Here is a 230,686-nt window from a genome sequence, read left to right on the forward strand (position 1 = left end):
CACTGGTTTTTATTTAACCGCAAAGGACGCGGAGTACGCAAAGGTTTATCGCCTCTGTGTTCTTGGTGCCCTCAGTGGTTTTTATTTAACCGCAAAGGGCGCTGAGTACGCAAAGGTTTCGCCTCTGTGCTCTCAGTGGTTTTTATTTAACCGCAAAGGACGCGGAGTACGCAAAGGTTTATCCCCTCTGTGCTCTTGGTGCCCTCAGTGGTTTTTATTTAACCGCAAAGGACGCGGAGTACGCAAAGATTTATCGCCTCTATGCTCTTGGTGCTCTCAGTGGTTTTTATTTAACCGCAAAGGGCGCGGAGTACACACAGGTTTCGCCTCTGTGCTCTTGGTGCCCTCAGTGGTTTAACTTCTGTCTTCAGCCTTTTGTGATTTTTGGTCCTTCGCTCACCGGCGCGCGGATTATGTCTAAAAAAAGATAAAGCCATCTCACTCGAGATGGCTTTATGCTGACTATTCCTAAACCCTTAACCTTTTCTAAAGAAAACTTTACATTAGAATTACATTTCTGCGCTTCTCTTGTTATGACGTAAAGTTGCAGTCGAAGTCACAATCTTTTTTTCTTCCTTTTGTTCCGTTCGCCTCTTTTGTTAATCGACATTACAAAGGTAGGTATATTTTTTTAATTATCATGGTTTTGTTCAATTAAATTTCAAGAAATAGTTTTTGTATAATTTGTTATGCATGCATATCTGTGTCTTATGGAGGGGTGTTTTTGGAATATTATTTGTTATTTTTATTTTTTTATTCAATTTTATTTCTTAAATCCATCAAAAATCTATATTATATATTTTTTTAATAATTCTGGTCGTATTAGCGTGTTTTTTGTAAATTCTTCTAAAAATACAGCTAACGATTGAAATTATTCATGGTTTGTTGCAGCCCCGCAAAGCAAAATGACCGGATTAAATCTCCGGCCCGGTCGAGATGTCCTGGTAGGTCCATCATTTCGTCATTCGAAAATGTCCCCAATACATAATCCACCTGCCTTCCTTTCGGAAAATCGTTGCCGATACCGAAGCGTAGCCTGGCATAATCCGCCCCCCCAAGGCTTTCCTGAAGACTCTTCAATCCGTTGTGGCCGCCGTCCGAGCCCCTCGGCTTAATCCGCAAGGTACCGTAGGGGAGCTGCAGCTCGTCAACCAGCACCAGGAGGTTTTCTTTCGGGATACCGTACGCATTCAGGTAATAGGCAACCGATTTGCCGCTCAGGTTCATGTAAGTGGTGGGCTTAATAATATGCACGGTACGGCCTTTGAATTTCCATTGAGCCGTGTAGGCCAGGCGCTCAAACGTAAACCCGAACCCTTCCTGCGCGGCAAGACGGTCTGCTATCATAAAACCGACGTTGTGACGCGTAAGCGCGTATTCCGGCCCTATATTTCCCAGTCCGGCTATCAGATATTTCATACATTTGTACAGTTAAAACTATTTCTCGGGTTATATTGACGCCGAAATTCCAACTTTTATTTGAATGGCCCAAAAACGTCTGATTCTTGAAAGTCCCTTGCTTGAGATCATGACCAGCAGGTTTTGTCAGCAACTGATAGAGAATCACCAGGATTTTAGCGAATCGGTGATTTTAGGACTGCAGCCGCGGGGAATTCACCTCGCCGAACGAATAGCGAGAGAGCTTTCCGTTATAATCAGCAAGGAAATCCCCATTGGCTATATTGATGCCACTTTTTTCAGGGACGATTTCAGACGCCGCGAATCGCCGCTCGTGCCCAACAAGACACACGTCCCGTTTATCATTGAAAATAAAAAAGTGATTTTGGTAGATGATGTAATGGCAACCGGGAGAATGGTAAGAGCTGCACTGGATGCCATGACCGCTTTTGGCAGGCCCAAGCTGGTTGAGCTGCTCGTGTTGATTAACCGGCAATACAACCGCGATCTCCCGATTGAACCGGATTATGTAGGCATGAGTGTTAATACCGCCGAAGGACAGAAGGTACAGGTTGAATGGAAGGAGCAGGGATTTGACGGCGACAGGATTTGGCTGGTAGGCTAGCGTCTCATAAACAGTCCGCAAAACCAGGCAGGAGTAAGCGATGGACAGTCAGACAGGTAAGATGTTGATTTTCGCAGGCATAGCCATCGCGCTTATTGGGGCGGTGGTTTATTTGGCCGGCGATAAACTGAGCTGGTTCGGGCGGCTCCCCGGCGACCTGCGTATCGAAAAGGGAAATTTCAGGTTTTATTTCCCCGTAACCAGCCTCGTTCTGGTCAGTTTGCTGTTGAATCTGTTGATCTTTTTTGTAAAGAGGTTTTTGAATTAGCCGCAGTATCCGACAGCGGAATGCCCGTTACCGGATCTACCTGGTAGGTGAGCTTGGTGAGGTAGTAGACTTCTTTCTGGCTGTTTGGTGAAGCATTTTCGGGTTTCTGCCGCCCAAAAGCAAGAAAATACTTGTCGTACCACGCCGCCAGTATTGCGCTTTCGTTAAAAAACAGGCTGCGCGCCCGGGGCTGCAGTTCGTGTTTGGTACTTTCAACCACTACCTTTTCTTTTTTGATGACCTCGGTGTGTATGTTGCCTTCTTCAGGGTAAGCCAACACCCAGTATTCCCCGAACCGGCTCAATTGTACCATTTCCTGCAGGTCCTGGCTGACCAGGTTTTTTATTGCAAAACTGTTGTCCCACTTGTAGCGACCATTCTTGTCGAAACCGCAAACGATTGCGTGGGTATAGCGGAAGCCGTCCTGTGCGCGAAAGGAGCTTCCCCTGTAAAACGAATTGATGCCGGTAGAAGGAGGATTGTAGTTGCGGTAATTGGGATAATATACCTCCGCAACCAAAAGAATTTCATCTTCGGTTTCTATCAGGTTGTGCAAGAGAAGCCGGTACCTGAAGCGATTTTCCTTGCCGAGCGATTTGCGCCTTCCAATCCGTTCAATCATCCTGGCCTTTCGCTTCGGGCTCATATAGTTAAAGAAATTCCGGAGTTCGGAAAATTCAATGTACTCCAGGTTTTCCGGCTCGGTATCCCGGATTTGGGAAATGTACAGACCTTGCGAGAAAGGGGTGCAGCCTATCGAGTAATTCCCGATAAGGTAAGAATCACTTTCATTCAGGGGAATGATCTGGCCTGAAATAATGCTGTAGTCCTGGTCGGTTAATGTCGTCGTTTTCATATGCCGGCCTTCGTAGTTGTAGGTCTTGATCTCGAACAGGCACTGACGTTTCCTGAAAGAATAGGTCATAACATTGATCAGGCCGTCTTTTTCATTGAGGTCAATACCGTTCAGCTCCGAATTCTTTTCATACAGATCGGGGAGTACGCGCGTGGTTTTGTCAAAAAAAGAATGAACCATCACTACGGGCCGCCCACGATGGTAGCCGGCCAGGATGGCCTTGCTTTCCATCACCATGAATTGCTGCAGGTCAATGTTGGAAAGCAGTTTTCCCTCATGTACATCCTGGAAACCGGTCTCCAGGTTGACCTGCAGAAATTGGAACCGGTCGGTATCAGGTTCGGCGAAAACCCAGTAAGCATGGGTGTGATTCTGATAGGCCATAACCGGTATGAACCGGAAATTGAGCCGGAACGAATTGTTCCAAACTGGTTTGAGGTCCTCGCTCAATTTGACAAAACGCCACTCTTCCCCGTGTCCCTGGTACATTCCCGACCTGGTCAGCACGAGCGCGCCCTGTTGGCCGAGCGGAAATACTTCAAAGTTTTCATCCAGACTTGAAGATACCGCGAACTCAATGTGTGCGGCTTTTTCCAATTGAGCCGAGACAGGCAGACCGCAGCCCAGAAAAGCAATTAGCGGACTCAGGACGCGAAGGTATTTCACTGTCCGGCAGCAGGCCGAAATCAAGAAAATGATGCGCTGCTTTTTTACTGGTCGTAACTTATGCATGGCCGGCACTTCATTTAATTACAGGGGTACTACGGAAAGTTACAAAAAAATGCAATTGCCCGGGAGAAGTATTCATTTAATTGAAGATACTGCTGTACCGGGTGGGGTGGGCGACTGGTAATTTCTGTTAATTTTGTCGGAATAATAAGTTAAAATCCCTTATGCAATTAGAGCAACTAATCAAAGAAGATGTACAAAAGGCGATTGCTTCGTCTCTCGGAATGCCGGACCAGGAAGTTTCACTGCAGCCGACGCGGAAGGAGTTCGAAGGTCATTTTACGTTTGTAACTTTTCCGCTTTCGAAAGCCCTGAAGAAGTCTCCCGCTGAAATCGCCAACACGATCGGGGCGCATTTGTTGGAGAATAGTGCTCTTATTGCCGGATTTAACGTTGTACAGGGGTTTCTCAATCTCAGTGTGAAAGATAACGCCTGGCTCGAAGTGCTCGGAAATGTGTTCCGGGATGAAAACTTCGGCAACAGGCCGGCTACGGGGAACAAGGTACTGATCGAGTTTTCTTCCCCCAACACCAACAAACCGCTCCATCTCGGGCATTTGAGGAATAACTTTCTGGGTGATTCCGTTTCCCGGATTCTGACTGCGAACGGTGACGAAGTGGTGAAGGTTTGCCTGGTAAATGACCGTGGCATCCATATTTGCAAGTCGATGCTGGCGTACCGTGAGCTCGGAAATGGTGAAACACCGGCATCTTCCGGTTTGAAAGGAGATCACTTTGCCGGCAAGTACTACGTGGAATTTGACAAAGCCTATAAGCAGCAGATTGCTGAGCTGACGGCACAGGGACAGCCGGCCGACGAAGCTGCGAAGAACGCGCCCTGGATGGTCGAAGCACAGAAAATGCTGGTAGATTGGGAGAATGGCGACCCCGGAACGGTGGCGCTATGGAAACAGATGAACGCCTGGGTTTACCAGGGTTTCGATGAAACTTACGGCAAAATCGGCATTTCCTTCGACAAGACTTATTATGAGTCCGATACCTACCTGTTAGGCAAAGATATAGTTGAGGAGGGGCTTTCAAAGGGCGTTTTTTATAGAAAGGAAGACGGTGCCGTATGGATTGACCTGACCGAAGAAGGTTTGGATCAGAAGCTGGTACTGCGGGGTAACGGTACCTCTGTTTATATCACGCAGGACCTGGGTACTACTGAGCTGAAATACCGTGAGTATGACGCTTCCCGGATGGTTTGGGTAGTGGGTAATGAACAGGATTACCATTTCGAAGTACTGTTCGCCATCCTGAAGAAACTCGGCCGCTCTTATGCGGAAGGCTGCTATCACCTCAGCTATGGCATGGTGGATTTGCCGACCGGGAAAATGAAATCCCGTGAAGGTACGGTGGTGGATGCTGATGAACTCGTAGCGGAAATGGAGGAAACCGCGGAAAACCGCACGCGCGACCTGGGCAAGGTAGAAGGTTTTGGAGAGGATGAGCTGAAAAAGTTGTTCAACGTACTCGCACTTGGCGCGCTCAAGTATTTCCTGCTCAAGGTCGACCCCAAAAAGCGAATGCTCTTTAATCCGGCTGAATCGATTGATTTTCAAGGAAATACCGGTCCGTTTGTTCAGTATACGCATGCGAGGATCCGTTCGGTAATTCGTAAAGCCGCCGAAAACGGTATCTCCGGTACGCTACCCGGAGCCGGATATGAGCTGAAACCCGCTGAGCGCGATGTCATCCACCTGCTGAGCCAGTACCCCGACAAGGTGGCGGATGCGGCCAGAGGTTTATCGCCTTCTCTGATTACGATATATGCCTACGACCTGGCCAAGACGTATAACCAATTCTATGCGGAGCATTCCATTTTCTCGGACCCCGATCCGGATGCCGTAGCTTTGCGTGTTGCGCTGTCTGCCAGTGTTTCCAGAACCATTGCCCATGCTTTTGCGTTGTTGGGAATAGAAGTCCCGGAAAGAATGTAACAATAGGTCGTTTTCACTCAAACCAACCTTTAAAATGGACTACATTAAAACAGTTTTTATTATGCTCGGTAGCCTGCTCAGCGGCCTGTTTGCTGACAAAAGTGAGATAAATGCCATCACCAGCCATGATGTGGCGAAGGGTTCGCTGTATGAGTTTAAAATGACGCCCCTGGACGGTGGAAAGCCTATCGATTTGTCAGTTTATAAAGGAAAGAAAGTCGTCATTCTGAACACCGCCTCCAAATGCGGTTTTACAAAACAGTATGCGGATTGGGAGGCATTCTATGAAAAACACGGCGATAAAGTGGTAGTGCTCGGGTTCCCGGCCAACAATTTCGGTGGACAGGAGCCTGGTTCCAACCAGGAAATTGCCGAATTCTGCCAGAAAAACTTCGGTGTATCTTTTCCGATGTTCGAAAAAATCGATGTAGTAGGAGAGAACCAGCATCCCTTGTATAAATGGCTGTCGACCAAGTCGCTGAACGGGTTTAACGATAAGGAGCCGACCTGGAATTTCTGCAAGTATGTCGTTGATGAAAAAGGAAACCTCACTCACTTTTTCGCCTCCAAAATAAAACCCGATGACAAGGAGTTTCTTAAAGCGGTAGGTTTGTAGTGTAGCCTTGAGGTGTGAGGCGTGAGTTGCTAGCTGTAAGCTGATTTCCAATTTCACCCCTCACTCCCAGCTCACCCCTCACGGCTCACACCTCATACCTTTTTTACACATGAACCATTGGATTGCAGCGGCTAGGCCGAGAACTCTCCCGCTGGCGTTGGCCAGCATTATTATGGGCGGCTTTTTGGCGGCCGCAAATCATAAATTCAGTTGGCCGGTCGGTATACTGAGTGTGGTTACGACGATTTTGCTCCAGGTACTTTCCAATTTTGCCAACGACTACGGCGATACGGTAAATGGAAAAGATACTGACATCCGGCAGGGCCCGTCGCGTGCGGTGCAGCGGGGCGATATTACCCCGGCCAGGATGAAGTCGGCCATTGTGCTGTTTTCTGCCTTGTCGTTAATTGCCGGTCTTTCCCTGCTTTTTGTAGCGTTGCGCGACGCGCCCATTCAGACTTTCTGGGGATTTCTCGGTCTTGGCGTGCTTTGCATCGTCGCAGCGATAACGTATACCGCAGGGAAAAAGCCGTATGGTTATGCCGGCCTGGGGGATCTTTCCGTATTTATTTTTTTTGGTTGGGTCGGCGTGCTGGGAAGCAGCTACCTGCATACGCTGGAGTGGAACTGGGCCAACCTGCTGCCGGCCACAACCTGCGGGTTGTTTTCCGTGGCGGTCCTGAATATCAATAATATCAGGGATATAGAGTCAGACAGGGCAACGGGAAAGAATTCAATCCCCGTTAGGATCGGCCGGGAAAAGGCGGTTGTTTACCATTGGTTGATCCTCGGAACCGGCATGCTCCTCGTGCTCGCTTACGGGCTTTGGTTCCGGGACGGTTCTAACTGGAAATTCCTCTTTCTCCTGAGTTTTCCTTTTGTTGTAAAGAACGGTCTGGCCGTCAGTCGGGTGCATTCGCCCAAAGAGCTTGACCCGTACCTGAAGCAAATGGCTTTGTCAACCCTCCTGTTTGTATTGTTATTCGGAGCCGGTTTTCTGATCTGATCCGCAAACTTATCGTTGTATTTCCTTTATTACCCATGTTTCCGCAATCTGCCTACGCCGCCGCTCCATCTCCCTGTTTTGTATTGGAAGAGCCTCTGCTCCGGGAAAACCTGGCCCTGATAGATTCTGTTCAGAAGGCTGCCGGCGCGCAGATTATTCTGGCATTGAAGGGCTTTTCGATGTTCAGCGCATTTCCTGTCGTGAAAGAATACCTTTCCGGGGCAACCGCCAGCTCGCTCAATGAAATCCGGTTGATCAACGATTTTCTCGGCTACAAGGCGCATACCTATATCCCGGCTTACCTGCCTCATGAGTTTCAGGAGGTGATGGAAAGAAGCAGCCATATTACTTTCAACTCGCTGGGACAATGGGAGCAATTCCGGGAAAAAGTATTTGCTTATAACGAGGCTCACCCGGAGGCGCGTATTTCCTGCGGGATAAGGGTTAACCCCCAATATTCAGAGGTGGAAACGGATATGTACAATCCCTGTGTACCCGGGTCAAGGCTGGGGGTTACGCGGGATAAGCTGGGTAATAGCCTGCCGGAAGGAATTGAAGGTATCCATTTTCATACGCTTTGCGAAAATGATTCCCATACGCTCGGGAGAACCCTGAACGCACTCGAGGAGCGATTCGGGGATTTGCTTCACCGGGCAAAATGGCTCAATATGGGGGGCGGACACCTGATGACCCGCGAAGGGTACGACATCCCGTTCCTGATCGAATTGATTACCACCATCCGGGAGAAATACGGCGTTCATGTTATCCTGGAGCCCGGGTCGGCCGTTGCGTGGAGAACCGGCGTGCTGGTGTCGACCGTTCTCGATGTTCTTGACAGCCAGGGTATTCAGGTTGCAATTCTCGATACCTCTTTCGCGGCGCACATGCCCGATACGCTCGAAATGCCTTATAAACCTGTCATCCGGGGCGCTCATCAGCAACCGGTGGCGGGCCTGCCTACTTACAGGCTGGGTGGTATGACGTGCCTGGCGGGTGATTTTATGGGTGATTATTCATTTGATCAACCTCTGAAACCCGGAGACAGGGTTATTTTTGAGGATATGATCCACTATACGATGGTCAAAACGACCACTTTCAACGGCGTTAACCTGCCGTCGATTGGTATCCTGAACCAGGAAGGCACTTTCCGCCTCGTGAAGTCGTTCGGGTACGAGAGTTTTAAAGACCGGCTCTCTTAAGACCGGAAACCTTTGATCATTTCGTCAGAAGTGACGGTATATTGACCGAACATTTCGAGCTGAAGAATCGCGCCATTGGTCTGAGCCAGTGTGGCCTGGCTTTCCGATGACTCCATTCCGGTAGTACAATCCCGGACGAGAAGAACCTGGTAGCCGCGTTTGCCCATTTCGATAGTGGCATAATCCCGGCTCAGAATGCAGGCATTGGTGTTGAACCCGGCGAAAAAGAGGAACAGGATTCCTTTTTGCCTGCAGTATTGATGCAGCTCGTCGCCGGTAGCGATTACAATTTCATCGCCTTGCGGCTCTGCTTTCGGGTGAATACGTAATGCCGGCAGGCGCTGACGTTCAGCTTCACGGGGTTCAGTCGGGCGCCTGTATTGACTGTACGACCCGGAAAGACGGCGGAAATCTTTCGGTGGCCATTCTCCCGCCTGATCGTGGACTTTCGCGGTTTCAGGCAGGTTGATCCACCGCGGGTGGACGCGCGCTGCCTCCGGAGCAGGCGCGTGTATAATTTCAAGCCCGTTCGCGCGGCAGGCGGTCATAAGGGGAAGGAGATGGTCATCAATAATTTTTTCCGCGCGCTCCTCCGGTTCTTTGATATAATGACGCTGCCACACATCGACCAGCACAAGTGCTGTTTGGGAAACCGGGATTTCCCAGTCGAGCCGGGCATGACCGGTGTTGGCTTCCGTCCACGCTTCGCCCTCGTCTACATGCCAGCGGTAATAACGCGGTTTGACATGTAATTTTCCCTTCTCCATTTCACTGCCAGGACTTTCTGTTGTCACCAGATCACCTGCCAACAGCAGGCCGCCCAGGGTGTTGGTTTTTATAAAGTGTCTTCGGTTCATTGGGGGTAGGGGTGAGGTATGAGCGGTGAGGTGTGAGGGATGAGGTTTGGGGGAGATTGGAAATCGGAAATTGGAAATTGGAAATCGGAAATCAGAAATCAGAATTGGAAATTAGAAATTAGCAATCTGCTTACGGCCTACAGCTCATGACTCACGCCTCACAGCTCACACCTCACAGCTCACCCCTCATCCCTCACCGCTTTTCCCAACTAAACGCTGCCGGGATTTCGAACGTATCGCCGGGGCCGACATTCGATAGCCAGAGCACATCGCCTTTGTGCACGGCTGATGAAGGCGGCTGATCGGTGCTGACCTTGCCATCGGCAATTTTCGCTACCCGGGCAATGGGCTGGTAGGCAGGATCAAGCAAATATACACCGTTGTAATGCTTTTGGAAAGTCAGGCTGGTTTGAGTCCGGAGATTTTCCTTGTCTGCTTCGTCCAGGCGTAATTTGCCTATAAGCAGGTCATCTACTGTCGTGATGATGAGCTTCCGGTTTTTTAAAACAGCTGATTTTACCGGATGGGCGGTCCGTTTACCCGCATTGGCAAAAAAAGCGATTTCATTGGCGAGGTCGTTCGGCCGAATGCTGTTTTTGGATGTTATCTGTACAACAAGCTCGCTTTTTTGTGCGTCAATTTTCTCCACTTTACCCTTTATTGAGGAGGCTTGGAAGCGCTTGCCATAGGCCTTGAGGTAGGTGCCGCCTGCGAAAAAAGCCCGGGTTAATTCCCCGTTTTTGTTGGTAGTTATTACTGCCGTGACTGCATCTGTTTCAATGGGATAGGTTCCGAGTCTTTTTACAGAAGCAGTAGTGTCATGCAGTACAATATCGGTTGCTTCCGGCCTCTCAACCACTACGTAATGGCCGTTTCCGGAAGAAGGGGTTAGCAGATTGGCCTGGTTGATCAGGAAGTGCTCGCCCTGATAGGGTTCCATTACGCTTACGAATGTAGATTTTAGCGGGGAAGCCGTCGCGGATTTTCTCCTGGCAACCAGGTATTTGAGCACATAGGCTTTGGCACGCGGCCGGTCATAGGCGTCAGCCATGAAGAGGCCGTCGAGGTCAGGCGTAAGCGTGTGCAGGCGCAGCCGGGCAGAAGGATCATTCTGGTGCCGGTATTCAATTTTCCCGGTGCCGGATTGCTTTTGCCGGACATTAAAAAGGTGCTGAAAGCCGGATCCGCCATAGGTGCCGTAGCCGACCTGGCTGCCGCTGGTTTTGAGCTTTTCGTCATCGTAAATTTCTTCAAGCGCTACATCCGTTCCGGCAAAAGTTCCCTTTGCCGGTGGCGTCCATTCGTTTTCTGACGCGATTACGGCTCCAGGAGGGCCGTGGAGTGCATAGTCGTGCTGGTTGCCGCCCGCCACATGAAAAAAGTCAACTACATAGCTCTGGTTTGGGTCGGTGTCTACCATCACCAGGTTTCTACGGTAACGCGTGACCGCCTTATAAGCAGGAGAGGCGCCGTCGATTACCCGGGCAAATTTGCCGTCGTTGAACAAATGCAGCTGTCCCGGCAGGTTCAGATTCTGTTTCTTTTCGTCTACGACAGTCGTATTATGAGAAATCGTATTGCTTGACCAGGTATAGACGGGCGCTACGTAAGCATTCATGGCGTCGGGATAGCCAAGATCGGGCATCATTTTTTGGCCGTTGGCGAAGAGCTCTATGTTCAGAAAATCCCAATGGTAGTGCGAGTAGTGCATGCCGTAGGTAAATGCGAGCGCAGTTTTGTCGGCCTTGTTGTTCAGAACGCCCAGGCCGTAACCCGCGAATAAGCGGGAGGGCTGAACCGGTACAGCCCTGCCTTCGGGAAGCCTTGCGAATTCCGGCAGTGCTTCCATAAAAAGTGAGCCGAAGGAGGTAAAGCTGCTGTCACCCGATTTATCGATCCAGTACAGGTAACGCGGATCGCGGTATTGGCCGTAACCGACGTGGTAAGTTTCTGGGTACCTTGCCGAAAGCTTGCCGACTGCGTTTCCGCTGTCGCCCCAATCTGGTGTAAATTTGCCGGTTACGGCCAGCTCAAGAGGGGCGTCCAGGAGTTTTCTCATCCTGTTCATTTCGAAAAGATTCCGCCCGCCTTTTTTGACTACGTCAGCGATATTTACGAGATCCTTGAGCCAGTGGGAATTATAATCCGGCGATTCCAACGGCATTCCATCCCTGAATACCTGGTTATAAAGGGCGTATTCCAACCCGTTATTAGCCATTGTTTTGGCTGGGGTAGCGATCAGTTTTTCAATGGCTGCGTCTTTCCCGGCATTCTGCCTGACGAGGTGCAGGTAGAGCATCGCGTTTTGATGCATCCCGAAATTGCCGGAAATTTTCCCGCTTTCAATGGCGTCAAGCCCGTCTTCCAGAACGTTGGCTTCGATAAAGGCCCGTATTTCCTGTCCGCTCTTCCCGGCATATTGCTGGAGGGAACGGTTTTTATCGATATAGTTCCAGACGTGGTCGTACGATTCGGCTACATTCCTGATCAATTGTGTCTCCCATATCCGGTTCAGAATCTTCCCGGAATAACGGACTCCTTTCATTTTCTGCATCAGGCCGTAGCGGGACTGGTTTTCATGGTCCATTGACGGGTATACTTCCGCCAGTCGGTACAGCATGAAAGTCGCTCTTTCCGCATATCGCTCATCTTCTGTGAGCAGGTAGGCGCGTGACAGGGCCAGTATGCCGGGGATTACATGGTTGCACCACAGCCATTGATTGGCATAGGCAACAAACCAGTAACGATCGCCCTGGGGAGAGACCCAGCCGTAGCCGTCGTCCTCGTACTGACCGCTGAACTTCCGTTCGGGCAAGCCCGCTTCGTAGTGACCCGAAAAGTCATTATGCGGGTAGGTTTCGCCGCCAATCGGACATTTTACCTTAAACGGCTTTTTGGGATCAATAATCCAGGGATAAAAACCGCCGACCTTAAAAACCGAATCTCCGTGGACCGGGCATCCCTTAGCGCATAGGTCGAAACCTCGGGGAACACGGGCATCGGGCATTACCCGCAGTATTTCCGCGTTGGAAAGCCCGAGCCAGTAGTCGGCGTCCTTCAAAATCCCGTTCTGGATTTCCGCGGCCGACGCGTATTTTTTAATATTCGATCGGGCCGTGAGCACTTCTTTCTCCTGGTACAGGCTTCTTTCCGTTTTCAAGGGAAAAGCCGGTTGTCGCACCGGAACAGGCTGGAACGGAGGGATAATCAGGCCGTCGGTGGCCTGTTGCCCGTGTGCCGGCGATAGGAACACAGTGAATCCGATCAGGAAGACGGGGATAAGACGACGGTGCAAAATGGAGTGCAGGTTAATAGTCGGGAATGCTTAAATGATTTTGGGGGTATCTTCTCCGTAGAGGTTGTCGAAGGCTCGGGTTTTTTCCTCTCCGCGAACGGCTCCAGCCGGCGTGTCGTGATAGACAAACCAGTTTTGATAGACTTCGCAGGTTTCTACAGGCTCGCCCCGGATCACCACTGCGCGTTGTTGGGGCACATAGAAGGTATTGCCATACACCCGGATATTTTTCCCGGCAATATTGGTGCCGTCTTTCCGGTCACGCCCGCCGTGCATGTCAAAACAGTGGCTGGATGCAGTGCCCGACTCCACGTTATAGCGCGCTGTATAGGAACTTTCCGCGGCGCCGGTCCCGGCAATCGAGTGCCGGTTGGCATCGAAAAGATTGAATTCAATAATCGATTCTGACTTGTTGTGCGACACGCCGTAACCCAGTCCGTGGTACTGGCAGTGGTGAATGTAATTGTGGTGGAGGTGATGGCCTACGCCGGATTTGAGGTAGATGCCGGAATGGGCAAACGCCGTAATTTCGCAGTTGTCTACGGTAAGGCGATCCGTGTCGCAGACAATCCCGTTGGAGGTCGGAAATTTATAATAGTAGGAGCTGCCCCGCTTTTCTTCACCGAAAGCGCGGGTATGGTGCCGCATGTACCGCTTGGGGTTGGGACCTTTCAGCCTTATCCCGGTAATTCTTACGCCCGGCCCCAACGGCTTTATCATCTGTGTAGTTTTCAGCGCGTCGCTGGTGATGATAGCCCCGGCTGAGCCGTTGTGCCCGCGGTTTCCGGCCAGCGTGACACCTGCGGGAATTTCGAGGAAAAAATCGTCGATGTATACGTCGGCGGTAAGGTCTATTTCGGCCTCGCCTTTGATCAATACCGTTTGCCCGGGCCCGGCCTTTTTCAAAGCGTTTACAAGGCCGTCAAAATCGTCTACTTCGAAATCTCCTTTTGTTACTATATCCAGGTAGCCGGGTCCACCGCCGACGGGGCCTTTATTATCGGGCTTGGCGCCATATACTTTACCGCTACGTTCTATCCAGGAAGGTTTTTCAAATAAGCTGACGGCCTGGGATGCGGTTGTTTCGACCGACAAGCCGGTGGCTCCCAGTGCCAGTACGGAGTTTTTCAGGAAGGATCTTCTGTCACAATGTTGGGTCATCGGATAAGCGTTAGGAGTTTATCTTTTATATCAGATTTTCCTGAAATTATACTAGGGATGGAACGGTCAAAAAAAATCCCGGGCTGGAATAAGCCCGGGAATATGCTACATTTTACGCGCTTTTCAGCTATCAGTATTCAGGGTTTTGCGCAAAAGGTGCATCGATGTTAAGGTCAATCTGCGCCTGCGGAATAGGCCACAACACGTTATGAGGCTTCATGTTGGCGCCTTTACATAATGGATTGTCATTATACTTGAGCGTTCTTTCCAGCAGTTTGCCGGTCCGGCGAAGGGTAACCAGTCTCCATTCCTCACCATACAGCTCGCGGACGCGTTCGTCGAGCAGATAGTCGATGTCAATCTGCGCCAGTGTAGCAGGTTTTGCTTTGGAACGGCTTCTTACACGGTTGATGTCGGCAAGGGCCGATGCTTTATCGCCGGCGGCAAGGTGGGCTTCGGCGCGCAGCAACAGCGTTTCCGCGAAACGAAGCGCATACCAGTCCTTGTGCGTGATACCACCGCCGGAGCGGTTCGGCTGCAGGAAGTAATTCTCCGGATCGAGAAATTTGGTGTGAACCGGGAACCAGTTTTTGGTGGTATCGAGCATCGGATTGGGCCTTGCCGGCTTGTACAGACTGAAATCTACTTTCTTACCGTGGTAGGCAGATTTGGGGTTGTCATAGTAGAAGTCGCGGACAATATTGTGCTTGGCATTCCGCTGGTCTTCGTTCCAGTTGTCTTTCCAGATGTTGTAGTAAACCAGGTTGGTACCTCTTACGTTGGCAGTTCCGCGGCTGAATATGTCGGAGTAGCCTGTGTGCGCACCATTAAAGGTTGCTCCCAGGAAAGCCTGGAAGCCGTCCGGTGTAAGACCGATGTCGAAATAACGTGGCCCGAAAATGTAAGCGGTTGCAATTTGCGCGCCTCCCTGGGGCATATTGGGTTCGGTTTGAATCACCCACATCGCCTCCTTGTTTTCCGGAAGATTTTGGTTGCGGTAGCCGAACAGGTCATAATAAGCGTCACCGGAACCGAAGATATCTCTTGCCAGGCGGGTACCGAAACGCTGTGTCATCAGGTCGTATCCCTGGTTGTTGATCACTTCATTAAGCGTAGTGATGGCAAGATCCGGTTTTTTCTGTTCGAGATAGACTTCGGCCAGGTAGTGCAGGGCCGGGCCTTTCGTGATCCGTCCGGGAGCAGCTTCGCGTCCGTGGGCCGGAAGGTGTTCTGCGGCAAACTTGAAATCAGCCACCATCTGCTCATGAACGGCAGCAACCGGGTCACGGGTGAAGTCTGCTTTGGCGGAAGTTACCGGTGTGGTAATGATTGGTATGTCACCATAGGTAGACACGAGATAGCGGTAAACAAAAGCCCTGAAAAAACGTGCCTCTGCGAGATAGACGTCCTTGCCTGCCTGCCCGTCTTTGAATTTCGATGCCTCTACTTTTTCTACCTTGTCGACCACCAGGGTAGCCCATTGAATGATTTTGAAGCCCATGGTCCACGTATCTACCACATACCGCGCCACCGGTGTAATGTCGAGATAGCTATTGAGGTACAGGAGCGAGCGGTCGGGAGTTTCTCCCAGGTAGGCTACATCCGAACCGTGCGATTGCCAGTTCATCGTGCCGAATTCGCCAAACGTGTAAAATGCGGCGCGAACGCGGTCATGCAAAGCGGTTACCCCCTGTAAAGCGCCTTGTTCTGTAGAATAGGCATTGTCCGGAGAAAGAAAATCCTTTGGGGTTTCCTCCAGGGAGTCGTTGCAAGCGGCGAGCGACAGGAGCGAACAGAATGCTGCTCCGGATGCCAGCCTGAAAACGATTTTTTTTATGTTTTTCATTTCTAAATGAATGGTTATATCATCTTTTGATCTTGAGACGGTTCAGCCGTTCTGCCTTTTTACGAGCTGCTGCCAGTCATGTGTTAGAAGCTGAACCTGAGACCGGCCACAAAGCTCCGCATAAGAGGTTTGTCGGTGAGGTCTGTATTTACAAGTTTTACATCGGTATCTCTGTAACCGAATACTTCAGGATCCCATCCCTGCCATTTGGTCCAGACATAAGGATTTTTTGCTGACAGGTACACTGTGCAGTTGGCGAGCTTAAGTGTTTGCAAAACTGCGGGACTCAGCGTGTAGGAAACCGATACGTCCTGCAACCTTACGAAGCTCCGGCTTTGGTAAATACCACTCTGACGGATCGGGTTGTTGTAGATACCGGTGGTATTGGTAGTAGGGGCATCGGGTCTCCAATAGGCGTTGATTGCCGAGTTGTTCATCCGTTGCGACATGTAGTAGCGTGGGCTGATATTTTCAGCATTGTCACCGAGGAAGAACCCGTTTCCGCCCTGGATAGAATTGAGCATAAAGCTCAGTGCGAAACCTTTATAAGAGAAGTTGTTACTGATGCTGAAACGGTAGTTCGGCGCCTTGCTGCCAATTACCTTCCGGTCTTTGTCAGGCGTGATCTGGTTGTCACCGTTGAGGTCTTCGTAACGGAACTGCCCCGGATACCAGCCAGCATACGGAATTTGCTTATTGAACAACTCTTCTTCGGTCCATACGCCACCACTCATTTTGTAGTCATAGATCGCCGTAATAGGCTCTCCTACGAACCATTGGTTACCAGGGTCGGCATCGTTGCCATTGCCGTAAAGTCTGGTGATTTTGCTACGGTTAAGCGAGAAGACGAAACCGGTTTCCCATTTCAGCTCTCCAGTAAGGTTTTTGGAGTTGAGCATAATGTCAATTCCTTTGTTCCGAATACCGCCAAGGTTCGCCCATACATTCGGATAGCCGGCTGTGGGAGGTAATTGACGTTTAACGAGCACATCATTAGTGTTGGATCGGTACATATCCACTGAACCGGTAATCCGGTTATTCAGAAAACCAAAGTCCCAGCCGAGGTTGAGGGATTTGGTTGTTTCCCAAATGATTGAATTATTACCTAGCTGAGAAGGGTAGAGGCCCACATACGGCGCCTCGCCATACACATAATATGTGGATGCAACTCGTGACAAGCTTGAATAGCGACCAATTCCCTGGTTTCCATTTACACCGTACGAAAGACGAAGTTTCCCATAATAGTTGCCATTGCCTTTGGCAAAATCCTCATCCGAAAATACCCAGGCAAACGACAGCGAAGGAAAGTTTGCTTTCTTGGAAGTCATTCCTCCGAATCCTGTAAATCCGTCTCTTCTGAACGTACCGGTAAAAATGTATCGTGAGTTAAAACTGTAGTTCAAACGGGCCATATAGCCAATGCTCATTTCATCCCAGGCTGTACTGCTTACTTTGGGTAAAGTACCCAAGCCCATATTGTTATATCCGAGCACTTCGTTGTCAAATCCTTCCGCGGTCAGTGTAGAGCTGCTTCCTGTGCGTACTTCTTTTGTGTAAAGAAGTGTTAAGTTGACGTTGTGCTTGCCGAAGCTACGCTGATAATTGACAATATTGTTCAAAATCCAGTCTCTGGTCTGCTCCGGTAGCTTAATGGCTTTCCCCTTATTGTTAACTCCTTCCGGAGTGTTATAGTTGTGATAAGTATTGTTGTCTTCGAAAGACAGGCGGTTCGAGTAATTTAAGTCATACGTAAGCCCTTTTACCCAGGGCACCTCGATTTTCGCACGCCCCGTCAATTGAAGCTGGTTGGTCTTGTGCGAATTGTTAATGTAGGTATTTACCAACGGGTATGGCTGGAACAGCTCACCGCTCAGGAAAATGTCATAGTCAGGTTGGCCGATATGGTTATTGGCAAGCGGGCTTGCTACCCGTGCGCTGGTGAGCGAAGCGGGGATTCCGGACTCATCAGTGTGTGAATACGCCGTATTCATTGACATCTTCAGCCAGCTGTTGACATTAGTTTCCAGGTTGCTTCTCAGCGTCAATCGTTTGAACTGGTCGTTGATCTGGATACCGTCGACATCCGTATAACCGCCCGAAACGAAGTATTTCAATTTATCCCCGTTTTTGCCGGAAATGTTCAGGTTATAGTTCTTCATGGATCCTTTACGAAGTACGGCGTCCACCCAATCAATCGAACGACCTGCCAGGTAATTGTCGCGCTCTTCCTGGGTAAGCAGGTTGCCGGCTACCACTTCGCGGTTGGAAGCGTCGGGGCGTACGGGCCTGTTCTCAGCGCTGGTCGGATTGGTAGCGTACCATTTGTAGAGGTTGCTCTGGTAGTTCCAGTCGAGGAGGCGTTCTGCAAATTCGTCGCCGTTCATGACCCGCATGGGGTTGTTGGTCATCGTCTGGAAACCATGGTAAGTATCAAAGGAAATCACCGGCTTGTCGGATTTTCCGCTTTTCGTGGTGATGATGATCACACCGTTTGCAGAGCGTGAACCGTAGACAGATACCGCGCTGGCATCTTTGAGAACGTCGATGGTTTCTACGTCGTTTACGTTGATGTCATTGATGGAGCCGTTGTAAATGATATCGTCAATAACGATAAGCGGGCTGGAACTGGCCGAAAGCGAATTCTGGCCACGGATTGAAAACGAAGGTTCTGCATTGGCGCCGCCGCGGGCTTCGATGTTGATACCCGGAGCTGCACCCGACAGGGCCTGAAGCAGGTTGACGTTAGGCTGGTTTTGCTTTTCTGCCAGGTTCAACCTGACTACCGAGCCGGTAAGATCGCTTTTCTTCATGGTACCGTAACCTACTACCACGAGCTCGTCCAGTGCTTTGGTGTCGGACTCAAGCTTTACATTGAGCTCCGATTGGTTGGCAATGGCGATTTCCTGGCTGACATACCCCACGAACGAAAAAACCAAAACGGGATTTTGTTGCGTAAGGTTGATCGAGAATTTCCCGTCAATGTCGGTGGTGGTTCCGGTCTGTGTTCCTTTTACGAGAATGCTTACTCCCGGAAGAGGCTCGTTCTTCTCGTCAGATACAGAGCCGCTTAACGTTCGGTTTTGGGAGAAGGCTGTCCCCGAAAAGATCATGAGCATGATCATCAAAACCCCCATTGCCCAGGTACCCCTGGGACGCGCGGGCTTTGGATTTTTCGAATGCAACGCATAGGTTTTAAACATAGTACTCGCTTTGATTAAAAATGGGTTTTGTTGGTTAAAATGTCAATGGCCTTTACCATTGGGTTACCCATCTATAATTGCCGGAAGGAATAGCGGATACTCAGTTTTGAAGAAGGAGTTAAGCCTATTTTAAGAAGAGGTTAAGATAAAGCGCGGGCGATGCAGCACCGGAATATTTTTTGAATGCTACAGCTCAGCGAACGCAGGGGCAGGGAGTAGACGGTTACAAAAGGGGCGGCGCCCGGACCATGGTCCGGGCGCCGCCCCTTTTGTTTATTCTAATCAGACCGGTCTTAGTAGCCGTCGTTCTGTTTGATTACTCCCTGGTTGGATTGGTCGATCTCGTTTTGGGGAATGGGGAAATAACGGAGAAATGGCTTTGGAGTCAACGTGACCTGGTGAGCAGTTTGTGTCACAGGGTTATAGCCCCATTCCTGCTGAGCCAACTCCTTTTCGAAGCGACCGGTGCGTACGAGGTCAAACCAACGCTGGTTCTCGAGGGCAAATTCAAGTTCGCGTTCGAGAAGAAGTACATCCAGGAACTTTTCGGGATCAGCAATATCCGCAGCCACATAATTCTTACTTATACCTTTGAAAGCTCTTGACCGTACTTTGTTCAGTTCTGTGAGCGCCTCTTCTTTCCGGTCAAGGCGATAAAGCGCTTCCGAACGAAGCAATATTACTTCTGCATACCGGATAACCGGGATGTCAAGTCCGGAAGCACTGGCGGTTTGCGCCATAAACTTACTAACAAATGGCTTCCATTCGGGCGCATTATTCGTGCCCGGCGAGCGCCAGTATTCTGTAATGGTTGCAGCCTTACGACTGTCTTCTTTGGCGAATTTTTTATGAAGACTCCAGGCTACAAGTGCAACTTCTCCACCAGTAGAGTTGGATACTCCCTCTACGCCGAAGTAGGGCAGGAAATCAAGGCTGAGGCGCTGTCCGTTTGAGCCTGAAATGTACTTCATGGCAAAGACGGTCTCTTTGTTGTCTTCGTTGGATTCCTTCCACAGATCTGCATACTCCGGCAACAGATCATAGCCCATACCGGTAATCTGATCGAGCGTAGTCAGGGCGTTCTGCCAGTCTTTCTGATAAACATACACTTTTCCGAGCAGCGCCAGGGCAGCACCTTTGCTTGCGCGCCCGTAGGCAATCTTGTTTTGCAAAGGGAGAATTTCAACCGCCCTTTTCAGGTCTGCGACAATCAGGTCATAAATTTCCTTTTCGGAAGCTCTGGGCACCGCTTTTGACTGGTCTACTGAGAGCGGCCCCTCTACTTTGGGGACGCCACCAAATGAGCGGACCAGGTCGAAGTAGAACAGCGCCCGCATGAACCGTGCTTCCCCTTCAAACTGCTCTTTTTTACCTGTAGTATAGTCAGTGGGGACATCTAGTTTATTCAGCACCATATTCGCCCGGAATACACCGTTGTAGGTGACCTGCCAGAACGAGCTGAACATATCGTTCTGGGCCTGGAAGTCAAGGTTTTTTACCGCTTCAAGTCCTCCGATAAAGCGGTAAGCCGACATGTATAACTGGTCGGTAGGCATGTCGAACAGGGACCAGTCGCGCGGCAGCCGTTGTTGATACCGGTTGTAAACTCCCAGTACGGCGCGGTCCATATCATCGGCTGTTTTGTAGAAGTTGGATTCCGTGAGTGAAGAAATCGGATCCAGGTTTACGACGTCGCAGGAGGCGATCCAAAGGGACGAGCAAAGGAGCGAAAGTCTTAAAAAGCGTTTCATCTATGTCGTTCGTTTTAATACTAAAAGTTAAGATTCAGACCCAGTGCAAAGACCCGGTTGATCGGTTCGGAGCCGTCATTGTGTCCCGGTTGGCTGTTGATGCCGTTGAGACCCGCTGAAGTATATCCTTCCGGGTTATATCCCTTGAAATCCTTGCTTGTGAATATCCATGGGTTGCTTACAGAGAAATAAAGTCGCAGGTTATCAATCTTGGCTCTCTGGGTGAGGTTGCTCGGGAAGGTATATCCGAGGTTGATATTGCGAACCGCTACGAAGGAAGCGTTTTCGAGATAGTAATCACTATTACTGACAAACTCAAGCGATGCAAGAGAAGTCGCGGGGTGCTTGCCGTCGCCAGGTTCCTCCTCCGACCACCACTGTCCGTCAATTGCCGGTTTGTAAAAAGCGGAAACAGTGGGTCCTTGATAGTAAAGGTTTTCAAGGTTCCACATCTTGGCCCCGAGGGAAGATTGCATGGCAATTGTGAGATCAAAATTGCGGTATGCAAAGTCGTTCACCATACCCATAATGATTTTTGGCATGAAACTACCGAGGATTACACGGTCATCTGCGGTGATTTTTCCATCATTATTGGTGTCTTGGTAGCGCACTGTTCCGATCCGCTGGTTAGTCATGAGTGGATAGTCAACCATATCCTGCTTGGTCTGTAATACCCCAGCTTGCTTGTAGGCGTAATACGAGAACATCGGTACACCTTCCTTCAGGATCCAGCTCATACCCCTAGAGTGAGAATTGATGACCTGTTTAGCGCCGCCGCCCAGATTCTTCACTGCATTCTTGTTCCAGGTGAAGTTGAAAGACGTCTGCCATTTAAAATCGTTAATAAAGTTGCGCGTATTCAATTCCAGTTCGATCCCTTTGTTAACGATGTCGCCTACGTTGACAATGGTGTTGGTAAAACCGGAAATAGCCGGGATGCTGACATTGTACAACAGGTTGTTAGTGGTTTTGTTGTAGTAGTCAAGAACAAGATTAACACGGTTATCCAAGAATCCTACTTCTACACCGAAGTCGTAACTGGCAGTTTTCTCCCATTGCAGTTTGGAATTTCCGAAAGAAGAAGGAGCCTTTCCTTGAATTAGTTGACCGCCCGGTGCATAAACCGCATCTCCGATAGTTCCGAGATACGCGAAATCTCCGATGTTGAAGTTCCCTACAACGCCGTAACTGGCACGTAATTTGAGCTCATCTATTCCGCGTATGGATTTAAAGAACGGTTCTTGGGAAACACGCCATGCCACGGATCCGGAGGGGAAATAGCCCCAGCGGGCATCCGGTCCGAAGCGGGAGCTTCCGTCGCTTCTGAGAGAGGCCGAGAGTAGATACTTTTCATCAAAGTTGTAGTTTACACGGCCAAAATAAGAGGCGAGCCCCCATTGAGATTTAGAGGTGTAACTACCCGTTGGAGAGATGATTGCGTTGTTGAGGGTCCAGATAGTGGGATTTGCAAAAGATCCTGCCTGGATAGCAAGCGCTGAAATTCTTGAAAGATTGTATTGATACGATGCTCCAACCAAGGCGTTCAGATAGTGTTTGCCAAATTGTTTGTTATAGTTCAACACGTTTTCGTTAATCCAGTTAAAAGTGCGATCGTCTCTGGCGCCTCCGCTTGCAAGGTTAGCAGGACCTGTCATTGGTTCGGAGTAATTGTCGGTCGTGCGATAGTCAATGTTAAAGCCGAATGAGGTCTTGAAATCGAGGCCGTCTACCAAGGTGAATTTTGTGTAAACTTCGCCAACATTGTTAAATGAATGCACAAAATTGTGGGTCCCAAGCATGGTCGCCAGTGGGTTTACGCCACCGGAAACAGTCATACCCCAATAGTCGCGAGGAGTCAGGTACTTGCCGTTTTCCTGCTTATCCGGAGAAAGAAAGGGTGGCATTTTGATCAGGTTTTGGAGTGATCCGCCGTAAGAACGCTGGACGGAATAGTTCGGACTGATCATCAATCCCGCCTTGATACGTGGTGAGATGTCAAGCCCGATGTTCGCCCGCATGGAATATTGCTTGAACCGACTTGTAATCATTGTACCCTTTTCGTCCTTGATATTAGCAGAAATGTAGTAGCTCGCATCGTTTTTCTTCCCTGAGACAGAAAGGCTATAGTTCTGAATCGCCGCAGGTTTGATCAGAATTTCTTCCCAATTATGATTTCCCTGTTTGATAACCGGATTAACGCGGTAAGCTGCCGGCCTTCTTTCGTCATCCCAGAGCGGCAGAGTTGGGTCCCCTCCTGACCAGTAAAAGTCGCGGTTGATATAGCGGGCCGTATAGTCATAAAACTCCTGACCTCCGGGAATCCATTTGTCCCGACCGTGCAACATCGGTTGGGAGATGCCGACATAGGTATTGACATTTAGTTTTGGTTTGCCCTGGCTTCCACTCTTGGTAGTAATGATGATTACCCCACCCGATCCCCGAGAGCCATAGATAGCGGCCGAAGAAGCGTCTTTCAGAACTTCGATAGATTCTACATCATTCATATTGATATTGTTGAAGCTACCGCCGGGAAAGCCGTCAATTACGATGAGAGGCTCATTGCTGGCAGAGATTGAACCCGGACCGCGAACGGTGATTTTAGGCGCACTTCCAGGGGTACTACGGGTCTGCGAAATATTGACACCAGCCATACGGCCTACCAATGCTGCTTCCGGGCGCCCAGCTGGCATCTGGTCGAGCTTTTTGTTCTCAACCTTTGAAATGGCTGCGGTAACCGAAGTCTTTTTCTGCGTACCGTACCCCACCACTACGAGTTCCTCAAGGGTTTTCTGATCAGTCTGAAGGGTGATGTCGATTGAGGAACGATTCCCGACTGTTGTCTCTTGTGTGAGAAAGCCCACAAATGAGAAGGTCAAAATCGAGTTTTCGGAAGGGACGACCAGTTCGAAAGCGCCGTTAATATCCGTAGATACTCCTTTTTGAGTTCCTTTGATGATGACGCTTACGCCCGGTAGCGGCTCACCATTTTCATCCTTTACTTTCCCGACAATACGGTTTTCGGCAGCCTGTACAGCAGCAGCATCCGGGACAGCAAGTGACGCGTCCGGCGAATCGGAAAACGACCGGCCCCGTTTCAGCAGGATCTGGTTTTCATAGGCTTCAAAAGCGATATTCAAAGGGTCCAGCAACTGATGCAGTACCTGGTTAAGGCTTTGGCCCTGAGCAGAGATCGACACATGGCGATCGGATTGTATGAGCTCCGGACTATACATAAAGCTGGCGCCTGAAAGCCGGCCTAATGTTTTCAACACCTGCCCGATTTTTTTGTTTTCCAGGTGTACCGTTATCTTTTGGTTCAGCATCTCCTGGCTGAAACCCGGATTGGCGAAGGCTACCGTGGCCAGCCATGCAGTCAGGAGCATTTGTATGGCCGTTGCCTTCATGGCGAGTTTGAATAGTTTAGTTCCGTTTAGGCACGAATACATAACTTGAAAGGTTTATTGGAATTATTGGAACAATACAAAGTTGGTCTGACGATTCTCCTGTCGGCATGACTACAGGTGAGGTATACCGTCGGGGCGAACCGCGGGGGCGTTTTGTCGGTTTAGGGGTTTTCTGGCATAGGCATGTTTTTGTTTGGTTGGCAAGGTTTGCCTGAGATTGAAATCTTGTTGTCGTGGATATGGTAGTCCGCTTCCAGTATGGAACAGATCCATTTTATTTTTTTCGAGAGCGGTTCGTCTCCCAGCTGGGCAGTGAGGCTGCAGTCGGACATTTCGTTTCGGTTGTAGGAGATGCTAACGCCGTAAGCGGATTCCAGTTCCGCGAATACCTCGTTTAGCGGTGTGTTCTCGTACTGAAAGCTGATGTTTTCGATGGAAAGCCTGATCGGGATATCCACAGTTTCAGCTTGCTTGCGAAGCTCATCACCCGATAGCTTGAACAAAGCCTTTTCATTTTGGCGAATCAGGGTAACCCTGGATGACGAATAGTTATCAAGGTTATCGCCGGCGTTGATTTTTTTATTGAACACCGCAACAGTGCCCGACTTTACGTTAAGCTCGAGGAAGGGCTGGTCCGGTTTGGCTTTGATCCTGAAACTGGTGCCCACTACACGCGCTACCATTTGGTTGGCTATGACATAAAACGGCACTTTTTTGTTCTTGACGACTTCAAAAAAGGCCTCTCCATAGAGCCTGACTTCACGTTTGTCTGAAGCAAAACCGGCGCGATACCGTATCTCGCTTCCCGGTTGAAGCACAACGGAGCTGCCATCGGATAACTGGATATGCCGGGGGGAAGTTCCGGAATTGACGATACGTTGCAATTCGTTATCGTGACCGGCCGTTTGCGATATTTTTACCGTTTCGGACTCGCTTATTTGCGGGCGGCTATAAAAGTAGGCGGTGATGCCTATTCCCGATGCCAGCAAAATCATTGCGGCTGACTTTAATAAAGTAAACGACCATCGCCTGGCAGGTTTTTCGTCATATTCGGAGGAGAAATCATGCTCGCGCCAGCTGGCGGCCGAGATGGCCCGGGCTACCTTTTCCTGGATATAAGCCTCAGAAAATGCTTGTGTCGAATTGCTGTGGAAATACTCCGACCATTCCCTGGCCAGGTCAAGTATCTGTTTCCGGGCCGGATCGCCCGCCGACCATTCTTCCCAATAGGTTTCAAGATCCGGGGCATTCCCTGCGGCCCACGCTCCGAACCGGGGGTGAGAAAGGATTTCTTCTAAAAGTGCGAGCTGTTCCTGTGTCATTGTTGCCGGTTGATAAAGGACCGTTAATATTCCCTTTACACACCAGGCCTAATGGCTATACTCAGTTGAAGATTTTTTTAATCGGGCCAATTGAAAGAAAGGACCCAAAGGACGGCTGTAATCCCTATGTCCAGCAACAGTGTGGTTGCCTTTGTACGGAGTTTGGTGAATGCGCGCTGTATGATGTTGCTTACCGACTGTGCATTGATGTCCAGCAGCACCGCTATTTCCGGGGTCGAGAGGTTTTGATAGAAACGCAGGTACAGAATTTCCTGTTGCCGGGGAGTAAGGTGCTGCATCAGGTTGGCTACCTTCTGACGGAGCAACAGGTCAGATTCATTTTGTATCAGGAAGTCTTCGGCTGAAACCTGGTCCATGAGATTGTCCATCTCGTCGGTTTTTTCACAGAAGATTTTGGTTTGTCTGAGGCGTCTGAAAAGAAGATGCCGGAATGACTTCAGCAGGTAGTATTTAACGGACTCAGTCGGGTTGACCACACTTCTTTTTGACCAAAGCCTGATCATTAGTTCCTGCACCACGTCTTCAGCCAGCTGCTGGTCGGCGGTGAACTTCATACCATAGTGTGCCAGCATGCCGTAGTAGCGCTGGAACAGTTCGGCAAAAGCATTTTCATCGCTTTCCCGGTACAGTGCCCAGAGCGCTTCATCAGCAGTATGTTTATATGGCGCACGCAAATTAAGTACAGTGGGATTAGAGGCTTCCGGATTGGTAATCTGCACAGGTATTTCACACAGTGGACCTTACTAATTAGCCATTTCGAATCCGGTTATACTCAGTTTCCGTAAAACGTGCACGAGAATTTTACTGCGTTTCTAACGGATCATACCATACCTGGCCCTGGCCTGGGCTTTGGACATGCTGTCAAAATGCCACCATTCGGTTGTATTTACAATGAATCCGGCTTTTTTCATGGCAGACCTGAGGATTTCGCGGTTGTCTACCTGCTTTTGGGTGAGTTTTCCTTTTTTCAGCATTTCCTGCTCGGCGCGCGGATAAGCCAGCGGACCGAAGAAGTCGAAAGGGGTTCCCATATCCAGTGGTTTTCCGTGGTCGTCGACAACGGTCAGATCCACTGCACAACCAAAATTATGATTGGAGCCTATTTTGGGGTCGGCAACATATTTTGTCTTGTCTTCTTTCGCGATTCCCATTTCGTCCAGCCGGTTCCAGAGATGGTATTGAACCGAATTCGGCCGGGCCGCATCATAGATTAAAAAGCGGTACCCAGGGTGTTTTTCTTTCAAGAATTGATGGGCGGCTACCAGTTTTTGTACGGTTTCCTTTTGTAAATAGGCGCGTTGCAATTCCTGGTAGACCTTTTTCTTCATGAAATTGTCGTCAGTAGCATATTTGAGCTCCACGCGTATGGTCGGATCGGCTTTCTGAACGTCTGTCAGACCTTTGGCAATCATATCCTTTTCAACTTCCGGAAGGTTCCGGACGGATTGGGCATACCCCAAAAACGGGGCCAGGAGAATAAACAAAAACCGGTACGTCTTCAATGGTTGTGATGATTTCTTTTTCTTCAAGATCGCGTATTCCAAAGATATAAACGATGAGTTTTTTTTGCAAACGCTTATCGGGCTCGGAGAAAGCCTGCCGGACGGTCACTCCGAGAAAGAAGTTTTTTGTGAAAACACCTTGTAGCGGAGATGACAAATAGGTGTTGTCAATGGAAGCGCATCTGCCGGATGGTCATCCTGAATGGAACGCAGTGGAACTGAAGGATCTCCTGTTGCAAGAAAAAAGTCCTCTAAAAGGGATTGGGTGGAGGGAGCGGGAGATCCCTCCACTGCGGTCGGGATGACCCTCCGGTTGGAGCGGCACCAAACTTGTTGTTGTCAATGGTAGCGCAACGCAGAGAAGTCGAAGGATCTCCTATTGTTAGAAAAATTCTATTTAAAGGATAGGGTGGGGGGATGGGGAGATTCCTCGGCTCCGCTCGGAATGACCGTCCGGACGGCGCCTACCGGATGGTCATCCTGAATGGAACGCAGTGGAACTGAAGGATCTCCTGTTGCTATAAAAAGTCCTCTGAAAGGGATTGGGTACTGTGAGCGGGAGATCCCTCCACTGCGGTCGGGATGACCCTCCGGTTGGAGCGGCACCAAACTTGTTGTTGTCAATGGTAGCGCATCTGCCGGATGGTCATCCTGAATGGAACGCAGTGGAACTGAAGGATCTCCTGTTGCTATAAAAAAAAGTCCTCTAAAAGGGATTGGGTACTGGGAGCGGGAGATCCCTCCACTGCGCTCGGAATGACCGTCCGGTGGGAGCGGCGCCAAACCTGTTATCAAGGGTAGCGGCCCAAATCTGCGATAGCGCTGACGACCTCATACCACACCCCTTAGACCTCATACCTCACACCTCACCCCTCCCCCCAAAAAAAAGCCCCGGCAAATTCATGCCGGAGCTTCGTTCACAGTTAAGAGAGGGTAAATAAAAAGTTGTAATGCTATTGGTTACTTTTCCGGTGCAGAGATCACGCCGAGGTAGCGTCCCAGCCAGTAGGGAAGCAGCCATATATCGCCGGCGCTCAGCTCGCTATCGCCATTGCCGTGGGTCATGTCCGCTGTGAACATATTGCCGTTGTGCCGTTGCGCCCGTCGTTCGTCGGGCGGCAGCACTTCTTTCGTGGACTGATTCCTGAAGTTCGGCGCAATCAGGTCGATGTCTTTCCGGTGGCTGTTCTGAATGGACCAGTTGATCAGGTCCGTCGGATGTTCCTGGAGGTACCATATGGCCTCTTTGAGGTCGAAATCCCGAACGCCGGTAATCGCGGTAAAAATGTTCCAAAGCCCTTCCTTTTCCGGTCGTTCTGCCTGCCAGTGGTCTACGATAGCGTCTTTGAAATGAGTTTTCAGTGTATCGTTGAAAGCGTAGCGGTACAAACCCCAGTAACCGAGGAAATACATTTCGTCGTCTGAGTGGTTCCACCGGTCGGAGAGCAGGCTGCTCAGATCGCCGGCGCCGTCTGTTTTCCCGATGTTTTCGATAGGGCGCATCAGGTTCTCGAAATACCCGTGCTTGTCCATAAGCTCGAAAGCTTTCGCTTTGTACTTTTCTTTTTTGGTGAAATGATAAGCCGTCTGAAGCATAGCCACGATATTGGAAGAGTTCAGCTTCCTGTCGCCGACCGATACCGGAAAGCTGTTCACATATTCCGGGTGCCATCTTCCCCATTGAGTAGGCTTACCGTCATAATCTATCAGGTACATATTGTTGCGGAGGATATGGCTCATGAGCGTGTCGATCAGCGTAATGGATCGGCTGCGGATGTCCTCGTCGTCTATCAATTCAGCCATCACGCCGAACACAAATATGTGCCCGATGACTTCGTCACTGCTGGTGGTGGATTTCCAGTCCCAGTCAGGATGTGCGCTGTGCTGCCACCTTTCAGGGTCGGCAAGCTCCTTGGTATGACCGGCACGCTCATAGGACCGTGCCGGAAAGCCGGGAACAGGCGTGATCGCGTAGAGGCGCTCCATGGCGTCTAGTGATTCACGACAGTTCTTCAACGCTTCCGCGTCTTGTGTAACTACGAAACGGAAGGCTTCCCCGCCCAGGTACATGGAAGTCCAAAGACCGTCGTTATCGGAATCTGCCAGGAACCCCGTGTTGACATTGCCGTTCTGTAGCCCGTCTAGCGTCGAGTTGAAACCGTTCCGGATATGGCGTGACCGTACCTGCTTGTCAAAGAACGCCGCTTTATCCCGGAGGGTCCAGTCCTGGAAAACCAGTTCTGTCAGGCCTTTTTGTGTCAGGAGCAGGACATTTTTGCCGGGCCCCGGGAATACCCCGCTTATTTGGTTGTCAAGTACCCAGCGTTCTCCCTGGTAGTAGTCGAATTTGCCGTCCGGCCTCAAAGCAAATGCACCGTTGCTGCTTCCAAACCAGGTTTTTTCGCCGATCTGGCAGACACTGGTGATGTCGTTCACCGGGAGCCTTTTGTTAATGGCGCCTTCCTGCTCGCCTGTACTGATGTTAAAGGTAATACAACCGTCTTTGGTCCCTATCAGGACATGATTTTTGTGACTGTTAATATCAAATGCGGTAAAGCCATTTCCCTTGAACACCTGGTTCAGGTTTTGCGTGGCTGGTGAGAATACACTCAGGCTGCTTTTTCCCAGGATCCAGAAGGCATTGGCGTTTTTCTGGTAACGAACATCCACCACCTCGTCGGCTTTGAGCGCTCCCTTCCAGGTAATTTTGCCGTCTTTCACCAGGTGCAGCGACTTGCTGTCGGCAACCAGGAATTGAAAATCCTTTCCGCCTGCGAAGACAGATGCATTTTTCAGGCCGTGTTCCAGGTATACCTCACCCGCCCAGGCATTGCTGAAAACAAGCTTGTCGGTCAGGTAAACCAGCTGATCTTCGTACCGGGCGATACTGCGGATCGTTTTGTCTTTCATAAACCGGTACACGTTGTCGCGTACCAGGTCGCCGGGAAAGAGAAATTGGCCGTTGTTCGGCTGGAGCAGGCCCGAAGCTCCCACGAGCTGGATTTTCCCGTTGCGGTCAGCGGCGGCAGCTATAAGCTTCTTGTCGGCCTGACCTACCCGGTACTTGACCGCATGTTCCTGCTCAAACGGTCGGTCGACGTGAACCGGCTGCTGTGCAGCGGCAGTTTTGAAGAAGCACGCAATTACAAGCGCACAAAAAGAGAAACGTCTCATTTAAAATAGAATGGTTATTGGCCTTTGGAGATCGGAAGTCGGGATCGGAAGTCGGAAGTCGGAGATCGGAAATCGGAAGTCGGAGATCGGAAATCAGAAGTCGGAAATCGGAGATCGGTTGACGACGGGTCAGCGGATACGGGGAATTGGCCCGGGCTGATTGTCGATTTCGGAAGGCGCTTTCATGAACTTAATATAATAAGGATAGAATATGGTTACTGTTCAATGCCGGTCAGCGGGCTTTGGTGATTGCTTCGGGGTTGACCACTACATATTTGATGGACTTGGTTTGGTTGGTGGGGTGCGAAGAATAGGTGATGCGCACCGTGCCGTCTGCCGCCAGAATCATGGCAGGGTAGGAGTAACCACCCTCATTTTTCTGTTTGTCTTCCAGCCTTACTTTCCATTTCCAGGTGGCTCCTTCGTCATCCGAGATATACAAACTGAGTTTATACCGGCCGTCTTCGATATCATTGCCGAGGAACGCCCACTTCCCGTCTTTCAGTTGGAGCATTTCTACGCTGGCGGTGTTGGGTATATCGGTTTTGACAGAAGGCGTCCACGATTTTCCCAGGTCTTTTGACTCGCTCTTGTGAACCCTCACCGGAGCGTCGCCGCTGTCACGCATATAGGCCACCAGCGTGCCGTCTTTTTTCCTGATCAAAGCGGGCTGAATGGGGCCGCGGCCGACAAGCGGCAAACCAGGAGTCCAGGTGTCACCGAAGTCGTCCGATAGCGCCATAAGGCAGAAGTTGTAGCCGTCCGAATAAAGCGGAAGAATGATGCGTCCGTCGTTCAGGAGAAAAGGTTTGATGCGGGTCATCCATCCGGTTGTCCTTTTCTTGCGGTCTTTGGAAGCTTCCACAATCATTTTGTCATATTCCGGAGCGTAGGTAGACCAGCCCCGGTGGAGGTCGGGCATTTCTTTGAATTGTTTCTCTACTTCTTCCTGGAACTCTTTGCCGGGATTAAGAAGAATATTGTCCTGCCAGCTCCATTTAGGGGCGCCGGCGGAAAGAAAGTCGGTAGAAGTGCGGTAGCGGAGAATGGAGGTTTCCCATTCATTGGCCTGTACTGCTATCCAGACCAGGAACAGTTTTCCTTTTTGGTTCAGGAACAATACCGGATTGCAGTCGGGGAGATTGGGAGTGTCGGCCATCAGGAACGGCTTGCTCCAGCCGGATGCGCCCTTTACAAGCCGGGCGCCCATAATCCGTACGTCGTCGGCGCTTCTTTCGCCACTACCTTGAAACCATGCTGCCAGTACGTCTCCGTTGGGGAGTTCAACAATACTGCTTCCGTGGACATGCTGGGGTTGTTCAGGAAAAATCAGGTTTTCCCGGATGATAAAACTCTGTTTTTGTGCACTGGTTATTAAAGGGGCGATACCCAAGCTGATGATGAAGAGTAAGGCGCGTGTTTTTTGCATGAAAAGAAAATTTAAAACATTAAAAATTAAAGTTGGGGAAGTGACAATTGCCCCAATAATGAAATCCGGCGCCGGTTTGCGTTTCTATAGCCATTGCCGGGAAGATCGGGGAGCGAAGCAGGCATGGCCGACCAGCCGCACCCGGATGTTCCCTAGCATTACGTCTTAAACCTGCGTCCGGGCTATTCCAGGCCGAAGAAAATCCGGCCGAAGATTGCGGAGATGTTAAATATCAACTGTTTGCGCAAAAGGAGGTTTTATTTACGCAAAAAGCGAAAGGAATCCTGAAGATGGCTAGTAAATTTATATCCGAAATACAAATCGTACAATATTGATTTTGGCTTTGAGCGTACCGATAAGACAGATGGGGTAGTGAACGAATGAAGTCCGCGCTCCCTGTTTAGCGGGAGTTTCGGGTGAGAAAGCGGTGTCGGTGCAGGTACAAACTGGTTAGTTCCAACTCCTTAATAAAATATATATGAACGAAGTAATTCTACAACAGGTAATTAAAGGTGATCGGGCGGCCTTCTCAGTTTTGTTCGACCATTACAAGGGGCCTGCTATGCGGTTTTGCCATACGATCGTAAAAGACGAAGCGGAAGCTGAAAATATGCTCCAGGATGTCTTTATTAAGATTTGGGAACGAAGACATCAGATTAAGCCTGAGCTTAATTTCAACTCCTACCTCTACACCTGTTTGAGAAATGTTTCATTCGATTTCCTGAAAAAAATGGAAAAAGAACAAGTGCTCAAGCAACGCTATTTTGAGCGCATGGGGGAACAGGAGCAGGACGAAAGCTACGAATATGAAATCCGCATGTCGCATCTTGACTCGGCCGTAGAAAGCTTGTCTACGAAGCGGAAGCAGATACTGAAAATGAGCCTGGAGGAAAATAAATCATACCAGGAAATCGCATCTTCCCTTAAAATTTCTAAAAATACCGTCAAAAACCAACTGGTGAAGGCCAGGCAGTTTTTAAAAGTCCAGATGGAGGCAAAGTACTCTGTGGGGTGAAGCGGGAGCTGGAAATCGAAGATCAGAAATCGGAAATCAGAAATCGGACTCTTAAGCTAACGCCCGATTCCCGATTTCCCATTTCCGATTTCACTTATTTTTTTATTTCGCTTTTGCCAGCACATCGGCCAGTTTTACGGCTTTCCCGCCCTGGCGCTTGCTCTCGTCGGCGGCTTCCATGAAGGCGAAAATCTCAATGGTTTCTTCAGGCGTAACGGGCACGGAGCCGTCTTCGAAATACTTGATGATATCATCCAGAAGTGGTTCGTAGCCGCCGTAGGGACCGAGCGTACGGTTTCCTTCCGTGGTGTAAACGGTACCGCCATAATTATGTTTCCCGGTACGGGTTCCTCTGAAAGTTCCTACGCGGCCGTCCTCCCATACACCTACTACGATGTCGGTACCGGGGGTATGCACCCGCGTCACCTCTTTGCAGCCTTTGCCCATTACGGTGTACAGTGTTTCCACACCATGCACTCCGTACCAGAACAAATCCGGGTGAGTTTTCTCAAGCGATGCAGGGCTATAGGCGTCGGCACCCACTACCTTGCTCCTGTCAAGCCCGTCGAGACCTTTAATATAACGGAGCGATGACGCGGAGAAAATGGGTACTTTGTATTTTTTTGAAGCTTCAAAGATAGCCAGCGCATCTTTCAGCGAAGCAGCGATGGGCTTATCTATGAAGACGCGCTTACCGGCCTTAAGAACGGGCAGCACCTGCTCCAGGTGAAGACGTCCGTCGTTGGTTTCCAGCAGAACCACATCTACCTGTTTGAGCAGATCGGGAATTGAGTCGGCAATTTTGACATTCATTTTCTTCACCTGCTCAATGTAATCCGGGATCCGGCTGACGCTCGTCTGGATGTCCTTGCTGCCGTAAGGGTAGGCCGCAACTACTTTGTAACCTTTATATTGGGGAGCAGGGTTTTCCGCGTTCAGTAATTTGGTGAAAGCAATACTATGCGAGGTATCGAGCCCTATGATACCCACTCTTTTTTTATTGTTGTCAGCAAAAGAAAAGGCTTCGGCCTGGTTCATGAGGCCGAGGCCCACTGTGCCCGCAACAGCACCTGATAGAAATTTGCGGCGATTTAGGTAAAAATCCATGTTTACGATAGTTTTTTTTAATATCTGCTTTCGGTCAATTACTTAAGTATATCACGTTAGGCAGGACCGGATACTAGTTCCGGTAATATTCGTGATTCTCTTTTGTGATAATGTCGATGGGCATGAAGTATTCTTTCGGCACCCGTTGCCCCAGCACCAGGTATTGATAGAGCGACATAGCTGCCCGGTAGCCCTGGTCTTCCGCCTGGTGGCAAATCAGGAAGTCGATGGTTCCGTTCCGCAGGTAACGGATGTTTTCGGGCGTGTAGTCATAGCCGATGACCGCAACATGCGATCTCTTGCTGTTGTAAAGGAAAGACGCCACGGTCGAAACCTGTGAGTTGGTAACGAAAACCGCTTCAATCTCGGCGTGGAACATGAAAACATATGTCAGGTACCTGGCCACCGACTCGTACTCCGTTTCCCGGATGTCAATCCTGGTAATCTCGCAGCCCAGTTCAAACTCCTTGAAATATTTCCTGAAACCATTTTCAATCTGCAGGTAATTGAAACTGTCGGATTCGGTTGCGATATTGACTACCAGTAATTTGCTGGTGGGCTGAAGCCTCCTGGAGAGCAGGTTAGCCGCAACATAGCCGCTCTGGAAGTAAGGCGGACCGATATAGGTAAGGTTGCTTTGATCCGGGATGTTGGAGTCAAGAAAAACGAACGGGATGTTTTTCCGGGTGCATTCGTCCAACAGCTTTTTACTTTCTTCAATAAAAGACGGCGCCAGGATAATCCCGTCGTACTCCGATTCCATGATATTCTTGGCGATGGCTTTGAAGCTTTCCCGGTCACTCGGGTTGAATAGAAAAGGGTCAACTTCAATGCCGAACTGCCTGATTTCCTTGTCAGCCCGTTTCAGCCCGTTCAGGGGAGCGAGCCAGAATTCAGATTCTTCGGTTACCTCCGGGATAATGGCGGCGAGCCTGGTGGTTTTCCCCAGCGCCAGCCTGCTGGCCATTAAATTGGGGAGGTAATTCAGCTCCTCAATAATCTGGTTGATTTTTGCTTTAGTTTTCGCTGAAACCCCCGACCTGTTGTGTATGACCCGGTCAACCGTTGCAATAGAAACATTCGCCCTCTTGGCGATTTCTTTCACGCCGGAAAGGTTTTTTTGCTGATTGTCCGGTTTGGGAACTTCTTTCACAAGAGCGGGTTTGCAAAGTGGTTCAGACTGAAACTGTTTGGGAAGTGCGCGGGAATTCCCGGCAATTCTACGCTAAAATCGGCAAAAACGACTGGATACAAGTTATGTTCAAGGTTTTCTATAGCTAACATTCATCCCAACTTATTGAACTACTCACCATTTGTCAATTGTTTCCGGGGTTCGGGCCACACTTTTTCAATCACCGCCGCGAACAGGATCACCAGCACGCAGCCGATCAGGTTGAGCCAGAGGAAGGCCGTAAGGTCGGCAATGTGGCTGACGACCACAAAGAGCTCGCCGATAATCGCGCCCAGGAACACGGCTCTTCCGCCTATCTTCCTGAAATAAAAAGCAGTAAGAAAAATGCCCAGGGTTACTCCGTAAAACAGTGACCCCAACACGTTGACCGCTTCGATCATGCTGCCGAACCGCGAAGCGTATTGCGCCACCACCATACAGAAAATGCCCCAGAAAGCGGTAGCCAACCGGCTTGCAGTCACATAGTGTGCTTCCGACTTGTTTTTCGCAATGCTGCGCCGGTAGAAATCAACCACGGTCGTGGATGCCAGCGACTGATAGGCCGAGGCGACAGAGCCCATACAGGCCAGGAGGATAACGGCAATGAGCAGTCCGACCAGGCCCGCAGGCAGGTAGTCGGTGATAAACCGCAAAAAAATGTAGTTCACGTCATTTACCACAGTGCCGGTGGCTTCGGAGAGCAGGCCGGCCGATTCTTTGCGAAGGCTTTGAACCTCTTTTTCTGCCTCGGAAAGTATTTTCCGGGAGGCGGCTATTTCTGTTGCGTCCCCGTTTTCCAGTCTTTCATGAAGTTTGATGACTTCCGCTCTTTTGGCAAGCTGCAGTGCTTCATGCTTGCTTTCAAGCTCCCTGTATTGCCCGGCGAACGGTGTTTGGAGGGTCTTGTTGACCGGAATTGCGTCAAAATGAAGCGGTGGCGTGGTGAACTGGTAAAATGCAAATACGAGAACGCCTACGAGCAGAATCAGAAATTGCATAGGGATTTTAAGCAGCCCGTTCATTGCGAGCCCGAGGCGGCTTTGGCCAACCGAACTCCCGGTCAGGTACCGCCCCACCTGGGATTGGTCTGTCCCGAAATAAGACAATTGCAGGAAAAACCCTCCAATGAGCCCCGACCAGACATTGTACCGGCTATTGAGGTCAAAGGTAAAATCGATGGCGTTGGTTTTGCCCATTTTCCCGGCCACGTTCAGCGCATCCGTAAAAGAAACCTGGGGCGGAAGGAGGTGTACGACCATCACTCCGGCCGCTATCATACCCAATGTGACAATGCCCATCTGCAGCAAATGGGTGTAGGACAAAGCGCGGGCGCCGCCCACAACGGTATAAAGCAGAACGGCAGCACCGGACAGAATATTGGTATAAAGGATGTCCCAGCCGAGAATGGAGGAAAGAATAAGCGCCGGCGCATAAATGGACAGGCCCGTTGAGAGTGCTCTTTGCAGGAGGAAAAGAAAGGAAGTGAGTCCTCTTGTCCGGAGGTCAAACCTTTTTTCAAGGAATTCGTAAGCGGTGACCGACCTGAACGTGTGAAACTTCGGGACAAAAGTGATGCACAGCACCACCATAGCCAGGGGCAGGCCGAAATAGAACTGTACAAACCGCATGCCATCGGTATAAGCCTGGCCCGGGGCCGACAGGAAGGTAACCGCACTGGCCTGGGTAGCCATGACGGAGAGCGTGATATGGTACCAGGGAAGTGATCGGTCAGCCAGCAGGTACGATGAAATCGTCCTGTCTTTTTTGCTTTGATAGATCCCGTAGCCTACAATGATTACCAGCGTGAGAAGCAGTACAATCCAGTCGATCCAGTTCATTCAAAACTAACGGTAAACCAGTAAAACAAAGCGATCAGGAGAATCAGCACGGCGATGATCAGGTAGTACAGCTGTGTCCAGCTTTTTACAAATGGCGGCAAGCCGTCTTCGGATTTTGTCATGCGTTGATATTTTGGATACTACTGACTTAATGACTTTGGATACTATTTGCCGGCGTTAATCGGGGGCGTGGCCTTACAAAGAAAAGGGATTTCTTAAAAAAAGCTACAGTAATGTGCCGGGTTTCCTGTCGTTAACGCCTTGATTTCCTACTTTTGTATCTTAATTGTTCGGTAAAGCGTAAAACTAAGACATGATTGTAGTAACAGGCGCCGCTGGGTTTATCGGGAGTTGTCTCATCAAGCGACTAAATGAAGACGGCTACCGGCACGTGGTAGCGGTGGATGATTTCTCTAAGCGGGAAAAGCTGATTAACCTGGAAGGTAAGACGATCAGGGAGAAAGTAGACCGGCGGGATTTTTTTGACTGGCTTGACCGGAATAGCCGGGAAGTTGAATTTATTTTCCATATCGGCGCCCGTACGGATACGACCGAATTCGACCGGGCAATTTTTGACGAACTCAATGTCAATTATTCAAAAGAGGTTTGGAAGCGCTGTATAGCCGGGCAAATTCCCCTGGTGTACGCCTCTTCGGCGGCTACCTATGGTTTGGGAGAGCTGGGCTACCGGGATGATGAGACATTAATCCCGCAGCTGCATCCCCTGAACCCTTACGGTGATTCGAAGAACGAATTCGATATCTGGGCATTGGAGCAGGAGGAAAAGCCTTTTTTCTGGGCCGGACTGAAATTTTTCAACGTATACGGACCCAATGAATACCATAAGGGGCGTATGGCTTCCGTTATTTTCCACGCTTTTAACCAGATCCGGGCATCCGGCCGTATGAAGCTGTTCCGTTCGCACCGCCCCGACTTCAGGGACGGCGAACAGATGCGCGATTTTATTTATGTCAAAGACCTGGTGGACGTGTGCATGTATCTGATGCATGAGCGCAAACACTCCGGCATCTACAACCTGGGAAGCGGTACGGCCAGGACTTTCCTGGACCTGGTAAAAGCCACTTTTGCCGCGTTGGAAAAAGAGCCTTTGATCGATTTTATTGATACTCCCGCCGACATACGGGACAAGTACCAGTATTATACGGAGGCTGATATGAGCAAGCTGAGAAGTATTGGGTACGACAAACCGTTTACGACACTGGAAGCGGGGGTGAACGACTATGTGCGGAACTATTTGAACAGCGGAAAAACGTGGTAAATGCCGCGTAATTGCGGTTTTTGAATTTATTTCTTATTTTTGGTGTAAATCAAACTCAAACGACCGGGCTTTTGTTGTAACGTCAAGGGATCAGGTGTTTTAACAACCTTGATACGTTTCTGATAACCGATTGATGATATTATGGGAAAGGAAGTAGAATTGCTGGAAGAAATTACCAGTTCGGAATATAAATATGGTTTTGTTACGGACATCGAAGTGGATGAGGCGCCTCCGGGTCTGAGCGAAGATATAGTACGTTTTATTTCCGCCAGGAAAAACGAGCCGGAATGGATGCTGGAATGGCGCCTGAAAGCTTTCAGAAACTGGCAGAACATGACCGAGCCTACCTGGGCCAATGTGGCGTATCCGCCGATTGATTTCCAGGCGATCAAATATTATTCCGCGCCGAAAAAGAAAAAAACCGTAAAAAGCCTCGATGACATAGACCCCGAACTGCGGCGTACATTTGAGCGTCTCGGGATTTCGCTCAGTGAGCAGAAGCGGATCGCCGGTGTGGAGGAAAGCGGGGAGGAAGGTGAGACGCCGGCAGAAGCGCCGCGTGTGGCCGTGGATGCCGTGATGGACTCCGAATCGGTTATTACCACCTTTAAAAAGGAGCTTCAGGAAAAGGGCATTATTTTCTGCTCGATCACCGAAGCCATTAAGGAACATCCGGACCTGGTGAAAAAGTATCTGGGTTCCGTGGTGCCGCCCAAGGATAATTTCTATGCGGCGCTCAATTCCGCCGTGTTCTCCGACGGGTCATTCGTGTATATACCGCAAGGGGTAAGATGCCCCATGGAACTCTCGACTTACTTCCGGATAAATGCAGCCGGAACCGGTCAGTTTGAACGTACACTGATCGTAGCCGATGCCGGGAGCTATGTGAGCTACCTGGAGGGTTGTACCGCCCCCATGCGCGACGAAAACCAGCTTCACGCTGCGGTGGTAGAAATATTTGCGCACGAACGCGCTGAGGTAAAATATTCGACGGTCCAGAACTGGTATCCCGGAGATAAGGACGGAAAAGGAGGGATCTATAACTTCGTGACGAAACGCGGTATTTGCGACGGTGATTCTTCAAAGATTTCCTGGACCCAGGTGGAAACCGGTTCTTCGATCACCTGGAAATACCCTTCTGTAATTTTGAAGGGCGACAATTCCATCGGAGAGTTTTATTCGGTTGCCGTCACCAACAACATGCAGCAGGCCGACACGGGAACCAAAATGACGCACGTCGGTAAAAATACCCGCAGCCGGATTGTTTCGAAAGGGATTTCGGCCGGGAAGAGCCAAAATTCCTACCGGGGCCTGGTCGACATATTACGGCGCGCCGAAAATGCCAGGAATTTTTCTCAATGTGATTCACTCTTGCTTGGCGATAAATGCGGGGCGCACACCTTCCCGTATCTGGAAGTAGCCAACACTTCGGCAACGGTCGAACATGAGGCCACTACCTCTAAAATTGGGGAGGATATCCTTTTTTACTGTAACCAGCGGGGGATTCCTACAGAGCAGGCAGTGGCGCTCATTATCAATGGCTATGCCAAAGAAGTATTGAATCAACTGCCCATGGAATTTGCTGTAGAAGCACAAAAGTTGTTGGAAATCAGTCTCGAAGGAAGCGTAGGCTGATCGTTCTTACAGGTAACGAAGTGCCAGCCGGTCCGGCGCCTTACTACAGGGCTCCGGAAATAATCAGTTCGATATAAATAAAATAAGAACCATCGGCGCAATAAACTTTTAGATTTACGGGTTGTCTTAGCATAGATTTCGGGTTTGAAATCCGTGCTGAGACTTTTACCACAAACTAAAGAAAAACACGATGAGAGCAATTGCAATAGTCCTTCTGATAACAGTAAGTGCATTTCAGGCACCAGGACAGGCGATAACCGCGGATTCTATCTTTACTAAATTCTACGAAGTCACTGGCGGGAAAGCCAAGTGGGACAGCATTACGACTTACAACTTGAAACGTAAATATGTTTCAACCAATGTTGCAAGCTATGATGCTGAAATTAGCGGTTCCCTTGCAGAGAAAGCCCTTTACAAAAATGAAATTATCAAAGGAAGAGGGTTTATCTACGGGATTAAAGGAACGGATGCATGGCGAAAAGTACCGCTGGGCAGCGCTGATAAAGTAACCAAATACCAGGTCAGCAACCTGAGCGCCGACAAGCAGGGAAGTATGAGACTTGAATTGTACGATTTCCTGATCCCGTTCCTGGATCATGAAAAAAGAGGTTTTATCGCTTCTCTGGTCGGGCCCGATCAATACAATGGCAAGCCGGTCCAAAAGGTAGAATTGCACAACAAAGAAGGGCGCTACACACTGTTGTTTGACAACGCCACAGGTTATCTCGTTCAATCAAGGTTGCTTGCAGGGGGAGAGGAAATTATCTCGGACTTTTCCCAGTATGTTAAATCCACTTACGGTATTCTTTACCCGTCCAAAATTGAGCAGAAGGAGATCAAGCGAAAAGCTTCCTATGTAATAACCTCTCAATTGGCCGTCAATGAGCCGATTGAGCCGGCTAAGTTTAAAAGATAGGATTCAGTATAGATTCCAGGGGGCGATTTCGCCCCTTTTTTACACCCACTGAAAAGGGACTTCAACTAAGCGCATTTTTTGAAAAGAGTAGTTTCCATACTTCTTATCCTGCTGCTTGCCATTTTTTTATTGGTTGGGGTAGCGCTGTTCGTTCTGCTGACCCCTACCGGCCAGGAGTTCCTGACCGCGCAGGTAAACCGTTACCTGGCAAACAAGCTCAATACCCGGGTAGAGATAGGGCAGGTCAGGTTGCAATGGCCGACGCAAGCCGGCATTGACCATATTTATATCGAAGACCTTAAAGGGGATACGCTGGTAGCCGCGATGAAATTGCAGGCCGGGATTGATATGTGGGGACTGCTGAGAGGAAAGATTGCACTTGATGAAGTTGTGCTTGAAAATGCGCGTGTAAAAGTATACAGGCGTGCACCGCAACAAGACTTTAATTATCAGTTTATTGTGAACGCCTTCGCCTCCCAGGACACGGTGCCGGACTCCGCGGCATCTCCGCTTGACATGAGTTGGGACAAAGCCACGCTGAAAGCCGTTCATCTTAGCTATTATGATGATGCCGCAGGCATTGATACTGATCTGAATATCCAGGATGCCGGCGTAGGGTTCAGCGCGTTTAATCCTTCCTTTTCCCGGTACCACCCGACCGACATCCGGTTGGAGCGGGCGGCCTTGAAAGTAAATCTCTTTACGGGAACAGACCCGGTTTCGCCGGCCGAAACACCTTCAGCCTCATCGTCTGATACACTCGACCTGAAATTTGGAAAGATCGATTTCCGTGATATTACCGTGACTTACGACGATGCGGCCGGCGGAATGAAAGGCGCCTTTTCTTTTCCGAAGCTCCTTGCTTCGGTTGATCATGTTTACCTTGACGGGCAGCGGGTGGCGGTGAAAGAATTGACGTTGGAAGGGTCGAAGAATGTGGTTGCTTTTGAGAAAACGGAGCAACCCAAGATGGCAGCCGGGCAGGAGCCATCGGAGCCGGACAAAGGCTGGACGGTGACCCTGGGCAGGCTGAACCTGGACCGGAATGATGTTCAGTTTGATGACGCGAATTCGGTCCCGCAAAAAACGGGTGTGGACTTTTCGCACCTTCAGCTGACCGACCTGGGCGGCCGGCTCACTGGTTTTGTCTACTCGCAGGACAGTACGGCCGGTAAACTGGAAAGCTTGGTATTTGCCGATAAAAGCGGTTTCCAGGTGAATAAAGCAGCTGCCGAGTTTGCCTACACAAGCAGGCAGGCTTATTTAAAGGAGCTTTTGTTTGAAACGCCGAATAGTACAATTGGTGATCACGTGCAGCTGGATTACGCCAGCCTGTCGGAGCTTACCGGTAATCCCGCGAATGTGCGCATCGATATGAACCTGGTCAATTCACGACTGGGATTTAAAGACCTGTTGCTGCTCGCGCCGGATCTCGCCAAAACACAGCCTTTTGATACCCGGCCGACCGGCTTCGTCCAGGGGAGCGCAAAACTGTCCGGGAAAATCGGGGATTTGCAAATCCGTGACGCGCTCTTTACGATGCCGGAAGCAACGCGGATGCGCATTTCAGGAGGAATTACCGGCTTGCCTGATACAGGGAAGCTGGGGTTGAACCTGACGGTCGACGAAATTACCACCCGTCAACAAGATCTTCTTACCCTTATTCCGAAAGGAACTCTCCCTGATTCGATCAGCCTGCCGGAGACCATGACCTTAAAAGGGAAAGTAGAAGGAAGTCTCCAAGCCCTAAAGGTGGATGCCCATCTCGAGACTGATAGGGGAAATATACAGTTGGCCGGAGATTTTCTTAATATCACAGACTCCCTCAAGGCCACTTACAACGGTACGCTTTCAATGGAGAGTGTGGACGTTGGTAAGATCCTGATGAAACCTGCGGCTCAGCTTGGGAAGGTTTCCCTGACAGCCGACTTTTCCGGAACCGGCCTCACCGCTACGCAATCGGACGCCAGGCTCCAGGGGGTAGTGGCGCAGGCGGAAGTAATGGGTTACAATTATACCAATTTGAAGCTTGAGGGTAATGTCAAGGACGGACTGGCCGGCTTTAAGGCTGCAATGGACGACCCTAACGCAGCAGTGACGTTGAACGGAACCTCCGACCTGAACCTTGATTTTCCTTCGGTGAACCTGGAAGCAGGCGTGAAAAACCTTGACCTGTTCCAGCTCAAGCTGTATTCCGACAGCGTCTCGGTTGCCGGGAATTTCAAAATAGACCTTGCTTCAACCAACCCCGACAATCCGCTGGGAACCATCGTGGGCAGTAATGTGGCATTAAAGAAAAATTCTCAACAAACCCCTGTTGGAGATCTCCGGTTGCAGCTTCAAAGTGAAGGTGCGCAGAAATCGTTGAAGCTTGAGAGCGCCTTTGCCGATGCAACGCTGCAGGGTGTTTTCGATTACACAGCTCTGGGTGACATTATTGCCGGCGAAATAGATCGCTATTTCCAGGTCACCGATACCCTGGTGCCGGTCAGCAGCCGCCCTTACAACCTTGACCTGAAGGCATCGGTGAACATGCACGATGCGCTCCGTGTTTTCGCACCGGCATTGACCAAAATGGAGAGGGTGGATTTCACTGCGCGATTGACGAACACCGTCGACACTACCCTGCGATTGGAAGCCGCCGCCCCGCTGATCACTTATGATTCGACCAACGTCGAAGGGCTGGTGTTAAAAGCCTACGGAGATGGTCAGAAACTTGTTTATAATGGAAATATCAACGAAGTCCTTTCAGGTAGTTTCCGGGTCAGAAATTTCAATCTGAACGGAAATGTAGCCGATAATGTGGCTGTTTCGAAATTGACGGTCAAGGATTCGCTCGGAAAGGATCAGCATACCCTGGGCGCGAAAATCCGCAAAGAGGGTGAGAATATGGTGATCGGTTTACAAAACCGGGTTCTCTTTAATTACAGACCCTGGCGGACTGATACCTCGGGCTACGTTAGCTATGGAAAAGACGGTGTGCTGGTTAAGAATTTTACCCTGTTCAGAAACCGTTCCAGGGAACGGCTGGTGATTAATTCGGTGGGGGATAATGGAAGCGGCGCGCCCTACCCGAATGGTCCTATCCGCATTACGGCCGATAGCGTGGCCATTGGCCCGCTTGTAGAGCTGTTTACCCGCGACGCAAAGTTGGCTAGCGGTCGTCTCGACGGTGATATCAACGTCCGCGATTACATGGGCGAAGCCCCGGTGTTCAAGGGCGACGTATCAGTAGAAGAGCTCAGGTTGATGGAAGTGGCGATGGGTGACTTTAACCTGAGCGCAAAGAGTGACCGATCCGACCGGATTGACCTGCTCATGACCCTCAGGGGAGAAAATAATGACCTGAGCCTGTCCGGGATTTATGCTTCGGGGGCCAGGAACCCGTTTGACCTCACCTTTGATATGAAGCGATTGGATGCGAAGCTTATCGAAGCTTTTTCAGGGGGGGAGCTGAGGAACGGAGGCGGTAACCTGGCAGGGAGCCTTACCATCAAGGGAAATACGGAGAACCCCGCGCTGAACGGGCAGGTAGCGCTGAACGAACTTGCATTTCATGTGAAGCAGATGGGAGCGAGGTATACCTTCGAAAATGGGGAAATCAAGTTTGATGCACCATTGATGAAGCTTTCGAACCTGACCATATTGGACAGCCTTGGCCAGAAGCTGGTGGTAAATGGAAATGTTTCGCTTGACCGGATTCCGGATGTGGGGTACAACCTGACGGTTTCGTCGGATCGCTTTATGCTGCTCAATGCCAGCAGAAAAGACAATGAACTGGTATATGGGAAGGTTTTTGCCGGTACGCGGTTGTCTGTTAAAGGTAGAGGATCGGAAAGTATTGTCGATGGGTCGGTAAAGATCCAGGATGGCAGCAATGCAACCCTTATCCTGCCGGATGAGGATGCAGGATTAGACCGGGGGGATGGCGTCGTGGAATTTGTGAAGCGCAAGGAAGAGGAAACCGCGGAGGAGGCAGGCAAAGAAACCGGTGTGGTGGTGGATTTTGCATCTGAGCTCTCGCTTAATATTGAAACTGACCCGACTGCGGAGTTTACCATCGTGCTCGACGAAATGAACGGCGACCATTTGAAGGTACGCGGGAACGCCCGGTTGAATACGGGGCTGGCGCCCAATGGCCAGCTTTACCTGTTGGGCTCGTACGAGGTAGAAGAGGGGGCTTACGAACTCACCCTGGAAATCCTGAAAAAGCAATTCGACATACGGAAGGGAAGCCAGTTGATCTGGTCGGGTGACCCCATGCAGGCCGAGTTGGATATCACCGCGGTTTACGGGGTTTTAGCCGACCCGTCGGCTTTCAGCCCGACCAATTATGCGTACGGGAAAATTCCTTTCAACGTGCTGCTCCGGATCTCGGGTAACCTGAGCAATCCGCGGATTGCCTTTGACCTGGAAGTAGACGCGAAGGCAGGCAGCGCCATTAAAAATAAGATAGATGATGAGCAAATCCTGACCGCATTCCGGAACGATGCTTCCGAAATGAACAAACAGGTTTTTGGATTGCTGCTTCTTAACAAGTTCATGGCAGAGACGTCGAACGTTTCGTTCGGAGGGTTTAGCGCGGAGGCAATCGCGAGGCAAAGCGTGAGTAAAATGTTAAGTGATCAGCTTAATAACCTGGCTGCTGATTTGATCAAAGGGGTACAGCTTGATTTCAACCTGAATTCTACTACCGGTACGGCCGGTGCACGGACCGACCTCAACGTAGGCCTTACCAAAGGTTTTTTGAATGACCGGATAACCGTCTCGGTAGGCCGGAATTTTGAATTGGAGAACAGCGGGCAGTCTGCCCAGTCCTCGGAGATTTTTGACAATATTGCGGTAAACTACCGCGTTACCCGGGACGGCAGATACGTAGTAAGGGCCTACCGGAAGAACCAGTTCCAGACTGTTCTGGAAGGTTTTATTGTTGAAACCGGGGTCAGTTTTATTGTCACGCTGGACTATGACAAAGTGAAAGAGTTTTTCAGATAAGCAGCACAACAGCAGTTCGGAAAGTGAATTTTTTTAAACGATACGGGATATTGATCTGGTGCCTTGCAGGGCTTATGACCGGCTGCAATATATCGCGTCATATTCCGGAAGGGGAGGTAATGCTCGTCGGGAATACGCTCAGGGTAAAGACCGATACCGCTGTCCGCGTAAACCCTCACAGCGGTCTGGAGACCGAGCTGGAAGGACTGCTACGGCCTGTAGCCAATCGTACGCTATTTAAATTTCCGTATCGCGTATGGTTGTATTACCTGATGGGGGAACCCAAAAAAGAGCGTGGTTTCCGGCAGTGGTTTAGGAGTAAACTGGGCGAGCCGCCGGTGCTAATGACAGCCCGCGCACTGGAATTGAACAAGCAGGCTTTAGAGGGGTACCTGCATAACGAAGGTTACTTCAGGTCCGAGGCTTCCGGCGAAATCGTGGCGGTAAAAGAACGTTGGGTAAAGGGAAATTACCAGGCTTATGTTCGTCCGAGGTATACAATCGACTCGATGAATTTCAGGCCTACAGGCGTTGCCGAATTCGATTCCGCTTTTCTGGAGTCGGCAAAGGCATCCTACCTTCAGCCGGGCCTTCCGTACCGCCTGTCGGTGATCGAATCCGAACGCCTGCGCATCGACCAGTATCTGAAAACAAAGGGGTTCTATTTTTTTAGCCCGGAGCACCTGATTATTAAAGTGGATTCTGCCCTGGGCGCCCACCAGGTAGCGATGTCGGTAGAGTTGAAGCCGGATGTGGCGCAGACTGCGCTCAAGACCTACTATGTGGCCAGTGTAAAAGTGTTCACTGATTATCAGGGCGCGAGTTCTGATTCTTTGGAGAATTTCCATAGAATGAAGAATGGAAACCTCTTGTACGACCCGCACCGTTTGTTCAGGCCGCGCGTGTTTGAAGAAACGATCGGCTTCCGGCCCGGCAGCAGGTACAACAGCGAAATACAGAATATTACCCTTTCCCGGATTGTCAACCTGAAGAACTTTAAATTTGTCAGGAATAAATTTGAGCTGGTTCCGCGCTCTGATTCGGCTATGCTTGATGTGGTGTACCAGCTAAGCCCGCTGAAAAGAAAATCAATGCGGGGCGAATTCAGCGGCCTGACCAAATCGAATAACCTTGGCGGTATACAGGGAAATGTGTCGTGGAATCACCGTAATATTTTCCGGGGAGCAGAGCAGCTGCGTATCAGCGCCGATGCCGGGCTCGACTGGCAGCTGGGAGGTGGGAAAGCAGTGGCCGGCTCGAATTTTTTCAGATATAAATTTGAAACCGAGTTGTCTTTTCCGCGTTTCATTGTGCCTTTCTGGCATCATAACCCGGAGATAGACCAGACACTGCCGCGCACCTCGCTTTTGCTTAGTTATGAAAACCTGGTACAAGCCGGCTTGTATACGCTTAATTCTATAAGAGGGCAGTGGGGCTACACCTGGCAGCTTCACAGAACTACGCACTCACTTTCTCCGTTTGGGGTCAACGTGGTTCGGCCACGAAATATCAGCGAGGCTTTCACCGAGCTTATCTTCGATAGCCCCAATGAATTTGATATCGACCGGTACATGCGTATCCTTGAAAACCGGTTGTTGCTTGAATCGTCCTATTCTATCAGCTATAATCCTGTGCAGAATCCCTACAGCAGGCACCAGATGATGCTGAGCGGGGGGCTGAACCTGGTGGGGAACCTTGCCGGTCTATTGGTGAAAAGTAAATCGGAGGGTGGGAAACAGCTGTTCGACATACCTTTTGAGCAGTTTACGCGGGTAGATGCGGAAGCTAAACACTATTATACCATTACACCTAACATCAAATGGGCCAATCGATTTGTGGCCGGGGTTGGGATACCGTACGGCAACTCGCGCGCACTGCCGCAATTCAAACAGTACTTTGTGGGCGGAAGCACCGGGATCAGGGCTTTCCAGGCGCGAACCATAGGCCCCGGAGCTTACTATGCCGATTCAGTAACCCGCGCAATTTTCCGTAACACGCAATTTGGAGATATAAAACTCGAATTCAACACAGAGCTCCGGATGAAGATGACTTCGCTTTTCCACGGCGCTGTTTTTGTCGATGCCGGAAACGTATGGAATTACCGTGAATTGGCTGAATATGGCAAAAACTCGGTATTCAGAAAAGATTTTTACAAGCAGCTGGCCATTGGCGGCGGGGTAGGCTTGCGTCTTGATTTCACCTACCTGGTCCTGCGCCTTGACCTCGCTACCCCTTTCCGAAAGCCTTGGTACAAATACGAGGATGAGCCGCGAAACCCCTGGGTATTCAAAGAAATTGATTTCGGAAGCAAATCCTGGCGCAAGGAAAACCTGGTACTCAACATTGCCGTGGCTTATCCTTTCTAACTTTAACCGCAGAGAACGCGAAGTTCACAGAGCTTTTTTTAATTGTCTCCGTGCTCATTGTGCACATTGTGGTTTTATTAACCGCGGAGAACGCGAAGTGCACAGAGCTTTTTTTAATTGTCTCCGTGCTCATTGTGCACATTGTGGTTTTATTAACCGCAGAGAACGCGAAGTTCACAGAGCTTTTTTTAATTGTCTCCGTGCTCATTGTGCACTTTGTGGTTTTATTAACCGCAGAGAACGCGAAGTTCACAGAGCTTTTTTTAATTGTCTCCGTGCTCGTTGTGCACTTTGTGATTTTATTAACCACAGAGTGCGCAATGAACACAAAGTTTTTCGTGTACTTCGTGGCTTTCCAGAAAATTGCCTATGCATTTTCTTTCGTATTCTGACGCCTGCGCTTTAATTTGGTTTGCTCTACCGGGTGATACAAGAGGGGTACTTCTTCAACTGAAACGCTGGTTTTATCAAGGCCGAATGCATTCTCGTCGCTCTGGGCCCATCGCTTGAAAAAGAAATAAGAATTCAGGATAAACCCCTCACGGAAAGAAAATTCATTTTCGATCGACAAATATTTTTCTATCACTACAAAGCGATAATCCAGGCCCGGGTTGTATTTGGTAGAGCCATTGTGCTTCAAATGCAGGTTCAACTCTTTTTTGCTGATCAAATCGTCAATGATGTGCCTGAAATAGACCTCTGTCCGCGGCTGAATCCTAAATCCGATATTGACGACTATTTTGATAATCTTATCGTCGACCAATTCTGAAACCTCATAATCAAGTGTATACGGATGGTTGGTCCGGTTGATGTGGAAAAACCAGTATACATCTGCCCGTTTAGGTTTTTTTGCGAAAATGGAATCGATGGTAATTTCTTCGATCTGATCCCTGCGGTCGGCCTTGGTCAGGTAAATAAGGTGGGTTGTAAATTTAGGGATGCTGGTGTCTTCGCTCAGTTCGACAATCTTTCCGGAATACTTTCCCAAATGTGCAAATTTGGTATACCGGTTATTGATTTTCCTGCCGAAATAGGACGCATACATGACAATGAAAAACAGGATTCCTACCAGCACGGTGATATAGCCGCCCTCCTGGAATTTGATCACGTTGGCTACGAAAAAAGAGAGTTCAATCGTGAGAAAAACGACCAGGGCTGTGGCAACCCAGGCTTTATGCCAGCGCAGTTTGTATCGCAGAAAATACGCCAGCAGGAAGGTGGTCATCAGCATGGCTACGGTTATGGCCAGACCATATGCAGCTTCCATTCTGGCTGAATCGCGGAAGTGAAGGATGACCAGGAGACACCCGGCCCATAGAATGACGTTTACACTGGGAATATAGATCTGACCTTTTTCGTCGGTAGGCTGTTTGACGGCAACACGCTGCCAGAAGTTGAGGTTGATAGCCTCGTTTACCAAAGTAAATGATCCGCTGATCAGGGCCTGCGAAGCAATGATAGCCGCAAAAGTAGCGATTACGATTCCCGGCAAAAGAAACCACTCGGGCATCATTTCGAAAAAGGGGTTTCTTCCTTCCAGGAAGCGGCTGTCCTGGTGCAGCAACCAGGCCGCCTGCCCCAGGTAGTTGACGACGAGGCAGATTTTTACATAAATCCAGGTGATGCGGATGTTTTTCCGGCCGCAGTGCCCAAGGTCTGAGTAGAGGGCCTCGGCTCCCGTAGTACACAGGAACACGGCTCCCAGTATCCAGAAACCTTGCGGGTACTGGGTAAGCAGCCGGTAGGCATAAAGAGGATTGAGGGCTTCTATGACACCGGGAAAACGGGAGATCTGGCTTAATCCGCTCACCAGCAGTACAAAAAACCAGACCGCCATTACCGGGCCGAAGGTTTTGCCTACCTTTTGCGATCCGAACCTCTGGAAGAAGAAAATGCCGGAAACGATCAGGATGACAATCGGAATATGGGAAATATGCCCCAGGCCGTCTATCATCGCCAGGCCCTCTATGGCAGAGGTTACCGTGACTGCCGGGGTAATGATGCCGTCGGCCATCAGCGCAGCTGCGCCGACCATGGTGGGCATGATCAGTTTGGGACCGTGTTTTCTGACCAGTGAATAAAGCGAGAAGATTCCCCCTTCTCCTTCGTTGTCCGCCTTGAGTGTTATCCAGACATATTTGATGGTCGTTTGCAGCACCAGGGTCCAGAAAACGCAGGAGACGCCGCCTAGTACGAGGTGGTCCGTTATTTCACGGGGACCTATAATCGCTTTAAATGTGTAGAGCGGACTCGTTCCGATGTCTCCGTAGATAATACCCAGCGCGATCAGTAAGCTGGAAATAGTGATTTTGCTGTCCGACAGTTTCTGATACTCCATTGCGAGAGATTAACTTGAACGGCAAAATTGTGGAAGAAACCGTAAGGGTGTTGTAAATAAGAAATCGGGAAGTATAAAGTTTTTATAAAAAAGTGGGGCCGGCCCACGGTCGTTTTTACAGGTGCTATGCTACTGAAAACGGTACCCGACACCACTTTCGGTCACGATGTGCCTGGGATGATTGGGGTCGGGTTCGATTTTTTTGCGTAGCTGTGCCACAAAAACACGTAGATACTGGGTTTCCGTCTGGTAGGCTACTCCCCAGATTTCTTTCAACAGGAAGTGGTGGGTGAGCACACGGCCTTCATTTTTTGCCAGCAGGGCGAGAAGGCTGTATTCGGTTGAAGTAAGCTTGATAATCTGTCCGCCCACTTTGACAGTGCGGGCGGCGAGGTCAATTTCCATATCGCCGGTTTCCACCACCATTACGGGGTCGGCCGTAGCTGAAAACCTGGTCGCAGAGCGTAGGCGCGCCATCAGTTCTCCTACCCGGAAAGGTTTTGTCAGGTAATCATTGGCGCCGTTGTCGAGTGCGGTAATAATGTCATCCTCGCTGTTTTGGACGGATAGTACAACAATCACCTTTCCGTACCATTCGCGGAGTTGCTTGAGAATCTCTTGCCCGTCGATGTCAGGTAGCCCCAGGTCAAGCAGGATAAAATCCGGCTGGTAGCTGGCCGCGAGCATAAGGCCCTCTTTACCGGTCGCGGCCATCCGTACGCAATATCCGGCGTTGGAGAGATTAATTTCCAGCAACTTGCGGATGGGGGGCTCGTCATCAACTATCAGGACGGAGGGTTTACTCATTTTTCAGACTGTTTAGATAAGACACATCGGCCGGTAGGGTAATTTCAAACTGAGCGCCCCCGGCCTTCAGGTTCCTGACACTTATTTTTCCTTCATGCGCCTCCACAAATCCTTTGGCGATGGACAAACCCAGCCCTGTGCCGCCAGTGCCGGAATGCGGCAAGCGGTAAAATTTCTCGAAAATATGGTGAAGATGCTGTTCCGGTATCCCGGTCCCGTTGTCACTGATGGTAATGGCGAGAAACCCGTCTTCATAACGGGCGTCGATCATTACGGTTGCCTGCTCCGGCGTATACCGCGCGGCGTTGTGTAAAATACTGTAGAGCGCCGTTTCGATCAGTCCTTCGTCAAGTTTGAGGAGCGGCAGTTTATCGTCCGGTTTAAAAATAAAGCGCTTGAGATGTTGAGCCGGAATCTTTCGGATGCAGCTGAAAATCATTTCGTTAACGTCAATCCAGTCGGTTTTTAGCCGAAAGTTGCCGGATTCGACCCGGCTCATATTGAGCAGGTTTTCCACCTGGTAGCTGAGCCTGTTTGCTGCCGTTTCCATTTCATTCAGCAACTCATTTTGCTGAGGTGCCGGAATCGGTATACCGGCATCTTTCAAGGTGTCGATAGCGCCGATGATGGTGGCAATAGGGGTTTTCAATTCGTGCGAGAGCGAATTCAGCAAGGTATTGTACAACCGGATGGTCTTTTCTTTTTCCTCCCGGTCCCGCGACTTTTTTGCCTGTTTTCTGACTCTGTTGGTAAGTACGGCGTGCACCACCGCTATGGAGATGTAGATAGAAAAAAGCAGCGCGCTTTCCGTGTCGTGTATTTTGTAGGTAAAGAGCGGCTCTACAAAAAAGAAATTCAGAATGAGCGCGCTCAGGAAGGCGGCTACCAGCACCGGAAAGATATCAAATACAACAGCAAGTGTGGATACAACGAGCATCAGCAGCAGGCCGACCGCCATGTTGTCAAGGTGCGCCTTGCTTAGCCAGGCCAGTACTGAAGAGATGATGACTGCCAGTACACTGATACCGAGTTGCCGGATCGTTTGCTGATGCTGAAACACAACTATTACCCTTTGGTTTTTTACAAAGGTAAGTAGTGTGCGGCACATCCTGTGTGACACATCAGCGCTTAATTAACCCGGAGAAGCGACTCGCTCCTCCGGGGACGCGCGATTGACCTACAGAGGAGGACACTAGTCAGGGTGGCAAATTACTAGTTGAATTAAGATCATTAAACGGGTCACGACCATATGGATAAACAGATGAACACTATCGCGAAAAAGGCGGAACCTTACTGAAAAAATGGCAAGCTGAAGTACAGTACTCGTATTGAAATCGTATAGCTATAGATATTGTGTATCACCTTTTCGGAAAATACTTATACAAATATAAGGATGAGAAAATGAATTTTATATTATTTTTTAAAGATTTTTTGGAATAAGCAGGCGATGTAACCTGCTGACCGGTCGACACCCCTTCAAAATTTCTTTCTCAAAAAAAGAGTATAGGCGTTCCGCATGCTCATCTTTAAGCACGAGCATGTACCGATAGCCATCCGACTATGTCTGCATTTCGTCGTTTTTCACCGGAGGAACTCGCCGCGATCCCATCTTTTCGTGGGTGGATCCTGTTTGATGACCCCGTCGATGGCGCCTTCTGGAAAGATTGGCTCGGGGAAAACCCCGATAAAAAGGAACTGGTTGATCAATCCATACAGCTTTTAAAAACCAGCGAATCCTTTTTTAACAATATTACAGAAGCGGAAGTAAGCCAAGAACTGGACCGCCTTTGCGCGGCAATCGGCGAGGAGTCACCGGCTTCGTTTTCCGGTAAGCCATTCAGGTGGTATTGGGCGGCCGCTGTTCTGCTGATTGGTGGTATGGTGGGTCTTTTCTGGCTTACTTATCCCCGGCTGCAAAGCAGCCCCGGTCGTATTGCCGGTGTTCATGCGGCCTCGGATTCATTTTTGATAGAAAGCAACAAGGGGTCGGCTCCTAAACTGCTGACGCTTGAAGATGGCAGTACGGTTCTTCTCCAGCCGGGCGGAACACTGCGTTACCCGGTACATTTCAGCCCGACAAAACGCGAGGTTTTCCTGCAAGGCGAAGCCTTTTTCAAGGTAACAAAAGATCCGGGCAAGCCTTTTTTTGCATATGCCGGCGACCTGGCCACGAAAGTGCTGGGTACGAGTTTCAATATTACAACTTCGGATAACGAAAAGAATGTAACTGTAGTGGTTAAAACCGGCAAGGTATCGGTCTTCCCGATCCTGACCGACGAACATTCCCGAAGCGAGAGGCAGCACCATCCGAAGGAAGGAATGGTGCTGACACCCAACCAGCAGATCGTTTACGAAGGCAACGAAGCCAAGCTGACACGCAGCCTGGTCGACCATCCGGAAATGCTGAGAAGTGAACCGGTGCTGCCGTCGCTCGCCTTCAAAAATGCCGGCGCGCCCGAGGTTTTCGAAGCGCTGGCACGCGCATACGGTGTTAATATTGTTTTCGACCGGGAAACGATGAAAAGCTGCCGGCTCACGGCAAAGTTTGACGACGAGCCGCTTTTTGAAAAAATGAACCTGATTTGCATGACACTCGGCGCCGACTTCGAACAGATGGACGGCACGATCATCGTCAGCAGCCAGGGATGCAACTGACATGCAACTAACACATTGCCTATGACGAAATAAGCCTGAACCTTTAACCAACTGAGCCCGGTACTGACCGGCACACCCTTTTCAATTTTCAGGATTTTTCGAACAGCCCTCCTGAAGGCTGACTGGAATTGTCATACCCGCTTTTAATCTTTTTTTTCCGAATAACCTTAACTACCTAAAGCTATGTCAAAAGAAAAACAGTACGGTCCTGAGATAGCGCGGATAATGCGATTGGTCTTGTACCAGGTCGTGTTGTGGACGGCTTTCGCCCCTGCCATACAGGCCGAACGCCTTCACGCGCAGCGGATCCTGGAGCAAAAAGTAACCTTGAACCTCTCTAACGTGGAAGTAGAAAAAGTGTTGGACAAGATCGAGGCGCAAACCCGCGTTAAATTTATGTACAACCCGCAGATCTTTTCGTCCCAGAAGCAAACGTTCCGGTTTCAGGACGAGGCTTTGTCTGAAGTGCTGCAGCGGGTGCTCGCGCCGCACAAAGTGGTGTATGAAGTGGTGAACGCGCGCATTATTCTCAGAAAGGACACGCCCGCCGCGCCGGCTGTTTCAACCGATGGCGCCCAATCGGCCAACCTCGAGAACCTGACCGGCAAGGTCACCGACGAAAGCGGTTCCGGCCTGCCGGGGGTAAGCGTGTTGCTCAAAGGCACACAAAAAGGAACAATCACCGATACCGAGGGGCGCTTTACGCTGGACATCACGGCGGCACAAAGAGCCGGCGGCATCCTGGTTTTTAGTTTCGTAGGCTTTACTTCGAAGGAAGTACCTGTCGGGAACGAGACCAGTTTTTCTATTCAGCTTACTCCGGAGTCCAAAGCGCTGAACGAAGTAGTCGTAACCGCTTTTGGTATGGAAAAGAAGCGGGAATCTCTTGTCTATTCAGTAACGGAGGTGAAAGGTGAAGAGTTTACACAGGCCAGGGAGGTAAATATTGCCAATGCGCTAACCGGGAAAATAGCCGGTGTGAATGCCACAAGTATGGCCAGCGGGCCGGGAAGCTCGAGCCGCGTGGTGATCAGGGGAAATGGCTCCCTGTCCGGTAACAACCAGCCGCTTTATGTCGTCAATGGTATGCCGATCAACAACCGTCCTACTACGGTTTTGGACCAGGCCCAGGGCGCTACCACCGACCTGGGGGACGGTATCTCGAGTATTAACCCCGACGATATAGAATCTATCAGCGTATTGAAAGGTGGCGCGGCCGCCGCCCTTTACGGAAGCCAGGCGGCCAACGGTGTAATCCTTATTACCACTAAGAAAGGAGCTAAAATTACCAAAGGTATCGGCATTGAGTTCAACTCGAATTTCACCGTCGGCACGATCAATATCTTCCCGGATTACCAGTATGAATTCGGCCAGGGAAGTCTGGGGGTACCGCCCAAAAACCAGGGTGAGGCCATCAGTACCGGCCGGCTTTCGTTTGGCAAGAGAATGAATCCCGACACGCTGGTCACGCAATTTGACGGCGTGGCGAGGCCCTATGCGCCGGTTCATGTGAAAGACAATATTCTCAATTTTTATCGTCCCAGCACCAACCTGGTCAATACCCTGTCTTTTGCCGGCGGCGGCGACCGGGTTACTTACCGGATGTCGTTGTCGGACCTGAACTCCAATTCAATCGTAAAAGGTTCGGGTTATAAAAGACAAACTGCTAACGTGGCTTTAAAGGCGCTCCTGAGCGAGAAACTGAGCTTCGATACCCAGATCCAGTACAACTACGAAGAGGGAACGAACCGTCCGGGAGTAGGGTACGTCGGAACCAACTCGGCCTGGGGCGTCTACCTGCTCGCCAATACGGTTGATATCCGGAGCCTTGCACCGGGTTACAACCCGGAAACAGGTCGAGAGGTTGAATGGCAGCACGTGAACCAGGCTACCAACCCGTATTTTGCAAGGGACCGGATGAAAAACAAGGACAACACCAACCGGGTGATTGCCCAGGGAAGCCTTACGTATAACATTACGCCGGACTTCTTTGTAAAAGGTGATTTCATGCGCGATTTCAGGAATTGGACAGAAGAAGACTCCTACCCGATCGGGACGGCCTTCCGGCCGCTGGGAACCTATCGCTCGCTCGATCAGGTGGCTACACGTTCCAATGCGCGTATTATTGCCAACTATAGCAAAACGTTTGCGGAAAGAATAGGTTTTACGGCCATGGCCGGTGGCAACTGGGAACGCGACATTATCAGGAGCAACTCCATTACCGGCGCGGAATTCATTATCCCGAACTGGATCAGTGCGGCCAACCTGAAAGTATCGGTGCCGGGGAAAGGATACAGTTCGCTTGGAACGAATTCTGTTTTTGCTTCGGCTGATCTTAACCTGGATGAAACCTATTTCCTGAGCCTGACGGGCCGCCAGGATAAATTCTCTACGCTTAATCCGGGGAACAACAAGATTTTTTACCCGTCGGTAGGGGGTAGTATTATCCTTTCCAAAGCCTTGAATTTGCCGCAGGCGATCAACTTTGCAAAGCTTCGGGGCTCATGGGCACAGGTGGGAAGCGCTACGGTAGCCGCTTACGCTATCAACCAGCTTTATGGGTTCAGAACGGGGGGGCACATGGGTACGCCTGTGCAAACGTCGTCGAGCGCGCTTTCCAACCCAAACCTGCGCCCGCTTACATCCACAACTTCCGAAATCGGGCTTGATGCGCAATTTTTTAACAACCGCATGGGGATCGACCTGACCTTTTACCAGAAAATCAATACCGACGACATCGTTTCCACCGGTATTGCACCATCGTCGGGGGCTACGTCCACACTGTTGAATGTGGGTAAGATCCGCAACCGGGGTATTGAATTGTTGCTGACTTTCAATCCGGTCAGGACCAACGATTTCTCCTGGAATGTGAGCTATAACATGGCCATTAACCAGAACCGGGTGATTACACTTGCCCCGGGCCAGGCCACGGGTTCTGCCAGTCTCCTTGGAAAAGACGCCAGCACGCGTTTCGGGCGTAGCTATATGTATGCGGAGGACGGGAGGCGGGTGTATAACAGCCTCAGCAGGTATGCCCAGCTCGGTCCGACCATCCCGCTTGGAATTGGCGTCCCGCCCTATACCATGGGCTTTGAAAACTCTTTCACCTGGAAAGGGTTCAACCTCAGCGCTTTGATCGACGGTAAGTTCGGTAATAAGTTCTTTTCACAAGCCAAGCAGTACATGTGGCGTTTCGGGTTGCTTAAAGAAACCCTGCCCGGACGCGACAATGGCCTTACTGTGACCGGAGTCGACGAAAAAGGAGCGGAGTTTTCGCAAACCTGGCCGGCAAGATTTATGTCAACTTATTACAACAACGACGGTGGGTATTCAACCAATTTCATGATAGACGGGAGCTTTGTCAAGCTTCGCAGCCTTGTTTTGGGTTACACCATTCCGGCGGTTCGCCTGCAGAACGTGAAGCTGACCGGTTTACAAATTTCGGTGGTAGCGCGGAACCTGGCGATCCTATACCGCAATTCCGATCATTTTGACCCGGAACAAGGTATTGACGCCAACGACAATACCCAGAATTTTGCGGGCGTGATGCTTCCCAAAACACGGGAAGTAGGGCTTAATCTCAGGCTGAGCTTTTAGAAACAGCATCTAACCATTCTATCAAATTGCAAACTTTGTTTCGATAAGCCGTATGGAAAAGAAACTATTCAAATATACAGGCGCCGCTCTGGTATCGGCGGTAATGCTTTCAGGCTGTAGCGACTTCAGCAAAAGCCTGACCGAACTCAATAAAAACCCGAACGCCTACGAGCAGGTGGTACCGGGCTATTTGTTTGCCAATTCGCAGCTGGTGGGTGTCGCTTATAATTTTACGGATGGAGCAGACGGTCAGCATTTTATACTTGCGCAGGCCATGCAACAGTTCGCGACACACAGTGAAGTGCGCGGTACCGGCGACAAATACTTTAACGAAAGTATGGCCCGCAGCCACTGGGCAATTTACAACGAGGCGTTGTTCGATAACGAGCGTGTAATCCGGGCGGTCCGGGATGATCCCCAGCAAGTGAACCTGCTGGCGGCGGCGAGGATCTGGAAGGTATACATGTTTCATATTGTAACCGACATTCACGGGGATGTGCCGTATACCGAAGCGTTAAAAAGTCTTGACGGCAATCTGAAGCCCAAATACGACCGGCAGGAGGATATTTATATTGACATGTTCAAGGAGCTGGAGGGGGCAATCGGCTCTTTTAACCCTTCTCTGCCTACCTACGGCCCCTCCGACCTGTTTTATGGCGGCGACATAAACAAATGGAAGAAATTCGGCTATTCGCTTATGCTGCGCCTGGGAATGAGACTGACGGAAGTACGACCTGACCTCGCCGAAACCTGGGTGAAAAAGGCGATCGACGGCGGACCGATTCTGAACGATGACGAAATTGCCCGTGTGCTCTACCAGGACGGACAGGTGCTGCATAGCAGGAATCCCAAGGCTACCGATCTGCTGATCCAGGATTACCAGAATCCTCAGAATGGCGTCAGCAATACACAAGGCGGTAAATATGCCAAGACCTTTATCGATCATCTGAAAGCAACAGGCGACCCAAGGCTGAATGTGATTTCAGTCGTTTGGGTGAAAGATCCGAAAGGGACCGGTTTTGTATACGATACCTCCACGGTTATTCAAAAAGGGATGCCCAACGGCGTGCTGTTCGGTGAACCCAGCGATTTTGGTACCTATTCAGAACCGCATCCGAATACCATTCTCAGTTATGCAAGTCCGGTGCTGACTTTCACCAATGCCGAAACTTACCTGCTGTTGGCTGAGGCCGCAATCAGGGGCTGGAATGCAAAGGGCGACGCCAAAACTTCCTATGAGAATGCAGTGCGGGCGGCTATGCGCCAGTGGGCATTGTTCGGGCCGGATGGCGTGATTTCATCTGCAAAAATTGAGGCTTATCTCAAGCGGAACCCATTCAGGGAGGCCGGTACTTTCCAGGAAAAACTGGAGCAGATCGGTACGCAGAAATGGGTCTCCCTTCTCCTGGATAATTATGAAATTTTCGCCAACTGGCGCCGGACGGATTATCCCAAACTGAAGCCTACCAACTATCCCGGCAACATTACGGGCGGCACCATTCCCCGTCGTATGATTATCCCGGATAGTGAGCTGATGCTGAACGAAGATAATTTTACCGAAGCGCTCAACCGCCAGAATGTGGGTAACCTCATGACCAGCACGGTATGGTGGGACCCCAAGTTTCCAAAGAAATAGTGACACCACGCGTCATTCCTCTCAAAAGCGTACCGCTCAACCCTTAAAAACATGAATGTAAAGTATCTCAAAGAACGCGCGCGAAAGCGCTTATCCGTCTTGTTTTTGGCCTTATTGATGCCGTGGTGTGTTGGCGCCGATTTAAACGCACAGCGGGTATCCAATGAAATCCGGATCGAGCGCCATAAACCGGTGCCCATGCGGGATGGTACTATTCTGTATGCCGACGTATACATGCCGGCAAAACCGGGGAAATATCCTACCATTATCTCCCGCACTCCCTACGGCCAGCAACGCGACGGCTCCCATGAGATTATGACCAAGTTTGCCCGCGCCGGGTACGCGGTTGTTTTCCAGGATGTGCGCGGACGCTATGAGAGTGACGGCAAATGGGAGCCGTTCCGGGACGAGGCCAAAGATGGTTTCGATACCATTGAATGGGCTGCGAAACAACCTTTCTCCAATGGCAAAGTGGCTACCCAGGGCGGCAGCTACCTGGGCCACAACCAGTGGCAGGCGGCCTCGCAGGCGCCACCGCACCTGGTAGCAGCATTTCCGTCGCTGGCCTCTACCAATATTTATGCCAATTGGCTGACGATGGGCGGGGCATTCAGGCTTAGTTTTAACTATGGCTGGGGCGTGGTCAGGATGCCTAACCGGATCATGTTGCCGCAGTACTGGCATACCGCTGATTTTACACCGGAGGAATTGAAGTACGAAAACATCCTCATGCACCTGCCTTTGAAAGACGGCGATCTGAAAAGCGCAAATTCGCCGGTACAGCACTACCGCGACTGGATCCGGCATGAGAGCTACGACGAATACTGGAAGGCCATCAGCGACGAAGAAAGATTTGACAAGGTCAAGGTACCTACCTATTCTTCGGGAGGATGGTTTGATATTTTCGTTATGGGAACCATCAATGGGTACGTCGGGATGCGCAACAAAGGCGGAACCCCCGAGTCGAGGAAGGAAGCCCGGCTGATAATCGGCCCCTGGGGGCACGGGCCAAGCAAATCTTTCGGTGGTGTAGATTTTACCGACGCCGCTTATATCAGCCAGACCGATATGGAGCTTCGCTTTTTTGATTACCACCTGAAAGGGATCAAAAACGGGCTGGAAAAAGAGAAACCCGTAAAGCTGTTTTACATGGGCGCAAACCAATGGCGTGAAGAGGATGACTGGCCGATCCCCGGAACAAAATTTACGCCCTATTATCTGAGTGCTGACGGACCGGCTAATTCTGTCCGGGGCGCCGGAGTACTCTCCCAGCTGAAACCGGCGGGCGCGGGTACTGACACATACAGGTATGATCCGCAAAGCCCGGTACCGACTACCGGCGGGAACAACTGCTGCGGTACGCCCACCTCGTCCGGACCGCGTGACCAGCGGCCACTGGAGCAGCGCGAGGACGTGCTTGTGTATACCAGCGATTTCCTGGAAAAGCCCATTGCGATAGCAGGTCCGGTTAAAATGAAGCTTCATGCCGCTACGGACGGACCGGATACCGACTGGATGATCAAGCTGGTGGATGTGCATCCGAACGGGTTTGCGATGCCAATCTCGGAAGGGATTTTGCGCGCGAAGTTCCGTGAAGGGCTGGACAAGATGAAGCTGCTCACGCCCGACCAGGTGTATGAATATGAAATAGAACTGACCGGGACGGCCAATGTATTTAAGCCGGGACACCGGATCAGGGTCGATATCACGTCAAGCAACTTTCCTCAATTTGATCGCAATCCGAATACAGGGGAGCCGCTGGGGAGCAGTACGAAAACCAGGGTCGCCAGGCAGACCATCCACCATGGCGGCCCCCGTGCCAGCCAAATTATCCTTCCTGTTGTGAGAGATCTCAACGATTGACCACGGGAGAGCCTGAAAAGAACCGGCAATTGAGGAACGCCTTCCGGCATCTCAATTGTCGGTTTTTTTATATCTGAATGGTGGTCCGCCATCTGAAATACCGCAGATAACCGGACGGGGCGCAGGATTTTACTGACGAAAAACTGAGAAGATTTTCCTACTTTTTTGACAAAAAAAAGCCTGGAAATAGAATAATTCCTTTCTTAATTTAGTGCCTGAATAACGAAGTCCGCCGATCTGGCAGTTGCGACAGGAGAGGGGGAGGCAGATTCAGGTTTTTATACAGAATGAAGCGATGTCAGAAGCGGCAGAAACACACTACGGTGAGCGAAAAGATGAAATTACGGATCGCTATTTTGAGCTGATCCACTCGCACCTGGAAGATTTATTGTCGGGCTCTGCAGACCTGATGTTTGAGTTGCGGGAGATAGCCGACCGGCTGTCGGTTTCCCAGAAGCACCTCATCCGTGTGGTGAATGAAACAAGGGGGAATCACCCCTGCCATTTTTACGTGCAGGCAATTCTCGAGAAATCGAAACACCTGATGGCGACCACTCAGATCCCGATCAGTGAAATTGCACGGCGACTAACTTATGACCCGTCCAATTTTACGAAGTTCTTCAAAAAATACGAGGGGGTAACTCCTTTGCAATACAGGAATAGTGTAGCCGCTCCTTAGTACTTGACGGTAGATTAATTGCCGGCAGTTTCAGCCCACCTGCCGGCAATCTACCGGTACTTTCTTCCCTTCCCCCGGTGGAAGAAAATGCGAAAAGCTCACCATTTCAATACGGGGCAAATTATCTAGTTTTACACACATATTTCTGTTTAACCTATCACTTCTTCCAGACAAATGATACTAAAAGCCTTCAATGCTGTCCTTATTCTGGGCGCGGTTTTTATGGGGTTGAAACAAGGGTACGCCATGTTCTCCGGGAAACCCGAAATGATGGAGATGTTCGGTAAATGGGGCTTCGACCGTACCGGTCTGGCCATCAATGGCGCTGTGACGATGATTGCAGCTGTATTGATCCTGTTTCCACGTACCTTCGTATGGGGCAACTTTCTTATGGCAGCGGGCATCCTGCTGATCATCTGCTTTCATATCCAGGACAAAGATTGGAAAGGTGCAGGGATTGAATTGCCATTCCTGCTCCTTAACCTGGTGATCATTTATCTGCAGCATCCGCTGAGGCAGTGACTCCGGTATCCAGACAGGGGCCTCCCACCCGGGCAGACTCCGCTCTTCATTAACCCGATTCAAATTGATATGAAGCTGCCTCTCCTTATTTCGGTATTATTTTTATTTTCATCCGCTGCCGGCGCTCAAAGCAGGCCAGCCAGGAGCAGTACCTTGTCATCCAATCAAAAAACAGACAAAATGGACCTGTCAAAATTAACGAATAAAGAGGTAAGGCTGGCCATAGAAGCTTTACAGAACAATGACCTGAAAGCATGGTACGGTTTCTTTACCGACAAAGCTATATTTACCGATGACGGCCGCACACTCGATTTCAAATCCTTTTTCGACAATGCCTTCAGTAAAAAAGAGCGATTTCTTACCATAAACCGGGTAGAAAATGATGGCAAGGATATTTATGGGCACTTTCACGCCGGTCAATGGGGGAATTTCGACGTGTTTTTCAAGTTTCACCAGGCGGCCGGCGGGAAGTTCGACAGGCTCGATATAGGGCAGGGTAAATAAAGCGGCTCAAAACTACTGCCTGTTAGAATGCACCACGCTTTACTCCTCGTACTGGGTTTATTGTTTGCCGTAATGCTCCTGGTATTACTGGCCCGGAGAATGAAGGTGGCTTACCCGGTTTTCCTGGTAATCGCCGGTCTGGCCATCGGGTTTATCCCCGGGATGCCTCTGCTTCATCTCGACCCGGAATTGATTTTCCTGATTTTTCTGCCGCCCTTGCTGTACGAGGCTGCCTGGTATACGTCGTGGAATGACTTCTGGAAGTGGAAACGGCCGATCGTACTTTTGGCTTTCGGATTGGTATTTTTTACGTCGACCATTATCGCCTGGTCTACGTCGATGATGATTCCCGGCTTCACATTGGCGTTGGGGTTTCTGCTGGGCGGAATCGTCTCGCCGCCCGATGCGGTGGCTGCCGCGACGGTGCTAAAGGGAATGAAGGTCCCCAAACGTTTGCTTACCATACTCGAAGGAGAAAGCCTCGTTAACGATGCTTCGTCGCTGATCGTCTTTAAGTTTGCCCTGGCAGCGGTCCTCACCGGCTCTTTTTCCATGCAGGAAGCGACCGGGCAGTTCTTCCTGGTTGCCGGGATGGGTATCGTCGTGGGGCTTGCGGGGGCGCATGTCATGTACGTGGTTCACCGTTTTTTACCCACAACACCGGCGATCGACGCCGCCCTGACGGTGATGACGCCTTATATATTGTTTCTCGCAGCAGAACAATTTCATTTTTCAGGTGTAATGGCAGTAGTGAGCGGCGGCCTTTTTATGTCATACCGTTCCCACGAAGTCTTTCAAACCGGCAGTACGAGGCTGAATATGCTTGGCGTGTGGACGACGATGATTTTTGTGATGAATGCGCTCGTGTTTATATTGATAGGCCTCGCGCTTCCGGAGATTGTAGCGGGGCTCGGAGCGTACTCGATCGCCGACGGACTCAGGTATGGATTAATCGTAAGCCTGATTACGATTGCCTTGCGATTCCTTTGGGTTTACCCGGCGGCGCATATTCCGAGGTGGCTGAGCGTCAAAGCGAGGCGGGATCCGTCACCCGGTTGGAAAGGTCCCCTGGTGATCAGCTGGGCCGGCATGCGGGGCGTGGTTTCACTGGCTACCGCGTTGTCAATACCGATGATGATGAGTGACGGAACTGCTTTTCCGCAGCGCAATCTCATCCTGTTTGTCACTTTTGTCGTCATTTTCGTTACATTGGTATTCCAGGGGCTGACCTTGCCGTTCATCATCAGGCTTATAGGATTAGAAGAAATTGACGATATAGTTCCGGCCTACCAGCAACAGGCGGGCATTCAGCTCAGGCTCGACCTTGCCGCCCGGAAGCTCATCCGCGAAAAATACGAGGGGAGTGAAGAAAACGAGCTGATTGAGCACTATAGACTCAGCCTCGAAAAAGAAATCGGTAGTACGGAGCGGCAATTGGAAACGCTGGAGTTTCATCACCAAAAAGAAGAAATCGCATTCCTCAATAAAATGCTGCTTGAAATCTATGGCCTTCAGCGAAAAGAACTTTTTAAGCTGAGAAAAGAAAAGTATTTCAGCGACGAAGAAATCAGGAAGGCCGAGCTGCAATTGGACCTGAATGAATTGAAACTTACCGGGGCGGGACACTAAACACTAACAGGAATGAACCTATCAAGTCACTACAAGCTGCTGCATTTCATTCCCTGGACGCGGGCCAAAATTTACAAAATGCTTTTATTGAGCGTAGTGCCTACGGCTTTGTACTATTTAGCAGGCTGGACGTGGCTCTTCGTTCCGTGGGTTCCGGTTGCACTCATCGGAACGGCAACGGCTTTCATATCCGGTTTTAAAAATACGCAGACCTACAACCGTACCTGGGAAGCCAGGCAGGTATACGGGTCGATCATCAACAGCAGCCGAAGCTTTGGTATAATGGTCAGAGACTTTGTAAGGGCAGAGAACAAAGAAACGGAAGCCGGCTTACACCAGGAAATGGTATACCGTCATTTTGCATGGCTGACGGCGCTCCGTTTTCAACTGCGCGAGTCAAAAAGTTGGGAGAATGTAAAGAGTAAAAGCTATAACCGCGAGTATCTTCAATATTATAAAGTGCCCGAATGGGAAAGCACACTGGGGGAGGAGCTGAAGCCGTTTCTTTCCGCAGAGGAATTGAACGGTATTCTTTCTGTCCAAAACAAGGCGACACAAATTGTTTCCAACCAGTCACTTCAACTAAAAGAGCTTAATAAAAACGGTTTCATCAGAGATTACGATTATGTAACCCTGGAAGGTCAGCTAAAGGATTTATACGATCAGCAGGGCAAATGCGAACGTATTAAGAATTTTCCCTACCCGCGGCAATTCGCCAGCATCAATCTCTATTTTACCAATATTCTTTGCTTTTTATTGCCGCTCGGCTTTCTGGGAGAGTTGTCCAAACACGTTTCAGCTTACGGAAACTGGTTTGTGCTGCTTACGATACCGCTGAGTGTGTTGGTCGGCTGGATTTTCCTGGTACTCGAGCAAATTGGAGAGAGTACTGAAAATCCTTTCGAAGGGAGCGCCAATGATATTCCGGTCACGCAAATCAGCCGGAACATTGAAATCGATTTAAGACAAATGCTGGGGCAGAAAGAAATTCCACCGGCGATCACCCCAGTCAACAACATTTTAATGTAATAAAACCTATGAACAACGCCCACCTGGCAGCAGTAAGAAAATGGTACCCGGAAGCACTGACGTCGATCGATACGGTAGATCGTCTTCTGGATACGATTGAAGAACACCTGGACCTGAAACCTCACCAACTGATGCACGCCGACAGCATGTGCTGTGACGACGTAAATGCCATTCAATATCCGCCGCGTGCGCTCGAAATGCTCGGGCCTTTCCATATGGGCGGGTTGGACGGTTACCCTTTTGCGGGTATAACCGGCATGAATGCATTTGCTCATCACGTGCCGGAAAATGGGGCGGTCATTATTTTCTATGCGCCGCATATCGGGATTACGAAAGAAGGGACGATAGGAGAAGTGGGGCGCATCGGGCAAAGCGCTAATTCGGCTTGTTGCGGTGCGGCAAAAGGTGCATTGGGCAAATTGTCTGCAGGCCAGATCATTGCGGGAAATGTAACTTCGCTCGATTTCCAGATGAATACCATCGAGCAAATCTTTTTAAATCAGAAAGACCGGATCCTGAATGCCGGAAACCAGATTTTTGAGGCAACGGAAGTAATGTATGAAGCGATTGACGAGCGCATAGAGGTACTCGTAAAGCATACCGCTTATCCTTGCCGGTACGTTATCCTGGCGGGTGGGATTTTTATCAATGGCGACCGGGATATGGGTTCGTTCTGTCAATACAAAAAGTTTGAAGCTATCGAAGTCGCGTCCGGAAAAAGGCACTCCCTGATGGAAAAGTATTACCGGTGATTTGTGTTCAAAAGCCGGTTTTATTTCTTTTTTGCCTTTTTTTCGGGCGGAACTTTCAGGCCTTTCTCCCTGGCTTCCGAGATAGCAATAGCTACAGCCTGCTTATTGTCTGTAACTTTTTCTCCACTGCCGGAATAGAGCTTCCCGGACTTTTTCCTGCGCATGATACGGCGTATCAGCTCCTGCGCTTTTTTTGAATATTTTGCCATGTCGTTAAGGCTTTTCAAGTACGTTGCACCAGTAGCAGATCAATAACCGTGCTTCCCCGGCAGGAGTTGCTTCTCCGGCGATGCAGTGTGACGCAGCCGTTCCGGCGGCAACATTTTGGGAAAGGAATTCCTGAAACATCACCATATTTGAACCCTGAACTATCCCAAAAAGGTTGAAATGAAAAGTGAGGTCTCCATATTCTGGTTCCGGAGGGATTTGAGAATACAGGACAACCGCGGGCTGCATGCCGCCCTTGCTTCAGGGTACCCGGTCCTGCCTGTTTTTGTGTTCGACCGGGAATTGACCCGCGGGACAGACGGCCCCTTTGACCGGCGTGTCGATTATGTGCACCAGGTCATAAAATGCCTGGACGCCCGTTTGCGAGAGCACGGAAGCGGCATATTTGCAGAGCCGGGCACGCCTGTGGCGGTGTTTCAGAAGCTTTGTGAAAAGTATGACATCAAAGCCGTTTTTTGCAACCGGGAGTATGAGCCGACGGCCATTGCACGCGATGAAATGGTAAGAAAATGGGCCGTGGAGAAGGGAATTGCCTTTCACGATGAGAAAGACCACGTGATATTTGAGCGGGACGAGGTGATGAGCCAGGGAAATACACCCTATTCCGTGTTTTCAGCATACGCGAGAACCTGGAAATCGAGGCTTTCACAGGCTGACTACCAGGAGCTGCGCAGTCCAGTGGACCGGTTTTTCGGCTTCGTGCCGCCTCCGGTCCCTTCCCTCAGGGACATCGGGTTTGAAAAAACCGGTATTTCTTTGCAACCACTGGAACCTGAGCCCGGCCGCATCGCAAACTATGCGCAGTGCCGCGATTATCCCGCAGTAGACGGTACCAGCCGACTAAGTGTTGCACTGCGCTTCGGCACCGTTTCTGTCAGGAGATGCGTAGCCGTTGCGATCCGCTATAGTGAGACCTGGTTGAACGAGCTGATCTGGAGGGAGTTCTTTATGCAGGTTTTGTACCATTTCCCGAGGGTAGAACGGGAGTGCTTCAAGCCCGCATATGAGTCAATCCGCTGGCGAAACAACGAAGCCGAGTTTGAGCAATGGTGTGAAGGGCGGACAGGCTACGCGTTGGTAGACGCCGGTATGGCTGAATTAAATGAAACCGGCTATATGCACAACCGTGTCCGGATGGTGACGGCCAGTTTCCTGACCAAACACCTTTTGATAGACTGGCGCTGGGGGGAAGCCTATTTCGCGCAGAAGCTTACGGATTACGAGCGTTCATCCAACGTGGGCAACTGGCAGTGGGTGGCCGGTTGCGGTTGCGATGCCGCTCCTTATTTCCGGGTTTTTAACCCGGCCGAACAAATGAAAAAATTTGACCGTGAGCTGATGTATGTGCGTCGGTGGAACCCTGGTTTCGAAATCAAAAAGCCGATGGTCGACCACGAATTTGCCCGGAAAAGAGCTTTGGAGGTCTATCGGGCCGGTGTACAATGGTATAAAAGCCCGGTTTAAAGACCCGGTTTCCCGGTTATTGCCCGCATCTCCTTCAGCAGGATCCGGAAGAGTTCTCCCGGATCGGGATTCCCGGCAGGGAACGATGTGGTTGCGAAACTGTGAAATTTCCAGATCTCCAACACTTCTTCAAGCCCCACCTCGTAGGGTTCGAAAGCCGGGTTTAGTGATTCCAGCAATACGGTCTCCTTCCGTATGGTTACCATTTTAAAAACGAGTTCCTGCTCGTTTTTCAGGATTACGATACAGGGCGTTCCCGGGCGAAGCCCAAGCCAATCGGCAACATATTTACCGGTAATGTCGCTATTTCCCGGAATCGGCAGCATCGAATCGCCGGTAATGGGAAACACCCTGAAAGTCCCGGGGGGAAGATTAGGTAAGGTGAGTTTGGGGAGCGCGGCAATGAACTCGGGATCTTTATACCCCGCCTGGTAACCGGCCTGTGCTTTAACGGGGACGTACTCCACGTTTTCATTCTGGTTTTGATCCGTCGTAAGCGCGAGGATGCGGAGGTTGTCACCCCGCAGCACAGCTTCGCGACCGGCTTCAAGCTGACGTAGCGCCAGCTCACCCGCCTTCGCCAGGTTGACCCGGATAATGACGTCGATGCTTACCCTGAAGAAATCCGAAATTTCGATATAGTCGGTAGGGTGGGGCGTTTTGGTATGCCCGTTTTCAAGGGAGTTCAAACGGACCCGGGTGATCCCCAGTTTTTCGGAAAGTTCCTGTTGCGTCATCTTTCTGCGCTCCCGGAGAAATTTCAGGTTTTCTGCAAAAAAAACACTTGACGGTTTCATAACTATTTGATATAATTACTATCAGATGTTTGGTATGAATTGTATCAAAATTAGTAAATAAAAATGGAACGTCAGATAGTGCACTGTGATTTGGATACATTTTTTGTATCGGTAGAACGCTTGCTGAATGATGATCTCGTAGGGAAACCGGTATTAATCGGCGGAAGCTCTGATCGTGGCGTTGTGGCGTCGTGTTCTTACGAAGCGCGAAAATTCGGCATTCACAGTGCCATGCCGATGAAACTCGCCCGGCAGCTTTGTCCCGAAGCCGTTTTGGTAAGAGGAGATCATGACCGGTACTCGAAATACTCGAATATGGTAACCGAAATCATCGAAGGCAGTGTGCCGCTGGTAGAAAAGGCGAGTATTGACGAGCACTATTTCGACCTGACCGGTATGGACCGCTTCTTTGGGAGCTGGAAATGGGCGCAGGAGCTTCGCCGTCGGATTATCAGGGAAACGGGGCTGCCGATTTCGTTCGGGCTGTCGACGAATAAAACGGTTTCAAAAATAGCAACCGGGGAAGCCAAGCCCTGCGGTGAGCGACAGGTAGCCGACGGAACTGAAAAGCCCTTCCTGGCCCCGCTTTCGATCCGGAAGATTCCCGGGATAGGGGAGAAAACCTATCCTATGCTACGGAATATGGGCATTTCAAAAATAGGGACCTTACAGCAAATGGACGTTTTTACGCTGCAGCGGGTGATGGGGGATAATGGCGTTGCCATTTGGCGAAAGGCCAACGGGGTGGATGACAGTCCTGTGGTGCCGTTTCACCAGCAGAAAAGCATGAGCAAAGAGACCACCTACCACGTCGATACCATTGATATGGTGCTTCTCAGAAGCACCATGCTGTCGATGGTCGATGCGCTATGCTTCGACCTGCGTAGCGAAGGAAAGCTGACTGGCTGCATTACGCTGAAAATCAGGTATTCAAATTTTGATACCCATATCAGGCAGATACGTATTCCGTACACCAATTCAGAAAGAGCCATTGTCCCGCAGGTGCTGTCACTCTTCGAAAAGCTTTACAGCAGGCGGATGCTGATCCGTTTGATAGGGGTAAAGTTCGGGACGCTTATCCGGGGGAATTACCAGGTTGATCTTTTTGACGATAAGTTTGAGGATTTGCAGCTGTCCCAGGCGCTTGACCGCATCCGCAGTCGTTTCGGCTTCAGTGCCATTGGCCGCGGTATTACAATGAACGACCGGCCGGATTCAAAAGGAAATCTCCATGCTGCTCAACCTACATAGTTATTACAGTTTGCGGTATGGTACCCTGAGCATTGAAAAACTGGTTCAGGGGATGCTCGAGAACGGGTATGACACGGCCGTATTAACTGACATCAACAACAGTTCCGGCGTTCTCGATTTTGTCCGAGCGACCGGTAAAGCCGGTTTGAACGGTCTTGCAGGTTTTGAATTCCGGAATGGCGATAACCTGATGTACCTCGGTATCGCCCGGAACGAAGCGGGCTTTCGAGAGCTCAATGAGCTGGCGACACGGAGTAACCGGGCCGGCGGAAGCTTCCCGGAGACGCCGCCCGGTTTTGAAAATGTGTGGGTAATTTACCCTTTCGGCAGTAAAGCGGTCGGGCAGCTCCGGGAACATGAATGGATCGGCATCACACCGGCACAGGTCGGCCGGGTGGTGATGGCCGCACCGTCGGAATTGCAGCGGTATGTAATGCTGGCGACGGTCTCATTCGGGCGCGAAGATGTCCTGCTGCATTCGCAATTGAGAGCCATTGATCAAAATTTGCTCATTTCACAGTTGAAAAGAGAACATGTTGCGAATGCCGATGAGTTTTTTGTTCCGCGACAGCAATTGCTCGCGCGCTATCAGCAGGTACCCCAGGTAATACGCAACACCGAGCGGCTCCTGGAAGATTGCTCGTTCCGGTTCGATTTCCGGGCAATAAAAAACAAGGCCGCTTTTACTTCCGGTCGTTATGAAGACCGCGAGCTGTTGCGACGTTTGACGGAAGAGCGATTCCTGAATCGCTACAGCGCCGACAACGTACATGCCGTGCAGCGGGTGAAAGACGAATTGGAGACCATTGATGCGCTCGGATTCTCTTCGTACTTCCTGATGACCGACGATATTTGTCGATTCGCCAGGAGCCGGGGGTACTACTACGTAGGCCGCGGGAGCGGCGCCAACAGTATCATTGCCTATTGCCTCGGGATCACCAATGTATGCCCGATTGAGTTGGGCCTATATTTCGAACGTTTTTTGAATCCGAAGCGACAGTCTCCGCCTGATTTTGATATCGATTTTAGCTGGCGCGACCGCGACGAAGTGTATCACTACCTATTCAACCGCTATGCTCCCGGGCATGTCGGGTTGATGGGGGCGATGAGCACTTTCCGGTCACGGTCCGTAATACGCGAGCTTGGGAAAATTTACGGCTTGCCCAAGCGCGAAATCGACCGGTTGATCCACGAGCCGGAACACATGCTCAATAAAAACGAAGTGACCGGCCTTATTCTGAATGTATACAACCGCATGGCCGATTTTCCCAATCAAAGGACCATCCATGCTTCGGGGGTACTGATTTCGGAAGAACCGCTGACCAGTTATGCCGCGCTGGACTATCCGCCTAAGGGGCTGCCAACAGTTCAGTTCGACATGTACGTGGCCGAAGAAATCGGCTTTGAAAAATTTGACATCCTTTCACAGCGCGGGATAGGACATATCCGGGATTGCCGGGAACTGGTGCTCCGGAATCGCGGCGAGGAGGTCAATATTGACCAGCCTCAGCGTTTTTTTTCCGACGAAAAGGTGGCTGCCAGGCTGAAAGAGGCCGATACCATCGGCTGTTTTTATATAGAATCGCCGGGGATGCGGCAGCTTCTGATTAAGCTCCGCTGCGACAAGTACCTGACGTTGGTGGCGGCATCTTCCATTATCCGGCCGGGGGTGGCGAGCAGCGGTATGATGCGCGCCTATATCGAACGCCACCTTGATCCCGGTAAGACCAACTACCCGCACCCGGTTTTTGAAGCCCATTTAAAGGAGACCTATGGCGTAATGGTTTACCAGGAAGACGTCATGAAAATAGGACATTTCTATGGCGGCCTGGATATGGCGGAAGCCGATGTGCTCCGCCGGATGATGAGCGGGAAGAGCCGGGACTGGAAATCGCTTAGGGAGATAGAGAAAAAGTTTTTTACCAATTGCCGGGACAAAGGCTACGACGAACAGGTTTCGCAGGAGATATGGCGGCAAATGGAGTCTTTTGCCGGCTATAGTTTCAACAAGGCGCATAGTGCGAGCTATGCCGTTGAAAGCTACCAGAGCCTGTATCTCAAAACCTACTATCCGCTTGAGTTTATGGTGGCGGTTTTGAATAACTACGGTGGATTTTATAACCGGAAGGTCTATATCAATGAGGCCCGGAAGGCGGGCGGGCAGATATGCCTGCCCTGTGTAAACACGAGCGGGCACAACACGACCATAGCGGGAGATCAGATTTATCTCGGTTTGGATTGCCTGCTGCATTTTGAGAGCCGGCTGGCGGAGCTGGTACCTGAAGAGCGGCGGCAAAATGGAAATTATCTCAGCCTGGAGAATTTTGTGCTGCGCACAGGTGCAACATTGGACCAGGTACTTGTGCTGATCAGGTGCGGTGCTTTTCGCTTTTCGGGTGTGGGGAAAAGAGAGCTCCTTTGGGAGGCCCATTTGTTGTTTTCCGGGCAACGGAAAAGAAATGTGTCGGCTTCTCTTTTTGAAAATATGTCGGTCAAACCCGTTCTGCCCCAGTTGGAAGCAGACGAGCTTGAAGATCTGTACGATGAAATCGAAATCATCGGTTTCCCGGTGACGGTAAGTATGTTCTCACTGGCAAAAAGCGCCTATCGGGGGGAGGTATCTGCCAGAGAGCTGGCGGAGTATGAAGGTAAAACGCTGAGGATGGTTGGGGATTTCGTAATTGACAAACAGGTACAGACAAGGCGGAACCAGCTGCAGAAGTACGGGACTTTTCTCGACGCAAACGGCGACTTCTTTGATACGGTGCATTATCCTGCCTCACTGGCCGGGTACCCGCTTCGCGGGAACGGGCTGTATCTCCTGGAAGGGCGAGTGGTCATGGATTTCGGGCAACCGGTTCTTGACGTGATCCGCTGTGCCAAAATGCCGCTGAAACCCGACCCGAGAAGCGTTTAATTTGACAAACAGCTTTCAGAAATAGTGTTTTTTTTGCATTTTGTACCAGAAAATGATCCGATCTTGTGGGGGCAAAAATGGTTTATCAATGAACAAACACGAGCGTTGGAAGGAAGAGTTGAACCTTCTCAGGAGCATTCTCGAAAAAACCGGTTTGCCGGTAGAGATCAAATGGGGCGCCGAAGTATTTACCCATCAGGGAGCAAATGTCGTGGCCTATGGCGGCTTTAACGATTTTTTTGCGCTCTGGTTTTACCAGGGGGTGTATCTGAAAGACCCGCTCGGCGTACTCATCAACGCGCAGGAAGGAAAAACAAAAGCCCTGAGGCAGTGGCGCTTCCGGTCGATCAGGGAGGTCAACGAGAAACAGATTCTTGCCTACGTGGCGGAAGCCGTTGAAAATACCGAAAAAGGACTGGTCTGGAAGCCGGAAAAGGCCGATACTTTGTCATTGCCGGTCGAGCTGGAAGCGCGTCTGAATCAAGATCAGGGCCTTTCGGCGGCTTTTGACCGGTTAACACCTTATAAGCAGCGGGAATACGTGGAATTTATCCTGGAAGCCAAACGGGATGCGACGCGCGTAGCAAGGCTGGAGAAAATTACACCTTTGATTCTTGCGGGAACAGGGCTCCATGACCAGTACAAAAAGGGTAGGAGCAACAATTGATCCACAGCAATATACGGCAGAGCTATGGCAAAAAACAAGACAGAAGAAACCGAAAGGAGCGTTGAAGACTTTATACTGGCAGTTGAAGACGAACGGCAACGTGATGACAGTTTTGCGCTGGCCCGATTGATGGAAGAAGTATCAGGCCATCCGCCCAGGATGTGGGGACCGACTATTATTGGTTTCGGGCGTTATCACTACCGTTATGCGAGCGGTCATGAGGGAGATGCCCCGTTATTGGGATTTTCGCCGCGAAAGGCGGCTATTTCGGTGTACGCCTTTACCGGTCTGCCCGAACATGAGCACCTGCTTGAAGGGCTTGGACGCTTTAAAATGGGTAAAGCCTGCATCTATGTCAAAAAGATGAGCGACATAGATGCAGGCCGGCTGACCAGGCTATGCCGGCAAACCATTGCTTTCCTGCAAGAAACTTATGGCGACCGGCAGAAGGAATAACGCTCAGAGGTTTTGCTCCGCCTGTTGTTGCTTTTCCCGTAGTTTGATCACCTGCGCAAGCGTGCCCAGGATGGTCTCGTGTTTTTTTACAAAGGGGTTGGTTTCATCCCATACATATCCGGCCAGGACCGAGCAGATCTGCTTTTTGATTAACGGATCGACGCGGTCTGCAAATATGATGGTCTGGAAGTCGCCATTGTACCAGCCTGTAACATAGCTGCGGAACACATCAATACCTTTCTGAACCACATCTTCGTACTCCGTTTTCCAGTCGACCTGTTGACCGGATAAATGTTTGTGGACCATCCTTGCGGAAAGCAGGCCGGAAGCGGTAGCAAACGTTACACCCGAAGAAAAGATCGGGTCTAGGAATTCGGTGCTGTTGCCTGCGAGCACGAAACCGGGTCCGAACATTTGCTTTACGCCCACGGAGTAGCCCAGGATTGCACGAGGCTCGAACCTGAAATGTGAAGTGTCGAAGCGTCCTTGCAGATCGGGGAATGACTGGATAAAAGCCTTGTATTTTGCGCCGCCGTTTTCAGCGAGGTCGCTTATGTAATCCCGGTCGCCTACGATACCGACGGAAGTTGTATGGTCGGAAAACGGAATGGCCCAGATCCAGGAGCGGTTGTTGTCGAACGAATGTACAAATATATTACGGCTTGCCTTGTCGGTTCTTTTGCTGTCATCCAGGTGGGAGAATACAGCGCCACGTGCCGTGAACCTGGAGGGGCGGCTCAAGTCAAACAGACGTGGCAGGACGCGTCCGTACCCGCTGGCATCGATGATAAACCTGGCGCGTACCGTGTGAAGGCCGCCGTGCTCGTCGGTGTAGTCAACCTCCTGCAGGTCGGTGCTGTTCCTGACTGCGGTGACTTCGCAGCGGAAGCGGACTGGAACGCCTTTTCGCTCGGTTTCCGTGATGAGCGCCAGGTCGAAGTCTGCCCGCTTGACCTGCCAGGTCCAGGTCCAGGCGTTTTCGGTGTATTGGTCGTCGAAGTAGAATTCGAACTGCTGGCTTTCACGCAGGAAGCCGGCCCCGGACTTGACCTGGAAGTTCCGGGCCTTGACCGCATCCAGAAGCCCGGCCGCTTCAAGGTGGGACATACAGCATGGCAACAGGCTTTCCCCGATCTGAAACCTTGGAAAGGTCTCTTTTTCCAAAACTAATACCTGGTACCCGTTCAATTTAAGCCAGGACGCCGCGACCGCTCCAGACGGTCCCGCGCCAATGACAACGACGTCGAAATTCTCCATTTTATAGGTTTAATTGTTATGTGGGGAAGTCGGAAATCGGAAATCGGAACCCGGCCCTGTTCATAGTGACCTCGGATCTCCGATTTCTGATCTCTGATCTCCGATCTCCGACCTCCGACCTCCGATTTCCGATTTCCGACCTCCGATTTCCCTCCCTCCCAAATCTAATCATTAATCCCATTCACGCATCTGCGATTTTACGGATAAGCGTTTCCTTTTCGAGAAACATTGAGCAAGTGGCAACAGCGCCGAGCGCAACGCCCAGAATTCCGTGCATAAAAATATTCTGCCCGGTCAGGTAGAGGTTAGGAACGTGCGTTTTGGTGCTGATCACCGTGCTCAGCGGGTTTTCCGTTGTTTTCGATATTCCGTACATAGAACCGTCGGGGCTATTCGTATAGTCTCTGAAGGTGAGCGGAGTGGAACTGTGAATGGACTTGATTTGCCGGCGTATCCCCGGGAAAACGTGCTCCAGTCGCACCAGAATCTGTTCCTCCTTTTGTTTTTTGAAGCGTTCGTAATCTGTTCCCCTTGCGCCGGGTTCTGCAACCGTGTTGAAGGAGTCTGCCCATTCCGCTACTTCTTCAAACCGCATAAAGGCCATTACGGACATCGATTCGGCATATTCGGGAGATTTTGAATGGGCCGGCGTACTGATGAAATATTGCTCGGGCCAGGTGTCGGGGGTGTAGTCAGGACCGCCCCACACGTCGTCCCGGTGGTATTGATAAATGTTATAATTCAAATAGGGGAAAGCACCCGGCTTAAAGATCAGGTGTGCCGTGAATGAAGAAATGCTATTGGTCAGCCCCGTTATACGCCGGTTATATACTTTCAGGAAATGTTGTTCGCCAAAAAGCCGGACAGTCGATGCGGGATGCAGATTTGAAATAAAGTTTTTCCCATAAAAAATGCTGCCGTCTTCGGTAGTTACCGCAATCATTTTTTTGTCGTCATACCTGGCGCCGGTGACTTTTTTCCGCCGGAAAATCTGCCCGCCTGAATTCCTGATGCGGCGGCTGAGCAAAATGGCCAGCTGAGAACCGCCGTCAATCAACCTGAAAGCGCCGCTAAGGTAGCTGTTGACAATCAGTGCATGCACGTAAAACGGCGTGGAAGAACGGTTTCCGGCGTAAAGAAATGAGTTGGTGCCGGCCAGAACGTTTTGTAACCTTTTATTTTGGGTAATGCTGCCGATGTATTCAAAGGCATTAAGGGTCATAATTTCAGGGTGCTCCAGGTACCGTGGCGCCGACGCGTCGAGGCGGTACAGCGGGAAACAGGAGCATACTTCCCGTATTTTTTCGCAATAGGCATAAATCGCCTCCGATTCTTCCGGGAATTCTTTGGTCAGGTACTGCGTGAAGCGGTCATAACCTTCAGGAATTGCATACTCCTGACCGTCTTCGAACCTGATCACATCGACCTTTTCAGGACCCAGCCGCTTCAGTTTGAGTTCGTCCAGGATTCCCAGGTATTTAAACAATTGGTAAAGATTTTCCCCCGGATTCAGGCTGCCGAGGTAATGCACACCGGTGTCCAGGATCGTTTTTTCACGACTAAAAACCTGCAGCATGCCGCCGATCTGGTGGTTTTTTTCAAGAATGGCAACGCTATATCCTTCCGAAGCCAGGATACACCCGCATACCAACCCGCCCAGCCCGCTTCCCACGATCACGAAGTCATAGTTTGCTTCTTGTTTTTCCATGTCAAAAATCACTGTGGCAGAATGGCCTGATTTCCGGGTTTTGTGAGAATAAAGAGTTTATTGGAGGTTTTTCGGGAATGCACTTCTTCCTCAGATTCGAGGTGATGCGACTCGGCGAATAACCTGATATCCTGTCGTGAGAAGAAATGAAGCCGGCCATCGGTTTTATTAAACGAAAAGAGCCGGGTAGAAAGCCACTCGGTCAGCCTGGTTTTTTGGTGCCTGTCGGTTTCGTCCGTAATTCCGTCCCGGATAAACAGTATCCCCCCTGGTGAAAGGTTTTCTATACATTTATCTAAAAGCGCGCGCTGGTCTTCTCCGGACAGGTAGTGGAGCACATCGTTCAGGAAAATCACATCCTGCGGACCGATTTCAAAGTTTCTGACGTCCGCCCGGACAAACGACAACCGCGGGGTTTTGTCATAGGCATTGGCGGCAATTTCAATCTTATCTGCGTCATAGTCAACACCGGTTATCTGCCGACCCGGGTTGCGGAAATGGAGGTAGAAACTGAGGAATCCGTACCCGCACCCGAGGTCGAGGATCCTTTGTCTGGTCCCTATTTTCAGATCATAACGTTCATAGTTCTTTTTCTCAAGCTCCCATTTTACCTTGAAATACCACTCCAGTACCGGTCCTTTGAAAATGTAATTATTGAAAACCCGTTGTTTCAGGAACCAGGTATCGTCCATCTGGTGCTGAAAGTGCTCGAATTCGGTTTTGAAATAACGTGAGATACTTTTGGTACGTTGTTGAAAATTTTCGCCCCAGCTTTCGTCATCGGGCGATATGGCCGGGAGTATTTTGACATTTACCGGTCCTTTTTTTATTACCAGCTCGTTTTTGGGTGATACATACCCGGCTCCGTGAATGAGAAACGGCTGTATGGGCAAATGAAGCTGCTCGGCAAGAAAAAAGGCTCCCTTGTGAAATCTTTTGAGCTTCCCGTCTTCCGACCGGGTGCCTTCGGGAAAGATAATGATCGAATACCCTTCGTCGGTCAGGCGGCGTGCCTGGTCTGCGTTTGCTTCCGGTCCTTCCTCCATAAAAATGTAGTTGGCGTAGCGGATCACCCAACCATAAAGTGGTGACTTGTAAACCCATTCCTTAACCATGATCACCGCTTTGGGGTGATGCATAAGCACAATCATGGTGTCGAGAAAAGAGGAATGGTTGGCGATCAGTATAACCGGCCGCCTCGGATCAAGATGTTCGCGGCCGAATGTTTTTTTCCTGATCTGCGTGCCGGAATACATCACTGCGCCGGAGAGTTTGTGCATGACCCAGGCCAGCCATACCTGCTTCCGTTTTTTGGAAAAGGGCAGGATCATCAGGACCAGCATAACCAGGAACGCCAGGTAACACATGCAGACAAAAAAAAGAAAGCACGCCCAGGTTTTGACAAAGGTGGCCAGGCCAATTGGCGTTCTCCCTTTGTCAACACGGTTTTGTACAAAAAGACCGAATACGACAGGCTGAAAAACCAATGAAATGAACACGATGCAGAGAATCCCCGGGACGCTCACCACCGCTATGGACCGGAGTGCGGGGTGGGAGGCAAAAAACAGGGCGCCCGTCCCGATCAGGACGGTAAGCCCGGACAGTGAAATGGCCGATGTATAGGAGGATAATTTACTCCGCCCCTGCCGGTAGCGCTGTAAAAGGCCGTCGGTCATGAAGATGCTGAAGTCATCACCCAAACCAAAAATGAAGGTGGCAAAGACTACATTGACAAAATTGAACTTTATGTCGAAGAGCACGGTGATACCCAGGATCCAGATCCAGCTGATACACATGGGCAGGAAGGATAGCAGTACCAATTCAAGTCGCCCATACAAGAGAAACAGGGCAATAAAGACAATGGCTGCGGAGACAAACAGGATGTAATTGAAGTCTTCCCTGACAACCCCGAGCAATGACTCCGCCATTTCCGACCTGTAAAATACTTCCGCACCTTCAATATTGCCGATTGCCGCTTTTACCTCATTTAACCGTTTTTTGTCGACTACTACCGTCGTGATGTAGGTAGACTCGTTGTTGCGGCGGGCCACCAACCGGTCCAGCCCCATCTGCTGCATGATTTCGGCGGCGGCCGCTCGTCCGTTCCGGGGCCCGGGTTGTCCGGAAATAAGTGCTTCAAAACCTGAAAAAGCCCCGGGGGAAAAGCCGGCGTCGTCACCGGCCTTTCGGATCTCAGCAATAACGGGGGCGCTTTTTTCGGTCCAATACTGCGTCCAGGCGCGTTGCCTCGCGTTTCTTGTGTTGTCGGAGGTAGAAAATGCGGCAGCAGAGACAAAGCTCTTAACCAGGTGGTTTGATTTTAAACCCAGGAGACTTTGATAAACCCGGGTATTGGCATCGGCCGCCCTATCGTCGTCGCGATCCGATGTGAAGACATAAAGCTGTACATCGTGGGCGGGGTCGATAGGGGTCATTAGCCGTTCAGCCTCCTGTAATGCTTTTGATTGCGTGCTGATGTTGCGCGGGTCGCCGTCAAACCGCACGTCGTCTGCCCGGCTATAAAAGAAGATGGAAAGAACGCCCAGGAAGACCAAAACCGGCAATCCGTAGCGTTTCGGGATTTCCGGCACTACAAATAGCGGCTTTCTTTCGGCAGCGCTCCCGCCTGCGGCACCGGTAAGCTTTAGGATTACGGGTAATGCGGTTAGTGTAAAAATCAAAGCGCTGGAAAGCGCGAGCCCGGCGAAAATCCCAAAGTCCCGGAGCAACTTGGAATTGGCAAAAATCAATGCGGAATAGGCCAGGATCGTCGTCAGGCTCCCGGTAATGAGCGGCGTGGAAATTTCGGTGACCGTACGTGATGCGGAGCCGGTATGCTTAAAATGACTGACAAAATGTATGGAATAGTCCAGGGCTATGCCCAGCAGCACCGCGCCGGTTGCAAGCGAGATCCCTGAAACGTCCGGGTTCAGGTAGCCCAGTACGCCGAGGGCAAACAGCCCGCCAAAGGCAGCCGGTGTGAGAATGACGAAGGAAGTTTTCAGGCTCCTGTAATATAACCAAAGCAAACTCATGATCAGTACAAGCGCAACGGCCAGTGTTTTTATCGAGTCTTCTTTTATTTGAATGGCGTTTTGGGCCGCAATGGCAAAGGCGCCGAAATAGTGCAGCTTTTGTTCCGGATGCTGTAAGTTCCAATCCGTTTTAAGGGCTTCCAGGCGCTTGAAAAGTGCAGTAGCGTTTTGGGAGTCACCGGTTGGGAAGGCCGTTTGCGCGGTAACCAGGACCTGCTTCCCGTCGTTGATCAATACCATTCCGTTTTCAAAACCGGAATCTCCGGCGCTTTCCCGAAGCGACTGGAAAAAGGGGAACGAAAGTCCCAGCGGGTCGTTGACCAGTACTTCTTTCGTCCAGGCGCCCTCAGGCGTAGCCAATTGGCCGCGGGCCCTCCGGATCGACGCCCGGATCGCCTCCGGTGTAATCGCCTGGTCGATATTTTTGTACGCCGAGGTATCAATGATTTCGGGGAGGTGATCGAGGGCATAGGCCATTACCCCGGCGTCGGCGTTTTCGCGGAATTCCGTGATGTTTGTGAGCAAGCCTGCCGATTGCTGTTCCAGCCGGGCAGCAAAAGCAGCTACCGTATCGAGGGCGGCGTCAGTATCTGTGTGATCGGGGAGGTCAAGGGCAAACAGTACCTGGTTGTCTAGCCGGGCCTCTGAAATCAGCTTCTGAAAGGTAGAAAACCTGCTTCCTTTCGGGAGTGTGTCAAAAATTCTTTCCGAAATCCTGAGCCTTGAAATGCCATAGGCCAGCATCAACCCGATCGACACTAATAAAAAAAAGAAGACCCCCCTTTTTTCGGTTAGAAAGCGAGAGATTCGGATAAGCGGTTCGGAAATCATCAATTAATCGCAGGTACTATCCGTCAAAATTAGGAACATGCAACAAGTTTGACAATATCGGCCCGATAAACATCGGTTGTGCTTCAGCAATTTTATTATTTTTGGGGCCGAAAGTTTGTGCGTCGGTCGTGCCCGGCGGCGTTTGTCCCTACCGTTCGTGGGGTTCGCTGCAGGAAGCCGGGTCGGCAGGAAAGCCGGAAGCGGGCACAGGCGAGATGTTAAATTTATTACATAAAACATTCTAATGAACCATATCTCCCTTAGCGGGATTGAAAGTTACGCGCTCGACGGAAAGATTCTTGTACTTGAAGAAGACGTACTGAAACGTGTCCGCAGATCTTTCGAATTTCTGGAGTCGTTTTCCGAGAATACCATTATATATGGAATCAATACCGGTTTTGGCCCGATGGCCCAGTACCGGATTGAAGCCGAGGATTTAAAATACCTCCAATATAACCTGATCCGCAGCCACTCCTCCGGGATTGGCAAGACGCTTGACGAAACCTATGCGCGCGGCGTAGTGCTGGCCCGGCTGGCTTCTCTGTCGCAGGGCAATTCGGGAATAAGCGAAGCTGTTCTGCAGAAATTGCAGGAATTTCTGAACTATCGCATTGTGCCTGAGGTATTTGAGCATGGTGGCGTAGGTGCAAGCGGCGACCTGGTGCAGCTTTCGCACCTGGCCCTGAACCTGATCGGGGAGGGGTTCGTTTACGACAACGGCAACCGGGTTCCGGCCGCGGAAGCACTGCAGAAACATGGCCTTGGCCCGCTGCAGCTTAGCCTTCGTGACGGGCTCGGCCTGATCAACGGTACCTCCTGCATGACCGGAATTGCCGCGGTTAACCTGATTTACGCGAAACGTTTGCTTGACTGGGGGATTGCGGCCTCTTCCATCCTTAACGAGATAGTGTGTTCTTTCGACGACTCCTTTTCGGAGGAGCTTAATGCTGTCAAGAAACATGCCGGGCAACAAAAGGTGGCGGCCGCCATGCGTAGCTTCTTATCAGGAAGCGATTTGCTCCGGAAAAGAGACGACCTCTACCGCGACGCCAACGAACTGAAAAGAAAGGAATTTAAGAAGAAGATACAGGAATACTACTCGGTGCGTTGCGTCCCGCAGATATTGGGGCCTGTATTTGATACCATCCAGGCAGCGATCCAGGTAGTGGAGAATGAATTCAATTCTACCAACGATAACCCGATTGTGGACATGGAAAGCGGCAATGTTTTTCATGGCGGAAACTTCCACGGGGACTATATCTCGCTGGAAATGGACAAGCTGAAACTGGTGCTCACCAAGCTTACAATGCTTATGGAACGCCAGCTCAATTTCCTTCTGAACAACAAGCTGAACGGTAAATTTCCGCCTTTCCTGAATGCAGGAACGCTGGGACTGAATTTTGGTTTCCAGGGAATGCAATTTACCGCCACTTCCACGACTGCTGAAAACCAGACCCTCAGCAATTCCATGTATGTGCACAGTATTCCCAATAACAACGACAACCAGGATATTGTGAGCATGGGTACCAACAGTGCGCTGATCGCCAGGACGGTTCTTGAAAACGGGTTCCAGGTGATGGCCATTCATTTAATGGCAGTGTGCCAGGCGATTGACCTGCTGGACGGGGAGGAGCGCGAGGTGCTCTCTCCCAACACCGTAAGGATCTACAACAGCATAAGAGAAAGGGCACCGTTCGTAAAAGACGACGTGGTCCCTTTCCCGATTATCCGCGAAGTATACGAGCTGATTCGTGCCGGGAAACCCGGCGCCATTTAGCGGACAAGGCCCCGGGAAGGCGGTGCAGGTTAAACCTGTACCGCCTTTCTTATTTCCGGAGCAACCTTAGTGCCAAAGAGTTCAATTGATTTCATGATATCGCTGTGCGCGGGGCCGCCTATGTCCATATGCGCTACGTAGCGGGTCAGCCCGAACATCTCCTGCACCTGCAATACCTTGTCAACGATCTCCTGCGGATCGCCTACAAACAGCGCGCCGTAACGGCTTCTGCTTCCTTCGAACTGCTCACGACTGAGCGGAGGCCAGCCGCGTTCGCGTCCGAGACGGTTCATCTGCGCCGCATAATAGGGGTAGAACCGATTGGCAACGTCGTCGGAGTTTTCACCCACGAGCGCATGGGAATGAATTCCCAGCCGCATTTTTGCCGGGTCGTGCCCTGCTTTGCGGTATTCGTCTTTGTACAGGTCAAACCGTGAGCGGAATTGTGCCGGGCTGCCGCCGATGATGGCTACCATCAGGGGTAGCCCCAGTCTTGCGGCGCGGATGATGGACTCCGGTGTGCCGCCGACGGCGATCCAGATATCCAGGTTTTGGTCCGCCGACCGCGGGTAAACTTTCTGTTTTTTTAACGGCGGGCGAACCGTGCCCGACCAGGTTATTTCTTCATTGCCATTGATTTTCAGCAGCAGGTCCAGCTTTTCTTCGAAGAGCTTGTCGTAGTCCTGGAGGTTATAGCCGAACAACGGGAAAGATTCAATAAAGCTGCCTCTCCCTACCATAAGCTCAGCCCGTCCGCCGGAAAGCAGGTCTACGGTTGAGAAATTCTGGAAAATACGCACCGGGTCGGCAGAGCTCAGTACCGTGACCGCGCTTCCGAGCTTAATGTTTTTTGTAACGGTAGCTGCCGCCGCCAATATGATTTCGGGGTTTGAAACCGCGTAGTCTTCGCGGTGGTGCTCCCCTATACCGAAAATGTCAAGGCCGACTTCGTCCGCCAGCCTGATCTCCTCGATCAGCTCTTGGAGCCTTTGTTCCGGTTTTTTTAGGTTTTCTGTGGCCTGATCTTTGGAAAGATCTCCGAACATGCTGATTCCCAGTTCCATATTTATTACGATGAGATTGATTTAACGAGTTGATTCCTGATGAACCCGGTACAAAAATAGCGAATCCGGGAGCGAACGGTCATTGATCTAGGTTAAGTAGTGAAAACAGTGGAAAACGGGGAACCGCCGGCTCGCTGGACGGGCCGGCAAGGTCAACCGCATTGAACAGGGGGGCAATTCCCCCGCCGGGCTAAATAGAAATAGTATAAACTCAAATTATGCCGGGCATCATAACGAGTTTTTTTGTTAATTAGTCACGGTTTTAGTACCCCGCAATTTCAATAGAAACAGAACATTGTCGATGACAGCATCAATAGAGGAGATCAAGCAACAGGTAGCGCGCTACGGATATGTAAATGAAGCGGTAGCCGGTACGGTTGATTTGGTCGCGGAGATTACCCGGTTAAAAAAAGAAAAAAATGCAGTTCTCCTGGCTCACTATTATGTAGATGGTGCGATCCAGGACCTGGCTGATTTTATAGGGGACAGCCTGGGTTTGTCGCAGCAGGCGGCCTCTACGGACGCTGACCTGATCCTGTTTTGCGGCGTTCATTTTATGGGAGAAACCGCAAAAATCCTGAGCCCGCAGAAGAAGGTTGTCATTCCTGACCTTAACGCGGGGTGCTCCTTGGCGGATTCAGCCCCGGCCGATAGGTTTGCGGCATTCAAGGCACAATACCCTGATCATATCGTGATCAGTTATATCAACTGTTCTGCCGAGATCAAGGCTTTGACCGACATTGTCTGCACGTCGTCCAATGCACTCCATATTGTCAACAGCCTCCCGCCTGATCAGAAGATTATTTTTGCCCCCGACGCTAACCTGGGGCGGTACGTTGCCAAGAAGACCGGCCGCGATATGGTTCTTTGGGACGGCGCCTGTATTGTGCACATCGATATTTCGCGCGAGAAGCTTGAAAAGTTGATGCGGGAGAACCCGGATGCTTTGCTGATCGCCCACCCTGAGTGCAAGGAAGACATCCTGATGAAAGCCGATTTCGTGAGTTCGACGACCGGTTTGCTGCGTTTTGTTAAGGAGTCGCCGCGCCAGAAATTCATTGTAGCTACCGAAGCCGGCATCCTGCATAAAATGAAGGAGTCGGTACCGGAGAAAAAACTGATACCTGCTCCGGGCAACGACAACAATACCTGTGCCTGCTCGGAGTGCCCATATATGAAAATGAATACGCTCGAAAAGGTGTACAACGCCCTGCTTTACGAGCAACCTGAAATTGTCGTACCCGAAGCAACCAGAATAAAAGCCTACGCATCAGTTGCCCGGATGCTGGAACTGAGTAAAGAAATCAAATGATGATTTCCTGGCCTGACCTGAATAAGCGATCACCCGACAAGGTGGTCGTTTTTTTTGGAGGGAAGAATGCGGGAAACTATCACGGCTACTGCGTCCCTTTGGCAAAAAATCAGTCTTTGTTCGTCGCCTCGCTGTACCGTTGCAAAACACTTTCGATCCATTTGGTCAGCTCCCGGGCATCGGAGTCGGTGTTGTAAAACGCAATATCACCTCTCCGGCTGAGCAGGACGCGTGTATACGTCTTTTCCCGGGGATCGTACCGGTAGGCATAGAAGGACGTGACTCCCTGATCGGCCCCGATCTGTACGGTCTTCGAAAATTTGTTTCCGGTTATTTTGTAGATCTGCGCTGCTTTTTCGGATAGTTCCCTGGCCGGCAGGGCAAAAGCGGAGACCGTGCTGTTCGAAAGTTTCTCCTCAATCCGGGCCTTTGTAAAGGTGTCCGTCTCGCGAATATCGGTGGCCGGTTTTTCCTCTACTTTATAAGTAAGTACCCTGCCCAAACTGTCTATCAAATAGCCGCCGTGGTTATAGCCCCAGGCAAAATTGATATGATTGACCTCGAAGTAAAGTGCCTGCTGCTTCACGATATCCCCGATCTTCTCGTCGTCGCAGGAAGCGATCACCACTGTCGGCAGTAGCAGGAGCATCCGAAAAAAGTGACTTCTTTTCATATTGATTTAGGGTTTACCCGGACCGGTTTAAAGGTAGTAAAAATTGCGGAGGGATCATCATTTGTGATGTGGTCGGGAGATAAAAAAACACAGCGGGGAAGTTTCTTTTTCCACGCGGTGCATTGCCGGCTTTGGGTGGGTCAGAGCGGTTTCCTAGGTCTGACTTACTTCTTTCCAGCTTACTTCATGGGCCAGGCGATTGGTCAGCGAGGCTTTTGCCGCCACTTTCCCGGCGGCCTCGCCCATTGCAACCGCATTACCGGTCACGCGGTAGCTGGCGTGTGCAAAGAAATCGCCGCTAATGCAGCGCCCGGCCATCATCAGACCGCCGACCTCACTGGAAATCAGGGAGCGGAGCGGAATGTCATAGGGTTTCACACGCACTCCGTCGTTGCTATATCCTTTGTCTCCTTTCCCGTCCAGTGAGTGGATGTCCACGGCAAATTTTACCCGGCATACCGCGTCGTCGAAGCGGGAGCCTTTGATCAGGTCTTCCCTGGATACCGTATACAGCCCCTTTACCCGTCGTCCTTCCCGCATCCCGATCTGTTCAGAGGTTGCGACAATGCGTGCATCCTTCCATATCCCGCCTTTTTTCCTGAGTTTGTCTACCATGTCATTTACCTCCTTTCTCGATTCAATGGTCGCATCGGATATATGTTGCGCGTTTAAAGAATCTGCATGATACTGGTGATTGGCCATCAGGGCAAAAAGGTCATCTCGGATCAGGAACAGCGTAGGCATACCGTAAGAGGGGTCCATACCGATACTGTTGATCTCTTCCCGGAGGTTGATTTTGTGCTGCGAGTGCGTTATCCCCTCATGTTTGATCAGGTTGCTGCGAATCATGTCATAACGGGTAATTCCGCTGATGATCGCCATCATCGAAAACGGCTGGATCAGGCCGGTGCGGGGATGTCCCTTGTCAAAACTACATCCCGCGTAAGCAGCCAGGTCGCCGTTACCGGTTGTATCGATAAAAGTTTTGGCCCGCCAGGCTTCCCTTCCGGACTGGCTTTCCGTGACAATCGTCTCCAGGCGCTTTTTGCTGTCGGTATAAGCAGCGACAACACGCGTATGCAGCCTTACGTCGACGCCGGCGCTTTTACACAGCTGGTCGAGAATCACCTTCATGACTTCGGCGTCGTAGTTGGTGGCCGATACCTGCGCACCGGTGCGATTGAGTGCGTCAAGAATTTCCTGCATAATACCACCCTTGTTTTCGTGTTCGATCAGGTTGCAGAGCAGCCCGGCAGTCCAGATTCCGCCGAGGCATCCGTGAAATTCGATCAGCCTGGTTTTGGCGCCGCTTCTGGCTGCTGCAATGGCGGCTGCAATGCCGGCCGGGCCGCCTCCGCAAACCATTACATCCACCTCTTCGATCACGGTTATCTGCCTGGCAGGCTCGTGGAAAACCGATGCTTTCCGGCCTTCTTTTAATTCGCCGCCCCGGACCAATGATGTTGGCAGGAATGCCCCTGCCAGGCCCAGTTGTAATAAGTCTCTCCTTTTCATATCAAGTCGATTTAATGTCTAAAAAGTTGCAAAAAAATGACCGGGAGCCGTTTGTTGCAGACTGTCTAATTCTCCTTCCATATTATTTTCCCGCCTTTTGAAATCGCCTCATTGGCGAGGCAAACGGTCACTGCCGAAGTGTATGCCGTGTGAATATTGGAGACCGGCATCCGCCTTTCCGAAATACATTGTGCAAAATGCCTGAGCGCACCTTCAGTAGGCAAAACGTCGTCTCTGGCGGGATTTTTGACGCGCACCCGAATCCCTTCCCCGTTTTCCCAGGAGAGTTTTGTGGCGGCGGTTACGCCGTCTGCCTGGGTTTCGGTGTTTTCGGCATATATCCTCGCCGTGTGACCGTCTTCTCCAGTGATCACTATCGAGCCTTTGTCGCCCTGTATTTTGATGGAGTACCCCTGGAGCGCATTGCTCGTAAGCGAGGTAAAAGAAGCCTTTAAACCCTTTTTGTATTGCACCAGCAGGTGTACATTATCATAGGTATCCCGTCCATCCTTCCAATAGTCGATTCCACCGGTTCCCATGATCCATTCCGGCCGGTCGCCGGTCAGCCAGTGCAGGAGGTCCATCTGGTGTGAGCACAGCTCGGCGACCAGGCCGCCGGAGTACCGGTCATACATCCGCCAATTGACCAGGTGTTCCAGGTCCGGGTAGTCCTTGCTTGCCGTAAAATGAACATTATCAGGAAGCGTGCGCCGCCAGTTGCCGTTTCGGTTCCAGGTACAGTCGACCTTGGCCAATTTTCCGCAGTAGCCCTGGTCGAGCAGAAATTTTACTTCCTGGTAGACCGGGTTGAAGCGGTGCTGATAGCCCACCTGGAATACCTGCCCGGGCAGGTTTGCGGTCAGTTTTTTTAACGCCGCAGCCTGTTGCCGGGTGTGGGTCATGGTTTTTTCGCAATAGACGTGCTTGCCCGCTTTAAGCGCTTCCTCAGCCATTTCAAAATGTAAAAAGAGTGGCGTAGCAATGATAACAGCGCTTATCGCTTTCGATTCAAGCAGTTTCCGGTAGTCAGTATAGAATGCAAGGGGGGGGCCGACTTCCTTATGGCAGGCTTGGTGGTTGGCGCTTAAAAGGTCACAGCATGCAGCAACCCGGAGCCCGGGAATAGCGGCGGCAATTTTGGCCAGCCATTTTCCGCGTGCGCCCGCACCGATCAGGCCTATCGAAAGCGGCTCCGCCGGTGCGGGCGGCAGCCCCCGGGAAAGGACCGCAATACCAGCGCCCATTTTTCCCAAAAACTCTCTTCGTTTGAGTATGGTCATCTCCGTCTCTGTCTATCTGGCCCAGAACAACTTGGTCGAAGGGTCAAAAAGCGTGGTCAGTGTTACGTTTGCCGGGACTTTCGGGTTTCTGCTGATTTCGGAATCCGGGTAGGGGACACGGTTGGCCAAACCGGCCGGATCGGTGATATCAATAAACAGTTCGCGCCGGATGTCATTATAGGCCTCAAGCGGCTGGTCATAAAACAGGTAAATATATTTCTGAAGCAGAATGGTGCGGGTGTTCAGACCGGCAGCTCCGGGAGAGACTTTTTTCATCGCCAGGTAAGCATTTATCCTGTCAGCGTCGAGCGCACGTGCAGAGTTGAAAATAGCGGATTGTTTCAGGGCCAGTTGTACGGCCTCCTGGTAGGCCTGGTAAGCAGCCTCCCGCTCTCCGAGGCGTAACCTGGCCTCGGCTTCAATAAATTTCAATTCGGTGTAAGTAGCCAGGGGCTGCGGTGCGTTTAAAGGTTTCAAAACCGCCGGTTTTGAAAAGAAGCGGCCATCGAGCCTGGGTTCGCCAAAATCGCCGCCCGCCAGGCCATTGGGCGCCGGTTTTATTTTGCCGTCAATCCTTGAAAACCAAATCTGTGTCCGCGGGTCGTCCTCTACGTCCGCCACCGGGCTGAACCAGCTCAATGCGCTGTAAATCCCGTTGCCCATGGCAAATTCAGGTTGCGAGTTTTGGGCGCCGGAGTAGGGGTTTTCGTAATTTTTGTTTTCAGCGTACCGCTTGAAGGTAAAGTCATCGGCTTCAGTCGAAAACGCTTTGTCCAGGTCGGACAAAACCGAATTTGCGGAACCGGCGGGATCAAGGTTACTCATCCTGTTGTAAAGCCTGATTTTGAGCGCATAGGCGGTTTTTTTCCAGAGCGCCATCTTCCCTGCAAAAACCAGGTCGTCTGCCGCCGGCCTTACAAGTGCGGTTTCACCCTTATCCAGGTTGACAACAGCGTTGTTGAGCATTTCCTGGATCGCGGGATATACCTCTTCCGCTTTGTCAAAGGCAGGTTGCCTGATCACCCCGGCCTGCAGCGCTTCGCTCATGGGAATGTCCCCGTAAAGGTCTACGAGATTGGCATAAGTGTAAGCCATCAACACTTCGGCAATGCCGGCATAGCCGAAAGCGCCTTCGCCGGCTGCCTTTTCTTTCAGGAGCTTCATGTCATTCAGAGCGGCATAAGCGCCTGACCACCCGCCTGTATTGTAGCTCGACATCGTGTTGTAAATGCCACCCATTCCCAGCACGTTGGTATGGTGCTCGGCGTAATACGAAGTCAGCCGGTTGGAGGAACTCCCGGCTACGGCCTTGATAAAGCCCATAGTGGCCTGTGGCAGCCGGGTATTAAGTGGTGCGTCGTTAACCTGGTTGGGATTCCGGTCGATTTTGTCCATGACGTTGTCCGAGCAGGAGACCAGCACGGCAGCCGGGAGAATGGTGAATGCCGCTATCAGATATATCTTCATGATTCTTGCGTTTTGTATTTTAGAGTGCTATTCTGATTCCTCCGCCGATGCTCCTGGTTTGCGGGGTAATCCCGCTTCTCCCGTTCCCGGTAACGTTCTGCCCGCCTTCGCTGTAGTTTACCTCCGGGTCCGAGAATGCGTCTGAAATAAGGAAGACATTTCGCGCCGACAGGTAGACGGAAGCCGACTTCAGCCATTTTTTCCTGGTCGCGGCTACGGGTATGGCGTAGTTGAGAGTCAGCTCACGCAACCTGACAAACGAGGCATCCGATAGCTGGGATTCGTAATTGGTCCATAGCTGGCTGTAATAGGGGTATTCCTTTTTTACGGCAATGTTGTTGGCGCCCTCAACGATTAATTCCGTGCCTTTCCAATGTCCCTGCACCCCGTCCAGGACCACTTCTTTTTCCCGGTCGAGGGTGTTGGCAGAAAGTCCTCTCCAGTTGGCTTCCGCCATGCCATGGTTCCAGAATACGCCCCCCTTTCTCCAGTCGAGCTGGGCAGTCAGCGAAAACCGGCGATACTGGAACCCGTTGATGACATTCAGCTCGAAGTCCGGAACGGTTGTGCCGATTACTTTCAGGGTGTTGTCGGTCAGCGGAAACCCGTAAGTGGCCGATTTCGGATCGTTGTTAATAACCGGTTTTCCGCTGATGGGGTCTCGCAGGTAGGACCGGCCGTAGATCGACGGGTAGTCATATCCGGCTTCTGCCACAATAGGGTCGGACAATACGATCCGGTTCACCCCCTCAGCCAGGTTTTTTACGCGGTTGTCAAAAGAGGTAAAGTTGACGCCCACGTCCCAGGTAAACCGGTTGGTCATTACAGGTCTCAGGCCGAGTACTACTTCGTGACCTTTTGACAACATAGATCCCGCATTTCTGATTTCGGACGACGCGCCGGTTGAAAGCGGTACCGGCACACTGTAGATTTGCCCGTCGGACTTTGAGTCGAAGTAGGTATACTCGAGTGAGATCCTGTCGTTGAAAAGCTTGATATCGGCCCCCAGCTCAACCGTTTTGGTGTTTTCGGGGCGAAGGTCCGGGTCAATCCGTACCGGGCTCTGGGTCAGTCCCGTCAGTCCGTCAAACGGGAATATGAACCCGCCCGGGCTCCCTTTAATGAACCCCGCATTGTTGACATAAACCGGTCCGACCTGCCCGACTTCGGCATAGGAGACGCGTAGTTTGATAAGCGAAATAGCCTTTTTCTGAAGCTGAAGCATTTCCGACAGGATGAAGCTCCCCCCTAGGGACGGGTAAAAGAACGACCGGTTCCCGGAAGGCATGTTCGAAGCGATGTCGTTGCGGCCGGAGGCGTTCAGAAAGAGGAGGCGGTTCCAGCTCAGGTTAATATTTGCGTAAAAACCGACTACCCGCTGCCTTGAAATGGAGTTGCTGCCGGTCAGGTTGGTCGCATTGTTCAGGTTGGCCCACCCGCCGGTCACAAAGTCGGATCCTACGGTTCTTTCATTGGTGCCGCGGATGTCATAGATTTCATTTCCGGCAATTGCATTCAGGTTCAGGCTTTTTCCAAGATCCTGGTCGAATGTCAGGAAGAAATTGGAATTGAGTTGATTTTGCCTACTGTCGCCCAGGCTGAGGCTTCCGCCGCTGGGGGGAATCGTCCGTCCTCTTGTAGCGGTTCCCAGTTCCTGGAAGTCGGTTTCTTTGCTGCTGAAGTGATCCAGCCCTGCACGGTAGGTGAGCGAGACCGACTTACTCAGTTCGTAACGCAGCAGCAGGTTGCCGAAGGTCCGGTTGGTTTGGTTCTGACGGTAATTGTGGTGAATTACCCAATAGGGGTTGTTTTGTCCGCCGCGGTAGTAAACCTGCTGATAGGGATTGGCCGGGTTGGCATAGCGCTTTCCCTTAAGGTTATACGAGGGCGGCGCGTCGGTCAGTCCGCGGAAGTAGTTGTCGTTTCCACCCAGTTCGGGGTAGTCGTCGACCGAGAGGTCGGAATAGTTGAGGGATAACCCGACGGTAAGGTCCCTGATTTTAGTGAGCTCACCGTTAAATTTTACATTGTAGCGTTTCAATCCCGATCCGGCGACGATCCCGGTCTGGCTGGTTTGCCCGACGCCGATCATGTAAGTGCCGTATTCTCCGCCGTCGGACAGGGAAAGGTTGTTGGAAAAGGTGTAGCCGTTCTGGTAAAATGCCTTGTCGTTATCGTAGGCGCGGGCAACTTCCGACTCACCAAATTCGTTCGTGTAAGTGCCTATTTCGCTGATTTTGGATCCCCAGGTCCAGATTTGGTTCAGGTCAAATTTCCCGTTTAACCCCTGCGCGTATACGTCCTGCATCTTCGGTAAACGCGCTACCTGGTCGACGTTGAAATGGCTGTCAAAGCTCACGGTAGGTTTCCCTGAACGCCCACCGCTTTTGGTTTTGATGACAATTACGCCATTGGAAGCTCTCAGCCCGTAAAGCGCGGAGGCAGCCGGTCCTTTCAAGACGTTCATTGATTCAATGTCATTCGGGTTCAGGTCGTTTACACGGGTACCTCCGGCTACAGGCAGCCCGTCTATCACATAAAGCGGCTGGTTGTTGCCTGTTATGGACCGGTTTCCCCGGATGGTGATCTGGGGCGCCTTGCCGGGCATACCGCTGTTTAGCCTTACCGAAACCCCCGCGACTTTCCCCTGAAGACTGTTGAGCAGGTTGGGATTGCCCACGGCTGTTAACTGCGCGCCCTTTACTTCCTGCGTAGCATAGAAAAGCGCTTTCTTTTCGCGCTCAATCCCGAATGAAGTGACAACCACTTCGTCGAGGGCCTTGGCGTCCGTTTGCATTTGAACATTGATAACGGACCGGTTTTCGACCATTTCTTCATGGGTAGCATACCCGACGAAAGAGAAGATTAATACCCCGTTGCCCTCCGGAACCGGGATTTTGTAGTCGCCGTTAATCTGGGTGGAGGTGCCGACGGATAATCCTTTTACCATGATGCTTACCCCCGGCAAACCTTCACCGTTTTCATCGGTTACCCGTCCGGATACCGTCCGGTCCTGGCGGGTTGGAGGCGGCAGATTTTCGCCTGTCAGTGTGGGATCGGCTTCCTGGAAAAGGCCGCTTTTATCCTGCCGGACCTGGCTGGCGGCCTGGTTTTCGTTCCTGGGTAAAATCACGAAGGACTTTTTCCCGATTCTCTTGAATTTCAGACCGTGGGGTTTCAAAAGCTCCTCCAGTTGTGTTTCCAGCTTGCCGGCACTGCTGCTCCGATCGGTCTGTACCACCAGGTTCCTGATTGTGGTTTCGTCGAACAATATGCTGATGCCGTGCAACTTGCCGAGGTCTACCAACGCTTCCCGAAGTTTCTGAGGTGCTTCTTGCCGGTGTTTCGATGCGGGGGCCGACTGCATGACGAGGTTGGAAGCCAGTTGCTGCGTGGCGCCGGTGAGGGGAATGGCGGTTACCCAAAAGCCGGCGAGGGCTAACCATAGATATTTTGTCATGGATGTAACGAGTTAAAGGTTGGATCCGGAACGTAGTTCGATCCGTTGGTTGTTTTGAGAAATGTCAAGGTTGTACAGCTCATTCAGAATCTGGAGAAGGTCATCCGGGCTTTGAGCTTCGTAAATTCCGCCAAGCTTTTTTTCTTTGAGGGTGCTGTCTGCGATTTCAATGACCACCCCGAACCTTTCTTCCATTTGCCGTGCAACTTCTGATAAAGGGGTATTGTCAAAGTAAAACTGGTGGGTTTTCCAGGCGAGGTATTGTTGCGGTTTTTCAGGTGTGGTTAAGGCGAGCGGCTTCCGGTCACTGACCTCAAAGAGATTTCCGGGCTTCATATAGATCTGGCGTCCTTCCGGCAGTTTCATTTTTACCTTTCCTTCGGCGAGGAAAACCCTTTTTGTCCGGTTTCTCGCAAAGGCCACGAACCTGGTTCCCAAAACCTCTACCGCATAGCCGTCGCGCATTTCCACTATAAACCTGGAAGAGTTGGGCGTATGGGTTACGTGGAATTCTGCTTCTCCTTCAAGTATCACCCGCCGGGCGTCTTCACTGAAGCCAAACCGGGGAACGCAAAGCCGGGAGTCGGCATTCAGAACCACCTGTGTGCCGTCTGAAAGCCGGAACGGTTTTGTTTTGCCGAACGGATTTTGATATTCGTAGTAGAGAATTTGATCGCGCCAACCGAACAAGGCAATGGCGAGTAAGAGGGCCGCGGCCATGGGAATGCGGAACCGCCTCGCGCCTGTCCAATTTTTCCGGCGCCGGATTACTTCGCTATCGGGCGTTGCAGGCATATTTCCCTTCAGTACAGAGCGGTATTTTTCGAAGGCGCTGGTTTCGTCGGGAAGGAACTGGATGTGCCGGCTTTCCCATTCGTCCAGGTACTGATAATAGCGATCATTGTTACCGGGTTCCAGCAACCATTCCTCAATCATTTTCAGTTGAATGGAAGAGGTCTTCCCTTCAAAAAAATCAAACAGTGTTTCTTTATCGACTGATCTTTTCATCTCGTTCTATTTTTACAGATAAAATAGCTGCTTCACATCGCTGCTTTTCTGAACCTGGCTGAGTATGCCGATGAGGGCAAAAAATAGCCATTCGTCCCGGAGCCCCTGCCGGAGCCGCGCCAATGCACGGCTTACCAGGGCTTCAACTGCTTTGTTGCTCACCTTCATCTCCCGGGCTATTTCGTCGTATTTTTTTCCTTCCACTCGTTTGAGGAGATAGGCGCGCCTGGTTTGAGGCGGAAGCTGCTGGATAATGCGTTCTATTTTCTGGTGAAGCTCTGTATAGTGGAGTATTTCATCGGGTAGCTGATCGTCTGAAGACGCGTGGTACACCTGTTCCAATGGATCATTTTTCTCACTCAGCATTTTCAGGTGATTGTAGGAGCGGTGGCGTACTGCCTTGTACAGGTACGAGCGATAGGAAACGCTGATTTGCTCGTAGATTTTTTTTTGCCAGAAAATGGCAAATGTTTCACCGACAATGTCCTCGGCCACCGCCTTTGAGTGGACAAAGCGAACGGAATGGTTGCATAAGTTCGTATAATAGCGGCGGAATAACAGCTCGCAGCCTTTTTCCGGGTCACGCTCAAAAACCTTCCGGATAAACAATTCGTTGTCTACCTCTTTGGCATCCTGGGAAGGTTCCATTCCGGCGGCGGCTTCGGGTTCAGCTCTTTTGTACATTGCCATACTTATCGGTATTGGTGCTGGAAGTTCTTGCACCTAAGACAGACAATTTTGTACTTTTATTCCCTATGTCAGGTGATAAATTTTTTTGAAATTCTTATGTTTTGCAGGAGTATAGGATTTTGCGGCATAAGTTTTTTATTTTTACAAGGCGCGTTTGTCAGGGAGGGAAGTATCAGTAGATGATGGTTGATTTCATAAATGAAAAGAATTCTGATCAATAGTGTTTTGGCGGGGTTGGGTCTCATTGGGGTCTTTTATTGGATAGGCACTGAGACATCCGGGAGCGTCGATTATAATGCCGATGTAAAGCCCATCCTTAACAAACACTGCATCGGCTGCCATGGCGGTGTGAAGAAGGCGGGGAATATCAGCTTCCTGTTTGAGGAAGAGATGTACCGGCCGGGTAAATCGGGTAAACGGGCGGTGATAAAGGGCGACGCGGAACATAGTGAGATGATGCGCCGCATTTTGTCCGACGACCCGGATGAGCGCATGCCCAAGGATGGGCCAGCTCTCGCCGGGGCGGACATAGCGACACTAAAAAAGTGGATCGACGAAGGCGCCAACTGGGGGCTTCACTGGGCATACAAGAAAATTGAGGAGCCGGAAGTACCTCCGATCAGGCGATGGAATAATCTTTTCGGCTTGCTGGGGGATGAAGACGAGTGGGCCAGGAATGAAATCGATCACTTTGTGATTGATAAGCTCAAAGGGAAAGGGCTTGCCCATAGCCCCGAAGCCGATCCAAGAACGCTGATCCGCCGGTTATCGCTGGATCTCACAGGCCTGCCGCCAACGCCGGAGCAGGTTCAGGCATTTGTAAACGACCCATCTCCTGAAGCCTATGAAAAGGCGGTGGACAGGCTTCTGGCCGACCCCGGCTATGGCGAGCGGTGGGCCGCCATGTGGATGGACCTCGCCCGCTATGCCGACACAAAAGGGTATGAGCGGGATCCGGCCAGAACCATCTGGAAATACCGCGATTATGTGATATCTTCCTTTAATCACGACAAGCCCTTTAACCGGTTCACAGTGGAGCAGCTCGCCGGCGACCTGCTGAAGGGGCCCGGCGGTTTCCCGACCAACGAGCAGCTTGTTGCGACCGCCTTTCACCGCAATACGATGAACAATGACGAAGGGGGAACGGAAGACGAAGAATTCAGGGTTGCGGCCATTATTGACCGCGTAAATGCCACCTGGGAAGTCTGGCAGGGTACCACCTTCGGCTGCGTGCAGTGCCACAGCCATACCTATGACCCCATACGGCACGACGAGTATTACCGGTACATGGCTTTTTTCAACAATACGCGCGACGAGGACGTCACGACCGAAACGCCGACCCTGCGGCACTACGAGACGGGAGACTCGCTGGCGGTAGAGTCACTCAGGAGCTGGCTAAGCCGCTACGACCCGGTTAAAGCTGAAAGCGTTTATCGTTTCCTGAAGGTAACGGAACCCAAAATTAATTCCCATGATTTCAGGATAGGCGCTCGTTCGGCGCTCCTCGACTCGAAATACATGGGCGTGCAGGACAAGGGAACGGCTTTCGGGCCCGACATGGATTTTACCGGTAAGACCCGGATGCTGCTCGCGATCGGTACTGCGAAAAAAGGTGCGCAGATGGCGTTTTATACCGACAGCACGCGTGCCCGAAAAGTGGCAGAAATCGCAGTTCCGGAAAGGGGAAGCCCCTGGCGAGACTCCATCCTGGTGATTAATCTGCCTCGCCTGTCAGGCAAACATTCGTTGTTTATGACCGTGAGGCACCCTACTGCCCCGGACGATTGGGTGGTAATCAAATGGGTTGCTCTGCAGGACGATTTCCCGGGTGGAGACGAAGGTCTTGAAAAAGAAAAAACCTATGTGCAGCTTCTCTCCAGGAAAGTACTGAATACGCCCGTTTTCTGGGAAGGAGAGGGGGAGACCTTCCGGAAAACCCATATTTTTGAAAGGGGAAACTGGTTGGTGAAAGGACAGGAAGTCACACCGGCGATACCGGGGCTTTTCGGAAAGCTTCCCAAAGGTTTGCCGGCTAACCGGCTGGGGCTGGCCGAATGGATGGTAGCGCGTGACAATCCCCTTACTGCAAGAGTAGCGGTCAACCGGTTTTGGGAGCAATTGTTCGGCCTGGGAATCGTGGAAACGCTGGAGGATTTTGGTTCGCAGGGAGCTCCGCCGTCGCATCCGGAATTACTCGACTGGCTTGCCGTAAAATTCATGGATGAGGGTTGGAGCACAAAAAAGCTGTTGAAAACAATCGTTATGTCGGCTACGTACCGGCAATCGTCGGCCACTACCCCGGAAAAAACCGCCGGAGACCCGGAAAACCGGTGGCTTGCCCGCGGACCGCGTGTGCGGCTGGGGGCCGAACAGGTAAGAGACCAGGCGCTCGCCGCAAGCGGACTGCTCTCAAAAAAGATGTTCGGACCCAGCGTGATGCCACCCCAGCCCGAAGGCATCTGGCTGTCGCCTTACAACGGCGATAAATGGGTGGTAAGCCAGGGCGAAGACCGGTACCGGCGTGCGCTTTACACCTATTGGAAGCGGACCTCGCCGTATCCCTCCATGACCACTTTCGATGCACCCAGCCGCGAATTCTGCCAGTCCCGGCGCATCAGGACTAATACCCCTTTGCAGGCGCTGGTGACCCTGAATGACCCGGTGTACCTTGAGGCCGCCGAAAAAATGGCTGACCGGATGTCGGAGAAGGGGAAATCAATTGAAGAACAGCTGGCCTGGGGGTATTACCTGCTTACCTACCGGGAAATCTCTCCCCGGAAACTGGCCGTCCTGAGCAAGGTATACCAGGATGCTTTTACCGAATTCAAGTCAGATACAACGCAATTGAAGGAATTTCTCGTAAACAGTCAGAAGAAAATACCGGCACAAGCGGCAATGACGCTCACTGCAAATGTTTTGCTTAACCTGGATGAAGTAATTACCAAGGAGTAATTCGTCCGTTGATTTTTGCCCATGGAAAAACTGATCAAAGAGCTGGAGTACCGACAGACCGAGCATGTTACCCGGCGTAATTTTTTGCAATGGGCAGGGGCTACGAGCCTGGGTGCAATTGGACTGGGACACCTGCTGGGCGGATGCGGGAGGCCGCAGGCAGCGGATGCAGCCGGGGTGGCCGGCAACATACCCCAGTTTACACCCCGGGCCAAACGCGTTATTTACATTCACATGGCCGGAGCTCCTTCCCAGTTGGAGCTCTTCGACTTTAAACCGGAATTGGCAAAATACCACGGGGCCGATTGCCCGGCTGAATTGCTTGAGGGGAAAAAATTCGCCTTCATACAGGGCGTGCCCAAGATGCTCGGCCCGCAGGGGCAGTTCAGGCAGTACGGGCAGTCGGGGGCGTGGGTGTCGGACTATGTGCCGCATATCAGCACCCTGGTCGATGAGCTGACTTTTGTGAAGTCGATGCATACCGATCAGTTCAACCATGCTCCGGCCCAGTTGCTGATGCATACGGGCAGTGCCCGGCTGGGGCGCCCGAGTCTTGGTTCATGGGCGGTGTACGGGTTGGGGTCAGAAAATCAGAACCTTCCCGGCTTCATCGTGCTGACCTCGGGTGGAAAGCAGCCGGATGCGGGGAAAAGCATATGGGGAAGTGGTTTTCTGCCTACTGTTTACCAGGGGGTACAGTGCCGTACCGGCGGCGATCCGGTACTTTATGTCTCGGACCCTTCCGGCATGAAACGTTCGATGCGTCAGAAGACCATCGAGGCGATCAACGAGATTAACCGGAAGACCTACGAAGAAGTTGGGGATCCGGAAATCCTGACACGGATCAGTCAGTATGAGATGGCTTTCCGTATGCAGATGTCCGTTCCGGAAGTAATGGATGTCTCCAAAGAACCGCAGTATATCCTGGACATGTATGGTGTGAAGCCGGGCGAAGGGAGCTTTGCGATGAATTGCCTGCTGGCGCGCAAACTGATAGAAAACGACGTACGTTTTGTCCAGCTGTTCGACTGGGGTTGGGACTCACACGGCACTTCGCCGGACGGCGCCATAGAAATCGGGCTCAGGAAAAAATGCCGGGAGTCGGACCAGGCTACGGCCGCATTGCTCAAGGATTTGAAAATGCGCGGGCTGCTGGAGGATACCCTCGTCATTTGGGCCGGGGAGTTCGGCCGGACCCCTATGCAGGAAAACAGGAACGGGATTGTTTTGCCGTTTATGGGGCGCGACCATCACCTGGATGCTTTTACGATCTGGATGGCGGGCGGCGGTTTAAAAAAGGGCCTTAGCTATGGCGAAACCGATGACATTGGCTATTATGCGGTGAAGGACAAGGTACATGTTCACGACCTTCAAGCAACGATTTTGCATTTGCTCGGTTTTGACCATGAGAAGTTTACCTATCCTTTCCAGGGAAGAAACTTCAGACTGACCGATACCGAAGGCCACGTAGTGAAGGGTATTCTGGCATGAGCGCGTGAAAGATTTGATTACCATTGAGACCGTTGAGGCTTCCGAATTTCCGCAGCAATTGAACAGCCCGCTTTATTCGATCCTTCTTTTTGAAGGAGAAACCTCGCTTTCCGTTGATTTAAACGAATATTCATGCCAGGGGAAGAACCTGTTGTTCACTTCTCCTTACCAGCTGCTGAGCTGGCATAGAACCACTGCGAAAAAGGTGAGCCTGCTGCGGTTTCACGGGGACTTTTATTGCATTGAGTACCACAAAAAGGAAGTTGCCTGCAACGGCGTTTTGTTTAACAACATCTACCAGCAGCCATTTGTGAAAGTTCCGGGTCCTGTTTTCGAGGAGGTTAGCAATATCATTCTTAAAATGAAGGTGTTGGCAGCAGGCGTCTCGCGATACGACGGCCAGGTGCTCAGATCGTATCTTCAGCTTATCCTGGCACTTGGCAGCAAAGAGAAATTGCTTCAGAACGGAGAGCCGCGGCCTGGAGAGATCGCCGGGTTTCAGGAAGTACTTGAAAAGCAATTCCGGGCGGCGAAAGACGTGGCGTTCTATTCCGGTTCCTTTGGTTTGTCGGTGGGCGCTTTCAGCAAAAAAGTAAAAAGGCAATATGGCAAAAGCCCTTCCAAACTCATACAGGAACGAATCGTCCTGGAGGCCAAAAAACTTCTGCACCTTACTTATAAGCCCGTTAAAGAGATAGCTGCCGAGCTTGGGTTCGAGGACGAGTTTTATTTCAGCCGGTACTTTAAAAAGGAGGTCGGTGTTTCACCCAGGAAGTACCGGGAAGACGTCGGTATCTCCATTGTGGCGAAATTGTCTAGGTAAGGGCGGTATTCGTCCATTCACGCCAACGTTTATTCACTTCATTTTTGTAGTTGAATAACTTGAAGCAAATAGGATGAATCTTTTAAAATTAATTGCTGGCGGGCAGGTGCTTTTTACCAACTTCCTGCGGGTTTCCATTTTCGTGGTAATGGCCTGGATCGGCGGTCTGAAAGTGTTCCAGTATGAAGCTGACGGGATCGTGCCTTTTGTAACCAACAGCCCTTTCATGAGCTTCTTTTACACAAACAGCGGGAAAATGGCTGTGAATGAAAAAGGGGAAATCGTGCCGGAGTACACGCTTTACAAAAATCCGGAGGGAAAAGTGGTTGCCAAAAATATTGCGTGGCATGAGCACAACGGCACCTACCGCTTTTCTTACGGCCTGGGCCTGGTCATCGTTATAATCGGTGTCCTGGTCCTGCTGGGTATCTGGTTACCCCGTGCCGGCTTTGCAGGAGGTGTGCTTACTTTTTTGATGGCTGTGGTTACACTATCTTTCCTGGTCACTACACCGGAAGTGTACGTACCGGATTTGGGTGGCGATTTCCCGACACCGCAATTCGGCTTCCCTTACCTCTCAGGGGCCGGAAGACTGGTGATCAAGGACATTATCATGATGGCCGGAGGTTTACTGGTTGCCTCCGATAGCGCACGCCGGCTTATTGCCTCAAAAAGCCGGTAGTGCATGCTTCCGGATTGAAAAGTGTCCGCTTAAAATGTTCGGTTTTAAGATAGCTGTCCGCTAGCGGACAGGCTATTGTTGGTTTGAGAGAGAATTGTTGGTTTTTTAAGTTGTTTGTAGTCAGTTTGTTATATCGAATTTGCGAGTCGAATCCGGAGGTGTTTAATCTTTGGCACAGGCCTTTTTGTTTGAATGGCATCTGTATGGTTTTACAGAAGCAACTTTTAAACAAAACAAGCCATGAAAATCTCAATCATCTCCCATTTTGTTTGCGTTTTCGCACTTTTCGCCAGCCTCAATGCCTTTGCCGGCAATGGACCGGAAGATAAGAAGAAAACGGAAGACGTTACGGCCGCAAAAGTGGATGCCTCCATTTACCAGCTAAAGGACACCAATAAAATCAGGCTGCTTGTCGAGAACTCTTCGCCGGAACCTTTCCGCCTGGTCCTGAAAGATAGTATGGGAACCGTTTACTATTCACAGCAGCTACGGAAACCCACGACGGAGCCGAAGCATGTCTTCAGCTTTGTTTTCAACCTGGATGAAATGGCTGACGGCGTCTATTATTTCGAGGTATACCAGAACCAGAACAAGCTGGTAAGGCCGATAACAATTGAGAGCAAAAATCTGAAAAAAATTACGTTCTGAAAGAGAAGGTTGTTCAGGTGCGCCCGGTTCGGCAACAGTTTGCCGGCGGGCGCTTTTTTATTATTCCTGAACTTTAGCGTAGCTGACCGCCGCATTTCCGGGGTCGACCGGCGATTCACCCAGCGGTTTGCGGGTGATGAACAGGAGCGTTTTCAAAAAGCCGTTCGAAGCGTACACCAATCCTGCCAGGCTAAGCACATTGAGGCTCTGGTTGTAATAGAAATCGGAAAACGCGACGATGAGGATCAGCAGCAGGTACTGGAAATTCTGAATAACCACCAGCAAAATAATGAAGGGAATGTTCAGACAGTAGGCCAGTACCTGGTTCCTGGGCCTAGCCGTTTCCTCGCGGGCAGTCTCTACTATTTTTTGCAGGCGGCGCAGCAGGATACCGTAGAGCAGCGTCGACCGCGCAGCCTTGCCCGGAATATCGACCGAGTGTCCCAGCAACGTATTGATCAGCCCGGAATAGAATACGATGAAGAAGCCGGCTAATACAAAAAACAGGTATTTGACGGACAGGTAGTTGTAGTGTTTATGCAGGTTGTAGAAAATATTCAGCAGAACAAACCCGCCGTGGAGGTCGCCGTAGGTGGTGCGATGCAGGTCGAAGGCGCCCCGGAAGGTACCGACGACGATAATGGGCTTTTTATCCCGGTTTTTAAAGCGCTGTAGCTGCTCCTTCAATAAGCCTTCGTCATTTGCTATATCCTTCAGGAAGACAATCATCAGTTTTTCGGGATTCAGATCGGCGGGTTCTATGAAGAAAAACTGGGGGGTAAAAACTTTCTTCAGGATCGAGAGCTTCCAGGGGCGGGTGTAATGGACAGACAGTTGTTCGCCGTCGATAAGCTGAACAGGGGCAGGTAATGCTGGGACGACGCCGGGTTCAGGAGGAGGAAGCCCGTCCTGGTCAGTCGAGCCGGCATTTTCCGTTCGCAAAAGCATTTCATACGGTAGGTATTTTACCCGCTCGTCTATTCTCAGGTCTGCCCGGTGCAGAAAGCCGCCCCCCATATCGGAGTCGACCATACCTACGGGTATTCCCCGGTCCCGCAGGTGCGTATAGGAGTCATCGGAAACGTCGGTAACTGCCTGGATAATCTTTTTCGCGTTGCCCAGCCGGTCTATGGTGTCGATCAGCAGAGAATCGGTGTGATTTTCGGGTTTGTCCAGGTCCTGCACGTATATATCAGAAACCACGAAGGAAAACTCATCCCGGTTTTTGTACAGCATCTGGTAGAGCTGGTTGAGCTCTCCGCGATCGACCTGGACATTCCGTTCCGAGTTGTGAGGGGTCAGCACCATGTCGTATGAAACGTCTACCAGGATGAAATTATCCCTGATAAAATCAGATTCGAGCGCTTGGGACATGAGGCCGCGTTTAGCAAAGAAACGTTTGAGTGGCGCTGTGCCGTTCCTGATGATCTCACTGGTAGGGACCACAAACGAAGCTGACCGGGTGGAGATGAAGAACTGGGCGGCAAGGAGTAGGAGGGCACTGGCGAGGCAGAAAAGGAATTGCCTGACCGGGTTGAAAAAACTTTCCCCGCCGGGGTAGAACAAAATAAAAATGATGGCGGCTTCGAGACCGATTGCGATCAGTATTTCAATTGGAAATGACATGTCCTGCAGGGTTTAACGATGGGGAAGGAGATGAGAAGCCACGCTGGTAATTTGGATAGAAGAGAGATGTGTGGTAAGCTGGTTGGCCGGTGGTATAAAAGGAACGGGGATGACGTTGGTGGTATCTGCGGGGCAACAACATCGCAGCCGGCCGTCCGGTATTGGGTTTCCGGGAACGTTACCGGAAATGGTCGGAACTTTTCTGTCCCAGGGTTTGGACTCTCCGCCGTCCCGGGGCATTTCCGAAATTGCCTGACCGGAACTGGTGGTGATCTGGTACAGGATCATGCGGCTTTCTCCATTGCTGAATCTGCACGAAAGGCGGAGAATGCCTTTTCGCGGCTGACGTGGCGGGATGACGGAATTGAGTATCGGAAGTACGTCATCCAACGATTCCGCTGTAACCAGGGCTGAATTGATAGCATGAATGATGCCCCGATCAAGCCGGGTATTGGTGACACCGGCGAAACGAAAGGTGCACGTTTTTTCGCGTTGTCCTTCGGATGCCTCGGCGGGCGCAGGAATCAGTAAACTGAAAAGTATAAGGACCGCTGCCTGGGCAGCGCTGAGGAAGAAATCCCGGGCGTGATTTTCCATGGTGCTTATCAGTTAAAATGGTTTAATAAAGATAGGTGGTATTTATCAAAATTCCGTATGTTTTATTTTATATTTTTTAAAAATTAAAACTATTATTTTGTAAAATGATATTTATGCAAAATATTTAATTGCTAGTGTTTTGATATTTAAATGTGTGATCTTTGGTTTTGCCGGATATTTAAATACGTACCTTACCCCGTATACGCATATTTAGTTATGACCGAATGTGAATATACGCACATCCGGGTGCCCGGTGTATCTAGGGGAAGATCTACTTCAGCGTTTTTTGCCCGTTTACCGAAATTATTACGGGCTGTGGAAATTACTTTTACTTGTCGCGCGATTTAATTCCCTTTTTTTTTTCTAAAAAGTCATAAATTTTTTTTGATGAGAACCTTTTTTTCGTTGACTTTCAGTCTGCAGAGAAGATATCCGGCCACAAATCGCTTGCGAACTTTCTGAGTTCCTCATCGTGCAGCGGTCCGCCCGACTCAAATGCTTTTTTTAGCAGGGCCTGCTCCCCGGTTATTTCTCCGATTCGCTGCAAGGATATTTCTGTATGCTGGTCTTTCAATATCCCGGCTTTTTCCTCGTAGCTCACACCGGGAAAGAACTTTCGGAGGTAGGCGTCGGCGATCTCCGCCGGGTTGCCGAGGGCAGTCCGGTAATCGATTTCCAGCCCGCCGAAGTTTACGGCAAACCCGTGTACAAAGGCGGCGTGCAGATGTGTCCGGGCTGACGTGCGCCAATCCTCCGTTTTGTCTTTCAGAAGCCTGACGACAGGGGGATCTTTCTCATCCGCTACAGGTTTTTTTTCGGGGTGCTTTGTATCTTTTTCTTCATACTTCCAAAACTCCCGCGACAGAAAGCCGAAACCGCATGCAGCCCAAAAGTGAATTTCTCTTGAAGATTTGTCCCTCGGGCGGAACCGGCCGGGCGAAGACGAAGTGGTGCCGTGCAGGTACCGGTTGGTTTCGCCTCGCAGGTAGGAAATTACACCACCCCCCAGGTCGTCCTCGCGCTGCAACTGGCCACGTCCTTCGCTGTCGTTGAAGTTCATCATTTTTACTCCCTTTTCGGTGGGATGCCCGGCATAGCGCGACAAAACCACCGCTTTTGCCTGGATCCTCTTGCTGGAGTGCCAGAGGGAAGCGCCGTACAAAATCCGGATCGCCGGCAGGTTCGTGTGGTTCCGGTCAAGTTCGAAAAACATTTCCAGGAGGCCTTCCTCGGGATGCTTAAGCGACAAATGCAGTGTATTTGTCCAATGGTATGCATTTCCGACGTAGTTTTTAGAGTCGGCATACATCGTAACTGTGCCGTTCCGGTTAAAGACCAGCAGGCTTCTTTCAATCAGGAAGTCGGTCTCTGTAGGGCTGCCTTTTTTGAAAGTGTAATAATAGAAATGGTTTTCCGAGAATGCATGCTGACCGCCCGGTTTGGTGCACAAACTCCGGATGGTTTTATAGGCAGAGTCCTTGCTGATTCTTTCTGATATTTCGGCCCAGGCGGGGCCGTCGGTTAGCGAGAGACCGGCTCCCGCCTCGCCAAGAAAAAAAGCAAAGTCCTCGTCATCACAGAAATCGGCCGCGGTCACCTCGCTGCAAGCCCTGGATAGTGTTTTTTTGCTGTTTCCGGTCACCGGGGAGGGAATAAGCTCGCTATCCGGCTGCCTGGTCAGGGAAACCAAACCCGAGACCGGTTGTCCTTCACTGGTTTCACTTTGATAGGTGCCCAGAAGCTTGAATTGATCCGCCTGTTTTGGTTCTTTGTACAGTATGAATTGAATTGGCGTGGTGTCCGGCTGGTGGCCCTGCCCGAAATGCACCCGGATCCTGCCCGCTTCAACCTGGTAATATCCCGGTCTGCCGACCGGGTTTTTTCCGTATTGTTCAAGCAGGGCGGAGCCATCGCTTCTGAGGGTGATAAAGTTCAGCTCAAAATTGGCCCGTTGAAACGTCAGCCTGATATAATAGCAGGAATAACAGCCGACATAAGGGGTCAGCGGTGATGGGTTAGCAGGATCGGGCTGTGGCAACGCAGTGACTTTTTCCCGGAGCATATGCCTGGCCTGAATTCCCTTTGAGAATTTCTCGTCTTCAGGCTGATGCCCGGGAACCGGTTTATCCGCCAGACGCTCTAAGTGGTCCACTATGTTGTCAAGATCCTGGGGACCGTCCACTTCATGCATCAACACATTTCCGCAAACCGATTTTTGGACCCTTAGCCGTCGTATGTACACAATTGCTGAATACGCGCCGACCAGCCAGTCTTTTTTTTCGGGATTTTCAATGGTCAGATGCTGGTAAACCGTCCGGAGCCGTTGGGTAGGTACGGTTGCCTCCAGCGATATGAAAATTGGTCCGGAAGGGCCTGTGTTGACAATGCCGTCTTTTATGCTGGTGAACGTGAGTCCCCGGTTCCCGGCCAGATCCCGGTGTTGCACCACGCGGGCGGAGAGTAGTGCTGTTTGGTTCCAGTCAAATTCTACGTAAGCAAGCTGAGGGGCGCTTTCAAGGTTCAGGTAGTGCGCAAGATACCAGGTGGTATGGGTCTTTTCAAGTTCTTTTTCTATCTTCCTGGGCGTGAATACGGGCGGTTTATCAAATTCAACGGAAATATCGTTCAGCTCTGACCCGAGTTCGGCGAATCCGGTTAAGGAGTTGAATTTTTTCTCTTCCGCGCTGTGAAACGTAAGCGTGAAGCCCTGGATAACAGGAAATTTAAAATCAATCCAGGTTTCAAAGTAATCTGCTCTTTCAATTATTTTTTTTGCTTCGTCTACCTGTTTCTCAACTGACGAATCCGCATGGCCCCAGGTAGTTAGGCAGGCCGCAATTTCAGGCAGCATCGTTTCAATTTCCGCGGACGCAATGAGCTTGTTGGACAGTTCGAGCAGCCGGTTTATATTTTTCTTCCACAAAGGAAAGTGCCGAAGGTAATTGGCCCCGCCGGTTTTTTTATCCGTTTGTGTCTTGTTGTACTCATTGATGGGTGCAACCAGGAGAGATTTGTGCGTGTAAGTTTCTTCAAATTTTTCAATATAGCGCACCACTGATATTACGGAAAGGATGCGGATTCTGAGCTGATGTGCTGAAATAGTCGGACCGACAGGCTGCTTTTTGCGTGCTGGCATGGAGGAGAGAAGGTTGGTAGGGGCGTTCAGAAAGGGTTTGCATAATCCGCAAAAAAGACGTGAAATTGGATAATCTACTTCCTGCGTACGGCGTCTGTCACGGATCCCTTCTGCTATAATAAATGCCTGTGATGCGGACCGTGGCAACGACCAAAAACCAACGGGGGTGTTTTCCCGGCTTTAAGAAGTTGGCCGACCGGCTGAAATTCCATATTTTGCACTGAAAGTTGATTCAATGGCAGGCGAAGCTTACAAGGCAATCGTGGTCGGGTCAGGGCCGAATGGCCTGGCTGCAGCGATTACGCTGCAGCGTGCCGGGCATTCCGTATTGGTTCTGGAAGGTATGGACACCATTGGCGGTGGTACCAGGACCCAGGCGCTTACCCTGCCGGGCTTTCATCACGACGTATGTTCGGCGGTGCATCCGATGGGCGCGATTTCGCCCTTTTTCAATACACTTCCCCTGGATAGGCACGGGCTTGAGTGGCTCTATCCGGAAGTCTCCGCAGCCCATCCGTTTGATGACGGCACAGCGGCTGCTTTGTACCCTTCCCTGGCTCAAACGGCCCGGGGGCTGGGGGTAGATGAAAAGGCGTACCACCGCTTTATGGAACCTGTCATAAAAGCATTGCCACAATTGCTTCCGGGATTGCTGAGTGCTTTTCCGGGATTTTCGCACCCGTTTCTTTTGGCCGATTTCGCACGGAGGGCGCTGCCGCCGGCGCTGCGTACCGCACGTCGTTTTGCAACTGAACCTACCAGGGGATTATGGGCGGGCATGGCCGCACATGCCATGTTGCCGCTGGAGAAATCAATGACATCCGCTATCGGGATGATGCTTATGGCGGCTTCCCACCTCGGTGGATGGCCGGTCGCAAGGGGAGGTTCAATCAGCATCGGCAACGCCCTGGCCGCTTACTTTTTGTCCATCGGCGGAACGATACAAACCGGTTTTTTTGTGAAGTCCTTAGCTGATTTGCCGCCGGCAAAGGCCATTCTGTTTGACGTGACGCCCCGGCAATTGCTGGAGATCGCCGGAGCGTCGCTTCCTGCGGGATACCGGAAACGGTTGGCGGCCTACCGTTATGGCATGGGTGTTTTCAAAATTGACTGGGCAGTAGAAGGACCTGTACCTTTCCGCGCCCCGGTTTGCCGAAAGGCCGTAACAGTGCATCTGGGGGGCGGGATACGTGAAATTGCCCGCTCGGAATCGGCGGCGTGGAGCGGACAAGTACCGGAGAGCCCTTTTGTCTTACTGACGCAGCCGGGTGTCGTTGACAGCTCGCGGGCGCCCGCCGGAAAGCAGGTGGTTTGGGGGTATTGCCATGTTCCGCATTCTTCCGGTCACGATATGACCGAAGCGATCGAGCGCCAGGTCGAGCGATTTGCCCCCGGCTTCCGGGATAGTATCCTGGCAAAGTCTGTGATGTCTGCCGTAGATATGCAGGCGTATAACCCCAACTACGTCGGTGGTGACATCAATGGCGGCGTACAGGATATTTTCCAGCATTTCGCCCGGCCGGTACTAAGCTTTTCTCCCTACCGGACGCCGGCAAAGGGCATCTATTTCTGCTCGTCTTCGACGCCTCCCGGTGGCGGTGTGCACGGTATGTGTGGTTTTCATGCTGCCGAAAGGGTTTTGAAAGACGGCATACTTGACCGCGTGTAGCGCCAATAAAATAGCCTTTGTGACGTTAAATCAATAGTGTCGAAGGCAGTCATTACCGCCTTTTCGTAGTCAAACCGGGCATTTCAACTAACCGCTTATGAGATTTTTAATTGTATCGGCAGGATTGACTGTTTCATTACTGGCTTTTTCCTGCCAGGGAAAAAAAGGTACCGATGCCACCGGTTCCGCGGATTCAGCCACTCAAAAAACGGAAGCTCCGATAACAAACGAAACAGAACCTGCTCCGGGTCAGAATATCATTACACTGAATGTGGGGGCATACCCGCGTGAATTAAGTGTTTTCGATGACAGCCGGTTTTCAGCTCGTTTTAAAAGGCTTGCCGGCGAGGAGTACGACGCGATGCTGGAGAATTTCAATGTAGAAACTCCGATCGTCTCCGAAGGGACAGTGTTTAAATTCACCGGCTGCAGGCAGCATAATTGTCCGGGTTACCATACTACTGTTCTTTACGACGCTGCCAACGACAATTTGAACCTGCTCATCGAAAAGGATGGCAAAGCGAGGACATTTGCCGAGAAGAATCCGATTGTCTATAGTGAGACATTGAAATTGAAGTAGGAGAGTGGGACGGGTACTACTAACTGGAGAGGCATCCTCTCCATTCCGCTGCGGTGATGACGCCCCGGTCGGAACGCCTATCCACATTGTTGTCAATGGTAACGGAACGCAATGTAAACAACCGATTGCACTGCGTTCCGTTCAAGAAGGTACCTTCTAAGCAACAGGCGCGGTTTGCTTGCTTTCCAGATAGCTTTCCTCCAGCCGTTGCGCGAGCTGGCTGACGGTTCCCCATTTTTGAACCAGCAGACCAAGACGTTCTTTTGCTTTTGCTGCGCTGGTTCCCTGGATACCGAACTTGACGTAGTTCAGCTCGTCAATGTCCCTTGAAACGTCGCTCCTGATCTGGCCGATCTGGTTGACAGCAATCTGGCTGTTCCTGGAAATTGTTTTTACGTCGTTTACCAACACCTTCAGAACAGACAGATCCGATTTGGTGAGACAGAGCTTTCTCAAATTTTCATTCCTGGCTTCTATATATTCACCGACATCATTTCCACGGCTTTCGATTTTGGAAATCTTGTCTTTTACGGCAGAGCCGGCCGCTTCGCTCCCTTTTTTCAAAACGATATTGGTGCCTTTTTTGATGAGGTACATGACAGTGGGTCCTTCCACGGCGACCAGTTCAATCTGGCCGACCGCAATGGTTATTCCCAGCACGATCCCCAGGACCAGGTGCTCTCCGATCACGCGCGTCGAATTGTACACGAGTTCCTCCAGGGCTGCGCTGACCGCTTCGGCATATATTTTTTCGGCCGCCTCCAGTTCCGCGAGAACGCCTTTGTCGCCTTCAAACTGGTTATGGATTATTTCTTCTACGATTCCGAAAATAATCTGGTCGTTTTTAATGTTCTCCAAGAAGATGGTCAGTGCCACCGTATCCGGATGAAGCGATCCTCCCCCGGTCCTGGTATTGCCAAACGTGCCGAGGGATTCAACCATGGCCTCGAGCCCGCTAACTGCCTCGTCCATTTCCCGGTTGTCTATTTTCCGGACGACCTCAGCGCCGAGGGCGGAGAAATCGCGCCCTATCGCCTTCAGACTGGAGAACTGGCCGAGCACTTTGTGATAGGAGTTGGTGACCCATTCCAGGCTGTGGCCGGCAAGCTGGGCCTGGTTTTCCCTCAGTAAGTTCTCTACATGCACCAGTTTGGGTTGTTTCGAGATAATTCCCGCAGAGGAATGGATCAGCAGGGAAGATGCAAAAAGTGTCTGAAGATGGTCTTCCAATGCGTCCGCCGGCTCGTCTTTGCCGACTGTTTTGGCAAACAGCATATTCCCTGATTTCATCATCTTTACATTGGCAACACCCCGCAATTGCTCAGCCAGCGCCTGGAGCCGGGCACGGAGAATAAACGGCGTATGACTGGCCTCTGTCCGGATACTTTCAATGGTATTCCGGATAACCGTGATCGCTTTCAGGCCCCCGTCGATACTCTTTCCGAGCGCAGCCGCGTTGAGGGTTAGCGCGGTGGTCGTATTGGTGGTTTGCAGCAGCGTTGAAAGTGACTTGTCAAGGTCCTGAATGGTTTGGTTGTAACCGTTGATTTCAGATTGCGCATTCCGGATACGGACCGCTACCTCTATCGCGATGGCCGCGCAAACGAGTGGTCCGACCAAACATGCCCAGAAGTCTTTTTTGATGCTGCTTTTCCTTGATTCTGCGTCCTTTTTGAGCCTTACCGCATCCGCCAGCTTGGATTCATCGTAGCGTTTTTCGGCACGCATCCTATCGAGCCAGCCCTGAAGGGCCCCATCCAGGCGGTCTATCTCGTTATCGAGCGCAAGGGTACGTTCAAAGGCTTCTTTTCCTACCTCGGAAGCTTTGTTTGTTAACAATTCTATTTTCTGGAGCAATGCGGGAGCCGCATGCATGAGGTCGGCGTCGGAGAGCGCTGCGGTTTCTTTCAGCACAGGCGATTGCCCGGAGAGTGCTTCATTCACGTCCAGGAATGCATTGGCAGATCGGAGCGCGGGTTCGGAGAGGTGGCCCAGGCTTTGCTGGCTTCTCGAAACGTCATCCGGTATCTCGGTTCGCTGCCTGAGCGCGTTGATCTCCTGCTGCAATCCAAGGAGCGATTGTGCAGTACTCTCAATCCAGGGCCGGTAGGCAGACTCGGAAATAGCGGAAATACCTGCAAGCGATAGTTCAGCGGCCGCCGGGGCAACTGCCATTCTTGCGCTGGCGTGCAGGCGGGGCGCCTCCGTCGGGACGTCCGGGAATTTAGGGGTTTTACCGTCGCTGGTGTCAAGCGCTTTGGTATCTACCTTTATCGGGGCAAGCAGGTTCTGCTTGATCGTTTTGGCGTCGGAAAGCAGTTCATCCCAGTGCTTCTTCGAGGCCTCCAGGTTCGCCTTTACAATAAACGCCAAAGGCTTGGTTTTGTCGACGCTGCCCTGGGTTTTGCGCAGCGCATCGATCAGGTTGTTGTAATCCCGTTCGAGCACTCCCCAGGCATCATTGAGTTTGCTGAGTGCGGCGTCGGCATTCTGCAAATGCGTGAGCAGGCCGGTAACAGAGCCTTTTAAGGAAGTGGCTACCGCAATTTGCGCGTCAAGTACGGCAACTTCCCGGAGCGCGTCGGCTTTCTGGGATGAGGACTTGTTATAGTCGTAGATCCCATACCCGGCTGCACCTGCTCCTGCACCGATCATGGCCAGACCGATTACGATAACGGGCGTGCTGCCACCGGCAGACTCTACCCAGAGAAAAACACCGACCGCGAGTACAAGCCCGCCGACAACGGCTCCTGTGGCGCCGGCGCCGATGATGGCCAGGTCCCGGTTCATGGCTTTCTCGCAGCTTTCGATCAGCCGTTTTTTGTCGGCCAATATTCCTTTGTCCCCCTGGTAAGACGACTCAATCAAAGTCAGGTCCCCATTAATATCGGCCTGGTTTTTGAGGATTGCAGTTGAGAGCGCAGCGATTTTATTTTTTGCTTCGCTGACATCCTTCTGCTGAAGTTTTATGAGGTCAAGCAACTCGATCAACCCTTCTATGAGTTCGGCCTGGGCATCCTTTGCCTTTTCGGGATTGTTAAGCAGCTCCGCTCGCTCCAAAAGGGGTTGGTACAGGGCGCCGAATTCCGTACCGAAATTAATAATGGTGTCGTTGACCTTAAACAATTTGGGCCTTACTTCAGAGCGCCAGCTTTCTGCGAGCGTTTTGCTGGTTTGCTGGTGCGCCTGCAGATTGGGCACGGCTTTCAGTTTGTCGAAGATGGGCTGCGCCAGGATTGCACCGCAGGAGACGTCGAGAATGGCCACTGCACTGAGCGCGTCCTTTTGGTCCTGCCTGAAACTTTCTTTGGGAGCAAGACTCAGTGATGAGTCTTCCCGATCTGAGAGCAGACGGGCAAAACGCGCCGAAAGCGGCCCTCTTTCCAGCAGGGCTTCGGCGGAATCGTACGTTTTCATAAGTTGAGTAATTGAGATTTGGTAAAACAATAAACGGTTAATCATGTGCGTACAGGCACGTGCTTCATCCCGAACACTGTTGTGTTCAGCAGGTTACTTAAGCAGGTGATGCAGTGTTACCAGGTAATTCCGGGTAAAACGGAAGCGATTAAAAAAATCATAAGCACGGACAGGTCGGGTTCAATTTTCTATAACGTTGACGTTTCGCAGGCAATTACAAAGAGAATATGGCGGCGAACTCTTGCGAATATTGGAAGATATGGCGGTAAAACCAAGGGGAATTATTATCCGGTCGCTTTGGAGGTAGGGGGTATGTAAGCTGAAAACTGAAAAATGGATGGGGAGTTGCGGTAAATATAGATCTGGGTATTTGATTATTTGACACTTTACTTGTATATTTCAAATAAAAAAAGCCTTAATGTCATGAACGTTTTTCAGAGACTCGAGTATTGGGGCGATAGGCACCATCCGGCATGGCTTGATGTCGTCCGTATAGGATTAGGCGTATTCCTTTTTGCAAAAGGGATCGGCTTTATTTCAGATACTACGCGGCTCACCGAGCTGGTAAGCGGTTTAAGGATTGATTTCTGGCCTGTGGTTGCGGTTCACTATGTGGCGTTTGCCCATATTTTCGGTGGTTTTTTGATCGCATTCGGGCTGTTGACCCGTTTTGCCTGCCTGGTACAGATCCCAATCCTGGTGGTTGCGGTTTTTTTCGTAAACATTCGACAGGGGTTTTCTTATCTCAATTCAGAGCTTTGGATTTCACTTTTATGCCTGTTTCTCACCTTACTTTTTTACATTGTAGGATCCGGGCGCATGTCAATGGACGACTGGATGCGGAGGCACCCGTCGTGATTCGCCCTGCGGCTTTTTCCGGGCAGGGCGGCAGCGATTTAAGGTGCCGGAAACTATATCAGGACTTAACGGGTTTAGACTATAAATCGAGGTTCTGATAAAGGTTTTCCATGGGCAAAACGACTTTGATATTCAAAACCCGCATTGTGGTGATCGGCGCGGGACAAGCCGGGCTATCGGCTGCTTATTACCTGCGCCAGAAGGGGTTGGTACCCGGAAAGGATTTCGTAATCCTGGACCAGTCGCCGCAGCCCGGCGGCGCCTGGCAGTACCGGTGGCCGTCGCTTACGCTCAGCACGGTGAACCGGGTGCATGACTTGCCGGGACTGCCATTTGGCGATACGCTGGAGAACGACCATACGAATGTGAGAGCGAGCGTAGCCGTGCCGCATTATTTTGATGTTTATGAAAACACATTTGGTATTTCTGTTTTCCGGCCGGTAAAAGTGTCAGTGGTTTGCCGGAGAGACGGAAGGTTCAGGGTGGAGACCGATCGTGGAATGTACTCGGCAGAGGGACTGATCAATGCCACAGGTACCTGGGAAACTCCCTATATTCCGGAATACCCCGGCGCGGCGCTCTTCGAGGGCATACAGCTGCATACGAAGGACTACCGGACGGCCGATGTTTTTGCCGGAAAACAGGTAGTGATTGTTGGAGCAGGTATTTCCGCCATACAGCTGCTTGATGAGGTCTCGCGTGTTGCAGGCACCACGTGGGTGTCGCGGAAGCCGCCTTTGTTCCGGGAGGGGCCATTTGATGAATCAGCTGGCCGGGACGCAGTAGCGATTGTGGAAGACCGGGTCCGGCGCGGCCTGCCCCCCGGTTCGGTTGTGTCGGTGACTGGTTTGCCGGTTACCCCGGCAATTAACGCAATGCGGGCCCGCGGTGTACTGAACCGTCTTCCTATGTTCAGTGAAATTACCAAAACCGGAGTCAGGTGGGCGGATGGCCGTGAAATTGACGCTGATGTGATACTCTGGTGCACAGGGTTCAGGAGTTCGCTTGACCACCTGACGCCATTGATGCTTCGTGAAGAAGGCGGGGGAATTATCATGACCGGCAGGCTTGCCACCCAGGTGGCGAAGGATCCGCACATTCATATGATTGGTTACGGGCCCTCAGCGTCGACCATCGGTGCGAACCGCGCAGGCAGGGCTGCTGTAGCGGAATTGATGGCAACATTGGGGATGTCTTAAGCGGGATCGCGATATTTTCCGCAAAATACTTGTGTAAAGTCGGGCTATATTTTCAACTTTTGTTATTTTTGCCGACCCGATTCCGAAACGGGATGTAGCGCAGCCCGGTAGCGCGCGTCGTTCGGGACGACGAGGTCGCAGGTTCGAATCCTGTCATCCCGACTTGAGAGGACAAAACGGATTTTTTTTCGTTTTGTCCTTTTTTATTTACTTGCAAGTTGTTGTCTATCAGATAGATAGCATTGACTACTTCGTTGACTTTAAAAGTTCGAACTGTCTCATTTTCAAAATGCAATTTTTCGGGAAATATCGAACTTATTATCTCCTGCTTCCTCGGCATATCGGCTTTTTGATAGACATAATCGAGCTTTAGCAGGTTATTCAACCCCGCATTCAATAGTTGTTCGAAGTTTGTCTCGTTGTTGTTGGCCGCTCCTTTAAGCCGGGCTTCAAGCCTATCCAGCTTATCTGCATATTCGGATTTCATTTCCCTGTAGTCCTCCGGCTCGATTTGCCGGGAGGAAAGCAGCTCCCGGATGTAGGAAATTTTCGCTTTTAGTTCTTCAATCTGTTTTTCTATTTGCTTTTTGTCATTGGATAAGTGGGTTGTCTGGCCTTTCCATGTCTGCTGTAGGACCACCTTATAAAGTTCAATCATCTCCTGACGAGGGACATACTTTTTGAGGATGGAACAGAACTGGGAATTGGCGTTGTCGGCCCTGAACCTGAAATTACATCCCAGGTAGCAATGATAATACGCATAGTGCTTTGTATTACCTTTGGAGGCACTGCCAGTCAGTACGCGCCCGCATTTGGGACAGACCAGGAAACCTCTCAATGGAAGATTTTCGTTAGCCACCACCTTTAGCTGAAATTGCCTTTTCTTTCTGCCATCCAGGACGTCTTGGACCCTGTAGAAGAGATCTTCGCTAATTAACGGATCATGCAGGCCCTTGACAAACCTGCTTTCTTCTTCTTTATATTTTGGGATGAATATCTTCCCACAGTAAACGGGGTTGCGGACCGCAAACCAGAACAGGCTTTTGACACCGGTGAACCCTTTTCTTTTAGCCATTTTATAAACCTGTTCCGTATTATAGACCCCTCGGGCAATTTCGCTGAATGACCATTGAATTATTGTGGCCAAGGGTTCATCGGGGGCAATGTATTTTCTTCCGGTTTCATCGGTCTTGTTGATATATCCTATCGGGGCCAGCCCCATATAACGCCCTTCTTTCCGGGCCCTGCGCATTCCGTGGATAACGTTCAGCGCTCTCCTATCGTTTTCGACCTCCGGAGCAGCAAGGTAGAAGGCCAGCATCATTTTATTCTCCGGTACGGAAAGATCCAGGGGTTGATCAATCGCCTGTGGCTCTACACCCAGTTTTCGCAATGTACTGATCATCTGATAGGCATCGCCCGCATTCCGACTGAAGCGGTCCCATTTGAGGAAGAGGACCAGGTCACTTTTGCCCTTATTTTTCCGGAGGTCCGACAGGTAGGCTTTCCATTTGGGGCGATGGAATGTTTTAGCCGAATGATCTTCGAAGATGACTTGACGAATGGAAATCCGGTTAACATCACAGTATTTCCTGAGCATTTCCTCCTGATAACGCCGGGAATACCCTTTGTCGGCTTGCTCGTCAGTGCTTACCCTAATATATAAATCAGCTTTTTTCATGGAATGGTTCGTTTGTAAGTATAGAAGTATAAAAACCGCCGGTTGGGCGGGAGGGATAGCGGTTAAACCACATCCGCAGTTTTTTTCACTACGATGTTAGCGATCTTTTTCATGAATTTCAAGATCAGAGAAAATTATCTTGTTTATTAACAGGTAGTTACAGTTTGATGTGCTCTTTGTTTCTTTAGACAAAAGGCTTTTTCTTTTGTCTAAAGAAACACGTGTTTTTAATATTTGGCCATCAGGTTATAGATAAGAAAACTAACGCCGGGGACCTAACCTGGTTAATTCATATGTTGCTTGAATCCCGATGGTACATCCAGGATTCTCTTTGAGAGAGGGTTTTTCAATTAAGGCCTTTGATAAGAAGCCTCGTCGTTGGCTAGTTTGGAGGATAGTTGGTTAAGCACGGTACTTGCGGACCATACTTTAGCCTGTTTACTTTAACAGCGGCTCAGTGCCTAATTTTTTCACCCTGATAAGGCTCTGGTTTAGCTGTTCAATACCAACCTCTCGTCTGTTCCTTCCATAGATAAACTCAAGGCAAAGATAACCGAGCTTATCGGGCTTTACTATACAGGATTAAAATTCGGACAAGTAATGCTTGATATATTTCTCTGTAATATTGTCCAATACTATTCTTTCGCCACCTTCAACACCCTTTTGTTGGGAGCCACGGTGAAGGTCGCAATTACTATCTACTATGGATTTTGGACGTTTATGCACGCAAATATCGGATGGACTTCTAAAGTGAGCATTCGGCAGTCGGATCAGTTCGCCTGATTTCGGGAGAGTTCTGACAATCGGATCTGAAGAACAACCCTGAATTTTTCAGATTCATCCTGAATGGTCAGCTGGTGATCCGGATAAAGAGACAAAAGCCTCCTGCGGGTATTGGCCAGCCCTAAGCCGCCTGCAGGACGACTTCCGGATTGCAGGTTTGCAGTTTGCTACGCACATATGAAGGAAATTTTCTTCTGTCGAAATGTCGAGGTTGACCCAAAACCCTTTTGCTGACTCTGAACTCCGTGTTTGAAAGTACTTTCTACAAAATCGATCAACTACGTATAAGGTATAGCTATATTTTAGAAGAAAACTCACTCCTGTCCAAAACGTTTTTAACAAATCTAAAAAAAGAAGATTTGAGTCTACCAATGCTCTTTTTAGTCGACTTTCCAAATCCCCCCCTGTTTATCCGTATTGTATACGCAGTTGCCGCCTTTCGGCGTGCCTGGCAAGCCTGTAAAACGGATTGTTGAGCCATTTCATCAATTCGATCTTCACGAATAAGTTCAATCGGACAAAGGTTACTAAGTTAGAAAGGTGCCATTCGTATTGTGCCTTCTCTTTGGGGTATTTAAGCAGGAGCATCGCTATCATAGCAGTCCAGATTTGGATCAATACTGCATTCTCCGAGGCGCCCACGAAGGATTTGATCTTCATGTTGTATGTACCCCGTTTTTCAGACAGTCATCTCTTGTTGAATTTTTCTTTTCATCAGCAAGCCCTTCCATTCAGATGGCGTGAAATTTCCAAGTCCTTCGTGTGGTCGCCGCTGGTTGTACTCTTCGATCCATTCATCGGTTAAATGCCTAACCTGATCCAGGTCGAAAAATAGATATGCGTCTAATACTGCTTCACGGTACAGTCTATTGAACCTTTCTATGTAGCCATTCTGAGTTGGTTTTCCCGGCTGTATATACTTGGTTTGGATTCCATTATCCTCACACCAAATCGTGAATTCCTTAGATGTGAACTCTGGCCCATTATCTGATCGGATTGCTTTGGGAAATCCTATGTTTTCACCAACCCGGTTCAAAGTTCTGATAATTCGCTTCGAAGAAAGTGAAGTATCCACTTCTATAGCCAAGACCTCACGAGAGCAGTCATCGATCACGTTGAACGTCCTGAATTTGCGATTGCCAATCATAGAATCACTCATAAAGTCCAAGCCGCTACGGCGGACCGTTCCAGGTATCATTCACCTGCGTAGGCTGAACCAGCGGTTGTTTTACCCGTGATGGCAATCTACGCTTCCCTTTTTGGCTTCGATAGCACGCCCAGTCGCGGACGGCCAGTCGAAAACCTTCAGGCATAGGGGGATAACACTTGCATCGGCTAAAAAAACCTTCCTTTTTAGTCTTGTTAAGCCGGATCTGGAAAATTTATGAGTACCACTTAAATACTCCAAGAGCATAAAATAGACGGCTTTGAATAATTCCGGTGTTCGATTTTTATTGATGTAGGACAAGCTCGACTTACTGGGAACTCGGCCTATTCCCATATGAGATAAATTACCTGTCGTACTGGTAAGTCCGTTACTGATGTCACGCACCGAAGCCGCACCGCCAATGTGACAGAATAACATGGCCACCAGATGCGTCCAAGAGGTAATCCCCTTCTGATGCTTGTCAGAAGCATGCTTGGAGACCAGGCGGTCGAACTTATCTCGGGGAATCAAGCTTAGCATTTGACTGAAAAGTGATATTTTTCTCATTCGGAGACTCTTTGGTTATGTTTTGCAACTACAACCTAACACTTTAGGGTGAGAGTCTCCCTTTTCTATGCTTCCTCAGAATTTATTTTGGACAGATGTGAGTGTGCCTTGCAGCGGTGCGAATCGCGGGCTGTTAGAATGATGGTGGTGGGCCCACCGAAAGAGTTGACAGGCAGATCTTTCAAACCACTTTATGGTGCTTTTCTTGAAAAAGATGGGTACTCAAGCGATAAAGAAAAGGCAGGTTGGCCTGTCAGGTGTGATACAGTGAGCTGAACGAAAGTAAACTATCATGATAAAACATCGATATGTCCCAAGACCCTGTCAAAACCGGGTGGATTCATTCGCAGCCGGGAGCAAGGTTTAGCAGCAGTAACCTGACGCGGGCTAAACGGCAGGCGGTGTAAAGATAGCAGGACGCCGTTTCAGGCATTCTAACGGAACAAGGGAACTCATGCAGGTAGGAGAAGAGAAAGCGCAAGCGGCGATCCCGTGAGGCGAATATCGATGACCTGTATGGGGGCGGATCTGATCGTAGTAGCGATGAACTTGCTGTAATGGCAAAGGGAGCGAAGGGTCAGACCGGATCAGTATTAAATTAACCGACAACCTTAACCGGGATGATTGATTATTTTAAGACAAAGCAATATCCTGTCACCATGGAAATGGGTGTTAGAGGCGTTTAAAGCAGTCAAAGCGAACAATGGAGCAGCGGGAATCGACGGTGTGAGCATTGCTGACTATGAAGAAAAACTAACGGGAAATGCCTACAAGCTATGGAACCGAATGACTTCGGGATCTTACTGTCCAAAACCGGTAAGGGAGGTAGCGATACCTAAAAAGTCAGGGGGACAGCGCGTACCAGGCATTCCGACGTTAGAAGATCGGGTAGCCCAGCAGGTGGTGAGGAATTACCTGGAACCGAAAGTGGATCCGTCATTCCACCGGGACAGCTACGGGTACCGTCCGGGCAAGAACGCCCATCAAGCCGTAACCCAATCCCTTAAAAGGAGCGCGTTCATCGGTTGGGTGATCGATCTGGACATTAAAGGGCTCTTCGACAACCTGGATCATGAGCTGATGATGAAAGGGCTAAAGCGTTACACGACTGAAAAGTGGGTACTGATGTATGTTGAAAAGATGGCTGAAAGCGGGCATGCAAAAGCAGGACGGCCAAATTATAAGCCGTACCTCGGGTACGCCTCAGGGAGGTGTGGTCAGCGCCCTGCTGGCCAACATCTGCCTTCACTTCGCGTTCGATAAATGGATGGAAATACACTCTCTCCTAAAGTTCGCTTCGAGCGCTATTGTGACGACATTGTGATTCACTGCAGAAGTCAAAAGCAAGCTCTTTACCTCAAAAGCAAAGTAATTGGCCGCATGGCGGAGTGTAAACTGGAAATCAACGAAGGCAAGACCCACGTCGTGTACTGCAAGAACGAACAAAACGCCGAGCGAGCGCATCAAAAGGTGAGCTACAATTTTCTAGGGTATACGCTCAGGCCGAAACTAAGTCTAACCAAGCATGGACTCAAGTTACTAACTGCCGCGTGTATGAGTCATTCGTCCAAACTGGATGTGAGAGGGAAAATCCGCAAAATGCCCATCCGGAAATTCCAGGGTAATATCCAACAACTGGCCGAGAAAATAAACGTACCGGTCAGAGGTTGGATCAATTACTATTGCAAGTTCAACAAATGGACTACAGTCGGAATCTGGTGGTACCTTCAGCGGAAAGTGATAGAATGGGTGGTGAAAATCAAGAAAATCGGTAAGTACAAGGCCATCGACTGGCTTATTACGGTCTATCAAAACAGGCCGAACCTGATGTCCCACTGGCATTTGACACCACCAACGTTGGTGGGTAGGAGGTAGCTGATCCGGAAGCGCCGTATGATGCGAGAGTATCACGACTAGGCGTCCCCGTACGGTGCTGTGAGAGGTTTGGCGTGAAATTCCCCTTACCTACTCGACAGAAAACTCGAAAGTCGCCCATAAAGGTTGGATACCCCATTTTTTTACACTAAAAAAGCGTTTTAGACTGTTGTGTTGCATTATACTATATTGCGACCGGAATCGTGTTTCTTTTTGCCAACCACCTCGGGGTGAACACCTGCGATTTATGTAAATATTACCGACTTCTATGTAATGATTTTCGCCCTGTATGACTCGACCTTTGCAAGGTAATAGTAAATAAATATTTTGTTATTTATGTATATTAATAAAGATATTCAATAGGAAGTATTATTTGAATACATTTATGACATATATATGTTGTATTTGGCGAAATGTTAAGATAAATTTATAAATTATTGTGCTATGAATATTGGAAATATGATTACTGAAATAATAGCTATCGATAGCATTATTAATAGAGCACGAATAAGGATAACAAATAAACTAAAAATGTTCACAAAAAGAGCTAAAATAACTTTTAGTATGTTTTCTGGACGTATGAATCAAAAGGTAGATAAATTTTGGAATGATCGATTAAGTTAATTTTATAAACAAATATAAGTGACTATTCCGGCGACAATATAAATTCAAATGCTCAGTCCAATATCATATTCTCGATTTGCAGAAATTTGATTCTGGCAATACCTTATTCGTAAAACATTTGTTCCTTTTATATCCAAACAGTAAAAATTAATAATTGAGTAAAAAAATATATTTCAAAAAAATATATTTAAATGTATCGATGATACTAAAGCAAAATTTAATAACTGATTTATATAGAAATTGGACCACCTACCAGTTTCAAGATGTCTGAAAACATATTCGACGATACAATTAATAAAATAGCAAAATGGCTGCATTTGCTCTTTGTAACGAGTTTGATAATTCAATACAATATGAGGCTTATGGTGAGACTTCATTAAATGACTTTGTAATAAAAAATTGAGGATTTATTCTCGTAAAAAAAGTCGAATTTTAAGAATATCATTGTCCAGGTAAGTGTATTCTGGGTAATACCCACTATCGGAATATTTGGTATCATTAGTAAAAAAATATCTCATTTTTATTATTTACTAAATAGATCAAAGCTATGAAAAATTCAATTTTAAATATTTTTGCATTTGTTATGATAGCGAATGTAATTTCTACTGGGTGCAAAACTTCTGAAAACAAGTTAAGGAAATCTGAGAGAAACTTAATATCAGCAAACAAGGATCTTGAAATTGCGAATAAAGAGTACCTGACAGATCTGGAAAGTTATCGGAAGGAGGTAATAGAAGATATTGCAATCAATGATCGGAGTATTTTTGATCTAAAAAAAGTTATTAATGAACAAAGTGCTGATGTTAGGTCGGCCTATAAAAAAAATATAGATGAGCTTGAGCGGAAAAACCTTGAAATGAAAAATGTGATAAATGAATATCAAGCTGAAGGAGAAGAGAAATGGAAAGTGTTCAAAGCGAAATTTAGTCATGACATGGATAAAATTGGTGAGGCACTTAAGAACATTGAAGCTAAAAATATCAAATAAAAGTGTCAATCATAAAGAATATGATTTATTGGATAAAATGTAGATATTCTATACCGCCGTTAAACACTCTACACCACTATCAGCAATATACATAGCTGTTAACATTTAATAATCAGAAGAGCAGGAACCTAACCTGCCTCTTCTTTCCTTATTTAAATTTCTGTCCAATGGAAAATTCCGAACTAGAGAAATCAAAGACTTTCATCATTGTGGAAATCCTGGAATACATACCTAATTCAGTGGTAATCAAAACTATCCTTAGAAAAACGACAGGTAATGTCAACGTAGTGTCATTTGACTCCGGCGAAGCGATGACTGAGAAAACTTCCCCCTTTGATACCTTTATCCAGGTTATAGAAGGAAAAGCGGAAGTTATAATCGAGGATAAAGCCAATATATTGGATACGGGTCAGTCTATCATCATTCCGGCCCATTCACGCAACACGATTAAAGCCAATGTCAGATTCAAGATGATATCGACCGTTATTAAAAGCGGCTACGAAGACCTGGTCTGATGAGAAATGGGCATTGTACTGACAGTAGCTGACAGACGGAATACTTGCGAATGAAAAATTCAAATATTTTCAAGATTGTCCTTGCGTTTCTGTTTTAGCTTTTTGTAGAAGGCAGGCGAGAGGCCGGTGACTTTCTTAAACTGGTTAGACAAATGTGCTACACTGCTGTAATTGAGCTTATAGGAAATCTCGGTTATGTTGAGTTCGTCATATAGAAGAAGCTCTTTCACCCTTTCTATTTTATGGATAATGATAAACTGCTGTATCGTAATCCCTTTAACTTCCGAAAAGACATTGGAAAGGTAGGTATAGTCGTAATTCAGTTTTTCGCTGAGATACTCCGAATAGTTAGTTTTAGGTAATTCGTCAGCGTAGTGGATCATCTCCACAATCGCATTTTTTATTCTTTCTATCAGGATGCTCTTTTTGTCGTCCAGTAGCTCCAGTCCCGACCTGTGCAGATTTTCTTTCAGGCGCTCTCGTTGCTCCGGCGTGATATCTTCCTGCGTTTCAACCATTCCGAGTTCTAGGGCGGCATGCTTGATTCCCAGCTTTTTAAGCTCTTCCTTCACCATCAGTTTGCAGCGCAGGCTAACCATGTATTTGATATATAGTTTCATCTGTGCGTTATATTGGGTGAGTATCAGTTTTCTTCGATGAAATCGGGCGTGGGAAACTGAGCGAAAATTAAAAAACGTTATTCTCTCCGGTCTTTGTATATTCTTTTTCTCCTTTCCACCCGTCGTGCGACAATAGCCAGCAGACAGGAGAATGACGGAGTGTTTTCTCAAGCCAGTGAAAACAGTATTTCGCGACGGCGAGGGGTGTGCTCTTATAGGCACCGTTTTCCCCCGACGAAATGTATATCCTACTTCCAGGTCCTGGCCTCTGATTGGCTATTACCACGGCCATATGCGGTTTGTCAACTTACTTCAGGAAATTAATTGCCTGCTTAAAAAACGACTTTTAGGATTAATATTATCCAAAACCGCGGATAAAGCTGCAATAAAAAGCGTTCTATCATCCGGCTTTTTACCGGTGAGTATGCCGAAAAAAATAAAAACCGGGTAACGGTAGGGAGATTTATACGGTATTCCCGGTTTCCATAGCGGGAGGCTATCATCATGATATTCTTTTTGTGACATTATAAAGATTATCCGGGATTGAAAGACAAATATACGTTGCCTACCGTTTTCTTAGTGAGCCCGGCGCGATGTAGAATAAAGCCGGCTCAATGCACAAATCGCTTAGGCGGCCGTAACAGGCATTGGTCAGCCGCTGCAATTCAACTTCTGGTGTTGCTGGTAATGCTTTCAACAGGTTGGTTTGTATCATGGCATACCGGCATCGGAACACATACCTCAACAGTATAAATACGATTTCCGCCACGCATTTGGCAAGATGCAGTATAATCTCTCCCAATAGCAAATAAACCTGGGTGTAAAACCCAGAAGCGTCTATGATTTTTCATACCTATATATGTTAAGATGCGTTCTCCTAATTAAAGAATAAAGAGCCGGAAAATCCCGACGTTCAAAACGCCGATTTCCTGCCTCGTAAGGTATTCAGCCATTAGCGCAAGCTCCTGATTAGTTGTTTGGCAGGGCAATAGTTTACTTCACTAGGGCTCTTTTTCCTTTTCATGAGCTTTGGTAAGTTAATGCGAAACTGGTCAAATTTCATTCCTACGATTGTAATTCCTGCTTTGATTTCTTAAATATATCAAACTTTTCCGGCGAAGCGGACATGTACGTTATGGTACAAGCGGTTTGCCGGACCTGGTATGGCCTGCATTAAAGTTACCTTTGGCATTATTTCTTCAAAAGTGCCGACTTTTTAAACGTTATTTGTTTTCGTTGTGTCTTTCCCTCCTTCCTCCTTTAGTGAAGAAAACTCAGTTCCCAGATTCGGTTGCCGATTGGAAACCGAGTTCAGCGCATGTTTCAGGTCTGTTAAAGAATGCCAATAAGCATCTGTCACCCCTTTAAGATAATCTTCCCCTTTATCCAGCAATCTTCTCCTTGTTCTGGTGGCCCTGGCTGGCGCTAACAGGAACCCTATTCCTATTCCTGAAGCAACCGCCATGAATAATTTAAAAAAAATATTTCCTGCTCTCATCGCTAATATGTGTTTAGACTTTATTGATCCGGTTTCCAGAAAAGGCAATGCCTGACTAATGCAGCTTGCACTTAGCTAGTGTGTCGGAGATGCAAAGGTCAAACATAGTTGCTCCTGGGGTATTACATATTGCTGTATATATATTGCAGATATCCCATGTATCAATCTGTCAATACGCGGCAATCGGATCTACTCTTCATTAGGCTGTGATGATTATACTTACCGGTACTATCGGTATCTGCATTGTAGTGGGGGTAGTGAATTATAAGGAACAGGCATTTTGTCTTCAGGGAGTCAGTGCAGCATTGGTTACACTGACCTCCATACTTGTGTTGTCTTATTCTCCCTAACTATACCACCAGCATGGAAGGGCCGGAACCGATGTTTCTATCGGTAGTTTGCCTGATCCTGTACATAACCTTTACGATGGTTCAGACAGTGAGACATAGATCTTACTTTTTACTTCCTGATTATTTACGGACGAGGGGCATATTCCCTTAGCCAGCGTCCCGCGGTCTGCTTATAGGGCCCCGGTTACAGGCACCACAGATATTTGCCGGGCATCTATAACCTATGAGAATACCTTTGTCCGGATTTAGCTCAGTCTATAAAGGAAGGGACGGTCCGGCGTAAAGAACCAGACGCACTGTTTTGCTTTATTGGGAACAGTTAGGAAAGATTGGCTCTCCCGCGTCATGAAAAAGACGGAGGAGGACAGGTTGTCTACATTATAAAATAATCGTTTAAAGTCTGTCCGGATGGTATTATCTCTTCTCCGAGCAACTGCCTTGTGTTTAATTCTAATGTTTTTGCTATTTCCGTAACAGGAATGTCACTTTGATGGTTTTTAAATGGATCCTGTAACTGATATGCGATTTTTTCTATGCTGAAGAACCCGACGGAAATCAATAGCAAGAGGGGAATTGCCAATACATTATTGATCGCTTTTAACGAAATGGCCAGCGTTACGACGAAGAGGTAAATCATCAGATGCAATACCAGTCGGTAGCTAGACGGAAAAACTGTTCGGCTGATCCGCTCTGTACCGCCCATCGAATCAGTAAGCCGAATAATCGTTTCCTGCAAATGAATATGGGCGTGCACATCTATCGCATTGTCCAGCCGCAACAGTTGTATGTCTTTTGAGGTCAGCTGCAACAATGCAAGAGGACCGTTGCTATGCTTTAAAATCTCCACTTGATCATCTTCACTCAGTAAATGTTGCAATCCTTCGGCAGAACTACTGCCCCGGAGAGATTTTCCTAATAAATAGCACCACGCATTTTGCCGATAGGAAATTTTTTGGATCATATGAAAATGATCACGACCCGCAAACGATTGCAATTGGATAACTAGGCTTCTTGAATCATTTGTAATTGCCCCCCATAGCTTCCTTGCTTCCCACCATCTGTCATAGGACTGGTTCATTTTAAAAGACAGGAGTACTGATATGGACGTGCCCAGGAAGGCTGGGATGGTCAGAGGCATTGGTGGAAGAAATTCATCGAACTTCGATGCACCAACGTGAGTTATTATTCCTAATGACAAAACCAGTATCAGCTCATATTTGACGATGCTGATCAGGTATTTAAACGGTATGTGGGATTCAAGTATCACAATTTCTATGAGTTTAAGATGATTGCCGGCTGAGCACCTGATCATAAACATCCAGATAGCTGTTGACCATTTTCTCTTTGGAAAACATGGCTTGAGCCCATTGCCTGCATTCCTGCCGCTGGATCTGCCCGATCTTGGTGACGGCCTGTACAGCTTCGTGAACAGTATACACCAGAAACCCGGTTTTCCCGTCCTGAATAAGTTCGCTCATGGATCCTCTATTAAAGGCAATTACCGGCGTGCCGCAAAACATTGACTCCGCCACGCTCAATCCGAAGGGTTCCTCAAACCTGATCGGATGCAGCAAAGCCAACGCTTTTCCCAGCAGCGTTTTCCGCTGGTCAGGCCCTACATTGCCCATGTAAAATACCGATCTGTCGTCGATGAATGGCTTTACTTCCTGATCAAAATAGACTTCATCCTGTATGAGACCAGCTAATATTAAAGTTTTTCCAGCCTGACGAGCAATCTGGATGGCCTCATAAGTACCTTTATCGGGATGGATCCGGCCCCAAAAAAGCAGGTAGTCAGATACCTTGGATTCAAACGGGAAATCCGCGCTTTCAATCCCGTTGTAAACCGTGGCTATATAATCCAGGCTTTCATGACGGTCTGCATTACTTATGGAAACATAAGAGTTTCCGGCATTGTACTTTTGGTATACAGCAAGGATTTTAGGCGAGGAAAAGCCATGGATAGTGGTTACTATCGGAGTCTTGACAAGCCTTGAATACGTCAGGGGCAGAAAGTCAAAATGATTGTGTATCAGATCAAACTGTCCGGCTTTTTCCATCAGGTGACTGATGTGCAGGCACTCGGCCACTTTCGGGTCCGTATACCTGTCTTCGGCATAGGGCGAATCGCTTGTTCCATCCAATCTGGCTTTGGTGATAGAATCCTTCGTCGCAAAAAGCGTGACATCAACTCCTTTTTCGTGAAGACCTTCGGTGAGATAAGAAGCGACCTGCTCCCATGGGCCGTATTGCCGGGGCGGCGTTCGCCAGGCGATCGATGATAAAATGGCGACTTTCATAAAAGCTCAGTCTGCATTTTCGTTACTTCTTCGAATGCTTACAATACGGTAAAATGGGGGATAGGTAGGCCGGCGTACTCTCAGCTACCTGGTTCCGGTTGACCATCAGCAATGTTCCGGCATTATCGTCCAGGTAATGTACTTCTTTCAGGTTGGATATACCGTATTTGGTATGCCGGATAATACAGGTATCGTCAGTCAGCCTTAGTACATGAACCAGTCGGGTTTAAAAGCTGCCCTTTCCGTTCCTTAGGGTTGGGTTGAATTGCTACTATTTCCGGGGTGATGCAGAAATCGGCGGCAGAGCGATACTTGAGTATCGTCCGACTCCTCGAGCATCATTTTTTTGGGAAGCGGATCTACAAATGATATTTTCTGTACTTATAATTCGGTTAGAAATTGTCTCAAAACATATTGAAGAATGCCGCCGTTTCGGTAATACTCAATCTCTATCTTAGAATCCAGCCTTGCAATCGCTTTGAAGCTATTGCTCCGGTTGCTATTACGTGACACAGTTACATCTACCTCGTGTAGTGGTTCAATACCCTTCGTTATCCCGGTTATTGTAAATTGCTCTTCTCCGGTAAGTCCCAGGCTTTCTGCATTTTCTCCGGGTTTATATTGAAGCGGCAAAATCCCCATGCCGACCAAATTGCTCCTGTGAATACGCTCGTAACTTTCAGCAATTATCGCTTTTATGCCCAGAAGGGAAGTGCCCTTCGCTGCCCAGTCCCTAGAAGACCCGCTTCCGTATTCCTTTCCTGCCAGAACAATCAATGGGGTTTCCAACCGCTGGTACTCGATAGAGGCTTCATAAATCGTCATTTCGATCCGTGTAGGCAGATGGGTTGTGTAGCCTCCCTCTCTGGTTGCCAGTTTATTCCGGAGACGTACATTAGCAAATGTGCCTCTTTTCATTACCTCGTCGTGACCTCGACGCGACCCGTAAGAGTTGAAATCAGCTTTTGCAACACCTCTCTCCAGCAAGTATTTGCCAGCGGGAGAGAATTCATTATAGGACCCGGCGGGGGAAATATGATCTGTCGTTATGCTGTCGCCCAAAACCAGCAATACCCTTGCGTTTTGAATGCCTTGCAAGGGGTGTGGAAGGTCAGGGAGATCCTTAAAAAAAGGAGATTCTTTCAGGTATGTTGACTGAGGAACCCAGTCGTATAATTTAGCATTCGGCACTTCCAGCTCCTGCCATTCTTTGCTTCCTTCAAATATAGTGCGATAACTATCGGCAAAATTGTTAGTCGACAACACATTCCGCATAACTTCGTGAATCTGGTCATCAGTCGGGCATATGTCCTTCAAATAAACAGGCTGATGGTTAGGGTCATAGCTGATGGGGTCTTCGAGCAAGTCTATGTCTATCCTCCCAGCGATAGCATAGGCGACCACCAGCATCGGCGACATCAGAAAATTCATTTTTACCTGCGGATGGATCCTGGCTTCGAAGTTACGGTTACCCGATAAGACTGCAGCCACCACTAATTCGTATTCCTCGACAACTTTACTCACGTAAGAAGGAAGCGGTCCAGAATTTCCGATGCAGGAAGTGCATCCGTAGCCGACAATATGGAATTTCAGTGCTTCCAGGTCAGCCAGCAGACCCGCTTTGCTCAGATATTGTGTCACTACCCTGGATCCTGGAGCCATGGATGTTTTTACCCAGGGCTTGACGTCCAGTCCGTACTCTCTGGCTTTTCGAGCGAGTAACCCCGCACCGATCATTGCATAAGGGTTGGAAGTATTGGTACAAGATGTAATCGCAGCAAGTACGACGGCTCCATCAGAGAGAGTGAATTTTTCTTGCCCGGTGGTAAGAGAAACGTTTTTCGTCTCACGCCGTCCGTTTTCTTCGACCGGCGTTTCCACTGGTGAAGTTTGTATTGGATCATCGATTCTCCATGAATTCCCTCCTTCAGTAAACCATTGGGTAAGCTGTTGGGGCTTGACGTATTTACGTCCGAAAGATTGATGTAGCGAATCAGAAAATGCTGCAGGGAGATCCTTAAGTGATATTTTGTCCTGCGGCCTTTTGGGGCCTGCCACACAGGGAAGAACGCTTGATAATTCGATCCTAATAACGTCGCTGTAGACAATCTTCTCGCTTCCTGTACGCCACATTAAGTTAGCTTTGCAATAATCTTCCACTAGTTGGATCTGATCTTCCGACCTGTTGCTCAAGCGCATGTATTCGAGGGTTTTATCATCCACCGGGAAGTAAGTAATAGTGCAGCCGAATTCGGGCGACATATTGCTAATCGTGGCTCTGTCAGGTACACTCAGATAGTCAAGTCCATCTCCAAAGACCTCTATAAATGCGCCGGTCACTCCGTATTTTCTCAGCAACTCGGCGATAGTCAGAACCAGGTCTGTGGCCGTTGATCCGACCGGTAGTCTGCCAGTCAACCGAAGACCAAAAACTTTTGGTGTAGTAAAATAAACGGGTTGACCCAAAATTGCTGCTTCAGCTTCTATTCCGCCGACACCCCACCCCACAATACCTATCCCATTTACCATCGGGGTATGGCTGTCGGTACCAACAAGCGTATCGGGAAACACCTCGCCGTTACGTTCAATAACCACCATTGAAAGATATTCGAGATTTACCTGATGGCAAATACCCATTCCGGGTGGAACAACCCTGAAATTGCTGAAAGAACGTTGGGCCCATTTCAAAAACTGGTACCGTTCTTGGTTCCGGTTATATTCTTCCTCAATGTTTCGTTTATAGGAGTACCCGGTCCCGAAATAATCCACCTGAACGGAATGGTCGACGACCAGATCGACGGGTATGACAGGATTGATCTGGTCGGGATTCTTTCCCCTTCGGGCTATTTCTGCACGCAATGACGCCAGATCTACAACAGATGGTACTCCGGTAAAATCCTGCATCAACACACGAGCGGGTTTGAATGGTGTGTCATCTGCTGAGGTTTCGGGATGCCAGCGGAGCAGCGTTTCAATATTTTGAAGCGTAATGGCAAACCCATCGAAATTCCTTAACACATTCTCCAACAGTATGCGGATACAAAAAGGTAGCTTCTCAGGATCATAACCCAGCTGCTCTAAATTCGGTAGACTATGATAGATATAAGTTCCTTTTCGGGTGTTGAGATTTTTTTTTATACCAAGGATAATGTCTGATTTAAGCATATCGGTATGGGTATATCATCCGGAATTGATAACTCCGGAGCGTGTTGCTAATGTGGAAAATAATTCATATTGCATGTCTGAGATTGATGCTGTCTCTATGGTCTATTTACGTGTGCTCTACCTTTCTCTCCTTCTTTTTCGGGCAGCCGTGTGATGGGGGCTGAGTGCTTATCAAAAAGAGGGGTTAATACGTATTTCAGCCTCTTTAAGGAACGCATGCAAGCATAGGTACCCCCTTTAAGATAGCTCTGTCCTTTCTCTCGCAATCCTTTTCTCACTCTGGCAGATCTGCCTGGTGCCAACAGAAAGCCTAAACCCACACCGGTAACGGCGGCCAGGAGCAATTTAAAAACACTTGCAGTTTTCATCTTTGATACATGTTTAGACTTTGCCAAGCTCATAATGCGGCGAAGACGAAAACTCCCCGTTTACTTCTCCCCTTGCCGTGTAAATTCAAAGTTCGGGATCTCCCTATCAAAAAGTCTTACATATTCCTTCTCACATATTGCAGATATCGCACATTTCGGGGTTTCCTATATTTACTCTTCAGAAGTTCAATTCACTTGCTCTATGCAAGTTCAGGAGAATTTCTTAAGAATACGTTCATAAACGTCAAGGTAACCATTGACCATCTTTTCAATAGAGAACATCGCCTGGGCCCACTGTCGGCATTCCTGCCGGCTGAGATGCCCGATCTTCCCGACCGCCTGAACGGTTTCCTCTACAGTATTGACCAGGAACCCGATTTTCCCGCCAACAATAAGCTCCTGCATAGCCCCCCTGTTGAAGGCGATTACCGGCGTTCTGCAAAACATTGCTTCTGCAACGCTCAATCCGAAGGGTTCCTCAAACCGGGTCGGATGCAGCAAGGCCAGTGCTTTTCCAAGCAGCGTCTTGCGCTGGCCAGGCCTAACGTTGCCCATGTAAAAGACCGATCTGTCGCCGATGAGTGGCTTTACCTTTTGGTTGAAGTAAGCGTCGTTCCGAATGAGACCGGCCAGTATCAGCGTCTTTCCGGCCTGACGGGCGTCTGAATCGCCTCGTAGGTGCCTTTATCGGGATGGATCCGGCCCAAAAAGCAGGTAGTCTGATACATTCGATTCAAACGGAAAATCCGCGCTTTCAATCCCGTTGTAGACCGTGGCTATATAATTCAGACTTTCATGGCGGTCCGCATTACTTATGGAAACATAAGAGTTTCCGGCATTGTACTTTTGGTATACAGCAAGGATTTTAGGCGAGGAAAAGCCATGGATAGTGGTTACTATCGGAGTCTTGATAAGCCTTGAATACGTCAGGAGCAGAAAGTCAAAAGGATTGTGGATCAGATCAAACTCTCCGACTTTTTCCATCAGGTGACTGATGTGTAGGCACTCGGCCGCTTTCGGATCCTATCTGTCTTCGGCATAGGGCGAGTCGCTTGTTCCATCCAGCCTGGCTTTGGTGACAGAATCCCTCGTCGCAAAAAGCGTGACATCAACTCCTTTTTCGTGAAGACCTTCGGTCTGATAAGAAGCTATCTGCTCCCGTGGGCCGTATTGTAGGGGCGGTGTTCGCCAGGCGATAGATGATAAAATGGCAACTTTCATAAAACCTCAGCCTGCATTTTCGTCACTTCTTCGAATGCTTCCAACACGGTAAGATAAGAGATCAGGTAGGCCAGCGTGCTTTCGGCCCCCTGGTTCCGGTTGACGCCATAACTTTCGAGTCCGTCGCAGCAACCCTTCGTTTCAAAATCATAAAGGCTGATTCTCAGGTCATTTTCACCCAGGAACCACATAAAACAGGTGTACAGCTTGGAAACATATGCCTGATCCCTGGTGAGCCGGAAGGCCTGGTGATACATGAGTACCATAGCAAGCGCATCCAGCGGCTGCTGAGCGAATCCGGACGCCACGCCGTTCCGCTTGTACCACTCTTCATTGCCTACTATGGACAAATATCCATTCTGGAGGGTAATCCCTGCCAAAAATTCCATGCTTTCAAAGCCTGTCCTTGCCACCTGCCCGTCCTTGATAAACTCGGCGGCATGCAAAAGCGAGAGTGGAAGCAGTCCGTTGTCATATGCCAGAATCGGTTCAAACCATGCCCAGTCTGGTCCCTTATGCTGTTCAAATTCCGCTACGAGCTTATCCGACAAATCGCGCAATGCCCGGATCATTTCTTCGTCCATCGGGTTGCTTTTCAGATAATAGCAGATCCCGATGACCGTGTTGGCGATCCCTCTCATCGATCTCAGCAGGTGAAAGTTCGGTACCGCATCAAAGAAAATTTCCCGGCCTGTCTGGTAGTAAGCGTCGTTGGGAGCATTCCCCAACAGGTATCCCAGCGACCAGATTGCACGTCCGAAAGCATCTTCCGAACCGACTTCATCCAGGAAGCTTCGGTTAAAACTCAGGAAATTCCTGAACGCCCCGTCTTCCCTTTGCATGTAGTTGATGTAGCTCAGATAGGTGGGGGACAGCTGGAGGGCAAGCGGGTGTTTGTTTCTTTTATAAGCCATCAGGACCATAAGCAATGCTCTCGCATTGTCGTCCAGGCAATACCCTTCTTTCAGATTGGGTATGCCGTATTTGGCGTGCTGAATGATGCCGGTGTCGTCGGTCAGCCTCAATACGTGATCCAGCTGGAAGGGCGGGAGGATAAGCGGATTGAGAACCTGTTCCTTCCGTTCTTTCAAATCAGGTTGATCGGCGACTATACCTGCTGAAAGCGCTGCATACTTTTCACCTGTTTTGGCCCAGGTGATTCCCCGCCCGTAGGCAAAAGCGTTATGTCTGAGCTTCTCCATTTCTTCCGGATTATCAAGCAAATCCAATAAAATATCACGCAGGGCGGATACATCCTGGAATGGGAAGAGCCGCCCCCGGTCATTTGCCAGCAGCTCCTTGGCGTGCCAGTAGGGCGTGGAAATCACAGCTGTTCCTGCGCCGATGGCATAGGATAACGTTCCGCTCGAGATCTGTGCCTCGCCGGTGTAGGGCGTGAGGTAGATATCCGCGGCGGACAGGTACTTAAAAAGCTCCGACTCGCTTATGAATTCATTCAGGAATATGACATACTTTTCAATTTTGAGCTTCTGCACCAGGCTGGCAAGGTAAACCCGGTATTCTTCACCCGAATGCCTGATCACGTTGGGGTGTGTTTTTCCGAGTACAATGTACACCAGCTCAGGGTATCTTTTCGTCACTTCGGGAAGCGCCATCAAAACGGTTTCGATGCCTTTGTTTCTTCCAATAAAGCCGAAGGTCAGCAACACCTTTTTAGACGACAGGCGAAACTCCTTTTTCGAGGATTTTTGATCAAAGTGTATGTCCGGAACACCATGTTCGATGATGACAATTCTGGAGGCTGGTATTTCATATTCTTCCACCAGCATCTCCACCGCGGTCTTGTTCATGACGACAATGGTATGCGCAAGTTTGCAGATCTCTTTCAACACTGCCCTTTCATTGTAAGACGGGTTCTTCAAAACCGTATGAAGGGTTACCAGGAAGGGAATTTCCAGACGATACAGAAAAGGCAGAATATAGATGCCGTTCTGCCCGCCGAAAATCCCGAATTCATGTTCCAATATGCAGATATCAACGCCACTGATATTAATCAAATCGGCAGCCTTCAGATAGTCAGCCTGTTCCTCCTGCCTGATAGACATCACGACTTCTTTCGGATAATCGTAGTGCTGCATGTTTTCGTCAACCGCAATGACAATGCCCTGGCTTTTATTGTTGCCCTGCGATCCCGTTACCGCATCAAACAGATTCTTTGTAAATGTCCCTATTCCACACTGTCGTGGCGGATAGGTGGCAATAAATGAAATTTTCATACCCGATCTCCATTATATATTTCTCACAAGTTAGTTTAAATTATCCGCATTTAATGGTAACTGAATTACCTCCATAAGCTAACACTAAATAATACGATCTTATGCTTTTATATCAGTAATATGTTTAACTTTATAAAATACATACTACTATCATGTCAAAGGAAAAAATAAAAAAAAAGGAAGACAAAAAGAAGTCCCAGAAAAACCTAAAGGAAAAACGGGCTGAGAAAAAAGAAAAACGGAAGGATAAATGGAAAAAAGAATAATTTTCTTTTTTGTTCAACCATAACAAGATAAAATACGGCCGTATAAGTCTGCATTTTATCGTCATTTTGTATACATTTAAAATGCATAGGATAAGTAGAATTATCGTATCATTTCTAATATAGTAAATCTTTCTGTCGGACTCATCCGCTGATTAAATCCTATCTGAAACAAGCAAAATTTTCAGTTTGTTTCAGGAGTTCAAGGTTCATTTCAGGAACCCACCGGTTTGTTTCAGGAGTTTCTATTTTCTATAACACCGGAGTATAGCTGAAGCAGCGAGGGAATCCACCCGGTTTAAAAAAACAACAATCAGGTTTGTTAAGAGACGGATCTTTTGGAAAAACGCAGATCCTCGCGTCAAAATACAGCTGCTCACGGAACTTTATAAACCAGCGCATTCATATTGACCCCCGCCCCCATTGCGGCAAAAAGGATATGCGTGCCGCGAGTGATTTCATGACCTTCAATATTTCCTTTCGCGACCAAATCAAACAGGGTCGGCAAGGTAGCCACAGAACTGTTGCCCAGCCAGGAGATCGTCATGGGCACAAGTTGCTTCGGCGGCCCCTGAATCCCCTATGCGTTGAAAACCTGCTTTAGAATTGCCTCGTCCATCTTTTCATTTGCCTGGTGGATCAGTATCTTGTCGAGGTCAGCCACTCCGATCCCCGCCGTATTGAGCACTTCTTCTATCAATGACGGCATTTTTTTTAGCATGTTTTCGTATAGCTTACGGCCGTTCATTTTCAGAAACAGCCCGTCGTCCGCAAAATCAGGATTGGACGATTTATCCATTTTCAAAACATACGTGAGGTCTTCATTGTAAGACCTGGCGATACTGGCCAGTATCCCTGCACGCTTCTCGCTTTCTGCCGCCTCAAGTATCATGGCCCCGCCGCCATCCGCATAAATCATGCTATCTCTGTCGTGGGGGGCGCACACCCTGGACAAGGTCTCCGCACCGATTACCATTATCTTATTAGCTTTCCCGAGCTGTATCAACTGATCGGCAAAAATGACACCCTGCAACCATCCTGCACAGCCAAAAGGGAGGTCCAGGGCTACTGAGGAAACATTTCTGATATTCAGGCTTTGCTTGACCCGGGAAGACAACGCGGGAATAAATTCGCCCTTCCGGTTTGGGGCCTGTACGTCCCCAAAATTATGCGCAAATATGATGTAATCAAGGCTTTCCGGCTCGGTCATGGACGAAATCAACGCCTCATTCGCCGCAAAAAATCCCATATCCGAAGCCGTAAGTCCTTCTGCTGCATACCTGCGCTCTCTGATACCGGTAATTTTCTCAAACTTCTCTATTGTCTCGGCAGCAGGCCTGGCCAGCCTCGTCCCATTCTGCTCATAGAAAACATGATGAATAAAGTCCTCATTCAATATTCTCCGGGTGGGAATGTAGCTGCCGCTACCGGTAATGATTGTATTACGCTGCCTTTCCATAGTGCCGCCGGCCTTCTTTACACTGTATTTTACGTTAAACCAAATGGGCTGCTGCCCGATTCTCAGAAGTCTGTTCAGCGCACATAACATGCCTTTATTTCGCAGCCGTTTCCCGGCGAACCGGTCACTTCAAAATCGTGGCTCTTCAACAAAACAAGCGCTACCCCGAACAGAGTAGTCACATTGGGTACAGTCTCCCCCTGCCTGAAAAGCACGTCGGAACTGGTAACCTCAACTTTGGCTACCAGTTGGTTATCAAGCAGCGTGAACAAATCATCAAAATGCACCTTCATGGTATTTTTGTCATTTTAAACAGATGAATAATCAATCCACAGGCGCTGTTGGCAATCAGAAAAAAACTGAATCGACAGCACATGTTATACCTTTGCTATATCAGGATTATCCGGAACCAGGTTGTGCTTTGGATAATCCTTTATTCAGAATTTCAAGTGTGAATATCTGTTCAGGAGATTCTTACATTTATGGCATTAAAGCCCTTTTTTCCGTCAACCAGTTCGTAAACTACTTTGTCGTTTTCCCGTATCTCATCCAAAAGACCCGAAGAATGAACAAAAATATCCTCTCCACCTTGTGTCGGTTTTATGAACCCAAACCCTTTAAGGGTATTGAAAAACTTTACAATTCCTTCTTTCATTGTTTTACTTGTTTTAAATTGAATTATTTAGTTTGTTTTTTCTTTCTAGCTTCAACTCATGAAATTTCCTTTGATAAGGATGCTTAAATACGGTAATAAAGATTAGAGGTAACTGAAACTTCCGGCTTGAGCAGACCTATGAAAGAAAGTAGGATTGATACTTGCGGAAGATATCGGTTCACTCTGTTGCCTCCGGGGAGGGGCGTATTGTTTTAAATAGATTCGGCCTTTCATAAATTTACAACGGCAAATAAATTAAGAATCCGGCGGTGCTGCCCTATTGATTCATAAATGTGGCGAGTTTCTGCTTGCAAAGAAAAATCCCACCGCTACGCTTCGGCCAATCAAAAGACCGGTAGGCTCTTTTATTTATGGATTATTATGAAAGGGCGGCTAGAATGGCGAAAGCTGAGAAAGAAGAAAACCTCAGACGATATTAAAAGCAGCGAAGGCAGAAGCCAGATTTTATTTAATCAAAGGTAGTCAATACTATTGACGTTTCCTAGTTTCTTTTCGCGATTCAGTACACGAACATCCAATACCGTCCTATGAACACTGGCACGCTATCAGCCATTATAAATAGATCTTTAACGATTCGCTATCCTGGAGCAATCTTAATCTTCTTATCGCTTTCTCCTTAATCTGCCGTACACGCTCCTGGGTTATACTGAGACGTTCAGAGAGAGCTTCTAATGTGAGTGGCTCTTGTCCGTCCAGTCCAAAAAAGTAAACAACTACATCCTTTTCTCTAAAGTTGAGCTTTGAAAGCATTCGCAAAAGTTCTGTTGCCAATGATTGCTGCAGCATCGAAAAATCGGGGGTTTCGCCGCCAGGATCTGGCAATACATCGAGCAGAGTGGTTCCCAAGTCATCCGTGGAGGGGGTGTCCAATGACCTGTGCCACGCGACATACCTTTGGTTCTGCGAAACCATTGCAGATGTAATCCCCGTTATACCTGCCAGTTCCTCGTCGGTAGGATCACACTCGAACTGCTGCTCTAGTACAGATATTGCTTTTTGGATCTTGTTGAGTTCATTCACTTTATTAATAGGCAGTCTCACCATCCGCGAATGGTCGGTGAGGCTTTGAATGATAGACTGCCGGATCCACCAGACGGCGCAGGAAATAAACTTAAACCCCCGCATCTGATCAAATTTTTTCGCCGCCTTTATCAATCCAAGGTTTCCCTCGTTGATAAGATCACCCAACGTCATCCCGCAATTCTGATACTTTTTTGCTACCGGAACAACAAATCTCAGATTGGCCTTAGTCAGCTTCTTAGGCGCAATCTGGTCTCGCTGATGTATGCGCCGGGCGAGACCAGCTTCCCGGTCGGGTGTAACCATTTCCATTTTACCAATTTCCTGCAAGTACTTACCCAGACTCTCGCGGTTGGTGATCTGTTTTGATATTTTGAACTATTTTATTCTCATAGTTTTCCTTAATTACCGTGCCTTAACAATTACACGCGCGGTCAGTAGCTTTGTGCGCTGCATAGATACTCTAAATTAAACCGTATTGTAATTGCGGAGCTATCCCTTGTAAGAGTAAACAGGGGCTGCCGACAGGGTTATATTATCACGGGGGGATGGGTAACCAATGGGTTTTCTGGAGGCTCTTACTTCTCCTTTTCCACCTGTCGTGCGACCAAAGCCAATCTATTGGTAAGTTCCGGATAGCGCGTTCAAGCCTGGCAAAATAACCGCCGGTAATAGCGAGCGGCGGGCTATCGGCAGCATTTTCCGTGATCAGATCGAATTGATACTTATATTTAAAACGTCCTGTCTTGACTGACTCGATTGAAACGACGGCTGCACCAGACTTGACAGCCAGCCGCTCAGCCCCAAGCTGGACATCTGTATCCATGCCGAAAAAAGGGACATGATACTTTCTGCTGTTGGCCGCCGGTCGCTGATCTGCAATAACTACTACCATCGTCGGCGCGTCTTTCTTTCTTAATAATTCAAGCGAGCGGCGGTAAAAAAGGTGCTTGGGGATCAGATTCACTCCGGAACGGGACCTAAGGCGATGCAAAAACTCATCCAGTGATTTGTGTTTTACCGGAGAGTAGCCAGTGGAAACATCATAATTTGTATAGACAGGCAAGTCAATCAGGTATTCCCAGTTTCCGTAGTGGGAAGCAAGCAACACTATATTCTTTCCTTCTGAATGGAGCTGGCGTAACAGACCCATCCCTTCGAAATCCATAAGATTTTTTCTTATGGAGGATGGTGCTATATAAAATAAAAGCGGCTCGATGCATAAATCGCCCACATGGCGGTAATAACCGGCCACCAGTCTGTTTATTTCGCTATCATCCTTTTCAGGAAACGCTTTTTCCATATTGCGCGTAATGATGTTGATGCGGTACCGTATCACATACCTCAGAAGGAAGCAGATCATATTTGAGAAGCTCCCTGCCAAAAAAACCAGGAGCTTTTCCAGCAGGAAGAGGCCTTTAGTCGAGATCAAAAAAGAAGAATTTATTTAGATTTGATTGAGCTGACCGGATTATCCAATCGCTTCATTGAGGGAAGGAAGACCGAATGCTTTCAAGCTTCTAATATGAGATATAAATGCTCTCTTGAAAGATTTGTTTTCCAGGTATTTTAAACCAAAATCTTCCGCAGTCTGTCTCACAATGGCTGAAATCTGCGGGTAGTGGACATGACATACCTTAGGAAAGAGATGATGCTCGATCTGGAAATTAAGCCCGCCCACGCACCAGGTAAGGATTTTGTTCCTGGGTGAGAAATTTACCGTCGTCTCCAGTTGGTGGACAGCCCAGTCATTTTTGAGCTGACCCGTCGAATCGGGCAGCGGATAGGCGGTCCCTTCCACCGAATGCGCCAGTTGAAAGACAACTGTCAAAATAAGCCCAGACGTAAAATGCATGACCAGGAAACCCAATAGAATCTCCCAAAATGGCATATTGAATACCAGAACTGGTAACCCAAAAAATATCCCGAGGTAGAGTAGCTTCACCAGAAGCAGACCTGCCAGCATTTTTCTGTTCTCAGCCGGGCTTTGGCGATTAACACCTGTCTTTATAAATCCGCGGTACTGGAAAAAGTCCTTTAACGTCACCCAGTAAAGAGTGAGTATACTGTAAAAAAAGAAAGCATACAACCATTGCCAGCGATGGAGATGTCCCGGAGTTAAATGAGGCGATAGCTTCACTACACCTCTGTCCCTGATATCTTCATCCAGCCCTGTGATATTGGTATAGGTATGATGGAGCACGTTGTGCTGAAATTTCCAGTTCTTCACACCTGCCCCTGCCAGATAGAGCGTGCAGCCCAGCCATTGGTTAACGCTTGCATTCCGTGCATAGGCGCCATGATTAGCGTCATGCATAATATTCATCCCAATCCCCGACACTGCAAATCCCATGATCAGCCATAGCGGAAATGCAATAGCCAAAGAAGGTTTATAAACCAGGAGAGAAACAAATGGAAAAAAATACGCGGAAAGGAAAACGACTGTTTTCAAGACCATTCTCCGATCACCATGCCGGGAAATCCCGTTCTTCCTAAAATAGGTGTCGACGCGTTTTTTTAACGTCGGATAGAAATGACTTTTTGTTTCCGGGCAGAACCGAACTTTTTCTTGCTGGCACATTTATTTTTGATTTAGATGAATCGAAAAATGAGAGACCAAACAAAAACAAATTAATAGATCGCGGCGTTAAGCATTCTTCAAAAGTAAAACGTAGGGGTGCGGATTTTATTTCAATTATGAAAAAGGATTTAGGAAAACAGGAACGAACTGGAAGTAAAAGACAAAGTACACTTGAAACTGAGGACAACTATTGACGGGCTGCTACCGCAGGTATCGTCCGCCCCTGAACTGAAGGAAAAATTAGCCGCGGCAATCGGATGCTACAGTGATGAAAAACGGGCGTGTCAATCTAAGTATGGACAAACACTATCGCCGGGCGTCCCCGTACAGGGTCCCCTACCGGTTCATCGGCAAGAAAGTCAAATTACTATTCTCCGGTGCCTTGGTCGAGATTTACTACCGCTATGAGCACATAGCCCTTCATAAGCGTGTCAAAAGTCCTTACAATTATCCTACCGATAAGGAGTACCTTGCCAGTACACACCGCTTTTTGACGGAATGGACCCCGGACAAGTTTATCGAATGGGCGTCCTCAATCCACAATGACGTTAGGCTCTATATCCTTAAAATACTGGACCGTAATCAACATCCAGAGCAAGCCTACCACTTCTGCATCGGCATTCTGTCCTTTGCAAAGAAGGCTGGAGAGCAACGACTGATCTGCGCCTGCCACCGTGCTTTAAGTTATGGCATATACAGCTACAAAATCATTCACCGGGCGGCCGAGCGGATGATCCTGGGAAAGAACATGGACCAGTATGAAGACAGCCTGTTTGCCGACGAGCTGCCCATGCCCAGCCACGATAACATTAGGGGAGAAGAATACTATCAGTAACCACTTAAATAATTAACGCAATGAATAATGATACATTGGAAAAGCTGTGCAAGCTTAATCGCTCCGGCGACCCGGTTTTATGGGATGTTCCATGCCTTTAAAACCAACCTGAAAAGCGGCAAAATCGAAGATTATACAGCTGATGAGCTGCTTGGCCATCTGGTAGATGCAGAACGGTCCGCCGCGCGGTGGGATGACCGCAATAACCGCCGTGTAGAGCGGCAAACCTATCAAGCCCGCTTCCGTTATAAAGCTGTTGTTGAAAACATCCATTACCATGCCGATCGCAGCATTGACCGTAACCAGATCATGCGCCTGTCGGACCGCCGATGCGGCTGATTGCTCTTTTATAACCCGCAACGAGAACCTGTTGATTATCGGCAGCACCGGAATCGGCAAAAGCTATGTGGCAATGGCCATCAGGCTTGTATCCAGGGTTACCGTGTACTTTACGCGAGTACTCCCAAACTGTTCGCCCGCTTGAAAATGGCCAAGTCCGACCGCTCTTATATCAAGGAAATTACTAAGATCGAGCGGCAGCACCTATTGGTGCTTGATGACTTCGGTATCCAACGCTTCGACGCTCAAAGCAGGGCCACCCTGATGGAGATCATCGAAGATCGTCACGGAAAAGTATCGCTAATTATTACATCTCAGCTACCCATCAGCAAGTGGCACGAAGTGATCGGCGAAAAAACCATTGCAGATGCCATCCTGGATCGTATTGTCCACGACGCACATCGGATCGAGCTGAAGGGCCGCCGCCGCGCGGGGAATCGATGAGAAGAAAGCGAAAGGTGGAGCCCGAAAATAGTTACCAATAATACGGCCTTTATTAACTAAAAATAGGCTGGACAGCCTTAAATCTTCGATTTTTTAGATTGTTAAAAACGTTTTGGACGGCAGTGGGCGTTGACGGCTGCCACCAGGTCATTGATAGCCAGATTAGTGGTTTTCTGTTCCTGCGTGAATTCTTCCAGTACCAATCCCAGTGTTTCTATTTCTATCTGTTCGTTTTTTTCTGTCGCGCTCATAACAATGGGTCTTTATCTGCTTATTTGTTTATACCTTCTTTTACGCTTTTTCTTAGCCTCCCGAATAAGTTCAGGAGGGATATAGGCCGCCTCGTATTCCGGTTTTAACAAATCGTATAATATACCGGAAAGGGGCTTTTCGGTCATTTCGGGCGATTCCTGAGCAACCTTTTTATAGTCGCGCAGCCTCCTTTCAGTATAGAAGGCGGATGAATTGCTATTATCTCTCTGTCCTTGCTGCCTGGCTTTGTTTATTTCCAGTTGCTGGTTAATGCTTATGATCCTGTTGATCTTCGCCAGCGAAAAACCGACTTCACTGCCCTTGATCTTCACTTTCTTATCGTCAATGAAGGAAATCCCCCTGCCTTTGATTACCTTATAGCCCAATGTCTGCATCTGCTTTTCAAAGGTGGAATAATGGCGTGCTTTCTCTAATGTTTGGCGGATATCTTCCCTTAACTTCTCCTTGCGCCGGTCGTGACGTGGTAATAACCTATCCTTCGGTGACAGGAAAGCACGGGGGCTTAATACTTCTTGCAGGTTATATTGTTTCTCCAAACTCCGGCAGAGGCTGGCCATGCGTTTATAACTGTTGCTATCGCTGGCAACCTTGCCGTTAAATCCTACACGGTTGGCAGCAATATGGATATGCTGCTCTTTGGTGTCCTTATGCAATACGCAGATGTACTGGTGATCTGCCACGCCAAATTCCTTGGCGCAGGCCCTGCCCATTTCGATGAGCTGCTCTTTGGTCAGCATTTCGCCCGGAGCCAGCCGCAGGGATAAGTGCAGTACCGGCTTTTCAACCCTCCTGCTTAGTTTCTGAACGTCCTTAACTGCCGGGTCTACTCATGCTTGTTACCAAAGCACTTATTGTATTCCAGGACCTCGTCGCGTTCTCTGTGCTGCAAGCGGTCCTGCATTGAAAGCTCCTGTTTCTGCTGCTCGGACAGTTCCTTTTTATCTTCCAGGCAGTAGCTGATACAGTGATAAAAGAAGCGCCGATTGATACATGGCCTATCATTGTAAATAGCTTTTAATCTCTACTGCGATCTCTTTCAACCGTCCTGATTGTACCTTAAGTTCTGCGCGCTCCGACGGGCTTAGCTCATCTGTTCCATTCCGCTTTTTAGCGATCTGGTTGAGGTTGGCGCCCATGTGGTTGAGTCTAGCGGTAAAGTTTAGTACCTCTTTTGGTAACGCCTTATTCCGGCTGTCGATTTTCCCGGTCAGTCCGGTCTCCCGTAGGTATTCCGAAATGGAAAGGTTAACGCTTTTGGCTCTGGCCTCAATTATTTTGCGCTCATAGAGCGTACATTTAACTGCCATAAGTTGATCTCTTTTGATGGCTTTCTTAGGTCTGCCACCTTTGTTTTTTGTCATTACATTCTGCTCCTCTATCATTTTTCTCCTCTTTATTTTTTGAATGCGATAGCATGAAAAAAATCCCCACTGAATGCGCTAGCATGAGGTGGGCCGGCGTTTTGGTTTTACCAAAACATAGCTGGCTACCCCGAAGACATTAAAAAGCCCTCCTGATCCTTAGACCTTGTTTTTTGTCGGGCAGCTTGCTTACAAGCCAGTCGTTTAAGTCTTTATGATTTCCATACAGGAGGCTCTGATCTTTGTACAGATCCGGGTTCCATTGTAAGGCTTCCTGAATGTGGTTCATGCCTGCCTTGTCCCTGTCCAGATACAGGTTTACCTCCTGGTACCTTTCCATCAGGCTTCGGGACTTTACAAAGAAGGACAGGGAGTTGAGCACCAGAAAATTTGTACGAAGTTCTCCGACTTTATGGTTCATGGTCAGCCAAGACAAGAAGTTGAAAAAGCCCTCAAAGACCGTTAACGACTTGGCACCGTTATCTATATAAGTGATGCTCTTGGGTGAACTGCTGCCTTTGAAATTCTGACTTCTTAGCTCGTATCCTCCGGCATTGTTCAGAAAGCCGATAACCGTTTGCTTGTTACCATACAAAAGAAAGTCAACCTCCCGGCAGAAGTGGGTGGCGATGTGTGTGGGGATGCTCCGTCTGTTCAGATAATCCAGTAGTGATTTATCTGCCAGCACCCGGCTGTCCACAATGACAATTTTGTTCCCAGGATTTTCTTTCTTTTCACCAGCATCTGAAAGGAGAGCGGCGGTATGCAAACGGCCTGCCGGAGAAGGTTGCGGGTGAAAAGAAAAAGATGGGATATCCGCGCCGGACAAACTTTGCAACAATTCGGCCACCGTACATTTAAAATACCGTATACCGAAATCGACCAGGTTGCCGCCCTCGCCTGTTGCATGGTCAAACCATACGTTCAATTTGCGGTTGACCTTAAAGGATGGCGTCTTTTCCGTCCTCAATGGCGACAGGTACCAATGGTCCGGATTTTTTACTTTTCGGGGCTGATGCCCCAACGAAGCAAGAAAATCGACCAGATCAATTTGCTTTGCCCTTTCGCATGTTAACTTTTCCATATCCTTATTTCATGATGGTTAGGCAATAGAAAAGCGGATGCAAGCGCGAGGTTATTAAACCGCCAGGCTCGCGAGCCGCTTTAAATCCATTAAGAATAAGTTCGAAATTTGTACAGGCAGGGCGACTTGAGAGGACAAAACGGAATTATTTCTGGTTTGTCCTTTTTTATTTTGGTGTAAGTTACTGTCTATCATGTAGATATGTTGAACAGCTTCGTTTGCCCTGCCAGTTCGAAGTGTACTATCAGGAAAAAGGAAAACCTAAGCAGATACTCCGCAAGGGAGATGCGGTAAAATGCCCACCTGATGTTCCTCATTGGCATGGAGCCAGTGCCGATACTGCCTTTGTCCAGGTAGCTGTCACAGGCAGAGAAAAAGGTCCTACTGTCTGGTTGGATGAAGTGACCGATGAGGAATATTCTAATTAAAGTTGGGCATGCCTTTCGGATGAATAGGGGAGGGTTTAAAATAAAATGTGTCAGGTTGCTGTTTTTTGCGCCTATCAAAGAGCAAAAGGGCATAATGGCGTGGTTATTACAGATGTTTTTCAAAGAATGCTTCCAGCCGGTCAAAAGGAATCACATCCACTTTGTCGTATAAATCCACATGTACTGCGGCCGGGATGATCACCAGTTCCTTCGGCTCGGATGCGGCATTGTAGGCGTCCTCACTGAAATAACGCGAATGTGCTTTCTCTCCAGCGACGAGCAGAAGTGGCCTGGGAGAAATCTCTTTGATGTACGTCAGGATCGGCATGTTCATAAATGATAAGGGATTGGTTACCGTCCACGAACCGTTTGAGTTTATGGAACGCGGATGAAATCCCCGTTTGGTTTTATAGTAGTCGAAGTAATCCTTTACAAATTGCGGCTCATTGCCTTCTATCTGATCCGGTAACCCTTTGGGAGCCAAAGCGGGTACTCCGTTTGCAGCGTCTTCCCAGCGTTGCCTGCCCAATTGTTCCAATTGCGCGGTACGTTGCCCGGGAGTGGTGGCATCGAAATAACCTTTTGACATCACCCGGGTCATATCATACATACTGGTGGTTGCTACGGCTTTCACCCGTTTGTCTATTGCGGCCGCGTTGAGCGCAAAACCCGCCCAGCCGCAAATCCCGATGATACCGATTTTATCCCGGTCAATGTTTTTCTGTAGACCGAGAAAATCTACTGCGGCACTGAAGTCTTCGGTATTCACATCGGGAGAGGCCACTTGCCGTGGTTCACCGCCACTTTCTCCTGTATACGAGGGGTCAAAAGCCAATGCTGCAAATCCACGTGCTGCCATCTGGTTGGCATACAGTCCGGAAGATTGCTCTTTTACTGCTCCGAATGGCCCGCTGACGGCAATCGCAGCCAGGGGCTGATTGCCCTGGCTTTTGGGAAGATACAAGTCTCCTTTAAGCGTAATGCCATAACGGTTTTTAAAAGTTACTTTTTGACGGATAACGTTATCGTTCAATTGAAACGTATAGCGTTCTGCCTGCTCTGTGTTGTTCATGTCTATTGCTTTTTTAGCCAGGAGTTTCGTTTGTGAGTAAGCCTGCAAGGCCAGCATAAGGGAAAAAACGGTCAGAATTGATATTGTTTTCATTTGCTTTGAGGTTAATTAGTAGTGTTATTTGCTTTCGTGTATGCCGTCTCCGTTACCGGCGGCAGCAAGGTTACCTGTAGGTCTCCTTTAAAGCTGGTGATAGCAATATGGACCATTTTGCCGGATGCGGTCGCACCGTGCCAGTTTTCCAGGTTTTCGCGAATGTGATCGTCATTAGGCCGGTAATAACGGCTGTCGATGCCGGTTTCAAAAAGGTACGCATTATGAATATGACGTTACGGTTCCAATTCCATCTTTACAGTGACCGCTCCTTTTACGGCGAAAGCCTCAATACCGCTTGTAATCCTTCCCAGGGAAATCAAACCGGCGGAGTAGCCAAAATCCTTGTAAAACAGAGCGATATTTCCCCAGGGAGCATATAGTGTAAGGTCACCCGCCGAGGGATTAAAGCCTGCCGGTGCGCCTTGCGAGGAGAGCTTACGTGCCGGGTAAAATATTTTTTCTGTACCTGCATAATCGTCCATTTTCACAGTAAGCGGGAGCAGCGTTACAAAATCCCGGCTGGTCGGGTTATCGTATAAGATGGCAGTAGCAGTCTTTCCGCCAACGGATATTTTTAGTTTCATGTTCGCTTTTTGGGGATGGTTATCTTCCTCCTGCGGATCGGGCAGGTCTTTATTCATACTGCAGCCATAGACCGGTGCGAAACCGAGCGCTATAACGAGCACATATAGGAGCTGTCTCATATTACCTGATGGTTTTAATAATTTTTGCCGGAATGCCTCCTACGATCACGTTATCGGGAACGTCCTTTGAAACGATCGCCCCTGCCGCTACAATGGCATTCCGGCCTACCGTGACCCCGGGAAGTATAGTAGCGCCGGCGCCGATCCAGGCATTGCTTTTGATATGTATGGACCTGGGCACCAGCGAGTGTCTTTCTTCGGGCGAAATCGGGTGGCCTTCCGATAGGAGGCTGACATTGGGGGCTATCAACACATTATCTTCTATGGTGATACCGCCCAAATCAAGGAACGTACAGCCGAAATTGATAAATACATTTTTCCCGATCCGGGTGTGTTTGCCGTAGTTGATGTATAAGGGTGTAAAGACAGCCACACTTTCGTCGATTTCAGCGCCGGTGATTTGGCTGAGCAAATCCCTGATCGCTTCCGGGTCGGAGGCATTGTTCATCGCTACAAGCAGCTTCCTGGTTTCATCGGAAGCGGCTCTCATTTTGTAGGCTTCAGGATCGCCTGCCTGGATGGTTTCGCCGTTTCGCAGGCGTTCGAATAGGTTTGGGGAGCTTGTCATGGGTGTCTGTTTTAATTCTGATCCGGAAGCAAATGCAAATTTCGGGCGTATGGTCTTGAGGCGGTTTATACAGGACACAGTTCTTTTTACCACTTTTACGGATTGGGGATCCGACCTGTCGCTTGCACGGCCCGGACTGCTACCTTTGTAAGGTGAAATCACCGGCTTATGGAACAGTTTGATAGAATAGATACCGTTAGACAGTATAACGATTATGCCGGGGTCGATACGCTGCACCCCCTCGTAAGCGTGGTCAGGTTCAGCGAGTTGCCACTGGTTCGGAATTTTAGGCGGTATATGGGGATTTATGCCGTTTTCCTGAAAGACAACAAGTGCGGAGACATCCTATACGGCGGACAATCCTACGATTACGAAGACGGGACGCTTGTTTTCGTATCTCCCGGGCAAGTGTACGGCATCGACAACCATAGCGTGAGCACCAGCCCTTCGGGTTACGGCCTGCTCTTTCACCCGGATTTGATCCATGGTACGCACCTGGGCCGGACAATTAAGGATTATTCGTTTTTTTCCTATGAGGTGAACGAAGCATTACATCTGTCTAAAAAAGAGCGTAAGACGATTGTGGATTGCCTTGAGAAAATAGCCTCGGAAATTGAGCAGAATATCGACCAGCACAGCAAGACACTGATTGTTTCCAATGTAGAATTGCTGCTGAACTACTGCACCCGGTTTTACGACCGGCAGTTTTTTACCCGGAGCCATGCCAACAAGGATCTGTTGGTACGGTTCGAGAACCTGCTGGCCGATTATTTCAGAACGGACAAGGCTGTCAGGTTAGGCCTGCCGACGGTCGCCTGGTGCGCTGAGGAGCTCAATCTTTCCCCTAACTATTTCGGTGACCTCATCAAAAAAGAAACGGGCAGCACGGCGCTGGACCATATACAATCCCGGCTGATCGACGAAGCTAAAACTAAAATGTTCGATACTTCCAAGACGATCAATGATGTGGCGACGGAGCTGGGCTTTAAATACCAGCAGCATTTCACCCGGTTGTTTAAACAAAAAACGGGTGTAACGCCTAATGAATACAGAAACCTAAACTGAAGGGAAGAAGGAACGGGTATCAGCAGATTTGTTTTCGGGACATGCAAAAGGTGCCTTTTTTGCTCTCCGGAGAGGGTTATTCAGCATGCATCGCCGGTGCTATACTGATAATGGACTTATCATAGCAATGGTGTCGTCTCTGTTTTTCAGGCAATATGTATTCAGTAGTTGTTCGAAGTTTGTCTCGTTGTTGTTGGCCGCTCCTTTGAGCCGGACTTCAAGCCTATCCAGCTTATCTGCATATTCGGATTTCATTTCCCTGTAGTCCTCCGGCTAGATTTGCCGGGAGGAAAGCAGCTCCCGGATGTAGGGAATTTTCGCTTTTAGGAGCCGTTGTTTCATTCGCTGAAAACCCAGGAAAACCCGATCCAACAATTTTTGGGTGTATTGGGAGGGGCATCCAAGTAAAGGTTAAATGGCAGATCTAAATTGATGCCAAAAACTTTATCACTTTTAATCTTTAATCACTATGAAACGTAAATTAGGCCTGCTCCCCGCAGTGGGAATCATTTTCGCCCTGTCACTTAGTGCCTTTACCAGCGGCGCCTTCCAATCAGAAGACCCCGCGTTGGCTACATATACCTGGGTCAGGTTATCTGACAACATGACCACTACAGGTACACAGAGTAGCGCTCAAACGACGCTTGGCTGTCCGAAACTCACAGGAACTCCGTGCGCAGAAGCTTACGAGGAAGGGCATCCAAATGAAGAAAATCACAGAGTTCCTACTCAGGATATTTTCAAAGACTAGTTAGTATTCACTATCTGGAAGGGAGCCACCTAAAAGGCTCCCTTCGTAAAACGTTATTTGTTCCTGATTACGGGCATATTGCCCAGCCACTGCTGCAAGGATATTTTAAGGCCTAACCTTTTTGGCTAAGCCGACGGTTGTTCTGTATCAATATTACTCTGGTCGTTTTCCGTGGTAAAATTATTTGATAGATCGAGGAAATACTTTGTCAGTAGGTAGTAATTATCCCTCGGTAGTATATTTTACAAATGGCGCTCCTCGCGATGGTATTGAAACTAATATTAATAAAATTATCTAGACATTAGAACCTTAGCAATGGGAATGTTCATTATTCAGGTTGCGCTTAAAAAGTAAGAAAAATATAATTCGGAAAAACGCGACTCTTTTTTGAATGTTTTTAGATGAATTTTTTATTACCGTACCGGTTAATAAAAAATGTTATTACATAATTTCATATAATATTAATTTTGTTTACTATTACTTCTGAGTTTAAAAAAAAAGTTTCACACATTAAACCTATTTTTTATGAAAACTCGCTATCTGATTTATTTCGCCATGGCATTATTTGTGACCTCCTGCAAGGAGAGCCAAACGCCCGATTTAGTTCATGAAACATCCGGTTCTACCAACCAATCAAAAGAGAAAGTGCCACCGGGTGCGATGTCACAACAAGAGTATGAAAAAATGATTGCAAAGAAACTGAAGGGCGCAAGGACGGCGGCCTACACTGAGCACGGACCATTTACTACACCAACTACTACCGAAACTGAAATACCGGGACCAGATGGTCGTTGGAATGTTTGGAAAGAAGTATTTCTCGGTATGCCCGGTTGGGCTGACGGCATCTACTTTTGTCGTTACTACGAACATGCTGTAATGATCACACTACCTCCGGGAGCGTCTATACTTCCGTCCTCAATTACAGCGGCTAATTACGGTTACGTTGGCTCTGCGCCGCCAAATCCCTTAACGCCCAGCGCAACCTCCCTTTACAGCTACACTTATTATCCTGCAACCAATCAGTACAAACTCGTAGTTCATACATTGTTGGCAAAATGGAATACGTTGGGACAAGATATTAATCCAGGTAATTGGAGACACCCAGCTATGTTTACCAATACAACATTTACTTATAAATACTTCACACTGTAGTGTTCCGTTGATACTTAGATAAAGAAAAGGGGAGCAGATTTTGCTCCCCTTTTCTTTATCTAAGTTTATACCCTACTGATAGCGAGATCCCTAGGTTGTTATTGGTTAATTTTAACCCCTCGCTCTTAGCGGCATCAGATAGACTCATCAGATAAAAACCAATGATGCCAATCTTTATCTGATTAAAATCATAAGAAATTCCCAGCTCTCCCTTCCCCCCGATATAGGACTTAAATTCGTAGAAGCTTTTGTATATTCGATGTTCGAATGCACCGTTTCCCGTAAGTATATTCAGATAGGGACCAACGCCTATAAAAGCCGTCAAGCCGTCGAAATTTTTATACCCCCTAACCGTGGTGTTTAGATGCACATACCCCCGTGAATCTTTGATATGTGTCGTGTCTCCTCCAAAATTTGAATTGTTTTCTTGACCTCCGACCCTCATATACCCGGCTTGAGATGATAAATAAAACCACTTCCTCTCTAGGTAGTCGACACCAGCCGTAAATGAATACGAATTAATCTTGTCATATAGTATTGGTAGATTCTTTTTATTGTCAAAGGAACTCGACAAAAGACCGGCGTCAATTTTGATGGTTTGAGCAAAGGACGCGTTTTGCACAAAAAAAAGAACAACTGAAAAATAGATGAATTTAAGCATAGGAGAATTTTGTAGTTGGTGACCTTTGGATAACGAATGGACAACGGCAATATTATGTGAGTTTATCGAAGGAGCTTTGTCTGTTTAACTGCTCTCTTTACTTAACTTCTCCCACGCTGCACAATCCTCTCCGTCAAGAAGCTCCCAGGCGAAATTAAACATCCCAATATCTCCTCGTTCTAAACCAGGTAGTTTAAAAGGGAGCATACCTTTAACCTCATCACAGCCTATTCGGAATACGCTCCGAAGGGCTATGAATTCAGTGTAGTCGACTACCTGCTGAAACCCATACACTTCGAGAGATTTTTAAGCGCCTTGCAAAAAGCGATGGGCCGGCTAAGTACCGCCACCGTACCCATCCCGGTTGCAGGGCTCGACAGGCGCCTCCCAACAATGATTTCCTGATTGTCAAAACGGAAACCCGGGTAAGATCGTTTGCATTTCCCTGCCGGAGATTGACTATGTCGTGGGCTGGTTGTGCGGCCATACTCGCTTTTGATCTTTTCATATTCCGTTTGTGTGAGCCGTAAGTATAGCCACCGTTGACGCTTGTCTGTCTCTTTCATACCACTTCCTTTGCTTGGGACTAACAGCTTATTCCAGACCACTCCATCGCCTGGGCAACGCATCTAAAATAGACGGCTGATTATTTTTAAACAATACATGGTCGAATTCCTAACAGGTAAGCTCATAGCAGATCGTTATTGAAATGCGGTTCTATTTATTATCTTTAATGTCAATTTTATTAGACAAAATAATTGGCATTTTTGTGTGATGTATAAAGACCGCTTGTTTGAGCTGATCAGAAAGGGGGAAGTGGCTCTGTGGGTTGGAGCGGGTTTTTCTCTCTATGCAGGGTATCCGTCTGGGAAACAGTTAGCGAAGCTTCTATACGATGATTTGACCATTTCAGAAAGGGAGGATGTGAATATCGCGCTACCGTTACCCGGCTTGGCTGAAGAGTACCGACGGATAAGGGGTGGTAAGAACAATGCCTTGATAGCTTTGTTAAACAAGCATTTTTCGAAGGCTCCGTTATCTACCGAATATCATACCAAACTTTCGCAGATCCCACATATTAAGAGTATTATCACAACCAATTACGATACCCTGTTTGAAAAGGCATACGGAGAAAATGGCCAGGTACTATATGCCTCTAATCAAATTCCTTATATAGATTCAGGAAAAGCACAAATATTCAAGGTGCATGGTACGTTGTCTCATCCGGAGAGTATTATTATTTCCACGAGCGACTATAATCGGTTCTTTAGGGTAGATTCCGAGCGAAGCGTGTATTGGACCGTCATCAAAGAGAGGCTGGCAACAAAAAGCATCCTCTTTTTGGGGTATGGACTAGAAGATCCTAACATAGATATTATCTTAGGAAAAATGGAGGATGAACTTGGCCCAAACCGAAAGGAGTCTTTTCTTTTATCGCCCGATCTACCCGCACCTAAAATTAACGAATTGGCCCGAAGAGGAATCAGCTATATAAATTTAAAGGGTGAAGCGTTTGTGGATGAGTTGTTTAGTAATATAAAAGATAATATCTATTCAGATTTTGATACTGGAAAAATAGACGCATCGACACATAGTAAGTTTGTTGCAAATTTTGGACATCTACCCAACTATGCTGTAAAAAATGAAAAGTTAAAAATTACCAGTATAGGACATAAAAACACTTCTTACGAAGCCAAATTAAAATTCTCATTTTTACAAGATGACGCCCTCAACGGGTCGCTGCCGGATCTTTTGGCCGGGAAAATGTTTGAACTGGAGATTCCGGAGGGAAGGATGCAAGCTCCGATATTAGAGATGGACGGCATCACTATAAGTCGCTCTATGACTTCTCTTACACTTCAGCTCGCTCCAGTAATCTCTACAACAATTGATATAAGATTCGATGATGGGTTTGAATATTTTGGCATCCCTTTTAAGGCGTATAAAATGGATGATGCCGCAGAGTTGAGATTATATCCGATCGGTGCGACAATTCAAATAAAATTACCTTTTAAGAGCAAAAGTGATGAGGGGATTAATTTTTCACTCTCTTACACGCACGACCAATCTGTCAAAAGAATCAAAGATGAAATTGAATTATTTGAACTATTAGATCGTCTCACCAAAGGGAATAGGTTCTACGCATTTGAAAAAGGTAAACAAGTTTATTCGGCCAGCTTAGATGCTATTTTAGAAAAACAATCTCCTTTTGAGTGGTATCTGGAATATTTTAAACTTCTTAGGAAAATTGAGATTTGCTATAAATTAACGTTCCAAGGTGTATCGATAGAAGAAGTTACTGAGCAAACTATGCAGATAGCTAGAAGAGCGGTTGCATCTCATGAAGGTGTCGAAATGGAGTTTGATATCCCGGGTGCGTATTGGCGGCTTCCATATGAACTTCGGTCCGAAGAAGATAAAGTTGAGCTTCAGAGTTTTCTTGGTAACATATCCAATATAGTTATGGGTAGTAAAGAATATATTTCCGTAGATTTGCATGGTCACACGCTAAGTATAGGCTTTGAAATACAGCGCTTAATGAATCCTATAATTGTTAGTGAAGTAAATTTTGACATACCTGTTATGTCCGAGATAGTAGTAAAAAGTGCAAATGAAAAATTACTAATCCGATATAGTAAAGAACATTTATTTGGAAATACCGAAACGTAATTGGCAGGCATTGATACAAATAGGAAATCTTGTTTCTATTGAGAGCACTAATCTTCAATATTGTCGGCAATAATGGCACTTGCCCAATGGCTTTTATAAAACTCAAATAACCATATTGAATCAGCACTTTCTTCTACTTTCAAAACACCGTATTTGAACTCGCCATTTGCAATTGAAAATATTTGTATCTCCTCATGTATTTCCCAATCGGGTTCCTTGTTGAACCATTGTGCCTTCACTCTATAGCTGTCAGGAACTCTCGCAGAATAGTGATAGTAGAATAAGCCTCTCGCAATGCGTTCTATTACTCTGTCGTGTAAATCGGAATCCCATTTTATTTTCAAGAATTCACGAGAATTCAGCACAACCCTCTCTGCTTTGCTAACAATTTCGTTTGTGTACCTTCTTTTTCGTCTTAGCGTAGAAGCGGCTGCGTTTTTAAAGAATGCTTCCGCAATGCCTCCAAATCTCGCAACATGCATTCCCAAGTATCCTTTAAATAGCTCATCATCCTCCGAAAAACTGTTGTTGCATAGTCTACATGCGGGTACGGTTATAAGATCATTAGCCCTTGGTTTGTTGAAGAAACATTTTGGGGGTATGTGATCTCTGGTTTCAGATGGTCGAATGCCGCAATAGCAGCAATCGGTAATCTGATTTTGTTTATCATAGCTCATAGTTACCTTAGCTCTTATTTGGGCTGAAAGTTAGCGTTTTTTCAACTCTTTCCCGCTGCACGAGTTTCGAGTGCGTACCGGCGGGAGGGCTCCGCAGGACAAGATTGCTGTTGTATCACAGGCGGAGCGTGATACAACAGTACATCTTGCCAAACACGGCCGGGGCCGGTGTTTGCCGATTTCCATTAAGCCGGTCTCCCAAGACTCTATCAAGACTTTTGCCTGAAGTATTCCCGAAAAGTACCGTTATGACGTGCGGTTCAAATCTTTTGTTGGAGGAGATTGCCAGTGGTTTTAATAGCTAGCGATCCGTTGTGACCCGAGTTCCCTGTCGAAAACCCAAATGATACCGTTTGCAATACGCCGCTCCGGTTTGTCTGGTTCAATCAATGTCCTTTTCACGTTAAACTGAATCTATTCTTTCACGTGTCGCTTGATCCGCAGCTACGGGTAGCTTGGCGCCCAGATCATCTTGGTTTGGTCATCATTATTTCATAGCCACAGCGAAATTTTTCCGTCTCCTTAAATTTTGTTTCTTTTGCAAGAAAAAATTGACTAATTATTATTGCGTAATTCCGACGCATGAAGGACTCAACATGGCAACAGGTACAGGCTGGTGATAACGAAGCATTTCAACGCCTACACAACGAGCATGTCCGGCATCTTCTCAACTATGGTCTGAGACTTTGTGGCTCAATATCGACTGTAGAAGACTGTGTCCAGGATGTTTTTACTGAGCTTTGGATATACCGGAGTAGTATTACCCAGCCGACTTCGATGCGGTTTTACTTGTTGAAGGCAGTAAGAAATAAGCTGAAAGCCCAATATCGGCGTGAACAGCTGTTTGTCTCCGGATGGGATGATAACAGTGATACACTTGTTCAACCTGATTTCAACGTTGAATCATCCTCAGAGCAAAAATTGATTCAACTTGAAATTGATTTGCAGCGCAGGGACCAGATTAAGGCAGCGATGAACTTACTATCGCCGCGGCAGCGCGAAATTATCTACCTACGCTATTTCAATGAGTTGACCTATGACCAAATTTGTGCGCTAATGGGCATTACCTATCAAACCGCTCGTTCGCAAGTATATAGTGGCTTAAAAATACTGCGTAGTGAACTAAAAGACAGCCCGTTGCTCATGCTTCTGTCCTTTTTGTTCTTTTTTTAAGTTTTTTTTTAAAATTCATACTACAAAATTGACTTCCGGCTTCACTGTATAGTTGAGACCCAGATGGTATGAAACCGTACAGCGACTACATCTCCTACGACGCAGAGGCTTTTCTTGCAGATCCGTCATTTCGTGCCTGGATAGCCGGTCCGACACCTGAAATGAAAGCATATTGGCAGGGTTTGTTGAAATGCTATCCGCATTTGCGTCATCCTTTCGGTCAAGCCCAATTGCTTGCACAAGGGATGGAATCCACCTGGATCTCGTTTTCACAAACGTATGTAGACGAGCTATTTCGGAAAACGCTGACCACCTTGCCGGCTGAGCAGGCCGATTCTCCCGTTGCCGGCCGATCGACGAGGTTGCGGTTTAGGTGGGCATATGCTGCTGCTGTGTTATTTCCTCTCGTGAGTGGCTTGCTGGTATACGACTATTTTTTCCGGGAGAAGTTGATTCAAACCGGCAATGCAGAGGTCAGGACGCTGACGCTTTATGACGGGTCGGAAATTAAGCTCAATGCAAATAGCCAATTGCGGTTGCCATCCCGGTTTAAATGGCGATCAACCCGGGAGGTTTGGTTTACTGGTGAAGGTTCTTTTTTCGTTCAAAAGCAACTTGAAGACGATACCGGCAAAAAACGGAAGTTTACGGTTCATACCGAACGCGCCGAAGTGGCTGTACTCGGAACCCGTTTCACGGTTTACAACCGATCGCAACGGACCCGTATACTTCTCGAAGAAGGACGGATCGCCTTGACCGATCCTGTAGCCGGGAAGATGTTTTTGATGAAGCCGGGCCAGGTCGCTTCTTATAAGAAAGGAGATGGGACTTATCGGATGGAGAAAGCCGACGCAGAGCAACAGCGCCCTTTGACGGCCTGGCGTTCTCACCTTCTTGTGTTCGAAAATGCCCCGATGACTGAACTAAAGCAGCGGTTTCAGGAGGTTTACGGCATAGAACTGGTAATGGAAGGGGAGGAATTCAAAGAACAGTACTTTACAGGCGAATTGCCCCTCAATGATACGCAGAAAGCACTGATCATCCTTTCTGAAGCCTTTGGCCTCGAAGCAGTTCCTTATCAAGATCGAATCTACTTCCTGTCGAACCCGTAGTACGAGCAGAGTCAACACCGTTTTTCTGTGAATTAATCCCGAAGCTTAGGCTTTGCTGAGAACATGCGTGTCAATTTTTTGGAAACCCAATCAAAAAAATCAAAATGTCTAGACATCTTTACTCATTGTGCCTATATCTGATGTTGCTGGCTGTCACAGTGATTCCGGCTTCGGCTCAGGCGTTTGCGTCAGTGCAGCTGCAATCCAAGCCTTCAGAGTCAGTTGCCGACCCCAATCAAGTGAGCCTGAAGGTATTGCTTGACGAGCTGGAATCAAATTTTGCCGTCCGGTTCAACTACCGGGCCGCCGTGGTTCGGTCGGCCAGGGTTTCCGCACGCCCACTGGCATACTTTAATGGGGGAATGATAGATCAGCTAAATCGACTGCTGTCGCCTTTGGGATTACTTTGTGTGGAAATCGACGCCCGGACATTTGTAATCCGGGAAAAGCGCTCCCAGCGAAGGCAGCCATCCGCCGTGGAGGGTGCCACCCGGGTAGACAGTGCCGGTGTTGAGCGATTGGTCGTCCCTCCGGCTGCAGAGTTGAAAATTCCTCATTTGGGGCCTGTGCCGGACAGATTCGTTACCGGGAGGGTGACCGATGCGGTATCTGGGGAGGGTTTGCCCGGCGTGAGCATTCGACTCAAGGGAACGCAAAGAGGAATGAATACAGATGCAGAGGGGAAATTTTCGATCAATGTCCCGGATGAGCATGCGGTATTGTCGTTTTCATTTGTAGGCTATGTGTCGCAGGAAATAGTGGTTGGAGAGGGATCTGTATTGAAAATCTTATTGGAAGTAGATCAGAAATCACTGGAGGAAGTGGTGGTCGTGGGTTACGGTACGCAGCGAAAAGCCAATCTGACGGGAGCTGTTTCCAGTGTGGACTTTGAAAATGAAGCGCTGTCTTCACGTGCTGTTACAAATGTCTCGACCATGTTGGCGGGTATGTCTTCCGGTATACGAGTACAGCAGCAGAACGGACTTCCCGGCGACAACAACAACTCATCCCTCAACGTACGGGGAGTCGGCTCCCTTAACAGTAGTTCGGCTCCCCTGGTCGTAATTGACGGGCAGGTTGCTGATATCAACTCGGTAAGTCCGAATGACGTGGCTTCCGTGACAATTCTAAAAGATGCCGCTTCAGCAGCCATTTATGGTTCGAGGGCTTCCAATGGCGTGATACTGATAACAACCAAAGCCGGAAAAGATACACAGGGAAAGGTTACGTTTAACTACAATAATTTTATCGGATGGAAGACTCCGGCACAGGTTGCGAACTTGGTGCACAGTTCGCCTGATTATATGGAGCTCGTCAATATGATGATGCGAAATTCGGGAATGGCGGACCGGTACTCGCAGGAGTACATCGAGGAATGGCGTGAAGGATCCAGGACCGATCCGATCTATTACCCCAATACGAACTGGCTTACTGCGATGATCAAAAGAAATAAGGTGACTAACCATAATTTTTCGGCCCGTGGAGGAAATGAAAGAATCGGTTTTTACACTTCTGTAGACTATTTCAAGGATGATGGGCTGGTTCCAAACACCGGTTTCCGCCGTGTTAATTTCAGGAATAACCTTACCTATAACGTAAACAAATGGCTTAAATTCGGTAACAATCTTACATTGATATCGACCAAGGCTGATCCAGGTAGCGTAAGCGACGGATTTCAGTGGATGAGGGCCACTACACCTGCTGTAGTGCCGAAGCATCCCGACGGCCGGTATGGCTCAGGGCAGCTCTCTGACGGGGAGGGCGGAGCTAACAACACGCTGATGAACCTGGAAGTACAACGGGGTGAAAACAAAGGAACTCAGCTTCAAGGAAAGGTCTTTGCCGTGATTACACCGCTTGAAGGCCTGTCAGTTACCGGAAGCTATTTCTCTGATTTTAAGCTCACAGACATCTGGGAAGGTCAGATTTATGCAGACCAGTGGAACTTCCAAACCAACAAGATCGGGATTAATCGCACAAACGGCTCTCGTTTCCAACTCACTAACCGGTTACCTAGAAACCACAGGCAGATCTACGATTTATATGCCGACTACACTAAAGCGTTGGGAGACCATTCTATACAAGCCCTGGTAGGATTTAACCAGGAATACTACCTGACAAAAGGGCTCGTGGCATCTCGGAATGATCTGCTTAGTTATGATACCCCCGTACTAGATGCCGCCGCCGCCGATCCGCAGGCTACCGGTGGCGCCAATGATTTTAGTCTGCGCTCTTTTTTCGGACGGCTCGCCTACCAATATAAAGGAAAGTACCTGCTGGAAACCAACATGCGCTACGATGGATCTTCGCGCTTCGCTCCTGACAAGCGCTGGGGGCTGTTCCCTTCATTTTCGGCGGGGTGGGTAGTTTCGGCGGAAGATTTCTGGGAGCCGCTCAGTGGAACGGTCAATGACTTGAAATTGCGTGTATCCTGGGGGAAATTAGGGAACAATGGGATTGGTAATTACGAATGGCAGGAGTTTTATCAGGCGAATAACTATAATTTTGGTGGCAACGTTGTTCAGGGATTGTCCTATAACGTATTCGGCAATTCGGCCATTACCTGGGAGTCGACAAACGTCCTCAATATCGGTGCAGATATTCGCCTCTTCAATACGCTAAACCTGGATCTGAACTACTATGATAAATTCACGAATAATATCCTGGCTAACCTTCCCATACCACTTGTCAACGGAGGAATAGGGGCACCGCGGGTAAACGCCGCAGAAGTTCGAAACAGGGGCTTGGAAGCAGAGCTAAAATACCTCGTAAACGTAGGCAAAGTGGCGCTGAGCTTTGCGGCGAATATCGGTTATAATAAAAACAGAATCGTCAAATACAAAGGGGGGGTGATCGAAGCCCGCGGGACCAGCCAGGCTTGGGCAGAGGGGCAGCCTATCGGGGTTTACTGGCTCAGAGAAGTAGATCAGATTATTCAGGATAAGTCAGTAGTAGAGGCGCTCGTCAGTCAGGGCGTGACTTTCAACCCTTCGGTACCTGGAGTAGGTGATTTCCTCTACAAAAATACCAACGGCGATAATGCCATCAACGACAACGATCGTGTGCTAAAAGGAAACCCGATTCCGCTATACACTTACGGTGGTAAGGCTGGCGCTGCTTTTGCCGGATTTGATTTCAATATTTTCTTCGACGGGGTGGGTAAATGGGATCGTTACCTCCAGGGATCACTTTATTCGCTCAACCATCAGGTAGGATATCAATGGCCCCAGGAGTATTTGAATGCGTGGACAGAAAGCAGTCCAAGTACCACTATCCCCAAAATCTATTTCAGTAATCCCAAAAATGACCAGGTTTCAGATTATTTTTTGCGAAGTGCGGCTTATCTGAAAATACGCTCCATTCAGTTAGGATATGAATTGCCGTCGAACCTGACCAGGCTTGCTCGCATCGGTAAGCTCCGTGTATTTACCAATATGGAGAACTATTTCACTTTTACGGGCTGGCCAACCATGGACCCGGAAGTGACCACCGAGGATGGGAGCGATCAGACTTATCCGTTAAGCAAAACTTTCTCAGTGGGGGTTAGTCTCAGTTTTTAAACTTAATACCCGGACTCAAAATGAAAAAGAAAATATATCTATTTGTGCTCTTCATCCTGGCATTGAATACTAGCTGCGATGACGGCTTTTTGGACAGGGTTCCTTACGACGGCCTTTCGTCTTCTCTTATCTTTAACTCGGACGCGAGCGCCCTGATGGCCATGAACGGGGCATACAGTACACTTGCTAATCTGACTTTTGAAGCAGAATTCTACAATTACGTCACTAATTTAGGGCCGGACGGATTTGACTACAGTCGCCCGGTCTGGGGAATGAGTCACTCTCAAAGCCTGGCCACTGCCCGCGACGCACAGATTGTCGCTAATTACAGGCGATTTTATAGACCGATTATCTATGCAAACGATATTATTGCCGGAATGCAAGACAACGGGAAGGTTTCCGAAGCGTTGCGTGAGCGCATGACAGGTGAAGCTAAGTTTATCCGGGCCATTTGTTACTTCTATTTGAAAAATATGTTTGGTAAACTGGTATTACTGGACAAACCCACCCCGGTAACCGAAACTTATTTACCTCGGAGCACCGAAAATGAAATAACCGACCTTATTGTCAAAGATCTTCGTGATGCCGCTGAACGCCTGCCTGTAGCCTACTCATCTGCTTCAGATATCGGGCGGGTAACCAAGGGTGCTGCGATTGCGATGTTAGGGAAGGTTTTTCTTTTTGAGAAAAAATGGCAGGAGGCCGCGGCCGAATTTGGTAAGCTATTGCAAGCACCTTTCAGCTACCAGCTAGTAACCGATTATGGCGACAATTTTAAGACTACAACGAAGAATAATGTGGAGTCTGTTTTCGAGTTGCAGTATGTGCAGCAGGATGGCATGGGTAGCTCTTTTGACCGTTGGTATGGAAACCGGTCGGTGCAGGTTACGGGCGGAGACCGTGCCAGTATGCCTGCCCATTTACTTCATGTCTTCACAAAAAAGGACGGAAGCTCAGTAGATTTTTCTACTATGCCTGTGAGGTCGGCCTTCCCCAGCGAGGTGGCGCACGGTGCCGCTGTGACCACCTGGTATGAAAAAAGCTATGCCGATGTGGACTTGCGTTTACATAAGAGCGTTATCATGCCGGGTGCTACTTTTATAGGGGCTGGAAATATTACTTATAAGCTCTACTTCCCTTATGCGCCCTATGCGAGTGCGGTGCCTCCCGCCATAAACAGTACCAACAATTCTGACGCGAAGGTGCTCATACGAAAGTTTCTGACAATCGGCGACGAGCATACGCTTTTTCGCGAGGACTCGCAGATGAATTATCCCTTGATCCGGTTTGCCGACGTATTGTTGATGTATGCGGAGGCCTCGAATGAGGCCGAAGGTCCCGGGACGAGTGTTTACAGCGCCGTTGACCAGGTGCGGGCAAGGGCGGGGGTGGTTGGCTTGCCAGCCGGCTTGTCGAAGGAGGAGATGCGAACGGCCATCTGGCTTGAGCGTTATAAAGAGCTGCTTTTCGAAGGACACCTGTATTTTGACGTAAAGCGCTGGCGGACCGCCCATACCAATGATCCGGTTTTCGGGCTGAATCACGACGTAATGGACTACCGGTTCGTGAAGGTATTTTATAAAAAGAAATTCGCCGAAAGGGATTACCTTTGGCCGGTTCCCCAGGCCGAGATAGATCTTAACCCGCAGATTGAGCAAAATCCGGGATGGCAGTAAAATTAAGCAGATCCGGAGCCAGCTCTGAAGCAAAGCGAATACAATGAAGCGGATAGCATGCCTGATCCTGCTGGCCGCGAATGGTTTTGCCGGCCGGCCTTATGCCCAAAGTCATTCGCGGCCTAATATCATCCTGATCGTAGCCGACGACCTCGGGTACGGAGACCCCGGCTGCTATGGTGGCCGGCTGGCTCCAACTCCGCATATAGACCGGCTAGCGGCTGAGGGAATGCGGTTTACGGATGGATACGCATCGGCTGCCACCTGTGCGCCAAGCCGCCTGGGGCTCATGTCGGGAAGGTATCAGCAACGGATGGGGGCGTACAGTAATTCTACCAGCCCCCGGGCGCGTATCCCCGAAAACCATCTGCTGATGCCGCAAATGCTGCGGTCTTGCGGGTACCATACGGCACATATCGGCAAATGGCATATTAACCGCCCGACCGATAATGCATTCGATGAAGTATTCAACGAAATAAACGGGGCCGCAGATTATTTCCCAGGACCGGAGGGAAAGCTTACCGGGAAGCTGTATCAGCCGATGCAGCACGGATGGAGCCGGGAAAACGGCGTTCCCTATATGACCGATGCGCACGGAGATTCGGCCGTCCGCTTTATAAAGACCAGGGCAGGGAAAAAGGATCCTTTCTTTCTCTACCTGGCCTTCAATGCGCCCCATTCTCCCTGGCAGGCGCCGCTTGAACTGAAGAAGCGGTTCGGCGATGTCGTCCCGGAAGTGATCGGGCTTTACGCAGCCATGATTTATTCGATGGACCAGAATATCGGGAAAGTACTCAGGCAGCTTGATGAATCGGGAATGACCGAAAACACGCTGGTGTTGTTTATAAGTGATAACGGCCCGGAATGGGGGAGGAATTATCCGGCATTCAATTGGCCGGCTGACTGGGACAGCACGATTGTAGGCTCCGCTGCGCCGTTCTCCGGCAGGAAAGCGCAATTCCTGGAAGGCGGCATCAGGATTCCTTTCATCATGCGCTGGCCGGCCGTAATCAAACCGGGCCAAACCTACAAAAAGCCGGTAAGCACGCTGGATCTCTACGAAACCTTCCGGGTACAGGCAAAGGGCCGCGTTACACAAACAGATGGTGTAAACCTGCTGCCCTTCCTTACCGGGGAAATAAAAGGAGACCCGCACCCAATCCTTTTTTGGCAAGGGGGAAAAAATGCGCCGGTATACGCCCGCATGGGCGACTGGAAAATAAGGATCCCGTCAGACGAAGGTGACATACAGCTGTTTAACCTGGCCCGGGATACGGAAGAAAATCAGGATGTGGCTGATAAACATCCAGAAAAAGTAAAGGAAATGCTAACGCTTATTGATCAATGGCTGCGCGAGATAAGAAGCGCGGAATAGGGGTTGCGGATACCGGATCCCCGCAGCTGGCCTTGTCAAATCACTTCATTTTTTAACGGATAATGTTATGAAAAACCCGATGCTTTCCATTTTTGTAGCAATCATGTTTCCCATAGCCGGTTGGTGCCAGACCTTTACACCGACGCCTGAAATAGTAAACCTAGCGCTCGGCGCCAGCTTGGCCCGCTGGAAGGCCGATCCTGCCACCAACCAGGAATACCTTAGCTACGGGGCGCTCGAAAGTGCCAAAATCATGAACTACCTGGCTTTGGTGGCTTATCACGATCCCTCCAACACAACTGTAATCAACCGGCTGCTGGACCAGATCCGGAATGTCATTGCCGGCGGCAACGAGCCGACGTGCAGAGGCACGATATTGGGCTGGGCAGACAATGGCCTGGCCCAGAGCCTGGTGCTGGCCAAGCGTACGCCTACGGTCTGGAGCCAGCTCACCGAGGCCGAGGTCAATAAATGCGACTGGCTCATGCGGGCCCTAACCGTAGCCGGGAACTATATGCAAAATTATCACAACGACCCCGAGCGTTGTCTGCTGGGCGTTTTTGAAGGGAGGAAGACCCGCGCGCCCAATATCCAGGAGGGGTATGTGGGCGTTATGATCGCGGCCCATCACTATTTTGGCGGAGCTTCGGCGGTCAATTCGATGCTTGCAGACTTTGATTATGACAACTGGCTTTCTACGTTTGCGGATCTCGGCTTTACCAATATTATTTACGGATGGACCTACGCCCACGGCAATACGGCGGAAGGACGTGCCACCATGAAGCAGCTTATGGAAAACGGGGGTGTTGCTAAGCTCGGCGGCAACATCGTGGAGCCGGACGGGGTTCGCCATCCGTTTACCTTCGCCGGCTATTACGGCAGCACGCCGAGGCCTGAAATAGCATATGAGCCTTTCGGGATCTACGAGGCGCTGGCCGAGCGTATGTACCGCGGCGCGGTGCACAACAAATCAACCAGCGGGGAGGTGCACATCCTGAACAACCGGGTTTCTCCTATGACCGGGCTCATCGGTATGTGCAACGAGCTCCAGGGCAGCGACGGCTCGGGAGAACGTAGCTCGGTCCGCTACGCTTACGACGGCTGGAACAACAACATCCTGACCTACGCGACGCTGCGTGCGCTGAACCTTTGGGGCGATTCTCCCGTCCACCAGGAAATAGACCGGCGGATTAAAACCGGATCCATCGACATCCTCTATAAATACAAGGCGGGCTACCGCGGACGCTCAAACGGTGAGATCAAGGTGCATAACGAGCCTACAGGAATTACTTTAGGGTACAATTTCGTAAAGGATATCTGGATCAATTACCTGTGGGACAGGAAAGACCTGAACTTGCTGGAACTGATGTCTCCCACGCTCAGCGAGTCGTTTGACAAGCTTTCCTCCCTGACCGGTGCGTTCGGCGACGGCGGATTTACAGGCGAGCAGGATGTTGCCTGGACCTACACACAGGCCCGCAGGGACGGCTCCGCGGGCGTCAAACCCGGCGATGTCGCGTTTATAGCGCTGGCCCCCGGCAGTGCAGGATCGCTATCGACGACCCTGGCCAGGCCTGTTACCATGCTCCGCTTTAAAACGCGCAACCTGTCAGGTTCCGGCTCTCCTTCCCTGACCATCAAGCTGAACGATGATATTTTACGTACTTATGACAATTTTGGGGCAGACGAAACGGAGGTTGTAGCCATACCGGGGCTGGAGGCCGTTGTCGGTGCCCGGATCGTGATCACCAATACAGGCACGGCCGAGCTGCTGATCGATGACCTGGAGCTGGAGGAAGTTTCCGGCCTGAACGGCCCCGAAAACCTGACCGGATCATTGATCCATATGACCGACCTCACCCTTACCTGGACCGACAATGCCACCAATGAGACGGGCTTTCAATTGGAAAGGCGCAAGGTCCCCGGAGGAGCTTTCCAGGTAGTTGAAGATAACCTTCCTGCCAACACGACCAGCTACACCGACCGCGGCTTAGAGCCCGAAACGACTTATGAATACAGACTGGTGGCTTTTAATCTGGCTGGTTTATCGACGGAAGCGGTGACTACTGTCGAAACGCTTCCGTTGGTAGCGATGAAAGAGACAATACTCGACGCTGTGGCGGATGCCGACGTGCGGGCCGGGACCAGCTATATGGTCACAAATTATGGGTCAAAAAACTTTATGAATGTCCAGTGGGCCGGGGCAACCAATGCTGCTACCCGTGAGGCATTTCTGAAATTTGACCTTACCAGTATTACGACGCCGATACGGCGCGCCTCCCTGTTCCTGAATACGACAACGACCAGTTTCGGTACGACTAATCCCCTTACGGCAGTAGTGGATTTGATGCAAGACAATACCTGGCAGGAAAACACCATCACCTGGAATAACAGGCCGACTACCTCCGTGGGAACGTTGCATACCTGGGATCCGGTGGCAGGCAATAATACGGTCGATCTGTCGACGGATTTACTGGCAGGTAAAGAGGGTTTACCCCTTTCGTTGAGGATCAGCGTATTGGAGACCATCCTGTTTACCGTACTGAGCAGGGAATCCACGAATCCGGCTGTACGTCCTGCGCTGACCATCTATACCGATCGCATCCTCGCCCCTGCCAATCTTGTTGTTTCCGGCAGCGGCAGGCCGGTCCTCACCTGGACCGACAACTCTGACAACGAGACGAATTTCAGGATCCAGAGGAAAATAGTATCGGGAGGTGAGGACGCAAGAATTGCAGCGGGAGAAGTATTCGAAGAGCTGGCAACGGTGGATGCGAACAGTACCTCCTATACCGATATGACAGCGGATGAGGGGATTACCTACGCTTACCGGGTGTATGCCTTAGACGAAAGCGGCAAATCCGGTTATTCAAATATAGCCGAAGTAACGACCGTGCTCCCGGTATCTCTTGTAACTTTTAAAGCACAGAAGGGTGAAGGCAATGTCGTTCAGCTTGCCTGGACAACCAGCTCGGAACTGAACAGCAGCTATTTCGCGGTAGAGAGGAGCGCCGACGGGAAGCGATTTACGGAGATCGGGAGAGTAATGGCCGGCAAGGTATCCGAAAAGCTGAAAAATTATAAATTTGAAGACCATTCAAAGGGTTTATCCGGCGTATGCTTCTACCGCCTCCGGATGGTGGACCTGGACGGTTCTTTTGCCTACAGCCGGTTGGTGAGCGTTGGCTTTGACGCTGTGAGAGATATTCTACTGTATCCTAATCCCTCCTCCGAACTACTTTTTATTCAAATGGATGGACCCGTCGAGCAGGTTGTCTTCTATGATATCAATGGTCGTATCAGAAAGGAAGCCGGCTCCGAAACCCGCCTGGATGTTTCAGGATTACCGACGGGGATTTACAACGTCGTCATTACCCGGAACGGGAAGAGGCATAGTCTGAGGTTTTTAAAAGAATGAAACAGTAGCTATGTAGGCGACAATGCACTTTTTTTAATCCGGTGTAAGTAGTTCTGCCCTCATGACTTGTCTGGAATATCCGATGTATTTTCAAATCATGCGCATAATATCAAAAAGAAGCTTTTGCCCGACAATGAGATATTGCTTCGTCCTTCTGTGGTGGATAGGGGCGCATACAGCGACTTCCCAAAGCCTGGATACGCTGCAATTGGCAAAGCGTGTTCTCCCCGGTGCCCAGGTAGAGATCTATAAAAGTGTAGGTCCTACCGATCTGCGTGCCAGCATGGTCTTCCCGTCCGGCTATCGGCAGGGAAATGCTTACCCGGCTATGGTTTTCTTTTTCGGAGGTGGCTGGATAAGGGGGAGCGTCAATCAATTCGCGGAAGCCTGCCGCTACTTCGCCGACCGGGGAATGGTGACGATTGCGTTCGATTACAGGATCGAAGGGAGGCAGCATACCACACCGGTAGAAGCCGTGCAGGATGCCAGGTCAGCTATGCGATGGGTACGCGTAAATGCGTCGCGGCTGGGGATCCGGCCCGACAGGATCGTAGCCGCGGGCGGGTCGGCAGGCGGGCACCTTGCTTTGGCGGCAGCATTGCTGGACCAGGTCAATGAAGCCGGGGAAGACACGACGGTGAGCACGGTACCGGCCGCGCTGGTGTTATTTAACCCTGTGACCAAAACTACAGCCGGAGGCTACGGGCATGAGCGACTTGGCGATAAGGCAGAAGCACTGTCGCCCGTAGCGCATGTACGTCCCGGCGCCCCGCCTGCCATTTTGTTTCACGGTGAAGACGATACGACGGTGCCGATCGATAATGCGGAAGAATTCTGCGAGCGAATGCTGGCCGCCGGCAATAGTTGTGAATTACACCGGTTTCCCGGACAAAAACACGGTTTTTTTAATTCGAATGAAGAGGTCAGGAGACAGATTTTTAAAATGTCCGATCAGTTTCTGACCCGTCTGGGGTATTTGCAACCTCAATAACCGTCGCAATTTCTATATGAAAATACGGATCCTGCTGATCAGCTGCGTAGCCGTAGTAGGCATATTGGCTGCCATACAAACAATGCGTTTCGACGCCGACTGGCCCGAGTATTACGGCGATGGTGCCCGGAGCCATTATGCTTCGCTCGATCAAATCAACGGGGACAATGTCAGCCGGCTGAAAATTGCGTGGATTTACGAATCCGGGGGAAGCGATACAGTCCGAAACCGTACCCAGATACAATGTAACCCTATTATAATAGACGGTATCCTGTACGGCGTTTCGGCCGACATACAAGCGTTTGCTATCGAAGCGGCAACAGGCAAACCTATCTGGAAGACCAGGCTGGATGATAATAAAGGCACGACCAGCCGCGGCGTTACTTATTGGGCAGAAGGGGATGACAAGCGGATTTTTTTCGGCGCCGGACCCTGGCTGCACGCGCTTGATGCCAAAACCGGAAAACCGGTCGAAAGCTTTGGTCACGAAGGACGTATTAATCTCAAAACCGGTATCGGGCGACCGGGCGCCGATAACTATGTGACCTCGAACACTCCCAACACCATTTATAAAAACCTGATCATCGTCGGGGTTCGCGTATCGGAGAGCGAAACGGCATTGCTCGGCGATATTCGCGCCTTTGACGTACGTACCGGCGAACTCGCCTGGACTTTTCATACCATCCCTGCAAAAGGTGAGCCCGGTTACGAAACCTGGCTTCCGGAAAACCCCAGGGAAAGGATCGGCGCGGCCAATCCGTGGATGGGCATGGCGATCGATCGTCAAAGAGGGATCCTGTATGCACCAACCGGCTCGGCTGCTCCGGATTTTTACGGAGGAGACCGCAAAGGGGATAACCTGTACGCTAACTGCCTGCTGGCCCTGGATGCCGCTACAGGTAAAAAATTGTGGCATTATCAGCTCGTACGCCACGATATCTGGGATCGTGATCCGCCCGCTCCCCCAAACCTGTTGACGATCACCCGGAAAACATCCGATGGCAAGAACGAAAAAATTGATGTAGTGGCTGTGGTGACCAAGCAGGGCTTCACCTTTGTTTTTGACCGGGTAACCGGGCTTCCCGTCTTCCCGATAGAGGAAAAGCCGTTCCCGCAAACGGCAGTAGACGGCGAAGAAGCCAGCCCCGCACAACCCGTACCCCGATTGCCGGAGCCGTTTACACGACAGTCGTTTACGCCGAAAGATGTGAATGCTTTCGCCGCAGGCCGGGATTCGTTAGTGCACATAGTACAAAACACCAATACGGGCCAGCCTTACACGCCTCTCACGGATCGGGTTACCATTCTTTACCCGGGTTCTGACGGCGGCGCGCAATGGGGAGGCGCCGCCACCGATCCGGAGGGCGTCCTATACGTGCCGGCGAAAGAAATCCCTGTTTATATGTCCCTTGTACGGCGGCAGTTGTCCGCCTCCGGAAGCGCCTCTGCCGGTAAGAGTCAATACGAGTTTTATTGCGCGGCCTGTCACGGTGCCGACCTGAAGGGCAACCATGACGGATCTTATCCGTCATTATCGGAAATCCATAACCGGCTCACCCGCGACCAGGTCATACAGGTATTGCAGACGGGCAGGGGCATGATGCCTTCGTTCTCTCATATTTCAAGAGCCGAGCGCGATGCCATTGTCGGTTTCCTGTTTAATAACACGGTAGAAGAACCGGTTGAAATTTCACAAACGGTCAGGACTCCTTACCGGCATACCGGTTACAACCGGTGGTATGACCGGAATGGGTATCCGGTAAGCAGTCCTCCGTGGGGTACGCTGACCGCGATCGATCTGAATACGGGTGAGCATCGGTGGCAGATCCCGTTGGGAGAATATAGGGAGCTTACGGAAAGAGGTATTCCCCGGACAGGAACCGACAATTACGGCGGGCCAATAGTGACGGCCGGAGGTCTGGTCTTTATTGCGGCTACCCGGGATGAAAAAATCCGGGCGTTTGACCGTAAAACAGGAAGAATGCTTTGGGAGCATGCGCTGCCGGCGGCGGGTTACGCAACACCGAGTACTTATCAGGTCAATGGCAGGCAGTACATCGTGATCGCCTGCGGAGGAGGAAAGCTCAACACTAAATCGGGCGATCAATACGTGGCATTTTGCCTGGATAGCGACTAAAACAACCTAAAAGAGCAGTTGATAATTCAGATGGTTCGTCTTTTAATACTACTTATCATTGTCGCATTTTCGGCATCATTCTTCTCGGTATCCCGGGAACGCGGCGATACCGAATGGCCCGAATACCTGGGAGGCCCCGATCGCAATCACTATTCTCCCCTTACCCAAATTGATACCGGCAACGTACAGCAGCTCCGGGTTGCGTGGACATACGCCGCGCCCGATTCAGGGCAAATGCAAATGAATCCCATCACGGTGAAAGGGGTATTGTATGGCGTATCGTCGGCGCTGCAGGTATTTGCCCTGGATGCCGCTACCGGCAGGGAGCTCTGGCGGTTCGGCGATAAGATCAGATCAGGCACAAGTACCAGCCGCGGTGTGGCATACTGGACAAATGGGAGGGGTGATTCCCGTATCCTTTTTACCAGCAGGTCGTGGCTTTATGCACTGGATGCCGGAACAGGAAAGCCTGTTGCCGGTTTCGGCGATGGGGGCCGGGTTAGCCTTCGCGCCGGCCTGGGTGAGCAGGCCAGAGACAAGTTTGTTATTTCCAATACCCCCGGAACAGTCTTCGAAAACCTGATCGTGATGCCTATGCGGTTGTCGGAAGGGGCTGACGCAGCCCCCGGTTACGTGCAGGCATTCGACGTACGAACGGGCGAACTGGCCTGGGTATTCCACACCATTCCTCATCCGGGCGAATACGGCTATAAAACCTGGCCGAAGGATGCCTGGAAGAATACAGACGTCGGCGGTGCAAACAATTGGGCGGGTATGGCAATCGACCGGCGCCGGGGCATTCTTTATGTTCCTACAGGCTCGGCGGCCTATGATTTTTACGGAGGCAACCGCAAAGGCCGGAACCTTTTTGCCAATTGCCTGCTTGCGCTGGACGCACGAACAGGCAAACGGATCTGGCATTACCAGTTGGTACATCACGATATATGGGACCGGGATCTGCCGTCGCCGCCTAACCTGGTAACGGTTCGCCAAAAAGGAACCGACGGCAGACCCGTAAAAATTGACGCCGTAGCATTGACAACCAAGTCGGGGCACATCTATGTGTTTAATCGCATTACCGGCAAATCATTGTACCCGATAGAGGAAGTGCGGGTGGAAAAAAGCAGCCTGCCGGGCGAAGCGAGCTGGCCGACCCAGCCGCGGCCGCGGTTCCCGGCGCCTTTTGCCAGGCAATCGCTTACCGAAGACGACCTGAATCCGTATAGTCCTGATCTCGACTCGTTAAAAACATTGCTGAAAAGTATAAAAAAAGGGTACTACGCTCCTCCTGACAAGCAGGGGACGCTTATTTTTCCCGGCTTCGACGGAGGTGCCGAGTGGGGAGGATCGGCGGTCGATCCTGACGGGATACTGTATGTGAATGCGAACGAAATGGCCTGGATCCTGACCATGACCGATGCGCCGAAACAAAGCGAGCTGGCTCATCTCAGCACCGGAGAGCAGGTTTATGCTTTGAATTGTGCTGCGTGTCACGGCTCCGACCGGAAAGGCAATGCCCTAAGCGGCTACCCTTCACTGGCCGATATTGGTCAACGCCATGACCGGGAGTATGTCAGGCAGGTTATTAATAACGGGAAAGGTATGATGCCCGGCTTCCCGGCCTTGAAGCCTGGAGAAAAACAGGCGTTGATCTCATTTTTGTTTGGTGAAGAAAAACAGGAAGTAACAGGGAGCCCCGGGAGTGGATCATCCCGGAAACCCCAGCTCCCTTATAAAACAACGGGATATAATAAGTTCCTGGACAGCAAGGGCTACCCGGCCATTGCCCCTCCCTGGGGCACACTGGCAGCCGTTGACCTGAACTCCGGTAAGCAGCTGTGGCAGCATCCGCTCGGGGAATTTCCCGAACTGAAAGCCGCGGGCATTCCGCCTACCGGTACTGAAAACTACGGAGGACCGGTGACAACTGCTGGAGGGGTGCTGTTTATCGCTGCCACGCGCGACGGTATGTTCCGGGCTTACAACAAGCGAAACGGACAGTTACTCTGGGAAACGCAGCTACCGGCAGCCGGGTTCGCCACGCCGGGCACGTATGAAGTCAATGGAAAGCAATACGTGGTCATCGCTTGCGGCGGCACAAAACTTGGAACAAAAAAAGGCAATAAGGTAGTAGCTTTCAGTCTTCCATAATTAATAGAAAGTATTTTCTTAAAAAGCTAAATCCCCGGACTTATGAAAAATAGACTTTTAGCCATTGGCCTCCTTCTTTTTGCAGTTACTGCCCACGGGCAGCAAAACGAACGGCCCAACATCGTTTTCATCCTGGCCGACGACCTGGGCTGGATGGATCTGGGGTGTTACGGAAACCCTTTTAACGAGACGCCTAACCTGGACAAACTGGCGCAAAACGGTGTGCGCTTTACCCAGGCTTATTCGGCCTGCCCGGTTTGCTCGCCCACCAGGGCTTCGATCATGACGGGAAAATACCCGGCGCGCTTGCAATTGACCAATTATATTGCGGGTAACAGGGTAGATAAATCCTCGCCGGTGATACCCCCGAAATGGCGGGCAGAGCTTGATCCTGCAGAGGTGACCCTGGCCGAGCTGCTTAAAAGTAAGGGTTACACTACGGGAATGGTCGGTAAATGGCACCTGCATTCGAAAGAAGCAGGAAAACTTGAAATCCAGGGACCATGGGCGCAAGGCTTCGATTATAGTCGCATGATAAATAAAAACGGCCTTGACTATTACAACTACTCGATCCTGAAAGACTCGCCTCAGCAAACGGACTACGAAGATGATGGCTCCGTCTACCTGACTGACAAGCTGTCCGATTACGGCGTGGAATTTATCAGGCAAAATGCCGGTAAGCCGTTCTTTTTATACCTTGCCTATTCCGCTCCTCATGTTATGCTGGTCCCCCGTGCAGACAAATTAGCAAAGTACATGAGGAAATTCGAGCAGTTCAAAGGCATCTATAATCCTAACTACGGAGCGATGCTGGAGAGCCTGGACGACGGTGTCGGACGTATTATGCAGGCGCTCGGAGACCAGGGCCTCCTGGAAAACACCCTGGTGATCTTTACTTCCGATAACGGCGGGTTGGGTATGGTCGAGCTGGGGCCTGCTCCCACTATCAATGAACCGCTGAGGAAATGGAAAGGCCATGTTTATGAAGGCGGGATACGAGTACCAGCCTTCGTAAGCTGGGAGGGAAAATTACCAAAAGGAGTCGTATCGGATGCCTTTTACAGCAGTATAGACTACCTGCCTACCCTGTGTGAGTTGACAGGCATTACCTCATTGCCTGCAGGTGTCGACGGTAAAAGCCAGTGGTCCTTATTCCAGCAGAGGGACAAAGCCGGTGACCCGCAACGGCCGCTATTCTGGCATTATCCGCATTTTTCCAACCAGATGGGGCGTCCGGCGGGGGCAGTCCGGGTCGGCGATTTTAAGCTGGTGGAGTCGTATGAAAGCGGTAGGCTGGAGCTCTATAACCTGGCCGACGATTTGTCTGAAAAGCATGATTTGTCGGCCAGGTTTCCCGACAAAACCGGGGAGCTGCACAAACTTCTCTCCGACTGGCGCAAGGATCTGAATGCGCAGATGCCGGTACCCAATCCGGATTTCAACCGGTAAAATCCGGCATCGCAAAAATAACCGTACAAACGGATAGCAATAAAGACTCTTTAAGCGAACACAATAGTTATGAATAGCTTTTTGAAGCGCAGTTTAATGATTGGACGGGTCGGCGCCGTCGTTTTCCTGCTGACTGCGCCCGGTCAGATAACATCGGCTTACACTCAATCCGAAATGTCACCGCTCACCACTCAATATTCCAGGGAGTTTATCAGCAAAGCCATAAAATGGGACAATAGCTGGATTCAGTATCCTGCCTATCGCGACCGGTCTGCCTGGAATAAGATCCCGGAAGCAACGAAAGAAAGCCTGATACATCAAGGGGAGCAGTACCTGGATTTCGAATGGCCTCACATTAAAGCGACTGACTATCTCTTGTTTACCAGGACAGGCGACAGAGCAAAAGTAGATGATCTGAACCGGCGGCGTGACGGCGCATTGAATGCACTGATGATGGCCGAGCTGACGGAAGGAAAAGGACGCTTCCTGGATGATCTCATCAACGGCGTCTTCTCTACCTGTCAGACAACCTACTGGGGATCTTCCGCGCATTTCTACCTTTATGGGTACGAGGGGGGGCTCGATAATCCCACTACCATTCTGCCCGATATTGAAAACCCGGTTATCGATATCTTTGGTAGTAATACTGCTGCTACACTGGCCTGGATATACCACTTTTTGCACGATGAGTTCGATAAAATAAGCCCGGTTATCTCGCAAAGGATCAGGTATGAGATCAACTCCAAAATATTACAGCCCTATTACCAGAGAGACGATTTCTGGTGGCTGTTCGGGCGGAACGGAGACGGCAGGGTCAACAACTGGAATCTCTGGTGCAACCTCAACCTGCTGAATGTGATCATGCTCATGGAAGACGACCCGTCCCGAAAGCTCGAAGCCGTTTATAAGAATCTTTCTTCTGTAGATGTTTTCATCAATAATTACCCCCCTGACGGCTCCTGTAGCGAAGGACCCAGCTATTGGGGAGCGGCCGTAGGTAGACTTTTCACCTATCTTGATCTGCTTCATCGTATGTCTGACGGCAGGATCGATATCTTCAAAAACGAGAAAATCAGGGATATGGGAAGATATATTTACCGTGTTTATATCAGCAACGGAACGTACTACACCAATTATGCTGACGCACCAGCCCGGATCAGCCAGGGCCCGGAACGGATTTTCAGAATAGGGCAGCTCATTGAAGATCAGGTTATGCAGTCTTTCGGAGTCTTCCTCAAAAGCAGAAGCGGCGTGGACAGAAGGGGAGGAGCGTCTCTTGAAGATCTTTTCAGACCGGTAGACTGGGGAACGGTAAAACTGGCTGAACCGCTTATTGCCGACTATTTCTTTCCCGACTGGGACATGGCTCTTGCGAGAGACAGGCAGGGTACAAATCACGGATTTTACTTTTCTGCTAAAGGGGGTAACAATGCCGAGCAGCACAACCACAACGATGTAGGTTCGTTTATGCTCTACTACAATGGACAACCAGTGTTCTTGGATGTCGGCGTGGGAAATTATACGAAAGAGACTTTCGGAAAAGGACGATACAATATCTGGACCATGCAATCCAATTATCATAATCTTCCGGTGATAAACGGAGTCGGGCAAAAAAATGGCGGCAATTTCAAAGCCACTGATTCAAAATACACCGCTTCTTCAGCTAAAGTCTCTTTCTCTACTGATATCTCAAAGGCGTACCCGACAGAAGCAAAGGTAACTTCCTGGATCAGAAGCTATACCCTTGAACGAGGCAAAAGGTTTGTGATCAACGATCACTACCGGCTTACCGAAAATAAGGGTGGAAATACCGTCAATTTTATGACAAACCTTCTCTGCAGTCTTCACGGACCAGGCGTTGTAAAGTTGGAAGGTAAAGATTTCTTGCTGCATATGAAATATGATGCCGCTTTGCTGAAAGCCACGATCGAAGACTTTGACATTACAGATTCAAAACTCCGGGCCGGCGTTGGCGAAAAAGTCTCCCGGCTAGTTTTTGAGTTACAGGGTGATCAATTAGATGGTAATACCGAATTTGAAGTTGTTGCAAGCAAATGAAATACTTTTTTTCTCCCCCTTTTTGCTTGCTCCCGACGTTAACATGCCGGCTTCTACCGGAGATACCTTCGACCGGCGGGTAAGCAGTGTGCTTTCTCGTATTCGTCCGCCACAGTTCCTTGATTACACTGAGGAGGGAACTTTTCGTCCGCTTTTGACGGGATTACTTACGGCTGGTGGCTGTCCGCGTTACTCCCAAAGCCGATGGGCCAGGTGGTGGCGAATCGTGTTCTTGTTGGACAAAGCGACAAAGAGAACGAAGCCGAGTTGCCGGGCTATTAATAAAGAATAAGATCATTTAAATAACTTATAAAAATGCAAAGAAGAAATTTCATATCTGCAGCGCTAGCCGGTATGACCGGCTTGCCCCTGGTTTCGGGCGCTGTCATCGGCCAGACAACTTATCAGGGTACAGACAGCCTGAACGAACCGGCACGGGATATTCCTGTTGCCGGGGATTTCGATGTGGTTGTCTGCGGCGCCGGGCCTGCCGGTGTTGCCGCCGCAATAGAAGCGGGAAGAACCGGAGCCAAAACATTGCTACTGGAAGTACACGGCTGCCTGGGCGGCGTCTGGACTTCCGGAAACCTGACATGGATCCTGGACAACAAAAACAAGTCCGGTATAGTGGAAGAGATCAAAAATGAATTACGACAACGGGGTGGGAGCGCTACCGTACCTACCGGTAACTCGTTTTCGTTTGATGCGGAGCACATGAAATTACTTTTGGAGGAAATGTGCCTTAAAGCAGGAGTCACGATCAGATTGTTTACGCGGCTGGTCTCTACTGCTGGTAAAGACGGAAGGCTTACGCACGTGGTCACAGAATCGAAATCTGGAAGAGAGGCGTGGGCAGGAAAAATTTTTATCGACTGTAGTGGCGACGGAGACCTGGCGGCGCGCGCAGGATGCGGTTTTGATTACGGTGACAGCGCCGGACAGGGACAACCCATGAGCATGCTCTGTCTGATAACCGGAGTGCATTACCAGGAAATAAAGGAATTTATCCGGGACGAAGCAGATAGCAAGTCCGGGTCACAGTCCAAGAAACGACTGGAAAAGGCCATCATACAAGGCGGGCATACACCTTCTTATGCCAGGCCGAGTATCCACCCGATATTTGACGACCTCCATATGCTGATGGCCAATCATGAATATGGTTTCAAGGGAACGGATGCCTTCCAGGTTACAGAGGCTACACTTAGGGGAAGGGCAGAAGTCCATAAAATTATTAATAGTCTCAGATCGCTGGGAGGGAGCTGGAAAAACCTGCGACTTGTTTCCACCGCCGAGCAGATAGGCGTACGGGAAAGCAGGAGGATTCATGGTTTGCATACCGTTTCCCGGGAAGATCTGATCAAGGGAGCCCGCTATCACGACGCAGTATGCAGGGTGACTTTCGGAGTAGATGTACATTCGGTCGAGAGGTCTCACGAAAATACAACCAACTATAACAGAGGTATTCCCAGTAAGCCGTACGATATACCCCTGAGGGCGTTGATTGCAAAAGACGTCAAAGGGCTCATGATGGCCGGAAGATGTATCAGCGGAGATTTCGTGGCGCATTCCAGCTACCGTGTTACGGGGAATGCGGCAATTATGGGGCAGGCTGCCGGCAGGGTAGCAGCGATTGCGGCACAAAGGAGTCTTCTCCCGCAGGAGGTGAGGTGGACGGACGTCAACTGGTCAGTCAACTAACGGATTTGTCACTCAGCAAGGGATCAGTTGGGCTTTCCTGCAGCTGTTTCAGCCGGACAGCGGGTTGCAGTGGCGCCCGGCCCCGGGTGCCACTGCCGTACGTTTTGGATCAGCCGGTATTCGTTATTATAGTGGGCACCGTGGGTAAGCCAGGCCCCTGTACCGCCCGCTCCGGGTAGAAGCCGGGTACGGCCACCCAGGGAACTGGCCGCTTTTACTTGCGTTGATTGAGAATCCGGGACTCTATTGCCTTCAGAAAGGCTTTGCGGTAAGCTTCTCCGATGGGTAACCGGTGAGCGCCCACCTGAATTTCGTTGCCCTCCACCATCGTAATTTTGTGGATTGGCACCAGATACGAATGATGCGTTCGAATGAAATGAGAGCTCGGTAATTTCTCCTCTAGGTCCTTTAACGTCGAGAGCGTGATGATACGGCCGGTCGGCAGGCAAAAGGAAACATAATTACCCAAGCCCTCGATGTAGTCAATCTCCGGCAGGGAAATGCGAACGATCTTACCCCGTGTCTCCGTTTTGACAAACAGGAAATCATTGTCGGGAGGCGGCCTGTCGAGCCCCGCAACCGGCATGGGTACGGTGGCTGTACTTTGCCGGTCCATCGCTTTCTGCACGGCGCTTAAAAATCTCTCGAAGCGAACAGGTTTCAGCAGGTAGTCGACTACACTGAATTCATAACCCTCCAGAGCGTATTCCGAATAGGCTGTGGTAAGGATAACGGGTACCTTGCCGCCCAACAGTTTTAGAAACTGCATGCCGTCCAATTCCGGCATGTGAATGTCCAGAAACAACAGGTCAATGCGGTGCTTTTGGACATACTGAAAGGCTTCGAGAGGACTCGTCGTAGACCACTTCACATGCAGCAGGGGTATTTTATCAATGTGCAATTTCAACAAATCGATCGCATGCTGCTCATCATCCACTATTAAACAGTTTATCATCAGTTAAGAGTTAAGTGAAGGGATACCCGGTAATCGTCCCGTCCGTTTTCGATGACTAAAGTGTGGGCCTTTGGATAAGCCAGCTCCAGCCGGTTGCGGACATTTGGTAGTCCAATCCCACTGGATCGTTCCTTGCGGCCGCTGCTCTTCCGGTTGCTCACCGAAAAAAAGAGCTCTGTGGCATTTACCTGCAGTTGGATGCAAAGCGGGTGATCGGGATCATCGAGCCGGCCGTGCTTAAAGGCGTTTTCTACAAAGGTAATCAGCAGTAACGGCATAATCGAATAGCCATTCAGACTACCACCCACCTCGAATTTGATGTGCAGACGGTGCTCAAAACGAAACTGGTGAATCTGGATGAAGTTCCGCAGGTGAGCCACTTCCCTGGACAAATCCACCTGTCCGTTCTCGCCGGCTTCCTCCAGCGAATAGCGCATCATATCGGAAAGATCGGCGATAGCCTCCGACAATTCCCGGGACAGGGGCAAGGCTTTAGTATAGAGAAAGCTCAGGGTATTGTAGAGAAAATGGGGGTTGATCTGATTTTTGAGTGAGGCCAGCCGGGCATTAAGCACCGCTTTTTCTAGCAACTGCTGGTTTTGTTCGATCTCATGGTTGCGGCGGGCATACCAGTAGGCAAAGCTGATCCCAATAAACATCAGGTTGAGCCGGAACTGGTTCCAGAACGTAATGCTCGAAAAGGAATCATCGAGCAGATGCTGACCGCTCATGTGGTTGGCCAGCTGGGCCAGCCAAAATCGTAACCCCACGGCCATAAGACTGACCAAGCTCAACCCGATAATGAGCGCGCCATAGCGTTTTTGGGGCAAATAAAACGGAAATAACCAACCGATTGCGGCATAAAAAATGGCGATTACCGGCAAAAAGCTCGCTCCACTTTTCGCCAGAAAATCCGCATCCAGCTCATCTGCCCCGAAGGCGATGACCAGCACGTAAGCCAGCCATCCGAGTACGTGGGTAAGGATTCTGTTTTTATACTTTGTCATACCGGCACAAAGATAGCCATGGGCCAACGAACCTGCTTCTGATCAGCTGCTTATTACACCATCGGACTACCTGGCAGGATAGACGCCAGCCTAACATGGATAGTTCCGTTTATCCCGTCAAATACGGGACTTGTCCGTATAGCTCAGGCATCGGTCAAATAAGTTTGCATGGCTGAAACCGGTGGCCCATATTTGGTTCTTCTTAACATCAAGGATCAAACCACCTGTTAATAATGAATCACAGAAACGTCTTCCGAATGCTTTTGTTTCTGGCCTTGGTTCCCCTGGCCGGCTACAAGACTATTGACGGTACTAATCAGGCATTGACCGGCCCTGTCACGGCTAATGTCCGCCAATGGGAACAGTTGCTCCAGGAGGCGACTCAGGTCATCCCGGCCGGTTCGTCGGTAGCAGGCGTGTTTGGGGCAACCAGCCCGTGCGGGGCAGCAGTCCGACCTTTGCACGGCGTTGCGGCAGCAGGCCCCTGTGACCTGCTCAACTGGCGACTGACACTTTACGAAGATACTCAGACTCACTTGCCGACGGTCTTCACTTTAGCCAGCGAGTCCATGTATTTTGTCGATAACCGCACCATCCGAACGACGGGTAAACGTTTGGTTACGGGTAGGTGGAGTCGTAACCAGGAGCGAACGTCAACCCGCGTTTCCACCGTCTACCACCTTCAGGGGACTCAGCAGGGTGCGTTCTTGGCATTGAGGCTGATTCATCCGGCGCTGCTGCATCCAACGGGACCAGACGGCACGCTGCTGGTTGGAACGGCCGGCGCGAGCTATACCCTCAGTAAATTAAAAGAACTATGAAAGCCATCCTGTTGCTGATTGCACTGTCTTATTGCTGCTTTTCATCGACTCAGTCCGTCGATCCGCCTTTCCGTCCGGCCACTACCGCATTACCGCTTTCCGTAGCGGACATACCCACCGGGCCAACGGTAGCGGGCGTCTTCGATGGGCGAACGCCCTGCCAAGAGATCGCCCAGGCCCTGAATCGGCCTGTGAGCTCGGATTGCTTTAAATTGAAATGGCGATTGGTGCTTTATCAACATCCACAAACCAGAACTCACACTACCTACCGGCTGGAAGGGACGCTGTATCGGCAGCGGGTCCGGGAAGGTAGCTGGACCCAGAAAACCGGAACAAAAACTGACTCGACGGCAACTGTATATCAGCTGGACCTCAATGACCCGAACCAATCCGTATACCTGATGAAAGGCGACGAAAATGTTCTTTTTTTTCTGGGGAAAGACCGTGATTTGCTTATCGGCAACGCGGACTTTGGCTATACGCTCAACAGGATCAGCCCAAAGAAGTAGTTAGTGGCATCAGTCTAAAAGAATGTGTCATGAAAATGGAGGATGAGTTGTGTAACTTATGCAGCCATAGCAGGGTACCGCCGCGCCGTTGTTTCCTTTTTTTTCCTGCGGCATGACACTCTCGCCAGCTACGCTGTGAAGTATGCCCTATTTTTAATATTTTAAGCTCCTTATTCATTCTGAGAACTCGGATTTATGCCTAAATTAGATTCACAGACATGGCATATGCCAGGAGCCCGGCCGTGTTTAGGCTATTGGTCCTTCGCATCATATTTTTTCGGTGGGTATTAATCGTATGCAGACTAAGGTTCAGTTTACCCGCGATTTGTTTGCTGCCATATCCCTCGGCAATAAAACGAAGGATCTGAATTTCCCGTTTGCTTAGCAGCTTGTCTTCATCGATGTCCGGATGGAATTCTTTGTAACTCACAGTTTTCCAGTCGTGCAGTTCCTGGTCGTAGACATCAATCTGCTGGAAGATTTTGGCTTTTGAAACTCCCTCCACCCAGTTAACGACACCATAATACCCAAGTGGCAATCCTGCGGAGTCTTTGTGCGTGATGCCATGCTGCTGGGAGAGATAACGAAGCTTTCCGTTGGCGTCGACCAAGGGGAGCCCCATACGGAATCTGACCGAACCTTCCTCAAGCTCCCGGTTTTCCTTCAGAAATTGAAATTGATCAGCCATCACTACACGGCATATCTCGTTGGGGACTTTCAAACGTGTCGCAATAAACTCTGCTCCGCCCTCTTTAAGTGCTTCCACGGCATGTCCTAAAGTACGGGATGTTCCCCTGCTCAGGAAAGGATATTCGGCGGAGGGAGCGTCGATGACAAAAGTCATATGTCCCCATCGGTCGATAAAGTCAGAATACCGGTGCAGGTTTTCAATGAAAAGCCCATAGTCTTTTGAAGGTTGCATGCTCACCGAAGTCGACTTCAGGTACTCGAGGAAAGTAGGGGTTTGCATACCAATGTTATTAAGAGGTGAGTTAAATAGAATGGTTCAAGAACGGGACTGGTCAGGATTCGTATACGTCTACTGTAAATATACCTAGAAATGAGTATTGACGATGAGCCTGACGGTGTTTTTCTTTGTGAAAGAATTGTAGCCCAGTAGTAATCGGGTTATAGAAGGAAAATCCGGACCGATTAATACTATACGCAACTCTCGTATATAGATAGCGACCACCTCTTTACCCGCGGAATTACCATGAAAGCGAATGTTATTGTCGCTGCAGGAATTTTTTTGTTCAGTCTCTGGGCTATTCGTTCACCGGCGCAGGTTATATCGCTGTCCCAGATTAAAAGCGCCGACGGTCCGAATTGCTTCATCAGCCCGGAAGCAATTACCCGGAAGAATAGTAAAACCTCCCGACTGCTCGCGGAAAGCCCGGTCGTCAGAGCAGCTTACATCATTCCGGCCAATCGTACGGCCCAACCCCACGCGCCGGAAAAAATCCAGGCGCTCCTTAACCAGGCCCAGGCGTACTACAGGGAACAAATGGAAATGAATGGTTTCGGGGATAAAACGTTCCGTTATGAAAAAGACCCTGGCACGGGAAAACCCGTTGTTCACCTGATCAACAGCCGCCGTGACGATGCTTATTTCAGGGGTGATGCCGGAAGCGGCAATAACTATAATGTCTACGCCCGGAATATCGAAGCTGCTCAGGAAGCCGGATTCAGCATTTTTGCTGCCAACGAAGTCTGGTTGTTGATTTCGGAGTCCCATCTGATGAATCCTGATGGCACCTACATCGGGGACGTGGGCCTTGGAGCTTCTTTCGGCTCTGCAAATGATGGCGGAGTTGCCGTGCTCGGCAGCAATTATCTGCCCTTCCTTGACAAACTGACCGATGCTGGGCCTTACGACGGCCAGGTCGTACCGGAATTCGGCCCGTATCCAATCAAAAAAAACGTCACCTTCGGGTCGTCGATCGGGACCACGTTCAGCAATCTCGCCTCCAACTACGTGGGCGCGGCTATCCACGAGCTCGGACACGCCTTTGGCTTGCCGCACGACACCCGCAATCATGCGTTCGGGCAGGGAAATCTGATGGGGGCCGGTTATGTCTACGCAAGAGGGGCCTTGTTTCCTTCTGTTTTTACATCAGAATACATGCGGCTGGAATACGCGGCAGCCCTTTACCTCAATACCAGCCACTACTTCAATCCAAATAAAATAAGGAATCAGGCGCCTTCCCTATCCGTCCGTTCCGACGGCGCCATTTCCAACGGCCTGCTCAACATTTCATTCGATGCGACAGATGCGGACGGTCTGGCTTCCGCGTTTCTGCTGTTCAATGGCGAACGTGTCGGCGAGTTACCGTTAGACGGAACCAGCGTTTCAACCCGGTTTGCAACTCCTTTCGTTGCTTCAGGTACGAAAGAATACACTGTTTCCGTTCTTGACAATCAAGGAAACAGAACCGACGCCACGTTATCTGTTACAGCCCTCCGGTCCGGGAATAACGAGGCCCCCAAACCCAAAATAGGCGTTTTTAAACCGGTTTCACTCGCAGATGCACAGGTTCTGTTAAAATCGGCTGCTGCTTCAGACGGCAACGATGCGATTACCGCGCTGCAGGTCCGGTGGGATTTAAACAACGACAGCACTTTTGATACAGAATGGATACGTGCCGACCGGGATTACGTCACCACTTTTCCTAAGACGGGGAACTATCGGGTGCGCGCTCAATTCAAAGATCCGGATCAGGCTGTGGTTACCTCAGCTCCTTTAGCGGTAAATATAAGAGAGCACTATACGGACGATTTTCCATGTACGGGAGCTATTTCGTACAGCAAAGGGTGTTCCGGTTTCAGCATAGGGCTTAATGGCGTCACTGTCGGCGAAACAATTTTAAGCGCCTCTTCCGGTTGCAGCGCCAACGGGTATCAATTGTTTAATGCATCGGTAAAAAATCTTGTCCCTGGCAATAATTACCCATTTTCACTTTCGCTCCTTTCCGGAACCAATCCGGTTCAGGCTGCAATATGGATCGATTTTGATGGTAACGGAAGCTTCAGCTCGTCCGAAAAGGTTTTTTATACGATTCAAGGATCTACCGGGCCAATTACCGGCTCCTTTTCAATACCTGCCGATGCCGTGCATCGTTCCAATGCCAGGATGCGTGTCGTAACCAATTATGGTTCGCCTCCTGATCTTCCCTGCGGGTCTTATGAATATGGCGAAACGGAGGATTACGCGATAACGATTACAAATTGTGATCCGAACCTTTCCGTTGGCGACATTACGTCATTTCCGCCGACTTCCTGCCTGGCATCCGATGGTAAAATCCGTATCAACGTTCCGTTTACGGATGGTACGCCGTTAACGCTTTATTTTGAACAGGAGGGCGTGGAACAAACCAAAGTGCTAACTGTAACGGACGGCCATCTTGAGATGACCGGACTGACGGCGGGGAGTTACCCATTGGTAGGGCTGGCCTATAAAAGCTGCCCGTTATTCATTAATAAGACTGTATCGCTGACGGCGCCGGTACCGGACATCGGAATCGTTGTTTCCGGTGCCACTTCTTTTTGTCCCGGCGATGGAGTTACTATTTCCGTAAACACCTCTGAAGGCTCCTTCCAGAGTTTTCAATGGAAAAAGGACGGCGCCCCGGTCCCCGGCGCTACGGGACGGGAATACCGGGCCACCGAACCCGGAGCGTACACGCTTGCCGCCCGGACCGGGACTTGTACTGCGTCTTCGCCGGAAGTAACGCTCATTTACAAAAAGACCAAACCTGAAATTCACATTGTCGATGGAAATACGCTCTCCAGCTCCGAAAGCAGCGCCGGGTACCAGTGGTATATAAACGGCATCTTAATTCAAGGTGCAACCAGTAGGAGTTACCAGCCTTCCAAGCCAGGGCAATATCACGTGAAAGGTAGCCCGGAAGGATGCGTTTCCGAGATGTCTAACGAGTTCGAGTGGATTATCCTTTCGACAGAACCGTCTTCTCTGCTCAACGGTTATGAGCTGACCGTTTTCCCTAACCCCGCGAAAACCGAATTTTTTATTGAGTTGAAGGTCGATAAGGCATCTGAAGCTATATTTCAGCTTATAGACTTAAACGGCAGAAAAGTATTACCCGAAGCGAGATTAAATGCTGCAGTCGATCATCGGATATTTTTTGATACATCGCCCCTAAATCCGGGAATTTATTTGATAGAGATCCGGTTTGATAAGCATCATATTTTTAAAAAAATCACGCTAATGTAACCAGTTGTATTTAGAATTTTTAAAAGAAAATAGCGTCTATGATTTTCTAATTAACAGGCAGTAATAGAGGGGGAAAATCAGATAGTGACTTTAATTTACTACGTTGTTTTTTTTTGCGAATTTGTTGCAGATGATTAATAAAACTTCGTAATTAATAAACAGATAAAATGATGAAAAAGCTCTTATACGTACTTCAGATTGCTATTCTTGCGAGCTTCGAAGCTAATGTACTGGCGCAAACGCCGTCTGTTACAATGACAAATAATATAGCCTTCTATAACGGAACGACAAGCACTTATAGCTGCGAAATAGATCCCAGCCAAGTTTATTGGATTAATGGAACTTATACGCCGGGAAAGCTTTGGGCAGGCGACGGCGGAGTATTATCCAACGATTTGTATTTGATAAACGGCCGGCCCGCCTATAAGATGAGGAATGCGCTAGGCGGAGAAGGATATAAAGTTTTTAACGGGAATTGCCTCTACGGTGGTGGCGACCTGATGTTATGGTGGAACGGCTATCGATGGGTACTCGGCTATCGCGGACAGACAGGGCCGAATACGTTCGATTTTAACATAGCACTTTATAACGGTGTCAACACCGTTGCTCCCCCCTGCGAAGGCTGGGCGGGAGGCGGGCGTCTTACAGGCAATTGCCAACCTTATACCATACAGCTTACCGGTCCACAGGGAGGGCCGGCGGTTGACACCAGGAAAACCAGGAGCGGAGGCGTAGTAAATGATAAAAACGCATACGAAATTCCTCTGTATAACAACACCGGTTATGTTTACATCTATTGGGATGGGTTAAAATGGATCATGAAGACCATTTTAACCCCTGGCTCAAACGGCCGCATCGCTGACGAGGAGCTATCGGTCAATACTGGGGATAACGGGGCGAATCCGCCGTGCACCGGGTGGTCTAATGGTTATGAGTTGGGTGGTGGCATTTGCGAAGGCGGGGAAGCGGGGATACAATTACCGGTCAATCTTATTTCATTTGAGGCAAACGCCGGATCTGGTAACGTTGTCAGGCTAAACTGGTCAACTGCGGGGGAGCATAATTTTGAGTATTTTAGTGTGGAGCGAAGCCACGACGTCAAAAAGTTTGAAGAACTTGCGCGAATAATTGCAAAAGGAGATTCGTACGAAATCAAATCGTATATTCACACTGACGAAACACCTCTCCGGGGCCGGAGTTTTTACCGGCTTCGCCAGGTGGATCTGGATGGTAGCCATACCTATTCTCCTATAGTAAGCGTGCGTACCTCAAGTACAGACGTACCTTATCCCAATCCAACATCGGATGGAGTAATTTATATGGAAGTGGAAGAAAATGCCATATTGAATCTCACAGATATGGACGGTAGGGATATTCCTTTCACAAAGCGGTCTTTAAACGGAAAGATCGCCGAAATACGCCCAATCAGAAGTTTGATTCCGGGAATATATATAATATCACATAACGGAATAGGTAGCAGAATAGTTGTAGAATGAGGGGGCTTAAAAAAACACGGTATTGCCTCGGAATTTGGATGGTATAGATCATGTAAGTATCTGAAATAAAATGCAGTAATCACTTCGCTACTCTTATCAAAATTGAATGTATTAGTGAAGATCAGGTTAATGAAGTGGCCCGACAATTTTACGGCATGTCCATTCAGGTACTCGAAAACCGACGATTGCTCATAGGCCTGGATGAATATTGACGACTAGTTAATTATCAAATTGAGGGCGAACCCTGAACGAGCCTTTGATGGGCTGATTTCTCACAGTGTATAGTCCTTTTATGTATTCGTCTCCTACAAATTCGAAAGTTCCCTCAATTATACTCCCTTTTTCGTATTTTGTGATTTTTACGTTGCCTCCAGATTTACCTAAAAAACTGGAGCCTGAGGTTGAAGTGATATACGCATTCAATACGGGTCCTTTTGACGGCAAAGATGCATAAAATTCCGTGCGGCTTGCGTAGGGAGATAGCATGATGTCTTCATTCAATGGCGCAGCTATAGTATAATCTCCAACTCCCTTGAATGCATTGTTGTAGAAGTCAATAGATAGAAATGCCGAATACGATTGACTTCCCTTCCTGTCGTCATAGATTGCAAGCAGACTTGGCCAGGACTCACGCCTAATTCCATATGTGTGGTTACTAAAGCTGATCGCGTCACCTGTGTATTTTGGTACTAAATATTCATTTGACCCAACGGTAAATCTTACAAAGTACTGAGGAAGTATCCTGATTTTTAGTTCCTTCGCAATATAGTCTGATGCACCGGGCGGCAATGCGCGTAATCGGATTGTAAAATCGCCGACCTTCGAAAATTTATGTTTAGCCGTCTGTTTGTCAACTGCTTCGTCTGTATTTCCATCGCCGAAGTCCCAAAAGAATACAGTTTTTGGTGGGAATGAACAGGTCGCTCCCAGAGAAAAAGCGTATTCTTTGTCGGTTTCGCCGGCTTTTTCAATAGAAATCCCTTCCCCGGTCGTGATCTGGCAATTTTTGAAATCCTGTTCTTCACTAATGACCTCGATATCAAACCAACGAAAGTCTGCCCAAGTATCTTCGTAGACCTTATTCTCATAAGTTACGTCCTGTGAAACCAGAATGCCAATTTTTTGCCGCCCGCCAGGCAAATTGTAAAGCGAATTTCCGGAGATCTCAATCACTTTTCCTTTGTCATTGATCAATTTGGCTTTGGTGCGTGGCTGGCTCGCAATACTGCTTATTCCAATTTGGAAAGGACATACTATCTTGTTTACAGCAGCCTGATTAAGTGTTGTTTTTGTGACCTCTTTACCGATTGTCTTAATAGTGTACATGAAATCTGGAAATTTATCGTGGCCGATATTCCCGTTTTCAAGCTCTTGCCATTTGCTGCTAAGAATGTTCCTATAGCTGAACGATGAATAGGAAAGTGGCATAAACCCCGAATATGAAGAGGCAACGTCAGCTTTTGAACCGGAGTTATATGGCAAGAGATTTCTTTTTATGGGGTCGTATACTACTTTTCTCTTTTCTTTCGGAAAATTGGGATCTGCAATTTCCAATTCATTATTGATTTTGCCAACTATTAAGACAAAGTGGCTTAAATTGTTACGATCTATAAGTGTTAGATAAAGCGGTTTACCGGTTATTTTAAGGCAAAAGGCTGCATATATATAGGCAATTTTATTTTTATGGCTTTCTATGGGGTTCATGTAATTTATCGTCTGATAAAAAGCTGCAATAAAATTCATGTCATGCGCATTTCCTTGCATAAGAGAAACATACTTAATTCCCGAAGCGTTTAGTTGCTCCGCATCTTCCGGCCTTAAGGTAGCCGGAGGGTTGGATGCAGCGCCATAAGTAGACAGGGTTCTGCCGGTAGACTCTTTTTTGGAGTTGAAGTACCAGAGAGAGGAGAAGGATGCGCCGTTACAATATCCTTTCGGGGCAACTATACTACCAAAATTGGTAAAGCTCCAGTTATCTTTACCGACCTCGAATGCGGTTGAGTAGTTGTCCGATAACAGCGTGATATCGAGAATTCCTACTATAAGGAATTCCAATTTGATGAGTGATGAGGTCCGGGCCTCCTTAAAAAAAGCATTATCTTTAAAAGAGTTGACAGCCAAAACAATGTTTTTCTCCGAAAGCGAAACCATTGGCAAAAGGTCTGGTTTTCCCTCTTCATTAATAAAAACCGCTGCGGCGAAATGATCGTTGGGTAAATTAATCGGCACTTCAATTGTGATCAGGTCGTCACTGTTCCCTGAAGGAGCAGCAATGGAAATCAACGGACTTAATACTTTATACTCATCTCCGAAATTCTGTCTTACCACTTTAGCTGTAGAAACCGAAAATTCCGCCCCGCCTGTATAAGCGCCATCGGGAACAGTAATCTTAAAACCGTTCAAGGAAGATTCGGCATCCTGAATTCCCACTTCTCCTCCTCGGGCACTTAGCGTTTTGGAGACCACTTGCTTCATTTCCGAGATCACAACCTTACCAACCTCCGTTGTGTTCTCTTCGGGTGGTACCTGCCCATCTTTATGCTTGCACCCATGAAGGACAGCCAGCACTAAAATACTTACAACAAGGCGAAAGCAGTTTCTTAGGTACATTGAACCGTGCTCAATACGTTTTATTAAACTTTTTATTCAACCTGAGACTTTTATCCTGGCGCTCTCAATTCTCGGCAGGCGGGAACAAAGGCCGGTTATCCCAGCCAACAGCAGCCTGGCACGTCTGTAACGGGCAATGAAAGATTCGTGTACTGGCGTTAAAAGAGGGAGCCGGTAGTCTTTCAAGCACAAAGGTCACTATACGTCCGGGCTATAGCAATACCTATTTTTAAGTATTTTTTACGTATTGAAGCAGACGCCAGGAGACTACCTGAATTTTGTTCACAACCCTTCAGGTGAGGACTGACAAAAAACTATGGATAATCACGTCTGTTGATGCAGATTTCAAAATGGTCTTTTCCTCATTTTCAGTATATTGGAACCAGTTTGAAATCTAAAACACTATCACCATGCATCGCAGGAGTTTTATCCGATCTTCACTGGCCGTTACTGCGGCAACGTTCGATCACACAGTTGCTGGCGCCAAAGACCCGGTGCAAAAAGAAATTTATGAATGGCGTGAATATGAAACGCGGTTCGGTGGCGACCAGAAGCAGCTTGAAAACTATTTGAAAACTGCATTGATTCCTGCTCTGAATAAGTACGGCGTTAAACCGGTAGGGGTGTTCAAGGAATGGCGCCCGTCGGACCCGGCCAGAATTTATGTATTGACGCCCTATGCATCTATCGAAAATTACCTTTCTGTAAATGCAAAAGTAAAGGCCGATGCTGCCTATCTCGAAAATAGCGCGGCGTATCGCAACATTCCGGTCGAGAAAGCGGCTTATAGCCGTTTCACATCTACGCTTTTGGCAGCGTTTGACGGTTTCCCCAAACTGGTGTCGCCGGCAGGCGAGGCGCGGATGTTTGAATTAAGGACTTATGAGGGGTATAGCGAAGACGCGGTAAGAAGAAAAATCAAGATGTTCCATGACGGCGAATTCCCGATATTTGAACGGGCAAAACTGAATCCCGTATTTTGCGGGGAGGTAATTGCAGGGGACCGGATGCCCCGCCTTACTTATATGATCACCTGCAGCAGTATGGAAGAACGCGACAAAGGATGGACGGCTTTCCTGGCGGATCCTGAATGGAAAAAACTGGTGTCCGATCCGCAGTATGCCAACACGATTTCCAAAATCAGCAACGTGTTTCTGGTACCGGTATCGTTTTCGCAGGTATAAAAATTTCGCACCGGGAAATTTCAGCAGCGGGTTATGCTGACAGGATCCATCCGCTAACCTACCGGGAAGTGGCAGTGGGTAGTGCAGGTCCACCCAAGAACCCGCTGCTGAAAAGAAGTATGGGACGGTCAATTAACCACCATTTTCCTGACGACATCCTGTCCGGAATCTACATTTCTCAACTTCAGCAAATAAATTCCGGATGGCAGGTCGCGGGTTTCCAATAAAATCCTGTGATGTCCTTCGCCAAGTTTCAGGGGTTTCGACCTCAGCAATGTCCCTGTAACGCCCAGGATGTCCGATTGCCAGTTGCCGGCGGTTTCCAGCTTGATGTCGATAAAGCAGTCGCGCCCGCTGACAGGGTTGGGATAAACACGGCCGATGACCGCACTCCCCATCCCATGGTCTATTGCAATCACTTTTGACATTGCGTAGCTGCCGTCACGATCGATCATTTTCAAGCGGTAGTAATACATGGATCCGGAATTTATGCCGGACATATTGTCCTGGTAGTGATACCTCGTGACTGCGGTTAAGCCATTGGAGACGGCATCTAACCAGGCTATTTTTTCAAACGTCCGGGCGTCGAAGCTGCGCTGCACTTCGTAGCCTTCAAATTCCTGCTCATTGGTCACAGTCCACTTGAGCACGCTGGCATTTTCAGTCTTTGTGCCCGTAAAGGAGACCAGGTGCACGGGCAGCGGGTTGAAGCTGACAGTAGTAATGTTAGAGCTTCCGCCCTGTCCTTCCAGCCCGGTTTTCTCGGCCCGGACACGATAATAATAATATTGGCCGGCCGCCGAAGCCCGCCCGGAACGGGCCGACGGTACCGTTACAATTTGTGAAGTGCCGGTTACCGGTAATGCGTGATACCCTTCAAGAAACGAATCAAACTGCTCGTTTGCCGATACGTCCAGCAAATAACGGTCGGCCGAGCCCACCACGGGTTCTGCCCACCGGGCCGTAAAACCTGTTGCAGTGAAATCCGACGCATCGCGGGCGACAGGGAGTACCATTGAATAGCTTTCGGTCAGACTACTCCCGCCTTCGAAGTTCCGCAGGGTTCCGGAAGTGCTGGCAGCGGCGATGTCGGAGAGGCGTCCATTGTTGTCCGTTACGTCGAAATTATAGTAAACCAGCAGGTTCTCGGCCTTGGGGTCGACAACATTGAAACGCGCTGCCTGCAATTCTGCCGGCGTCCTGGCATAATTCCAGATCCTGAGTTCATCCAGACTTCCCGAATACCGGTTATTGCAGACATTATTACCCATTTTCATCGCGGTGTTATTCTGAATATCGGCAATGCCGCGGGTGGTGAATGCAATGTCCAGGTGGTCGTCTACATACAGTGAAATCACATTTCCCGCCCTGGTAACAGCGATATGGTGCCATTTTCCGTCGGTTACGCGTGTCGTGCCGGAAATGCTGTTGTAATTCAGGCCGGACCCATTTTCGCACGATACAAACTTGATTTTCCCGTCGGTAATGATAAAATCGAAGTAGCTGGTTAATCCGCAGACGTCCCGCTTGTTGAGTACCGATCCCGCGCCGGTGTTCTGGGTCGTACGTGCGTACATTTCGATCGTAAAGTCGCCTGTTCCAAAGCTACCGGGGGAGTCGTTGTCAATGGTCACATAATCGTCGCCGCCATCGAAGGAAAGGGTTTTACCTGGGGGCGTTCCGTAATAGAAACCGCCTTTGCTTCCCGTGCCCAGCGGTGTGGTAACCGATACCTCGCCGCTGCTCCCGTCGTTGATCGTGGCTTTAATCTGACCGGCTGTCACCGAGGAGATGGTGGCCGGGGAATTCCCGACCGACACCGTGGTGGCGCCGGTAAAATTTTCGCCCGTAATGGTGATCTCCGCATTGCCCTGGGCCATCACCGGGGTGAACGAGTGAATGAAAGGTTTCAGATAGGTCTGCTTCTGGTTATTGACAAGCGGGACAAGGTTGGAATAAACACCGCCTCCCTGGTAGATTACCTCGCTGATCCAGCCAGCCAGACGTGTTGCTCCGTCCTGCCTCGATCCGATCGTGAGCGGGCTACCGGGATCGGTAAGGTTGGCGGCCATTGCAGTGGCGGTGGTATTGACGGAACCATTCAGATAGGCCTGCACAGCGGAAAACCGCCGGCCTACAAACGTTCTCACTGCAAATGGAGTTGCGGATGTAAACGGTACCGTGGTGGTAGCTGCGTCAAATCCACCGGCTCCGTTACCCACGTCGTAATGACTGCCATAAATATCCCAGGGCGCGGGCTGATTACCCAGCGTTTTGCTTACAAGCGCATTATCATTATTGGTGAAGTCGGATTTCACCCCCGCCACCGCAAACAGGCCGAATCCGTTGGCCCGCCCGACAAACGAATTCGTGCTTAAAAACACATTATTGCCTGTCGAGCCATAGAAATACAGGGTTGGAAGGCTGCCCTTACGCTCGACTCTACCTGCGTGCACGATGCGGGGTTGGCTGCCGGGGGTGTTCTGAACGGCGTCATGGTCGTTTCCGCCCTGGTCGTACCATATGTTAACAAAGGCGTCGGACGTACCTGCAAAACGTTTCAGTGCGAGTGTATCCAGCACGCCGTCAGCGGTAAATCCGATATCGAGCAATGCATTGTCGGTTGCGCGCCGCACGCGTATGAGTGGCTGGGCAGCGTGGGTATAGCCGGGGACGGGCGGAGGGGGCGTGATGGTCCCATGCTGAAAGAGGACCCCGAGTTTGCGCAATGAATAGGCTCCGTAGGCGTCACCGTCGTACCCCCCGATTGTAAGGGGGTATCGCTGCGTAACGTAAATCGTGTAAGTAGTGTAAGAACCGTCCTGTGCAGTCACTCTGAGCGATATATGATTCTGTCCGGGGAATGCGAAGTTGTGTTGAAACGGCACACCGCTCGCAATCACCGTCGAACCATTGGTAATCACCGAGGTAGGGTTGGCTACGGTTGCAGTAACGGAAATGGCGGTGGTGCTAAGCGGCACATCCGGCGCGGTATATTCAAACACGCCCGGGGCAAATGCCGGAGATAACGGCCCATTGCTTACCGAGAACCCCGACAAACGGGAGTCGTTATCGGCGACTTCCAGCGTAATGGGGTAAACCGACGGGCAACCCGCGTCCGAATTGACGACGCTGAATTCGAAATTATAGGTACCAGCCGCGCTGGCGGGAATTTTTACCGGCACCAGGTAATTGCCCCAATTGAAAAATTCATTTTCAACAGCAACAAAGCCGGGCATAGCATTCGGCCCGGTCGCTTTGACCGAATACTTGTTGGGATTGCCTATACCCTCTGACCAGTAATTGATCGGGAATTCAGTAGCGGCAGGTGGTATTGTCGGTGGTTGACTTACGTTAACAACGGGTTTTTCCCCCACCGCGATGCGGGCGACAGGCGCATTCCCGTTGACCTCATAGCTTGTTTCGCACCCGTTGCCGTCCCGAACACCATACAGGATATATTCCGCGATGCCGGCCTCCGCCGTGGAAACCTGCAGGGACAGTTCCGCAGCGGCGCTGGTGATGAAACCGGCTGGATTTTCGGGGTATTGATATGAGTAGGTGAAAGGGCTTCTGCCACCGGTCGCTTTGAAGGTAATATACGCAGGTTCGTTCTGGCACACCGACTGAGAACCCGTAAGCGTTGCAGCAGGTTTTGCAGCCACCATAATGCTTATAACTTCCGAAACCTCCCGTGAACAGGCATTCGGGCCGGAGACCCGCAGCAGGTTATATGCAAACGTGCCCGCATTACCGGTAGGCGCTGTCAGCTCGACGGAGTTGCCCGAGGTGGTCGTAATCGTCTGCACAGGACCTTCATTGACTTTATACGCAAATGTAAACGGGGCTTGTGCACCGGAGCCGGTAAAAACTATTTTGACCACATCATTGGCGCAAACGTCTTTTGACGTAACCGGATGGTCCTTGATACTGATCTGCGCATTTGCGACTGGGTTGGTATTGACGATGATTGTCGCCGGATCGGACATGCATCCCGTATTGGCCCTCACGGTGTAGGCAGTGGGACCTTTGTGCACCACATCTACCGGGTTTTGTACGTTGGCGTTAAAATAATTGGGGCTGGATGTCCAGATAAACTCCGCTTTTCCCAATCCGGTATAGATATCCAGGTTATCTATATACCATCCTGAGCCCCAGCCTTCACAATACTCTTCGTTGTAGAGGAACCTGATATAGACCACGTCCTTGTTTTCAAAAGCGGCGGGCAGTGACCAGATCTCCCGCGCAAAGCTGAAAGGGAGTCCCCGTGTTCCCGTATACTCCGCCAGGGTCGTCCAGTTAGTCTTGTCGGTAGATAGTTGAACTTTTGCCGATTGGGAGAGGGTTGAAGGAGCATTGTAATGACTCAGGCGTATTTTGTCATCGGTAAGCTGTTTCGTGCTGAATGCCGGCGAAATCATCTGGGCATCCGTAATTTTTTTGCCAAAAGCGGATGCCAGGTAGGCCTTGCTGCCGTCGGGTGTCGTGTAAAATGTATTTGACGGTTCCAGTGCAAAGCCGGATACGGTCCAGCCGGCGCCCAGGTTGTCGTTAAAGTCTGAACTCAGTGCTATGCCTCCGCCGGATGCGAACAAATTGATCTTATCGTTCACACAGGCAGCTGCCACCGAGGCCGATGCCGTTACGGGGGGCTTGTAATTGTTGGCATTCAGAATCTTGACCGAGTCGCTTTTACAACCTACCAGGTCCGTCACGGTGAACGTCACTGATTTGTCTCCCGCCGTTGCAAAAATCTGGTCCGGGGGGTAGGGGGTGCCCTCTGTCTTTGTACCTGCAAAGTTCCATTCGTACCCGGAAGAAAAAGCACGCGCGAGGTTATCGGAAAGCGTCAGGTGATAGCCGTTGCCGCTGACATCGGGTACATGCTGGCCGGTTTCCGCGTCAAACCGCCAGTATCCGGCGAGGCCGTTCTGAGGTACCGGCATCACGTCCATCCGTGAGGTGGCGATCCCATAGATATCCCTGGCGACGAACCACATCTTCACCTCGTCGATTTTTCCGTTAAAGCTTTCGAGACCCGTGCTGCTGCGCCCGACGGAAAACCCGGCCAGCGATGGTTGTATGGGTTTCGTGGTGTTATTGGTTACATCGTACGGTACGCCATCGAGGTAGAGCTTCCATGTGCCCGGTTTGTTTTTGGCGTCGGCTGTCCGGGTCGCGGCTACGTGGTGCCATTTCCCGTTGGTGACCGATACCGTACTACTCAAACTAACCCCACCGGCCACTACCGATAGCTGGCCGCCGGCACTGACAAACAATCCGTATCCGTTGACTCCCGTACTGCCATTGTAGAGAATGCATTGTCTGGCGCTTCCGCCGCGCCAGAATACAGAAGCCTCCATGGTGAGGCTGGTATCTGAACGAGTCGGGTACTCTCCCTGCACTTCCGCGCCTGCATTCATGCCGTTCCCGTTGAATGCAAACTTGAAACGGTCCGGTTTGGCCTCGAAATGCATGGGCGTATTCAGGCATATGGCAAAATTCGAGTTAAAAACCGAATCGGGTTTCGCGGTGACGTACACCTCCACCTTTCTGTAAAATTCTTCGGAATCGGCGTAGTAGTAAGTACCTGGAAACGGCGGGACAAAAGTACGACTGGTACTTAAAACGGTGCTGCCCGGCGTATTCCTGTACCATCTGAAAGGCGGCGAGCCCACGGCGGTGAGCGTCACATTCCCGTTGCCGCACGAAATGGCGGTGAATTCCGTCGGGACCTGGGCCAGCGCCCCGAACGTACAACTGCACAAAAGCGCGACGTACAGGTATAGCAGGAGTGTAGAGGTTTTTTGCATAAAAGAGGCGGGTTTACTTTCGACGTTTCAAAAGAAGCCACACCCGGGCCCAAAACCTAAAAAGGGGTATAGACAAAATATGGACAAGTCCGGTACCGGTTAAAGTCGTGCCTGTAAATCTGCCGTTTACAAGGTTTCCTGCTGCTTGTCGCTGCGTTCGGTAAGGGTCATTTTTTTGAGTAATCTCGTCTTGGCCCGATGAACGCTCGCAGGATCGATATTCAATAAAGCGGCGATTTCCTTGGCAGAGAGCTGCATATGGAGGTAGGCGTACAGCCTGGTTTCATTTCGCGTAAGCGACGGGTATTTGATTTTGAGGTCTTCAAAGAAATGCGGGTGTACCTGCTCGAAATGCAGTTTGAATTTCCCCCAGTTCTCGTCGAGGTAAAGGCTGCTCTGCAAAATCGAATGAATACTTTGCAGTCCTTCCCGGTCGAGGTGAGCGCCTGCGGTATTCAGCTCCCGGATCTGGGATTTCAACGTCGCAAGCATTTCGTTTTTCTGCGCGATATACAGTGAAGACGAGGCCAGCTCGCGTTGATTTGCTTCCAGTTTTTGCTGCAGCGCGTCGTTCCTGCGCTTCTCTTCTTCAATATCCTGCCCTTTACGCCGGCTCTCTGCTTCCATCGATTTCTGTCGTTCGGCCAACGCATGCAGGTCGGTTAATATCTGCTCATTTTCGAGCTCGATCAGCTGGCGTTCCAGCGAAATTTCCTGGATCTCAAGCGCCAGCCGACCTGTTTCCGTTTCCCTGATTTTTAATTCATGCTCTATCACCCTGACCCGTTCGGCGATCGCCAGCGAAAAGCCGACCGCATGGCAAATTACTGCCAGCTCGGGCAACCAGAACAGCTGATTGCCAAAATGGCTCGCAAATATGTTTTTGATGGCAACAAACATAATGATCAGCACCGGGAGTATATGGGCAAGTAAAAAACTTCCCGACGCCGGCAGGCGCCGGATGTACCCCACCGCACCCGTCACCATCACAGCCGCGACAAGCATCGCAATCAGCGCATTCTCATACGGCAATGAATAAATGTTCAGGCAAAACACGAAACAATTGATCAGCGCCACGACCACCGTAAACGTCATATAGAAATACAATCCGTAACGCAGAATCTTGTCAAGTCCGGGCATTGTTTTTCCCGTCGCCAGGTAGGTTCTGGTCAGCTGCACGATGCCGTAGATAATCGCCACCACGCTGAGATGCATCAACAGACTGTTAAGTGTATACGCGTGACTGTTTTGGTCAGGAAGGAAGCCTACCGTAAATGGCGGACAGAAAATGAGCGTTGTCAGGAAATTTTTGGAAACCATCATATACACAATGGCGCCCAGCTGGCTTGTCACAAAGTACAACGAGATTTTGTCCCTCGATCTGAAATAGCTGTACAAGTGAACGCCGATAAACAGGGAAAGGATTGCAGACGAAGCAATCCACATCATGAACAGCGTCATTTCCCGGCTTGCAGTGGTAATTTCCCGCTCAAACCGGATCAGCGGTTTGATCACCTGCCGTCCGAACGCGCCTACGTTCATTTTTACCCGGATCGTTGTGGTGCTTTGTCCGCGCAGCACGACCCGTACTACCCCTTTCAGCCTGCTTTTGTCACTTTCAACCGCTGCTCCTACCCGGGTTGCGAGCCATTTGCCAGCGTCGATATTCCAGTAGTAGACGGTATTATCGATATGGGGAGATATCCTTATGTTGTACGTGCCATCATACTTGCTTTTGTTGGTGACCCATATTTTGAGCCAGTACTGATCGGGCGACTGTGCGGAGTCACGCAAAACGGTATAGCGCATCGCGATATTATCGTCATGCTCGTCCTCCATCGTCTGCGCATTGGCCACAAGACTGACGGCTAAAAGGAGCAGGATCCGTAAAGCGTTGCGCACCGGGAAGTGATTTAGTTCAGTGCAAAAGTAAATATTTCTCCTGCCAGTCACCTAAATCTTCGTGCGCAATTGCAAAAATAACCCTGTCCGTTTAATTTAGAAATCAAAATCAAAGATGGACGGCCGGGGTTGTGAACACTTAAACTGCCATTAAATGGTAAGATTTAGCAAGCATGAAACTTAGATTTTGCCTCCTCTTACTATTTTCAGTCTTAAGCAAATACGGTTTGAGCCAGGCCGTATCTTCCTATTATTTCCGTCATTACAAGGACAGCGACTTTCTTGCAGACAATTGGGTTATGAGCATTGCCCAGGACAGTTACGGCTTCATCTGGTTCGGGACCCACGGCGGTCTCAGCCGGTTCGACGGGTATCAGTTCAGGACATTCCGATATGGCGAAAACAATCCGAATGGCCTTGGCAACAACCATATAGAGTCGCTTTTCTTAAGCAAGCGCAATGACCTATACGTCGGCACGTTTTCCGGCATGTATGTCTACAGTCCCTCAACCGAAACGTTTGGTCTGATTAAGGGGACAAACGCCATGCTTATCAGTGAAATACTGGAATCGCAATCGGGAACACTTTATTTGCTAGCGGCCGGGAAAATATATAGTTACGACACGCAAACCAACCTTACAAAGTTAATTGTCGGGCCGGAAAGGGGGTATTGTGTAAGCCTGGCAATAAGTGAAAAAGAAATCCTGTGGGTGGGTACGAGGGAGCGCGGACTTATATCCGTGGATCTTTCCACCGGCAAAATCACGGAACACGATCAACTGTCAGAAGACAAAAGTGGGCGTTCCGTTGTACCCACGGCAATAAAGGAAATCAAGGACGGGAGACTGCTAATAGGCACGCTTCACCACGGATTGCAGCTATACAATCCCGAAAAAAAAGCTTTGAAAACTCTCCAGTCCTCCCGTTGGCAAATACCGAGGCGCTATATTTTCGCGAGATCCTAGAAATTTCTCCTAACACCTACTGGATAGGTGTTGAAACGGGGATTGTCGAGTATAACCCTGAAAAAGGGGCTGCAGGTTTGATAAAGAAAGATTTGCAACGAGCTTCGTCACTGTCAGACGATACCATCTGGTCCCTGTTTAAAGACAGAGAAGGAGGCCTATGGGTAGGAACCTATAGCGGGGGGGTGAATTATTACCCGAAGAACGAGCTTTCCTTCCGGGTATACATTCCGGGACCTGCTTCTCATTCATTAAGCGGAAGTATTGTCAAGGGAATTGCGGAAGATTCGGCGGGTAACATCTGGATAGGTACAGAAGACAACGGGCTGAACCGCCTGGATCCCGTTACAGGTCATATTACACAGTTTAGTCCTGATGAAAAAGGAGCAATTATATCATATAGGAATTTACATGGAATTGTCGCCGCTGGTACGCAAATACTGGCCGGTACTTTCCATCATGGTCTTGATGTGATCAATCTGCCGGATTTAAAAAAGAGAAATTACAGAAAGGGCGAGCAAACGTTTTCCAGTGATTTTCTGGCTTCTCTTTTCAGGTCAAAAACAGGCAAAATACTAATCGGAACAGAGGTGGATCTTGTTGAATTCGATCCGGAGTCCGCCAGTTTCGAGACCGTTCTGACAGACAAGCGAAACCGCCCGTTTTATTACTGTATACAGGAAGATAATGCAGGAAAAATATGGATAGGAACCAGAGGTGATGGGGTTTATTGCCTGGACAGGGGCCGGGCGATAAAAAAAGAATACCGGCTTGACAAAGCAAGCCGGCAAAGCATCCCCAATAATGAAATTAACGATATTTTCAAGGACTCGAAGGGGAATGTCTGGGTAGGTACGGAAGCAGGGCTATGTCGCTACCAAATAAAGGGCGATAATTTTAAAAGATACGTGCTTTACAATGGCCTGAACAGGGAGCGTGTTTTCAAGATACTTGAGGACGACGCCGGAACACTATGGGTGTCTACCTCCCAGGGGTTGTTCTCCTTTGACCCCGCAACCGGTATCAGGAGAAATTATACCACCGAAGACGGCCTTCCCACCAATCGGTTCAATTATAATTCCGGTTTCAAGGCAAAAGACGGTACACTTTATTTTGGCAGCATAAAAGGACTGGTTAGCTTCAGGCCGGACCCGCAAAAAAAGTTTCAGGGACTTATCGGCAAACCTGTTATTACCGGGTTCCAATTCAATGAGCAGGAAGCTTTGATTGGAGAGGGCGATTCACGCCTTAAATTATCACCATTAGTTTCGGAAAAGATAGACCTACCCTATAATAAGTCGACCTTTAGTCTGAACTTTTCCACTTTAAACCCCCGGCCTGTCGAAAAAGATTGTTTATGCCTATCGGATGAGCGGCCTGCAGGAGGACTGGACCGTACTTCCTATTAACAGGAGGGTTTATTTTACTGGACTGCCGCCCGGGAGTTATACTTTTTCTGTAAAAGCAGGGTTCCCCGACGGGGAATGGGGTAAAGAAATCCGTTCCCTTGCAATACAGGTATACCCCCCTGCCTGGAAATCGTGGTGGGCAAAGCTGGTCTACGCCCTGGTTGCAGCGCTGCTGCTCATCCGGATGGTTTATCGCTACCGGCGCTCCCAGGAATTTAAACTGGCCAAAAAGCAGGAAGAACTCGAAAATATTAAGAAAAAAGAGCTTTATGATGCCAAAGTGGATTTTCTCGGCCACATTGCACACGAACTGAATATTCCGTTGACCGTGATGAAAGGCTCTCTGGATGAAGTGACGTTGAATTCAACTGATTCGGAGTTGGTGCAGAAGTATACAAGCATGGCCTCACGCAATACAGACCGGCTCATCGGGTTGTGCCAAAAACTCCTTGACTTCAGAAAATCCTATACCGAGGGTCTTCCTACGGATCAAACCGTTGTTAATTTATCCCATCTTTTTAGAGAACGTACCGCCGTATTTTCCGATGAGATTAAAAAACGGAATTTTAGCTATTCCCTTGAAATGGATGAAGAACCGCTCTATGTAATGGGCGACGAAGAGGCGTTGGTGAAAATAATTGACAACTTGCTCTCCAATGCGACAAAATATGGGAAAAACTATATTTCCGCTTCGCTTGGCTTCTCGCCGTCCGGTCGCGAAATCATTTGGGTAAAAGTAGCAAACGACGGCAACCTGATCCCGGAAGGCATGAGAGAGCAGATATTTGAACCTTTTATCAGGCTAAAGAATAGTTCAAGTGCAAAAGGAACCGGCATCGGCCTTTCCATAAGCCGTTCTCTCGCAGGATCAATCGGTGCTACACTGTACGCTACTGAGGAGAGAGGCCTGAACGTGTTTATACTCGCCATTCCGGTTGCTAAACCAGCATAATACCCTTCAAAATGCTCACTTCAAAAATATCACCATGGAACAGCGTATTTTGCTGGTAGACGATGACCAGGAGTTGATCGACTTTCTCAAACTGCTCCTGATGAGGCAATATCATATCATGGAGGCGAGCAACGCTACCGAAGCAATGGAGATCTTGTTGCAGTACCCGGTCGATTTGATTGTAAGCGACGTCGTTATGCCCGGGATAAACGGGTTTGAATTTTGCGTCATGGTAAAAAGGAATGTACAGCTATGCAATATCCCGGTTATTCTTCTCACTTCGAAAAATACAGTTCAATCAAAAATTGAAGGACTGGAATTCGGTGCAGACGCCTATATTGAAAAGCCTTTTGACACCACGGCGCTTAAAGCCCAAATAATTAATCTGTTAGATAACCGGGAGCGGCTGAAAGCTTTTTTTGTTAACCAACAGACCAACCAGGCCCGGTCTTCCGGCCGCATGAGTGCCGATGCCGCTTGGGTGGAGAGAGTTTCGGAGCTTATAATTAAACGTGTAGACAAGCAGGAGTTAAAACTCGAATACCTGGCGGAGGCCATGAATATGTCCTCAATGACCTTTCGCAGGCGCCTGAAAAAATTTGCCGGCACAACCCCCCAGGAATTCATCAAGCGGATCCGGTTGAAACATGCCGCAGAGCTTTTATCAAGCGGCAGGTACAAAGTATACGAAGTAGCCATGCGGGTCGGCTATAAATCTCAAAGTCATTTCGGCAAACATTTTTACCATGAATTCGGCGTGAAGCCTGGCCGGTTCGCTGCTTCTGACAGGTCCTCTCAACCATAGGCAGACAAGTATCGGGAAGCCGTTCTGGTCTGGAGCCGGGTGGTGAGGATTTGCCGTGCCTTCACGACGTGAGATGGCAAAACGTTTTTTTTTCTAATTGGCGTTATCTGCTTTGAACCTGGAATTACATCTCCAGGTAGCAATGTTAATACGCGTGTAACGTCCCTCTTTCCGGGTCCTGCGCATTCCACGGATAACGTTCAGCGCTCTCCTGTCGTTTTTAAAAATCCGGTTCCTGCGGCGGAAACAACATGATGGTGCGGGATTGTGCAGATCCCGCACCATACCGGCCTATCTTTCGATGACGATTTTTTGCGTATACCGCCGGCCGCTGGTGGTTTCTGTTTCCAGGATATAGAAGCCGGCCGAAAGGTGGTTTGTCCGGATCCCCTTTGCTGCCAGGCTACTGCCGCTACCGGGTGTATTTCGTTCGGTCAGAACCTCGTTTCCGCGCAGGTCCTTTATGATTACCCCTTTAACTGCCTGTCCGCCTGTATCGAGGAACAGCTTTTCGCGTACCGGATTGGGGTAGGCCGTAATGGTTGCTACCGGGTTTGGAGCCGGCTCCGGAATGGCGTTATCGGCAACGGTCGTCCTGCATCCCGGGCAATCGGAGCAGTCATTTATATCTCCGGAGAAACGCCATTGGCTGAAGCGCGTCAGTATGCGGCGGGCGTACCAGGCGTGGCAGTATTTCATAGAGAGTGCACCCAACTGTATCCCTGTCCGGACCTTTTGCCCTGACCAGCCTTCCAGTGTTTTGTCGTAATTTGCCCGGGACATGCCGCAATTGTCAAGCATCGTTTCCATGTTTGTTACGTTTCCGATAATCAGGCTGCCCAATGATTGATTAAAGGCCGCGGCCCCGCCGAACATACCGTACATGGTGGTTACGTTGGCTGTGTTCCACTTTTCGATCGGCTGGTTGAATGCCTGTGCGCCGTAAAACATCCAGTACATATTGGTAACCTGTCCGGTGTTCCAGTTCGCGAGGGGCTGGTTAAACGCGCCGGTGTTTGAAAAAACGCCTCTCATGTTCGTCACATTGGCTGTATTCCAGTTTCCGACAGGTTGGTTAAAAACCGGGTTGCCGGTGAACATGTGCGAAAGGTCCTTCACGCCGGAGATGTTCCAGTTTCCAATGGGTTGGTTAAAGCTGTTTGGAAAATAAAACATGGCGCTCATATTGGTAACTCTGGCCGTGTTCCAATTCCCGATGGGCTGATTAAAAGCAGCGGCGCCGCTGAACATCGAAGCCATACTCGTCACATTGGCCGTATTCCAGTTTCCGATAGGTTGGTTGAAGCTTTGCGCACCGTTGAACATCCAGGCCATGTTGGCAATCCGGGAAGTATTCCAACCGGCAAGGGGCTGATTAAAAAGACGACAACCGCTGAACATCGAAGCCATACTGGTTACATTGGCCGTATTCCAGTTTCCGATAGGTTGGTTGAAATTTTTTGCACTGCTGAACATCCCGGCCATATTGGTGATATGGCTTGTATTCCAGGCACTGAAAGCCACGGTGCCGGTAAGTGCGCCGCACCCGGAGAACATGCCGGAAAGATCGGTTACGGCGGAAAGGTCGGGGACATCGGTGGCGGTAACATTCATGTTATAATAGTCCTTGAAGGCGTTGCTCAGGGCTGTCCAACGGACATCTCCCCATTGTCTGACTTCCGATAGCTGCGGGTTAGCGCTATAACCCGCGTTGAGTAATCCATAAAATGTGCCGCTTCCGGGACCTGCGTAAAGGGTCCAGGTTCCCGCACCCGGCACACGGACCCGTGTCCGGCCGTTCCCGGTGAGTTCACCGAATACCGTCCTGCCGTTAATTCTGCCTACCCAGGTGATCAGGTAGTTGGAGCCCAAACCGGGGAAATATATATCGGTGGCAGTCTGTCCATAGTCGGATTCTGAGGTTTTCCAGACTGTGACAAAGGGTCGCTGCGCGTAGGAAAGCGTGGCCGACAGGAGTGATGCGACCAGCAGGCAAGTCGAAATGAGCGCCGGCAGCCGGAAGCCGTTTCGGTTCCGACCCCGAAGCTTTGTGTCAAACGTTGGTGCCATGATTATGATTTTAAAGTGTGATAAGGTAGACCATACGACGGGACCCCGGGAATGCGGGTATCCTTACCTCAAACAAATTTCGACGAAACCCTGCCCGGGTTCAATACCAAAAATGGTGTATTTTGCCGCCGTTCACTAACTAGCGGTATTCCCAGGTAGGCACTCCAGCGGAATTTTGCCGCACTTTTCGATCCGTCACTCGTTGACGGTGTATTAGCAAATGCAATTGAAAAATGGTGAGAAGAAAATTTTTCTGCCATTGCAAAGACCGGCTTTCATTGGCGCAGGGGCCTCCAACTCAACTGACAGTAGGTAGATTTTGAAATCCATAGAACCACTGCCTATAATCCGAAACCGCAGTAGTCGACACTACAATAAAAAAAGCAGGGCCGCCCAATGGCAACCCCGCTTTTCACCATCGTCTGGCGCTACTTTACAATAAAGTTCCTGGTAACTACCTCACCATTCTGGCCCGTCACCTGGAGTACATAGTGGCCCGAAGAAAGATTCCTTACATTCAAGACATTGCTCTTAAGCGTCGTACTCAGTACTTCTGTGCCTACCGTGCTGTACACTTTTATTTTCAGCAATCCGGATACCGGCAGATCAAAAGTAAGCTCGCCGGCAACAACCGGGTTTGGATAAACGCTGCCCGTTTGCTTTTTGCCCTTCAGGCTTACTATCTGGCTCAAAGAAGAACTGCCATCAAAATCCTTGCTTCGGATGCGGAAATACTCAACATGGTGCCCACCGAGCTTGTGCGAATAGCTGTACGCCGCCTTAGACATATTGATTGCTTCCACCGTCCCTACTGTCCTCCAATTTCTGGCATCAGTGCTGTTTTGTACTTCAAAAGAGGCCACGTTAACCTGTTCGGTTGTCCTCCACGACACGATGGCAATTCCCTGCTCTTCTATTACGCTGATGGCCTCCCACTTCACTGGTAGCGCACCTTCCCATTTTAGCGTATAAGTTGCCTCCCGGGATTCTTCCCCGGCAGCGTCAATCACTGTAAAATCGAAAGAAACTTCATCATAACCTATTCCATCCAGCTTAACCGAGAACAACGATGGGTCAAAATTCTGGATTACGTAATCTGCGGCGGTTATTTCAACATTATTATAAAACAGTTTCGGAGCTGCATTTGTCTCCTGCCCGGTCGGTACATAAGGCAACGCAGTGATTTTTACTGACGGTCTTGCATCATTGGTTTTGTCAGGATCATCTCCTACGGGTGGTTCAACGCTTCCCGAAGGATTGATCGCAACGACTGTATTATTCAACGGGATAGTAGCGCCAGACACAGGTTTAGCGATCAGATATTCCGAACCTTCCGCTACCGGAGGTTGTTGAAGACCGAAATTGACGTTAGTAACATTGCCTGAAACCTGACCAAGATCGATCATGTTGGTCTTGTTGGTTGCTTCTTTACCATTCACCGGGTCGTTCGTACCGGTACCAACCCAACCCGTAATGGAAGCACCAGTCGCAAGCGGGTCGCCTTCCTGTTGTTCTCCTGTCGTCAGGATCACCTTATAGGAAGCGCCTGGAGTTAAGCCGGCAAAGGAATAAGTACCGTCATTAGCTATTTTTACAGATTTCACCACCTCCCCATTTTCATCGACCAGGTTGGCCCAGATATCCGAGGTGGTAACAGAAGAATTATTCCCGTTGTTGTCGGTTCTATCTCCGCTTACAGGCTTTTCGGTGCCTTCCGTCTCAGCATTTCCATTTGTGTCGTGCCATATCTTACCGCTGATGGCAATGTTGCCCTTCACCCCGAAATTGGCGTCATCCAAAGTTACGTGTGCCGAGCCATTTGCGTAAGATGAAAGATCACCCAGGCTTAAAACGCCGCTTTGTTCTGACAGATTACCGGAAGTTGCCGGATCTACGCCATTATTTCGGTTGGTTCCGGTGTATTTATACCCGTTAGGCGCGGATGCTCCTGCATCAAGATAGGTGCCTGGCGTTCTGGGGTTTGTAGTCAGGATGATTTTATAATCACCGCTGCTTGCTAAGGTATTCTGACCTGCCGTTATTGTGTATTCACCTGTAACGGGATCAACGGGAACACTCTGGATGACCTCTCCGTTGGCATCCACTAAATTGGCATAACGACCACTATTGGCCAAAGGAGACTCCGAGCTGTCATCTATAGCGTCCTGATCTGCATCTACCCAAATCTTTCCGGATATGGCAACATTATAAACAATACAAGCCTTGATGTTGATTAACAACTGCACTTCGTTGCCCGCACAAGGCTGCCCTTCGGGAATTACATATCCAAGACGCACGGTCCTGGAGCCATTGGCCGGGATGGCAAAAGCGCTCAAATCCAGATTTCCGGTCGTACTATTGTTAGCAGCATCGGTAAACTTTAACCCCTGGAAATTGGTGCCGGCATCTACTTCCAATATTTTGTAAGTACCCCCGGCCGGACTCCCCGCTAATTGAATTGTTCCTAATGAGTTACAATACTCATTGTTTGAAGTAGCCGAGTTGACTACGAAATTGACAGGAGTGGTTTCTATGCCGCAAACCAATAGCGGTGAAGTTGTGAACCTGATAAAATGATCGCCAGTATTACTTCCTCCGGCTCTGCCATCACCCATACTGCCATACCTATAGTGCCCTACATATCCAAAAGTGTTTTTGCATTCCTGAAGAACCATGGTGGTGTGTCCCCCATTTTCAACAAACAATAGGTTACTGTTGCTATTTCCCGCTTCCCAGTTAACAGGCATTCCGGGATTACGAACGGTGTACTCCGTTGTATTTACGGCGCCCCTTCCCATGTCAGAGCCAGACTCCACACCCCAGTTGTAAAGATTTCTATTGGCATTAATAGCGCTTACAAACCCGGCAACACCATCATGTTCCTGTGTAGAAATCCATTTAATATCATTCATTTGGTTTTCAGCACCTCCATCGGCAGCATATCTTGGCTGCGTCCAGCTATCGCGGTTAGTTGTTGAAAAATCTCCCAATTGTCCGGATGTATTTTCTCCCATTGCGTACAGAGCTCCATCTTCATACAAGACAAAATAGGAAATTGTATTATTTGCAAACTCAAAATTGCTGGTACTGGTATTGGTACCTCCGCTACCGATCCCAGTCGCTTTGAATCTTTTTGTTGCAGCAATCATCTTAATGGCACTACCGGAATGGACCGGCAATGTCATTTGGGTCGCAAGTGTCCTGTTTTCTAAAACATTGCCGGTACCAGTGGTACCCAAACGGGTACCATAGCCCCAAGTCCACAAATTCCCCTGATTATCCAGAGCGAACAAACCTGCGCTCGTTCCACGAGTAGCCACAATTCCGGTCAGATCACCTCCTCCGGCCTTTTGAATACGCACCCAGGATGTAGCGCTGCCACCTTGTCTGATAAGATCATTCTGGGAAAGTACGTATACAGCGCCTCCGCAAGTGGTCATCGCCAATGTTCCGGCTGTTCCAAAAAACATTTTTACATCGGTAGGGGCAACTCCCGAAGGTAGGCCCAACGCACCTCCACCGCTTGTTCTTACCTCTTGAAGGGCTTCGCCGGAGGTAGGGGTTAAGCCCGTTGCCAGAAGTACCCCCTGGAAACCCCAGGCATACAACTTACCTGTAGTGGTTAGTAATACATATTGAGCACCGCCTAAGCTGCTCCCGGTTTTTGCATATAAACTGGCGAGAGCAATTTTAAGCGGCCGCCCGTCGAGATTGAAGCCATTTGACGAATTAATAGTAGTGGGAACACCAAACCAATTGACGTGTGAACCGGTTGAGCCTACATTCACGGGCTTAGACCCTTCTCCCCAAACCTTGATTGTTCCATCCTGGGCATAGGCAACCGAGCTGTGGAAAGAAGAAATAACATTGTCATAAGACAAGTCTGTCGCAACAGTAGAGAAAAAACCGGAGTTCGCTGGATTTGTACAAGAATTATTCCCCGCACAATCGGTATTGGCATATTGGGCTTTCGAACGTAATCCACTGCCAAAGAAAAGGACAGCACACAAAAAAAAACTCTTAAATAGTAGTTTTTGACTCTTTAATATGAAGTAAACTTTCTTTGACATAGATAATTAATTTAATTGATAAAATCTACTACGAACAATTATTCTTTATCTGCATAATAGGTAGGTGGGCGCTCGTATTATGCATTTTGATCGGCAAAATTGGAGAATTACTAAAAATTAGGCGAGTTATTTTCTTGTCTAAAAACCTGGAAAATCTTGTCAAAATTTTAATCTGTGTGAATATTTCATCATTAAATTTGGCATTACTAATAAATTGGATGTATCTGCCGGGCTTGCAAAAAATCAACAATCGTCAGGAAGGTCCAGGCACCTTTGACAAATGAAACAGTTTGAAACGGAGATTAATGGAGTAAATGCGGAGCAAAAAGCAATTGGTTGCTATAAAAAATTGAAATTCAATTGCATTTTGACCTGAGAAGACCAGGCCATCGGGTGATTGAGAATTATTGAAATTGAAGCTGGTATTCTATGTAGGCATCGCCCGGATAAGAACGATATTCAGGCGGTGCTCCGAGGGTAGAAAAGGTGAGTAATGTGCTAATATTTATAGGAATAATTAATTTTTAAAGCGATCATAAAATATAAGAAAAGTATTAAATTTTATGAAAATACTAATCTTGTTTTGCTATGAAATTGGTTGTTATCCATAGCTATTGGCAGCAAAAAGATGATTTTATTCCGGCAGGTAATGGCTGTATTTTAGGAAATCAGGAAGCAGAAAAGTAAAAAAGCAAAGCCGGCAAGTTAGTGTATTGTAAAGTTAGTTCAAGTGACAACACCCGGTGTACCTGATCTTCAGTCACCGGTTCCTGTATTTTCTGCCGTTCCGTTTGCGCCTACGGTGCCGGAAACCGGCTTACTTCGGTAAAATCACCGAGTGCCCGGCAGGAGGGTGCAAGCCGCTAATGCAGGAAAATCTCCAGCACGGCGCACGCGAATACAACCAGGAAGTCAGCCCCACAAGTCGGACCAAACCGGATCTTCTACTTTTGAGATGGTTGAAAAACGCTCGAAGCTACGAAGCGACCGGTTGAATGGAAAGGGTAGGGTAAACCCTTATTGTAAGGAATCTCAAAAGCTACGGATTGGTACAAATGAATGTTTGAAGTTTAACCTCGTAAGCATCTGGGGATCGGTTAAGTATTCCTCGCCGACTTTACCGTCACTCATTCTCACAGTCTTTAGCAAGATCAGATACCCCATATTCTTCACGTCCTCTAAATTACTGCTCGCTAACACCAGGTCCCTGAAAGCCGGCAACTGAGAGGCATATTTTGCGAGCTCTTTCAATTCGCCCACCGAAGGCAGGAACCAATCATCGTAGCAGTCCTGAACGACAAGATCGTCGCATATACCGGCGATATAGGGAGTGGCGCCAGTACCAATGAGCTTCTTTGTATTGGCCTGGCCGGCGCCTAACGACATATCTGAAGGAAGATTGAAATTCCCCGGTGTAACATAAGGAGCTTTATCCGGCCACCAGGAAGCATTGAGGGGCGATTTTGCCATTACCAATCCATGCTTCCCGTTAGGTTCAACATAAAACACGACGCCTCCAAATGCCTCGTCTCCCACTTTTATCCCACCCTTTCTTAGTTCCGAGGGTTTCCCTTTGAAGATCTGGAACTTATCGCTGTAAATTTTTCCCGTATAATCCGCCAGCCTTTTATCCAACAGTTTTACAAATACTTTCCCGTCAACATCGACACCCCAATCCAGCGTTCCGCAATAATCTGAATCGATCAGTTCGCCAATCAGGCTTGCAGTTGGGCTCAGACTGACCTGGACGTCTTCCGAATCATAAAGCCTTACTACGAAGTCCGGTTTAATCGAAGCCGTCAGCTGCATTTTCTTGCTAAAGATAAATTCAAGTTTAGATCCGGTTTTCGTTACATTTTTCAGGTTTTTCCATTCTTCGTTTTTGTATTCTATACCGGCGAATACATCCAGGTTAGCTGATGCCTGCATACTGGTCGTCGATGTTACTTTACCATTAACATCTACAGAAACAATAATGCGGGGAACAAATACGATGGGTACCAATTCAACCCAGATAACCACTGGTTTTAACCGGTAGTTAACCAGGACTACCGGTTCCGGAACTATCTCACGAACAGTAACAACTTCCCCCTTAATTTTAGTCGTGGCTTTTACATCAGTACTGACTTTAAAATGGGTCATCTTACCACCCTTGATCGTAAGCTCGAAATTGATAGTAGGATCAATCTCGAATTCTCCCGTAATATCGACTGCTCCTATCGTCTTGGTAAAGGCCTTTCTAAACGCAGTGGACTGTATATGGGAAAGCCTGGAATTGGCGTTATTTTTTCCACTTGAATCTATTGAAACAATGTCGGAATCGGTTAGCTTTTTGGAGAATTTTACTTCTCCTTCTTTGATGGCTTCTACCAGGCTGGCCGGGGCAGTCTGGCAAATAATCTTGCCCCCGGATTCGGTCACAGCGGTAATCTTCCGGAGAAAACCGTACGGCGCCTTCGACAATGTGTCGCTAACCAGTATGGTGCCTTTTTTTATGTTTTTCAACCCGCTCCCATTCCCGGAAAAAATAACAGACTTCTAATCTACAGATACAAGGCTGTTTTTAATGGCAGCAGAACTTACGACAACCAGGTTACTATCCATACTGGATTGAGAGTCAGGTGTTGGATCAGTGCTGTTATTCTCCTTGCAGGAAAGAAAAATTGCCAGGAAAAAGGCTATTGCAATCAGATGCTTCATTATCGCTTCAGTTTTGGGAGAGAGTTTTGATCGATACTTAATATGATTTCAGTTTAACCTGGATTTTTGGTTCCCGGCATATTCTTTTTTCCCGGATGAAAATGCTTATATCTTGACTTCGCTTCGAAAATAAATTCATAAACCTCTTTTTCTCCATCCAGCCTGACTTCAATCACATAGGGAATCTCATTATTCGTGTAAGGTATATGGCCAGGGTGTAGCGGAACAATATCTGTTCTCTGGTATTTATCTTTGAGATTTTTGACATGCATTAAGGCAATATTGGACTGAATTGTTGCAAACCTCCAGTTATAATGGCGAAGGCTGAAAGCGATCATTTGCTCGCCATGATCTCCGGTTTTATAATAGAATGTGGAATCTTCAATAATCCATTTCTCAAATCCTTGCTCTTCCACAAATTTTGTAATTCCGTTAATCCCCTTGTATTGATAGAATTCCAGGCCTGTTTCGCCTATCAAATACAGCTCTTCCAGCGAATATAGTTTCTGAGAGTGACCCTGCGTGGCGACCATAAAGCAAAATAGCATTATGAATTTTTTAAATTCTTTCTGTGATCTGATGAAATCTGTATTCATACAATGAGGATTACAACTGTGACCAATTCAGATTTTGGTATAAATATTTCTTCTTGCTATTTGTTTCTGCACATGTCTTTTATATCAGATAAGTTGTTGGTCATCATTTGCGTGATAGATGCCCGGGTAGCTTTAATCGGTCGCCTGATTTTGAAAGAATAGACGGGTACTTCAGGAGGCTTCGATGTTCACCATTCAATTCTAGCCATATTTTTAGTGTATCATCGCTATAACCTGCCGGACCGGGCTGATTTCTTTCCGTAGTGCAGCGGCTTCTTTCCGAACAGCCGGTCAACGGCTGTTTGAGATAAAAGTCAACCTGAAGCTTTTTGAACAATACGAGTAGAAACAGTTGCTCACCGGAGCTAGTATGGTTATAAAACTCTATTTTTACACGGCTCTCCGGTAACCTGTTGATTGGATTTAATGAGAAAGTACTCGTATTATTTTCTGCTAGCACTTCTGTTGCCTACGGCAGGACGAATCCTTGCGCAACCCGTCGCCGGGCTACCGCTTCAACCCGAAAAATGGGCTTATGCAAAAGAGGTTGAACGGGAGGCCGTTATAAAGAAGGATACCTTGTTAATGGCCGAAGCCTATTACCTGTTTGGGAAAGTCCACGTTGCCGCCCGAAACTATCTTACGGGCAAGCGTTACTTCATGAAATCGCTCGGTATTGTAGAGCAGAGGCAGCAATTCGACAAAGTCAGTCGTATTTATACCCGGCTGTCACGACTAGAGAAGGAGCAATCGGATCCACACAAGGCGCTCGAGTACGCACGACTTGCACTGGTGTATGCCCATAGGAGCAACCAGAAAACTTTGATGGCCGCTTACCAGTGCATGAGCCGTTTTTACCTGGATGTTTGTCACGACGCTTTAACGGATAATCAAAAGAACCCCTGTCAGGATAGCCTTTTCTTTTACTGCAGGCAGACCGAATCGATTGCCTACAAGCTAAGGGACTCAATTACCATAGCCGATATTAGTGGCATATTGGGCAAAGCCTACGGACTGCAGCGAAACCCCAAGGCGTTCCGTTATTACCAGGTTGCCCTGCAAATAGACAAGGCATTGAACCACATTAACAGCGAGGCTGTCACCTGCCTCCAGCTAGGGCTTACCCACCTGCAGTTCAATCAACCGGACAGCGCCTATTCCTGGCTGAAACAGGCGAGCGAACTTTACCATTCGTTAAAGAGCCAGGAATTTTCGCTGGAGAGGGATTTGGCCAACGCCTACTTGCAGTACTACCAGCAAAAAAAGGACTGGCACAAAGCATTTGATCAGTCAATGATAGTCCGGGGCTATGAGCGCGACCAGATGACTGCCGATCGGAATGGGGCCGTTTCCCGGTTGAGCGTCGAATATGAGACCCAAAAAAAAGAAGCACAGCTTATTAACCAGAGAAATGAATTACAACTGAGTCAGCAAAACCAGCAGGCGCAGCGTTGGTTGCTGGTTATTTTGTCGGTCCTGCTACTGGGGACAACCGGTGCCAGTGTCGCATTTTATAAAATTTCGCAAAAAAACCATCGGTTGAGCCAGCAAAACGCGGCCCTGGTGCAGGAGCAAAATCATCGTGTCAAAAATAATTTACAGCTCGTATCCAGCCTGTTGAGCTTGCAATCGAATCGATTGGATGACGAATGCGCCCGGAATGCAGTAGGGGATAGTCAGCGACGAATTGAAGTGATGAGTTTGCTTCAACGTAAGCTCTATGACGGCGATAACCTGGTTGCTGTCAATGTAGCGGAGTTTATGAAAGAATTGGTTACAATGGTGATCAAGGCCTTCGAACAGGAAGAAGTTGAAGTAGCCTATCAAATTGATCAGGCGATGATGTTGCCGGCCGATTACGCCATGAGAATTGGCTTAATTGCCAACGAGCTGGTCACGAATGCCTGTAAATACGCCTTTTCTGATCATCCGAACCCTGCACTTCGCATTGAAGCGTCGTTAACAGGCAGAACATTTCAGTTGCGTGTGGTTGACAATGGACCGGGTTTCATTGAAACCCAGACACCTGCCAGGTCCTTTGGACTACGGTTGATCCAAATTCAGGTAGAGCAGCTGTTTGGCACCTATCGGTTTGAAAGCAACGGAAATTTGCAATTTGAAATGACATTTAACCTGATTCCTCCTTCTTCTCTTCGGAAAAAACTGAAACAACCCTGGCCTGATGAAATCGCTTAGAGTATTAATTATTGAAGATGAGCTGGTTACGGCTCACGACATCAAGGAGACATTGGAAAAAGCCGGGCATATGATAATTGATATTGCCCGAAACCTTTCTGCGGCCCTGAGCTCGATACGCGTCAATACACCGGATATTGTCTTAATCGATATTCATTTGGAGCATTCGGCAGAGGACGGTATCGACATAGCCCGGCGTATTCTGGACATAAAAACCATACCTATCATTTACCTGACCGGACATTCTGAGCAACCTACCATAGTGCGGGCCCAGCAGACGCGTCCGGCAGCTTATTTGCTAAAGCCCTTCCGGCATAAAGAACTTGCGATCCAGGTGGAGCTGGCCTACCATAACTACCAGGTTTCGTTGGCCAGCTCTATTGATCCTTTCCTGTCGGATAGCCTTTATCTGCCTGTGGATCAGGGGAGTGGATACGTAAAAGTAAAAAAGAGCGACGTGCTCTACCTGGTCGCCGATCGGATGTATGTTGAAATCTATTTGGCAGGGAAGGCACAAAAAAGCGTCTTTTGCATGAATTTAGGCTATATAGCCCAGTTCTTTACGACTCCCAATTTTTATCATTTGTCCCGGTCACTCGTTGTTAACCTGGATCATGTGGAGCGTATCGAGAGAGGACAGTTTTATGTAAGGGGGCAGGAGCACTCCGTTCCATTTCCGGAAGCGAATCATAAACTTTTTCTCCAGCAGTTTGCTATTGTCAAAACACCGTCGAAACGGGAAAGCAGATGATTTGAAAGCTCATTTTTTTTAAAGTACGGACGGTCAAAACAGTTGCTCTCCGCAGCTGGTATGGCTATAAACCGCTATTCCTGCTGATTTGTTTGCTTACCGTAGGCTTCCAGGCGATGCAGGCATCACTGTCTATCGGACACCTACAAGTAAAAACTTAGCACCGGTTATTCCTTCACCAGCTTCACTGTCTTCCCGTCGCGTAGCTGCAGGAGGTAAATCCCAGAAGCATAGCTGCTTATATCGAGGGTGATTACTTCCTCTTTTACCTCCGCCTGCTGCAAGACGATCCCGGCGGTACTGACTACCTTTACCCGGGTTCCGGTATATTCCGAACCTAACTCGACGACGACCTTGTCTTTTACCGGGTTGGGGTAGGCAAGCAGCCTGCTACGCCCGGGGTAATTCAGTGAAATGATCCGGCTATAGGAAAATGTACCGTCCGTATCGATCTGCCTGATTCGATAGTAGACCCCGCCGAAAACCCGGGCCGGATCGGTAAAGCTATAGCTGCCCGACCCGGCAGCGCCGGCTGTGACAGTACCGATGATCCGAAAATCCCGACCGTTGGCGCTCCGTTCTACCTGGTAATGAGATACGTCGCTTTCTTCAGTCTTCCAGGTCAGCACGGCCCGGTGCAGGTCGTTGAGACGGCCTGCGAAGGAGATCCAGCGTACGGGCAATGCCCCGTCAGGACTTTCATAGGCACCCATATCGATGGTAGTACCGACTAGCCGGGGATTGCCGGCCAGATCTTTGGCGATTCCCGATAGGCCCGGAGAGGAAAGAATGGCGTTATTCCCGCTGTTGATAGCCGGGCTTGCGGACTTCAGGCGCAGTCCGTCGTCAGCTGTACCCCATATGCCGTCCGGGCCGACAGGATTTGTGGTATCCGTAAATTGCGGAGCAGCCTGTATGTTAGCTTTTTCCGTTGCGCTATAATTCGTATAGGCCCCGTCTTCAATAAGGCTGTTCTTTATATTCGCCACACCGTATCGATCCAGAACAGAATGACCGCCATGCCCGGCAAAAATATTATTCGCCATCAGGAAAGAAGAACTTTCGTTGTACATCGCATGGCTCGGATAGTCATTATTGACGGAGGAATTATGATAAAAGGTGCAATTGACGACCGTACCTTCCGTATAATAGCTGACTACAGCTCCACCCACGTGAGCAACGTTTTCCGAAAACAGGCAGTTGGCGATCAAAACCCAGGATTCCCAGTTCTCTATCCCGCCGGTCGTAGTGTACCCGGCGCTGCCGTTATCCGAAAAAACACAATGGCTGATCGTCATAGCTTCCGAACCGTAAGCAGCATAGTTATACAGGGCGCCTCCTTTGTTATGGGTAAAAACACAATGGCTGATGGTCGGAGATACGTAGTAATTATAGATGGCAGGATAGACGGAACGGTCAGTACCCGAAAGTGTAAAACCATCCAGAAGCGCGGCATCCGTCAATCCGTTGCCCTCGTTAAAGATAATATAGCTATCGTCATTTGCTTTCAGAATGGTCTTGTTATGGCTTATATCACGTTCTCCTCCGCCATTGGGGTAGCCTCCCAATATTTTCACGCCTTCTACCATGTAAAAGCTCTGTCCGACCGGAGGCGTATAGACGCCGGCCGCTACCAATATACTGCCGATACCGCATTGTGAGGGATTGCCGGTGGCAGCCAATGCTTCCTGCAAGGTTTTGAAGGCGGTTCCCCAGCTTTTTCCATCGCCCGACGCGCCTACGCTTCCGTCTACATATAGAGATTCCTTGTCGACAACGGTGTACATAAAGGTCGAAGCCTGTGAAATAGCGCAGCCATTCAGTGACGCTGTCAGTGTGATGTTGGCGACTCCGGCGGCAAGCGGTGTAAACGACGGGATGAACGTTCCTGTACCCGATGCGGGCAAACCTATAGACGGGTTATCGTTGGTCCATGAATAGGAATAGGTCGAAGAAGATGCTTCCGGGTCCGTGTGGACCAGGGTTATGTATAATTTTTTAGCTACGCCGGAACAAGGGTCTCCAAACACGGCATTACTGGCGGTAACTGTAAAACTGTTTTTGCCTAATGCCAGGTTTTCTATTACGCTCCGGCTATTGGCCGCATGGCAGGAACCTATCGCAAAACCATCGGTACAATTGCCCGACGCATTACCGTAGCTGGCAAACGATACGGCTCCGAATACCTGTCCGGCAGGGGCGCTGATGGTTTGGGTCTGGCCTTCGTTAAGGATAACGCACATTGAGGAACCTCCTGTAATACCCGGAGAAGCGAAGGGTACAACAGGACTACGGCTGCCCAGGCACACCGATTTAGATGCGACCGGAGCGATCAGCTGTACATCGGTAATCGTAACTTCATCCGTGACAACACACCCCTTTGCATCGGTAACGGAACAGGTGTAATCGCCTGTTGCTAAATTGACAATCTCCGTATTTGTACCTCCGTTGTTCCACAAATAAGTGTAAGGTGCAGTACCGCCGCTTGCCGTCACTGACGCAGAACCGCCGTCGCAATCGGCATTTAACTTCGAAATAGTGGCCTCCAACCTGGAAGGTTGCGTAATCGTCACCGACCGGGTCACCTCGCAGCCGCTCCCGTCTGCGATCGTACAGGTATAGGCGCCGGCCGCCAAACCGGATACGGTGAGGCCGGTAGCGCCAGTGGACCATTGATAGGTATAAGAACCGGCGCCGCCGGTGGCCGATACCGTCGCTTTGCCATCGGTCCCGTCATGGCAGCTTACCTGCTGATCGACCGTCAGGGCAGTCGTCAGAAACGGATTGACCGGGTTGTTGATTATGGTATTCTTTACCATTTGGCAGCCATTATGGTCAGTGATGGTACAGCTGTAATTCCCTGCCGTTAAATTCGTGATCGAAGCGGTAACGGCCCCTGTATTCCACAGGTAAGTATAAGGGAAGGTACCGCCGTCTGCTGTGACAGAAGCGGTGGCGCTTGCTGCGTCATAGCAGTTGACATCCGTTTTATTCAGGACGGCCGTTAACAGATCCGGCTGCCTGACGGTGATATTCCGGGTAATGGCACATCCATTGGCGTCTTTAATAGTACAGCTGTAATCGCCTGCGGTCAGGCCCGCAATCGAAGCGGTGGTAGCCCCGGTATTCCACAAATAGGTATAGGGAGATGCTCCTCCGCCTGCGTTTACCGATGCGTCACCATTATTCCCGCCAAAACAACTTACATCAGTTTGGGTGGTGGAAGCGCCGAGCGGCGCCGGCTGCGTAACGGTTGCGGAGCGGACAATGGTACAATCATGGGCGTCAGTGATGGTGCAGGTATAAGTACCGGCCGTTAGATTTCCAATAGCAGCAGTGGCAGCCCCTGTATTCCACAGATAGGTATAGGGCCCTGTACCCCCGTTTATATCCAGTATTGCCGCGCTGCCGGTATTATCCCCGCTGCATTTGATATTGGTTTGCGAAATGTTTGCCGTAAGCAGGGCAGGTTGCGTAATAGTAAATGTTTTGACTACAGAGCAGCCCTTCACATCGCTAATGGTACAGGTATAGGTACCGGCGGCCAGGTTGTCTGCTTTTGCGGTGTTGCTGCTGCTGTTCGTCCAGCTATAGGTAAAGGGCGCGGTACCGCTGCTTACCGTTGTGATCGCAGCGCTGCCATCATGGGCGCCGAAGCAGCTTGCGTCAGCTTGTTGGGTAACGACGGAAGGGGTTGGGTTTACAGTATAAGTAAACAGAGTCGGGGCAAGCAGGCAGCCGTTATTCGTGGCCGTTACCGAAATCGTGGCCGTACCTGCGTTGGCAGGAGTGAAGGCAGGGATATCACCCGTGCCTGCCGCTGCCAGTCCGATGTTGGTATTGTTATTTGTCCAGGTATAGGTAGTTTGATAAGTGTAAGCCAGTATAACGGCGATTTTCTTGAATGTACCGAAACAAGGGTCTGCCCCGAATGCCGCACTGCCAATGGTGAAGCTGTTTTTACCTAATGCCAACCCCTCCACTACACTTCGGCTGTTGGCTGCATGGCAGCTGCCTATGGTAAAACCGGTGCTGCAATCACCTGTGGCAGTTCCGAAACTTGCAAAAATCACTTCAGAGAAGACTGTCCCCGCCGGTGCGGTAATCGTTTGTGTGGTACCATCAGGAACCATAAAGCAAAGCCGCCCGTTTTCTCCCTTTAACCGAAGTTCGGGGAAGCCGGATCCGATACATATGCTTTGGGGTGAAGGGGTTGTGATCGAAAAGGGCGGAGCGCCTGCAGCCATTTGCAGCTCATATGCTCCCATGTCCACCACATTTTCGAAGATACGCGGGTTTCCTGAAATATCATTCGTGCCCCAACCGGAAGGGGCATTGTTTACGGCGGCATTATCTCCGGTATTGACAACCGGAGAGCAGGAAGAAGGTGCGTAATCTCCGGCGGCCGGATTCCTGAAGTTCGGGTTTGCGTTGATGTTCCCGGCTCCTGTATATACCCCGCCCGGCCACAGGATATCGCTGTAAGCAGCATTCAGCGTAGCCTGGTTTAAAATGTTTTTCGCTGCATTTGTCCCCCATACAATAGAATTGGTCATTTGAATAGCAGCGCCCGAATGATTATAAATATTGTTCCCGCTGGTAACGGCCGTATTATCGCTTATCGTAGTGTTGGTGATGCTCAACGCAGTCGCCGGGTTAAAGCTGTAAATACCCCCGCCGTTTGCCGCTGTGTTTTTACTGATCACACAATTAATGATCCGCGGAGAAGACGTTTCATAGATAAACACGCCGCCGCCGCTACCGGAAGCAGTATTTCCTGTTATGAAGGTTTGTTGAACAAGCGCGGAAGAAGCCCATAGGTACAGTCCTGCTGCGTCTGATGCGGCATTCCCGCTAATGGTACAGTTACGAATAGCTATTTTACTGCCTATTTCACTGTTTTCCCGCAGCAGCAAGCCTCCTCCCTCTTGCTGGTTGGTTAGCTTGCCGTTATAGGTATGCTGGGTTACGCTGTTGGCGTTTCCGCCGGTAATGGTAAAGCCGTCTATGACGACGCTGTCGGCGCCGGCCTGGGTACCCGTCATCACCATCACGTGGTAACTGTTGTCGGCTGGATTACCGGGGGTTCCTATATCCCCGCTCAATATAACAGGATTGGCGGCGATATTTCTTGCACCGGTGACGGCATTATAACCGCCATATATCTTGATACCGCCGCGTTGAGGGATGAGGAAAGTAGCATTCCGGTCGGAACTGTTTTGCGTTCCCGTAGGGTAATAGGTGCCTCCGGCGACCAAAATGCGCTCTATACTGTTGCATTGACTGGCGGCCGCCAATGCATCGTTCAGTGTTTTAAAAGGATTATTCCAGGCAGTTCCTGTTCCCGACGCCGCCGCATTCCCGTCGACAAAAAGAGTGCTGCCGGATGCCGCGATATAACTACTTTCATAGGCGCCTATATCCACCCGCCCGTTCCGGATCCGGGTGTTGCCCATTATATCCGTCGATACCGTAGCGAGGGCATTATTGCCCGTACCGATCAGAGGCGAGCAGGGTTGCAATTGCAAACCGTCATCTGCGGTACCCCAAACGCCGTCGGTACCCACAGCATTCGCCGCATCTGTAAACAACGGATTGGTAGCACCATCCAGATTGCCGGACGGATTGCCGGGTGCGAAGCTGAAGCCTTGTACCAGGCTGTTGTTGATCACGACAGGTTCGCCCGGACTATTACGCCGCGCGAGTGCGCCGCTGTTGCCATAGATGATTGTATTGTATACCTCACTGTTTCTCCAGTCAAAAGCATAAATAACCGCCGGGTTATTGGCCGACGTATTGCCCGTAAGTACGCAGTTGTAAAATTTGCAGTAAGAACTTTGGTTGTATACCGCGCCGCCATCGCCGTTCCCGCCGCCGCCAATGGTCAGGTTGCGATAAAAAATACAGTTGATAAACGTTTGCAGGTAGTAGCCCCCGTCATTATAGGCTGCTCCTCCGTTCGAACTGGCATTATTGTCGGCGAATGTACAGCTGACAGCGCGCATCGAAGGACATTGGTAGTTGTGAATAGCGCCGCCATTCACCGCCTTGTTATTCAAAAACAGGCATTTTGTAAGTACCGGTTCTGAAGCGTTATTATAAATACCGCCACCCAGGTAACTTTCATTATTGGAAAATGTACAGCGGGTGAGTACCGGATTTGAATTGATATTGAACAATCCGCCGCCGCCGCCGCTGGAATTAGTACTTGCCTTATTCCCGGAGAAAATGCAATCGGTAATCGTTGGATTACTGTTAAAATTAGCCATACCGCCGCCGCTGCCTGCCGGGTTCCCACTGTAATGGTAGTTTGATTGGTTGTTCGAAAATGTGCAGTTGATAAAGACAGGGTTACTGCCTGCATTATATACCCCGCCGCCTTCCCCTTGCGCCTTGTTATTGGTAAAAATGCAGTTTCGTACCGTGGGAGAAGCGTTGTTGTTATACATGCCGGCGCCATGGTTGGAGAAATCCGGAAGAAGGCCCCCGGTGATGGTAAAACCATCCAGCACGGCGGCTGTGGTAAGCCCGGTGCCTGTATTGTTGATCACGCGCTGGCGGGTGTTGTACAAGGGTGCATATCCGCGCAGCGTAGTGGTATGGGTTTGCCAGTCACGGTCTGTAAACGACGGGTTGCCTGTGGCCGGGAAGCCGCCGTAAATTTTCACTCCCTCTTTCATACTGTAACCGTCACCGTTGGCCGGGGCATAAGTTCCTGCCGCAACCCAAACCTCGTCGCCGGCCGAAGAAGCGTTGATCATGTCCTGGAGGTTACCGGCTGCATTAGTCCAGCTGTTGGTACCATTGCCCGTTCCGCCAGGTTTTACATAGCGGATGGTTTGGGCATGAATATGAAAGCTGCAAACAGAAAGAGCCGACAAGCATACAAGAATGCGCAGCATTTTGTTCATACAGATAGGGAGGGTTAGGATTAACAGCGTAAAGGTAGCTCGCTCCACAACCTGTCCAGGGAATACCAAGCCAAAACTTTGTCCGGTTTTACAAAACCGGACAAAGTTTTATTGGAGAGATCTGCCGGGTTTAGTGCTGAATACGCGGCTGCACTGTCTGTGGTAATTGCAGCGAGGCGCGGTATTGAGCGGGGGTCATGCCCGCGATTTTTTTAAAGGCATTGTAAAATGCGCTCCTGGCCGAAAAACCCGATTTTTTAGCCAATGTTTCGATGGTGTAGCTGTGCATCAGCTGGCTGTCGGCAATGTGCCTTTGTACGTTTTCTACACGATGGCGGTTTATAAAATCTGTAAATGTCAGCTGGTAGGAGTGGTTGAAAATCGAGGATAGTTTGTGGGAAGGTATCGATAAATCCTCTGCCATTTTTTTCAGGCTCAGATCAGGTATTTTATACATTTCCTGACGGACGATATAATCTTCAATTTTCTGGCACCAGGCTTCGGTTTCCCTGTCCCGCTGCTGAGAAAGCTGGTGCTGTTTCTGTACCTTCTGCAGCGTCGGTAGCTTCATATCCAGCATTGAAGCTACCAGATCGAGGGGGAGCCTTTCTATGTAGCCGGGTTTGGTTTCCATAAAGTACAAATAGCGCTCTTTGGCGTTGCCCATTCTTATGATATGGGCGCGCTCCTGTGCATCGGAATAGTATTTTTCCACCATTACCCTAAAGAGGAAGTTCAGGTCGAAATGGCTGAGGAACAATTTCTTCAGGATGTCGTTGTGAATGGCGATCAGTTCCGAATCTTCCACTGCTATGATAGCCTCCTTGGACGGCTTGGCTCCATGCAGCCCCGAAATGGAGCTTACAAATTCGTTATCGATGGAAATATAGGTGACAATTTTTTTTCCCTGGTGGCTGGTTTGTCCCATGAGGGCGCCCCGCTTTATGAAGTACATGTACCGGCAGTGCTCTCCTTCATTCAGCAGCACATTGCCTTTTTTTACCCGCAGGCCCACCGCGTTTTCATAAAAAGCCTTGCTCAGCTCTTTGCTAACCGGGTAGATAAAACCTAAAATTCCTAAAATATACGATACGTCTTCCCTGGATGCTTTCTGAGTGTTCATAACGTTGAAATAGAAGAGATAGAGGGCAAAAATAAGGAATATGCGGACCACAGAGGCCACTAAATACACGAAGTTTTTGATAGCCTCTGTGTGCACTGCGCTTTTTGCGGTTTTTATTCAACTATCAACGCCGGATAGGGGCGCGGGGATGTCAAAAAACATCCCCACCAAGGCGGTCCTGCCATAAAATTACGCTGACCAAACGGCCAGCTCGTTGCCGTCAGGATCCACGAACTGAAAGCGCCTGCCGCCCGGGAAGCTGAATATGTCCTGCGCTAACACACCGCCTGCTGCCAAAACCTTTTCCCGGGTATTTTCCAGATCATCGGAATAGAGTACTACGAGGATACTTCCTTTGACCGGCTTTCCGGTAGTGAAGCCTCCGTCTACATACTCGCCCGAAAAGGCCGTATAGTTTGGGCCGTAATCGGTAAACACCCAATTAAAGGCCGTAGTATAAAAGTTTTTGATCCTTTCGGTATCTGCTGTAAGGAATTCAATGTACTGGATCTGCTCGTGTTTGAGTTTTTGTGGGTTTTCCATAAGATAAAAATTTAGCAGCTAAGATTTGGATTAATAATAGCGAAAGCGATTTACTAATACAATTGTGAAAAGGAGGGTGAGCACCGGCACGGATGGCCTAAGTATAGTAGTATAGTCACCGGGAAGCTGTGAACCGGCTTGATGGTACTACCAACGCAGACAACAATAAATAGACTAATTAATTTGTAGTGATTTTTGCCTCGCATTTTCTACAACTTCCTGAACGCGCTTTTGCCGGGTTTCCGGTCGTTTGGCAAGGGCAATCCGGCCTAACATTAGTTTTCTTGTCGATTTACTCAAACTCAGGAAATAGTCCTTTGAGCCCTTATACTTTTCGAGCGCTTCTTCTAAATCGTTCGGGAGTATCAGCTCTTCTACTTCGTCTAAAATTGTCCAGGAACCGTTTTGTTTTGCGATTTCAATGCTTTCGAAACCTGCTTTTGCCATCCTTTTACTGTCAATGAGCTTTTTGATTTTTTCTTTGTTGATTTTTGACCAGTTGCTCTTAAGTTTACGTTTGCTAAAAAGCTGCATAAACGAAGAATCGTCAATCCTTTTTTTTGTGCTGTCAATCCAACCAAAGCACAGCGCTTCGTCAACGGCTTCACTCCAGCTTATGGATGGGATCTTAGACCTTTTTGTGTAATAAACAACCCAAACGGATTGTTTGGACCGGTGGTTCTTTTTTAGCCATTGCCTCCAATCTTTCTGATTTTGAGGGGAATATGTATCTACTTCCTTGTTAAGCATTCCGGTTCGTCATTTTTATTCTTATATAAGAATGATTAGATGCAAACTTACGCCTGCCAGGTGACAGCCTTATGTCAGGGGGCAAAAACTCCCGACACAATTTTCTGCCGGTGCTGATACCCCTATTTTTCCATCGCAAGTAAAACCTCCTCCGGCGTTTTGCTATATTCGATTAATGTATATTGAACGGTGATGGGTTTGGTATTACGCAATAACGGTCCTGGCTGGCGGCGTAGCCGGCGGAATCGTAAACGCGCATCGGGCGATCTTTCGACCCGAGGGGGAGAGGTTTGTCGAAGCAGCCGGAATAATTGTCATTGGTCTAGTCTGGTTTGTCTTGTCTGCCGAAAATTATTTATACTTTTGTTCGAAATTCAGGTCTCATACAATCGTTGCCGTCAGTGAACCAGGAGTATACTATTCAGGACAAAGCCAGGATGAAATATCTGCAGCTCGCCGAGTCAATTATCACGCAGATCAAAAGCGGGGAGCTCAATATCGGAGATCAGCTTCCTTCGGTGAACCAGTTATCGTTGTCTTACGGCATGAGCAAGAGCACGGTACTGATGGGCTTGAACCACTTAAGTGAGAAAGGTATAATAGAGGCGGTATACCGGAAGGGGTACTTTGTCAGGAAAAGCAGTGTGGACCATGATCACCGTGTTTTTTTCCTTATGGACAAGATTACGGTTTTTAAGGAAGAGCTCTACCAGGCTTTTTTCAACCAGCTGAAAGACCGTGCGGATATAGATGTGTACTTCCACAATCACAACTACCGTATTTTTGAAAGGCTTATCCTTGAAAACCTGCACAACTATACGCATTTCGTGATCATACCGATCCTGAAGGAAGACGTAACCGGGGTGCTCAACCAGATTCCGCCCGACAGGCGGATCATCCTCGACTATAACCAGGAAGGGCTGACCGGCAATTATTCGTCGGTCTACCAGGATTTTGCCGGCGACCTGTATTCTGCGCTCCGCGAAGTACGTGACCGAATTGAAAAATACCGGCGCCTGGTGCTGGTATTGCCCGAGAATATCTACTACGGCCACCTGGTCAGGGAAGGGTTCGAGAAATACTGCGCCGAATTCGGGCAGGCCAGCGCTATCATCTCCAAAGTGAGCGAAGACAATTTTTCTCCCGGCGATGTCTATATCACGCTCAACCGCTACGATATAGACGACGTTAATATCATAAAGGAGGTTCACAGGCGCAGGCTGCAACTGGGGAAGGACGTGGGCTTGATTTCGTACAATGACCTCTACATGAAAGAAGTGCTGGAAGGCGGCATTACGGTGATCAGTGCTGATTTTACGCGGATGGGGGAGGCCGCCGCCGCCCTGATCAATGAAAACAGGATTGCCAAGATCAAGAGTCCCAGCAAACTGATCATCCGGTCGTCGTTGTAATTTTTTTCAATAATCTGTACTGGTTTGTATTGGTTTGGTCGATATTGTCAATATATTTGTATCGAATGGCATAAAAATCAGATCTTGTGTGATAATATGAGCACTGTCGGATGCGTAGCGGCAGTTTACCCCATTTCTGGTTTGGTCTGTTCTATTTTTAGTTTGACCCTAACTTTACCTGACCCATGAGTTGTAACCGTTTTTCGGGTGTTGTTCTTTACCTGATTTTCCTTACCGGGATAACCCCGGAATTGCCCGCGCAGGAAAAAAGCCTTTTTACTATTCCTGAAACCGTTACTGCTCAAATGCTGATGGATCACAAAAGCCTGGAAGGGAAGAACTATCTTGCCTTTCCCGCCTTGCTGAGACTGAGCGACGAGCAGGTGCTGGTTACTTTCAAGCGTGGCACCTCCCATGGCTCGGACCGGGAAGCTGATTGTGATGCGCTGGTATTGAATACGGTAACCAACCGCGTAACCGATCATTTCAGGCTAGGGAGCATTCCCGCTAAAAAATTCCAGCTGACCGTGCCGGTGAAAACCGCCGACGGGACCGTCCGCCTGTATACCGATATGCAAAACCAGGGCCAGGATAACAAAAATTACCGCGAAGGCATGCACTTTTCTGTCCTGGAGAAGGACGGCAGGAGCGCGCAAGCCTGGAAAAAGCTGCCCGAGATAGGCGGGATCGAATATGGCTACCCGTTCGACTTCATAGTCGAGGGGAAAACCGTCTATATGCTCGCTATGTCTTTCGGCTACCGTCCGGGAAGCACCTGGTCGGTGGCGGTACTGCGCTCCGACGACGGAGCGGCTACCTGGAAGTTTGTAAAAGATATAACGGCGGCGCTGGGCGGTGGCCCTATTAACGAAAGCAGCTTTGTAAGGGCGGGAAATGACTTTCTGGTTGTCTGCAGAGGGTACCCGGGACAAAGTACGCGAATTGCCCGGTTCGATTCCCGGTTTAACCTGCTGAAAGTTGCCGACCTTACGGGGAGCGATAAGGCGCTGAGCAATTACATCGGGTGGCCCCGTATTTTCCTGAGAGATGGACAGGTGTACGTGCTGGGCAGGATCTGGCCCAACCTGACCGGGCAGCCCTCGCATTCCAAAGGTATGGAAAACAGCAGGTTGGGGCTGATCCGTATCGATCCCGCAACGCTGACGATAAAAAACGTGTCGCTGCTGGACAATGCAGATGGGTTGCTTCCGGTTAAAGACGGTTATTACGCCGCGCCCTACTGGCAGACAGTTGGTGAGGAAACCTGGTTCAATACGGTCACTTACCGTTCGCTGGGAACGGCTGATGCGCCTGATATTATCCGTTTTGCGTTCCTCTGGGAGGAAGTAAAATAAATATGGGCAGGTATTTCGTCTTCTGTCTCATGCTGTTTGAGGTGGTTTCCGCCGGCGCACAGGGAGTCACCGGGCGTTTCGAAATGCTGAACGGCCGCCAGGTGTACATCGCCTGGAAAGGGGAATTGCGCCACAGGCCGGTCCCGGTGCTGCTGGCACTTCACGGAAGCGGGAGATCAGCTGAAAGTTATGCCCCTGGTTCCGGGCAAAGTGTACCGTTTTATGTCCGCCAAAGGGATCTTGCCTTGCAAGCGGGCTATTTGTTTGTGTCGATCTCCAACGGGAGCGACACCTGGGGAACCGACGCCGGTATGCAGGCAATCCTCGACCTGGTCCGCTTCGTAAAAAAAGCGTACGGGGTGGAAGAAAAGTGGACCCTCTGGGCCAGTTCGGCCGGTGGTGTTATGCTGGGGCGTATCATCAGGTTTCATCCCGGGTTGGTTGGTAAGGCACTGGGAACCTTTCCTGTCTATGATCTGGCCGACAGTTACCAAAACCTGAAAAGCGCACGGGAAGCATGGTCGTCGCCGGAAGCGTTCAATTCGATCAATCCTGCCGGTTACCCCGGCGCCTTTGTCAAAATTCCGTACCTGGTTTTCCACGGCAAGGCGGATAAGGCCGTTCCGTTGAACAAGCACTCTGAGCGACTCAGGGACGAGGTAAATGCCCTCGGCGGAAAAGTATCCCTTAAGGTGGTTGACGGAGGTCACAGCACGCAAAACTTCAACCTTTATGACGACGATCTGATATTGGATTTTCTCAACGCGCCCTGATTTTTATTTTATCTGTACTGTACTGGTCTGTTTTAGGTTAAACCAATTATTAAACCCAATTTCTCAAATATGATGAAACCAGTAGAAATACTTCCTGTGAAGGGAGGCAAAAGCCGGTCGCAGGCATTTGTGATCGGTGTCGTTATCTGTTTGTGCAGTCTGACTGCCTGCCTGGCACAGGTCGGAGAAAGGCGGCAGATATCCGGCAGGGTAATATCCGCCGGGAATGGCGAGGGGTTACCGGGCGTAAACGTTATCTTGAAAGGGACCACAACCGGTACCGTAACCGAGGTGTCAGGCCACTACCGGATCGAGGTTTCCGGCAATGACCCGGTCCTGGTGTTTTCTTTCATCGGCTTCCGCCAGCAGGAAATCCAGGTCAACCGGCAAAGTATCATCGACGTGAGCCTGGAAACCGACGTACAATCACTCGAACAGGTGGTCGTGATCGGCTACGGGTCGCAGAAAAGTACGCGGGTTACGGGAGCAATCGCCAGGATAAAGAGCACCGACCTGGAAGAACGCCCGGTAGGCCGCCTCGATCAGGCCCTGATGGGAAAACTCGCCGGCGTGCAGGTCCAGCAGACCAGCGGCGCACCCGGAAAGTCGCTGGCGGTGAAGGTCAGAGGTACCAGCTCCGTCAATTTTTCCAATACGCCGCTGTATGTGGTAGACGGTTTTCCTATTTCAGGCGATCTTAACAATATCAATACCCAGGATATAGAATCCATAGAAGTCCTGAAAGATGCGGCTTCCGCAGCCATCTACGGCTCAAGAGGCGCCAACGGTGTTGTGTTGATTACCACTAAAGCGGGAAAAGAAGGTAAACCGGCCATTCAGCTCGACATATCGCGGGGCGTGCAGACGCGTTTCAGTCGCTACGATGTGCTTAACCGCGACGAGTGGATCGAATACGCCATTGAAGAAAGAAACAACACCTGGATGCTGCAGGGCGGAAAACCGTCGGATCCCAATTCGGCCAGGACCAACTCTAATTACTGGATAGACCCGGTCTGGCTGACCAACCCGGGGTCGCTGCCCGATAACGACTGGCAGGATATCGTGGACCGTACCGCTTCTGTTTCAAATTACCAGCTTTCTGCTTCCGCATCGAACGACAAATTCAAATATTACCTGTCCGGCAATTACTTTAACCAGAACGGAATTATCATCGGATCCGATTTCAAAAGGATGAATTTCCGGACCAATGTGGAATCGAAACTATCGAAGGTCATCAACGTAGGCATTAACCTTTCGGCCGGTACTTCCATCCGGAACGACCCGCAGACCGACTGGAACGGGGGGCCTGTCAGCCGCTCGCACATTATGCCCCCGGTGGTCGGAGTCACCCAGCAGACCGAGAGCGGGGGCTATTATCCCTACGTGCTTTCGGCGCTGATCAACCCGCTGGCGATGCTTAACGAGTATACCAATGAAATTAAATCCAGGCAATTCCTGGTAAACGCCTATGCAGACGTGTTCCTGGCAAAGGGCCTCAAACTGCGGTCTTCTTTCGGGACGGAGCAGCGATCGGATGAAACGCTTTACTTCATCCCCAACAACATCAACCGCAACAACGGCGCCCAGGCTACGGCCACCAATTCTGTATTTGAAAGTTACCTCACGGAGCACCTGCTGTCTTACAAGCTGGCAAAATCCTCCTGGGATCTTGACCTGCTCGGCGGGTTTTCCTACCAGGAAGCCAAATCGGGGAACTGGTCGTTGGCCAAGAGCGGTTTTGCCGACGATGAAGTCCGTACCCTCAATGCCGGTACGGTGCTCAATTCGGGCAGCTCCGACAAAACACTCTGGAACCTGATGTCCTTTTTCGGGCGCGCCAACTTCTCTTTCAAAGACAAATATATGCTTGCGGCCACTGTCCGGCGCGACGGGAGCTCACGCTTCGGGAGAGACAACCGGTGGGGATGGTTCCCTTCCGCTTCGGCGGGGTGGCGCATCCTGGAAGAACCCTTTATGAAAGACGTCAGCTGGCTGTCCGAATTGAAGCTGCGCGCCAGCTATGGGCTGGCCGGCAACAACAACATCGGCAATTTTGCCTCCATCGGAACGCTCGGGGCAGCCAACTACATCATCGGTACCGGTCAGCAGAAAATACCCGGTTACGGTCCTTCGTCTTTCAGCAATACGATGCTGGGATGGGAGAAAACTACGACAACCGATGTAGGACTTGATCTCGGTATTTTCAGGAACCGCCTCCAGGTAGGGTTTGACTATTACATTGCCGACACCAGGGATCTCCTCCTGGATGTACAGATACCGGAAGTAACCGGTTACACGACCGCACTCCAGAACATCGGGAAAGTCCGGAACCGTGGGGTAGAGCTTGAGCTCACTTCCCTGAATATCGACAAGGCTTTCAAATGGACTTCCAGTTTCAACATCTCGGCAAACCGGAACAAAGTGCTGCAGCTCGGGCCGGACGGGAGCCCTGTATACGGTACAAGCGAAGGCTACAGGGTTACCATCACGCAGATAGGCAAGCCAATAGGCAGCTACTATATGCTGGAGCAGGAGGGGGTATTCATGAACCAGGAAGAGCTGGACGCACATCCTCACTACCTCAGGCAGAATGTGGGCGACATCAAGTACAAGGACTACAACCGCGACGGGGTGATCAACCAGGACGACATTCATATCGTGGGCGATGCATTCCCGGATTATTTCTGGGGATTCAGGAACACTTTTTCTTACAAGGGATTCGACCTTTCGGTATTTATGGACGGCCAGCAGGGCGTGAACATCCTCAACATCGCCAGCAGGTCCAATATGCAGTCCCGCCAAAACGTATGGGGCATGTGGCGCAACCGCTGGCGCTCGCCAGAAAATCCGGGGAACGGAATGGTACCCCGCGCGGCGGTCACCGACAACATGACCACCGCATCCAGCTTCTGGCTGTTTGACGGTTCTTACTGGGCCGTCCGCAATATCACGCTGGGGTACAATATCCCCCCGGCTTTTCTCGGGAAGGTAAACTGGCTGAACGGGATACGTCTTTATTCCAGTGTGGATAACGTATTCATGTACGACCATTATCACGGCAATCCGCAAACCGGCAACCATGCCAATTCTAGCCTCACACCCAATATTGACAGCGGTACAAGCTACCCCCTGGCAACTACCTGGACTTTTGGCCTGAGTGTTAAATTCTAACCGAAAACCAGCCGCGAATGCATGAATAGGCATGAGCTTTGAGGTATTAGCTGTAAGCAGCACACCAACGGCTGATGAATAAATAGCTCACCCCTCATAGCTCACAGCGGTCCGCCGCTGCGGCTCAAACCTTTTTATACAGATGAAATCAAATGGAAGTCGGAAATCAGAAATCAGAAATGAATCCGTACAGAATTATCGGGCCTTTATATTCAGGCTT

The 230,686-nt window shown here is 49.4% G+C and carries 157 protein-coding genes, 1 tRNA gene and 3 pseudogenes; 79 read left to right on the plus strand and 82 right to left on the minus strand.

Annotated elements, in window-relative coordinates; all coding sequences use genetic code 11:
- Positions 1-858: 858 nt before the first annotated feature.
- Positions 859-1,419 (minus strand): aminoacyl-tRNA hydrolase, encoded by a 561-nt coding sequence (gene pth / locus ABD852_RS18725; protein ID WP_345031666.1) that lies wholly within the window; start codon positions 1,417-1,419, stop codon positions 859-861.
- Between the two features lie 64 nt (positions 1,420-1,483).
- Between pth and pyrR the strand changes: the two genes are divergently transcribed.
- Positions 1,484-2,023 (plus strand): bifunctional pyr operon transcriptional regulator/uracil phosphoribosyltransferase PyrR, encoded by a 540-nt coding sequence (gene pyrR / locus ABD852_RS18730; protein WP_345031668.1) that lies wholly within the window; start codon positions 1,484-1,486, stop codon positions 2,021-2,023.
- Positions 2,024-2,084: 61 nt separating this feature from the next.
- Complete coding sequence (locus ABD852_RS18735) at positions 2,085-2,291, plus strand: DUF2905 domain-containing protein (RefSeq protein ID WP_345031670.1); 207 nt, start codon at positions 2,085-2,087, stop codon at positions 2,289-2,291.
- On the opposite strand, the gene ABD852_RS18740 is transcribed toward ABD852_RS18735, so the two are convergent.
- On the minus strand, positions 2,239-3,879 hold the full coding sequence (locus ABD852_RS18740; protein WP_345031672.1) for a hypothetical protein: 1,641 nt from the start codon (positions 3,877-3,879) through the stop codon (positions 2,239-2,241). The genes ABD852_RS18735 and ABD852_RS18740 overlap by 53 nt on opposite strands.
- Positions 3,880-4,040: 161 nt before the next feature.
- Here ABD852_RS18740 and argS point away from each other — a divergent pair, with 161 nt between their 5' ends.
- The 4 genes from argS (at position 4,041) to nspC (ending at position 8,640) form a co-directional block, all read left to right on the plus strand.
- Positions 4,041-5,819: an arginine--tRNA ligase gene (gene argS / locus ABD852_RS18745; protein WP_345031674.1), complete on the plus strand. Its 1,779-nt coding sequence runs from the start codon at positions 4,041-4,043 to the stop codon at positions 5,817-5,819.
- A 34-nt stretch (positions 5,820-5,853) separates the two neighbouring features.
- A complete protein-coding gene (locus ABD852_RS18750; RefSeq protein ID WP_345031676.1) occupies positions 5,854-6,435 on the plus strand; it encodes a glutathione peroxidase in 582 nt (193 codons plus the stop codon).
- Positions 6,436-6,544: 109 nt separating this feature from the next.
- A complete protein-coding gene (locus tag ABD852_RS18755) occupies positions 6,545-7,441 on the plus strand; it encodes a 1,4-dihydroxy-2-naphthoate polyprenyltransferase (RefSeq protein ID WP_345031678.1) in 897 nt (298 codons plus the stop codon).
- A gap of 35 nt (positions 7,442-7,476) precedes the next feature.
- A complete protein-coding gene (nspC, locus tag ABD852_RS18760) occupies positions 7,477-8,640 on the plus strand; it encodes a carboxynorspermidine decarboxylase (RefSeq protein WP_345031679.1) in 1,164 nt (387 codons plus the stop codon).
- On the opposite strand, the gene ABD852_RS18765 is transcribed toward nspC, so the two are convergent.
- The 10 genes from ABD852_RS18765 to ABD852_RS18810 form a co-directional block, all read right to left on the minus strand.
- Positions 8,637-9,497 (minus strand): cysteine hydrolase family protein, encoded by an 861-nt coding sequence (locus ABD852_RS18765; protein WP_345031681.1) that lies wholly within the window; start codon positions 9,495-9,497, stop codon positions 8,637-8,639. The two genes, nspC and ABD852_RS18765, sit on opposite strands and share 4 nt — an antisense overlap.
- A gap of 193 nt (positions 9,498-9,690) precedes the next feature.
- Positions 9,691-12,792 carry a heparinase II/III domain-containing protein gene (locus ABD852_RS18770; protein WP_345031683.1) on the minus strand — a complete coding sequence of 1,034 codons (3,102 nt, stop codon included), beginning with the start codon at positions 12,790-12,792 and terminating at the stop codon, positions 9,691-9,693.
- A gap of 30 nt (positions 12,793-12,822) precedes the next feature.
- Positions 12,823-13,953, minus strand: a complete 1,131-nt coding sequence (locus tag ABD852_RS18775) for a right-handed parallel beta-helix repeat-containing protein (RefSeq protein WP_345031685.1) — start codon at positions 13,951-13,953, stop codon at positions 12,823-12,825.
- Positions 13,954-14,083: 130 nt separating this feature from the next.
- Positions 14,084-15,799 (minus strand): RagB/SusD family nutrient uptake outer membrane protein, encoded by a 1,716-nt coding sequence (locus ABD852_RS18780; RefSeq protein ID WP_345031688.1) that lies wholly within the window; start codon positions 15,797-15,799, stop codon positions 14,084-14,086.
- An 83-nt stretch (positions 15,800-15,882) separates the two neighbouring features.
- Positions 15,883-18,999 (minus strand): SusC/RagA family TonB-linked outer membrane protein, encoded by a 3,117-nt coding sequence (locus ABD852_RS18785; RefSeq protein WP_345031691.1) that lies wholly within the window; start codon positions 18,997-18,999, stop codon positions 15,883-15,885.
- A gap of 293 nt (positions 19,000-19,292) precedes the next feature.
- Complete coding sequence (locus ABD852_RS18790; protein ID WP_345031693.1) at positions 19,293-20,750, minus strand: RagB/SusD family nutrient uptake outer membrane protein; 1,458 nt, start codon at positions 20,748-20,750, stop codon at positions 19,293-19,295.
- Between the two features lie 20 nt (positions 20,751-20,770).
- Entirely contained in the window at positions 20,771-24,196 is a 3,426-nt protein-coding gene (locus tag ABD852_RS18795) for a TonB-dependent receptor (protein WP_345031695.1), read from the minus strand.
- A 119-nt stretch (positions 24,197-24,315) separates the two neighbouring features.
- A complete protein-coding gene (locus ABD852_RS18800) occupies positions 24,316-25,476 on the minus strand; it encodes a FecR family protein (protein ID WP_345031698.1) in 1,161 nt (386 codons plus the stop codon).
- Positions 25,477-25,553: 77 nt separating this feature from the next.
- Positions 25,554-26,171 (minus strand): RNA polymerase sigma factor, encoded by a 618-nt coding sequence (locus ABD852_RS18805; RefSeq protein WP_345031702.1) that lies wholly within the window; start codon positions 26,169-26,171, stop codon positions 25,554-25,556.
- 138 nt (positions 26,172-26,309) lie between these two features.
- A complete protein-coding gene (locus tag ABD852_RS18810) occupies positions 26,310-26,999 on the minus strand; it encodes a M15 family metallopeptidase (protein ID WP_345031704.1) in 690 nt (229 codons plus the stop codon).
- Positions 27,000-27,201: 202 nt separating this feature from the next.
- On the opposite strand from ABD852_RS18810, the gene ABD852_RS18815 reads away from it, so the two are divergent.
- Positions 27,202-27,348 carry a hypothetical protein gene (locus ABD852_RS18815; RefSeq protein WP_345031707.1) on the plus strand — a complete coding sequence of 49 codons (147 nt, stop codon included), beginning with the start codon at positions 27,202-27,204 and terminating at the stop codon, positions 27,346-27,348.
- Between the two features lie 611 nt (positions 27,349-27,959).
- Here the strand turns inward: ABD852_RS18815 and ABD852_RS18820 are convergent.
- Together ABD852_RS18820 and ABD852_RS18825 are read right to left on the minus strand one after the other, a co-directional pair.
- Entirely contained in the window at positions 27,960-30,173 is a 2,214-nt protein-coding gene (locus tag ABD852_RS18820; RefSeq protein ID WP_345031710.1) for a hypothetical protein, read from the minus strand.
- Between the two features lie 232 nt (positions 30,174-30,405).
- Positions 30,406-31,602 carry a sialidase family protein gene (locus ABD852_RS18825; protein WP_345031711.1) on the minus strand — a complete coding sequence of 399 codons (1,197 nt, stop codon included), beginning with the start codon at positions 31,600-31,602 and terminating at the stop codon, positions 30,406-30,408.
- Between the two features lie 478 nt (positions 31,603-32,080).
- Here ABD852_RS18825 and ABD852_RS18830 point away from each other — a divergent pair, with 478 nt between their 5' ends.
- The gene (locus ABD852_RS18830) at positions 32,081-32,617 is read left to right on the plus strand and encodes an RNA polymerase sigma factor (RefSeq protein WP_345031714.1); all 537 of its coding nucleotides are present in this window, start codon (positions 32,081-32,083) and stop codon (positions 32,615-32,617) included.
- Between the two features lie 102 nt (positions 32,618-32,719).
- Here ABD852_RS18830 and ABD852_RS18835 read toward each other — a convergent pair whose 3' ends face one another.
- From ABD852_RS18835 to ABD852_RS18850, 4 genes are all read right to left on the minus strand, one after another.
- A complete protein-coding gene (locus ABD852_RS18835) occupies positions 32,720-33,724 on the minus strand; it encodes a Gfo/Idh/MocA family protein (protein ID WP_425568824.1) in 1,005 nt (334 codons plus the stop codon).
- Between the two features lie 73 nt (positions 33,725-33,797).
- Positions 33,798-34,877 carry a LacI family DNA-binding transcriptional regulator gene (locus ABD852_RS18840; RefSeq protein WP_345031717.1) on the minus strand — a complete coding sequence of 360 codons (1,080 nt, stop codon included), beginning with the start codon at positions 34,875-34,877 and terminating at the stop codon, positions 33,798-33,800.
- Positions 34,878-35,026: 149 nt separating this feature from the next.
- On the minus strand, positions 35,027-36,733 hold the full coding sequence (locus ABD852_RS18845; RefSeq protein WP_345031720.1) for a sodium:solute symporter family protein: 1,707 nt from the start codon (positions 36,731-36,733) through the stop codon (positions 35,027-35,029).
- Complete coding sequence (locus tag ABD852_RS18850) at positions 36,730-36,855, minus strand: hypothetical protein (protein ID WP_345031722.1); 126 nt, start codon at positions 36,853-36,855, stop codon at positions 36,730-36,732. Before ABD852_RS18850 ends, ABD852_RS18845 begins: the two co-directional genes overlap by 4 nt.
- 191 nt (positions 36,856-37,046) lie before the next feature.
- Here ABD852_RS18850 and rfaD point away from each other — a divergent pair, with 191 nt between their 5' ends.
- From rfaD to tamL, 5 genes are all read left to right on the plus strand, one after another.
- Entirely contained in the window at positions 37,047-38,012 is a 966-nt protein-coding gene (gene rfaD, locus ABD852_RS18855; RefSeq protein ID WP_345031724.1) for an ADP-glyceromanno-heptose 6-epimerase, read from the plus strand.
- Between the two features lie 141 nt (positions 38,013-38,153).
- Positions 38,154-39,647 (plus strand): Fe-S cluster assembly protein SufB, encoded by a 1,494-nt coding sequence (gene sufB, locus ABD852_RS18860; protein WP_345031726.1) that lies wholly within the window; start codon positions 38,154-38,156, stop codon positions 39,645-39,647.
- Positions 39,648-39,837: 190 nt separating this feature from the next.
- Positions 39,838-40,563, plus strand: a complete 726-nt coding sequence (locus ABD852_RS18865; RefSeq protein WP_345031728.1) for a hypothetical protein — start codon at positions 39,838-39,840, stop codon at positions 40,561-40,563.
- A gap of 78 nt (positions 40,564-40,641) precedes the next feature.
- Positions 40,642-45,558 carry a translocation/assembly module TamB domain-containing protein gene (locus ABD852_RS18870; protein ID WP_345031729.1) on the plus strand — a complete coding sequence of 1,639 codons (4,917 nt, stop codon included), beginning with the start codon at positions 40,642-40,644 and terminating at the stop codon, positions 45,556-45,558.
- Positions 45,559-45,581: 23 nt separating this feature from the next.
- Positions 45,582-47,924: a translocation and assembly module lipoprotein TamL gene (gene tamL / locus ABD852_RS18875; protein ID WP_345031730.1), complete on the plus strand. Its 2,343-nt coding sequence runs from the start codon at positions 45,582-45,584 to the stop codon at positions 47,922-47,924.
- Positions 47,925-48,291: 367 nt separating this feature from the next.
- Here tamL and ABD852_RS18880 read toward each other — a convergent pair whose 3' ends face one another.
- The 3 genes from ABD852_RS18880 to ABD852_RS18890 form a co-directional block, all read right to left on the minus strand.
- Positions 48,292-50,262, minus strand: a complete 1,971-nt coding sequence (locus ABD852_RS18880) for a KUP/HAK/KT family potassium transporter (RefSeq protein ID WP_345031732.1) — start codon at positions 50,260-50,262, stop codon at positions 48,292-48,294.
- A gap of 129 nt (positions 50,263-50,391) precedes the next feature.
- A complete protein-coding gene (locus ABD852_RS18885) occupies positions 50,392-51,069 on the minus strand; it encodes a response regulator (RefSeq protein ID WP_345031735.1) in 678 nt (225 codons plus the stop codon).
- Complete coding sequence (locus ABD852_RS18890; RefSeq protein ID WP_345031738.1) at positions 51,062-52,129, minus strand: sensor histidine kinase; 1,068 nt, start codon at positions 52,127-52,129, stop codon at positions 51,062-51,064. Before ABD852_RS18890 ends, ABD852_RS18885 begins: the two co-directional genes overlap by 8 nt.
- 500 nt (positions 52,130-52,629) lie before the next feature.
- On the opposite strand from ABD852_RS18890, the gene ABD852_RS18895 reads away from it, so the two are divergent.
- The 10 genes from ABD852_RS18895 (at position 52,630) to ABD852_RS18940 (ending at position 65,935) form a co-directional block, all read left to right on the plus strand.
- Complete coding sequence (locus tag ABD852_RS18895; protein ID WP_345031741.1) at positions 52,630-53,724, plus strand: FecR family protein; 1,095 nt, start codon at positions 52,630-52,632, stop codon at positions 53,722-53,724.
- A 183-nt stretch (positions 53,725-53,907) separates the two neighbouring features.
- Positions 53,908-57,321 carry a SusC/RagA family TonB-linked outer membrane protein gene (locus tag ABD852_RS18900; RefSeq protein ID WP_345031744.1) on the plus strand — a complete coding sequence of 1,138 codons (3,414 nt, stop codon included), beginning with the start codon at positions 53,908-53,910 and terminating at the stop codon, positions 57,319-57,321.
- Between the two features lie 52 nt (positions 57,322-57,373).
- Entirely contained in the window at positions 57,374-58,957 is a 1,584-nt protein-coding gene (locus ABD852_RS18905; RefSeq protein WP_345031747.1) for a SusD/RagB family nutrient-binding outer membrane lipoprotein, read from the plus strand.
- Positions 58,958-59,008: 51 nt separating this feature from the next.
- Positions 59,009-60,820, plus strand: a complete 1,812-nt coding sequence (locus ABD852_RS18910; RefSeq protein WP_345031750.1) for a CocE/NonD family hydrolase — start codon at positions 59,009-59,011, stop codon at positions 60,818-60,820.
- A 295-nt stretch (positions 60,821-61,115) separates the two neighbouring features.
- Complete coding sequence (locus ABD852_RS18915) at positions 61,116-61,499, plus strand: helix-turn-helix domain-containing protein (protein WP_345031751.1); 384 nt, start codon at positions 61,116-61,118, stop codon at positions 61,497-61,499.
- Positions 61,500-61,673: 174 nt separating this feature from the next.
- On the plus strand, positions 61,674-62,021 hold the full coding sequence (locus tag ABD852_RS18920; RefSeq protein ID WP_345031754.1) for a DoxX family protein: 348 nt from the start codon (positions 61,674-61,676) through the stop codon (positions 62,019-62,021).
- Between the two features lie 180 nt (positions 62,022-62,201).
- Entirely contained in the window at positions 62,202-62,525 is a 324-nt protein-coding gene (locus ABD852_RS18925) for a hypothetical protein (protein WP_345031756.1), read from the plus strand.
- A 27-nt stretch (positions 62,526-62,552) separates the two neighbouring features.
- The gene (locus ABD852_RS18930) at positions 62,553-64,154 is read left to right on the plus strand and encodes a Na+/H+ antiporter (RefSeq protein WP_345031758.1); all 1,602 of its coding nucleotides are present in this window, start codon (positions 62,553-62,555) and stop codon (positions 64,152-64,154) included.
- A gap of 12 nt (positions 64,155-64,166) precedes the next feature.
- Positions 64,167-65,183 carry a bestrophin family protein gene (locus ABD852_RS18935; protein WP_345031759.1) on the plus strand — a complete coding sequence of 339 codons (1,017 nt, stop codon included), beginning with the start codon at positions 64,167-64,169 and terminating at the stop codon, positions 65,181-65,183.
- Positions 65,184-65,191: 8 nt separating this feature from the next.
- On the plus strand, positions 65,192-65,935 hold the full coding sequence (locus ABD852_RS18940; protein WP_345031762.1) for a hypothetical protein: 744 nt from the start codon (positions 65,192-65,194) through the stop codon (positions 65,933-65,935).
- Positions 65,936-65,955: 20 nt separating this feature from the next.
- Here ABD852_RS18940 and ABD852_RS18945 read toward each other — a convergent pair whose 3' ends face one another.
- The gene (locus tag ABD852_RS18945; protein ID WP_345031764.1) at positions 65,956-66,144 is read right to left on the minus strand and encodes a DUF6496 domain-containing protein; all 189 of its coding nucleotides are present in this window, start codon (positions 66,142-66,144) and stop codon (positions 65,956-65,958) included.
- A gap of 178 nt (positions 66,145-66,322) precedes the next feature.
- Here ABD852_RS18945 and ABD852_RS18950 point away from each other — a divergent pair, with 178 nt between their 5' ends.
- Entirely contained in the window at positions 66,323-67,627 is a 1,305-nt protein-coding gene (locus ABD852_RS18950; RefSeq protein ID WP_345031766.1) for a cryptochrome/photolyase family protein, read from the plus strand.
- Here ABD852_RS18950 and ABD852_RS18955 read toward each other — a convergent pair.
- Positions 67,624-68,424 (minus strand): XRE family transcriptional regulator, encoded by an 801-nt coding sequence (locus ABD852_RS18955; protein WP_345031768.1) that lies wholly within the window; start codon positions 68,422-68,424, stop codon positions 67,624-67,626. The two genes, ABD852_RS18950 and ABD852_RS18955, sit on opposite strands and share 4 nt — an antisense overlap.
- A 63-nt stretch (positions 68,425-68,487) precedes the next feature.
- Between ABD852_RS18955 and dinB the strand changes: the two genes are divergently transcribed.
- The 4 genes from dinB to ABD852_RS18975 all read left to right on the plus strand — a co-directional run bounded on the left by dinB (position 68,488) and on the right by ABD852_RS18975 (position 73,715).
- A complete protein-coding gene (dinB, locus tag ABD852_RS18960; protein ID WP_345031772.1) occupies positions 68,488-69,675 on the plus strand; it encodes a DNA polymerase IV in 1,188 nt (395 codons plus the stop codon).
- The gene (locus ABD852_RS18965; RefSeq protein ID WP_345031774.1) at positions 69,656-72,592 is read left to right on the plus strand and encodes a DNA polymerase III subunit alpha; all 2,937 of its coding nucleotides are present in this window, start codon (positions 69,656-69,658) and stop codon (positions 72,590-72,592) included. Before dinB ends, ABD852_RS18965 begins: the two co-directional genes overlap by 20 nt.
- Before the next feature lie 88 nt (positions 72,593-72,680).
- The gene (locus ABD852_RS18970; protein WP_345031776.1) at positions 72,681-73,259 is read left to right on the plus strand and encodes a YdeI/OmpD-associated family protein; all 579 of its coding nucleotides are present in this window, start codon (positions 72,681-72,683) and stop codon (positions 73,257-73,259) included.
- Between the two features lie 24 nt (positions 73,260-73,283).
- Positions 73,284-73,715 (plus strand): DUF1801 domain-containing protein, encoded by a 432-nt coding sequence (locus ABD852_RS18975; RefSeq protein ID WP_345031778.1) that lies wholly within the window; start codon positions 73,284-73,286, stop codon positions 73,713-73,715.
- A 3-nt stretch (positions 73,716-73,718) separates the two neighbouring features.
- Here ABD852_RS18975 and ABD852_RS18980 read toward each other — a convergent pair whose 3' ends face one another.
- The 3 genes from ABD852_RS18980 to ABD852_RS18990 form a co-directional block, all read right to left on the minus strand.
- Positions 73,719-74,972: an NAD(P)/FAD-dependent oxidoreductase gene (locus ABD852_RS18980; protein ID WP_345031779.1), complete on the minus strand. Its 1,254-nt coding sequence runs from the start codon at positions 74,970-74,972 to the stop codon at positions 73,719-73,721.
- A gap of 181 nt (positions 74,973-75,153) precedes the next feature.
- Positions 75,154-76,680, minus strand: coding sequence for a phytoene desaturase family protein (locus tag ABD852_RS18985; protein ID WP_345031781.1), 1,527 nt, complete (start codon positions 76,678-76,680; stop codon positions 75,154-75,156).
- 8 nt (positions 76,681-76,688) lie between these two features.
- Positions 76,689-80,474 (minus strand): 1-acyl-sn-glycerol-3-phosphate acyltransferase, encoded by a 3,786-nt coding sequence (locus ABD852_RS18990; protein WP_345031783.1) that lies wholly within the window; start codon positions 80,472-80,474, stop codon positions 76,689-76,691.
- Between the two features lie 316 nt (positions 80,475-80,790).
- On the opposite strand from ABD852_RS18990, the gene flxA reads away from it, so the two are divergent.
- The gene (gene flxA / locus ABD852_RS18995; protein WP_345031784.1) at positions 80,791-82,323 is read left to right on the plus strand and encodes a flexirubin biosynthesis tyrosine ammonia-lyase FlxA; all 1,533 of its coding nucleotides are present in this window, start codon (positions 80,791-80,793) and stop codon (positions 82,321-82,323) included.
- Positions 82,324-82,352: 29 nt separating this feature from the next.
- Here the strand turns inward: flxA and ABD852_RS19000 are convergent, their stop codons facing one another.
- Entirely contained in the window at positions 82,353-83,387 is a 1,035-nt protein-coding gene (locus tag ABD852_RS19000) for an LLM class flavin-dependent oxidoreductase (protein WP_345031786.1), read from the minus strand.
- A gap of 301 nt (positions 83,388-83,688) precedes the next feature.
- Here ABD852_RS19000 and nadA point away from each other — a divergent pair, with 301 nt between their 5' ends.
- Entirely contained in the window at positions 83,689-84,699 is a 1,011-nt protein-coding gene (gene nadA / locus ABD852_RS19005; protein WP_345031788.1) for a quinolinate synthase NadA, read from the plus strand.
- A gap of 109 nt (positions 84,700-84,808) precedes the next feature.
- On the opposite strand, the gene ABD852_RS19010 is transcribed toward nadA, so the two are convergent.
- The 7 genes from ABD852_RS19010 to ABD852_RS19040 form a co-directional block, all read right to left on the minus strand.
- Positions 84,809-85,372, minus strand: a complete 564-nt coding sequence (locus ABD852_RS19010) for a hypothetical protein (RefSeq protein WP_345031790.1) — start codon at positions 85,370-85,372, stop codon at positions 84,809-84,811.
- Positions 85,373-85,525: 153 nt separating this feature from the next.
- Positions 85,526-86,887 (minus strand): FAD-dependent oxidoreductase, encoded by a 1,362-nt coding sequence (locus ABD852_RS19015; protein WP_345031792.1) that lies wholly within the window; start codon positions 86,885-86,887, stop codon positions 85,526-85,528.
- 65 nt (positions 86,888-86,952) lie between these two features.
- Positions 86,953-88,167, minus strand: coding sequence for a Gfo/Idh/MocA family protein (locus ABD852_RS19020; RefSeq protein ID WP_345031793.1), 1,215 nt, complete (start codon positions 88,165-88,167; stop codon positions 86,953-86,955).
- Positions 88,168-88,179: 12 nt separating this feature from the next.
- Positions 88,180-89,634, minus strand: coding sequence for a SusD/RagB family nutrient-binding outer membrane lipoprotein (locus ABD852_RS19025; protein WP_345031795.1), 1,455 nt, complete (start codon positions 89,632-89,634; stop codon positions 88,180-88,182).
- A gap of 19 nt (positions 89,635-89,653) precedes the next feature.
- On the minus strand, positions 89,654-93,094 hold the full coding sequence (locus ABD852_RS19030) for a SusC/RagA family TonB-linked outer membrane protein (protein WP_345031797.1): 3,441 nt from the start codon (positions 93,092-93,094) through the stop codon (positions 89,654-89,656).
- A 12-nt stretch (positions 93,095-93,106) separates the two neighbouring features.
- Positions 93,107-94,102, minus strand: coding sequence for a FecR family protein (locus ABD852_RS19035; RefSeq protein WP_345031798.1), 996 nt, complete (start codon positions 94,100-94,102; stop codon positions 93,107-93,109).
- 12 nt (positions 94,103-94,114) lie between these two features.
- Entirely contained in the window at positions 94,115-94,792 is a 678-nt protein-coding gene (locus ABD852_RS19040; RefSeq protein ID WP_345031800.1) for an RNA polymerase sigma-70 factor, read from the minus strand.
- 198 nt (positions 94,793-94,990) lie between these two features.
- Between ABD852_RS19040 and ABD852_RS19045 the strand changes: the two genes are divergently transcribed.
- The 5 genes from ABD852_RS19045 (at position 94,991) to ABD852_RS19065 (ending at position 101,388) form a co-directional block, all read left to right on the plus strand.
- Complete coding sequence (locus ABD852_RS19045) at positions 94,991-97,744, plus strand: PSD1 and planctomycete cytochrome C domain-containing protein (protein WP_345031803.1); 2,754 nt, start codon at positions 94,991-94,993, stop codon at positions 97,742-97,744.
- A 21-nt stretch (positions 97,745-97,765) separates the two neighbouring features.
- Positions 97,766-99,235 carry a DUF1501 domain-containing protein gene (locus ABD852_RS19050; RefSeq protein ID WP_345031806.1) on the plus strand — a complete coding sequence of 490 codons (1,470 nt, stop codon included), beginning with the start codon at positions 97,766-97,768 and terminating at the stop codon, positions 99,233-99,235.
- A 4-nt stretch (positions 99,236-99,239) separates the two neighbouring features.
- On the plus strand, positions 99,240-100,058 hold the full coding sequence (locus tag ABD852_RS19055; protein ID WP_345031808.1) for a helix-turn-helix domain-containing protein: 819 nt from the start codon (positions 99,240-99,242) through the stop codon (positions 100,056-100,058).
- A 73-nt stretch (positions 100,059-100,131) separates the two neighbouring features.
- A complete protein-coding gene (locus ABD852_RS19060) occupies positions 100,132-100,740 on the plus strand; it encodes a DUF417 family protein (RefSeq protein WP_345031810.1) in 609 nt (202 codons plus the stop codon).
- Positions 100,741-100,980: 240 nt separating this feature from the next.
- The gene (locus tag ABD852_RS19065) at positions 100,981-101,388 is read left to right on the plus strand and encodes a hypothetical protein (protein WP_345031812.1); all 408 of its coding nucleotides are present in this window, start codon (positions 100,981-100,983) and stop codon (positions 101,386-101,388) included.
- Between the two features lie 60 nt (positions 101,389-101,448).
- On the opposite strand, the gene ABD852_RS19070 is transcribed toward ABD852_RS19065, so the two are convergent.
- From ABD852_RS19070 to ABD852_RS19080, 3 genes are all read right to left on the minus strand, one after another.
- Complete coding sequence (locus ABD852_RS19070) at positions 101,449-103,014, minus strand: hypothetical protein (RefSeq protein ID WP_345031815.1); 1,566 nt, start codon at positions 103,012-103,014, stop codon at positions 101,449-101,451.
- A gap of 12 nt (positions 103,015-103,026) precedes the next feature.
- Entirely contained in the window at positions 103,027-103,611 is a 585-nt protein-coding gene (locus ABD852_RS19075; RefSeq protein WP_345031818.1) for a hypothetical protein, read from the minus strand.
- 412 nt (positions 103,612-104,023) lie between these two features.
- Positions 104,024-106,747: a hypothetical protein gene (locus tag ABD852_RS19080; protein WP_345031820.1), complete on the minus strand. Its 2,724-nt coding sequence runs from the start codon at positions 106,745-106,747 to the stop codon at positions 104,024-104,026.
- A 235-nt stretch (positions 106,748-106,982) separates the two neighbouring features.
- Here ABD852_RS19080 and ABD852_RS19085 point away from each other — a divergent pair, with 235 nt between their 5' ends.
- Positions 106,983-108,416, plus strand: a complete 1,434-nt coding sequence (locus ABD852_RS19085) for a phytoene desaturase family protein (protein WP_345031823.1) — start codon at positions 106,983-106,985, stop codon at positions 108,414-108,416.
- 97 nt (positions 108,417-108,513) lie between these two features.
- Entirely contained in the window at positions 108,514-108,996 is a 483-nt protein-coding gene (locus ABD852_RS19090) for a hypothetical protein (RefSeq protein WP_345031825.1), read from the plus strand.
- Between the two features lie 156 nt (positions 108,997-109,152).
- On the opposite strand, the gene ABD852_RS19095 is transcribed toward ABD852_RS19090, so the two are convergent.
- The gene (locus ABD852_RS19095; RefSeq protein ID WP_345031827.1) at positions 109,153-112,413 is read right to left on the minus strand and encodes an HBL/NHE enterotoxin family protein; all 3,261 of its coding nucleotides are present in this window, start codon (positions 112,411-112,413) and stop codon (positions 109,153-109,155) included.
- Positions 112,414-112,836: 423 nt separating this feature from the next.
- On the opposite strand from ABD852_RS19095, the gene ABD852_RS19100 reads away from it, so the two are divergent.
- From ABD852_RS19100 to ABD852_RS19110, 3 genes are all read left to right on the plus strand, one after another.
- The gene (locus ABD852_RS19100; protein ID WP_345031829.1) at positions 112,837-113,271 is read left to right on the plus strand and encodes a DoxX family protein; all 435 of its coding nucleotides are present in this window, start codon (positions 112,837-112,839) and stop codon (positions 113,269-113,271) included.
- A 110-nt stretch (positions 113,272-113,381) separates the two neighbouring features.
- Positions 113,382-114,470, plus strand: coding sequence for an NAD(P)-binding domain-containing protein (locus ABD852_RS19105; RefSeq protein WP_345031832.1), 1,089 nt, complete (start codon positions 113,382-113,384; stop codon positions 114,468-114,470).
- 88 nt (positions 114,471-114,558) lie between these two features.
- A tRNA-Pro gene (locus ABD852_RS19110) sits at positions 114,559-114,632 on the plus strand.
- 784 nt (positions 114,633-115,416) lie between these two features.
- Here the strand turns inward: ABD852_RS19110 and ABD852_RS23115 are convergent.
- The 4 genes and pseudogenes from ABD852_RS23115 to ABD852_RS19125 form a co-directional block, all read right to left on the minus strand.
- Positions 115,417-116,151, minus strand: a pseudogene (locus ABD852_RS23115) (recombinase family protein); the annotation flags it as partial.
- 1,191 nt (positions 116,152-117,342) lie between these two features.
- Positions 117,343-117,594: a hypothetical protein gene (locus ABD852_RS19115; RefSeq protein WP_345031835.1), complete on the minus strand. Its 252-nt coding sequence runs from the start codon at positions 117,592-117,594 to the stop codon at positions 117,343-117,345.
- 19 nt (positions 117,595-117,613) lie between these two features.
- Positions 117,614-118,132, minus strand: coding sequence for an integrase core domain-containing protein (locus ABD852_RS19120; protein WP_345031838.1), 519 nt, complete (start codon positions 118,130-118,132; stop codon positions 117,614-117,616).
- 30 nt (positions 118,133-118,162) lie between these two features.
- Positions 118,163-118,648: a DUF4372 domain-containing protein gene (locus ABD852_RS19125; RefSeq protein ID WP_345031840.1), complete on the minus strand. Its 486-nt coding sequence runs from the start codon at positions 118,646-118,648 to the stop codon at positions 118,163-118,165.
- Between the two features lie 786 nt (positions 118,649-119,434).
- On the opposite strand from ABD852_RS19125, the pseudogene ABD852_RS19130 reads away from it, so the two are divergent.
- The 4 genes and pseudogenes from ABD852_RS19130 to ABD852_RS19145 form a co-directional block, all read left to right on the plus strand.
- Positions 119,435-120,088: pseudogene (locus ABD852_RS19130) on the plus strand (reverse transcriptase domain-containing protein); the annotation flags it as partial.
- A 114-nt stretch (positions 120,089-120,202) separates the two neighbouring features.
- Positions 120,203-120,523, plus strand: a complete 321-nt coding sequence (locus ABD852_RS19135; RefSeq protein WP_345031993.1) for a group II intron maturase-specific domain-containing protein — start codon at positions 120,203-120,205, stop codon at positions 120,521-120,523.
- A 1,171-nt stretch (positions 120,524-121,694) separates the two neighbouring features.
- Positions 121,695-122,135 carry a sll1863 family stress response protein gene (locus ABD852_RS19140; RefSeq protein WP_345031843.1) on the plus strand — a complete coding sequence of 147 codons (441 nt, stop codon included), beginning with the start codon at positions 121,695-121,697 and terminating at the stop codon, positions 122,133-122,135.
- A gap of 167 nt (positions 122,136-122,302) precedes the next feature.
- The gene (locus ABD852_RS19145) at positions 122,303-122,650 is read left to right on the plus strand and encodes a cupin domain-containing protein (protein WP_345031846.1); all 348 of its coding nucleotides are present in this window, start codon (positions 122,303-122,305) and stop codon (positions 122,648-122,650) included.
- A gap of 59 nt (positions 122,651-122,709) precedes the next feature.
- Here ABD852_RS19145 and ABD852_RS19150 read toward each other — a convergent pair whose 3' ends face one another.
- The 16 genes from ABD852_RS19150 to ABD852_RS19225 form a co-directional block, all read right to left on the minus strand.
- Positions 122,710-123,270, minus strand: a complete 561-nt coding sequence (locus ABD852_RS19150) for a helix-turn-helix domain-containing protein (RefSeq protein ID WP_345031849.1) — start codon at positions 123,268-123,270, stop codon at positions 122,710-122,712.
- A 1,216-nt stretch (positions 123,271-124,486) separates the two neighbouring features.
- Positions 124,487-124,768 (minus strand): hypothetical protein, encoded by a 282-nt coding sequence (locus tag ABD852_RS19155; protein ID WP_345031851.1) that lies wholly within the window; start codon positions 124,766-124,768, stop codon positions 124,487-124,489.
- Positions 124,769-125,491: 723 nt separating this feature from the next.
- The gene (locus ABD852_RS19160) at positions 125,492-126,385 is read right to left on the minus strand and encodes a bestrophin family protein (RefSeq protein WP_345031852.1); all 894 of its coding nucleotides are present in this window, start codon (positions 126,383-126,385) and stop codon (positions 125,492-125,494) included.
- 13 nt (positions 126,386-126,398) lie between these two features.
- Positions 126,399-127,418 (minus strand): glycosyltransferase family 4 protein, encoded by a 1,020-nt coding sequence (locus ABD852_RS19165; RefSeq protein ID WP_345031855.1) that lies wholly within the window; start codon positions 127,416-127,418, stop codon positions 126,399-126,401.
- A gap of 381 nt (positions 127,419-127,799) precedes the next feature.
- Entirely contained in the window at positions 127,800-130,583 is a 2,784-nt protein-coding gene (acnA, locus tag ABD852_RS19170) for an aconitate hydratase AcnA (RefSeq protein ID WP_345031857.1), read from the minus strand.
- Positions 130,584-131,161: 578 nt separating this feature from the next.
- The gene (locus ABD852_RS19175; protein WP_345031995.1) at positions 131,162-131,590 is read right to left on the minus strand and encodes a glycosyltransferase; all 429 of its coding nucleotides are present in this window, start codon (positions 131,588-131,590) and stop codon (positions 131,162-131,164) included.
- A 45-nt stretch (positions 131,591-131,635) separates the two neighbouring features.
- Positions 131,636-131,935 carry a glycosyltransferase family protein gene (locus ABD852_RS19180; protein WP_345031859.1) on the minus strand — a complete coding sequence of 100 codons (300 nt, stop codon included), beginning with the start codon at positions 131,933-131,935 and terminating at the stop codon, positions 131,636-131,638.
- Positions 131,936-131,974: 39 nt separating this feature from the next.
- Positions 131,975-132,172 (minus strand): hypothetical protein, encoded by a 198-nt coding sequence (locus ABD852_RS19185; RefSeq protein ID WP_345031861.1) that lies wholly within the window; start codon positions 132,170-132,172, stop codon positions 131,975-131,977.
- Complete coding sequence (locus ABD852_RS19190; RefSeq protein WP_345031862.1) at positions 132,169-134,409, minus strand: glycosyltransferase family 4 protein; 2,241 nt, start codon at positions 134,407-134,409, stop codon at positions 132,169-132,171. Before ABD852_RS19190 ends, ABD852_RS19185 begins: the two co-directional genes overlap by 4 nt.
- 639 nt (positions 134,410-135,048) lie before the next feature.
- Entirely contained in the window at positions 135,049-135,225 is a 177-nt protein-coding gene (locus tag ABD852_RS19195) for a hypothetical protein (protein ID WP_345031864.1), read from the minus strand.
- Between the two features lie 27 nt (positions 135,226-135,252).
- Entirely contained in the window at positions 135,253-136,131 is an 879-nt protein-coding gene (locus ABD852_RS19200; RefSeq protein WP_345031866.1) for a 3-oxoacyl-ACP synthase III family protein, read from the minus strand.
- A 74-nt stretch (positions 136,132-136,205) separates the two neighbouring features.
- Positions 136,206-136,424 (minus strand): hypothetical protein, encoded by a 219-nt coding sequence (locus tag ABD852_RS19205; RefSeq protein WP_345031868.1) that lies wholly within the window; start codon positions 136,422-136,424, stop codon positions 136,206-136,208.
- A gap of 170 nt (positions 136,425-136,594) precedes the next feature.
- The gene (locus tag ABD852_RS19210) at positions 136,595-136,786 is read right to left on the minus strand and encodes a cold-shock protein (protein WP_345031870.1); all 192 of its coding nucleotides are present in this window, start codon (positions 136,784-136,786) and stop codon (positions 136,595-136,597) included.
- Positions 136,787-137,359: 573 nt separating this feature from the next.
- Positions 137,360-138,199 (minus strand): sigma-70 family RNA polymerase sigma factor, encoded by an 840-nt coding sequence (locus ABD852_RS19215; RefSeq protein ID WP_345031996.1) that lies wholly within the window; start codon positions 138,197-138,199, stop codon positions 137,360-137,362.
- Positions 138,200-138,365: 166 nt separating this feature from the next.
- Positions 138,366-139,259 carry a lysophospholipid acyltransferase family protein gene (locus ABD852_RS19220; RefSeq protein ID WP_345031872.1) on the minus strand — a complete coding sequence of 298 codons (894 nt, stop codon included), beginning with the start codon at positions 139,257-139,259 and terminating at the stop codon, positions 138,366-138,368.
- 39 nt (positions 139,260-139,298) lie between these two features.
- Positions 139,299-140,210 carry a fatty acid desaturase family protein gene (locus ABD852_RS19225; protein WP_345031874.1) on the minus strand — a complete coding sequence of 304 codons (912 nt, stop codon included), beginning with the start codon at positions 140,208-140,210 and terminating at the stop codon, positions 139,299-139,301.
- Between the two features lie 493 nt (positions 140,211-140,703).
- Between ABD852_RS19225 and ABD852_RS19230 the strand changes: the two genes are divergently transcribed.
- From ABD852_RS19230 to ABD852_RS19245, 4 genes are read left to right on the plus strand one after another with little or no spacing between them, the layout of a single operon-like run.
- A complete protein-coding gene (locus ABD852_RS19230; RefSeq protein ID WP_345031875.1) occupies positions 140,704-141,243 on the plus strand; it encodes a hypothetical protein in 540 nt (179 codons plus the stop codon).
- A gap of 27 nt (positions 141,244-141,270) precedes the next feature.
- The gene (locus ABD852_RS19235; protein WP_345031877.1) at positions 141,271-141,582 is read left to right on the plus strand and encodes an ATP-binding protein; all 312 of its coding nucleotides are present in this window, start codon (positions 141,271-141,273) and stop codon (positions 141,580-141,582) included.
- On the plus strand, positions 141,521-141,727 hold the full coding sequence (locus tag ABD852_RS19240) for an ATP-binding protein (protein WP_345031879.1): 207 nt from the start codon (positions 141,521-141,523) through the stop codon (positions 141,725-141,727). Before ABD852_RS19235 ends, ABD852_RS19240 begins: the two co-directional genes overlap by 62 nt.
- Positions 141,712-142,026, plus strand: a complete 315-nt coding sequence (locus tag ABD852_RS19245) for an ATP-binding protein (RefSeq protein WP_345031997.1) — start codon at positions 141,712-141,714, stop codon at positions 142,024-142,026. The genes ABD852_RS19240 and ABD852_RS19245 overlap by 16 nt, the downstream gene beginning before the upstream one ends.
- A gap of 101 nt (positions 142,027-142,127) precedes the next feature.
- Here ABD852_RS19245 and ABD852_RS19250 read toward each other — a convergent pair whose 3' ends face one another.
- The 7 genes and pseudogenes from ABD852_RS19250 to ABD852_RS19280 all read right to left on the minus strand — a co-directional run bounded on the left by ABD852_RS19250 (position 142,128) and on the right by ABD852_RS19280 (position 147,612).
- Complete coding sequence (locus ABD852_RS19250) at positions 142,128-142,277, minus strand: hypothetical protein (protein WP_345031881.1); 150 nt, start codon at positions 142,275-142,277, stop codon at positions 142,128-142,130.
- 12 nt (positions 142,278-142,289) lie between these two features.
- A pseudogene (locus tag ABD852_RS19255) lies at positions 142,290-143,102 on the minus strand (relaxase/mobilization nuclease domain-containing protein); the annotation flags it as partial.
- A 195-nt stretch (positions 143,103-143,297) separates the two neighbouring features.
- Positions 143,298-143,681, minus strand: a complete 384-nt coding sequence (locus ABD852_RS19260; protein WP_425568825.1) for a plasmid mobilization protein — start codon at positions 143,679-143,681, stop codon at positions 143,298-143,300.
- 118 nt (positions 143,682-143,799) lie between these two features.
- Positions 143,800-144,744: a toprim domain-containing protein gene (locus tag ABD852_RS19265; protein WP_345031883.1), complete on the minus strand. Its 945-nt coding sequence runs from the start codon at positions 144,742-144,744 to the stop codon at positions 143,800-143,802.
- A gap of 534 nt (positions 144,745-145,278) precedes the next feature.
- Positions 145,279-146,337, minus strand: coding sequence for an alpha/beta hydrolase (locus ABD852_RS19270; protein ID WP_345031884.1), 1,059 nt, complete (start codon positions 146,335-146,337; stop codon positions 145,279-145,281).
- Positions 146,338-146,573: 236 nt separating this feature from the next.
- The gene (locus ABD852_RS19275) at positions 146,574-147,044 is read right to left on the minus strand and encodes a cyclophilin-like fold protein (RefSeq protein WP_345031886.1); all 471 of its coding nucleotides are present in this window, start codon (positions 147,042-147,044) and stop codon (positions 146,574-146,576) included.
- 1 nt (position 147,045) lies between these two features.
- A complete protein-coding gene (locus ABD852_RS19280) occupies positions 147,046-147,612 on the minus strand; it encodes a sugar O-acetyltransferase (protein ID WP_345031888.1) in 567 nt (188 codons plus the stop codon).
- A 168-nt stretch (positions 147,613-147,780) separates the two neighbouring features.
- Here ABD852_RS19280 and ABD852_RS19285 point away from each other — a divergent pair, with 168 nt between their 5' ends.
- The 3 genes from ABD852_RS19285 to ABD852_RS19295 all read left to right on the plus strand — a co-directional run bounded on the left by ABD852_RS19285 (position 147,781) and on the right by ABD852_RS19295 (position 150,580).
- Positions 147,781-148,677 (plus strand): helix-turn-helix domain-containing protein, encoded by an 897-nt coding sequence (locus ABD852_RS19285; protein WP_345031890.1) that lies wholly within the window; start codon positions 147,781-147,783, stop codon positions 148,675-148,677.
- Between the two features lie 469 nt (positions 148,678-149,146).
- The gene (locus ABD852_RS19290) at positions 149,147-149,428 is read left to right on the plus strand and encodes a hypothetical protein (protein ID WP_345031893.1); all 282 of its coding nucleotides are present in this window, start codon (positions 149,147-149,149) and stop codon (positions 149,426-149,428) included.
- 525 nt (positions 149,429-149,953) lie between these two features.
- Complete coding sequence (locus tag ABD852_RS19295; protein WP_345031894.1) at positions 149,954-150,580, plus strand: hypothetical protein; 627 nt, start codon at positions 149,954-149,956, stop codon at positions 150,578-150,580.
- A 55-nt stretch (positions 150,581-150,635) separates the two neighbouring features.
- Here the strand turns inward: ABD852_RS19295 and ABD852_RS19300 are convergent, their stop codons facing one another.
- On the minus strand, positions 150,636-151,241 hold the full coding sequence (locus tag ABD852_RS19300; protein ID WP_345031896.1) for a hypothetical protein: 606 nt from the start codon (positions 151,239-151,241) through the stop codon (positions 150,636-150,638).
- 774 nt (positions 151,242-152,015) lie between these two features.
- Between ABD852_RS19300 and ABD852_RS19305 the strand changes: the two genes are divergently transcribed.
- Entirely contained in the window at positions 152,016-153,911 is a 1,896-nt protein-coding gene (locus tag ABD852_RS19305; RefSeq protein WP_345031898.1) for an SIR2 family NAD-dependent protein deacylase, read from the plus strand.
- 47 nt (positions 153,912-153,958) lie between these two features.
- Here ABD852_RS19305 and ABD852_RS19310 read toward each other — a convergent pair whose 3' ends face one another.
- Positions 153,959-154,588 carry a hypothetical protein gene (locus ABD852_RS19310; protein ID WP_345031900.1) on the minus strand — a complete coding sequence of 210 codons (630 nt, stop codon included), beginning with the start codon at positions 154,586-154,588 and terminating at the stop codon, positions 153,959-153,961.
- Between the two features lie 582 nt (positions 154,589-155,170).
- Here ABD852_RS19310 and ABD852_RS19315 point away from each other — a divergent pair.
- From ABD852_RS19315 to ABD852_RS19370, 12 genes are all read left to right on the plus strand, one after another.
- Positions 155,171-155,761 (plus strand): RNA polymerase sigma factor, encoded by a 591-nt coding sequence (locus tag ABD852_RS19315; protein WP_345031902.1) that lies wholly within the window; start codon positions 155,171-155,173, stop codon positions 155,759-155,761.
- 68 nt (positions 155,762-155,829) lie between these two features.
- Positions 155,830-156,873 carry a FecR family protein gene (locus ABD852_RS19320; protein ID WP_345031904.1) on the plus strand — a complete coding sequence of 348 codons (1,044 nt, stop codon included), beginning with the start codon at positions 155,830-155,832 and terminating at the stop codon, positions 156,871-156,873.
- A 104-nt stretch (positions 156,874-156,977) separates the two neighbouring features.
- Positions 156,978-160,433 carry a SusC/RagA family TonB-linked outer membrane protein gene (locus ABD852_RS19325; RefSeq protein ID WP_345031906.1) on the plus strand — a complete coding sequence of 1,152 codons (3,456 nt, stop codon included), beginning with the start codon at positions 156,978-156,980 and terminating at the stop codon, positions 160,431-160,433.
- Positions 160,434-160,453: 20 nt separating this feature from the next.
- Positions 160,454-162,109: a RagB/SusD family nutrient uptake outer membrane protein gene (locus ABD852_RS19330; protein ID WP_345031909.1), complete on the plus strand. Its 1,656-nt coding sequence runs from the start codon at positions 160,454-160,456 to the stop codon at positions 162,107-162,109.
- A gap of 43 nt (positions 162,110-162,152) precedes the next feature.
- Positions 162,153-163,484, plus strand: coding sequence for a sulfatase family protein (locus ABD852_RS19335; RefSeq protein ID WP_345031912.1), 1,332 nt, complete (start codon positions 162,153-162,155; stop codon positions 163,482-163,484).
- Between the two features lie 67 nt (positions 163,485-163,551).
- On the plus strand, positions 163,552-166,902 hold the full coding sequence (locus tag ABD852_RS19340) for a CBM96 family carbohydrate-binding protein (RefSeq protein ID WP_345031914.1): 3,351 nt from the start codon (positions 163,552-163,554) through the stop codon (positions 166,900-166,902).
- Positions 166,903-167,035: 133 nt separating this feature from the next.
- Positions 167,036-167,893 carry an alpha/beta hydrolase gene (locus tag ABD852_RS19345; protein WP_345031917.1) on the plus strand — a complete coding sequence of 286 codons (858 nt, stop codon included), beginning with the start codon at positions 167,036-167,038 and terminating at the stop codon, positions 167,891-167,893.
- Between the two features lie 16 nt (positions 167,894-167,909).
- A complete protein-coding gene (locus ABD852_RS19350) occupies positions 167,910-170,030 on the plus strand; it encodes an outer membrane protein assembly factor BamB family protein (protein WP_345031919.1) in 2,121 nt (706 codons plus the stop codon).
- A gap of 30 nt (positions 170,031-170,060) precedes the next feature.
- Positions 170,061-172,181 (plus strand): outer membrane protein assembly factor BamB family protein, encoded by a 2,121-nt coding sequence (locus ABD852_RS19355; protein WP_345031921.1) that lies wholly within the window; start codon positions 170,061-170,063, stop codon positions 172,179-172,181.
- Between the two features lie 42 nt (positions 172,182-172,223).
- The gene (locus ABD852_RS19360; RefSeq protein WP_345031923.1) at positions 172,224-173,630 is read left to right on the plus strand and encodes a sulfatase; all 1,407 of its coding nucleotides are present in this window, start codon (positions 172,224-172,226) and stop codon (positions 173,628-173,630) included.
- A gap of 69 nt (positions 173,631-173,699) precedes the next feature.
- Complete coding sequence (locus tag ABD852_RS19365) at positions 173,700-175,688, plus strand: heparinase II/III domain-containing protein (RefSeq protein WP_345031925.1); 1,989 nt, start codon at positions 173,700-173,702, stop codon at positions 175,686-175,688.
- A gap of 315 nt (positions 175,689-176,003) precedes the next feature.
- A complete protein-coding gene (locus ABD852_RS19370) occupies positions 176,004-177,386 on the plus strand; it encodes an FAD-dependent oxidoreductase (protein ID WP_345031928.1) in 1,383 nt (460 codons plus the stop codon).
- Between the two features lie 214 nt (positions 177,387-177,600).
- On the opposite strand, the gene ABD852_RS19375 is transcribed toward ABD852_RS19370, so the two are convergent.
- Positions 177,601-178,341: a LytR/AlgR family response regulator transcription factor gene (locus tag ABD852_RS19375; protein ID WP_345031930.1), complete on the minus strand. Its 741-nt coding sequence runs from the start codon at positions 178,339-178,341 to the stop codon at positions 177,601-177,603.
- Positions 178,341-179,348 carry a sensor histidine kinase gene (locus ABD852_RS19380; protein ID WP_345031932.1) on the minus strand — a complete coding sequence of 336 codons (1,008 nt, stop codon included), beginning with the start codon at positions 179,346-179,348 and terminating at the stop codon, positions 178,341-178,343. The genes ABD852_RS19375 and ABD852_RS19380 overlap by 1 nt, the downstream gene beginning before the upstream one ends.
- A gap of 233 nt (positions 179,349-179,581) precedes the next feature.
- Between ABD852_RS19380 and ABD852_RS19385 the strand changes: the two genes are divergently transcribed.
- Both ABD852_RS19385 and ABD852_RS19390 read left to right on the plus strand, forming a co-directional pair.
- Entirely contained in the window at positions 179,582-180,169 is a 588-nt protein-coding gene (locus ABD852_RS19385; RefSeq protein ID WP_345031934.1) for a hypothetical protein, read from the plus strand.
- Positions 180,166-180,678, plus strand: coding sequence for a hypothetical protein (locus ABD852_RS19390; protein ID WP_345031935.1), 513 nt, complete (start codon positions 180,166-180,168; stop codon positions 180,676-180,678). The genes ABD852_RS19385 and ABD852_RS19390 overlap by 4 nt, the downstream gene beginning before the upstream one ends.
- Positions 180,679-180,877: 199 nt before the next feature.
- Here the strand turns inward: ABD852_RS19390 and ABD852_RS19395 are convergent, their stop codons facing one another.
- Positions 180,878-181,648 (minus strand): response regulator transcription factor, encoded by a 771-nt coding sequence (locus ABD852_RS19395; protein WP_345031936.1) that lies wholly within the window; start codon positions 181,646-181,648, stop codon positions 180,878-180,880.
- 243 nt (positions 181,649-181,891) lie between these two features.
- Here ABD852_RS19395 and ABD852_RS19400 point away from each other — a divergent pair, with 243 nt between their 5' ends.
- Both ABD852_RS19400 and ABD852_RS19405 read left to right on the plus strand, forming a co-directional pair.
- Positions 181,892-184,909: a GEVED domain-containing protein gene (locus ABD852_RS19400; RefSeq protein WP_345031938.1), complete on the plus strand. Its 3,018-nt coding sequence runs from the start codon at positions 181,892-181,894 to the stop codon at positions 184,907-184,909.
- A 170-nt stretch (positions 184,910-185,079) separates the two neighbouring features.
- Entirely contained in the window at positions 185,080-186,405 is a 1,326-nt protein-coding gene (locus ABD852_RS19405; protein ID WP_345031939.1) for a T9SS type A sorting domain-containing protein, read from the plus strand.
- A gap of 219 nt (positions 186,406-186,624) precedes the next feature.
- On the opposite strand, the gene ABD852_RS19410 is transcribed toward ABD852_RS19405, so the two are convergent.
- Positions 186,625-189,015 carry a PKD domain-containing protein gene (locus tag ABD852_RS19410; protein WP_345031940.1) on the minus strand — a complete coding sequence of 797 codons (2,391 nt, stop codon included), beginning with the start codon at positions 189,013-189,015 and terminating at the stop codon, positions 186,625-186,627.
- 410 nt (positions 189,016-189,425) lie between these two features.
- Between ABD852_RS19410 and ABD852_RS19415 the strand changes: the two genes are divergently transcribed.
- Positions 189,426-190,199: an NIPSNAP family protein gene (locus ABD852_RS19415; protein WP_345031942.1), complete on the plus strand. Its 774-nt coding sequence runs from the start codon at positions 189,426-189,428 to the stop codon at positions 190,197-190,199.
- Positions 190,200-190,327: 128 nt separating this feature from the next.
- Here ABD852_RS19415 and ABD852_RS19420 read toward each other — a convergent pair whose 3' ends face one another.
- On the minus strand, positions 190,328-196,012 hold the full coding sequence (locus ABD852_RS19420) for a LamG-like jellyroll fold domain-containing protein (RefSeq protein ID WP_345031944.1): 5,685 nt from the start codon (positions 196,010-196,012) through the stop codon (positions 190,328-190,330).
- 126 nt (positions 196,013-196,138) lie between these two features.
- Positions 196,139-197,914 carry a 7TM diverse intracellular signaling domain-containing protein gene (locus tag ABD852_RS19425; protein ID WP_345031946.1) on the minus strand — a complete coding sequence of 592 codons (1,776 nt, stop codon included), beginning with the start codon at positions 197,912-197,914 and terminating at the stop codon, positions 196,139-196,141.
- A gap of 173 nt (positions 197,915-198,087) precedes the next feature.
- Here ABD852_RS19425 and ABD852_RS19430 point away from each other — a divergent pair, with 173 nt between their 5' ends.
- From ABD852_RS19430 to ABD852_RS19445, 4 genes are read left to right on the plus strand one after another with little or no spacing between them, the layout of a single operon-like run.
- Positions 198,088-198,879 carry a ligand-binding sensor domain-containing protein gene (locus ABD852_RS19430; RefSeq protein WP_345031947.1) on the plus strand — a complete coding sequence of 264 codons (792 nt, stop codon included), beginning with the start codon at positions 198,088-198,090 and terminating at the stop codon, positions 198,877-198,879.
- A complete protein-coding gene (locus tag ABD852_RS19435) occupies positions 198,840-200,288 on the plus strand; it encodes a ligand-binding sensor domain-containing protein (protein WP_345031948.1) in 1,449 nt (482 codons plus the stop codon). The genes ABD852_RS19430 and ABD852_RS19435 overlap by 40 nt, the downstream gene beginning before the upstream one ends.
- Entirely contained in the window at positions 200,248-201,240 is a 993-nt protein-coding gene (locus ABD852_RS19440) for an ATP-binding protein (protein ID WP_345031951.1), read from the plus strand. Before ABD852_RS19435 ends, ABD852_RS19440 begins: the two co-directional genes overlap by 41 nt.
- A 34-nt stretch (positions 201,241-201,274) precedes the next feature.
- Positions 201,275-202,045 carry a response regulator gene (locus ABD852_RS19445; protein WP_345031953.1) on the plus strand — a complete coding sequence of 257 codons (771 nt, stop codon included), beginning with the start codon at positions 201,275-201,277 and terminating at the stop codon, positions 202,043-202,045.
- Between the two features lie 291 nt (positions 202,046-202,336).
- Here the strand turns inward: ABD852_RS19445 and ABD852_RS19450 are convergent, their stop codons facing one another.
- The 5 genes from ABD852_RS19450 to ABD852_RS19470 form a co-directional block, all read right to left on the minus strand.
- On the minus strand, positions 202,337-204,115 hold the full coding sequence (locus ABD852_RS19450; RefSeq protein WP_345031955.1) for a BspA family leucine-rich repeat surface protein: 1,779 nt from the start codon (positions 204,113-204,115) through the stop codon (positions 202,337-202,339).
- A 428-nt stretch (positions 204,116-204,543) separates the two neighbouring features.
- Complete coding sequence (locus ABD852_RS19455; protein WP_345031957.1) at positions 204,544-207,996, minus strand: T9SS type A sorting domain-containing protein; 3,453 nt, start codon at positions 207,994-207,996, stop codon at positions 204,544-204,546.
- Positions 207,997-209,217: 1,221 nt separating this feature from the next.
- Entirely contained in the window at positions 209,218-210,690 is a 1,473-nt protein-coding gene (locus tag ABD852_RS19460) for a hypothetical protein (RefSeq protein WP_345031959.1), read from the minus strand.
- A 33-nt stretch (positions 210,691-210,723) separates the two neighbouring features.
- Positions 210,724-210,885 (minus strand): hypothetical protein, encoded by a 162-nt coding sequence (locus ABD852_RS19465; protein ID WP_345031961.1) that lies wholly within the window; start codon positions 210,883-210,885, stop codon positions 210,724-210,726.
- Between the two features lie 53 nt (positions 210,886-210,938).
- Positions 210,939-211,481 carry a hypothetical protein gene (locus ABD852_RS19470; protein ID WP_345031964.1) on the minus strand — a complete coding sequence of 181 codons (543 nt, stop codon included), beginning with the start codon at positions 211,479-211,481 and terminating at the stop codon, positions 210,939-210,941.
- A 426-nt stretch (positions 211,482-211,907) separates the two neighbouring features.
- Here ABD852_RS19470 and ABD852_RS19475 point away from each other — a divergent pair, with 426 nt between their 5' ends.
- Together ABD852_RS19475 and ABD852_RS19480 are read left to right on the plus strand one after the other, a co-directional pair.
- A complete protein-coding gene (locus ABD852_RS19475) occupies positions 211,908-213,677 on the plus strand; it encodes a sensor histidine kinase (RefSeq protein ID WP_345031966.1) in 1,770 nt (589 codons plus the stop codon).
- Entirely contained in the window at positions 213,664-214,428 is a 765-nt protein-coding gene (locus tag ABD852_RS19480; RefSeq protein WP_345031968.1) for a response regulator, read from the plus strand. The genes ABD852_RS19475 and ABD852_RS19480 overlap by 14 nt, the downstream gene beginning before the upstream one ends.
- Before the next feature lie 167 nt (positions 214,429-214,595).
- On the opposite strand, the gene ABD852_RS19485 is transcribed toward ABD852_RS19480, so the two are convergent.
- The 4 genes from ABD852_RS19485 to ABD852_RS19500 all read right to left on the minus strand — a co-directional run bounded on the left by ABD852_RS19485 (position 214,596) and on the right by ABD852_RS19500 (position 223,755).
- A complete protein-coding gene (locus ABD852_RS19485; protein ID WP_345031973.1) occupies positions 214,596-221,339 on the minus strand; it encodes a choice-of-anchor Q domain-containing protein in 6,744 nt (2,247 codons plus the stop codon).
- Between the two features lie 130 nt (positions 221,340-221,469).
- Entirely contained in the window at positions 221,470-222,462 is a 993-nt protein-coding gene (locus ABD852_RS19490; protein ID WP_345031976.1) for a helix-turn-helix domain-containing protein, read from the minus strand.
- Between the two features lie 189 nt (positions 222,463-222,651).
- The gene (locus ABD852_RS19495) at positions 222,652-223,005 is read right to left on the minus strand and encodes a VOC family protein (RefSeq protein WP_345031977.1); all 354 of its coding nucleotides are present in this window, start codon (positions 223,003-223,005) and stop codon (positions 222,652-222,654) included.
- 174 nt (positions 223,006-223,179) lie between these two features.
- On the minus strand, positions 223,180-223,755 hold the full coding sequence (locus ABD852_RS19500) for a YdeI/OmpD-associated family protein (RefSeq protein ID WP_345031978.1): 576 nt from the start codon (positions 223,753-223,755) through the stop codon (positions 223,180-223,182).
- 401 nt (positions 223,756-224,156) lie between these two features.
- Between ABD852_RS19500 and ABD852_RS19505 the strand changes: the two genes are divergently transcribed.
- From ABD852_RS19505 to ABD852_RS19520, 4 genes are all read left to right on the plus strand, one after another.
- Entirely contained in the window at positions 224,157-225,167 is a 1,011-nt protein-coding gene (locus tag ABD852_RS19505) for a GntR family transcriptional regulator (RefSeq protein WP_345031979.1), read from the plus strand.
- A gap of 185 nt (positions 225,168-225,352) precedes the next feature.
- Positions 225,353-226,522, plus strand: coding sequence for a hypothetical protein (locus ABD852_RS19510; RefSeq protein ID WP_345031981.1), 1,170 nt, complete (start codon positions 225,353-225,355; stop codon positions 226,520-226,522).
- A 2-nt stretch (positions 226,523-226,524) separates the two neighbouring features.
- The gene (locus ABD852_RS19515; RefSeq protein ID WP_345031982.1) at positions 226,525-227,295 is read left to right on the plus strand and encodes an alpha/beta hydrolase family protein; all 771 of its coding nucleotides are present in this window, start codon (positions 226,525-226,527) and stop codon (positions 227,293-227,295) included.
- A 69-nt stretch (positions 227,296-227,364) separates the two neighbouring features.
- Positions 227,365-230,466 (plus strand): SusC/RagA family TonB-linked outer membrane protein, encoded by a 3,102-nt coding sequence (locus tag ABD852_RS19520; protein ID WP_345031983.1) that lies wholly within the window; start codon positions 227,365-227,367, stop codon positions 230,464-230,466.
- Positions 230,467-230,686: the final 220 nt, after the last annotated feature.

This window comes from Ravibacter arvi, assembly GCF_039540405.1.
GTDB classification, from domain to species: domain Bacteria; phylum Bacteroidota; class Bacteroidia; order Cytophagales; family Spirosomataceae; genus Ravibacter; species Ravibacter arvi.

Coding starts and splice junctions, on each gene's coding strand:
- pth (WP_345031666.1), bottom strand. CDS start 1,419: ATGAAATATCTGATAGCCGGACTGGGAAATATAGGGCCGGAATACGCG.
- pyrR (WP_345031668.1), top strand. CDS start 1,484: ATGGCCCAAAAACGTCTGATTCTTGAAAGTCCCTTGCTTGAGATCATG.
- ABD852_RS18735 (WP_345031670.1), top strand. CDS start 2,085: ATGTTGATTTTCGCAGGCATAGCCATCGCGCTTATTGGGGCGGTGGTT.
- ABD852_RS18740 (WP_345031672.1), bottom strand. CDS start 3,879: ATGCATAAGTTACGACCAGTAAAAAAGCAGCGCATCATTTTCTTGATT.
- argS (WP_345031674.1), top strand. CDS start 4,041: ATGCAATTAGAGCAACTAATCAAAGAAGATGTACAAAAGGCGATTGCT.
- ABD852_RS18750 (WP_345031676.1), top strand. CDS start 5,854: ATGGACTACATTAAAACAGTTTTTATTATGCTCGGTAGCCTGCTCAGC.
- ABD852_RS18755 (WP_345031678.1), top strand. CDS start 6,545: ATGAACCATTGGATTGCAGCGGCTAGGCCGAGAACTCTCCCGCTGGCG.
- nspC (WP_345031679.1), top strand. CDS start 7,477: ATGTTTCCGCAATCTGCCTACGCCGCCGCTCCATCTCCCTGTTTTGTA.
- ABD852_RS18765 (WP_345031681.1), bottom strand. CDS start 9,497: ATGAACCGAAGACACTTTATAAAAACCAACACCCTGGGCGGCCTGCTG.
- ABD852_RS18775 (WP_345031685.1), bottom strand. CDS start 13,953: ATGACCCAACATTGTGACAGAAGATCCTTCCTGAAAAACTCCGTACTG.
- ABD852_RS18780 (WP_345031688.1), bottom strand. CDS start 15,799: ATGAAAAACATAAAAAAAATCGTTTTCAGGCTGGCATCCGGAGCAGCA.
- ABD852_RS18785 (WP_345031691.1), bottom strand. CDS start 18,999: ATGTTTAAAACCTATGCGTTGCATTCGAAAAATCCAAAGCCCGCGCGT.
- ABD852_RS18790 (WP_345031693.1), bottom strand. CDS start 20,750: ATGAAACGCTTTTTAAGACTTTCGCTCCTTTGCTCGTCCCTTTGGATC.
- ABD852_RS18795 (WP_345031695.1), bottom strand. CDS start 24,196: ATGTATTCGTGCCTAAACGGAACTAAACTATTCAAACTCGCCATGAAG.
- ABD852_RS18800 (WP_345031698.1), bottom strand. CDS start 25,476: ATGACACAGGAACAGCTCGCACTTTTAGAAGAAATCCTTTCTCACCCC.
- ABD852_RS18815 (WP_345031707.1), top strand. CDS start 27,202: ATGGAACGCAGTGGAACTGAAGGATCTCCTGTTGCAAGAAAAAAGTCC.
- ABD852_RS18820 (WP_345031710.1), bottom strand. CDS start 30,173: ATGAGACGTTTCTCTTTTTGTGCGCTTGTAATTGCGTGCTTCTTCAAA.
- ABD852_RS18825 (WP_345031711.1), bottom strand. CDS start 31,602: ATGCAAAAAACACGCGCCTTACTCTTCATCATCAGCTTGGGTATCGCC.
- ABD852_RS18830 (WP_345031714.1), top strand. CDS start 32,081: ATGAACGAAGTAATTCTACAACAGGTAATTAAAGGTGATCGGGCGGCC.
- ABD852_RS18835 (WP_425568824.1), bottom strand. CDS start 33,724: ATGGATTTTTACCTAAATCGCCGCAAATTTCTATCAGGTGCTGTTGCG.
- ABD852_RS18845 (WP_345031720.1), bottom strand. CDS start 36,733: ATGAACTGGATCGACTGGATTGTACTGCTTCTCACGCTGGTAATCATT.
- ABD852_RS18850 (WP_345031722.1), bottom strand. CDS start 36,855: ATGACAAAATCCGAAGACGGCTTGCCGCCATTTGTAAAAAGCTGGACA.
- rfaD (WP_345031724.1), top strand. CDS start 37,047: ATGATTGTAGTAACAGGCGCCGCTGGGTTTATCGGGAGTTGTCTCATC.
- sufB (WP_345031726.1), top strand. CDS start 38,154: ATGGGAAAGGAAGTAGAATTGCTGGAAGAAATTACCAGTTCGGAATAT.
- ABD852_RS18865 (WP_345031728.1), top strand. CDS start 39,838: ATGAGAGCAATTGCAATAGTCCTTCTGATAACAGTAAGTGCATTTCAG.
- ABD852_RS18880 (WP_345031732.1), bottom strand. CDS start 50,262: ATGGAGTATCAGAAACTGTCGGACAGCAAAATCACTATTTCCAGCTTA.
- ABD852_RS18885 (WP_345031735.1), bottom strand. CDS start 51,069: ATGAGTAAACCCTCCGTCCTGATAGTTGATGACGAGCCCCCCATCCGC.
- ABD852_RS18895 (WP_345031741.1), top strand. CDS start 52,630: ATGTCTGCATTTCGTCGTTTTTCACCGGAGGAACTCGCCGCGATCCCA.
- ABD852_RS18900 (WP_345031744.1), top strand. CDS start 53,908: ATGTCAAAAGAAAAACAGTACGGTCCTGAGATAGCGCGGATAATGCGA.
- ABD852_RS18905 (WP_345031747.1), top strand. CDS start 57,374: ATGGAAAAGAAACTATTCAAATATACAGGCGCCGCTCTGGTATCGGCG.
- ABD852_RS18910 (WP_345031750.1), top strand. CDS start 59,009: ATGAATGTAAAGTATCTCAAAGAACGCGCGCGAAAGCGCTTATCCGTC.
- ABD852_RS18915 (WP_345031751.1), top strand. CDS start 61,116: ATGTCAGAAGCGGCAGAAACACACTACGGTGAGCGAAAAGATGAAATT.
- ABD852_RS18920 (WP_345031754.1), top strand. CDS start 61,674: ATGATACTAAAAGCCTTCAATGCTGTCCTTATTCTGGGCGCGGTTTTT.
- ABD852_RS18925 (WP_345031756.1), top strand. CDS start 62,202: ATGGACCTGTCAAAATTAACGAATAAAGAGGTAAGGCTGGCCATAGAA.
- ABD852_RS18930 (WP_345031758.1), top strand. CDS start 62,553: ATGCACCACGCTTTACTCCTCGTACTGGGTTTATTGTTTGCCGTAATG.
- ABD852_RS18935 (WP_345031759.1), top strand. CDS start 64,167: ATGAACCTATCAAGTCACTACAAGCTGCTGCATTTCATTCCCTGGACG.
- ABD852_RS18940 (WP_345031762.1), top strand. CDS start 65,192: ATGAACAACGCCCACCTGGCAGCAGTAAGAAAATGGTACCCGGAAGCA.
- ABD852_RS18945 (WP_345031764.1), bottom strand. CDS start 66,144: ATGGCAAAATATTCAAAAAAAGCGCAGGAGCTGATACGCCGTATCATG.
- ABD852_RS18950 (WP_345031766.1), top strand. CDS start 66,323: ATGAAAAGTGAGGTCTCCATATTCTGGTTCCGGAGGGATTTGAGAATA.
- ABD852_RS18955 (WP_345031768.1), bottom strand. CDS start 68,424: ATGAAACCGTCAAGTGTTTTTTTTGCAGAAAACCTGAAATTTCTCCGG.
- dinB (WP_345031772.1), top strand. CDS start 68,488: ATGGAACGTCAGATAGTGCACTGTGATTTGGATACATTTTTTGTATCG.
- ABD852_RS18965 (WP_345031774.1), top strand. CDS start 69,656: ATGCTGCTCAACCTACATAGTTATTACAGTTTGCGGTATGGTACCCTG.
- ABD852_RS18970 (WP_345031776.1), top strand. CDS start 72,681: ATGAACAAACACGAGCGTTGGAAGGAAGAGTTGAACCTTCTCAGGAGC.
- ABD852_RS18975 (WP_345031778.1), top strand. CDS start 73,284: ATGGCAAAAAACAAGACAGAAGAAACCGAAAGGAGCGTTGAAGACTTT.
- ABD852_RS18980 (WP_345031779.1), bottom strand. CDS start 74,972: ATGGAGAATTTCGACGTCGTTGTCATTGGCGCGGGACCGTCTGGAGCG.
- ABD852_RS18985 (WP_345031781.1), bottom strand. CDS start 76,680: ATGGAAAAACAAGAAGCAAACTATGACTTCGTGATCGTGGGAAGCGGG.
- flxA (WP_345031784.1), top strand. CDS start 80,791: ATGAACCATATCTCCCTTAGCGGGATTGAAAGTTACGCGCTCGACGGA.
- ABD852_RS19000 (WP_345031786.1), bottom strand. CDS start 83,387: ATGGAACTGGGAATCAGCATGTTCGGAGATCTTTCCAAAGATCAGGCC.
- nadA (WP_345031788.1), top strand. CDS start 83,689: ATGACAGCATCAATAGAGGAGATCAAGCAACAGGTAGCGCGCTACGGA.
- ABD852_RS19010 (WP_345031790.1), bottom strand. CDS start 85,372: ATGAAAAGAAGTCACTTTTTTCGGATGCTCCTGCTACTGCCGACAGTG.
- ABD852_RS19015 (WP_345031792.1), bottom strand. CDS start 86,887: ATGAAAAGGAGAGACTTATTACAACTGGGCCTGGCAGGGGCATTCCTG.
- ABD852_RS19020 (WP_345031793.1), bottom strand. CDS start 88,167: ATGACCATACTCAAACGAAGAGAGTTTTTGGGAAAAATGGGCGCTGGT.
- ABD852_RS19025 (WP_345031795.1), bottom strand. CDS start 89,634: ATGAAGATATATCTGATAGCGGCATTCACCATTCTCCCGGCTGCCGTG.
- ABD852_RS19030 (WP_345031797.1), bottom strand. CDS start 93,094: ATGACAAAATATCTATGGTTAGCCCTCGCCGGCTTTTGGGTAACCGCC.
- ABD852_RS19035 (WP_345031798.1), bottom strand. CDS start 94,102: ATGAAAAGATCAGTCGATAAAGAAACACTGTTTGATTTTTTTGAAGGG.
- ABD852_RS19040 (WP_345031800.1), bottom strand. CDS start 94,792: ATGGCAATGTACAAAAGAGCTGAACCCGAAGCCGCCGCCGGAATGGAA.
- ABD852_RS19045 (WP_345031803.1), top strand. CDS start 94,991: ATGAAAAGAATTCTGATCAATAGTGTTTTGGCGGGGTTGGGTCTCATT.
- ABD852_RS19050 (WP_345031806.1), top strand. CDS start 97,766: ATGGAAAAACTGATCAAAGAGCTGGAGTACCGACAGACCGAGCATGTT.
- ABD852_RS19060 (WP_345031810.1), top strand. CDS start 100,132: ATGAATCTTTTAAAATTAATTGCTGGCGGGCAGGTGCTTTTTACCAAC.
- ABD852_RS19065 (WP_345031812.1), top strand. CDS start 100,981: ATGAAAATCTCAATCATCTCCCATTTTGTTTGCGTTTTCGCACTTTTC.
- ABD852_RS19070 (WP_345031815.1), bottom strand. CDS start 103,014: ATGTCATTTCCAATTGAAATACTGATCGCAATCGGTCTCGAAGCCGCC.
- ABD852_RS19075 (WP_345031818.1), bottom strand. CDS start 103,611: ATGGAAAATCACGCCCGGGATTTCTTCCTCAGCGCTGCCCAGGCAGCG.
- ABD852_RS19080 (WP_345031820.1), bottom strand. CDS start 106,747: ATGCCAGCACGCAAAAAGCAGCCTGTCGGTCCGACTATTTCAGCACAT.
- ABD852_RS19085 (WP_345031823.1), top strand. CDS start 106,983: ATGGCAGGCGAAGCTTACAAGGCAATCGTGGTCGGGTCAGGGCCGAAT.
- ABD852_RS19090 (WP_345031825.1), top strand. CDS start 108,514: ATGAGATTTTTAATTGTATCGGCAGGATTGACTGTTTCATTACTGGCT.
- ABD852_RS19095 (WP_345031827.1), bottom strand. CDS start 112,413: ATGAAAACGTACGATTCCGCCGAAGCCCTGCTGGAAAGAGGGCCGCTT.
- ABD852_RS19100 (WP_345031829.1), top strand. CDS start 112,837: ATGAACGTTTTTCAGAGACTCGAGTATTGGGGCGATAGGCACCATCCG.
- ABD852_RS19105 (WP_345031832.1), top strand. CDS start 113,382: ATGGGCAAAACGACTTTGATATTCAAAACCCGCATTGTGGTGATCGGC.
- ABD852_RS19115 (WP_345031835.1), bottom strand. CDS start 117,594: ATGAAGATCAAATCCTTCGTGGGCGCCTCGGAGAATGCAGTATTGATC.
- ABD852_RS19120 (WP_345031838.1), bottom strand. CDS start 118,132: ATGATACCTGGAACGGTCCGCCGTAGCGGCTTGGACTTTATGAGTGAT.
- ABD852_RS19125 (WP_345031840.1), bottom strand. CDS start 118,648: ATGAGAAAAATATCACTTTTCAGTCAAATGCTAAGCTTGATTCCCCGA.
- ABD852_RS19135 (WP_345031993.1), top strand. CDS start 120,203: ATGAGTCATTCGTCCAAACTGGATGTGAGAGGGAAAATCCGCAAAATG.
- ABD852_RS19140 (WP_345031843.1), top strand. CDS start 121,695: ATGAAAAATTCAATTTTAAATATTTTTGCATTTGTTATGATAGCGAAT.
- ABD852_RS19145 (WP_345031846.1), top strand. CDS start 122,303: ATGGAAAATTCCGAACTAGAGAAATCAAAGACTTTCATCATTGTGGAA.
- ABD852_RS19150 (WP_345031849.1), bottom strand. CDS start 123,270: ATGAAACTATATATCAAATACATGGTTAGCCTGCGCTGCAAACTGATG.
- ABD852_RS19155 (WP_345031851.1), bottom strand. CDS start 124,768: ATGAGAGCAGGAAATATTTTTTTTAAATTATTCATGGCGGTTGCTTCA.
- ABD852_RS19165 (WP_345031855.1), bottom strand. CDS start 127,418: ATGAAAGTCGCCATTTTATCATCGATCGCCTGGCGAACGCCGCCCCGG.
- acnA (WP_345031857.1), bottom strand. CDS start 130,583: ATGCTTAAATCAGACATTATCCTTGGTATAAAAAAAAATCTCAACACC.
- ABD852_RS19180 (WP_345031859.1), bottom strand. CDS start 131,935: ATGGAAAAAGTCGGAGAGTTTGATCTGATCCACAATCCTTTTGACTTT.
- ABD852_RS19185 (WP_345031861.1), bottom strand. CDS start 132,172: ATGAAAGTTGCCATTTTATCATCTATCGCCTGGCGAACACCGCCCCTA.
- ABD852_RS19190 (WP_345031862.1), bottom strand. CDS start 134,409: ATGAAAATTTCATTTATTGCCACCTATCCGCCACGACAGTGTGGAATA.
- ABD852_RS19200 (WP_345031866.1), bottom strand. CDS start 136,131: ATGGAAAGGCAGCGTAATACAATCATTACCGGTAGCGGCAGCTACATT.
- ABD852_RS19205 (WP_345031868.1), bottom strand. CDS start 136,424: ATGAAGGTGCATTTTGATGATTTGTTCACGCTGCTTGATAACCAACTG.
- ABD852_RS19210 (WP_345031870.1), bottom strand. CDS start 136,786: ATGAAAGAAGGAATTGTAAAGTTTTTCAATACCCTTAAAGGGTTTGGG.
- ABD852_RS19230 (WP_345031875.1), top strand. CDS start 140,704: ATGGACAAACACTATCGCCGGGCGTCCCCGTACAGGGTCCCCTACCGG.
- ABD852_RS19235 (WP_345031877.1), top strand. CDS start 141,271: ATGATACATTGGAAAAGCTGTGCAAGCTTAATCGCTCCGGCGACCCGG.
- ABD852_RS19240 (WP_345031879.1), top strand. CDS start 141,521: ATGCCGATCGCAGCATTGACCGTAACCAGATCATGCGCCTGTCGGACC.
- ABD852_RS19250 (WP_345031881.1), bottom strand. CDS start 142,277: ATGAGCGCGACAGAAAAAAACGAACAGATAGAAATAGAAACACTGGGA.
- ABD852_RS19260 (WP_425568825.1), bottom strand. CDS start 143,681: ATGATAGAGGAGCAGAATGTAATGACAAAAAACAAAGGTGGCAGACCT.
- ABD852_RS19265 (WP_345031883.1), bottom strand. CDS start 144,744: ATGGAAAAGTTAACATGCGAAAGGGCAAAGCAAATTGATCTGGTCGAT.
- ABD852_RS19270 (WP_345031884.1), bottom strand. CDS start 146,337: ATGAAAACAATATCAATTCTGACCGTTTTTTCCCTTATGCTGGCCTTG.
- ABD852_RS19275 (WP_345031886.1), bottom strand. CDS start 147,044: ATGAGACAGCTCCTATATGTGCTCGTTATAGCGCTCGGTTTCGCACCG.
- ABD852_RS19280 (WP_345031888.1), bottom strand. CDS start 147,612: ATGACAAGCTCCCCAAACCTATTCGAACGCCTGCGAAACGGCGAAACC.
- ABD852_RS19285 (WP_345031890.1), top strand. CDS start 147,781: ATGGAACAGTTTGATAGAATAGATACCGTTAGACAGTATAACGATTAT.
- ABD852_RS19290 (WP_345031893.1), top strand. CDS start 149,147: ATGAAACGTAAATTAGGCCTGCTCCCCGCAGTGGGAATCATTTTCGCC.
- ABD852_RS19295 (WP_345031894.1), top strand. CDS start 149,954: ATGAAAACTCGCTATCTGATTTATTTCGCCATGGCATTATTTGTGACC.
- ABD852_RS19300 (WP_345031896.1), bottom strand. CDS start 151,241: ATGCTTAAATTCATCTATTTTTCAGTTGTTCTTTTTTTTGTGCAAAAC.
- ABD852_RS19305 (WP_345031898.1), top strand. CDS start 152,016: ATGTATAAAGACCGCTTGTTTGAGCTGATCAGAAAGGGGGAAGTGGCT.
- ABD852_RS19310 (WP_345031900.1), bottom strand. CDS start 154,588: ATGAGCTATGATAAACAAAATCAGATTACCGATTGCTGCTATTGCGGC.
- ABD852_RS19315 (WP_345031902.1), top strand. CDS start 155,171: ATGAAGGACTCAACATGGCAACAGGTACAGGCTGGTGATAACGAAGCA.
- ABD852_RS19320 (WP_345031904.1), top strand. CDS start 155,830: ATGAAACCGTACAGCGACTACATCTCCTACGACGCAGAGGCTTTTCTT.
- ABD852_RS19325 (WP_345031906.1), top strand. CDS start 156,978: ATGTCTAGACATCTTTACTCATTGTGCCTATATCTGATGTTGCTGGCT.
- ABD852_RS19330 (WP_345031909.1), top strand. CDS start 160,454: ATGAAAAAGAAAATATATCTATTTGTGCTCTTCATCCTGGCATTGAAT.
- ABD852_RS19335 (WP_345031912.1), top strand. CDS start 162,153: ATGAAGCGGATAGCATGCCTGATCCTGCTGGCCGCGAATGGTTTTGCC.
- ABD852_RS19340 (WP_345031914.1), top strand. CDS start 163,552: ATGAAAAACCCGATGCTTTCCATTTTTGTAGCAATCATGTTTCCCATA.
- ABD852_RS19345 (WP_345031917.1), top strand. CDS start 167,036: ATGAGATATTGCTTCGTCCTTCTGTGGTGGATAGGGGCGCATACAGCG.
- ABD852_RS19350 (WP_345031919.1), top strand. CDS start 167,910: ATGAAAATACGGATCCTGCTGATCAGCTGCGTAGCCGTAGTAGGCATA.
- ABD852_RS19355 (WP_345031921.1), top strand. CDS start 170,061: ATGGTTCGTCTTTTAATACTACTTATCATTGTCGCATTTTCGGCATCA.
- ABD852_RS19360 (WP_345031923.1), top strand. CDS start 172,224: ATGAAAAATAGACTTTTAGCCATTGGCCTCCTTCTTTTTGCAGTTACT.
- ABD852_RS19365 (WP_345031925.1), top strand. CDS start 173,700: ATGAATAGCTTTTTGAAGCGCAGTTTAATGATTGGACGGGTCGGCGCC.
- ABD852_RS19370 (WP_345031928.1), top strand. CDS start 176,004: ATGCAAAGAAGAAATTTCATATCTGCAGCGCTAGCCGGTATGACCGGC.
- ABD852_RS19375 (WP_345031930.1), bottom strand. CDS start 178,341: ATGATAAACTGTTTAATAGTGGATGATGAGCAGCATGCGATCGATTTG.
- ABD852_RS19380 (WP_345031932.1), bottom strand. CDS start 179,348: ATGACAAAGTATAAAAACAGAATCCTTACCCACGTACTCGGATGGCTG.
- ABD852_RS19385 (WP_345031934.1), top strand. CDS start 179,582: ATGAATCACAGAAACGTCTTCCGAATGCTTTTGTTTCTGGCCTTGGTT.
- ABD852_RS19390 (WP_345031935.1), top strand. CDS start 180,166: ATGAAAGCCATCCTGTTGCTGATTGCACTGTCTTATTGCTGCTTTTCA.
- ABD852_RS19395 (WP_345031936.1), bottom strand. CDS start 181,648: ATGCAAACCCCTACTTTCCTCGAGTACCTGAAGTCGACTTCGGTGAGC.
- ABD852_RS19400 (WP_345031938.1), top strand. CDS start 181,892: ATGAAAGCGAATGTTATTGTCGCTGCAGGAATTTTTTTGTTCAGTCTC.
- ABD852_RS19405 (WP_345031939.1), top strand. CDS start 185,080: ATGAAAAAGCTCTTATACGTACTTCAGATTGCTATTCTTGCGAGCTTC.
- ABD852_RS19410 (WP_345031940.1), bottom strand. CDS start 189,015: ATGTACCTAAGAAACTGCTTTCGCCTTGTTGTAAGTATTTTAGTGCTG.
- ABD852_RS19415 (WP_345031942.1), top strand. CDS start 189,426: ATGCATCGCAGGAGTTTTATCCGATCTTCACTGGCCGTTACTGCGGCA.
- ABD852_RS19420 (WP_345031944.1), bottom strand. CDS start 196,012: ATGCAAAAAACCTCTACACTCCTGCTATACCTGTACGTCGCGCTTTTG.
- ABD852_RS19430 (WP_345031947.1), top strand. CDS start 198,088: ATGAAACTTAGATTTTGCCTCCTCTTACTATTTTCAGTCTTAAGCAAA.
- ABD852_RS19440 (WP_345031951.1), top strand. CDS start 200,248: ATGAGCGGCCTGCAGGAGGACTGGACCGTACTTCCTATTAACAGGAGG.
- ABD852_RS19445 (WP_345031953.1), top strand. CDS start 201,275: ATGGAACAGCGTATTTTGCTGGTAGACGATGACCAGGAGTTGATCGAC.
- ABD852_RS19450 (WP_345031955.1), bottom strand. CDS start 204,115: ATGGCACCAACGTTTGACACAAAGCTTCGGGGTCGGAACCGAAACGGC.
- ABD852_RS19465 (WP_345031961.1), bottom strand. CDS start 210,885: ATGAAGCATCTGATTGCAATAGCCTTTTTCCTGGCAATTTTTCTTTCC.
- ABD852_RS19470 (WP_345031964.1), bottom strand. CDS start 211,481: ATGAATACAGATTTCATCAGATCACAGAAAGAATTTAAAAAATTCATA.
- ABD852_RS19475 (WP_345031966.1), top strand. CDS start 211,908: ATGAGAAAGTACTCGTATTATTTTCTGCTAGCACTTCTGTTGCCTACG.
- ABD852_RS19480 (WP_345031968.1), top strand. CDS start 213,664: ATGAAATCGCTTAGAGTATTAATTATTGAAGATGAGCTGGTTACGGCT.
- ABD852_RS19485 (WP_345031973.1), bottom strand. CDS start 221,339: ATGAACAAAATGCTGCGCATTCTTGTATGCTTGTCGGCTCTTTCTGTT.
- ABD852_RS19490 (WP_345031976.1), bottom strand. CDS start 222,462: ATGAACACTCAGAAAGCATCCAGGGAAGACGTATCGTATATTTTAGGA.
- ABD852_RS19495 (WP_345031977.1), bottom strand. CDS start 223,005: ATGGAAAACCCACAAAAACTCAAACACGAGCAGATCCAGTACATTGAA.
- ABD852_RS19500 (WP_345031978.1), bottom strand. CDS start 223,755: ATGCTTAACAAGGAAGTAGATACATATTCCCCTCAAAATCAGAAAGAT.
- ABD852_RS19510 (WP_345031981.1), top strand. CDS start 225,353: ATGAGTTGTAACCGTTTTTCGGGTGTTGTTCTTTACCTGATTTTCCTT.
- ABD852_RS19515 (WP_345031982.1), top strand. CDS start 226,525: ATGGGCAGGTATTTCGTCTTCTGTCTCATGCTGTTTGAGGTGGTTTCC.
- ABD852_RS19520 (WP_345031983.1), top strand. CDS start 227,365: ATGATGAAACCAGTAGAAATACTTCCTGTGAAGGGAGGCAAAAGCCGG.